The 188,449-nt window shown below is 69.1% G+C and carries 183 protein-coding genes, 1 tRNA gene and 2 pseudogenes; 114 read left to right on the top strand and 72 right to left on the bottom strand.

Annotation, left to right across the window (positions count from 1 at the left end; translation table 11 throughout):
- On the top strand, positions 1 to 663 hold a 663-nt coding region (locus AB0J64_RS11590; protein ID WP_364024324.1), incomplete at its 5' end, for a sensor histidine kinase.
- The gene (locus AB0J64_RS11585) at positions 660 to 1,274 is read left to right on the top strand and encodes a response regulator transcription factor (protein WP_344998735.1); all 615 of its coding nucleotides are present in this window, start codon (positions 660 to 662) and stop codon (positions 1,272 to 1,274) included. The genes AB0J64_RS11590 and AB0J64_RS11585, both read left to right, overlap by 4 nt.
- 18 nt (positions 1,275 to 1,292) lie before the next feature.
- Here the strand turns inward: AB0J64_RS11585 and AB0J64_RS11580 are convergent, their stop codons facing one another.
- The gene (locus tag AB0J64_RS11580; protein WP_364024320.1) at positions 1,293 to 2,009 is read right to left on the bottom strand and encodes a hypothetical protein; all 717 of its coding nucleotides are present in this window, start codon (positions 2,007 to 2,009) and stop codon (positions 1,293 to 1,295) included.
- Positions 2,010 to 2,077: 68 nt separating this feature from the next.
- Between AB0J64_RS11580 and AB0J64_RS11575 the strand changes: the two genes are divergently transcribed.
- The 4 genes from AB0J64_RS11575 to AB0J64_RS11560 all read left to right on the top strand — a co-directional run bounded on the left by AB0J64_RS11575 (position 2,078) and on the right by AB0J64_RS11560 (position 4,890).
- A complete protein-coding gene (locus AB0J64_RS11575; protein ID WP_364024317.1) occupies positions 2,078 to 2,866 on the top strand; it encodes an ABC transporter ATP-binding protein in 789 nt (262 codons plus the stop codon).
- An 86-nt stretch (positions 2,867 to 2,952) separates the two neighbouring features.
- Positions 2,953 to 3,873 (top strand): SPFH domain-containing protein, encoded by a 921-nt coding sequence (locus AB0J64_RS11570; protein ID WP_364024314.1) that lies wholly within the window; start codon positions 2,953 to 2,955, stop codon positions 3,871 to 3,873.
- A 9-nt stretch (positions 3,874 to 3,882) separates the two neighbouring features.
- Positions 3,883 to 4,638, top strand: a complete 756-nt coding sequence (locus AB0J64_RS11565) for a sulfite exporter TauE/SafE family protein (RefSeq protein WP_364024311.1) — start codon at positions 3,883 to 3,885, stop codon at positions 4,636 to 4,638.
- 30 nt (positions 4,639 to 4,668) lie between these two features.
- A complete protein-coding gene (locus AB0J64_RS11560; RefSeq protein WP_344998721.1) occupies positions 4,669 to 4,890 on the top strand; it encodes a hypothetical protein in 222 nt (73 codons plus the stop codon).
- Here the strand turns inward: AB0J64_RS11560 and AB0J64_RS11555 are convergent.
- From AB0J64_RS11555 to AB0J64_RS11535, 5 genes are all read right to left on the bottom strand, one after another.
- Complete coding sequence (locus tag AB0J64_RS11555; RefSeq protein WP_364024308.1) at positions 4,883 to 5,707, bottom strand: NAD(P)H-binding protein; 825 nt, start codon at positions 5,705 to 5,707, stop codon at positions 4,883 to 4,885. The genes AB0J64_RS11560 and AB0J64_RS11555 overlap by 8 nt on opposite strands.
- 28 nt (positions 5,708 to 5,735) lie before the next feature.
- A complete protein-coding gene (locus AB0J64_RS11550) occupies positions 5,736 to 6,635 on the bottom strand; it encodes a Rieske 2Fe-2S domain-containing protein (protein ID WP_364024305.1) in 900 nt (299 codons plus the stop codon).
- A gap of 42 nt (positions 6,636 to 6,677) precedes the next feature.
- On the bottom strand, positions 6,678 to 7,289 hold the full coding sequence (locus tag AB0J64_RS11545; RefSeq protein ID WP_344998715.1) for an HD domain-containing protein: 612 nt from the start codon (positions 7,287 to 7,289) through the stop codon (positions 6,678 to 6,680).
- A gap of 1 nt (position 7,290) precedes the next feature.
- Positions 7,291 to 9,471, bottom strand: coding sequence for a molybdopterin-dependent oxidoreductase (locus AB0J64_RS11540; RefSeq protein ID WP_364024302.1), 2,181 nt, complete (start codon positions 9,469 to 9,471; stop codon positions 7,291 to 7,293).
- Positions 9,472 to 9,595: 124 nt separating this feature from the next.
- Positions 9,596 to 10,243 carry a hypothetical protein gene (locus tag AB0J64_RS11535; protein WP_364024300.1) on the bottom strand — a complete coding sequence of 216 codons (648 nt, stop codon included), beginning with the start codon at positions 10,241 to 10,243 and terminating at the stop codon, positions 9,596 to 9,598.
- A gap of 868 nt (positions 10,244 to 11,111) precedes the next feature.
- Here AB0J64_RS11535 and AB0J64_RS11530 point away from each other — a divergent pair.
- A complete protein-coding gene (locus AB0J64_RS11530; protein ID WP_364024297.1) occupies positions 11,112 to 11,975 on the top strand; it encodes a helix-turn-helix transcriptional regulator in 864 nt (287 codons plus the stop codon).
- Positions 11,976 to 12,026: 51 nt separating this feature from the next.
- On the top strand, positions 12,027 to 12,251 hold the full coding sequence (locus tag AB0J64_RS11525; protein ID WP_364024294.1) for a DUF397 domain-containing protein: 225 nt from the start codon (positions 12,027 to 12,029) through the stop codon (positions 12,249 to 12,251).
- 458 nt (positions 12,252 to 12,709) lie between these two features.
- Here AB0J64_RS11525 and AB0J64_RS11520 read toward each other — a convergent pair whose 3' ends face one another.
- A complete protein-coding gene (locus AB0J64_RS11520) occupies positions 12,710 to 14,125 on the bottom strand; it encodes an MFS transporter (RefSeq protein ID WP_364024291.1) in 1,416 nt (471 codons plus the stop codon).
- A 103-nt stretch (positions 14,126 to 14,228) separates the two neighbouring features.
- On the opposite strand from AB0J64_RS11520, the gene AB0J64_RS11515 reads away from it, so the two are divergent.
- The 4 genes from AB0J64_RS11515 (at position 14,229) to AB0J64_RS11500 (ending at position 17,811) form a co-directional block, all read left to right on the top strand.
- Positions 14,229 to 15,056 carry a helix-turn-helix transcriptional regulator gene (locus AB0J64_RS11515; protein WP_364024288.1) on the top strand — a complete coding sequence of 276 codons (828 nt, stop codon included), beginning with the start codon at positions 14,229 to 14,231 and terminating at the stop codon, positions 15,054 to 15,056.
- 68 nt (positions 15,057 to 15,124) lie between these two features.
- On the top strand, positions 15,125 to 16,210 hold the full coding sequence (locus AB0J64_RS11510) for a CapA family protein (RefSeq protein ID WP_364024285.1): 1,086 nt from the start codon (positions 15,125 to 15,127) through the stop codon (positions 16,208 to 16,210).
- A 42-nt stretch (positions 16,211 to 16,252) separates the two neighbouring features.
- A complete protein-coding gene (locus tag AB0J64_RS11505) occupies positions 16,253 to 17,098 on the top strand; it encodes an SDR family NAD(P)-dependent oxidoreductase (RefSeq protein ID WP_364024282.1) in 846 nt (281 codons plus the stop codon).
- A 44-nt stretch (positions 17,099 to 17,142) separates the two neighbouring features.
- Positions 17,143 to 17,811, top strand: a complete 669-nt coding sequence (locus AB0J64_RS11500) for a TetR family transcriptional regulator (protein WP_364024280.1) — start codon at positions 17,143 to 17,145, stop codon at positions 17,809 to 17,811.
- Here the strand turns inward: AB0J64_RS11500 and AB0J64_RS11495 are convergent.
- On the bottom strand, positions 17,780 to 18,100 hold the full coding sequence (locus AB0J64_RS11495) for a hypothetical protein (RefSeq protein ID WP_364024277.1): 321 nt from the start codon (positions 18,098 to 18,100) through the stop codon (positions 17,780 to 17,782). The two genes, AB0J64_RS11500 and AB0J64_RS11495, sit on opposite strands and share 32 nt — an antisense overlap.
- A 172-nt stretch (positions 18,101 to 18,272) precedes the next feature.
- Between AB0J64_RS11495 and AB0J64_RS11490 the strand changes: the two genes are divergently transcribed.
- Positions 18,273 to 18,803: a hypothetical protein gene (locus tag AB0J64_RS11490; protein ID WP_364024274.1), complete on the top strand. Its 531-nt coding sequence runs from the start codon at positions 18,273 to 18,275 to the stop codon at positions 18,801 to 18,803.
- Between the two features lie 306 nt (positions 18,804 to 19,109).
- Here AB0J64_RS11490 and AB0J64_RS11485 read toward each other — a convergent pair whose 3' ends face one another.
- The 8 genes and pseudogenes from AB0J64_RS11485 to AB0J64_RS11450 form a co-directional block, all read right to left on the bottom strand.
- Positions 19,110 to 19,778 (bottom strand): hypothetical protein, encoded by a 669-nt coding sequence (locus AB0J64_RS11485; RefSeq protein ID WP_364024271.1) that lies wholly within the window; start codon positions 19,776 to 19,778, stop codon positions 19,110 to 19,112.
- Positions 19,779 to 19,959: 181 nt separating this feature from the next.
- On the bottom strand, positions 19,960 to 22,530 hold the full coding sequence (gene clpB, locus AB0J64_RS11480) for an ATP-dependent chaperone ClpB (protein ID WP_364024268.1): 2,571 nt from the start codon (positions 22,528 to 22,530) through the stop codon (positions 19,960 to 19,962).
- Positions 22,531 to 22,604: 74 nt separating this feature from the next.
- Positions 22,605 to 22,886: pseudogene (locus AB0J64_RS11475) on the bottom strand (helix-turn-helix transcriptional regulator); the annotation flags it as partial.
- A gap of 3 nt (positions 22,887 to 22,889) precedes the next feature.
- Positions 22,890 to 24,065 carry a molecular chaperone DnaJ gene (dnaJ, locus tag AB0J64_RS11470; RefSeq protein ID WP_364024265.1) on the bottom strand — a complete coding sequence of 392 codons (1,176 nt, stop codon included), beginning with the start codon at positions 24,063 to 24,065 and terminating at the stop codon, positions 22,890 to 22,892.
- 21 nt (positions 24,066 to 24,086) lie between these two features.
- Positions 24,087 to 24,683 carry a nucleotide exchange factor GrpE gene (gene grpE / locus AB0J64_RS11465; protein ID WP_364024262.1) on the bottom strand — a complete coding sequence of 199 codons (597 nt, stop codon included), beginning with the start codon at positions 24,681 to 24,683 and terminating at the stop codon, positions 24,087 to 24,089.
- Positions 24,683 to 26,554, bottom strand: a complete 1,872-nt coding sequence (gene dnaK / locus AB0J64_RS11460; protein ID WP_344998678.1) for a molecular chaperone DnaK — start codon at positions 26,552 to 26,554, stop codon at positions 24,683 to 24,685. The genes grpE and dnaK overlap by 1 nt, the downstream gene beginning before the upstream one ends.
- A gap of 210 nt (positions 26,555 to 26,764) precedes the next feature.
- Positions 26,765 to 30,574 carry a LamG-like jellyroll fold domain-containing protein gene (locus tag AB0J64_RS11455; protein ID WP_364024259.1) on the bottom strand — a complete coding sequence of 1,270 codons (3,810 nt, stop codon included), beginning with the start codon at positions 30,572 to 30,574 and terminating at the stop codon, positions 26,765 to 26,767.
- A gap of 115 nt (positions 30,575 to 30,689) precedes the next feature.
- Positions 30,690 to 31,133, bottom strand: a complete 444-nt coding sequence (locus tag AB0J64_RS11450) for a hypothetical protein (RefSeq protein WP_364024256.1) — start codon at positions 31,131 to 31,133, stop codon at positions 30,690 to 30,692.
- Between the two features lie 68 nt (positions 31,134 to 31,201).
- Between AB0J64_RS11450 and AB0J64_RS11445 the strand changes: the two genes are divergently transcribed.
- Genes AB0J64_RS11445 through AB0J64_RS11425 form a run of 5 tightly spaced genes read left to right on the top strand, consistent with a single transcriptional unit; the run spans position 31,202 to position 36,135 of the window.
- Positions 31,202 to 32,083: a proline dehydrogenase family protein gene (locus AB0J64_RS11445; RefSeq protein WP_364024254.1), complete on the top strand. Its 882-nt coding sequence runs from the start codon at positions 31,202 to 31,204 to the stop codon at positions 32,081 to 32,083.
- Between the two features lie 9 nt (positions 32,084 to 32,092).
- Positions 32,093 to 32,887, top strand: a complete 795-nt coding sequence (proC, locus tag AB0J64_RS11440) for a pyrroline-5-carboxylate reductase (protein ID WP_364024251.1) — start codon at positions 32,093 to 32,095, stop codon at positions 32,885 to 32,887.
- 34 nt (positions 32,888 to 32,921) lie between these two features.
- Positions 32,922 to 34,274, top strand: a complete 1,353-nt coding sequence (locus AB0J64_RS11435; protein WP_364024248.1) for an HlyD family efflux transporter periplasmic adaptor subunit — start codon at positions 32,922 to 32,924, stop codon at positions 34,272 to 34,274.
- Entirely contained in the window at positions 34,271 to 34,954 is a 684-nt protein-coding gene (locus AB0J64_RS11430) for an ABC transporter ATP-binding protein (protein WP_364024245.1), read from the top strand. Before AB0J64_RS11435 ends, AB0J64_RS11430 begins: the two co-directional genes overlap by 4 nt.
- Positions 34,951 to 36,135 (top strand): ABC transporter permease, encoded by a 1,185-nt coding sequence (locus tag AB0J64_RS11425; protein ID WP_364024242.1) that lies wholly within the window; start codon positions 34,951 to 34,953, stop codon positions 36,133 to 36,135. Before AB0J64_RS11430 ends, AB0J64_RS11425 begins: the two co-directional genes overlap by 4 nt.
- A gap of 2 nt (positions 36,136 to 36,137) precedes the next feature.
- On the opposite strand, the gene AB0J64_RS11420 is transcribed toward AB0J64_RS11425, so the two are convergent.
- The 4 genes from AB0J64_RS11420 to AB0J64_RS11405 all read right to left on the bottom strand — a co-directional run bounded on the left by AB0J64_RS11420 (position 36,138) and on the right by AB0J64_RS11405 (position 39,617).
- Positions 36,138 to 36,878: an ABC transporter permease subunit gene (locus AB0J64_RS11420; protein WP_364024239.1), complete on the bottom strand. Its 741-nt coding sequence runs from the start codon at positions 36,876 to 36,878 to the stop codon at positions 36,138 to 36,140.
- Positions 36,875 to 37,765 (bottom strand): ABC transporter ATP-binding protein, encoded by an 891-nt coding sequence (locus AB0J64_RS11415; RefSeq protein WP_364024236.1) that lies wholly within the window; start codon positions 37,763 to 37,765, stop codon positions 36,875 to 36,877. The genes AB0J64_RS11420 and AB0J64_RS11415 overlap by 4 nt, the downstream gene beginning before the upstream one ends.
- 80 nt (positions 37,766 to 37,845) lie before the next feature.
- Positions 37,846 to 38,499, bottom strand: coding sequence for a response regulator transcription factor (locus tag AB0J64_RS11410; RefSeq protein ID WP_364024233.1), 654 nt, complete (start codon positions 38,497 to 38,499; stop codon positions 37,846 to 37,848).
- Positions 38,496 to 39,617, bottom strand: coding sequence for a histidine kinase (locus AB0J64_RS11405; RefSeq protein ID WP_364024230.1), 1,122 nt, complete (start codon positions 39,615 to 39,617; stop codon positions 38,496 to 38,498). The genes AB0J64_RS11410 and AB0J64_RS11405 overlap by 4 nt, the downstream gene beginning before the upstream one ends.
- A 103-nt stretch (positions 39,618 to 39,720) precedes the next feature.
- Between AB0J64_RS11405 and AB0J64_RS11400 the strand changes: the two genes are divergently transcribed.
- The 9 genes from AB0J64_RS11400 (at position 39,721) to AB0J64_RS11360 (ending at position 46,919) form a co-directional block, all read left to right on the top strand.
- Positions 39,721 to 40,884 (top strand): acetoin utilization protein AcuC, encoded by a 1,164-nt coding sequence (locus AB0J64_RS11400; RefSeq protein ID WP_364024227.1) that lies wholly within the window; start codon positions 39,721 to 39,723, stop codon positions 40,882 to 40,884.
- A 13-nt stretch (positions 40,885 to 40,897) separates the two neighbouring features.
- Complete coding sequence (locus AB0J64_RS11395) at positions 40,898 to 41,680, top strand: phosphatase (RefSeq protein WP_364024224.1); 783 nt, start codon at positions 40,898 to 40,900, stop codon at positions 41,678 to 41,680.
- 313 nt (positions 41,681 to 41,993) lie between these two features.
- On the top strand, positions 41,994 to 42,197 hold the full coding sequence (locus tag AB0J64_RS11390) for a helix-turn-helix domain-containing protein (protein ID WP_026214222.1): 204 nt from the start codon (positions 41,994 to 41,996) through the stop codon (positions 42,195 to 42,197).
- 175 nt (positions 42,198 to 42,372) lie between these two features.
- Positions 42,373 to 42,471, top strand: a complete 99-nt coding sequence (locus tag AB0J64_RS11385; protein ID WP_018654693.1) for an AURKAIP1/COX24 domain-containing protein — start codon at positions 42,373 to 42,375, stop codon at positions 42,469 to 42,471.
- Positions 42,472 to 42,493: 22 nt separating this feature from the next.
- Positions 42,494 to 43,489: an NAD-dependent epimerase/dehydratase family protein gene (locus AB0J64_RS11380; RefSeq protein ID WP_364024221.1), complete on the top strand. Its 996-nt coding sequence runs from the start codon at positions 42,494 to 42,496 to the stop codon at positions 43,487 to 43,489.
- Between the two features lie 23 nt (positions 43,490 to 43,512).
- Positions 43,513 to 44,382, top strand: a complete 870-nt coding sequence (locus AB0J64_RS11375) for a lysophospholipid acyltransferase family protein (RefSeq protein WP_364024218.1) — start codon at positions 43,513 to 43,515, stop codon at positions 44,380 to 44,382.
- Between the two features lie 66 nt (positions 44,383 to 44,448).
- Positions 44,449 to 45,243, top strand: coding sequence for an oxidoreductase (locus AB0J64_RS11370; RefSeq protein ID WP_364024216.1), 795 nt, complete (start codon positions 44,449 to 44,451; stop codon positions 45,241 to 45,243).
- A 72-nt stretch (positions 45,244 to 45,315) separates the two neighbouring features.
- Entirely contained in the window at positions 45,316 to 45,897 is a 582-nt protein-coding gene (locus tag AB0J64_RS11365) for a sigma-70 family RNA polymerase sigma factor (RefSeq protein WP_364024213.1), read from the top strand.
- A gap of 2 nt (positions 45,898 to 45,899) precedes the next feature.
- The gene (locus tag AB0J64_RS11360) at positions 45,900 to 46,919 is read left to right on the top strand and encodes an LCP family protein (protein ID WP_364024210.1); all 1,020 of its coding nucleotides are present in this window, start codon (positions 45,900 to 45,902) and stop codon (positions 46,917 to 46,919) included.
- Positions 46,920 to 46,923: 4 nt separating this feature from the next.
- On the opposite strand, the gene AB0J64_RS11355 is transcribed toward AB0J64_RS11360, so the two are convergent.
- Genes AB0J64_RS11355 through AB0J64_RS11345 form a run of 3 tightly spaced genes read right to left on the bottom strand, consistent with a single transcriptional unit; the run spans position 46,924 to position 49,190 of the window.
- Positions 46,924 to 47,796: an HAD-IB family hydrolase gene (locus tag AB0J64_RS11355; protein ID WP_364024207.1), complete on the bottom strand. Its 873-nt coding sequence runs from the start codon at positions 47,794 to 47,796 to the stop codon at positions 46,924 to 46,926.
- Positions 47,797 to 47,856: 60 nt separating this feature from the next.
- A complete protein-coding gene (locus tag AB0J64_RS11350; RefSeq protein ID WP_364024204.1) occupies positions 47,857 to 48,492 on the bottom strand; it encodes a DUF5667 domain-containing protein in 636 nt (211 codons plus the stop codon).
- Between the two features lie 59 nt (positions 48,493 to 48,551).
- A complete protein-coding gene (locus AB0J64_RS11345) occupies positions 48,552 to 49,190 on the bottom strand; it encodes a sigma-70 family RNA polymerase sigma factor (RefSeq protein ID WP_364024201.1) in 639 nt (212 codons plus the stop codon).
- Between the two features lie 178 nt (positions 49,191 to 49,368).
- Between AB0J64_RS11345 and AB0J64_RS11340 the strand changes: the two genes are divergently transcribed.
- Positions 49,369 to 50,853: an antibiotic biosynthesis monooxygenase gene (locus tag AB0J64_RS11340; protein WP_364024198.1), complete on the top strand. Its 1,485-nt coding sequence runs from the start codon at positions 49,369 to 49,371 to the stop codon at positions 50,851 to 50,853.
- Here AB0J64_RS11340 and AB0J64_RS11335 read toward each other — a convergent pair.
- Entirely contained in the window at positions 50,843 to 51,079 is a 237-nt protein-coding gene (locus AB0J64_RS11335) for a glutaredoxin family protein (protein WP_364024195.1), read from the bottom strand. The genes AB0J64_RS11340 and AB0J64_RS11335 overlap by 11 nt on opposite strands.
- 137 nt (positions 51,080 to 51,216) lie before the next feature.
- Between AB0J64_RS11335 and AB0J64_RS11330 the strand changes: the two genes are divergently transcribed.
- The 13 genes from AB0J64_RS11330 to ccsB all read left to right on the top strand — a co-directional run bounded on the left by AB0J64_RS11330 (position 51,217) and on the right by ccsB (position 64,605).
- A complete protein-coding gene (locus AB0J64_RS11330) occupies positions 51,217 to 51,894 on the top strand; it encodes a redox-sensing transcriptional repressor Rex (RefSeq protein ID WP_357597216.1) in 678 nt (225 codons plus the stop codon).
- On the top strand, positions 51,891 to 53,147 hold the full coding sequence (locus tag AB0J64_RS11325; protein WP_364024192.1) for a glutamyl-tRNA reductase: 1,257 nt from the start codon (positions 51,891 to 51,893) through the stop codon (positions 53,145 to 53,147). The genes AB0J64_RS11330 and AB0J64_RS11325 overlap by 4 nt, the downstream gene beginning before the upstream one ends.
- Positions 53,144 to 54,058, top strand: a complete 915-nt coding sequence (gene hemC, locus AB0J64_RS11320; RefSeq protein WP_364024189.1) for a hydroxymethylbilane synthase — start codon at positions 53,144 to 53,146, stop codon at positions 54,056 to 54,058. Before AB0J64_RS11325 ends, hemC begins: the two co-directional genes overlap by 4 nt.
- Complete coding sequence (locus AB0J64_RS11315; RefSeq protein ID WP_364024186.1) at positions 54,055 to 55,599, top strand: bifunctional uroporphyrinogen-III C-methyltransferase/uroporphyrinogen-III synthase; 1,545 nt, start codon at positions 54,055 to 54,057, stop codon at positions 55,597 to 55,599. Before hemC ends, AB0J64_RS11315 begins: the two co-directional genes overlap by 4 nt.
- Positions 55,596 to 56,579: a porphobilinogen synthase gene (gene hemB / locus AB0J64_RS11310; RefSeq protein WP_364024183.1), complete on the top strand. Its 984-nt coding sequence runs from the start codon at positions 55,596 to 55,598 to the stop codon at positions 56,577 to 56,579. Before AB0J64_RS11315 ends, hemB begins: the two co-directional genes overlap by 4 nt.
- A gap of 133 nt (positions 56,580 to 56,712) precedes the next feature.
- Complete coding sequence (locus AB0J64_RS11305) at positions 56,713 to 57,342, top strand: bifunctional DNA primase/polymerase (RefSeq protein ID WP_364024180.1); 630 nt, start codon at positions 56,713 to 56,715, stop codon at positions 57,340 to 57,342.
- Positions 57,343 to 57,496: 154 nt separating this feature from the next.
- Positions 57,497 to 58,786 carry a glutamate-1-semialdehyde 2,1-aminomutase gene (hemL, locus tag AB0J64_RS11300; RefSeq protein WP_364024178.1) on the top strand — a complete coding sequence of 430 codons (1,290 nt, stop codon included), beginning with the start codon at positions 57,497 to 57,499 and terminating at the stop codon, positions 58,784 to 58,786.
- A gap of 390 nt (positions 58,787 to 59,176) precedes the next feature.
- A complete protein-coding gene (locus AB0J64_RS11295) occupies positions 59,177 to 60,097 on the top strand; it encodes a LysR family transcriptional regulator (protein ID WP_364024175.1) in 921 nt (306 codons plus the stop codon).
- A gap of 56 nt (positions 60,098 to 60,153) precedes the next feature.
- Positions 60,154 to 60,792 carry a histidine phosphatase family protein gene (locus AB0J64_RS11290; RefSeq protein ID WP_364024172.1) on the top strand — a complete coding sequence of 213 codons (639 nt, stop codon included), beginning with the start codon at positions 60,154 to 60,156 and terminating at the stop codon, positions 60,790 to 60,792.
- Positions 60,793 to 60,863: 71 nt separating this feature from the next.
- A complete protein-coding gene (locus AB0J64_RS11285; protein ID WP_364024169.1) occupies positions 60,864 to 61,430 on the top strand; it encodes a TlpA disulfide reductase family protein in 567 nt (188 codons plus the stop codon).
- Entirely contained in the window at positions 61,423 to 62,145 is a 723-nt protein-coding gene (locus AB0J64_RS11280) for a cytochrome c biogenesis protein CcdA (protein WP_364024166.1), read from the top strand. The genes AB0J64_RS11285 and AB0J64_RS11280 overlap by 8 nt, the downstream gene beginning before the upstream one ends.
- A complete protein-coding gene (locus tag AB0J64_RS11275; protein WP_364024163.1) occupies positions 62,145 to 63,704 on the top strand; it encodes a cytochrome c biogenesis protein ResB in 1,560 nt (519 codons plus the stop codon). Before AB0J64_RS11280 ends, AB0J64_RS11275 begins: the two co-directional genes overlap by 1 nt.
- Positions 63,694 to 64,605 (top strand): c-type cytochrome biogenesis protein CcsB, encoded by a 912-nt coding sequence (gene ccsB, locus AB0J64_RS11270; RefSeq protein WP_364024160.1) that lies wholly within the window; start codon positions 63,694 to 63,696, stop codon positions 64,603 to 64,605. The genes AB0J64_RS11275 and ccsB overlap by 11 nt, the downstream gene beginning before the upstream one ends.
- Positions 64,606 to 64,610: 5 nt before the next feature.
- Here ccsB and AB0J64_RS11265 read toward each other — a convergent pair whose 3' ends face one another.
- Entirely contained in the window at positions 64,611 to 64,901 is a 291-nt protein-coding gene (locus AB0J64_RS11265) for a PLD nuclease N-terminal domain-containing protein (RefSeq protein WP_344998598.1), read from the bottom strand.
- Between the two features lie 135 nt (positions 64,902 to 65,036).
- Here AB0J64_RS11265 and AB0J64_RS11260 point away from each other — a divergent pair, with 135 nt between their 5' ends.
- Both AB0J64_RS11260 and AB0J64_RS11255 read left to right on the top strand, forming a co-directional pair.
- Positions 65,037 to 66,032, top strand: a complete 996-nt coding sequence (locus AB0J64_RS11260) for a hypothetical protein (RefSeq protein ID WP_364024156.1) — start codon at positions 65,037 to 65,039, stop codon at positions 66,030 to 66,032.
- Positions 66,033 to 66,042: 10 nt separating this feature from the next.
- The gene (locus AB0J64_RS11255; RefSeq protein ID WP_364024153.1) at positions 66,043 to 66,285 is read left to right on the top strand and encodes a hypothetical protein; all 243 of its coding nucleotides are present in this window, start codon (positions 66,043 to 66,045) and stop codon (positions 66,283 to 66,285) included.
- Positions 66,286 to 66,426: 141 nt separating this feature from the next.
- Here AB0J64_RS11255 and AB0J64_RS11250 read toward each other — a convergent pair whose 3' ends face one another.
- Positions 66,427 to 66,648: a BldC family transcriptional regulator gene (locus AB0J64_RS11250; RefSeq protein WP_026214226.1), complete on the bottom strand. Its 222-nt coding sequence runs from the start codon at positions 66,646 to 66,648 to the stop codon at positions 66,427 to 66,429.
- A gap of 257 nt (positions 66,649 to 66,905) precedes the next feature.
- Between AB0J64_RS11250 and AB0J64_RS11245 the strand changes: the two genes are divergently transcribed.
- Positions 66,906 to 67,124, top strand: a complete 219-nt coding sequence (locus AB0J64_RS11245; RefSeq protein ID WP_364024151.1) for a DUF4229 domain-containing protein — start codon at positions 66,906 to 66,908, stop codon at positions 67,122 to 67,124.
- On the opposite strand, the gene AB0J64_RS11240 is transcribed toward AB0J64_RS11245, so the two are convergent.
- Positions 67,121 to 68,326 carry a hypothetical protein gene (locus AB0J64_RS11240; protein ID WP_364024149.1) on the bottom strand — a complete coding sequence of 402 codons (1,206 nt, stop codon included), beginning with the start codon at positions 68,324 to 68,326 and terminating at the stop codon, positions 67,121 to 67,123. The two genes, AB0J64_RS11245 and AB0J64_RS11240, sit on opposite strands and share 4 nt — an antisense overlap.
- A 98-nt stretch (positions 68,327 to 68,424) precedes the next feature.
- Here AB0J64_RS11240 and AB0J64_RS11235 point away from each other — a divergent pair, with 98 nt between their 5' ends.
- The 17 genes from AB0J64_RS11235 (at position 68,425) to AB0J64_RS11155 (ending at position 86,874) form a co-directional block, all read left to right on the top strand.
- Entirely contained in the window at positions 68,425 to 69,141 is a 717-nt protein-coding gene (locus AB0J64_RS11235) for a demethylmenaquinone methyltransferase (RefSeq protein WP_364024146.1), read from the top strand.
- Positions 69,142 to 69,303: 162 nt separating this feature from the next.
- A complete protein-coding gene (locus AB0J64_RS11230; RefSeq protein ID WP_364024143.1) occupies positions 69,304 to 70,557 on the top strand; it encodes a geranylgeranyl reductase family protein in 1,254 nt (417 codons plus the stop codon).
- A 64-nt stretch (positions 70,558 to 70,621) separates the two neighbouring features.
- A complete protein-coding gene (locus AB0J64_RS11225; protein ID WP_344998584.1) occupies positions 70,622 to 71,017 on the top strand; it encodes an NADH-quinone oxidoreductase subunit A in 396 nt (131 codons plus the stop codon).
- Positions 71,018 to 71,019: 2 nt separating this feature from the next.
- Entirely contained in the window at positions 71,020 to 71,571 is a 552-nt protein-coding gene (locus AB0J64_RS11220) for an NADH-quinone oxidoreductase subunit B family protein (RefSeq protein ID WP_344998582.1), read from the top strand.
- Positions 71,572 to 71,666: 95 nt separating this feature from the next.
- On the top strand, positions 71,667 to 72,272 hold the full coding sequence (locus AB0J64_RS11215) for an NADH-quinone oxidoreductase subunit C (RefSeq protein WP_364024345.1): 606 nt from the start codon (positions 71,667 to 71,669) through the stop codon (positions 72,270 to 72,272).
- Positions 72,269 to 73,594, top strand: coding sequence for an NADH-quinone oxidoreductase subunit D (locus AB0J64_RS11210; protein WP_364024139.1), 1,326 nt, complete (start codon positions 72,269 to 72,271; stop codon positions 73,592 to 73,594). Before AB0J64_RS11215 ends, AB0J64_RS11210 begins: the two co-directional genes overlap by 4 nt.
- Positions 73,591 to 74,247 (top strand): NADH-quinone oxidoreductase subunit NuoE, encoded by a 657-nt coding sequence (gene nuoE / locus AB0J64_RS11205; RefSeq protein WP_344998577.1) that lies wholly within the window; start codon positions 73,591 to 73,593, stop codon positions 74,245 to 74,247. The genes AB0J64_RS11210 and nuoE overlap by 4 nt, the downstream gene beginning before the upstream one ends.
- The gene (nuoF, locus tag AB0J64_RS11200; RefSeq protein ID WP_344998575.1) at positions 74,244 to 75,533 is read left to right on the top strand and encodes an NADH-quinone oxidoreductase subunit NuoF; all 1,290 of its coding nucleotides are present in this window, start codon (positions 74,244 to 74,246) and stop codon (positions 75,531 to 75,533) included. Before nuoE ends, nuoF begins: the two co-directional genes overlap by 4 nt.
- Complete coding sequence (locus AB0J64_RS11195) at positions 75,530 to 77,917, top strand: NADH-quinone oxidoreductase subunit G (RefSeq protein WP_364024135.1); 2,388 nt, start codon at positions 75,530 to 75,532, stop codon at positions 77,915 to 77,917. The genes nuoF and AB0J64_RS11195 overlap by 4 nt, the downstream gene beginning before the upstream one ends.
- Positions 77,914 to 79,215 carry an NADH-quinone oxidoreductase subunit NuoH gene (nuoH, locus tag AB0J64_RS11190; protein ID WP_364024132.1) on the top strand — a complete coding sequence of 434 codons (1,302 nt, stop codon included), beginning with the start codon at positions 77,914 to 77,916 and terminating at the stop codon, positions 79,213 to 79,215. The genes AB0J64_RS11195 and nuoH (AB0J64_RS11190) overlap by 4 nt, the downstream gene beginning before the upstream one ends.
- On the top strand, positions 79,202 to 79,717 hold the full coding sequence (nuoI, locus tag AB0J64_RS11185; protein ID WP_344998569.1) for an NADH-quinone oxidoreductase subunit NuoI: 516 nt from the start codon (positions 79,202 to 79,204) through the stop codon (positions 79,715 to 79,717). The genes nuoH (AB0J64_RS11190) and nuoI overlap by 14 nt, the downstream gene beginning before the upstream one ends.
- Positions 79,710 to 80,522 carry an NADH-quinone oxidoreductase subunit J gene (locus AB0J64_RS11180; protein WP_364024129.1) on the top strand — a complete coding sequence of 271 codons (813 nt, stop codon included), beginning with the start codon at positions 79,710 to 79,712 and terminating at the stop codon, positions 80,520 to 80,522. Before nuoI ends, AB0J64_RS11180 begins: the two co-directional genes overlap by 8 nt.
- Positions 80,519 to 80,815 (top strand): NADH-quinone oxidoreductase subunit NuoK, encoded by a 297-nt coding sequence (gene nuoK, locus AB0J64_RS11175; protein ID WP_344998565.1) that lies wholly within the window; start codon positions 80,519 to 80,521, stop codon positions 80,813 to 80,815. Before AB0J64_RS11180 ends, nuoK (AB0J64_RS11175) begins: the two co-directional genes overlap by 4 nt.
- Before the next feature lie 73 nt (positions 80,816 to 80,888).
- A complete protein-coding gene (gene nuoL, locus AB0J64_RS11170) occupies positions 80,889 to 82,733 on the top strand; it encodes an NADH-quinone oxidoreductase subunit L (protein WP_364024342.1) in 1,845 nt (614 codons plus the stop codon).
- Complete coding sequence (locus AB0J64_RS11165; RefSeq protein ID WP_364024126.1) at positions 82,733 to 84,292, top strand: NADH-quinone oxidoreductase subunit M; 1,560 nt, start codon at positions 82,733 to 82,735, stop codon at positions 84,290 to 84,292. Before nuoL ends, AB0J64_RS11165 begins: the two co-directional genes overlap by 1 nt.
- The gene (gene nuoN, locus AB0J64_RS11160) at positions 84,289 to 85,872 is read left to right on the top strand and encodes an NADH-quinone oxidoreductase subunit NuoN (RefSeq protein WP_364024123.1); all 1,584 of its coding nucleotides are present in this window, start codon (positions 84,289 to 84,291) and stop codon (positions 85,870 to 85,872) included. Before AB0J64_RS11165 ends, nuoN begins: the two co-directional genes overlap by 4 nt.
- Before the next feature lie 12 nt (positions 85,873 to 85,884).
- Positions 85,885 to 86,874, top strand: a complete 990-nt coding sequence (locus AB0J64_RS11155) for a polyprenyl synthetase family protein (protein ID WP_364024120.1) — start codon at positions 85,885 to 85,887, stop codon at positions 86,872 to 86,874.
- Here the strand turns inward: AB0J64_RS11155 and rarD are convergent.
- Complete coding sequence (rarD, locus tag AB0J64_RS11150; RefSeq protein WP_364024117.1) at positions 86,842 to 87,765, bottom strand: EamA family transporter RarD; 924 nt, start codon at positions 87,763 to 87,765, stop codon at positions 86,842 to 86,844. The two genes, AB0J64_RS11155 and rarD, sit on opposite strands and share 33 nt — an antisense overlap.
- Positions 87,766 to 87,888: 123 nt before the next feature.
- On the opposite strand from rarD, the gene msrA reads away from it, so the two are divergent.
- Positions 87,889 to 88,545: a peptide-methionine (S)-S-oxide reductase MsrA gene (gene msrA / locus AB0J64_RS11145; protein WP_364024114.1), complete on the top strand. Its 657-nt coding sequence runs from the start codon at positions 87,889 to 87,891 to the stop codon at positions 88,543 to 88,545.
- Between the two features lie 212 nt (positions 88,546 to 88,757).
- Here the strand turns inward: msrA and AB0J64_RS11140 are convergent, their stop codons facing one another.
- Positions 88,758 to 89,270 (bottom strand): hypothetical protein, encoded by a 513-nt coding sequence (locus tag AB0J64_RS11140; protein WP_364024111.1) that lies wholly within the window; start codon positions 89,268 to 89,270, stop codon positions 88,758 to 88,760.
- Between the two features lie 35 nt (positions 89,271 to 89,305).
- The gene (locus AB0J64_RS11135; protein WP_364024108.1) at positions 89,306 to 90,400 is read right to left on the bottom strand and encodes an ImmA/IrrE family metallo-endopeptidase; all 1,095 of its coding nucleotides are present in this window, start codon (positions 90,398 to 90,400) and stop codon (positions 89,306 to 89,308) included.
- Positions 90,401 to 90,735: 335 nt separating this feature from the next.
- Here AB0J64_RS11135 and AB0J64_RS11130 point away from each other — a divergent pair, with 335 nt between their 5' ends.
- The 4 genes from AB0J64_RS11130 to AB0J64_RS11115 all read left to right on the top strand — a co-directional run bounded on the left by AB0J64_RS11130 (position 90,736) and on the right by AB0J64_RS11115 (position 98,007).
- A complete protein-coding gene (locus tag AB0J64_RS11130) occupies positions 90,736 to 91,428 on the top strand; it encodes a DUF2306 domain-containing protein (RefSeq protein WP_364024105.1) in 693 nt (230 codons plus the stop codon).
- A gap of 46 nt (positions 91,429 to 91,474) precedes the next feature.
- Positions 91,475 to 91,786: a hypothetical protein gene (locus tag AB0J64_RS11125; protein WP_364024102.1), complete on the top strand. Its 312-nt coding sequence runs from the start codon at positions 91,475 to 91,477 to the stop codon at positions 91,784 to 91,786.
- Complete coding sequence (locus tag AB0J64_RS11120; RefSeq protein WP_364024099.1) at positions 91,762 to 92,178, top strand: PIN domain-containing protein; 417 nt, start codon at positions 91,762 to 91,764, stop codon at positions 92,176 to 92,178. Before AB0J64_RS11125 ends, AB0J64_RS11120 begins: the two co-directional genes overlap by 25 nt.
- Before the next feature lie 366 nt (positions 92,179 to 92,544).
- Positions 92,545 to 98,007 carry a carboxyl transferase domain-containing protein gene (locus AB0J64_RS11115; protein WP_364024096.1) on the top strand — a complete coding sequence of 1,821 codons (5,463 nt, stop codon included), beginning with the start codon at positions 92,545 to 92,547 and terminating at the stop codon, positions 98,005 to 98,007.
- A 142-nt stretch (positions 98,008 to 98,149) separates the two neighbouring features.
- Here the strand turns inward: AB0J64_RS11115 and AB0J64_RS11110 are convergent, their stop codons facing one another.
- The 5 genes from AB0J64_RS11110 to AB0J64_RS11090 all read right to left on the bottom strand — a co-directional run bounded on the left by AB0J64_RS11110 (position 98,150) and on the right by AB0J64_RS11090 (position 103,757).
- Positions 98,150 to 98,803 (bottom strand): 4a-hydroxytetrahydrobiopterin dehydratase, encoded by a 654-nt coding sequence (locus AB0J64_RS11110; protein ID WP_364024093.1) that lies wholly within the window; start codon positions 98,801 to 98,803, stop codon positions 98,150 to 98,152.
- Between the two features lie 76 nt (positions 98,804 to 98,879).
- Positions 98,880 to 100,295 (bottom strand): EF-hand domain-containing protein, encoded by a 1,416-nt coding sequence (locus AB0J64_RS11105; RefSeq protein ID WP_364024090.1) that lies wholly within the window; start codon positions 100,293 to 100,295, stop codon positions 98,880 to 98,882.
- Entirely contained in the window at positions 100,292 to 101,029 is a 738-nt protein-coding gene (gene uppS / locus AB0J64_RS11100) for a polyprenyl diphosphate synthase (protein WP_364024087.1), read from the bottom strand. The genes AB0J64_RS11105 and uppS overlap by 4 nt, the downstream gene beginning before the upstream one ends.
- A 42-nt stretch (positions 101,030 to 101,071) precedes the next feature.
- Positions 101,072 to 102,463, bottom strand: coding sequence for a cytochrome b N-terminal domain-containing protein (locus tag AB0J64_RS11095; protein ID WP_364024084.1), 1,392 nt, complete (start codon positions 102,461 to 102,463; stop codon positions 101,072 to 101,074).
- A 139-nt stretch (positions 102,464 to 102,602) separates the two neighbouring features.
- Positions 102,603 to 103,757 carry a methyltransferase gene (locus AB0J64_RS11090; protein WP_364024081.1) on the bottom strand — a complete coding sequence of 385 codons (1,155 nt, stop codon included), beginning with the start codon at positions 103,755 to 103,757 and terminating at the stop codon, positions 102,603 to 102,605.
- 206 nt (positions 103,758 to 103,963) lie between these two features.
- Between AB0J64_RS11090 and AB0J64_RS11085 the strand changes: the two genes are divergently transcribed.
- The 5 genes from AB0J64_RS11085 to AB0J64_RS11065 all read left to right on the top strand — a co-directional run bounded on the left by AB0J64_RS11085 (position 103,964) and on the right by AB0J64_RS11065 (position 112,302).
- Entirely contained in the window at positions 103,964 to 104,896 is a 933-nt protein-coding gene (locus tag AB0J64_RS11085) for an ABC transporter ATP-binding protein (protein ID WP_364024078.1), read from the top strand.
- On the top strand, positions 104,893 to 105,585 hold the full coding sequence (locus AB0J64_RS11080; RefSeq protein ID WP_364024075.1) for an ABC transporter ATP-binding protein: 693 nt from the start codon (positions 104,893 to 104,895) through the stop codon (positions 105,583 to 105,585). The genes AB0J64_RS11085 and AB0J64_RS11080 overlap by 4 nt, the downstream gene beginning before the upstream one ends.
- A 52-nt stretch (positions 105,586 to 105,637) precedes the next feature.
- Positions 105,638 to 108,949, top strand: a complete 3,312-nt coding sequence (locus AB0J64_RS11075; protein WP_364024071.1) for an FtsX-like permease family protein — start codon at positions 105,638 to 105,640, stop codon at positions 108,947 to 108,949.
- A complete protein-coding gene (locus AB0J64_RS11070) occupies positions 108,946 to 111,744 on the top strand; it encodes an ABC transporter permease (RefSeq protein WP_364024068.1) in 2,799 nt (932 codons plus the stop codon). The genes AB0J64_RS11075 and AB0J64_RS11070 overlap by 4 nt, the downstream gene beginning before the upstream one ends.
- Positions 111,745 to 111,882: 138 nt before the next feature.
- Complete coding sequence (locus AB0J64_RS11065) at positions 111,883 to 112,302, top strand: VOC family protein (RefSeq protein WP_364024065.1); 420 nt, start codon at positions 111,883 to 111,885, stop codon at positions 112,300 to 112,302.
- Here the strand turns inward: AB0J64_RS11065 and AB0J64_RS11060 are convergent.
- Genes AB0J64_RS11060 through AB0J64_RS11050 form a run of 3 tightly spaced genes read right to left on the bottom strand, consistent with a single transcriptional unit; the run spans position 112,293 to position 114,236 of the window.
- Positions 112,293 to 112,916 carry a TetR family transcriptional regulator gene (locus AB0J64_RS11060; RefSeq protein ID WP_364024063.1) on the bottom strand — a complete coding sequence of 208 codons (624 nt, stop codon included), beginning with the start codon at positions 112,914 to 112,916 and terminating at the stop codon, positions 112,293 to 112,295. The two genes, AB0J64_RS11065 and AB0J64_RS11060, sit on opposite strands and share 10 nt — an antisense overlap.
- Positions 112,917 to 112,932: 16 nt before the next feature.
- The gene (locus tag AB0J64_RS11055; protein ID WP_364024060.1) at positions 112,933 to 113,601 is read right to left on the bottom strand and encodes a DUF4166 domain-containing protein; all 669 of its coding nucleotides are present in this window, start codon (positions 113,599 to 113,601) and stop codon (positions 112,933 to 112,935) included.
- Entirely contained in the window at positions 113,496 to 114,236 is a 741-nt protein-coding gene (locus AB0J64_RS11050) for an SRPBCC family protein (RefSeq protein ID WP_364024339.1), read from the bottom strand. Before AB0J64_RS11050 ends, AB0J64_RS11055 begins: the two co-directional genes overlap by 106 nt.
- A 108-nt stretch (positions 114,237 to 114,344) precedes the next feature.
- On the opposite strand from AB0J64_RS11050, the gene AB0J64_RS11045 reads away from it, so the two are divergent.
- The 10 genes from AB0J64_RS11045 to rfbD all read left to right on the top strand — a co-directional run bounded on the left by AB0J64_RS11045 (position 114,345) and on the right by rfbD (position 122,257).
- On the top strand, positions 114,345 to 114,710 hold the full coding sequence (locus tag AB0J64_RS11045; protein WP_364024057.1) for an MmcQ/YjbR family DNA-binding protein: 366 nt from the start codon (positions 114,345 to 114,347) through the stop codon (positions 114,708 to 114,710).
- Between the two features lie 27 nt (positions 114,711 to 114,737).
- A complete protein-coding gene (locus AB0J64_RS11040; protein ID WP_364024054.1) occupies positions 114,738 to 115,235 on the top strand; it encodes a GNAT family protein in 498 nt (165 codons plus the stop codon).
- A gap of 53 nt (positions 115,236 to 115,288) precedes the next feature.
- Positions 115,289 to 115,666: a hypothetical protein gene (locus AB0J64_RS11035; protein ID WP_364024051.1), complete on the top strand. Its 378-nt coding sequence runs from the start codon at positions 115,289 to 115,291 to the stop codon at positions 115,664 to 115,666.
- A 19-nt stretch (positions 115,667 to 115,685) separates the two neighbouring features.
- On the top strand, positions 115,686 to 116,573 hold the full coding sequence (locus AB0J64_RS11030) for an EamA family transporter (RefSeq protein ID WP_364024048.1): 888 nt from the start codon (positions 115,686 to 115,688) through the stop codon (positions 116,571 to 116,573).
- Positions 116,570 to 117,193 carry a GntR family transcriptional regulator gene (locus tag AB0J64_RS11025; RefSeq protein WP_364024046.1) on the top strand — a complete coding sequence of 208 codons (624 nt, stop codon included), beginning with the start codon at positions 116,570 to 116,572 and terminating at the stop codon, positions 117,191 to 117,193. The genes AB0J64_RS11030 and AB0J64_RS11025 overlap by 4 nt, the downstream gene beginning before the upstream one ends.
- Positions 117,194 to 117,272: 79 nt before the next feature.
- On the top strand, positions 117,273 to 117,623 hold the full coding sequence (locus tag AB0J64_RS11020) for a hypothetical protein (protein WP_364024043.1): 351 nt from the start codon (positions 117,273 to 117,275) through the stop codon (positions 117,621 to 117,623).
- 267 nt (positions 117,624 to 117,890) lie between these two features.
- Positions 117,891 to 119,345 carry a sugar transferase gene (locus AB0J64_RS11015; RefSeq protein WP_364024041.1) on the top strand — a complete coding sequence of 485 codons (1,455 nt, stop codon included), beginning with the start codon at positions 117,891 to 117,893 and terminating at the stop codon, positions 119,343 to 119,345.
- Positions 119,346 to 119,347: 2 nt separating this feature from the next.
- Positions 119,348 to 120,415: a glucose-1-phosphate thymidylyltransferase gene (locus AB0J64_RS11010; protein WP_364024038.1), complete on the top strand. Its 1,068-nt coding sequence runs from the start codon at positions 119,348 to 119,350 to the stop codon at positions 120,413 to 120,415.
- Positions 120,412 to 121,365, top strand: coding sequence for a dTDP-glucose 4,6-dehydratase (rfbB, locus tag AB0J64_RS11005; RefSeq protein WP_364024035.1), 954 nt, complete (start codon positions 120,412 to 120,414; stop codon positions 121,363 to 121,365). The genes AB0J64_RS11010 and rfbB overlap by 4 nt, the downstream gene beginning before the upstream one ends.
- A 25-nt stretch (positions 121,366 to 121,390) precedes the next feature.
- Entirely contained in the window at positions 121,391 to 122,257 is an 867-nt protein-coding gene (gene rfbD, locus AB0J64_RS11000; protein WP_364024032.1) for a dTDP-4-dehydrorhamnose reductase, read from the top strand.
- Here the strand turns inward: rfbD and rfbC are convergent.
- Positions 122,239 to 122,817, bottom strand: coding sequence for a dTDP-4-dehydrorhamnose 3,5-epimerase (gene rfbC / locus AB0J64_RS10995; protein ID WP_364024030.1), 579 nt, complete (start codon positions 122,815 to 122,817; stop codon positions 122,239 to 122,241). The two genes, rfbD and rfbC, sit on opposite strands and share 19 nt — an antisense overlap.
- 56 nt (positions 122,818 to 122,873) lie before the next feature.
- Between rfbC and AB0J64_RS10990 the strand changes: the two genes are divergently transcribed.
- From AB0J64_RS10990 to AB0J64_RS10950, 9 genes are read left to right on the top strand one after another with little or no spacing between them, the layout of a single operon-like run.
- Entirely contained in the window at positions 122,874 to 123,773 is a 900-nt protein-coding gene (locus AB0J64_RS10990) for a hypothetical protein (RefSeq protein WP_364024027.1), read from the top strand.
- On the top strand, positions 123,774 to 124,982 hold the full coding sequence (locus tag AB0J64_RS10985) for a class I SAM-dependent methyltransferase (protein WP_364024024.1): 1,209 nt from the start codon (positions 123,774 to 123,776) through the stop codon (positions 124,980 to 124,982). It begins immediately after the preceding gene.
- Positions 124,979 to 125,755, top strand: a complete 777-nt coding sequence (locus AB0J64_RS10980) for a glucose-1-phosphate cytidylyltransferase (protein ID WP_344998450.1) — start codon at positions 124,979 to 124,981, stop codon at positions 125,753 to 125,755. The genes AB0J64_RS10985 and AB0J64_RS10980 overlap by 4 nt, the downstream gene beginning before the upstream one ends.
- Positions 125,752 to 126,402, top strand: coding sequence for a PIG-L family deacetylase (locus AB0J64_RS10975; protein ID WP_364024336.1), 651 nt, complete (start codon positions 125,752 to 125,754; stop codon positions 126,400 to 126,402). Before AB0J64_RS10980 ends, AB0J64_RS10975 begins: the two co-directional genes overlap by 4 nt.
- Positions 126,403 to 126,404: 2 nt before the next feature.
- The gene (locus AB0J64_RS10970; protein ID WP_364024020.1) at positions 126,405 to 127,424 is read left to right on the top strand and encodes an SDR family oxidoreductase; all 1,020 of its coding nucleotides are present in this window, start codon (positions 126,405 to 126,407) and stop codon (positions 127,422 to 127,424) included.
- Positions 127,421 to 128,683: a DUF4910 domain-containing protein gene (locus AB0J64_RS10965; RefSeq protein ID WP_364024017.1), complete on the top strand. Its 1,263-nt coding sequence runs from the start codon at positions 127,421 to 127,423 to the stop codon at positions 128,681 to 128,683. Before AB0J64_RS10970 ends, AB0J64_RS10965 begins: the two co-directional genes overlap by 4 nt.
- Entirely contained in the window at positions 128,683 to 129,651 is a 969-nt protein-coding gene (locus AB0J64_RS10960) for a hypothetical protein (RefSeq protein WP_364024333.1), read from the top strand. The genes AB0J64_RS10965 and AB0J64_RS10960 overlap by 1 nt, the downstream gene beginning before the upstream one ends.
- Positions 129,652 to 129,663: 12 nt before the next feature.
- Complete coding sequence (locus AB0J64_RS10955; RefSeq protein ID WP_364024014.1) at positions 129,664 to 131,112, top strand: oligosaccharide flippase family protein; 1,449 nt, start codon at positions 129,664 to 129,666, stop codon at positions 131,110 to 131,112.
- Entirely contained in the window at positions 131,109 to 131,984 is an 876-nt protein-coding gene (locus tag AB0J64_RS10950) for a glycosyltransferase family A protein (protein ID WP_364024011.1), read from the top strand. The genes AB0J64_RS10955 and AB0J64_RS10950 overlap by 4 nt, the downstream gene beginning before the upstream one ends.
- A gap of 33 nt (positions 131,985 to 132,017) precedes the next feature.
- Here AB0J64_RS10950 and AB0J64_RS10945 read toward each other — a convergent pair whose 3' ends face one another.
- Positions 132,018 to 132,830, bottom strand: coding sequence for a 2OG-Fe(II) oxygenase (locus AB0J64_RS10945; RefSeq protein ID WP_364024008.1), 813 nt, complete (start codon positions 132,828 to 132,830; stop codon positions 132,018 to 132,020).
- Positions 132,831 to 132,970: 140 nt separating this feature from the next.
- On the opposite strand from AB0J64_RS10945, the gene AB0J64_RS10940 reads away from it, so the two are divergent.
- Complete coding sequence (locus AB0J64_RS10940; RefSeq protein ID WP_364024005.1) at positions 132,971 to 133,867, top strand: hypothetical protein; 897 nt, start codon at positions 132,971 to 132,973, stop codon at positions 133,865 to 133,867.
- On the opposite strand, the gene AB0J64_RS10935 is transcribed toward AB0J64_RS10940, so the two are convergent.
- A complete protein-coding gene (locus AB0J64_RS10935) occupies positions 133,868 to 135,010 on the bottom strand; it encodes an acyltransferase (RefSeq protein WP_364024002.1) in 1,143 nt (380 codons plus the stop codon).
- 162 nt (positions 135,011 to 135,172) lie between these two features.
- On the opposite strand from AB0J64_RS10935, the gene AB0J64_RS10930 reads away from it, so the two are divergent.
- Positions 135,173 to 136,015, top strand: coding sequence for a hypothetical protein (locus tag AB0J64_RS10930; RefSeq protein WP_364024000.1), 843 nt, complete (start codon positions 135,173 to 135,175; stop codon positions 136,013 to 136,015).
- Positions 136,016 to 136,017: 2 nt separating this feature from the next.
- Here AB0J64_RS10930 and AB0J64_RS10925 read toward each other — a convergent pair whose 3' ends face one another.
- On the bottom strand, positions 136,018 to 136,905 hold the full coding sequence (locus AB0J64_RS10925; protein WP_364023997.1) for a DUF6492 family protein: 888 nt from the start codon (positions 136,903 to 136,905) through the stop codon (positions 136,018 to 136,020).
- Positions 136,906 to 137,009: 104 nt separating this feature from the next.
- Between AB0J64_RS10925 and AB0J64_RS10920 the strand changes: the two genes are divergently transcribed.
- Positions 137,010 to 137,753, top strand: coding sequence for a hypothetical protein (locus AB0J64_RS10920; protein WP_364023994.1), 744 nt, complete (start codon positions 137,010 to 137,012; stop codon positions 137,751 to 137,753).
- A complete protein-coding gene (locus tag AB0J64_RS10915; RefSeq protein ID WP_364023991.1) occupies positions 137,750 to 139,108 on the top strand; it encodes an O-antigen ligase family protein in 1,359 nt (452 codons plus the stop codon). The genes AB0J64_RS10920 and AB0J64_RS10915 overlap by 4 nt, the downstream gene beginning before the upstream one ends.
- Here the strand turns inward: AB0J64_RS10915 and AB0J64_RS10910 are convergent.
- Together AB0J64_RS10910 and AB0J64_RS10905 are read right to left on the bottom strand one after the other, a co-directional pair.
- Positions 139,060 to 140,022 (bottom strand): hypothetical protein, encoded by a 963-nt coding sequence (locus tag AB0J64_RS10910; RefSeq protein WP_364023988.1) that lies wholly within the window; start codon positions 140,020 to 140,022, stop codon positions 139,060 to 139,062. The genes AB0J64_RS10915 and AB0J64_RS10910 overlap by 49 nt on opposite strands.
- 13 nt (positions 140,023 to 140,035) lie before the next feature.
- On the bottom strand, positions 140,036 to 140,581 hold the full coding sequence (locus AB0J64_RS10905) for a dTDP-4-dehydrorhamnose 3,5-epimerase family protein (RefSeq protein WP_364023985.1): 546 nt from the start codon (positions 140,579 to 140,581) through the stop codon (positions 140,036 to 140,038).
- Between the two features lie 29 nt (positions 140,582 to 140,610).
- Between AB0J64_RS10905 and AB0J64_RS10900 the strand changes: the two genes are divergently transcribed.
- On the top strand, positions 140,611 to 141,438 hold the full coding sequence (locus AB0J64_RS10900; protein WP_364023982.1) for a glycosyltransferase: 828 nt from the start codon (positions 140,611 to 140,613) through the stop codon (positions 141,436 to 141,438).
- Here AB0J64_RS10900 and AB0J64_RS10895 read toward each other — a convergent pair whose 3' ends face one another.
- From AB0J64_RS10895 to AB0J64_RS10840, 12 genes are all read right to left on the bottom strand, one after another.
- Complete coding sequence (locus AB0J64_RS10895) at positions 141,439 to 142,077, bottom strand: methyltransferase domain-containing protein (RefSeq protein WP_364023980.1); 639 nt, start codon at positions 142,075 to 142,077, stop codon at positions 141,439 to 141,441.
- On the bottom strand, positions 142,074 to 143,243 hold the full coding sequence (locus AB0J64_RS10890) for a glycosyltransferase family 4 protein (RefSeq protein WP_364023977.1): 1,170 nt from the start codon (positions 143,241 to 143,243) through the stop codon (positions 142,074 to 142,076). Before AB0J64_RS10890 ends, AB0J64_RS10895 begins: the two co-directional genes overlap by 4 nt.
- Positions 143,233 to 144,540 (bottom strand): nucleotide sugar dehydrogenase, encoded by a 1,308-nt coding sequence (locus tag AB0J64_RS10885; RefSeq protein WP_364023973.1) that lies wholly within the window; start codon positions 144,538 to 144,540, stop codon positions 143,233 to 143,235. Before AB0J64_RS10885 ends, AB0J64_RS10890 begins: the two co-directional genes overlap by 11 nt.
- 100 nt (positions 144,541 to 144,640) lie before the next feature.
- Positions 144,641 to 145,651 carry a GNAT family N-acetyltransferase gene (locus AB0J64_RS10880; RefSeq protein WP_364023970.1) on the bottom strand — a complete coding sequence of 337 codons (1,011 nt, stop codon included), beginning with the start codon at positions 145,649 to 145,651 and terminating at the stop codon, positions 144,641 to 144,643.
- Positions 145,648 to 146,550, bottom strand: a complete 903-nt coding sequence (locus AB0J64_RS10875; RefSeq protein ID WP_364023967.1) for a glycosyltransferase family 2 protein — start codon at positions 146,548 to 146,550, stop codon at positions 145,648 to 145,650. Before AB0J64_RS10875 ends, AB0J64_RS10880 begins: the two co-directional genes overlap by 4 nt.
- A 5-nt stretch (positions 146,551 to 146,555) precedes the next feature.
- Complete coding sequence (locus AB0J64_RS10870; protein ID WP_364023964.1) at positions 146,556 to 147,230, bottom strand: polysaccharide deacetylase family protein; 675 nt, start codon at positions 147,228 to 147,230, stop codon at positions 146,556 to 146,558.
- A gap of 55 nt (positions 147,231 to 147,285) precedes the next feature.
- Positions 147,286 to 148,158, bottom strand: coding sequence for a Gfo/Idh/MocA family oxidoreductase (locus AB0J64_RS10865; protein WP_364023962.1), 873 nt, complete (start codon positions 148,156 to 148,158; stop codon positions 147,286 to 147,288).
- A complete protein-coding gene (locus tag AB0J64_RS10860) occupies positions 148,155 to 149,021 on the bottom strand; it encodes an NAD-dependent epimerase/dehydratase family protein (RefSeq protein ID WP_364023959.1) in 867 nt (288 codons plus the stop codon). The genes AB0J64_RS10865 and AB0J64_RS10860 overlap by 4 nt, the downstream gene beginning before the upstream one ends.
- Positions 149,022 to 149,092: 71 nt before the next feature.
- Positions 149,093 to 150,139, bottom strand: coding sequence for a 2-oxoacid:ferredoxin oxidoreductase subunit beta (locus tag AB0J64_RS10855; RefSeq protein ID WP_364023957.1), 1,047 nt, complete (start codon positions 150,137 to 150,139; stop codon positions 149,093 to 149,095).
- Complete coding sequence (locus tag AB0J64_RS10850; protein WP_364023955.1) at positions 150,132 to 151,976, bottom strand: 2-oxoacid:acceptor oxidoreductase subunit alpha; 1,845 nt, start codon at positions 151,974 to 151,976, stop codon at positions 150,132 to 150,134. Before AB0J64_RS10850 ends, AB0J64_RS10855 begins: the two co-directional genes overlap by 8 nt.
- 133 nt (positions 151,977 to 152,109) lie before the next feature.
- Entirely contained in the window at positions 152,110 to 152,199 is a 90-nt protein-coding gene (locus tag AB0J64_RS10845) for a putative leader peptide (RefSeq protein WP_357596931.1), read from the bottom strand.
- Positions 152,200 to 152,232: 33 nt separating this feature from the next.
- Positions 152,233 to 153,729, bottom strand: coding sequence for a polysaccharide deacetylase family protein (locus AB0J64_RS10840; protein WP_364023952.1), 1,497 nt, complete (start codon positions 153,727 to 153,729; stop codon positions 152,233 to 152,235).
- A gap of 217 nt (positions 153,730 to 153,946) precedes the next feature.
- On the opposite strand from AB0J64_RS10840, the gene ndhC reads away from it, so the two are divergent.
- The 5 genes from ndhC to AB0J64_RS10815 all read left to right on the top strand — a co-directional run bounded on the left by ndhC (position 153,947) and on the right by AB0J64_RS10815 (position 157,428).
- Complete coding sequence (gene ndhC, locus AB0J64_RS10835; RefSeq protein ID WP_344998413.1) at positions 153,947 to 154,318, top strand: NADH-quinone oxidoreductase subunit A; 372 nt, start codon at positions 153,947 to 153,949, stop codon at positions 154,316 to 154,318.
- A gap of 109 nt (positions 154,319 to 154,427) precedes the next feature.
- Positions 154,428 to 154,895: an NADH-quinone oxidoreductase subunit B family protein gene (locus tag AB0J64_RS10830; RefSeq protein WP_364024330.1), complete on the top strand. Its 468-nt coding sequence runs from the start codon at positions 154,428 to 154,430 to the stop codon at positions 154,893 to 154,895.
- On the top strand, positions 154,892 to 155,446 hold the full coding sequence (locus tag AB0J64_RS10825) for an NADH-quinone oxidoreductase subunit C (RefSeq protein ID WP_364023949.1): 555 nt from the start codon (positions 154,892 to 154,894) through the stop codon (positions 155,444 to 155,446). The genes AB0J64_RS10830 and AB0J64_RS10825 overlap by 4 nt, the downstream gene beginning before the upstream one ends.
- The gene (nuoH, locus tag AB0J64_RS10820; RefSeq protein ID WP_364023947.1) at positions 155,439 to 156,380 is read left to right on the top strand and encodes an NADH-quinone oxidoreductase subunit NuoH; all 942 of its coding nucleotides are present in this window, start codon (positions 155,439 to 155,441) and stop codon (positions 156,378 to 156,380) included. The genes AB0J64_RS10825 and nuoH (AB0J64_RS10820) overlap by 8 nt, the downstream gene beginning before the upstream one ends.
- 109 nt (positions 156,381 to 156,489) lie before the next feature.
- Positions 156,490 to 157,428, top strand: a complete 939-nt coding sequence (locus tag AB0J64_RS10815) for a hypothetical protein (protein WP_364023944.1) — start codon at positions 156,490 to 156,492, stop codon at positions 157,426 to 157,428.
- A gap of 112 nt (positions 157,429 to 157,540) precedes the next feature.
- Here the strand turns inward: AB0J64_RS10815 and AB0J64_RS10810 are convergent, their stop codons facing one another.
- Complete coding sequence (locus AB0J64_RS10810) at positions 157,541 to 158,878, bottom strand: serine/threonine-protein kinase (protein WP_364023941.1); 1,338 nt, start codon at positions 158,876 to 158,878, stop codon at positions 157,541 to 157,543.
- Here AB0J64_RS10810 and AB0J64_RS10805 point away from each other — a divergent pair.
- The 8 genes and pseudogenes from AB0J64_RS10805 to AB0J64_RS10770 all read left to right on the top strand — a co-directional run bounded on the left by AB0J64_RS10805 (position 158,877) and on the right by AB0J64_RS10770 (position 169,419).
- The gene (locus AB0J64_RS10805; RefSeq protein WP_364023938.1) at positions 158,877 to 160,301 is read left to right on the top strand and encodes a 4Fe-4S binding protein; all 1,425 of its coding nucleotides are present in this window, start codon (positions 158,877 to 158,879) and stop codon (positions 160,299 to 160,301) included. The genes AB0J64_RS10810 and AB0J64_RS10805 overlap by 2 nt on opposite strands.
- Positions 160,298 to 160,996, top strand: coding sequence for an NADH-quinone oxidoreductase subunit J (locus AB0J64_RS10800; protein WP_364023935.1), 699 nt, complete (start codon positions 160,298 to 160,300; stop codon positions 160,994 to 160,996). The genes AB0J64_RS10805 and AB0J64_RS10800 overlap by 4 nt, the downstream gene beginning before the upstream one ends.
- Positions 160,996 to 161,295 (top strand): annotated as a pseudogene (gene nuoK / locus AB0J64_RS10795) (NADH-quinone oxidoreductase subunit NuoK); the annotation flags it as partial. The gene AB0J64_RS10800 and the pseudogene nuoK (AB0J64_RS10795), both read left to right, overlap by 1 nt.
- Positions 161,296 to 161,621: 326 nt before the next feature.
- Positions 161,622 to 163,559 carry an NADH-quinone oxidoreductase subunit L gene (locus AB0J64_RS10790; RefSeq protein ID WP_364023932.1) on the top strand — a complete coding sequence of 646 codons (1,938 nt, stop codon included), beginning with the start codon at positions 161,622 to 161,624 and terminating at the stop codon, positions 163,557 to 163,559.
- Positions 163,559 to 165,274 carry an NADH-quinone oxidoreductase subunit M gene (locus tag AB0J64_RS10785; RefSeq protein ID WP_364024327.1) on the top strand — a complete coding sequence of 572 codons (1,716 nt, stop codon included), beginning with the start codon at positions 163,559 to 163,561 and terminating at the stop codon, positions 165,272 to 165,274. The genes AB0J64_RS10790 and AB0J64_RS10785 overlap by 1 nt, the downstream gene beginning before the upstream one ends.
- A complete protein-coding gene (locus tag AB0J64_RS10780; RefSeq protein ID WP_364023929.1) occupies positions 165,271 to 166,899 on the top strand; it encodes an NADH-quinone oxidoreductase subunit N in 1,629 nt (542 codons plus the stop codon). Before AB0J64_RS10785 ends, AB0J64_RS10780 begins: the two co-directional genes overlap by 4 nt.
- A gap of 179 nt (positions 166,900 to 167,078) precedes the next feature.
- Complete coding sequence (gene htpX, locus AB0J64_RS10775) at positions 167,079 to 167,930, top strand: zinc metalloprotease HtpX (RefSeq protein ID WP_344998395.1); 852 nt, start codon at positions 167,079 to 167,081, stop codon at positions 167,928 to 167,930.
- 4 nt (positions 167,931 to 167,934) lie between these two features.
- Positions 167,935 to 169,419, top strand: a complete 1,485-nt coding sequence (locus AB0J64_RS10770) for a hypothetical protein (protein WP_364023926.1) — start codon at positions 167,935 to 167,937, stop codon at positions 169,417 to 169,419.
- Here AB0J64_RS10770 and AB0J64_RS10765 read toward each other — a convergent pair.
- Together AB0J64_RS10765 and AB0J64_RS10760 are read right to left on the bottom strand one after the other, a co-directional pair.
- Positions 169,394 to 169,885: an NUDIX domain-containing protein gene (locus tag AB0J64_RS10765; protein WP_364023922.1), complete on the bottom strand. Its 492-nt coding sequence runs from the start codon at positions 169,883 to 169,885 to the stop codon at positions 169,394 to 169,396. The genes AB0J64_RS10770 and AB0J64_RS10765 overlap by 26 nt on opposite strands.
- 235 nt (positions 169,886 to 170,120) lie before the next feature.
- Positions 170,121 to 170,621 (bottom strand): YajQ family cyclic di-GMP-binding protein, encoded by a 501-nt coding sequence (locus AB0J64_RS10760; RefSeq protein ID WP_364023919.1) that lies wholly within the window; start codon positions 170,619 to 170,621, stop codon positions 170,121 to 170,123.
- A 264-nt stretch (positions 170,622 to 170,885) separates the two neighbouring features.
- On the opposite strand from AB0J64_RS10760, the gene AB0J64_RS10755 reads away from it, so the two are divergent.
- Positions 170,886 to 170,970 (top strand) — tRNA-Tyr (locus AB0J64_RS10755).
- Between the two features lie 236 nt (positions 170,971 to 171,206).
- On the opposite strand, the gene AB0J64_RS10750 is transcribed toward AB0J64_RS10755, so the two are convergent.
- The 10 genes from AB0J64_RS10750 to AB0J64_RS10705 form a co-directional block, all read right to left on the bottom strand.
- Positions 171,207 to 172,586 carry a site-specific integrase gene (locus tag AB0J64_RS10750; RefSeq protein ID WP_364023916.1) on the bottom strand — a complete coding sequence of 460 codons (1,380 nt, stop codon included), beginning with the start codon at positions 172,584 to 172,586 and terminating at the stop codon, positions 171,207 to 171,209.
- Positions 172,583 to 172,771 (bottom strand): helix-turn-helix domain-containing protein, encoded by a 189-nt coding sequence (locus AB0J64_RS10745; protein ID WP_364023913.1) that lies wholly within the window; start codon positions 172,769 to 172,771, stop codon positions 172,583 to 172,585. The genes AB0J64_RS10750 and AB0J64_RS10745 overlap by 4 nt, the downstream gene beginning before the upstream one ends.
- Positions 172,768 to 174,381 carry a replication initiator gene (locus AB0J64_RS10740; RefSeq protein ID WP_364023911.1) on the bottom strand — a complete coding sequence of 538 codons (1,614 nt, stop codon included), beginning with the start codon at positions 174,379 to 174,381 and terminating at the stop codon, positions 172,768 to 172,770. The genes AB0J64_RS10745 and AB0J64_RS10740 overlap by 4 nt, the downstream gene beginning before the upstream one ends.
- Complete coding sequence (locus AB0J64_RS10735) at positions 174,378 to 174,581, bottom strand: hypothetical protein (protein WP_364023908.1); 204 nt, start codon at positions 174,579 to 174,581, stop codon at positions 174,378 to 174,380. Before AB0J64_RS10735 ends, AB0J64_RS10740 begins: the two co-directional genes overlap by 4 nt.
- Complete coding sequence (locus AB0J64_RS10730) at positions 174,578 to 176,005, bottom strand: FtsK/SpoIIIE domain-containing protein (RefSeq protein WP_364023905.1); 1,428 nt, start codon at positions 176,003 to 176,005, stop codon at positions 174,578 to 174,580. Before AB0J64_RS10730 ends, AB0J64_RS10735 begins: the two co-directional genes overlap by 4 nt.
- A gap of 84 nt (positions 176,006 to 176,089) precedes the next feature.
- Complete coding sequence (locus AB0J64_RS10725) at positions 176,090 to 176,407, bottom strand: hypothetical protein (RefSeq protein ID WP_364023903.1); 318 nt, start codon at positions 176,405 to 176,407, stop codon at positions 176,090 to 176,092.
- 262 nt (positions 176,408 to 176,669) lie between these two features.
- Positions 176,670 to 177,095, bottom strand: coding sequence for a plasmid replication, integration and excision activator (locus AB0J64_RS10720; protein ID WP_364023900.1), 426 nt, complete (start codon positions 177,093 to 177,095; stop codon positions 176,670 to 176,672).
- A 122-nt stretch (positions 177,096 to 177,217) separates the two neighbouring features.
- A complete protein-coding gene (locus AB0J64_RS10715) occupies positions 177,218 to 177,934 on the bottom strand; it encodes a GntR family transcriptional regulator (protein WP_364023897.1) in 717 nt (238 codons plus the stop codon).
- A 74-nt stretch (positions 177,935 to 178,008) separates the two neighbouring features.
- Positions 178,009 to 178,443: a hypothetical protein gene (locus AB0J64_RS10710; protein ID WP_364023894.1), complete on the bottom strand. Its 435-nt coding sequence runs from the start codon at positions 178,441 to 178,443 to the stop codon at positions 178,009 to 178,011.
- A gap of 376 nt (positions 178,444 to 178,819) precedes the next feature.
- On the bottom strand, positions 178,820 to 179,245 hold the full coding sequence (locus tag AB0J64_RS10705) for a hypothetical protein (protein WP_364023891.1): 426 nt from the start codon (positions 179,243 to 179,245) through the stop codon (positions 178,820 to 178,822).
- Between the two features lie 120 nt (positions 179,246 to 179,365).
- Between AB0J64_RS10705 and AB0J64_RS10700 the strand changes: the two genes are divergently transcribed.
- The gene (locus AB0J64_RS10700) at positions 179,366 to 180,571 is read left to right on the top strand and encodes an XRE family transcriptional regulator (protein ID WP_364023888.1); all 1,206 of its coding nucleotides are present in this window, start codon (positions 179,366 to 179,368) and stop codon (positions 180,569 to 180,571) included.
- Here the strand turns inward: AB0J64_RS10700 and AB0J64_RS10695 are convergent.
- On the bottom strand, positions 180,549 to 181,112 hold the full coding sequence (locus AB0J64_RS10695) for an NUDIX hydrolase (RefSeq protein WP_364023885.1): 564 nt from the start codon (positions 181,110 to 181,112) through the stop codon (positions 180,549 to 180,551). The two genes, AB0J64_RS10700 and AB0J64_RS10695, sit on opposite strands and share 23 nt — an antisense overlap.
- Positions 181,113 to 181,405: 293 nt before the next feature.
- On the opposite strand from AB0J64_RS10695, the gene AB0J64_RS10690 reads away from it, so the two are divergent.
- Positions 181,406 to 184,213, top strand: coding sequence for an NACHT domain-containing protein (locus AB0J64_RS10690; RefSeq protein ID WP_364023882.1), 2,808 nt, complete (start codon positions 181,406 to 181,408; stop codon positions 184,211 to 184,213).
- A gap of 200 nt (positions 184,214 to 184,413) precedes the next feature.
- On the top strand, positions 184,414 to 184,548 hold the full coding sequence (locus tag AB0J64_RS10685) for a hypothetical protein (protein WP_364023880.1): 135 nt from the start codon (positions 184,414 to 184,416) through the stop codon (positions 184,546 to 184,548).
- A 106-nt stretch (positions 184,549 to 184,654) separates the two neighbouring features.
- Here AB0J64_RS10685 and AB0J64_RS10680 read toward each other — a convergent pair whose 3' ends face one another.
- Positions 184,655 to 185,179: a GNAT family N-acetyltransferase gene (locus tag AB0J64_RS10680; RefSeq protein ID WP_364023877.1), complete on the bottom strand. Its 525-nt coding sequence runs from the start codon at positions 185,177 to 185,179 to the stop codon at positions 184,655 to 184,657.
- A gap of 76 nt (positions 185,180 to 185,255) precedes the next feature.
- On the opposite strand from AB0J64_RS10680, the gene AB0J64_RS10675 reads away from it, so the two are divergent.
- Positions 185,256 to 185,402 (top strand): hypothetical protein, encoded by a 147-nt coding sequence (locus tag AB0J64_RS10675; protein ID WP_364023874.1) that lies wholly within the window; start codon positions 185,256 to 185,258, stop codon positions 185,400 to 185,402.
- Positions 185,403 to 186,269: 867 nt separating this feature from the next.
- Positions 186,270 to 186,578, top strand: a complete 309-nt coding sequence (locus AB0J64_RS10670) for a CPCC family cysteine-rich protein (RefSeq protein ID WP_364023871.1) — start codon at positions 186,270 to 186,272, stop codon at positions 186,576 to 186,578.
- A gap of 313 nt (positions 186,579 to 186,891) precedes the next feature.
- Here AB0J64_RS10670 and AB0J64_RS10665 read toward each other — a convergent pair whose 3' ends face one another.
- A complete protein-coding gene (locus tag AB0J64_RS10665) occupies positions 186,892 to 187,365 on the bottom strand; it encodes a DUF4279 domain-containing protein (protein WP_364023868.1) in 474 nt (157 codons plus the stop codon).
- Between the last annotated feature and the right edge of the window lie 1,084 nt (positions 187,366 to 188,449).

Raw genomic sequence — 188,449 nt, 5'->3', positions numbered from 1 at the left:
AAGACCGACGCGGGCGGCGTGCTGGTCGGCCTCAAGATCGCGGTGTACGAGCGCGGTCGCGAGCTGGCCATGCTGGAGGAGCGCAACCGGATGGCCCGCGAGCTGCACGACGCGGTGACGCAGAAGCTGTTCTCGCTCAGGCTCACCGCGCAGGCCGCCTCCGCGATGCTCGACCGGGCCCCCGAGAGGGCGGCTCAGGAGCTCGAACGCGTCCAGCGCCTGGCCGGCGAGGCCCTGTCCGAGCTGCGAGCCGTGATCGTCGAGCTGCGGCCGGCCGAGCTCGACCGGCACGGCCTGGCGGAGACGCTCCGCAAGCACGTGCGCATGCTCGATCGGCTCCATCCGTCTCTGGTCACGTTCGAGTGCGAGGAGCTGCCGGAGGTCGCCTCCGCGGTCGAGGTGGCGGTGCTGAGGGTGGCCCAGGAGGCGCTGCACAACGCGCTGAGGCACTCCGAGGCCGCGAGCGTGTCCGTGCGCCTGGCGTACGAGGACGGCAAGCTGGCGTTGACCGTACGCGACAACGGCACGGGCTTCGAACAGGTGGAGTCGCGCGGCCTGGGCCTGGTGTCGATGCGTGACAGGGCGGAGTCCGTGGGCGGGGTCATGACCGTCGAGTCGGCCCGCGGCAGTGGGACCACGGTACGCATGGAGGTGGGCGTTTGATCCGGGTGCTGATCGCCGATGATCATCCGGTGGTGCGGCAGGGGCTGCGTACGTTCCTCGACCTCCAGGACGACCTCACGGTCGTCGGGGAGGCGGGCGACGGGGCGCAGGCCGTCGAACTGGTCGCGGAGCTGGCGCCCGACGTGCTGCTGCTGGATCTGAAGATGCCGGTGCTCGACGGGCTCGGCGCGCTCGAGCGGCTGGCCGGGTCGGCGACCAGGGTGATCGTGCTGACGTCGGTGAGCGACCGGTCCGACGTGGGGCCGGCGATGCGGGCGGGGGCGTCGGGGTTCCTCTACAAGGACGTCGATCCGCCCGCGCTGGTCCAGGCCGTGCGCGCCGTACATGGGGGGCAGGTGCTGCTGGCCCCCGAGGCGGCCGAGGCGATGCTGTCGCCGCAGAACGACCCGCCGGGGCCCGTGCCGCTGACCGAGCGCGAGCGTGAGGTGCTCGCGCTCATCGCGGCCGGCCGGTCCAACAGGGAGATCGCCAGGAGCCTCGCGGTCGCCGAGAAGACGGTCAAGACCCACGTCTCCAACGTGCTGATGAAGCTGGGCGTACAGGACCGCACCCAGGCCGCGCTCTATGCGGTACGGCACGGCCTGGGGTAGTGGGGACGCTGTGGAAGCTCAGTTCCTGAGCGGTTCGAAGATCGCGTGATGGGCGGCCACGAGCGCACGGCGTACCGCACGGTCGAGCTCGCGCAGGGCCACGGTGCGGGCGGCGATCTGCCCCGACGTGAGACCGCGTTCGTCCGCGAGCCGCAGCGCCGTGGTCAGCCGGGCGGCGAGGGTGGCGACGCGGTGCGCCCGCGCGGGATAGCCGGGCGCCAGCTCCCCGCCCTGGCGCTCCACAGTCGAGGGCCGGGCCTGCATGGGGCCTTCGACGGAGGACAGCGCGTCGGTGGCCGAGCGCATGGCCTCCGACAGCTCCCGCTCCGCCTCCGAGAGCGTCGGCAGATCATGGCGTACGGGCCCGGAGTCATACACCTCCAGGCGTACCCCGACATAGGAGGACCCGCGAAGATCGGGCGTGGGCACGAGGCCGAGGTTGCGGTCGTCGAGCACCACGATGGCGGCCTGGCCGGCGTCCACCGCGGCCGCGTTGAGCGGCGCCGGCCCCGACAGCCCCAGCGGATCGCCGGGCGCGGGCAGGGCGAGCCGGAGCTCCCGGAGGCCGTCGGCCCGCAGGTTTGCGAGGTATTTACGCAGCGGGACGTCACCCGCGACGGCGGGACCGCCGGCGGCTTCCACGTGGTCAGCCGCCTCGTCGAGGCCGACGTGACCGGCGAGCCACGCGTTGCCCCAGGCGACCAGGGAGGGACAGACAGTCGATTCAGGGCGCACCGATCCACGATAAGCGCTCGCCCTGCAATAGGTTTGTCCCGAGCGTGACTCCTAAGGAGGTATCGGGGATGGGTGGTCAGGTGCTGCGGCTACAGGACGTCGCCGTCAGGCGCGACGGAGCCGCCCTGCTGCGCGGCATCGACTGGACGGTCAACGCGGACGAACGATGGGTCGTCGTCGGGCCCAACGGCGCGGGTAAGACCACGTTGCTGCAGGTCGCGAGCACGTTGCTCTATCCGAGCGAGGGCGTGGTCGAGGTTCTCGGGGAGCGGCTGGGGCAGGCGGACGTGTTCGACCTGCGGCCGCGCATCGGGCTGGCGAGCGCCGCGCTGGCCGAGCGCATCCCGCCCGAGGAGAAGGTCATCGACCTGGTGCTGACGGCCTCGTACGGCATCATGGGCCGCTGGACGGAGGAGTACGACTCCAACGACGTGACCAGGGCCGTCGAGCTGATCGACATGATGGGCGCGGCCCACCTGATCAGGCGGCGGTTCGGGACGCTGTCGGAGGGGGAGCGCAAGCGGGTGCAGATCGCCCGCGCCCTCATGCCGGACCCCGAGATGCTCCTGCTCGACGAGCCCGCGGCCGGGCTCGACCTGGGCGGCCGCGAAGACCTGGTGCGCCGGCTGTCGGTGCTGGCGGGCGACTTCCGCTCGCCGACGCTCGTACTGGTGACGCACCACGTCGAGGAGGTGCCGAGCGGGTTCACGCACGGGCTGCTGCTGCGGCACGGCTCGGTGGTGGCCCAGGGGCCGCTCGAGCACGTGATGACGCCCGAGAACCTGTCGCAGACGTTCGGGGTGCCACTCTCGCTGGAGCGCAGCGCCGAGGGGCGTTGGTACGCCCGCGCCTACTAGATCACCATTTATGCATATAAAAGCCGCCCCGGGCTGAAAGGAAATAGGATCCACGGAGTCGGTCCCCTCGGCTTCGGAGCGTCGCCATGTCCGTCGAGCAGCTCATCGTCGCCCTGGTCGTGGTCGCGGCGGTGGGCTTCGGAGTGGCCCGCACGGTCCGCATCATCCCGCAGGCCACGGCCGCCATCATCGAGCGCCTAGGCCGCTATCACAGGACGCTGACCCCGGGGCTCAACCTCGTGGTGCCGTTCATCGACCGCATCAAGGACATGATCGACCTGCGGGAGCAGGTGGTGTCCTTCCCGCCGCAGCCGGTCATCACCTCCGACAACCTCGTCGTGTCCATCGACACCGTCATCTACTTCCAGGTGACCAATCCGAAGGCGGCCACGTACGAGATCGCGAACTTCCTGACCGGCGTCGAGCAGCTCACGGTCACGACGCTGCGCAACGTGGTCGGCGGCATGGACCTGGAACGCACGCTGACCTCGCGCGAGGACATCAACACCGCGCTGCGCGGCGTGCTCGACGAGGCGACCGGCAAGTGGGGCATCCGCGTCAACCGGGTCGAGCTCAAGGCCATCGACCCGCCCGCCTCCATTCAGGACTCGATGGAGAAGCAGATGCGCGCCGACCGCGACAAGCGCGCCGCCGTGCTGACCGCCGAGGGGCAGCGCCAGGCGGCGATCCTTCAGGCGGAGGGCGAGAAGCAGGCGTCGGTGCTGCGGGCCCGCGGCGAGGCGGAGGCGGCCGTGCTCCGTGCGCAGGCGGAGGCCGAGGCCCAGGCCATGCGCGCCAAGGGGCAGGCGGACGCGATCGGCATGGTGTTCAGGGCCATCCACGAGGGCAAGCCGGACCAGCACCTCCTCGCCTACCAGTACCTGCAGACCCTGCCCGAGATCGCCAAGGGCGACGCCAATAAGATCTGGATCGTCCCCTCGGAGATGGGCAAGGTTCTGGAGAACCTCGGCGGCCTCTTCACACCCCCCAAGAGCCCGGACGTGTAAGGAGGGTTCGTGACGGGGTGGGAGCTGGTCGCGGTCTGCGCGGCCGGTGCGCTGGCGGGTGCGATCAACGCCGTCGTGGGGTCCGGCTCGCTGATCACGTTCCCCACGCTGATCGCCGTGGGCGTCGATCCCGTCACCGCCAACGTCTCCAACACCATCGGCCTCGTGCCCGGCTCGTTCACGGCCGCGCACGGCTACCGTCCCGAGCTCCAGGGGCAGCGCGAGCGCCTGCTGCGGCTGGGCCTGGCCTCGGCTCTGGGGGCGCTGATCGGCGGGATCCTGCTGCTGTTCCTGGACCCCGGCGTGTTCCATGTGGTCGTCGTCGCGCTGATCGCGCTGGCCTGCATGCTGGTACTGGTGCAGCCCACGCTCAACCGGTGGCTGGCCGAGCGGCGCGGGCACGCGCACCCGTACGGGGGCGCGGCGCTGTGGCTCTGGGTGCTGGCCGCGGGCGTCTACGGCGGGTACTTCGGCGCGGCCCAGGGCGTGCTGCTGATCGGGCTGCTCGGCAGCTTCCTCGACGAGGACCTGCAGCGGGTGAACGCCGCCAAGAACGTGCTCGCGCTCATCGTGAACGCCGTGGCCGCGGTGCTGTTCGTGGCGGTCGCGCACGTGGACTGGCCGGCCGTGGCCGGGGTCGCGCTGGGGGCGGTGGCGGGCGGGTTCCTGGGCGCCAGGCTGGGCCGGCGCATCCCGGCGCCCGTCCTGCGAGGGGTCATCGTGTGTGTGGGGATCGCGGCCATTATCGTACTGGTGTACGGATAATTCTCAACTCATATGGGTATGAATACGTACATGAAGGGTGATCGGGTGGAGATCGTCATCGATGCCGGTGGAACGCCGCGTACTTACGAGATCAGGGCCACCCGCGCCGGCCGGAGGGTCGAGGTGACCACCCGGCGGGGGCTCGTCGAGGTGAGCGAGGTCACCCGCGGCGGCACGGCGGTGCGCACGGCCCGGTTCATGTCCAACCGCATCCTCGCCCTCGTGGAGCACCCGGCCGGCGAGGTCAACTGAAGTCCGAGGCGTGGTCGCGGGCCCACTCGCCGAGCGTCAGCGCCGGCCTGCCGAGCAGCCGCTCCACGGTGTCGGTGACCGGCTCCGGGGCCGTCACGAAGCTCGCCCACGCCTTCAGCGCGCGGTCGACGAAGCCCGCGTCGCCCCAGGCCGCCACGAGCTGCTCGCGGGCCACGTCCGCCGGCAGCTCCTCCCAGCGCACCTCGCGTCCGACCGCCGCGCCGATCACGCGTACCTGCTCGGCCTGGGTCAGCTGCTCCGGGCCGGTGAGCACGTACGTGGCGCCGTTGTGGCCCGCCGAGGTGAGCACGTGCACGGCCACCGCCGCGATGTCCCTCTCGTGGATCAAGGACCTCGCGGCCTGCCCGTACGGCCAGCGCACCACGCCCTGCCGGATCTGGTCCGCCCAGCCCAACGTGTTGGCCGCGAAGCCGCCGGGCCGCAGGAACGTCCAGCCCAGCCCCGAGTGCCGGATCAGCCGCTCGATCTCGTGGTAGTGCGCCGGCGGCTCGTCCGGCACGTTCGCCGACAGGTACACCACGCGCCGCGCGTGCTCCGCGACGGCCGTGACCACCTCCGCCACATGGTCGGCCGTGAACGCGGGCCAGAGCAGGAACACGCTCTCCACGTCTTTCAGCGCGGGCTCAAGCGTCGCGGGCTCGGTCAGGTCGCCGCGTACCACCTCGACCCGTCCCGGCAACCGCGCGCGCTCAGGGTCCCTGACGAGCGCCCGCACCTCCAGTCCGGCCTCCGCGAGCTGGGACGTCACATGCCTGCCGACATTGCCGGTCGCGCCGGTCACAAGAATCGTGCTCATGGGCCGACGGTAAGACCTCAAGCGGACTTCAGGTCAAGCCCGGCCGTACCTGGATCGTGCCGTCACGCCGGATCCGCGTCTCGAACATGGGCGCGGGCGCGGTCGCGGGCCCGTGCCGCACAGAGCCGTCGTCCAGCCTGAACGTGCTGCCGTGCCACGGGCAGACCACGCAGGCCTCGCCGTTCTCGATGACCAGCCTGCCCTGGTGCAGCGGGCCGGCCAGGTGCGGGCACCGGTCGGCGAGCACGGTCACGGCCTCGCCCTGGCGCAGCACGAAGAGCTGGATGTAGCCGAGGCGCCGCGCCACGGGGCGCCCGTCCGGCAGGTCCCTGAGCAGGCACAGGTCGTGCCAGCCCAGCGGCACGAGGTGGGCGATCTGCGGGGCGTGGTTGGCCCCGGCCGCCTGCCGGTAGGCCATGTGGCCGCCGAGATAGCCGCCGAGCGTGGCCATCCCGAGCCCGGCCATCGTCAGAGCGCGGCCCGCCTGCTCACGACCGCGCACCCGGGCCAGCAGGGAGGCGGAGAACAGGCCGAGCGCGGCCATGTTGGACATCATGTGGACGAAGCCCACCCGCTGCTGCTCACGGTGGAGAGAGGACCAGTCGGTCAGCCCGGCCGCGGCCGTCGGCAGCGCGTTGGCGATGCCGGTGGCCAGCAGCACGCGGGTGGCCTTCGGCTCGCCCCCGGCCAGGTCGAGCACGGCCGCGGAGAGCCAGCAGCCCAGGCTGACCGTGGCCAGCGGCGGGTGCAGCGGCTTGCCCGTGGGGACGCCGTGCAGCACGTCGCGTAGCAGGCCCGGGCGGATGCGCTGGCGTACCGCCTTGGCCAGCACCCTGACCGGCGTGTCGAAGACCTTGGATTTCTCGAGCCGATCGGCGAGAGCGACCGGCCCGGCGAGAGCCCGCAACTGCCGACGTTTAGCTCGCACTTCCTCTTTCACGACAAGTCCCCTACCCCACCCATGTGGGGATCACTCGGACAGGTGGCCCCTGGCCACGGAGAGTTCGACCAGCTCCAGAGCATACGCGCCGAGCGACGGTGAGCCCTCCTCGATGATCCGCACCTTCTCCCTGACCTGGGCGGCCTTGACCTTGAACAGCGGCCACGTGCCGCCCTCGGTGTGGTGGTTGGCCAGGATCGGGGCGAAACGGTCGAGCGCCTTGGCGAATCTGGCCTCCGGCGTCTTCCTGGCCTCGAACTCGTCCCAGAGCTCACGCATCCAGCTGCCCTGGTCGGGAGGGAGCAGGCCGAAGATGCGGTCGGCGGCGACGCGCTCGGCGTCCGGCTGCGCGGCCACCTCCACCGGGTCATAGATGAACGTGTCACCGGCGTCGATCTCGACCAGGTCGTGCACCAGCAGCATGGCGACAACCCGCTGGAGGTCGGTCCCCGGCGGGGCATGCTCGCCGAGGACCATCGCCAGCGTGCCCACGTACCAGGAGTGCTCTGCGGTGTTCTCCCGCCGCGAGCCGTCTATCAGGTGGTTGCGGCGGATGATCCGCTTCAGCTTGTCGATCTCGATGGCGAAGGCGATCTGGGTGTTCAGGCGGTCCTCTTCTGGCGCGATAGTCACGCGCGACACCTTAATGTGCGATGATCACCCCAGTTGGTGAAATCGTGACCGGAACTCCGTTGAACACCGCGTTACCACTCAGAACGTCGATGGCGGATTCGTCCGTGAGCGTGTTGACGCTGACCCCGGCGTGCTCGGCGGCCACGCTCTGTGCACTGCCCTGATGCCCCCATCCGTGCGGCAGGCTGACCACGCCCGGCATGATCGTGTCGGTGGGTTCGAGCGGCACCGTGACCTCTCCGGTCGCGGAGCGGACCACCGCCTCGCCGTCCAGCCCGAGCCTGGCCACGTCGGCCGGGTTGATCTGCAGCGTGCAGGTGTTGCTGCCGCCGACCAGCGGGCCGACGTTGTGCAGCCAGCTGTTGTTGGAGCGCAGGTGGCGCCGCCCGATCAGGACGATCTCCGGCGGCTCCTCGTCCAGCCGGCCGCGCAGCCGCTCGACGTCCTCGACGATCTGCGGCGGCGCCAGCTCGACCAGCCCCGAGTGGGTCTTCAGCACCTCGTCCAGCCTCGGCTCCAGCGGACCCAGGTCCAGGCCGTGCGGGTTGTCGAGCAGCTTGCGCAGCGACAGGTCGCCCTTGCCGGCCCACTCGCCGTAAGGGCCGAGCCTGAGCATCAGGTCGAGCCGGCGCTCGCTGCCCGTCTCGCCGTCCAGCTCGGCGCGCAGCTCCGCCACGTCCCGCCCCTCGACGCCCGAACCGGGCGTCTCGGTGGCCTTGCGCAGCGTCTCGCCGATGACGAACTCGTCCAGGTCCCCTTCCAGCCCAGAAGCGATCATGGCCAGCCTGGCCAGGATCTCGGCCTCCGACGGCTGCCCGTCCAGCGGCAGCAGGGGCGGCGAGTACCGCGCGTAGTTCCGTACCGCGAACCCGAGCAGCGCGAAGTCGTAGTGGCCCGACTGCAGCATGCGCGGGGGCGGCAGGATGACGTTCGCGTGCCTGGTGGTCTCGTTGAGGTACGGGTCCACGCTCACCATGAAGTCGAGCCTGGCGAAGGCCGCGTCCAGCCTGTCCCCGTGTGGCGCCGACAGCACGGGGTTGCCCGCCACCGTGACCAGGAACGTGACCTGGCCCTCGCCGGGGGTCTCGATCTCGTCGGCCAGCGTGGCCACGGGCAGCTCGCCGTTGGTCTCGGGCAGCCCTCTGACGCGGCTCTTCCACCTTCCGACCGTGTACGGCCTGCGCCGGCCCCCGAACTCCGTGGCGGGCTTGGGGAACATGGCGCCGCCCGGCCGGTCGAGGTTGCCGGTGAGCACGTTCAGCACGTCCACGAGCCACTGGGCCAGCGTGCCGAACTCGGCCGTGCAGGTGCCGATCCTGGCGTAGACGGCGGCCGTACGCGCTCCCGCAAGCTCCCTGGCCAGCCGCACGATCACTTCGGCGGGAACCCCGGTGCGCCGGGAGACTGTCTCGGGCGGGAAGTGCTTGGCCGCCTCGCGGACCTCGTCCAGCCCGTTAGTTGGGTGGGAGGGCGTGCCGAGATCTTCGGCGAACAGCACGTGGACGATGCCGAACAGCAGGTATGCGTCCGTACCCGGGCGCACGAAGACATGCTCGTCGGCCAGCGCGGCCGTCCGGGTGCGGCGCGGGTCCACCACCACGAGCCGCCCGCCGCGCCGGCGCAGGGCCTTCAGCCGTCCGGGGAAGTCGGGCGCGGTGCACACCGAACCGTTGGACTCCACCGGGTTGGCCCCCAGCATCAGCAGGTAGTCGGTCCTGTCCAGGTCGGGGACCGCGATGGCCAGCGGATGCCCGAACATGAGCCCGCTCGCCACATGCTTGGGCATCTGGTCGGCGGTGCTGGCGGTGTAGACGTTGCGGGTGCCGAGCGACTTGATCAGCGGCGCGCTGTAGAGGGCCCCCGCCATGGTGTGCGCGTTCGGGTTGCCGAGGTAGACCGCGACCGAACGGCGGTCGGAGACCCGGTCGAGGCCCGCTTTCACAGCGGCGAACGCCTCCTCCCAGCCGACCTCGCGCCAGAGGTCGCCCTCCCTGATCAGCGGCCTGCGCAGCCGGTCGGGGTCCTCGTCGAGCCGGCCGAGGCTGGCACCCTTCGGGCAGATGAACCCCTTGCTGAACGGATCGTCCTTGTCACCGCGGACACCGGTCACGTGCCCGCCCTCGTCGAGAGTGAGCGTCAGGCCGCAGACGGCCTCGCAGAGGGGACAGGTCCGGTGGACGGTCGACGTCATCACGACTCCTGAGTTCGCCCGATGAACTCATCTTGGCCCGTCCCCGGCGCATGGGGAAGCCCCGGAGCCCCCGCGGTCTCCGGGGCTTCCCGCCCAGGGGAATGTCCCGGATTCCCCTAGCTCTCTAGCCCGCCTGCGCCAGCGCCACCTGTCTCCGCAGATCAGGCGGCTCCTCGAGATCGGGTCTGACCGAGACCCAGGCTCGTCTGCCGTACAGCCGGTCCAGGCCGGGAGAGGCCGCTCCGGGGACCTCGTCGCGCCTGACGATCTCCACGATCACGAACTGGGCCCGCCGGCGGTGCCGGTAGACGTTCGCGCTCCTGGCCCAGCAGGCCGCCGCGATCTCCTCGCTGTACGCCTCGAACTCCTCGGCGCAGATGCCGGCCCTGGTCATGATCAGCGCCTTCTCGCCCGTGGTCGTCGGCGTGATCCAGAGCACCAGCGGGATCCGCCCCGCCCTGGTGTGCATCGTCGTCTCCAGGCACACCCGCTGCAGGCGATGCCTGGAGACCACGCACCAGAAGTGGGCCACCACCCAGTTGCGCCCCGTCCTGGTGGCGACCGGCACGGAGACGGCACTGGTCAGCAGGACGAACGGCCACCACCTGCCCTCCTGTGTGGTGCCGTGCAGGGTCAGCGTGAGCAGCGCCAGCGCGGAGAGCAGCATCAGCTCGGTACGGATGCGCCAGAGCCTGGCCGCCGGCCCGCCGCGCCCGGGGGCGGGAAGGTCCTCGTTGGCCGGGTAGATCTGGTTACGCGGGTTCCTCGGCACGTCAGGACACCTCCTCGGTCACGCGGTGTGGCACGCTGAGCTGATCGAAACGTGGGTCGCGGTAGCGACGCGAACCGAACCCCGTCCTGCTCACGGTCCAGCCGACGTGGTACGCGAATTCATCCGGCTCCATGCAGATTTCGCGATCGGCCCATGCCATGAGTTCTTGGATCCGGGACTTGATTCGAGCGAGTCCCTTGGTACCTTGTGAGTACATGAGAAGACCCCTTTCGCGGCATTTTCAGAGGTGGCTTCTTTGCCGGGCCGACGGCTGACGACCGGTCTCGCCGCAGGGTGGCAGCCCAAATGCGGCGCGCTGGTGATCAGTCGCGGTCCGGCTTTTTTCATGCTCGAATGAGCGGAGTGTCGCTGAGTTCTTCAGGCGATTCCGAGATCCTTCCGGCAAGTGGCCTCCCTGGCACAGAGTTTCGTTTCCGGGACGGCGACGTTGCCGGAGAGGCGGCCCGCACGGGGCCGCGCGATCATCGACGGAAGGCCCGACGCGTACGGCCGTGTCGTCATGCGCGGCCTCCTCACATCCGAGAGCCTTCCTGTAACCGATCGTCCCCCCGAGTGAGCAATGCTGCAATACGTGGAGCAAGGGAAGATTTAAGTTTCTTCACACTTGCCGTGCAACTTGCACGACAAGTGTCGTCTCGAGGCTCCGGCGGGAGAAGTTCCGCCCTTACCCCACCCCTACGTGGAGTTTGTCTTGCCCGTAGGCTCCCCTCGTGAAAGCCTTCTAGCAAGGCTGTGCGACACGCCACGTGCAACTTGCAGTGTAAGATTGAGCGCGAACGGCCCAGAAAGCCGGGCCCTAAACGACCCCTTCCCGCCACACCTTCATTCCCGACAAGGAGAGTGGACGGTGCCATCGCAGCAGGGCAGTCCGACAGTGCGCAGGCTCCGGCTGGGTCAGGAGCTGCGCCTTCTCCGGGAGCGGAGAGCGCTCACCGGTGCCAGAGCGGCCAGGGAGCTCGGTTGGTCGGCGAGCAAGGTCAGCCGCATCGAGGCCGCCAAGACGATGCCGAGCGCCGACGACATCAAGGCCATGGCGGAGCTCTATCACCTCGACGGGCGGAAACTTGACGAACTCTTCGGCCTGTTGCGAGATGCGGAGCAGCGGGGGTGGTGGGAAGATTACGAAGACACTCTGCCCGGGGAGTACACAAGATTCCTGGGGCTGGAGGCAGAGGCCACCCATCAGCGCAACTGGGAACCCCAGGTGGTGCCCGGCCTGCTGCAGACCGAGGACTATGCCAGAGAAGTGATTCTGGCGACTCGCGGCATCGCGCGTATCACGCACAGCGGTGTCAGAAGCCGGGTCGAAGCCCGGCTCGACAGACAGCAGCGCGTGCTCCACAGAGCCGACGCGTGCGTTCTCAACGTGGTGCTCGACGAGTCGGCGCTCACGCGCAGGTTCGGCGAACCTGCGGTGATGCGTGAGCAGATGGAGCATCTCCTGGAGATCTCACTTCTGCCGCACGTCAGCGTCCAAGTCCTCACCCTCGACGCACTTCATCCGGTAAACACCGGTGCGTTTATCCACCTGAAGTTTGCCGCATTTGATGATGTTGTGTACCTGGAACAACTGTACACTGCTAGCTTCGTCGAAGATCTCGAACGAGTGGCTGGGTACGAAATAGCCTTCGACCACATCCGGTCCGAAGCCTTGGATGAGGACGAATCACGAGTTCTTATACAGCGTAAAGCCATGTTGTGGCGACGCTAAGATGAAAGCCCGAAAAGAGGCAATGGGGCCTCTTTGTGTATTGGGGAGAAAATGTACATCCACACTACGACGGCAGCCTGGCGGAAAAGCACCTTCTGCAACGGCGCAGCGACATGCGTTGAGGTTGCCCCCCTGGCCGACGGCAACGTCGCGCTGAGGGACAGCAAGGAGCAGGACGGACCCGTCCTGGTCTTCACCCAGGCCGAGTGGGCCGCCTTCACGGCCGGGGTGCGCGAGGGCGAGTTCGACCTCGCCGCTCTGGTGGCCGGCGCGTGACGAACGGCCCTGTGGGTTGATGGCAGCAACGCTCAGGGCCGTTCGAGTGGAGGCGCGACCTCCGGGACGTTCCAGCTCTCCCCGCAGGATCGAGCACGGAAGACTCGCACATCATGGCACACTCCCCGCCATGTTGATCAAGCGGTGTCGCGCCTCTTTCTCCCCAAGGTGAGCCAGGCGATCGCGGCCTCGCCACAAGGCGTCGGTACTCGCGAATGCCCGTCCAAAAACGGATCCCGGCTTCTGTGCCGAAGAAGTCTTTGCGCGCGTAATCCACCAGGAGCGGCTCCGTCATCTCGCCCACGACGAAAAGCATCTCCCAGTAGGACGGCAGCAAATGATGAGTGCGCTGCGCCTCTTCGCGTGAAATTCGCATCTCTCCGGCCTGCAGGAAAAGGCGCCGATGTCGGGCATCAGGTCCGACGACCCGAAGCCCGACTGCTCCACCTCGGGGAAGCTCAGCTACGTGCCGGTACGCGGCGCCGTACGAGGAAGATGGAGCTCAGCCCCGCCACCACGGCCAGGCCGGCCATGGCGATGGCGGACATCAGGGCGGCGGAGACGGTCCCGTGGCCCTGGCTCAGCGTGATGAACAGCGTTCCCACCGTGGAGACGCCGATGACCTGCCCGAGCTGCATCACGGTGAGGAGCGCGCCGCTCGCGTCCGCCGCGTACTGGCCGTCCACCTGCTCGGTCGCCATGTTGGTCACCGCGACCTGCACGCCGAGGCCGGCGCCGACGAGGGCGCTCATGATGGCGTACGGGACACCGCCGCCGGCGGCGAGCCCGAGGCCCAGGTAGGCGGGGGCGGCCACCACGTAGCCGAAGGGCACCAGCGGGCGCTGCAGGCGTACGGGCAGCTTCGGCCAGCCCAGACCGACGAGGCCGAAGGCCAGCGCGCACGGCACCAGCATCATGCCCGAGGCCAGCGGCGTCAGGTGCAGCTCTCCCTGCAGGTGCAGGGCCGAGGTGAACAGGAACGCGCCCCAGGTCGCCGGGCCGAACAGCAGGACCGCCAGCCCCGGCCGCATGCCGGGCGCGCGCAGCACCTGGGCGTTCACCAGCGGACGGCCGCCGCTCGCGGTCACCCACCGTTCGATGCGGACGAACGCCGCGAACGTCACCACGCTCAGCCCCATCGAGATCCAGCCCCACAGCGGCCACCCGAGTTCGCGGCCCAGCACCATCGGCACCACGAGCAGGAGCACGGCGGCCGACAGGGACACCAGACCCCACGGGTCGAGGCCGGTCTTGCCGCCGCCGCGGTCGGCCGGCAGCACCTTCAGGCCGGCCGCGAGCAGCAGCGCGCCGATCGGTACCAGCACCAGGAACACGATGCGCCAGCCCGCGCCCATGCCCAGCAGGATCCCGCCGAGCGCCTGGCCGATCACGATGCCGCCGCTGACCGTCAAGGACCACAGGCCGATCGCCCGGCCCCTGGCCGCGCCCTGGTAGTTACGCTGGATCAAGGTCAGGACCTGCGGCATCATCAACGCCGCCCCGGAGCCCTGGAGCAGGCGGAAGGCGACCAGCCAGCCGGTGGAGGGCGCCAGGCCCGCCCCCAGCGTGGTGAGGGTGAACAGCGTGAGCCCGCCCAGGAACGCGTTGCGGTAGCCGAACAGGTCGCCGACCCTGGCTCCGGTGATCAGTAAGACGGCATAGACGATGGTGTATCCGGCGACGATCATCTGCAGCCCGGCGCCTGAGGAGTGCAGGTCGGCCTCGATGGTCGGGGTGGCCACGTTGACGATGTTGACGTTCAGGATGGCCAGGAACTGCCCCACGAGGATGATCGCAAGAAGCAGGCCGCTGGCTCGGGTCTCTCCCTGCGGCTTGGTCTCCACGGGAGGGGTGATAGCGGCAGTTTGGGTCATGTCGATCAGTTTGCCGGGTAGCCAGTACCAGTAACGAGAGCCCCTTTATACTGGTATTGGCGGTAACTGGTTAAGCTCTGCCGCTTCGCTCCATAGTGGAGGTATGAGCGTGACAGAAGCAAGGCGTACCGATCTGTCGGCTTTCCTGCGGACCCGTCGCGAGCGGATCACGCCGGAGATGGTCGACTTCGCCCCGGGCCCGCGCAGGCGGACTCCCGGCCTGCGGCGCGAGGAGGTCGCCCAGCTCGCCGGCGTGGGCGTGACCTGGTACACCTGGCTGGAGCAGGGCCGCCCGATCAACGCCAGCACCCAGGTGCTCGACGCCATCTCCCGCACGCTCCGGCTCGACAGCGCCGAGCGCCTGCACCTCTACCGGCTGGCCGGGCACGCGGAGCCGGTCGGCCAGGCCCCGGGCCACGTGACGCCCGAGATGCAGGAAATCCTCGACCGGCTCGGCGACATGCCCGCCTGCGTGGCCAACAGCCGGTGCGACGCCCTGGCCTGGAACGCCGCGTACGCCACGCTCTGGCCCGAGCTGGTCAACGCGCCCGAGGGCGAACGGAACTCGCTCTGGCACACCTGCCTGAACCCGGATCCCACGACCCGGCTGCTCAACCGCGACCAGGAGCTCGCGCGGGCCGTCGCGGTCTTCAGGGGCGCCTACAGCCGTCACGCGGACGACCCGTGCTGGCAGGACTTCGTCCGCCGGCTCGCCTCCGAGAGCCCCGACTTCGCGCGGATGTGGGCCAGGCAGGACGTGGCCGAGCCGGGGCCGAGGGAGAAGGCGTTCAAGCACGTGGAGATGGGGGAGCTGCGCTTCAGGACGACCAGTCTCACGGCCGTACTCGAGATCCGGCTCATCGTCTACACGCCGATGGACGACCACACTCGGGATGCAATGCGTAGATTGATGGAGAATGTAACCGCCTGAGCGGTAATACGCCCCTTCATGGGATGCTCGATCCCTGAATGACAGGATTCGAGCGGAAGTGGCGGCAGATGAGATTCCCCCGTGCCCTCCCGTTGTTCGCTGTCGCCGTGTCTCTGGTGGCCTGCTCCTCGGCCCCCGAGAAGGAGCCGCAGAGCAAGCAGGTGGACGAGCAGGCGGCCGTGTCCCCGACGGCGAAGCAGAAGCCGAAGCAGAAGCCGAAGCGGCGGCCGTACACGATCTCCTTCGGTGGGGACGTGCACTTCGAGGGAGGGCTGCGGGCGCGCCTCGCCAGCCCGGCCACGGCGCTCGGGCCGATCGCGAGCGTGCTGCGCAGGGCCGACTTAGCGATGGTGAACCTCGAGACGGCGATCACCACAGGGGGGACGCCCGCGCCGGGGAAGCAGTTCACGTTCAGGGCGCCGCCGGCCGCGTTCGCCGCGCTGAAGGCGGCCGGGGTCGACGTCGCGTCCATGGCGAACAACCACGGCATGGACTACATGGAGACCGGGCTGGCGGACTCGCTGGCGGCCATCAAGGCCGGCAAGTTCCCCGTGGTGGGGATCGGGAAGGACGCGGCGCAGGCGTACAAGCCGTTCCGCAAGGTCGTGAACGGGAACAGGGTGGCGATCATCGGGGCCACCCAGGTGCTCGACGCGGAGTTCATCCAGGCGTGGACGGCCACCCCGGACAAGGGCGGGCTCGCCTCGGCCAAGGACGAGGTCAGCCTGCTGCGGGCGGTACGGCAGGCGCGCAAGAACTCCGACACCGTGATCGTCCACCTGCACTGGGGCACCGAGATGCAGAAGTGCCCGAACCAGGCACAGCTCTCGCTGGCTCCCAAGCTGGTCCAGGCGGGCGCCGACGTGGTGGTCGGCGGACACGCGCACATCCTGCTCGGGTCCGGATATCTCGACCAGGCGTACGTCAACTACGGCATGGGCAACTTCGTCTTCTACAACTCCACCCCCGGCACCACCGGCAGGACCGGCGTGCTGACGCTGACCATCAACGGGCGGAAGGTGCTGAAGGACAGCTGGACCCCGGCCACCATCCAGGGGGGTATCCCCATTCCGATGACGGGGCCCGCACGCACCCAGGCCATCACGGACTGGAAGGCGCTGCGTACCTGCGCCGGGCTGGCCGCACGGCCCTGATCGATCTATGCTCCTGGACGAGGCGTCCAATAGGAGGTCGCGATGCGGCGCGTGGAATCAGGTGCGGTCTTCGACGGGCGGCGGGTGGTCGTCACGGGGGCGGGGTCCGGGATAGGGCTGGCGACCGCGCGGGCGTTCGCGGCCCATGGGGCCGAGGTGGTGTGCGCGGACATTGACGCCGCCGCCGCGTCGCGGGCCGCCGACGCCATTGCCAAGGACCTCGGGGGTACGGGGCACGCGGCGCAGGTCGACGTCTCCGACGCCGCTGAAATGGAAGATTTTTCGCGAAATATCATCTCCCAATATGGCGTGCCGGACATTGTGGTGAACAATGCGGGGATCGCCGTCGCTGGGCCATTTCTGGATCATGCGGTGGACGACTGGCGCAGGACCCTGGACGTCAATCTGTGGGGGGTCATCCACGGGTGCCGGCTGTTCGGCGCCGCCATGGTCGAGCGCGGCGAGGGCGGTCACATCGTCAACATCGCCTCCCTGGCGGCGTTCGCGCCGTCGTGGCTGCTGCCCGCGTACTCGACCTCCAAGGCGGCCGTGAAGATGCTCAGCGACTGCCTCAGGGCCGAGCTGGCCGGGCACGGGATCGGGGTCAGCGCCGTCTGCCCGGGGTTCGTCTCCACGCCGATCGCGCGCAACGCCACGTACGTGGGGCCTGACGTGCGCGAACAGGCCGTGCGGGACCTGGCGCGGCGCGGGTACCCGGCCGAGCGGGTGGCCGCCCACATTCTGCGGGCCGTACACAGAAATCAGGCCGTGGTGCCGGTCAACTTGGAAGGGCAAATCGGATATGCCCTGTCCAGGGTTTCGCCGGCCGCGATGCGTGCACTCGCGCGATGGAGCGGGGTCATGAGAAATCGAGGAAACCGGCGGTAAGGATCGTTCCCAAGGGAGAAGATGAATCCGTGTCCTCGCCGCAAATGGATGATGATTGCGCCCAGCCCAAGGCACTCAGGCGGCAGCCGGCGCAGCGCCGCAGCGCCCGGCGCGTGGAGCGGATGCTCGACGCGTGCGCGCAGCTGCTCGACGAGACCGGATACGACGCGCTGTCCACCACCCGCATAGCCGAGCGGGCCGGCGTGGCGATCGGGTCGATCTACCAGTTCTTCCCCGACAAGCGGGCCGTCACCCAGGAGCTCACCCGGCGCAACGTCGAGGAGTTCGTCCGCAGGGTGGACCGCAGGTTCCTGGCGGAGGAATATCGCGGCTGGTGGGAGGCCATCGACGCGATCATCGACGAGTACGTCGACATGCACAGGACCGTTCCAGGCTTCAAGAGCCTCCACTTCGGCGACGTCGTTGACCTCAATCTGCTCGACTCCGACTCCGACAACAACACGGTGATCGCGGGGCGGCTGCGCGGGCTGCTGCTCAAGGAGTTCGGGCTGGCCGACAGTCCCGAGCTCGACCTGGCCGTGCTGGTGGCGGTCGAGGCGGGCGACGCCGTACTGAAGCTGGCCTTCCGGCGCGACCCCGACGGCTCGCCGGAGATCATCGAGGCGGCCAAGCAGCTGATCTGCGGCTTCCTGGCCCGGCAGCTGAAGTCCTGGTCCGCCGCTAGTCCCGCGCGGAGCGCCCGACTTCCCTGAGCAGGCCGGCCAGCCAGTCCGGCAGGCGCTTGCCGTACCCGCCGAGGGCGATCGCGGGCACCTGCTGGAAGCGCGGGGTGGCCGGCGTACGCAGGCATGGACCGCCGGGGAACGAGACCGGGCGCGTGTCTCTCGCCTCGCGCACATGGAGTCTGGCCTCCAGAGCCTGGAGGTTCTGCTCGGCTGCTTCGAGGGCCTCGAGGCGGGCCGACAGATAGCCCGCCACGCCGGGAAGAAGGGCCGACAACACCACGACACAGGCCAGGGTGAAGGTCGTCTGCTTGGACATGCCCATCACAGCCCCCTTGCTCGCGTAGCAGCAAAGCAACTCGTATATGCCCTGCCACCTGCATAGACACGCTCAATGTGAGCACTGATGGACGGGGGGTTACCGAATTTGTGTCTGACCGGCGATGCGCATTGACCGGGCAAAGGGCCGAGCGGCTCGGTAGTCTCGCGGTGTGGCGCATGTGACCCGTGAGCACCTTGATCGTCTGCTTGAGCAGGCCCTACTGGCCGACGACCACAGTTCCCTGGCCAGTCGGCTATACGACGTCGCGCTGGGCTATTCGTCCGGCGACGTCTCCCGGGCGTCCATCCTGGTCCTCGCCGCCGAGGAATGGCGAGCGGCCGGCCAGCCGGCGCGGGCTATGGAGTGTTTCCAGCTCGCGGTCGAGGACGGCGGCGAGGCGGGCTTCGACCCGCGTGCCGGCATCGCAGACACGCTCTTCGAGCTCGACAAGCCCGACGAGGCCAGGGAGGTCATCGAGACGATACGCGCGGAGGGCGGCGTCTCCACGGCGACCGCTCACACGATCGCCGAGACGCTGGTCGCCTACGGGGACCTCCAGGGAGGGCTCGAATGGGCCACCCAGGCGGCCCTGGGATGCGACGAGAACGACCCTGAGCAGGTGGCGGTCCTCCGTACCCGCTACCGCATCCGGGTCGATCTGGGGCTGCCTGAGGACGAGCTGGACGAGCTCGTCCACTGAGCCGGCCGACGCCGGGACGCGGCGCCGTCGCGGACGACACCGCCTTCTGACCTGAGGGCTACGTCGCACGGCGGGGCCGGGCCCCGGGACGGGCCTGTCTTTGGGCCGCACGGCCTCGGGGCGGCTCGACCGCTGAGGCGGTGCTGTCCCATGTGCGGTGACCCCTGCGTCGGTGTGCCGGTGAGTACCGGTGGCCCGCCACGCGAGGCGTCAGGGGCGAAGAGGCCGCGGCCGCGGGTGGCCGCGGCCTCTTCGGTTAGGGGATGCCGGGCGCGGCAGGCACGGTCCGCGCCCGGACAGGGTGGCTCAGCGCAGCCCCAGCTGCGGCGCCAGCCCGGAGAAGCCCGCCACCGCGGTCTGGCCGCCCGCCAGCACCGAGGCTTCCTGGAGGTTCTCCACCGTCTCGGGCAGCAGGACGTCGACCACCTCGGCCCTGACCTCCTGCACCGGCCTGTCCAGGTTCGCCGGCGACTTGGTGCCGGAGCCCGCGTAGCGGTTGTGGGAGAGGCCCTTGCCGAGCGAGAGCTCGGGCAGCTTGACCTCCAGCGGCTTCGACGGCACCTCGGGGAGTGCGGGCAGCGCGGGGACCCGCGCCATGGTGGCCAGATCCCGCATCTCCAGCGACTCGGGCACCTTGGGGAGCAGCGCGGGGGAGGGCATGCCCCAGGTCGCCGCAAGCCCGCCCATGTCGGCCGCGCCCAGCGCCTCGCGCGCGGTCGCCAGCCCGGTCAGGCCGAGCTGCGCGGCCATCGCCCCGGCCGCCATGGCCAGCTTCTCGCTCTCGTCGGCGGCCGTGCTGCCGCCGCCGAGGGTGTCGTCGGTCGCGATGTGCGTGCCGCAGTACGAGGCGGTCGTCCGGGCCGTCACCCGGGTGCCCTTGCAGGTGTCCGCCGTCGAGGGGGCCGCAGCCAGCCAGGTGACGCCCGCGGTCAGCGTGGCCACCGCGATGATGCTCCGGATCTTCTGAGATGACACTTCAGGCCCCCTGATCGAGTTCGGTGATCTGACGAACGCTGAACGTAGTCACACATCCGGCCGCGGGAGTGCGGCTTGTCCGAAGAGTGGGCCGGACCTTACTGAAGACCAGCGGGGATGACCGAGCCATGACACGCGAAAAGCCCGGAGACCGCGTGGGTCCCGGGCTCCCGCAAGGTGGTCAGGCGCGCTGGATGAGGAGCTCGTCGTCCCCCAGTTCGACCTTGACCTTGTCGCCGTCCATGACCTCTCCCGACAGCACCGCCTTGGCCAGCTTGTCGCCGATGGCCGACTGGACCAGGCGGCGCAGCGGGCGGGCGCCGTACAGCGGGTCGTAGCCCGTCAGCGCCAGCCACTCGCGGGCCGCGGGCGTGACCTCCAGCGTGAGCCGGCGCTCGGCCAGGCGTCGCGCCAGCCGCTCGACCTGCAGGTCGACGATCTGAGCCAGCTCCTCCGTGCCCAGCGCGTCGAAGAGGATCACGTCGTCGAGCCGGTTGAGGAACTCCGGCTTGAACGAGCTCCGCACCGCCGCCATGACGGCATCCCGCTTGGCGCCGTTCTCCAGCTTGGGGTCGATGAGGAACTGCGACCCGATGTTGGAGGTGAGGATCAGGATCGTGTTGCGGAAGTCGACCGTGCGCCCCTGCCCGTCGGTCAGCCGCCCGTCGTCGAGCACCTGGAGGAGGATGTCGAAGACCTCGGGGTGGGCCTTCTCCACCTCGTCCAGCAGCACAACGGTGTACGGGCGCCGCCTGACGGCCTCGGTGAGCTGGCCGCCCTCCTCGTAGCCGACGTAGCCGGGAGGCGCGCCGACGAGCCTGGCCACGCTGTGCTTCTCGGAGTATTCGCTCATGTCGATCCGGGTCATCGCCCGCTCGTCGTCGAACAGGAACTCCGCCAGCGCCTTGGCCAGCTCGGTCTTGCCCACGCCGGTGGGCCCGAGGAAGAGGAACGAGCCCGTCGGCCGGTCGATGTCGGCGATGCCGGCCCGGCTCCGGCGTACGGCGTCGGAAACGGCCTGTACGGCCTCCTGCTGCCCGATCAGCCGCTTGCCCAGCTCATCCTCCATGCGCAGCAGCTTGGCCGTCTCAGCCTCCAGGAGGCGCCCGGCGGGGATGCCGGTCCACGACGAGATCACCTCGGCGATGTCGTCGGCGCCGACCTCCTCCTTGACCATGGCGTTGTCCGGCGGCGCGGCGTCGGAGGCGGCCTTCAGCGCCTGCTCCAGCCGCGGCACCTCGGCGTACATGAGCCTGGACGCGGTCTCGAAGTCGCCGTCGCGCTGCGCCCGCTCGGCGGCGCCGCGCGCCTCGTCGAGCTGCTTCTTCAGCTCGCCGACCTTGTTGAGCCCGGACTTCTCGTGCTCCCAGCGGCCGACGAGGGCGTTGAGCTCCTCCTGGCGGTCGGCCAGCTCCTGGCGGAGGCGCTCGAGTCGCTGCACGGAGGCGTCGTCGGTCTCCTTGGACAGGGCCAGCTCCTCCATCTTCAGCCGGTCGACGCCGCGCTGGAGCTGGTCGATCTCCACGGGACGGGAGTCGATCTCCATGCGCAGCCGCGAGGCGGCCTCGTCGACCAGGTCGATGGCCTTGTCAGGGAGGAAGCGGCTGGTGATGTAGCGGTCGGACAGCGCGGCGGCGGCCACCAGCGCGCTGTCGGCGATCTGCACCTGGTGGTGGGCCTCGTAGCGGCCCTTCAGCCCGCGCAGGATCGCGATGGTGTCCTCGACCGTGGGCTCGCCCACGTAGACCTGCTGGAAGCGCCGCTCGAGCGCCGGGTCCTTCTCGATGCGCTCGCGGTACTCGTCGAGCGTGGTCGCGCCGATCATGCGCAGCTCGCCGCGGGCCAGCATCGGCTTGAGCATGTTGCCCGCGTCCATCGCGCCCTCGGCGGCGCCCGCGCCGACCACGGTGTGCAGCTCGTCGATGAACGTCACGATCTGCCCGTCGCTCTCCTTGATCTCGGAGAGCACGGCCTTGAGCCGCTCCTCGAACTCGCCGCGGTATTTCGCGCCGGCCACCATCGCGCCCAGGTCGAGCGAGATCAGCCGCTTGTTGCGCAGCGACTCGGGCACGTCGCCGGCCACGATGCGCTGGGCCAGGCCCTCGACCACCGCGGTCTTGCCGACGCCGGGCTCGCCGATGAGCACGGGGTTGTTCTTGGTGCGCCGGCTGAGAACCTGGACGACGCGGCGGATCTCGGAGTCGCGGCCGATGACCGGGTCGAGCCTGCCGGAGCGGGCCTGCTCGGTCAGGTCGACGCCGTACTTCTCCAGCGCCTGGTAGGTGTCCTCGGGGGTCTCGCTGGTGACGCGCGCGTGCCCGCGTACCTTCTCGAACGCGTCGAGCAGTGCCTGCGGCGTCGCGCCCTGCGACTTGAGCAGCTCGGCTGCCTGGCCGCCGTCGGCGGCCAGACCGACCAGCAGGTGCTCGGTCGAGACGTAGAGGTCCTCGAGCCGGTTGGCGTGCTGGGCGGCGGTGTTCAGCACCGTGAGCAGCTGGCGCGAGCTCGACGGCGCCCCCACCGTCGCGCCCTGCGCCTTGGGCAGCGCCGTGAGGAGCTCCTCCGTACGTGCCCGCAGCGTGCGCCAGTCGGCGCCGACGGCCTCGAGCAGAGGGACGGCGGTGCCGCCCGTCTGGGAGAGCAGGGTGGTCAGCAGGTGAACCGGGGCGATCTCGGGGTTGCCCTCCGCGGCGGCACGCCGCATGGCACCCGAGAGCGCTTCCTGGCTCTTCTGGGTGAGCTTGTAGTCCATTCTTTCTAGGCCCCCGGTGGCAGCTCGTAGCGGATCAGCGCTCTGACCATGCGCATCTCGGCGCGCAGGCGGTGAACCTCCTCACGCAGCCGCAGAGCTTCGTTCTCGAGCTCGAGGATCCGCTTGATGCCCGCGAGGTTGATGCCCTCCTCCTGGGAGAGGCGCTGCACCTCGCGGAGCTGGATGATGTCTCTTGTGGAGTAGAGGCGGCCGCGCCCCGCCGTGCGGCCTGGGCTGACCAGGCCGAGCCGGTCGTACTGGCGCAGGGTCTGCGGGTGCAGCCCCGAGAGCTGCGCGGCCACCGAGATCACATAGACGGGTGTGTCGTCTGACAGGTCGAAGTAGTTGGCGTCCATCGGCTACTCGCTTCTGGCTCGCTGAATCAGCTCAGCGCGCGGGTCCTCACCCGCGGTCGCGGTGTTGAACTCGCTGAGGAGCTCGCGTGACTTGTCGTCGAGCGTCTTCGGTACCACGACCTCGACGGTGGCGAGCAGGTCGCCCTTGGTGCCGTCTTTACGGGTGACGCCCCTGCCGCGCACGCGGAACGTGCGCCCGTTGGGTGTGCCCGCGGGGATGCGCAGCGTGACCGGCATGCCCTTGAGGGTCGGCACCTTGATCTCCGCGCCGAGCGCGGCCTCGGTGAACGTCACCGGCACGGTGATCGTCAGGTTCTCGCCCGACCTGCCGAAGACGGCGTGCGGCTTGACGTGCGTCAGGATGTAGAGGTCGCCCGCGGGGCCGCCGTTCTCGCCCGGCGCCCCCTTGGCCTTGAGCTTGACCCGCTGACCGTCGGCGACACCGGCGGGGATGCGGGCCTGGATGGTGCGGGTGCTCTTGGCCCGGCCGCTGCCCTCGCACACAGGGCAGGGGTCGTCCACGATCAGCCCGCGGCCCTTGCAGTCGCGGCAGGGCTCGGAGAAGGCGAAGTTGCCCAGGTTGCGGCTGGCCGCGCCGGTGCCGTCACAGGTGGGGCAGACCCTGGGGGTCGTGCCCGCCCTGGCGCCGGTGCCGGTGCACGCGGCGCAGGCGGCCGAGCTGGTCAGCCTGAGCGACACCGTGCTGCCCTCGGCCGCTTCGGTGAACGTCAGCGTGACCTCGGACTCGACGTCCTGGCCGCGCCTCGGCCTGGTCGTGGTGGTGGTGCGGCCGGCGCCGCCGCCCCGGTTGAACAGCCCGCCGAACAGGTCGCCGAGCCGCTCGCCCGCACCACCGCCGGTGCCCTGCCCGGTGCCGCCGAACAGGTCGCCGAAGTCGAACGAGAAACCGCCGGCACCGGGACGCTGGCCGCCCACCCCGGACCCGAACAACGTCCGCGCCTCGTCGTACTCCTTGCGGCGCTTGGTGTCGGACAGGACGTCGTACGCCTCGGAGACCTCCTTGAACTTGGCCTCTTTGGTCGGGTCGCCCTGGTTGCTGTCGGGGTGGTACTGCCTGGCCAGCTTCCGATAAGCCTTCTTGATCTCATCGGCGGTGGCGGTCTTGGGCACACCAAGGACGGCGTAGTAGTCCTTCTCCAGGTAGTCCTTGGTGCTCATCTACGGCCCTTCGTCCTCGTGTCAGTTTTCGTCGTCGTCATTGGACGCGGGAGTGGCGTCCCCGGGCTCCGCGACGGCCACCCGCGCCGGACGCAGCACCCTGTCACCCAATCGGTATCCGGGCTGCAGCACCTCGATCGCGGTCGGCTCCGTCACCTCCGACGAGTAGCTGTGCATCAGCGCCTCGTGGACGGTCGGGTCGAACGGCTCGCCCTTCTGCCCGAAGGAGCTGAGGCCCAGCTTGGTGAGCGCCGACTCCAGCGACTCCGCCACCTTCGCGAAGCCACCGGTCAGCTCGCCGTGGTCGCGGGCCCTGCCGATGTCGTCGAGTACGGGCAGCAGATCCGCCAGCGCGCCCGCGACCGCCTGCTCCCTGACCGCGGCGCGGTCGCGCTCGACCCGCCTGCGGTAGTTCACATATTCGGCCTGGAGTCGCTGCAGGTCAGCGGTCCGCTCGGCGAGCTGGGCCTCCAGCTCGCCGTTGGCGGCGGCCGCCGCGGGCGGCTGCTCTGCCGCCTGCTCGGCGGCGGAGGCGTCCCTGACCTGCCCCGTCTCCGGGTCGATCTTGCGGTTGTCGCGGATCACCGGCTGCTCTTGCCCGTTTTCACGAGGCGGCATCACTGGTCCTTCTTCGGCTGGTCTTCGTCGACGATCTCGGCCTCGACCACGTCGTCATCGGCCTTCTGGCCCTGACCGGCCGCGGCGTCCTGCGGGGCGCCCTCGCCACCGGCCTGCTGGCCCTGGCTCGCGGCGTAGATCGCCGAACCCATCTTCTGGCTGACGGTGGCGAGCTTCTCCGCCGAGGTGCGGATGACGTCGGTGTCGGTGCCCTCCAGAGCCTTCTTCAGCTCGGACAGGGCGTCGTTGACCTCGGTCTTGATGTCGCCGGGGACCTTGTCGTCGTTCTCGCGGAGGAACTTCTCCGTCTGGTAGGCGAGCCCGTCCGCGTTGTTGCGGACCTCGGCCTCCTCGCGGCGCTTCTTGTCCTCCTCGGCGTACGACTCGGCCTCGCGCATCATGCGCTCGATGTCGTCCTTCGGCAGCGCGGAGCCGCCGGTGATCGTCATCGACTGCTCCTTGCCCGTGCCCAGGTCCTTGGCGGAGACGTTGACGATGCCGTTGGCGTCGATGTCGAAGGTGACCTCGATCTGAGGGATGCCGCGCGGGGCCGGCGCGATGCCGGTCAGCTCGAAGGTCGCCAGCTTCTTGTTGTACGAGGCGATCTCGCGCTCACCCTGGAAGACCTGGATCTGCACCGACGGCTGGTTGTCCTCGGCCGTGGTGAAGACCTCGGAGCGCTTGGTCGGGATCGTCGTGTTGCGCTCGATGATCTTGGTGAAGATGCCGCCCTTGGTCTCGATGCCCAGCGACAGCGGGGTCACGTCGAGCAGCAGGACGTCCTTGACCTCACCCTTGAGCACACCGGCCTGCAGAGCGGCGCCGATGGCGACGACCTCGTCCGGGTTGACGCCCTTGTTGGGCTCCTTGCCGCCGGTCAGCTCCCTGACCAGCTCGGTCACGGCGGGCATACGGGTCGAGCCGCCGACGAGCACCACGTGGGCGATGTCGGAGACCTTGATGCCGGCGTCCTTGATGACCTGGTGGAACGGGCCCTTGGTCCGCTCGAGCAGGTCGGCCGTCAGCCGCTGGAACTCGGAGCGGGTCAGCTTCTCGTCGAGGTGCAGCGGGCCCTCGGACGAGGCCGTGATGTAGGGCAGGTTGATGTTGGTCTCGGACTGGCTGGACAGCTCGATCTTGGCCTTCTCGGCCGCCTCGCGCAGACGCTGGAGCGCCATCTTGTCCTTGGACAGGTCGACGCCGTGCGCGTTCTGGAAGCGCTTGACGAGCTCGTCGACGATGCGCTGGTCCCAGTCGTCACCACCGAGGTGGTTGTCGCCGGAGGTCGCCTTGACCTCGACGAAGCCGTGGCCGTCCTCCTGGCCGACGTCGAGCAGCGACACGTCGAAGGTGCCGCCACCGAGGTCGAAGACCAGGATGGTCTGGTCCTGCTCCTTGTCGAGCCCGTAGGCGAGGGCCGCCGCGGTCGGCTCGTTGATGATGCGGAGCACGTTGAGGCCCGCCACCGTGCCGGCCTCCTTGGTGGCCTGCCGCTGGGCGTCGTTGAAGTAGGCGGGAACGGTGACCACCGCGTCGGTGATCTTCTCGCCGAGGTAGGCCTCCGCGTCCTGCTTGAGCTTCTGCAGGACGAAGGCGCTGATCTGCTGGGGCGAGAACTTCTTCCCGTCGATCTCCTGGGACCAGTTGGTGCCCATCTCCCGCTTGACCGATCGGATCGTCCGGTCCACATTGGTGACGGCCTGCCGCTTGGCGACCTCACCGACGAGGACCTCGCCGTTCTTCGCGAAGGCGACCACGGACGGCGTGGTCCGCGAGCCCTGCGCGTTGGCGATGACAGTGGGCTCACCGCCCTCGAGGATCGAGACGACGGAGTTGGTCGTCCCCAGGTCGATACCTACCGCACGTGCCATGAGTACGTCCTTGTAGTCAAAGTTGAGTCTGTTGGACTCAAGCTACGAATCCCGGTCGGCTTTGTCAAACGACTTGAGCCTACTCGACTCAACCCTCGTGAGCGCGCCGGCATTCCCTCCAACGTCGGCGGCTTCCGGGAAGGTTCCTGGCACAGGAGCGGACCCCGGCGCGGTGGGCGCGCGCCGGGGTCCACGTGGGTGGGCGGTCTCTCAGCTGACGGGCGCGTTCATGTCGTTCTGGATCTCGGCGGGGGTGAGCGCGCGGTTGTAGACGCGGACGTCGTCGATGAGGCCGTTGAAGTATTCGCCCCACAGGCTGCTGCCGCCGATGCGCAGGGGTTGGGTGTCGCTGCGGATGGTGCCGGTGACGGCCTTCTGCGCGATTTGGGTGCCGTTGGTGTAGAGGCGCAGGGTGGCGCCGTCGTAGGTGGCCGTCAGGTGGGTCCAGGTGTTGAGCGGCAGGCTCGCGGTGCCGAGGAGGCCCTGGTCGGTGCCGGTGACGATCTCGGTGTAGGGGTGGTTGTCGTCGGCGTTGGCCCACAGGGCGTAGGCGTTGCCGCTGGCGTGCTGTTTGATCAGCGCGGTGCGGTAGCCGGTGCCGGTCGCCGGGTTGAGCCAGGCTTCCAACGTCATGCCGGTGGTCAGGTGGAGGGTGGTGGAGTCGGGGATGTTGACGTAGGCGCTGGTGCCGTTGAAGGAGAGAGCCTTGCCGTACTTGCCGGAGTTGCTCCAGGTGGCGTTGGTCAGGGTGCCGGTGTTCGACTTGCCGGAGGAGTCGGCGACGGTGGTGCCGGTGCCCTCGTTCATCCCGTACGCCGCCACGAGCCCCGTGTTCGGCGGCGGCGCGGTGACGGTGGCCGTGGCCTCGTTCGAGGCGGGGCTCGGGAGGTTGGCCGCGTCGAAGGCGATCACCTTGTAGTAGTACGTGCCCGCGGGCACGCCCGAGTCCGTGAACGAGGTTCCGGTCGTCGAGCCGACCTGGTTGGCGCCAGACGGGGTGAAGCCCGCCGCCGTGGAGCGGTGGACGTTGTAGCCGACGACGCCCACGTTGTCCGTCGAGGCGGTCCAGGAGAGCTGGACGCTGCCCTGGCCGCCGGTCGCGGCGAGCGAGCCCGGCGCCGTCGGCGGCTGCGTGTCGGGCGGGCCGGCCTGGCCGATCGGGGTGTTCATGTCGTTCTGGATCTCGGTGGGGGTGAGCGCGCGGTTGTAGACGCGGACGTCGTCGATGAGGCCGTTGAAGTATTCGCCCCACAGGCTGCTGCCGCCGATGCGCAGGGATTGGGCGTCGCCGCGGATGGCGCCGGTGACGGCCTTCTGTGCGACCTGGGTGCCGTTGGTGTAGAGGCGCAGGGTGGTGCCGTCGTACGTGGCCGTCAGATGGGTCCAGGTGTTGAGCGGCAGGCTGGCAGTTCCGAGGAGGCCCTGGTCAGTGCCGGTGACTATTTCGGTATATGGCCGGTTGTTGTCCGCGTTGGCCCACAACGCGTATGCGACGCCGCTGGCGTGCTGTTTGATCAGCGCGGTGCGGTAGCCGGTGCCGGTCGCCGGGTTCAGCCAGGCTTCCAACGTCATGCCGGTGGTCAGGCGCAGGCTGGTCGAGTCGGGGATGTTGACGTAGGCGCTGGTGCCGTTGAACGAGAGCGCCTTGCCGTACTTGCCGGAGTTGCTCCAGGTGGCATTGGTCAGGGTGCCGGTGTTCGACTTGCCGGAAGCGTCGCCGACCGTGCTGCCCGTGCCCTCGTTCATGCCGTACGCGGCCACCAGGCCCGTGTCGGCCGGTGTCTGCGTGAAGGTCGCCGCGTACGTGGTCGCCGTCGCGGGCGCCACGACGTTGTGACCGGCCGCGCCCCCGTCCGACCAGGAGCCGAACGAGTAGCTCTGGCCCGACAGCGTCTGCGGCGACGGAGCCGAGATCGAGTTCCCCGACCCGACGATGACCGTACGCGTGAACGGCGTGGTCGTCTGCTCGCTGTTGAACCCCACCTGCAGACCCGGCGGCGAGGACTGGAACGTCAGGTTCATCGTGCGCGGCTGCAGCAGCACGCTCTTGGTGTCCGTCAGCCCCTGGGCGTCGGTCACCGTCAGGCGGAGCTCCAGATGCGACGGGTAGTCGTGGTCAGGCGCCTGGAAGGAGCCGCTCGCGCCCGTGAACGTGGTGATCTCGTGCTCGTGGCACGTGCTCGGGCAGTGGTCCAGGATGAGGGTCCACTTCATGCGCGTGCCCGGGATCGTCCCGTCCTGGGCGTCCGTGCCCGTGCCGGAGAAGTTGATCGTCTGACCCACGGCCCAGGTCGTGGCGGCGGTGGGGGCGTCGATCGTGGCCGTGGGCGGGGTGTTGTTCACGTTGACCGTGACCGAGGCGTCGCCCTGGCCGCCCCGGCCGTCGCCGACCCGCAGCCGCACGACGTAGGAGCCCGGCTGCGCGTAGGTGAACGACGGGGTGGCCGAGGTGGAGTCGTCCAGCTCGCCGTCCCCGTCGAGGTCCCAGGCGTACGTGAGGGGGTCGCCGTCGGCGTCCGTGGACGAGGCGCCCGAGAACGTCACGGCCAGCGGCGCGGTGCCGGACGTGCTGCTCGCGTTGATCACGGCCGTCGGCGGGGTGTTGGCGTAGATGTAGCGGACGATCGTGCCGTGGTCGTAGTCCACCGCGAACAGGTCGCCGCCCGGGCCGATCTCCAGCTCCACCGCGGGCATGCCCGAGTCGAAGTTCTGGACGGTCGCGGGGTCGGGCAGGCCGTTCGCGCCCTTGGTCATCACCCACACGCACTGGCGGCTGTAGTCGGAGAAGAACAGCGCGCCGTCGTACGCGCCCGGGTACGCGCCGCCGCCGTAGAACGCCACGCCGCTGGACGACGAGCCGCCCGACGGGCACGGGTCGTTCGGGGCCGGGCGGGAGTTGTGGTTCCAGGAGAAGTACGGCTGGGTGTGCGCCGAGGCGCCCTCCGCGTAGAAGTTCTCGCACAGGGTCAGGTTGAGGTTGTCGTAGCCGCCCTGCCTGCCGGGACCCTCGTAGCAGGGCCAGCCGAAGTTCGAGACGCCCGAGGTCGGGGCGGTGACCCTGTTGATCTCCTCGTACGTGTTCCAGCCGACCTCGCCGAGCCAGATCTCCTGCGTGCCGGGCCTGTTGGTGATGCGGAACGGGTTACGCAGGCCGTTCGCGACGATCCTGGCGGCGTTGGGGTCGGAGCTGCCGGCGTTCGGGTTGCCGGCGGCGGCCGCCCCCGTGTCCGGATTTATCCGGATCAATGTGCCGTCGAGCCCGGCCGGGTCGCCGCTGGTGCGCACGTCCTGCGCGCGCAGCGCGCCGCCCTCCGCTGCGGGCGGCGCCAGCGCGGTGCCGACCGGCGACGGCGGGTCGCCGCACGGGTTGTCCGGGGTCACGTCGGAGCTGGTCAGGTTGTCCTGGCCGTAGTCGGCGAAGTTGAAGCTGGCGCCGTCGCCGGCGGTGGCGTACAGCATGCCGTCGGGGCCGAACTGGAGGTCGCCCAAGGAGTGGCTGGGGTGCTGCTGGCACCAGTCGGTGATCAGCGGGGTCTCGGCGCCGGTCGGGGAGATCACCGACAGGCGTCCCGTGATGAGGCAGCCGTCGCCGGTCGCGCCGGGCGGCGTGGGACAGGGATCGTCGGTCGCTCCCGCCGTGCCCCAGCGGGGCGCCGTACCGCCGGGCACGGCGTCGTACGCGTACAGGACGTAGACGCGCGGGTCGGCGGGGAAGTTCGGGTGCAGTGCCATCCCGAGCAGGCCGCGGTCCCAGAAGTTGTGCACCTGCGTCCGTAGGTCCGCGTACGTGGCCGGCGTCGTGTCCGTGAGGGAGTCGAAGACCTTGATCAGCCCGCTCTTCTCCGCCACGAACACGCGCCCGTCCGAGGCGAACTCGATGTTCGTCGGATGGTTCAGCCCGCTGAACACGGTCTGCCGCTGGAAAGCCGCCGGCAGCGCCTGGGCGCTCGGGCCGGCCAGGGCCACCAGGCCGGCGCAGATGAGCAGGATCGAGGACAGGGCACGGCTCAGCCGTCTCAACGGACCCCCCAGTGATGCGCAGCGTCACCCTCGACGCCCCCGCGCCTCTGGTGCTTGATCGATGTATCGCTCCAAATCGATCATTTGTCACCAGGGATGTCCGGTTTTGGACACGCTATTTTGCGCCGTCCACAATCTTGCGTTTGCCGATCGACTTCTTGAGCTTGACCGTCGTGGTCTTCTCGATCGCGATCATGATGCACGACACGTTCCTGGCCTTGGGCGAGGTGCCCTCGTAGAGGGTGATCGTGACGCGCTTGGCCGTCTCCTTCACCTTGACCCGGTCGAGCACCGTGCACGGGGCGACGCCGGACCACCAGGTGAGCTGGATCTGCCTGCCCTTGGCCACCGGCTTGGCCTTGGTCCATCGGACCTTGTGGACGTTGATCGCGTTGCCGGTCGGTTTGGTGACCTCCGGTCCCTTCGTGGGAGTGGTGGTGACCGGGTTCGTCACGACGGGTGGCTGCTGCGGGACGGTGGAGGCGCCTTGCCGGGCGGGCGGGGCCGCGCCGCAGCCCGCCGCGAGCACGAGACATCCGGCCAGTGCAGTCGCTGTCATTGCACGCATACCTCTTCGACGGATAGGGCGGGTCCCCGGTTCATCCGGCGGCGATTAGTGTGGTTCGCGTGCTCCGTCAGGCTCTCCTCGCAGTCTCCAAGAGCGAACGCGCCGAGCGCGTCATCTCCACCTCCCGGCTGACCGCCGACGTGGTCAGGCGCTATGTCGCGGACGACGTAGGCGCCGTGATCGGTGAGCTGGCCTGCAAGGGGCTGCTCGTCAGCGTGGACCATCTCGGCGAGGAGGTGACGGAACAGGCGCAGGCCGAGGCGGCGGTCGCCGAATACCTGCGGCTGCTCGGCCTGCTGCCCGCGGGCGCCGACGTTTCGGTCAAGCTCACCGCGCTCGGCCTGCGGCTGTCGGAGGGGCTCGCGCTCGACCACGCCGCCGCGATCTGCCGGGCGGCCGCGGCCAGGGGGGTCACGGTGACGCTCGACGCCGAGGAGCACGACACGATCCCCGGCCTCCACTCCGTGCACACCGCCCTGCGCGGGGACCATCCCGACGTGGGCGTGGTGGTGCAGGCGTACCTGCCGGAGGCGCTGGAGCGCTGCGAGAGCCTCGCCGGGGCCCGCGTGCGCCTGTGCAAGGGCGCGTACACCGCTCCGGGGGCCTACAGCAGGCCCGCCGACATCGACCGCTCGTTCGTACGGTGCCTGAGGATCCTGATGGCGGGCACCGCCTACCCCATGGTCGCCACCCACGACCCGAGAATGGTCCGCATCGCCTCCACGCTGGCCGTGCTCGAGGGCCGCGACGTGACCGGCTACGAGCACCAGATGCTGTACGGCGTGCGCCCCGACGAGCAGCTCCGCCTCGCGGGCCAGGGCGCGAGGATGCGCGTCTACGTCCCCTACGGCTCCGACTGGTACGCCTACCTCATGCGCCGCCTGGCCGAGCGCCCCCGCAACCTGGCCTTCTTCCTCAGGTCACTGCTGTCGCGACGGTAGGCTGCCAGCGTGATTGCGATTCTGGGCACGGGAAAGATGGGCGAGGCCCTGCTGTCCGGGCTGCTGCGCGCCGGGTTCAAGCCCGACGACATCATGGCGACCACCCGCAGGGCCGAGCGGGCGCAGGCGCTGCGCGAGACGTACGGCGTGCGCACCGTCTCCAACTCCGAGGCCGCCAAGGTCGCGGACACGCTCATCCTGGCCGTCAAGCCGCAGGACATGGCCACACTGCTGGCCGAGATCGCCCCCTACGTGCCCGACGACCGCCTGGTGATCACGGCCGCGGCCGGCATCACGACGTCGTTCGTGGAGCAGCGGCTCGGCGTGGACGTGCCCGTGGTGCGGGTGATGTCCAACACGCCGATCAGGTTCGACGAGGCGATGAGCGTGATCTCGGCGGGCGCCCACGCGGGCGAGGAGCACCTCGAGCTCACCGAGGGCCTGCTCAGCCCGGTCGGCAAGGTGCTGCGCATCCCCGAGTCCCAGCAGGACGCCGCCACCGCGCTCTCCGGCAGCGGCCCCGCCTACTTCTTCTACCTGGTCGAGGCCATGGTCGACGCGGGCATCCTGCTCGGCATGCCGCGGGCCGCCGCGCTCGACATGGTCATCCAGTCCATCGTCGGGGCCGCCGTGATGCTGCGCGACTCGGGCGAGCACCCGGTGATCCTGCGCGAGGCCGTCACCTCGCCGGGCGGCACGACGATCGCCGCCATCGCCGAGCTCGAACGGCACAGCGTGCGGGCCGCGTTCCTGGCCGCCATCGAGGCCGCCCGCGACCGGGGGCGCCAGCTCGCCTCCGGCTGAGAGGCCGGACGGCCCCGCTCCTACGATGGGTCGGGTGACGTTACGTCGCGGCATCGCGCCGCTGCTCGTCCTTTTCGCACTGACCGGCTGCACCTCGGAGGAACCGCCGAACGTCCAGGTCGGCGAGGTCAGGCGGGGCCCGGTCACCGAGGTCGTCGAGGCCCCCGCCACGATCGGCGCGCGTGCCTCCGCGACCCTGCGCTCGCCCGCCCAGGGCACGATCGCCAAGCTGTACGTCCGCGAGGGCGACCACGTGCGCAAGGGCGAGATCCTGGCGAAGATCAGTTCGCCCGAGGCCCGGAGCCGGCTCAAGCAGGCCCGCCAGGCCTCCAAGGCGGCCACGCCCGTGGGCTTCGCCACCCCCGCCGTGCGGCTGCCGTCGTTCGACACCAGGTCGTTCGACCGCAAGGTGGCCGCCCACTTCGCCAGGGCCCGCAAGGAGGCCAGGAAGGTCGCGGACGCCGGGGTGCGCAGGCAGCTCCTGAACGCCATCGACCTGGCGCAGGCCCAGCACAAGGCACAGACCAGGGCACTGGCCTCGATCACCGCGCAGCTCAACCGCTCGATCAGCGGGATGCTGTCCGGCGTGACCAGCGGCCTGGCCGGCTCGATGGCCTCGCTGCAGGCCGCGTCGAAGTCACAGGCCAAGGCCGCGCTCAAGGCGGCGGAGAGCGCGGTCAAGTCGCTCACGATCAAGGCGCCGTTCGCCGGCGTCGTCACGCTCGGCCGCGCCTCGGGCGGGGGCGGTATGCCGAGCGGCGTGGAAGGGCTGCTCAGCCAGCTCCCCGGCGGCGGTCAGCAGCTGCCGTCCGTGCCCTCGACGGGCTCGGCGTCCGGCAGCCCGGTCGCGACGGGCGTCCCCGTCTCGGCGGGCGACTCGATCGTCACCGTCACCGACGTCTCCAGGCTCACCCTGGACGCCGACGTGGACGAGACGGACGTCCTGCTGGTGAACAAGGGGGTGCGGGCCGCCGTGGAGCTGGACGCGGTGCCCGGCGCCACGTACACGGCCGTGGTGACCGGCATCGGCGTCACCCCCATGGAGGGCACCACGGGCGGGGTCAGCTACCCGGTGCGGCTCACGCTCGGCCCCGGCGCCTTCGACGACGGCTCCGAGGCGCCCACGCCCAAGCCGGGCATGAGCGCCGTCACGCGGCTGACCGTGCGCGAGTCGCCGTCCGCCGTCTCGGCGCCTGCTTCGGCCATCGTCTCCAGCGGGCGCGAGAGCGTCGTCTGGGCGATCAGGAACGGCGTGGCCGAGCGGCGCGTGGTCAAGCTCGGGGCCCAGGGCGACGCCGTGGTGGAGGTGCTGAGCGGGCTGTCCGTAGGTGACCGGATCGTGGTCAAGGGGGCGGACTCCGTACGGCAAGGGCAGCGGCTGCCATGACGCCCGCGATCGAGGCAGTGGACCTCACCCGGCGCTACCAGCTCGACGGCGTCGCCGTGGAGGCGCTGCGTGGCGTGACGCTCCGGATCGACCAGGGCGAGTTCGCCGCCATCGTCGGCCCGTCGGGCTCCGGCAAGTCGACGCTCATGCACCTGCTCGGCTGCCTCGACCGGCCCAGTTCGGGCGTGCTCAGGGTCAACGGCGTGGAGATATCCGGATTGTCCGACACCGAGCTGGCCGAGCTGCGTAACAAGACGATCGGCTTCGTCTTCCAGTCGTTCCACCTGCTGGCCAGGACCTCGGCGCTGGACAACGTGGCGCTGCCGCTGGTCTACCGGGGTGTCGGCCGGGCCGAGCGGCGCTCCAGGGCCCGCGCGGCGCTGGAGGCGGTCGGGCTGGGCCACCGCCTGGAGCACCGGCCGTCCCAGATGTCCGGCGGGGAGCAGCAGCGCGTGGCCATCGCCAGGGCCCTGGTCGGCGAGCCCAAGGTGCTGCTGGCCGACGAGCCCACGGGCAACCTCGACACCGCCAACGGGACCGAGGTCATGGCCATACTCGACCGGCTCAACGGCGAGGGCGGGGTGGCCGTGGTGCTCGTGACGCACGAGCCCGAGATCGCCGCCCATGCCCGTCGCCAGATCCACGTACGGGACGGGCTGATCGAGAAGGACACCGTGTGAAGTCCAGCGAGTCGTTCGTGATGGCGCTGGAAGCGCTGCGCGTCAACCGGCTGCGGAGCGCGTTGACCATGCTCGGCGTGATCATCGGCGTGCTCGCCGTGGTGATCCTGGTGGCCATCGGCACGGGCGCGAAGGACGAGATCGAGAAGCAGATCTCGGGCCTCGGCACCAACATCATCCTCGTCGTACCCGGCCGCATCAGCCTGGGCGCGGCCCCCACGCAGAGCAAGCTCGGCCTGGCCGACGTCGCCTACGTCCGGCGGGTGGTGGGCGACCCGTCGAAGGTGACGGTCTCGCTGCAGTCGGGCGAGACCGTACGCGTCGGCAGGGTCGAGGCGTTCGTCACGGTGATCGGCACCGACCAGAACCTCGTCAACATCTTCGACCGTCCCCTGGACAAGGGGCGCCCGCTGAGCGAGACCGACGTGGACACCCGGCGCAGGGTGGCGGTGCTGGGATCACAGGTGGCGGACCGGCTGTTCGGCGACCTGGACCCGATCGGGCGGCAGGTGACGGTGGCCGGGGCCAGGTTCCGGGTGGTGGGCGTGTACGCCGAGGTCGGGCAGACGTTCGGGCTCTCGCGCGACCAGGAGATCCACATCCCGGTGACGACGGCACAGCGGCTGCTCGGGATCGAGCGGATCAACGGGCTCGCGGTCGGCGCGTCCGGGCCCGACGAGATCGACCCGCTCTCGGACAAGGTGACGGCGGCGCTGCGGGCGCGGTACCCGGGCGAGCAGTTCTCGGCGGTCACGCAGACCGCGCTGCTCGGCACGATCGGCAGCGTGCTCGGCATGCTCACCGGCGTGCTGGCCGCCATCGCGGGCATCTCGCTGCTGGTGGGCGGCGTCGGGGTGTCGAACATCATGCTGGTCAGCGTGCGCGAGCGCACCCGCGAGATCGGGCTGCGCAAGGCTCTGGGAGCCAGGCAGCGCGACATCCTCGCCCAGTTCCTCATCGAGGCGGTGCTGCTGACCACGATCGGCGGGTTCATCGGGATCGCGCTCGGGGTGGGCGGGTCGGTGGCCATCGCGGCGTTCACGGAGGTGCCCGCGTCGATCACGTGGTGGTCGATCGCGCTGGCGTTCGGGGTGTCGGCGGCCGTCGGGGTGTTCTTCGGCGTGGCCCCGGCGCGGAGGGCGGGCAGACTGGACCCCGTCATCGCCCTCCGCGCCGAGTGACCTCAGGCGTCCCGCTTCTGCATCAGTACGGCCCCCGCGATCACGGCGACAGCGATCCAGGCGAGGTAGACGCCGAATCCGGTCCACGGCCCGAGAGAGTTGTCCCCTCGGCCCATCACGATCTGCGAGCCCGCGTTGGTGGTGAAGTAGTCGGACACGGTCTTGCCCCACCGCCCGGGCAACGCGCTGGTCAGCTGGGGCAGCACCAGCATCAGCGCGATGGCCGAGACGATCGCGCCCGGGGTGTGCCGGACGAGCGTGCCGAGCCCCAGCCCGAACAGGCCGCAGGCGGTCAGGTAGAGGCCGCCTCCCACCACCGCCTGCACCACCGCGCCCGTCTCGAGCGACGGCGGCTGCGTGATCGTCAGGCTGACGAGGAGAGAGACGCCGGACGCGACCGTGCAGACCACCAGCGACACCGCCGTGAACACCACGATCTTGCCGGCCAGCAGGCTCATGCGCCTGGGCACGGCCATCAGCGACGTGCGGATGCCGCCCGTGCGGTACTCGCTGGAGATCACCAGGACGCCCAGCGTGGCCATGGACAGCGAGGCGAACATGCTGCCGATCAGACCCATCGCGATCGCGGAGTCGGCGGGGATGGGCCCGTCGCCCGAGCCCTTGGCGGAGCCGCTGATGAGTGTGGCGATGCCCACCATCAGAAGCGCGGTGACACCCAGCGTCCACACCGTGGAGCGGACTGAGCGGATCTTGGTCCATTCGGACCTGAGGATGTCGATCATGACGAGAACTCCAGGCTGTCCTTGGTCAGCTCCATGTAGGCCGCTTCGAGCGACGGCTGCACGAACGTCAGCTCCTCCAGCGGGATCCCGGCGCGAGCGGTGAGCGTGCCGATCTCGAGCGTGCTCATCGCGGTCACGCGCAGGTGGTCGGGGTGGAGCTCGCCCACCTTGACCAGCTCCGCCACCTCGGCCAGCCGGGGCGAGCGGACCCGTACGTACCCCTGGGAGCTGCGCCCGATGAACTCCCGCACGCTCGTGTCGGCGATGAGCCGCCCCTTGCCGATCACGATCAGGTGGTCGGCGGTCTGCGCCATCTCGCTCATCAGGTGGCTGGAGACGAACACCGTGCGGCCCTCGGCCGCCAGCTTGCGCATGAACGTGCGGATCCACAGGATGCCGTCGGGGTCGAGCCCGTTGACGGGCTCGTCGAAGATCAGGATCTCGGGGTCACCCAGCAGCGCGGCGGCGATGCCCAGCCGCTGCGACATGCCCAGCGAGAAGCCGCCGACCCGCCGCTTGCGCACCTCGCGCAGCCCCACGGTGTCCAGCACCTCGTCCACGCGGCTCGCGGGGATGCCGTTGCTCTGCGCGATGGCCAGCAGGTGGTTGTACGCGCTGCGTCCGCCGTGCACGGCCTTGGCGTCCAGCAGCGCGCCGACCTTGCGCAGGGGATGCGGCAACTCCGCGTACGGCCGCCCGTCCACGAGCACGGAGCCGCCGGACGGCCGGTCGAGGCCGAGGATCATGCGCATGGTCGTGGATTTGCCGGCTCCGTTCGGGCCCAGGAAGCCGGTCACCTGACCGGGCTTGACGTCGAACGACAGGTCCGACACTGCGGCGGTGGCGCCGTAGCGTTTGCTCAGGTTCGTTGCGCGGATCGCGGTCATGATCTGAGCGTGCCGTCGGCCGCGCCCGGTTTCTTCCTGCGCGGGGACCGTTTCCCGCGAGGCGATCTAGGAGCCTGGTCCTACTCTCCTGGGCGGATCAGCCCGGCCTCGTAGGCCGCGATCACCGCCTGCGCCCGGTCCCTGGCGTCGATCTTGGCGAACAGGCTGGTCACGTGGTTCTTGACGGTGGAGGGGGAGACGGACAGCTCCGCGGCGATCTCGGTGTTCGAGCGGCCGCGGGCGATGAGCACGAGGATCTCCCGCTCGCGCTCGGTCAGCCCGGCCAGCTCGGCGGGCACGGGTCTCCTGCTGGAAGCCCGTACGAACGTGCCGATCAGCCGGCTCAGCAGGCGCGGCGCGACGGCCGACTCGCCCCGGTGGACCACGCGCACGCCCTCGATCAGCTCCTCGGGGGAGACGTCCTTGGGCAGGAACCCGCCGGCGCCCGCCCTGAGCGCCGCCACCACGTTCTCGTCCAGGTCGAACGTGCTCAGCGCCAGCACCCGCACCTCCGGCAGCTCCGCGGTGATCAGCTCGGTCGCCCGCACCCCGTCGAGGCCCGGCATGTGCAGGTCCATCAGCACCACGTCCGGCCGCAACCGCCTGCTCAGCTCGACTGCCTCCGCGCCGTCCCCGGCCTCGCCGACCACTCCGAGGTCGGGCTGCGCGTCGAGCATCAGCTTGAACCCCTTGCGGACCAGTCCATGGTCGTCCACCAGCAGAACCCTGATCATGTCGTCTCCAAGGGAATGCGGGCGTGCACGCGGAAACCGCCTTCTGGGCGCGGCCCGGTCGAGAGTCGGCCGCCGCATAATGCCACCCGTTCGGCCATGCCGCCCAGCCCGAACCCCGGCGCGCCGCCCCCCGCCGCCAGCCCGTCGTCCACCACCTCGACCTCCACGGCCGAGGGCCCGTACGTCAGCCGCACGCTCGCCCTGGCGCTGGCCGCGTGCTTGCGGGTGTTCGTGAGCGCCTCCTGCACGATCCGGTAGACGGCATGGTCCACGGCCGCGGGGAGCTCTACGGGCTCTCCCGTCACGGTCAGGCTGGCCGGCAGCCCCGCCGTCTTCGCCTCCTTGATCAGCGAGGGCAGCCGGTCGGCGCCCACCCCGGTCGCGGCATCGGGTCCCTCGCTGCCGTCGGCCCTGAGCACGTCGAGCAGGCGGCGCATCTCGGACATGGCCTGGCGGGCGGTCTGCTCGGCGCTCTCCAGCGCGTCCCTGGTGACCTCCTGCCCGGGCGGCAGCGTGGCGCGCGCGCCGCCGACCAGGGCGTTGATGACGGTGATGTGGTGGGCGACCACGTCGTGCAGCTCCCTGGCGATGCGCCGCCGCTCGGCACGCACGGCGGCGTCGGCGATCTCGCGCCTGCCCCGCTCGGCGAGCTCGGCCTTCAGCCGGACGATCAGCCCGATGCCCACGGGCACGCAGATGGCGAACAGCGCGGCCAGCCAGCCGCCCTTCGCGCGCCAGAACAGCTCCATGGTCGTCGCGTAGACGGCGTAGGCCCCCGCCGAGGTGATCAGGGTCGCCCGGCCGGCGGTGTATCGGCCCAAGCTGTAGCACGCGATGGCGGAGGACGGGGGGACGAATGTCACGAGCTGCGTCGCGATGCTCACGGCGTCCACCGCCGCCACCAGCGCAACAGTCACAATGGGCCGTCGGCGCCGCATCAGCAGGAGCGCCATGCCCGCCAGGTAGCTCACCATGATCAGCACGCCCCTCACCTCGCCGCCGGCGATCATGAAGGGCAGCGCGGGCACGGCTGGGAGGGTGAACACGATCACCAACGTCGTGTCGAAGACCCGAGGGCGACTGAAGAAGCGCACGATCTTGAGGAAGGTTCGCCGCACGCCCAAGACACTAAGTCACGAAATTTGCGGATCACCGCCTACAGCGAGGCGTCTGCGCTGCGGTAACGTCGGCCCCAAGGCGAGGGCACACAGAGGAGACGGGATGAGCAGGTCGGCACGGGTGATCTGGGACGACGCTCTCACCTCCTACAACTTCGGCCCGAGCCATCCGCTCGCCCCCGTGCGGGTGGAGCTGACCATGGCGCTCGCCCGCGCGCTCGGCGTCCTCGACAAGGTCGAGGTGACCGGCTGCGCGCCCGCGACCGACGCCGAGCTGTCCATGGTCCACCGGCCCGCCTACATCGAGGCCGTCAAACGCGTGTCCGCCTCCGGGCAGCCCGACCTCGGTGCCGGGCTCGGCACCGAGGACAACCCCGCGTTCAAGGGCGTGCACGAGGCCTCCGCGCTGATCGCCGGCGCGTCGCTGGCCGCCGCCCGCTCCGTCTGGGAGGGGACGGCCGAGCACGCGGTCAACGTGGCGGGCGGGCTGCACCACGCGATGGCCGCCACGGCCAGCGGCTTCTGCGTCTACAACGATCCCGCACTGGCCATCGCGTGGCTGCTGAGGCAGGGGGCGGGCCGCATCGCGTACGTGGACGTGGACGTCCACCACGGCGACGGCGTGCAGGCGGCCTTCTTCGACGACCCGAGGGTCCTGACGATCAGCCTGCACGAGAGCCCGCGCACGCTGTTCCCCGGCACCGGCTTCCCCGAGGAGACCGGCGCGGACGGGACGGCCGTCAACGTCGCGCTCCCGGCGGGGACCGGCGACGCGGGGTGGCTGCGGGCCTTCCACGCGGTCGTGCCGCCGCTGCTGCACGAGTTCAGGCCGGAGATCCTGGTCACCCAGCACGGCTGTGACAGCCACGCGCTCGACCCCCTGGCCAACCTGATGCTCAGCGTCGACGGCCAGCGGGCCGCGTACGCCGCCCTGCACCGCCTGGCCCACGAGACGGCCGGCGGCCGGTGGATCGCCACCGGCGGTGGCGGTTACGAGCTGGTGCAGGTGGTGCCGCGGGCGTGGACCCATCTCATCGCCGAGCTGGCGGGCCACCCGATCGACCCGGACACCCCCACGAGCCAGAGCTGGCGCCAGTTCGTCAGGGAACGTACGGGCGAGACACCGCCGCTGACGATGACGGACGGTCGCAATCCGGAATTTCGCGACCTGTCCGGTGGTTATGACCCAGCGGACCCCATTGACCGTGCGATCATGGCGACCCGACATGCGGTCTTCCCCCTGCACGGCCTCGATCCAATGCCCTGACGAGGAAGAAGCTGTGCTGAGCCGCGACCAACTTAGAGAGCATCTTGTCCACACGCGGATAGCCGGCGACGTCGCGACTCCCCGCGAGAACAACCTCGACCACTACAGCTCGCTCGCCAACGGCGACCCGTACTACAAGCTGGGCCTGACCTTCGACCAGCCGTGGTCGTACCGCGACGTCCTGGCGCTCATGGCCAAGTCCGCGGGTGTGGTGTCCGATCCCGACCACCGCTGGGGCCAGGACACCATCGACCCCGACCTGACGATCGACGCGCTCGACGACATGGCCGAGGCCATCGCCGCCGTGCTGTCGCGGGAGCGCCCGCGCGTCCTGTTCGCCACCGGCCACCCGACCGGGCTGCTCGCCGTGCACCTGCCGCTGGCGCGCCTGTGCGCCGAGCGCGGGGCCGAGCTGCTCACTCCTGCCGAGGGATGGGCCTACTCCGGATCCAATTTCGGACGCCGGCGCAAGATTCGTTATCTGCAGGACATCGCCATGCTCGACGACAGGGGCGCGTTCGTGCACACCCACGACGCCGCCCCCATGCGCCGCATGATCGAGGAGCTCGGCGGGGAGCTCCCCGACCTCGTGATCGGCGACCACGGCTGGGCGGGAGCGGCGGGAGAGGCGGGTGCGCACACGGTGGCGTTCGCCGACTGCAACGACCCGGGTCTGTTCCTCGGCGAGGCCGAGGGCAAGATCGACGTGGTCGTGCCACTTGATGACAACGTGCTACCACGTTTTTACGCTCCGCTGACAGAGCGGCTCGTCACTCAGGTCTCACGAGCCCTTTGAGTCGAAATCGGTCCTACCGATACGGTCTTTTCGCGCCCGCATTCCAAGAGGCTCGCTGTCCCTTTGCCAACTTTTGATGGCGCTCCGGCGACTCTTATGTGTGGCAACTTGGACAGTTCCAACGTCCAAGTGAGGTGCTCGGCCCGGCTGCTGGCCAGCGATTTCGCTGGTTCCGCTGACAGGTGGCTCCGGCGACTGAGAAACTAGGGGGTTTGCGCACCCGGAGTCCCGACTTACGCTGACGGCAGTACACGTGCGTGAGCAATGGCACCAGTGGGGATAACCCGGAAACCACGTGCGGAAGAGGCGTCCGATGGGTGCAGGCGAAAGACCTCTCAGTGAGGTGAAGTTCCTGACTGTGGCGGAAGTCGCGACGGTCATGAGGGTGTCCAAGATGACGGTGTACCGGCTCGTCCACTCTGGCGAGTTGCCGGCCATCCGTGTCGGCCGGTCGTTCAGAGTGCCTGAGCAGGCGGTACACGACTATCTGCGGGAGGCCTACATCGAGGCAGGTTGAAGTAGCGACGTGACCCGTCACGTCGTGAATGCTGTCGCGGGCGAGGCCCGGCCGTCGTAAGACGCGACCGGGCTCTCACCCCCCGGTGGGGCGATCTACCGCCCATCGCCGGTAGTCTGTGAGCCGGTGTGCGCTCGCACTCCGTTAAGACTTGCTACCAGCACCTGGGGGTCCCGTGGGCTCTGTGATCAAGAAGCGCCGCAAGCGGATGGCTAAGAAGAAGCACCGCAAGCTGTTGAAGAAGACGCGCATCCAGCGGCGTAACAAGAAGTAACTTACGCAACTGCGAGGCGCTGATGACCCACACCGTGCTTGTCACCGGGGTCTCGCGCCACATCGGCGCCCGGGTGGCGAGCGTTCTGGCTTCCGACCCGGACATCAGCCGCGTCATAGGAGTTGACACCGTGCCGCCCCCCTCGCTGACGCGGGACGGCGGCATCTCTCTCGGCCGGACTGAGTTCGTCCGGGTGGATCTGCGCAGCCCTGACATCGCTCAGGTGATCGCGGCTGCGGACATCGACACCGTTGTGCACATGAGCCTGGTCAGTGCTCCGTCGAGGAGCAGTGGCAGGGCCGCGATGAAGGAGCACAACGTCATCGGCACCATGCAGTTGCTCGGTGCCTGCCAGCGGTCGGCGACCGTGCGGCGCGTGGTGGTGCGCTCCACCACCGCCGTCTACGGCTCGTCGCCCCGCGACCCCGCGGTGTTCACCGAGGACCTGGAGCCGCCGGACGGCCCCACCCACGGCTACGCCAAGGACGCGGCCGAGGTGGAGGGCTACGTACGCGGCTTCGCGCGGCGTCGGCCCGACGTGACGGTGTCGATGCTGCGCTTCGCCAACTTCATGGGACCCGGCGTCGACTCGCCGTTGACGCGTTACTTCACCCAGCCGGTGCTGCCGACCGTGTTCGGCTTCGACCCGCGGCTGCAGTTCGTCCACGAGGACGACGCGGTCGAGGTGCTGCGCCGGATGGCGACCGAAGACCACCCCGGCACGTTCAACGTGGCCGGGGCAGGCGTGTTGCTGCTGTCGCAGTGCGCCAGGCGGGCGGGGCGGTTCTCCATGCCGCTGCCCTCGCCCGCTTTCAAGGCGCTGGGCGACACCGCACGCAGGATCGGGCTGGTCGAATACTCGCCCGAGCAGGTCAGGCTGCTGTGCCATGGCCGCGCGGTCGACACCTCCGCGCTGGAGGCGGAGCTCGGCTGGAAGCCCAAGTTCACGACCGGGGCGGCGTTCGACGACTTCCTGCGCTCGCGCGGCCTCCATCCGTTCGGAGGTGTGCGCAGTTGAGTGTTGCGCATGAGGGTGCCCGCGTGATCCCGATCAGCGCGGCGCCGTCGTTCGAGAAGCCCGACCGCGTGGCCAGGATGCTCGCCTTCCTGCGCCGTCGGGTCGAAGGCGACTACGAGGTCGACGAGTTCGGCTACGACGCCGAGCTGACCGACAAGGTGATCCTCGAGCTGATCAGGCCGCTCTACACCGAATGGTTCAGGGTGGAGACGGTCGGGCTGAAGAACCTGCCCGACGAGAGCGGGGCGCTGGTCGTCGCCAACCACTCGGGCACGCTGCCGCTCGACGCGCTGATGCTGCAGGTGGCCATGCACGACGAGGCCGGCAGGCCGCTGCGGCTGCTCGGCGCGGACCTGGTCTACCAGCTTCCGGTCCTCAGCCACCTGGCCCGCAAGACCGGCCACACCCTGGCCTGCCCCGAGGACGCCGACCGGCTGATGCGCAAGGGCGAGCTGGTCGGGGTGTTCCCCGAGGGGTTCAAGGGCGTGGGCAAGCCGTTCACCGAGCGCTACAAGCTGCAGCGGTTCGGCCGCGGCGGTTTCGTGGCCTCGGCCATCCGCGCCGGGGTGCCGATCGTGCCCACCGCGATCGTGGGGGCCGAGGAGATCTATCCCAAGATCGGCGATCTGAAGTCCCTGGCCAGGCTGCTCGGGCTGCCCTACCTGCCGATCACGCCGTTCTTCCCGCTGCTGGGGCCGCTCGGGCTGGTGCCGCTGCCGTCCAAGTGGATGATCGAGTTCGGTGAGCCGATCCGCACCGACGAGTACGAGCCGTCGGCGGCCGACGATCCCATGCTGGTGTTCAACCTCACCGACCACGTACGCGAGGTCATCCAGCAGATGCTGAACGAGCTGCGGCTGCGAAGAGGGCACGCTTTTCCGCCGCTGCTGTGAAACCGGCGGGGGCCTTTCGGTGTTCAAAGGAGGATTCGCTCTGCTGACCACCGAAAGGACATCCCCATGGATCTTCAACTTTCCGGCCGCGTCGCCGTCGTGACCGGCGCGTCCAAGGGCATCGGCCTGGCTGTCGCGCGCACCCTGGCCGAGGAGGGCGCGCACGTCGTGGCCGTCTCGCGGACCCGTTCGGACGAATGGCCCGACAAGGTCGTGCACGTGGCCGCCGACCTGATGGACCCCGAGGCGCCCGCGCGGGTCGTGGCGCGGGCCGTGGAGGAGTTCGGCGGGGTCGACATCCTGGTCAACAACGCCGGCGGCCCGCCGCCCGGCGTGACGCTGCCGCGGATGGGCTTCATGACCCCCGGCGACGACGACTGGCGCGCGATGTTCGAGTTCAACCTGTTCGCGGCCGTACGCATGATCCGCGCCGCCGTGCCCCTCATGGTCGAGCGGGGCGGCGGCTCGATCGTCAACGTCTCCTCCACCTTGAGCAAGCAGCCCGGGCCCACGAACGTCGACTACGGGGCCGCGAAGGCGGCACTGACCCACGTCGGCAAGGCCGTCTCCGAGGAGTACGGCCCCCAGGGCGTCAGGGTCAACACGGTCACGCCCGGCGCGGTGCTCACCGACTGGTGGACCAAGGAGGGCGGCGCGGCCGAGGTCTTCGCGGGCCTGGCGGGCTCCGACAAGGAGAGCGTGATCTCCGAGGTCGCCCCTGCCATGATGAAGCTCGCCACCGGGCGGCTCATCTACCCGCAGGAGATCGCCGACGCGGTCGCGCTGCTCGTGTCGCCCCGCTCGGGCAGCACGACCGGCGCCGAGTTCGTGATCGACGGAGGGCAGCTCAAGGAGCTCTGATCTCTCCCGCGTGAACCCCGGTGGCGGGTTGCGGCAAGACATCCGTGACCGATCCCCCACAGAAGGGCGGAGATGATCACGCAACCCGCCACCACCAGGGGTGCGGACTCCGAGCTCGTGAGCGCCTCGTGGACAGAACCCGAGGCGTTCGCCGAGCTCTTCGACCGCTACTCCGCCATGCTCTACAGGTACGTCTCCAAACGCCTCGGCCCTGAGCCCGCCGAGGACCTCGTCGGAGAGACGTTCCTGATCGCCTTCTCGCGCAGGAAGAGCTACGACCTGGCCTATCCGGACGCCCGGCCGTGGCTCTTCGGCATTCTCACCAAGCTCATCTCCCGGCACCACCGCAAGGAGGCCGCGCGCTACCGCGCCTTCTTGCGCGCCCCTGTGGACTCCGACGTCGAGTCGCCCGCCGACCGGGTGGCGGCCGGGGTCACCGCACAGGCCGTCCGCGCGGAGCTGGCCGGGGCGCTCGCGGCGCTGCCCGCCAAGGACCGCGACGTGCTGCTGCTGATCGCCTGGGGCGATCTCACGTACGAGGAGGTCGGGCGGGCGCTCGGCATCCCCGTCGGTACCGTGCGCTCCCGCCTCAACAGGGGCAGGCGGAAGGTGCGGGCCGCGCTCGGCGACACCAATCCCATGGAGGAGGAGTGACGATGGACGACCTGAAGCTGCTCCGGGACCTCGGAGGGGAGTTGGGGCACGAGCCGCCCGCGACGCTCGTCCGCCAGCGCGAGCGCCTGCTGCACGCCCGTCCACGGCGCCGCTGGACGGGCCGCTGGACGGCCTGGTGGACGGCCGGGCTCGTGGCCGCCGCCACGGCCACCGCCGTCGCCGTGCCCACCGTCCTGATCGCCGACCGCCACACGGCCGCGCCGCCCGCCGGGTCGCAGGCCGTGGACATGAGCGGCACGCGGAACATCCTGGTGATCGGCTCCGACACCAGGCAGGGGGAGGGGAACGCCAAATACGGCCCCATGCTGGCCAGGCAGGGTGGGGGAAAGCGCTCCGACACCATCATGATCGTCCACGTTCCCGCCGACCGCGGGCAGGCCACGGCGGTCAGCGTCCCACGCGACTCCATGGTCGCGATCCCACGCTGCGGCTCGTCGCCCGCCAGGACCGACATGATCAACTCGGCGTACGACACCGGCGGGGCCGACTGCCTCAAGCGGACCTTGGAGTCCCTGACCGGGCTGCGGATCAATCACTCGGTGGAGGTGGACTTCGCCGGCTTCAAGGGCATGGTCGACGCGCTCGGGGGCGTGCAGGTCACGCTGCCCGAGGCCGTGAACGACAAGGCGTCCAAGCTCCACCTGCCCGCGGGAAAGAGCCTGCTGAACGGGGAGGCCGCGCTCGGGTACGTGCGGCTGCGGCAGTACGGCGACGGATCCGACGTTCAGCGGATCAAGCGGCAGCAGGGGCTCGTGATGGCGATGTTCAAGAAGGCCCGATCGGGGTTCTCCTCACCCGACCGGCTCAAGTCCTTCCTGGGGATGGTGCGCAAGTCGGTCAAGACCGACTTGAGTGTGGAGTCCATGTACGAACTGGCCACCGAGCTGTCCCGGACCAAGCTGTCCCTGGTGACGGTGCCGTGGGCGCCGCACCCGGAGGACAAGAACCGGGTGGCGTGGAAGCAGCCGGAGGCCGAGCAGCTGTTCAAGCAACTTCGCTGATGGGTCACGACTGGCCGCGATAGTGGCGGCGCAGGGCGATGCCGGCCGCGACGCCCCCCGCGACCGCGCCCACGCCGGCGGCGATGGGCAGGGCCGTGAGGGTGGCCTTGCGGCCGGTGCGGAAGTCCTTGATCGGCCAGTCGTGCTTCCTGGCGTGCTCCCGCAACTCGCTGTCGGGATTGATGGCCACGGCCTGCCCCACCAGCGAGAGCATGGGCAGGTCGTTGGCCGAGTCGCTGTAGGCCGTGCAGCGGGTCAGGTCGAGGCCCTCGCGGCGGGCCAGCGCGCGCACCGCCTCGGCCTTGGCCGGCCCGTGCAGCAGGTCGCCCACCAGATGCCCCGTGTAGACCCCGTCGCTGGTCTCCGCGACAGTCCCGAGCGCGCCCGTCAGGCCGAGCCGTTGCGCGATGACCCGGGCCAGCTCCACGGGCGTGGCGGTGACGAGCCAGACGCGCTGGCCGGTGTCCAGGTGGCTCTGGGCGAGCGCCCTGGTGCCGCCCCAGATGCGGTCGGCCATGACCTCGTCGTAGATCTCCTCGCCGAGGCGTACGACGTCGTCGACCTTGGCCCCCGCGACGAACGCCAGCGCCGTCTCCCTGGCCACCGCGATGTGCTCGGGGTTCTCGTTGCCGCGCAGCCGGAACACGGCCTGCCCGACGGCGAACTTCAGCAGGTCGGACGTCGTGAACATGCCACGGGTGGCCAGCCCGCGGGCGAAGTGGTAGATCGAGGCCCCGCGCATCATCGTGTTGTCGACGTCGAAGAAGGCCGCCGCCTGGAGGTCCGGCTCGACAGGGGCGACCGTGACCGCCGCCCGAGCCGCGGCCTCGCCGGCGGCCTCTGGCTCCACCTGGTGTCGTCGAAATAGCCGCCACATGGGCCTCAGCTTACAGAGCGGCCGCCGAAGGCCCTGTCTTTCCTGCGAAGCAGGACGGGGCTAGTGAGGCGCGGCCAGACCGTCGATGTAGTCGAGGTATCCCTCTGCTTGGGCCAGCTGAGAGTCGTCGAGCTGCGTGAGCATGGGCCCGACCACCTTCTTCTGGTCCCGCGCGAACTTCTTGATCTTGCCCGAGCGCGGCTCCGCCCGCTCCAGGCGGCTGATGCCCGAGCGCGTGGACTCCTCCATGTCCTTCAGCGTCTTGCTGACCAGCGGGCCGTCCTCGGACGAGCCGAGCAGGGTGGCGACCTCTCTGGCCCGGGTCTTGGCAGAGTCGAGCTCGCGCTCGCCGCGTTCGGCGTCGTCGCTGCTGAGGCGTACGAGCGTGGTCTCCGCGGCGCGCTTGAGCGGGTAGAGGGTGTCTCCCGGCACCGACTGGTACGTGGCGAACGAGGAGACCATCATGGCCGCCGCCAGCCCCACCGTGGCCAGCTGTGACAGCAGCGGCCGGCGGTGGGCCGCGCGGCGGCGCGGGTGCTCGGCCGCCTCCGGCTCCTCCGACGGGAGCTCGCCGGAGAGGAGCTGAGTCCGCAGGCGCTCGCGGAAGGCGGGCTCGGGGGCGCCGCCGAGAGGCAGGCCGCGCAGCTCCGTGAGGTGCTCGAGCAGGCGCTCCCGCCGAATGCGCGCCCTACCCATGACAGCTCCCTGACGGATCCGGTAGTGACATCTGACTAACGAGGTGCGAATGGAGGAGGTTACGCCAGGTCGTGCTTGAGCGCCCTGGCCAGTGCCCGAATGGCGCGGAACTGCAGCGCTTTGATCGCTCCACTCTTCTTCCCCATGATCAGCGCGGTTTCCGCGAGCGAGAGGCCGTGCAGGAAGCGCAGGACCACGCATTCCTGCTGTTCGGGATTGAGATCTCGGACGGCACGCAGCACTCGGTCGTTGATGATGGCGTTGACCACGGCGTTCTCCGGAATGTGCGAGCCGTCGAGCGGGACGTCGATGATCTCGCCTGTCGGGATCTCCAGCCGGTAGCGCCCCGACTTGAAGTGGTCGGTGACCAGATTTCTCGCGATGGTCACGAGCCAGGCGCCGAAATCACGCCCCTGCCACGTGAAGTCGCTGATCCTGCGCAGCGCGCGCAGAAAGGTCTCGCTGGTGAGGTCCTCGGCTAATTGGTGCGACCCCACCCGGAAGTAGATGTAGCGATAGACGAGGTCCACGTACCGGTCGTAGAGCGTGCCAAAGGAATCCGTGCATCCGCTCTTGGCATCCAGCACCAGCGTACGGATGTCGTCGGGCACTTCTTCGCGCACGGCGGGCTCGCCCGTCCGGGCAGGCGCAGCGACCGCTGGCGCAAGCAGCCCGGCGAACGGTGACGAGTCAGGCATCCGGTATCCCTACGGGTAAGGGGTGCGGCGTGCTCGAACACTCTAGAAATCAACCGGAAATTCCACAATCCACAGCTTGCTGGCATGACTAGGCGTAATCGCCGGATACGGTGTCATCCGGCCCCTTCCCTCTTCGGCTACCGGCTTGGAGGCATAGTCCGGCAGCATTGGAGTCACCATGGAGATCCTCGTTGCTGTCATAGCTTTCGCCGGTGCGCTCATGGCCGCGGTGGCCGCCGGCGCCCTGATCCAACGGCTTCGCGACGAGTCGGAGGGGTGGTTGATCGCCTGGACCGTTGCAGTCGCGTCGTTGTGCGTTTCACTGGGCGTGATCGGCGTCGGCTACATCTTCGGGTTCGGCGAGGTGACGTTCCGCCTCTACCAGGTGACCGGGTCGATGCTGGTGCCGCTCTGGCTGGCGGTCGGGCTGATCCAGCTGCTGGTGGAGCAGGTGCCGCCGAGGTTCCTGGCGTGGCTGTTCGGCATCGCGCTGACCGTCGTCTCCGGCACGATCATGATCTTCGACCCGCTCAAGGCCGAGGTGGCGGGCAAGGTGCTGCCCGCGGGCTCGAACTTCTGGGGGATCTTCCCTGGCTACCTGCTGATCGGCGTGCACGCCGTCGCCGGGCTGATCATGCTGGCGATGCTCGTGATGGCCGGGCTCAAGTGGCGCCAGGGCGACGAGTACGACACCGACAACATGCACGCGGTCGCGGTCATCGTCCCCTCGGGGCTGGCGCTCGTGGGCGCGATGAGGTTCACGGTGGCCCCGCTGTTCACCACTGTGCTGCTCGTCGTCGCCGGGGCGGCCGTCTGGTACACCGTGCTGCGGCCCCTGGCGCCGTACGAGGACGACGACGAGGACGACTTCGACTCCGACCGCGACCCGAGGCCCTCGCGCCGGGACGATCGCTCTCAGCGCCGCGAGGAGCGTGCGCAGCACCGCGAGGAGCGGCCCGCGCAGCCCCAGGCAAGCCACATGGGCATGTCCGAGCCCGGGCCAGGCGGCCCCGGTGGCCCTGGCGGTCCCGGTGGCCCTGGTGGTCCCGGTGGTCCTGGGCTGCCTCCCTCGCCGCCGCGCAGGGCGACGGGGCTGGGCGACCTGGTGGCCGAATATCGCGCGGGCGACAAGGAGGTCGACTACGCCGCGCGCATGACGCCGCCGCCCGACGCGGGACCCGCGACCGGCTACATCATGAACGGCGGCACGCCCGCCGGACAGGCGCCGGCCCCCCAGCGCCCCGACTACGCCATGCCGGCGACGGGGGCGGTCTATCCGGGCGCCGAGATGTTCTCGCCCGCTCAGCAGCAGCAGCCGGGCTCCGGCAAGCCCTCGCCGAACATCTACGGCCTGCTCACCGTCTTCACGATCATGGACGGCGCCGGGGAGGCGTTCGACCGGCTGGCCGAGGCGACCGTCGAGGCCGTGCGCCGCGGCGAGCCCGACACCCTCGTGTACGCCTGCCACTCCGTCAAGTCGGCCCCCCTGCAGCGCATCGTCTACGAGCTCTACCGCGACGAGGTCGCCTACCGCGACCACCAGCGCCAGCCGCACGTCGAGAGGTTCGTCAACGAGCGGCAGTCGATGGTGCTGGCCACCAACGTCATCGAGCTGAACGTCAACGCCGCCAAGGTGGTGCCGCTGCCGACGGCTATGTACTGAGGGCCTGCCTCAGCCGGGCCTCGTCCACCCGCCAGAAGTCGTGCTGCACGCCGTCGATCAGCGTGACCGGGATCATCTCCCAGTACTTCTCCTGGAGCTCCTCGGAGGACTCGATGCTGATCTCCTCCCAGGGCACGCCGAGCTCGCCCGCCACCCTGGCGATGACCTCACGCGCGTCCTCACACAGGTGACAGCCGGGCTTGCCGAGCAAGGTGATGCGATGCATACCGCACAAGCTACCCCTGCGTGGGCACACGGGACCCCTGCGACTTTGTGCATCGGTTCACAAAGGGATTAACCTGAAAGACGGTTCGATTCCGTTCCCGCGGCCCCCACGCCGCCCGTCCCCTGGAGCTCCGGCCCGTGAAGAGCCCGTCCCAATCCCGTGACCGCGGTATCCCCGAGGCGACGGTCGCCAGGCTTCCGTTGTACCTCCGGGCGCTGCACGGGATGGCCGAGCGGGGCATCGCGACCGTCAGCTCCGAGGACCTCGCCGTGGCGGCGGGGGTCAATTCCGCCAAATTGCGCAAAGACCTCTCACACCTGGGCTCATACGGCACCCGGGGCGTAGGCTATGACGTCGAGTACCTCGTGTACCAGATCTCCCGTGAGCTGGGCCTGACGCAAGACTGGGCGGTGGCGATCGTCGGAGTCGGTAACCTCGGCCGCGCGCTGGCCAACTACGGCGGTTTCGTCTCCCGAGGCTTCCGGGTGGCAGCGCTTGTGGACGCCGACCCCGAAGTCGTGGGCGACACCATCGCGGGGTTGAATGTTGAACACATCGACGAACTTGAAGCCGTCATCAAGCGGCGCGGAGTCTCGATCGTGGTTCTGGCGACACCGGCGGCAGCGGCGCAGGAAGTATGCGATCGCGTGATCTCCGTGGGCGTGACCAGCATCCTGAACTTCGCCCCGGTTGTGCTTTCTGTGCCGGAAAGCGTCGATGTCCGTAAAGTCGACCTATCTATAGAACTGCAGATTCTCGCGTTCCACGAGCAACGCAAGGCTGGGGGGCCACTCATGGCGATGGACAGTCAATGAGTGTTCTGGCTGTCGGACTCAGCCACCGGACCGCTCCGGTGGCCCTGCTGGAGCGCGTCTCGGTGTCGGGCGACGCGCTCGTCAAGCTCCTGCACGACGTGCAGCAGGATCCCTGCGTCGCGGAGGCCATGGTGGTCTCGACCTGCAACAGGGTCGAGGTCTACGTCACGGTCGACCGCTTCCACGCCGCGGTCACCGCCGTCAGCGGCCTGCTGGGCGTCCACTCGGGCGTCCCGGTCGAGGAGCTGACGCCGCACCTCTACGTGCACTACGAGGAGCGGGCCGTCGAGCACCTGTTCTCCATGGTGTGCGGGCTCGACGCCATGGTCGTGGGCGAGGGCCAGATCCTCGGCCAGGTCCGCCAGGCGCTCAAGCTGGCGCAGCGCCACGGCACCGTCGGCACCACCCTCAACGAGCTGGTCCAGCAGGCGCTGCGGATCGGCAAGCGGGCGCACCACGAGACCGGCATCGACAAGGCCGGCCCCTCCCTCGTCTCGGCCGGCCTGGCCCTGGCGGGCGACCTGCCCGGTCGGCGGGCGCTGGTGGTGGGGGCGGGCTCCATGAGCTCGCTGGCCGCCGTCACGCTGGCGCGCGCCGGGATCACCGACATCGTGGTGGCCAACCGTACGTTCGAGCGCGGCGCCCGGCTCGCCGAGTCGGTCGGCGGCAGGGCCGTGCCGTTCTCCGCGATGGCCGAGGAGCTCCCCGGCGCCGACATCGTCATCACCTGCACCGGCGCGGGCCGCCACATCGTCACCCCTGACATGCTGAACGGGCCCACGTTCCTCCTGGACCTGGCGCTGCCCCACGACATCGACCCGGCGGTGCGCGCCGTGCCGGGCGTCACGCTGGTGGACCTGGAGACGATCAAGGAGTCCGGCATCGGCTCCCGCGAGGGCGACTCGGTGGCCTCCGTACGCGGGCTCGTCGCCGAGGAGCTGCGCGCGTACCTCAACGCCGAGCGGGCCGCCAAGGTCACCCCGACCGTGGTGGCGCTGCGCAGCAAGGCGGCGAGCGTCGTCGAGTCCGAGCTCGGGCGCCTCCTCATGCGCGTGCCGAGCCTCGACGAGCGGGCCAGGGACGAGGTCGCCATGACCGTGCAGCGGATCGTCGACAAACTGCTCCACGAGCCCACTGTGCGTGTCAAGCAGTTGGCCGCCTCCCCAGGAGGCGATCATTATGCGGAAGCGCTGCGTGAGCTGTTCGATCTCGATCCCAAGATGCCCGAGGCCGTGAGGGAGGTGGAGCTGTGACGTCGGGAGCTCTGCGGCTGGGGACCCGTCGCAGTCTGATGGCGACCACGCAGTCGCAGATGGTGGCCGACGCCTACACCCGGCTCACCGGACGCGCGGTCGAGCTGGTCGGGGTCACGACGTTCGGCGACGTCACCAAGACCCACCTCGCGCAGCTCGGCGGCACGGGCGTGTTCGTCACCGCGCTGCGCGACAAGCTCGCCGAGGGCGAGGTCGACTTCGCCGTCCACTCGCTGAAGGACCTGCCGACCACGCAGGACCCGCGGTTCACGCTGGCCGCCATCCCCGCCCGCCACGACCACCGCGATGCGCTGGTCGGCCCGCACAAGTTCGCCGACCTGGCGCCGGGCGCCAGGGTCGGCACCGGCTCGCCGCGCAGGGTCGCCATGCTCAGCGCGCTCCGCCCTGACCTGGAGTACGTCCCGATCCGCGGCAACGCCGACACCCGTATCGGCAAGGTAACCTCAGGTGAGCTCGACGCGGTCGTGCTGGCCTCGGCCGGCCTGACCAGGATCGGCCGCGAGGCCGACATCGCACAGATCTTCGAGGTAGAAGAGCTGCTGCCTGCTCCCGGTCAGGGGGCGCTGGCCGTGGAGTGCAGGTCCGACCGGACCGACCTCATCGAGCTCCTGAGTGTGCTCGACGACCCGCGCACGCGCTCCGCGGTGACCGCCGAGCGAGCCGTGCTGTCGGCTCTCGAGGCCGGTTGCTCCGCTCCGGTGGGTGCTTTCGCGGTCGATGACGGGCACACTCTGAACCTGACCGCCGTGGTCGTCTCCATCGACGGCCGCGAGGCGGTCCGCAAGTCCGCCGCCGGCTCTCCTTCGGAGGCTGTGAACCTGGGCCGCCGCCTCGCGGCCGAGATGATCGCCGAAGGGGCCGACAGATTGATGGGGGAGCAATCCCATTGAGCTCCGATAGTCCAACCTCCGGTTTCGTCGCGTTCGTGGGCGCGGGACCCGGCGATCCCAACCTGCTCACCCTTCGTGCCGCCGAGCTGCTCTCCAAGGCCGACGCCGTGGTGCTCGGCGACGAAACGCACCGCCCGCTGCTGCGCCACTGCCGTGAAGGCGTCGAGGTCATCGAGGACGACCTGGTGAAACGCGCCAAGCGGGGGCAACTCGTGGTGCGCCTGTGCGAGGGCGACCCCATGCTGTTCTCCTCGATCACCGAGGAGGTCGCGGCCTGCGCCGCGGCGGAGGTGGACTTCGAGATCGTGCCCGGCGTGCCGCCCGCGACCGCCGTGCTCACGTACGCGGGCATCCCTCCGGCGACCTCCGTGCCCGAGTTCCGTGTCGTGGACGCCGCGCAGGAGCAGGACTGGTCCGTCCACGCCGCCTGCCGCGGCACGCTGGTGATCTACAACGGTCTGTCCGACGCGGTGGCCATCGGCAAGGCCCTCGTCGCGGGCGGCAAGCCCGACACCACGCCCGTCGCGGTCAGCAGCGGCGGCACCACCACCGAGCAGTACACCGTGGTGTCCTCGCTCGGCCGGCTGCAGGCCGACCTCAAGCACGCCGGGTTCACCGAGCCGGCGCTCATCGTCGTCGGCGAGGCCGTGGGCCTGCGTGACAAGCTGTCGTGGTTCGAGACCAAGCCGCTGTTCGGGTGGCGGGTGCTGGTGCCCCGTACCAAGGAGCAGTCGCGCAGCCTGTCCGAGCAGCTCGTCGCGTACGGCGCCGTGCCGGAGGAGGTGCCGACCATCTCGGTCGAGCCGCCCCGCACGCCGCAGCAGATGGACCGCGCCATCAAGGGGCTCGTCACCGGCCGCTACGAGTGGGTGGCCTTCACCAGCGCCAACGCGGTCAAGGCCGTGCGCGAGAAGTTCGAGGAGTACGGGCTCGACGCGCGGGCCTTCGCCGGGCTGAAGGTGGCGGCCGTGGGCGACGCGACCGCGCAGGCCCTGGTCGAGTTCGGGGTCAAGCCCGATCTGCTGCCGTCGGGGGAGCAGTCCTCCGAGGGGCTGGTGGCCGAGTGGCCGCCGTACGACTCGATGCTCGACCCGATCAACCGCGTGCTGCTGCCGCGGGCCGACATCTCCACGGACACGCTGGTGGCCGGGCTCACCGAGCTGGGCTGGGAGTGCGACGACGTCACCGCGTACCGCACCGTGCGGGCCGCGCCGCCGCCCGCGCCCATCCGCGAGGCGATCAAGGGCGGCGGCTTCGACGCCGTGCTCTTCACGTCCTCGTCCACCGTGCGCAACCTGGTGGGCATCGCGGGCAAGCCGCACAACGTCACGGTGATCGCGGTCATCGGGCCGCAGACGGCCAAGACGGCCGAGGAGTTCGGGCTCCGCGTGGACGTGATGGCCGACAAGCCGTCGGCGTCCGCGCTGGCGGCCGCGGTGGCCGAGTACGGAGCCAAGCAGCGGCAGGCGGCCCTGGCCGCGGGCGACACCCCGCGCAAGCCCTCGCAGAACCGCAGAGGCGCCAGAAGGAGAGGCAAATGAGCGCCGAATACCCCATCGCGCGACCCCGGCGGCTGCGGCGCAGCCCCGCCCTGCGGCGGATGGTGGCGGGCACCAGGCTGCACGCCGCCGACCTGATCCTGCCCATGTTCGTCAAGGAAGGCCTCACCGAGCCGCAGCCCGTGGCCTCGATGCCGGGCGTGGTCCAGCACACCCGCGACTCGCTGCGCAAGGCCGCCCGCGAGGCGGCGGAGGCGGGCGTGGGCGGTCTCATCCTGTTCGGCATCCCCGCGGTGAAGGACGCCAGGGGCTCGGCCGCCGACGATCCCGACGGGATCCTGCAGGTGGCGCTCCGTGACGTGACCGCCGAGGTCGGCGACGCGACCGTGGTCATGGCCGACACGTGCCTCGACGAGTTCACCGACCACGGGCACTGCGGGATCCTCACCCCGTCCGGCGATGTGGACAACGACGCCACGCTGGAGCGGTACGCCTCGATCGCGGTGGCCCAGGCGGCCGCCGGGTCGCAGATGGTGGCGCCGAGCGGGATGATGGACGGCCAGGTCGGGGCGATCAGGGCGGCTCTGGACGGGGCCGGCTATGGAAATATCCCGATTTTGTCCTATTCGGTGAAGTACGCGTCCGCCTTCTTCGGGCCCTTCCGCGAGGCCGCCGAGTGCGCACCGCAGTTCGGCGACCGCAGCACCCACCAGCAGGACCCGGCGGGGCCGCTGAACGAGGCGCTGCGCGAGGTCCGGCTCGACCTCGCCGAGGGCGCCGACGCCGTCATGGTCAAGCCCGCGCTGGCCTACCTCGACGTCATCACCCGTGTCCGTGACGAGGTGGACGTGCCGGTGGCGGCGTACCAGGTGAGCGGCGAGTACGCCATGATCGAGGCGGCCGCGGCCAACGGCTGGGTCGACCGTGATCGGATGATCATGGAATCGCTGGTCGCGATCAAGCGCGCCGGTGCCGATCTGATCCTCACGTACTGGGCAACGGAAGTGGCACGACGTCTCTAACCTTGGGGTTTCCCGTCAACTCCTGAGGCCTGTGCGTTAGAGTGCGATAACAAGTGCTGGTGTGTCCCGCGTGGTGCGTACTGCTGCCCTGGAGCCGGGATCTCCTCAGGCGCTGGACTCGACGGGAGACACCATGGTGGGGGTACCACTGGCTCGGCGTACCAGAAAACGGGCGCGGCCGACACGCATCGGCGCCGTGCTCGAATACGCCGCCATGGGCTGGCCCGTCGTGCCGGGCGCCTACCCGCTGCGGCACGGGCCGCGCGCCTGCTCCTGTGACCGCCTCGGCTGTCCCGACCCTGGCGCCCATCCGCTCTCGCCCGCCTGGCACATGCAGGCCACGACGGACACCGCCCAGCTGACGCGCTGGTGGCGGGCCGAGCCCGAAGCCAACGTGATCCTGCCCACCGGACGTGTGTTCGACGTCTTCGACGTACCGCTCGCCCTCGGCCTGTCGGCCCTCACCCGGATCGACAACGCCGGAGCGGACCCCGGCCCGGTCGCCGCCAACGGCGACCGGGTCTTGTTTTACGTGGCCACGCGCGGAAATCCCGAGGACGAGGACGAGTGGTGGTCGTGCCACCTCGACTGCGACCCGGGAACGATCGAGGACACGCCCGGGTTGCGGTGGCACTGCCGCGACAGCTACGTCCTGGCGCCGCCCTCGACCCTGCCCACCGGGCAGCCCGTCTCCTGGCTCCGGCCCCCGAACGGCCGGCCCCTGCCCGATCCGCTGCGCATCCTGGAGTGGCTGGCCGACTGACGCACCCGTCTTTCGTCGGGCCGCCTTGTGGATGCGCCTCCTGCCCTGGTGGGTCGTGTCGCGCTTGGCGCCGTTGACGAGCGCGCCTGCCATAACGGGCGGGCGGGATGCCCGTGTGGTGGGGGCGGGTGGGGGCGAGGCTAACCTGGGTCGGGTGAGCCGTACACAGAACTCCGAGGACCTGTTCGCCCGCGCCCGCCAGATCGTGCCCGGAGGCGTCAACTCTCCGGTGCGCGCGTTCGGCGCGGTCGGTGGGACGCCGCGCTTCATGGTCTCCGGCCAGGGCCCCTACATCACCGACGCGGACGGCAACCGGTACGTCGACCTGGTGTGCTCCTGGGGGCCCATGATCCTCGGGCACCGTCACCCCGCGGTCGTCGAGGCCGTGTCGGGGGCGCTCGCCGACGGGTTCTCCTACGGCACCGCCACGCCGGGCGAGGTGGAGCTGGCCGAGGAGATCGTCGCCAGGGTGGCGCCGGTCGAGAAGGTGCGGCTGGTCAGCTCGGGCACCGAGGCGACGATGAGCGCCGTGCGCCTGGCCAGGGGGTTCACCGGGCGGTCCAAGGTGATCAAGTTCGCGGGGTGCTACCACGGGCACGTGGACGCGCTGCTGGCCTCGGCCGGGTCCGGGGTGGCGACGTTCGGGCTGCCCGACACGCCGGGGGTGACGGGGGCGTCGGCGGCGGACACGATCGTGCTGCCGTACAACTCCATCGAGGCCGTCGAGGCGGCCTTCGCGGAGGCCGAGGTCGCGTGCGTGATCACCGAGGCCTGCCCCGCGAACATGGGGATCGTCCCGCCGCGTGACGGGTTCAACGCGCGGCTGCGCGAGCTCTGCACGGCCAACGGCGCGCTGCTCATCCTCGACGAGGTGCTGACGGGCTTCCGCGTCTCGTCCGCCGGCTGGTACGGCCTGGACCCGGTGGAGGCCGACCTGATGACGTTCGGGAAGGTCATGGGCGGCGGCCTGCCCGCCGCGGCCTTCGGCGGACGGGCCGACGTCATGGCGCAGCTCGCGCCCGAAGGGCCGGTCTACCAGGCGGGGACGCTCTCCGGTAACCCGCTGGCCTGCGCCGCCGGGCTGGCCACGCTGCGTGCGCTTGACGCGGAGGCCTATGAGCGCGTGGACTCCGCCGCGCTCGCGGTCGGCGACGCCGCCTCCGAGGCGCTCTCGGCGGCGGGGGTGCCGCACCGGCTGCAGCGGGCGGGCAGCCTGTTCTCGATCTTCTTCACGGACGCGGAGGTGACGAACTTCGCCGAGGCCAAGACGCAGAACACGGCCGCGTTCACCGCCTTCTTCCACGCCATGCTGGACCAGGGCGTCTACCTGCCGCCTTCGGCGTACGAGGCCTGGTTCCTGTCGTCCGCCCACGACGACGAGGCGCTCAGCCGTGTGGCCGACGCGCTTCCTGCTGCGGCGAAGGCGGCCGCCGCCGTTCTCTGACGCGCTTCGCGTCAGTTCCGGCAAGCACGCTCTCCAGTCAGAGTGACAGGAGCGGGGGCGGGGCGCGGAGGCGACCAGGGCCAGTCCGCCGAAGGCGACGGCCGGCCCGAGCACGCGGCGGGCGGTGAGCCGCTCCTTGAGGAACGTCACCGCGAACAACACGGTGGCCGCCACCCCAGCTGCGAGGGCGAGGTGGCGGGGGCGTACTAGCGAGCGGGCTTCTGGTAGCGGATGCGCTGCTCGCGGGCCTGCTCGGCCAGCACCTTGAGGTACGACACGGAGCCGGACTGCTGCTTCTTCGTCTTAATGATTCGCATGCATCTATTTTCAGACGCTACAGATTGGAGCACAAGCGAGACTTTCTACGCTAAACCATTTAGGCTGGCTTACATGTTGGACTTGAACCGGCTCAAGGCCCTTCACGCAGTGCACGTCTACGGGTCGGTCGGAGCGGCGGCCGACGCCCTCATGGTCACCCCCTCGGCGGTGTCCCAGCAGATCGCCAAGCTGGAGCGCGAGACCGGCGCCAGGCTCATGGAGCGCAACGGCCGCGGCGTGCGTCTGACCGATGCGGCCGGGCTGCTCGCCGAGCACGCCGAGCGCATCCTCGCCCTGGTCGAGACCGCCGAGGCGGACTTCGAGGCGCTGCGCGGCGAGGTCGTCGGCCGCCTGAACATCGGCGCGTTCCCCACCGCCGTGCGCGGCCTCATGCCCACCGCTCTCACCTCGCTCAGGGAGCGCCATCCCGACCTGTGGATCCAGCTCAACGAGCGCGAGCCCGAGCGGGTGGTACGCGAGGTGGCCAGGGGCGAGCTGGACCTCGGCGTGATCCAGGACTGGCTCAACCGGCCCATGGCCCTGCCGGACGGCCTGTCCAGGGCCACGCTGCTCGACGACGTGGCGGACATCGCGCTGCCCGCCGACCACCCGCTGGCGGACAGCAAGGAGCTGGAGCTGGCCCAGTTGCGCGGCGAGCGGTGGATCAGCGGGACCCCCGGCACCGTCTGCTACGACTGGCTGGTCTTCACGCTGCGCAACGCCTCGGTGGAGCCCGTGATCGCGTGCATGGCCGACGAGTACCCGACCCAGCTCGCGCTGGTGGCGGGCGGGCTGGGCTGCGCGATCGTGCCGCGACTCGGCCGGGACTGCGTGCCGGACGGCGTGCGGCTCGTGCCGACCAGGCCACGCCAGACACGGCGCATCTACGCGGTGTGGCGTACGGACGCGGCCCGCCGCCCCGCGATCAGGGCCATGGTGGAGGCGCTGGCCGAGTCGAGCAGGACTCAGGAGAACTCCTGGGCCGTCAACTGAGGGGCTCGTGGGGTCCCAGCCGGATGGTGAAACGGAGCGGATAGGCTGTGCCCACCATGGCTGAAACCACCGTCGTCCACCTGCTGCGCCACGGAGAGGTGCACAACCCCGCCGGCGTCCTGTACGGCCGGCTGCCCGGCTACCACCTGTCCGAGACTGGGCAGCTCATGGCCGAGACGGTCGCCAAGGCCGTGGGTGGCCGTGACATCGTCGCCCTCTACAGCTCGCCGCTGGAGCGCGCCCTTGAGACCGCGGCCCCCCTCGCCGACAAGCTCGGCCTCGGCATCGTCCAGGACGAGCGCCTGATCGAGGCGGGCAACATGCTTCAGGGCCGGCCTGTGGGCCAGGGCCTGGCGATCCTGCGAAACCCGCGCAACTACCGCTATTTCTGGAATCCGCTGCGCCCGTCCTGGGGCGAGCCGTACCCGTCCATCGTCCGGCGCATGAAGTCGATGATCGACGACGCCAGGGCCGAGGCACGCGGGCACGAGGCGGTGCTCGTCAGCCACCAGCTCCCGATCTGGACGATCAGGTCGGCCGCCGAGGGGCGCAGGCTCTGGCACGACCCGCGGCGCAGGCAGTGCGCGCTGGCCAGCATCACCACGTTCACCTTCGACGGCGACCGTCTGGTCAGCGTCGGCTACAGCGAGCCCGCGGGATCGCTCGAGACGGGTCCGTCCGTCCCAGGGGCCTGATGTCGGGAGCGCGTGGCCTCACCGGTAGAGTTGCAAGCTCTACCGGTTGTAGTACAAGGAGATCTTCCTCCGTGCGCGCCAAGTCCATCTTCCTCGTTCTCCTGGGCCTGCTGGTCGCGGGCTGCGCCGGCAACCAGAGCGGTCAGCCGCAGGCGGGTGACACCCGGTTCGTCGCGGGCGACGGGAAGATGCAGGTGTTCGGCGCGAGCGAGCGCAAGCCGGCCCCGGCCGTCCAGGGGCCGACCCTCGACGGGGCCACCGCCTCGCTCGCCGCGCACAAGGGCAAGGTCGTGGTGCTCAACTTCTGGGCGTCGTGGTGCGGCCCGTGCCGCGCGGAGGCGCCGGTGCTCAAGGAGGTCGCGGCCCAGACCAAGAGCAGCGGCGTGGAGTTCATCGGCGTCGACTTCAAGGACCGCCAGGCCGACGCGCTGGCGTTCGAGCGCACCGAGAAGACCGGCTACCCGCACATCTTCGACCAGCCGGGCAAGGTGGCGCTGGCCTTCCAGGGCACGGTGCCGCCCGCGGCCATCCCGTCCACGCTGATCATCGACAAGCAGGGCAGGGTCGCCGCCAGGGCTCTCGGCGCGGTCAAATACACCGACCTGCTCAACACCGTGACCAAGGTGCGCGATGAGTGACGTCATCGCCTCGGGCTCGCTGCTGCTCGCCGTGCCGATCGCGGTGCTGGCCGGGGTGGTGTCGTTCCTGTCGCCGTGCGTGCTTCCGCTGGTGCCCGGCTACCTGTCCTACGTGACCGGCATGAGCACCGACGCCGGGCGGGGGCGGCTGGTGCTGGGCACGGTGCTGTTCGTCAGCGGGTTCGGGCTGGTGTTCGTGCTCAGCGGGGCGCTGTTCGGCGGGCTCGGCTCGGTCATGCTCGGCCACGCCGAGCTCATCACGCGGGTGCTCGGCGTGCTGACCATCCTGCTGGGGCTGGCGTTCCTGGGCGTCATCCCGGGGCTGATGCGTGACGTGCGCATCCACCGGGTGCCGTCCGCGGGCCTGGCGGGCGCGCCGCTGCTCGGGGTGGTGTTCGGGCTGGGGTGGACGCCGTGCATCGGGCCCACGCTCGCCGTCGTGCTGGCGCTCGGCCTCAACGAGGGCAGCGCCGCGCGGGGCGCCCTCCTGGCCGTCGCGTACGCCCTGGGCCTCGGGCTGCCGTTCGTGGGCGCGGCGCTCGCGTACAGCAAGGCCCTGCGCACCTTCCGGGCCATCCGCAAGCACTCGCGCCTGATCACCAGGATCGGCGGCGGCATGATGGTGGCCGTCGGAGTGCTCCTCGTGACGGGGCTGTGGGGACAGATGATCGCTGCCATGCAGGGTCTGATCGGCGCCTTCGAGCCGGTGATCTGATGAGCGTTCAGGAGCTGCAGAAGGAGCAGGCGCCCAAGCAGGCCGGGTTCGGGCCGGTCGCCTGGCTGAGGTGGGGCTGGCGCACGCTCACCTCGATGAAGACGGCGCTGATCCTGCTGTTCCTGCTCGCGCTCGCCGCGGTGCCCGGCTCGCTCGTCCCGCAGCGCGGTGTCGACCCCGACAAGGTGGCACGGCTCTACGACCAGAGCCCCACGCTGGCCGAGTGGTACGACCGCTTCCAGCTCTTCGAGGTGTTCACCTCGGTCTGGTTCGCGGCGATCTACCTGCTGCTGTTCACCTCGCTGATCGGCTGCGTCGTCCCGCGCGCCGCGACGTACGCCCGCGAGCTGCGCCGCAGGCCGCCGGACGCGCCCAGGCGCCTGTCACGCCTGCCCCACTCCACCTCCTTCGAGGCCGACCTGGACGTCGAGGAGGCCGCGCGGCGGCTGCGCAAGCTGCGCTTCCGCGTGGTGACCGGCGACGGCTGGGTCTCCGCCGAGAAGGGCTACCTGCGCGAGACCGGCAACCTGCTCTTCCACGTCGCCCTGCTGGGCATCCTGCTCGCGGTCGGCTTCGGCTCCCTGTTCGGCTACCGCGGCAACGTCCTGGTCGTGGAGGGTGACGGGTTCGCCAACACGGTGGCCGCCTACGACCGGTTCATCCCCGGCAGCCAGGTCTCGGCCGAGTCGCTGGAGCCGTTCTCCTTCCAGCTCACCGACTTCAAGGTCGCCTACCAGGTCACGGGTGACAAGAAGGGCCAGGCGCTCGACTACACCGCCCGCCTGAAGGTCAACGACTCGCCCGTCTCGCCCACCCGCGACTACGACCTCAAGGTCAACGACCCGCTGGAGATCGACGGCACGCAGACGTACCTGATCGGCAACGGCTACGCGCCCGTCTTCAAGGTCACCGACGGCAAGGGCCAGGTGGCCTTCGAGGGGCCCGTGCCGTGCCTGATCGAGTCCAAGGCCACGATGATCTCGGGGTGCGTGGTCAAGGTGCCCGACGCGCAGCCGTCGCAGCTCGGGTTCCTGCTGCAGTTCCTGCCCACGAGCGTGCCACTGACGGACGGCACGTACGCCTCCGCCTTCCCCGGCGAGCTCAACCCCGAGGTGCAGCTCATCGGGGCCTTCACCGGCGACCTCGGCCTGCGCTCCGGCCGGCCGCAGTCGGTCTACGAGCTGGCCCCGCCCGAGGTCCTGAAGAAGCTCACCCCGCTGATCATGGGCAAGAGCGTGCCCAAGCCGCTGGCGGTCGGGCAGTCGATCGACCTGCCGAAGGGCGCGGGCAAGCTGCAGTTCACCGGGGTCAAGCAGTGGATCACGCTCCAGACCGCCTACGACCCAGGCCGCGTGCCCGCGCTGATCGCCGCAGGCGCGGCGATCCTCGGCATCGCGCTGTCGTTGCAGATCCGCCGGCGCCGGGTGTTCGTACGGACCGGCAAGGGCGTGGTCGAGGTGGGCGGCCTGACCCGCACAGAGGGCTCCGCGGCGGGCTTCGCCGAGGAGTTCGCCGACATCGTCAAGGTTCTATCAGCAGGAGACAAGGATGTCCGCTGAGCAACTCGCCGGGCTGAGCGACCTTTTCGTCGTCGCCGCGGTCCTCCTCTATGTCTTCGCCATGGTCGCCTTCGCGATCGAGCTCGCCTTCGGCAAGGGCATCGCCGACAAGGCGGCCGTGGTCGAGAAGGAGCCGGTCGCGGTGGGAGCGGGTGCCGGCGGCGGCGCCGACAAGGGCCTAGGGGCCGTCAGGGCCGGGAAGCTGGCTCTGGTGCTCGCCTGGGTGGGCTGGGCGGCCCACCTCACCGCCATCGCCACCCGCGGCCTGGCCGTGGACCGGTGGCCGTGGGGCAACATGTACGAGTTCGTGGTGGCGATCTGCTTCGCCGCCGTGACGGCGTTCCTCGGCAGCCAGCTCCGCTACAACGTGCGCTTCCTCGGCGCCTTCGTGATGGTCGCGGCCGCCCTCGGCCTCGGCCTGGCGGTCAAGTTCTTCTACACGGCCGCGGGGCCCGTGGTGCCCGCGCTGAACTCGTACTGGATCGCCATCCACGTCACCGCCGCGATCGTCGCGAGCGGTCTGTTCACGATGGCCGGGGTGTCCGGCATCCTCTACCTGGTGCGCGGCGACGGGGTGTCCCGTCTGCCGTCACGCGCCGACCTGGAGCGGGTGGCGCACCGGGCGATCGTGCTCGCGTTCCCGGTGTGGACGTTCGCGGTGATCGCGGGCGCGCTCTGGGCGGACCGGGCGTGGGGCCGCTACTGGGGCTGGGACCCCAAGGAGGTCTGGTCGTTCATCACCTGGGTGGCCTACGCCGCCTACCTGCACGCGAAGGTGACGGCCGGATGGCGGGGCAGGGCCGCGACGATCGTGCAGCTCGTGGCGTTCGCCTGCCTGCTGTTCAACCTGGTCGGCGTCAACATCTTCATCAGCGGGCTGCACAGCTACGCGGACGTCTGATCGGCTCAGGAGTCGTCGCCGCGCATGCGGCGGTCGAGGTCGCGCAGGAAGTCGGGGTCGTCGTCCGGGCCCTTCGGCACGCCCGGACCCGGGGGCACGGGCCAGGCGGCGCGCGGGGTGCGCGGGCGGCCGCGGGCCATCCAGACCAGGCCGCCGAGGAGCGGGATCAGGACCACGATCAGGATCCAGAGTGCTTTTGGTACGTTCCGGACCTCATCCTCCGGTGTGGTGACCACGTCGAACAGCGAGAAGAGCCAGAAGGCCAGCAGCGCCAGGCCGATCAGTACACCTGCCATGCCCGAACTGTAAGCCATCCGCCACGTGATCGTGCTTCCCGTTGTCCCATTTCGGGTGACTAGGGGAAGATCGGCGTCGTACCGTGGAAGCCGATGCGGCGGTCTCGCCGGACTCCACGGGCGTTGAGAGGTGCGATGGCCTTCATTAACGACAAGGGCCGGCACCGGCGCGGTCGTTGGTGGCGACGCGGGTCATACCTCTTCTCGCGCCGGGGAGAGGCGCCCCCCGAGGCCGAGCGCTCCTTCTGGTCCAACGCCCGTGAGAAGCCCCAGGAGGCCCGCGCAGGCGCCAAGCCCCGCAAGGGCCGCGAGACGGGCTCCGACGCGCCCAGCAGGCAGTCTGAGCGGATGGCGTGGCCTGGAGGTCCGGAGCGCCGCACGCCGGAGTCGATCTGGGACGGGTTCGCGTTACGCGAACGCCGCGAGCGGCTGCCCGCCGCCGTGGTCGAGCGCCCCCGCTACACCTGGTACGACTTCGAGCTCGACGACCAGCCCAGAGCCCAGCCCAACCGGCCCGGCACGCCGTCCATGGGCGACGGCCTGCGCCACTGCGGCAAGCTGGAGAGCATCCTGCACCGCCAGTGGGACGCCAGGCTGGGGCCGCCCTCCGCCGACGTCGTACGCGCCGTGGAGAGCCTCGCCAGGCTCCCCGACCGCCTCAAGGAGAAGCTCGCGGCCGGTCTGGAGGGCATCTACGTCGGGCGCGGCGGCGTCCCCGACCTCGACGACATGGGCTACTTACGCGGCGCCCCGCTCCCGTCGGGCCGCGCCACGTGGGACATCTGCGCCGGCGCGTACGGCGACCGCAAGATCGTCGTGGGCGACCGCCCCTCGCCCACCCCCGACGTGATGATGCACGAGGTCGGCCACGCCATCGACGACGTCGACTCGCCCTACGGGGACTGGGTCTCCGACTCTCCGGAGTTCGTCCGCCTCTACGACACGGCCCTGCCGCTGCTGGCCTCCACCTTCCACCGCCAGGGAGGCGGGCTGGGCCGCAAGGAGTTCTTCGCCGACGCCTTCGCCGCCATCGCCTCCCGTCAGCGTCCGGCCCTCGTGGACATGCTCGGGGGAGACACGCGGATGGCGCTCGACATCATGCTCTTCTTCAACCGGCGCTACGGAATCTAGGTGATCGGACATGTACGTCATCCGGCTCGCGGACGGGACCCTGCGCGTGCCGCAGAGCCTGACCAGCGAAGACGGGCGTCTGATCGGCAACGCGTACGTGGAGGTGCAGCCTGGTGACCCGGACTACGAGCTGTGGCTGCCCGAGGCGCTGACGGAGGAGGAAGCGGCCGAGCGCCGCAAGCGCTGGGAGGCGGAGAACGACGACCTCGAGCGGGAGTTCCTGGCGTTCAAGGCGGCGCAGGAAGAGACCTGATCGGGCAAGCGGACAGGCGCCATCCACGATCGGCGGTTGGCGCCGCCCCATGCTTGCCGTACGGAAGTGCGGCCGGGAAGCACTTGAACAGTGGGTTGCGCCGGCGGTGATCCTGCCATCGCAGGACCACCGTCTGCACGGTCAGACGCGCGGGGACTCACCTGCCGGCCTGTCGGCCGTCAGAACGTCCTCGCCTCGAAGAAGGGCGTGGACTTCCGATTCGCGGAAGCGCCGGTGCCCTCCGGGGGTGCGGATACTGCTGATGCGGCCTGCCGCAGCCCAGCGCGTAACCGTCTTTGGGTCTACCCGGAAGAGGGCGGCAACCTCTCCTGGGGTCAGCAGACGCTCGCTGCTACTCTCCACCAATCTCTCCCCCTCGCATCCCGCTTCCTGCCAGCGGGCGGACAGGTAACCAGTGTGTCGAGCGAAGCCTGATTTATCCGTGGTTTTCTACAAAGATCACGGGTTGTTATCAGCTGACTGCCCGATTGTTATATGATAGAGCCTCTTTGGGGCTCTCGTGGGTGTTTCTTTACGAAACTCCCTGACTGGGAACAGTAGCAGCGCTCGCGTCCGATGCGAAGAGCGACCGGTCCACGGGTCCGAGTAACCTCGAACCTGTGCGTCCCGTTCTCGTTTACACCTTGTCGCGGATCGGCCTGTTTCTGGTGGCCCTCGGCGTGCTCTGGCTGCTCGGCCTGCAAAACCCGCTGGTGCTGATCGTCGCGTCTTTCTTGATCAGCGGCATAGCCAGCTACGTCCTGCTCAACAAGCAGCGCGACGCCATGAGCGAACGTATCAGCAACAAGATCGACCGGCCGAAGCCAGAGGACGACTAGGGCTGAGGGAACATGCCAATCCGGGCATGGTACTCCCGTCCGAGTCGAGTTGTGTCACTACCGACAAGTAGTCCGCTGGGATGCGCGTAAAACGCCTTCACGCCGATGCCGCGCTCCCGCGTCGGATTCCAACTCAGGGCCTTACCCGTAGTCGGATGAATGGCTCCGATCCCGGGGCGTGACACCGCCCCGGGGCCGGCCGAGTCGCGGCCCTGCGGATTGTCCAGCCAGCGCTGATGCCCGCCGACGTAGACCGCCGCGCCCGTCACGCAAACCGCGTAGAGCGAGTCGCCTCCCGTGGCGTTGACCCAGGTGGGCTTGACGCGGGTGCCCGTGGCGTACGTCTCGAATCTGGCGGTCGTGTCGCACATGCCGCCCTTGGGGCCTCCCGTGGTGACGACCGCGAAATAGTGTCCGTCGGGCGAGAAATCCAGGCCGCGGACGTATGAGGGGAACGCCGCCATGCACCGGGCCGCGTACGCGTCGGTCCGCCAAGGGGCGACCTTGGCCGTGGGGCCGCTGATGTCGATCAGCCCGAGCTGCGGCCTGGAGTGGCCGTCGAGCGTGGTGAACGAGCCGTCCACGGCGAGCCGGTAGCGGGTGGCGGCGATCGCGTAGACCTTGACGCTGTCGGCCAGCGGGCCGCCGGGCGTGATGCCGAACGCCGGGTCGGCCGCGCCCGTGGTCGCGTCGAGCCTGGCCAGCGCGGTGCGCGGGCTGATGAAGTCGCCGCCGACGTAGAGCTTCGAGCCCTGCCTGACCACGGTGTTCACCATGCCCCCGGCGATGCGGGGCGCGAAGCCGGTCACAAGTGCGCCGTCGGAGAGCCTGAGCCTGGCCAGCGACGTGGAGCGCGTGTCGTTGACGCCGGTGAACTCGCCGCCGACGTACACGGTGCCGCCGTCGCCGGCGGCCAGGCCGTACACCGCGCCGGGGACGATCGGCGCGAAGTCCTGCAGGACGCGGCCTGTGGTCAGGTCGTAGGCGAAGAGGTTGGCGCGTGGGTAGGTGGTGGTGCGGGCGGCGTCGCTCACTTCGCTGAACGAGCCGCCGACCACGACGGTCCGGCCGACGACGGTGATGGCGTTGACGATGCCGTCGAGTACGTGCGGCGTGCTGTCGACCGGGTCGGCGGAGACCACGCGGGCGTGCGGCGTGGGGGCCGAGGCGAGAATCGCCGCAAGGGCGACACGGGCAAGCATTCGCCAATTGTTAGCAGACGTTGGGTAGTTACGTGGCTACTTTCCGTTGCGCCAGTGCTCCCTCCCTGCTAAGTGAGACGCCCCAATAGGCTTGGCGTATGACGCGCGCTCAATTGGACAAACAGCCGGGCGAGGTCGCCGCGATGTTCGATCGCACCGCCCGGCGCTACGACCTGGTCAACGACGTGATCTCCCTCGGGCAGGTCAGGCTCTGGCGCAAGGCGGTGGCCGCGGCCGTCGACGCCGGGCCGGGCGAACTCGTGCTCGACCTGGGGGCCGGCACCGGCACGTCCACCGACGCGTTCACCACGCTGGGCGCGCGGGCCATCGCGTCCGACTTCTCGCTAGGCATGCTCCGCACTGGCGTGCGCCGCCACGGCGGCAACGCACTGTCGGGTGACGGGGTGCCGTTCATCGCGGGCGACGCGCTGCGGCTGCCGTTCGCCGACGACTCCTTCGACGCCGTGACGATCTCGGTGGCGCTGCGCAACGTGCACGACACCTCGCAGGCGCTGCGGGAGATGCTGCGCGTGACCAGGCCCGGCGGCCGCCTGGCGGTGCTGGAGTTCTCGCATGTCACCTTCGGGCCGTTCGATCTCGTCTATCGCGAATATCTGATGAGGCTGCTGCCAAAAGTGGCCAAGGTGTTCGGGTCCAATGACGATTCCTACGAATATCTGGCTGAGTCCATCAGGGATTGGCCCGATCAGCGCACTCTGGCCCGCACCATTCAGCAGGCCGGCTGGGAGCGGGTGGCGTGGCGCAATCTCACGATGGGGATCGTGGCACTGCACAGAGGGTTCAAGCCGGCGTGAGACCACACGCGACACGCCGTTCCACTTGGATCACGGAACGGCACCCCGACTGCCACTATGTACTGGAAAAGCAGTAGACTGCAGGCCGACAAGTTTGTGAAGGGGTTCACAAAGGAACGAAGGCAGCACACCCCCGAGGCCTTCGAAGGACAGGACAGTCCAGTGACGGTGCCAACAGCCAAGCAGGTCGACGCCGACGTCATCGTCGTCGGCGCCGGACCCGCAGGTTCCGCGACCGCCTTTTACCTCGCTCGATCCGGGCTCGACGTGCTGCTCCTGGAGAAGACCAGGTTCCCCCGCGAGAAGGTCTGCGGCGACGGCCTCACGCCGCGCGCGGTCAAGCAGCTGCTCAACATGGGCGTCGACATCGACGCACCCGGCTGGATCAGGAACAAGGGCCTGCGCGTCGTCGGCGGCGGCCACCGCTTCGATCTCGACTGGCCCCAGCTCGAGCGCTTCCCCGACTTCGGCCTCGTACGCACCCGCCAGGACTTCGACCAGATCCTCGCCGCCAACGCGGTCAAGAACGGCGTGCGGATGATGGAGGGCGTCACCGTCACGGGGCCCGTCCTCGACGACCGCAGCGGCCACATCGTCGGCGTGACGACCAAGGACGGGCGCGAATACCGCAGCCGCCTGGTGGTGGCCGCCGACGGCAACAGCACCCGGCTGGCCGTGGGCATGGGGCTGCACAAGCGCGAAGACCGCCCGATGGGCGTGGCCGTGCGGACGTACTTCGAGAGCCCGCGTCACGACGACGACTACCTCGAGATCTGGCTGGAGCTGTGGGCCCAGGACAGGCTGCTGCCCGGATACGGCTGGATCTTCGGCGTCGGCGACGGCACCGCCAACGTGGGGCTCGGGCTGCTCAACACGAGCGCGCAGTTCAAGAACATCGACTACCGCGACCTGCTGCGGACCTGGTGCAAGGCCATGCCCCCCGAGTGGGAGTTCACCGAGGAGAACATGACGGCCCCCGTCCGCGGCGCCGCGCTCCCGATGGCCTTCAACCGGCAGCCGCACTACACGCGCGGCCTGGTGCTCGTGGGTGACTCCGGTGGGTCGATCAACCCCTTCAACGGTGAGGGCATCGCGTACGCGATGGAGACCGGCGAGATCGCCGCCGAGGTCATCGTGAAGGCGCTCAAGGCCGGCACCCCCGCGGAGCGCGAACGCACTCTGCGCACCTATCCTCAGGTGTTGAAGGACGCCTACGGCGGATATTTCACGCTCGGCAGGTTGTTCGTCGAGGCAATCGGGAAGCCGGGTGTGATGAGCTTCGGCACCAGGCATGGGCTCCCTCACCCGAGGCTGATGCGCTTCGCCATCAAGCTCCTTGGTAATCTCACCGACCGGCGAGGCGATGCGTCCGACATGATCATTAACGCACTCTCAAAGGTCGCCCCACCAGCATGAACCTCAGAACTAACAGATCCGGCTGCGCGCCCGCGCGCGCGGCGACTCCAGAGGAGGCGTAGCGATGGACCTTTACGTGCCCATCCTGGTGCTCGCCGTTCTCGCGGGGGGCTTCGCGATCTTCTCGGTCGCCATCGCTCCCTTCACCGGTCCCAAGCGCTGGAACCGCGCCAAGCTCGACGCCTATGAATGCGGCATCGAGCCGACGCCCCAGCCTGTCGGTGGTGGACGGTTCCCGCTCAAATACATGATCACCGCGATGCTCTTCATCGTGTTCGACATCGAGATCATCTTCCTTTACCCGTGGGCGGTCTCGTTCGCGCCGCAGACGAACGACGCGGGCCAGACGCTCTCCCCGGGGCTCGGGCTGTTCGCGCTCGTGGAGATGCTCCTGTTCATCGTCACCGTGCTCGTGGCCTATGCGTACGTGTGGCGCCGCAAGGGTCTGGACTGGGACTGAAAATGGGACTTGAAGAGAAACTCCCCAGCGGGTTCATCCTCAGCACGGTCGAGGCGGCCGCCGGATGGGCGCGTAAGAACTCCGTGTGGCCGGCCACGTTCGGTCTCGCCTGTTGCGCCATCGAGCTGATGGCCACCGGTGGCCCCCACTACGACCTCGCGCGCTTCGGCATGGAGCGCGCTTCGGCGTCTCCCCGGCAGGCCGACCTGATGATCGTCGCCGGGCGCGTCTCGCAGAAGATGGCCCCCGTGCTGCGGCAGATCTACGACCAGATGGCCGAGCCCAAGTGGGTCATCTCCATGGGCGTGTGCGCCTCCAGCGGCGGCATGTTCAACAACTACGCGATCGTGCAGGGCGTGGACCACGTCGTGCCCGTCGACATCTACCTGCCGGGCTGCCCGCCGCGGCCCGAGATGCTGATCGACGCGATCGTGAAGCTGCACGACAAGATCCAGAACATGAAGTTCGGCGCGCACCGGGCCAAGCAGATCGAGGAGCTCGAGCTCCAGGCGCTGCGCCCGCTGCCGCTGATCGACCAGGGGGCAGTGAAGTGACCTCGCCCGACAACCTCCCCGGCAGCCCGGACAGCGGGGAAACCCCCGAAGTCCCGGTTCCCGCGGTGCCTGAGTCGCCGATCGCCCGGCGCGGCATGTTCGGCGCCCAGGACACCGGCGACACCTCCGGCTACGGCGGTCTCGTCGTACGCCGGGCGCCGCAGCTGTCCACGCCCCGCCCGTACGGCGGCTACTTCGACGAGCTCGTCGACGCCCTCGGGCTCGACGACGCCATCGAGCGCGTGGTGGTCGACCGCGGCGAGCTGACCCTGCACGTCAAGCGCGAGCGGCTGGTCGAGGTCTGCCAGAAGCTGCGCGACGACCCCGCGCTCCGTTTCGAGCTCTCGCTCGGCGTGTCCGGGGTGCACTACCCGCACCTGGCGGGCGAGGAGCTGCACTCGGTCATCCACCTGTGCTCGATCACCTACAACCGGCGCGTGCGCGTCGAGGCGAGCGCACCCGACTCCGACCCGCACATTCCATCGACTGTCAGCGTTTACCCTGGTCACGACTGGCATGAGCGCGAGACGTACGACTTCTTCGGGATCGTCTACGACGGTCACCCCGCGCTCACGCGGATCATGATGCCGGACGACTGGGAGGGACACCCCCAGCGGAAGGACTACCCGCTCGGCGGCATCCCGGTCGAGTACCGGGGCGCCACCATCCCCTCGCCGGACCAGAGGAGGTCTTACTCGTGAGCACGGCTTACGACGAGGCGACCGAGGGCAAGGTCTACTCGGTCAACGGCGGCGACTGGGATCAGGTCGTCACCGGGGCGCGCGACACCGAAGAGGAGCGCCTGGTCGTCAACATGGGCCCGCAGCACCCGTCCACGCACGGCGTGCTCCGCCTGGTCCTGACGCTCGACGGTGAGACGGTGACCGAGGCGCGCGGCGTCATCGGCTACCTCCACACCGGCATCGAGAAGAACATGGAGTACCGGACGTGGACCCAGGGGACCACGTTCGTGACGCGCATGGACTACCTCTCGCCGATCTTCAACGAGACGGCGTACTGCCTGGGTGTGGAGAAGCTGCTCGGCATCGAGGACCGCATCCCGGACCGGGCGCAGGCCATCCGCGTGATGATGATGGAGCTCAACCGCATCTCCTCGCACCTGGTCGCGATGGGCACGTTCGGCATGGAGCTGGGCGCGACCACGCCGTTCCTGTTCGGCTACCGCGACCGCGAAATGATCATGGACCTGTTCGAGTACATCACAGGTCTGCGCATGAACCACGCCTACATCCGGCCGGGCGGCGTGAGCGTCGACCTGCCCGCGGGCGCGGTCGACAAGGTCGGTGAGTTCCTCAAGGAGATGCCCAAGCGGATCAAGGACATCCGGAAGCTTCTCGACGAGAACCCGGTCTACGTGCGCCGCACCAAGGACGTGGCCTACCTCGACCTGACCGGCTGCATGGCCCTGGGCATCACCGGGCCGATCCTGCGCGCCGCCGGTCTGCCGTGGGACCTGCGCAAGTCGCAGCCGTACTGCGGCTACGAGACGTACGAGTTCGACGTCGCCACCGAGCGCGGCTGTGACGTCTACTCGCGCTACCTCGTGCGCATGAAGGAGATGGAAGAGTCTCTCAAGATCGTCGAGCAGGCCCTTGACCGCATCGCCGGTCCGCTCAAGGGTGACCCGGTGATGATCGAGGACAAGAAGATCGGCTGGCCCGCGCAGCTCGCGCTCGGCCCCGACGGGTTCGGCAACTCGCCCGACCACATCGCCCACATCATGGGCACCTCGATGGAGGCGCTCATCCACCACTTCAAGCTGGTGACCGAGGGCTTCCGGGTCCCGGCCGGGCAGGCGTACGCCAGCATCGAGTCGCCCAAGGGCGAGCTCGGCGCCCACGTGGTCAGCGACGGCGGCACCCGCCCCTACCGCGTGCACTTCCGCGAGCCGTCCTTCTGCAACCTGCAGGGCTTCCCTGCGATGGCGGAGGGCGGCCAGGTCGCCGACGTGATCGCCGCGGTGGCTTCTATCGACCCCGTCATGGGAGGTGTGGACCGGTGACCTACTCACCGGAGATCCGTGAGCGTCTTGAGAGGGACGCCAAGGAGATCATCGGGCGTTACCCGAAGACGCGCTCCGCCCTGCTGCCGCTGCTCCACCTCGTGCAGTCGGAGGACGGCTACGTCTCCGACGACGGGCAGGAGTTCTGCGCGGAGATGCTCGGCATCAGCAAGGCCGAGGTCACGGGCGTCGCGACCTTCTACACCATGTACAAGCGCAAGCCCGCCGGCGACTATCACGTCGGCGTGTGCATCAACGCGCTGTGCGCGGTCATGGGCGGCGACCAGATCTGGGAGGAGCTGTCGGAGCACGTCGGCGTCGGCCACGACGAGGCGACCTCGGACGGCAAGATCTCGCTGGAGCGCCTCGAGTGCAACGCGGCCTGCGACTTCGCCCCGGTCATGATGGTCAACTGGGAGTTCTTCGACAACCAGACCCCCGAGTCGGCCAAGCAGCTCGTCGACGACCTGCGTGACGGCAAGGAGGTGCGGCCGACCCGCGGGCCGAAGAGGCTGTGCACCTTCAAGGAGGCCTCGCGCGTGCTCTCCGGCCTGCCCGACGACCTGGCGGGCGACGGCCCGTCGGCCGCCGGCGCCTCACTCGAGGGCCTGAAGGTCGCCAAGGCCAATGGATGGAAGGCCCCCGAGGCATGAGCACGACTTTGACTCCGGTCCTGACAGCGAACTGGGACCAGCCCAACTCCTTCACCCTCGACGTCTACGGCGAGTACGAGGCGGCGAAGAAGGCGCTGGGCATGGACCCCGACGCCGTCATCCAGGCCGTCAAGGACTCCGGCCTGCGCGGCCGCGGCGGTGCGGGCTTCCCGACCGGCATGAAGTGGGGCTTCATCCCGCAGGGTGACGGCAAGCCGCACTATCTCGTCGTCAACGCCGACGAGTCGGAGCCGGGCACCTGCAAGGACATCCCGCTGATGATGGCCAACCCGCACGCGCTGGTCGAGGGCATCATCATCACGTCCTACGCGATCCGGGCCAACCACGCCTTCATCTACGTGCGCGGCGAGGTGCTCCACGTCATCCGGCGGCTGCACGCGGCCGTGCGGGAGGCGTACGAGAAGGGCTACCTGGGCACCGACATCTTCGGCTCTGGCTTCGACCTCGAGCTGGTCGTGCACAGCGGCGCGGGCGCTTACATCTGCGGCGAGGAGACGGCGCTGCTCGACTCGCTGGAAGGCTTCAGAGGTCAACCGCGACTCAAGCCCCCGTTCCCCGCCGTGGCGGGCCTGTACGCCTCGCCTACTGTGGTGAACAACGTCGAGTCGATCGCCAGTGTTCCCTCCATCATCGACAACGGCGCCGACTGGTTCGCCGGGATGGGCACGGAGAAGTCCAAGGGCTTCGGCATCTTCTCGCTGAGCGGCCACGTCACGAGGCCCGGCCAGTACGAGGCGCCGCTCGGCATCACGCTGCGCGAGCTCCTCGACATGGCGGGCGGCATCAGGGCCGGCCACCAGATCAAGTTCTGGACGCCGGGCGGATCGTCCACGCCGATCTTCACCGACGAGCACCTCGATGTGCCGCTCGACTTCGAGGCGGTCGGCGCCAAGGGCTCCATGCTCGGCACCCGCGCCCTGCAGATCTTCGACGAGACCACCTGTGTGGTCCGCACGGTGCTGCGCTGGACCGAGTTCTACGCCCACGAGTCCTGCGGCAAGTGCACGCCCTGCCGCGAGGGCACGTACTGGCTCAAGCAGGTGCTCAAGCGCCTGGAGAAGGGCCAGGGCAGCGAGGACGACCTGGCCACGATCACCGACATCGCGGACAACATCCTGGGCCGCTCGTTCTGCGCCCTGGGCGACGGTGCGACCAGCCCGATCCACTCCTCCGTGAAGTACTTCCGCGACGAGTACCTCAAGCACTTCGAGATCGGCGGCTGTCCGTTCGACCCGAAGAAGTCCACTCTCTGGGGTGAGCAGTGACAGTCGTAGAGACCGAGACGAACCTGGTGACCCTGACCATCGACGGGTTCCAGGTCAGTGTCCCCAAGGGCACGTTGATCATCAGGGCAGCCGAGCTGCTGGGCATCCAGATCCCCAGGTTCTGCGACCACCCGCTGCTCGACCCGGCGGCCAACTGCCGTCAGTGCCTCGTCGACATCCCCGACGCGGGCAACGGCCGCGGCTTCCCCAAGCCGCAGCCGTCGTGCGCGATCGAGGTGGCCGAGGGCATGGTCGTGCAGACGCAGCTCACCTCGCCGGTCGCCGAGAAGGCGCAGCGGGCGGCGATGGAGTTCCTGCTGCTGAACCACCCGCTCGACTGCCCGGTCTGCGACAAGGGCGGCGAGTGCCCCCTGCAGAACCAGGCCATGTCCAACGGCCGCGGCGAGTCCAGGTTCCAGGAGCAGAAGCGGACCTTCCCCAAGCCGCTGCCGCTGTCCACGCAGGTGCTGCTCGACCGCGAGCGCTGCGTCCAGTGCGCCCGGTGCATCCGCTTCTCCGACCAGATCGCCGGTGACCCGCTCATCGAGTTCTTCGAGCGCGGGGCCAAGGAGCAGGTGCGGACCGCCGACGGCAAGCCGTTCAACTCCTACTTCTCCGGCAACACGGTGCAGATCTGCCCGGTCGGCGCGCTGACCGGCGCCGCCTACCGGTTCCGGGCCCGCCCGTTCGACCTGGTCTCCACGCCGAGCGCGTGCGAGCACTGCGCCTCCGGCTGCGCCCAGCGCACCGACCACCGGCGCGGCCGCGTCACCCGCCGTCTGGCGGGCAACGACCCGCAGGTCAACGAGGAGTGGAACTGCGACAAGGGCCGCTGGGCCTTCACCTACGCCCAGCAGCCCGACCGGCTCAAGACACCGCTGATCCGCAACGAGGAGGGCGTGCTGGTGCCGGCCTCGTGGCCGGAGGCGCTCGCGGTGGCCGCCGAGGGGCTGGCCAAGGCGCGCGGCAAGGCCGGCGTGCTGGTCGGCGGCCGGGTCACGGTCGAGGACGCGTACGCGTACGCCAAGTTCGCCCGGATCGCCCTGCACAGCAACGACGTCGACTTCCGCGCCAGGCCGCACTCCGTCGAGGAGACGCAGTTCCTGGCCCATGCGGTGGCCGGCAAGGGCATCGAGATCAGCTACACCGAGCTCGAGAACGCGCCCCACGTGCTGCTCGTCGGGTTCGAGCCCGAGGACGAGTCGCCGATCGTCTTCCTGCGCCTGCGCAAGGCGTGGATGAAGAAGGGGCTCAAGGTCACCTCGATCGCCCCGTTCGCCTCGCTCGGGCTGGAGAAGATGGGCGGCACGCTCATCCGCACCGCGCCGGGCGGCGAGGCCGACGCCATCGGTGAGCTGGTCGGCAAGCTGGCCGAGGGCACGATCGTGCTCGCGGGCGAGCGCCTCGCCACCGTGCCTGGCGCCCTGTCCGCCCTCGTACGGCTCGCCAACGCCTCCGACGCCCGGATCGCCTGGATCCCGCGCCGGGCCGGCGAGCGCGGCGCCATCGAGGCCGGCGCGCTGCCCAACCTGCTGCCGATCGGCCGCCCGGTCGACGACGAGACCGCCAGGGCCGAGGTCGCCAGGGCGTGGGACGTGACCTCGCTGCCCGCCACGCCGGGCCGCGACACCTCCGCCATCCTGGCGGCCGCCCGCGCCGGCGAGCTGGACGCCCTGGTCGTGGGCGGCGTCGACCCCTACGACCTGGCCGACCCGGCCGCGGCGCTCGACGCGCTCGAGCACACGCCGTTCATCGTCAGCCTGGAGATCCGCGCCAGCGCCGTCACCGACCGCGCCGACGTGGTGCTGCCCGTCGCCGCCGTCCAGGAGAAGAGCGGCACGTTCGTCAACTGGGAGGGCCGGGGCCGCTCGTTCGAGGCGCCGCTCAAGGTGCCGGGGTTGCTCTCCGACCTTGCCGTGATCGGCAACCTGGCCGACCGGATGGACGTCCACCTGGGCCTGCCGGACGCCAAGGCCGCCCGGCGCGAGCTGTCCAGCCTGGGGGCGTGGCGCGGCACCCGCGTCGCCGCGCCGTACACCGCCACCCGCGCCCAGGCCGCCCCGGCGGCCGGTCAGGCGCTGCTGGCGACCTGGCACCTGCTGCTCGACGAGGGCAGGCTGCAGGACGGCGAGCCGTACCTCGCGGGCACCGCCCGCGCCGCCGAAGCACTGGTCTCCGAGAGCACGGCAGCCGAGCTCGGCGTCGCCGACGGCGACAAGCTCGTCGTCGGCGGCTCAGGAGCTGACACCGTGACGCTGCCCGTGCGCGTCGCGGACCTGCCGGACCGCGTGGTCTGGGTGCCGACGAACTCCGGCGGCTGCTCGGTCACGCGCGACCTGCGCGCGGTGGCCGGCGACATCGTCACCATCGGGAGCGCCTCATGACCCACGTTCTCGCGGCCGATCCCACCCTTGCCGACTTCGGCAAGGACCCGCTGTGGATCACGATCATCAAGGCCGTGATGATCTTCGCCTTCCTGATGCTGGGCATTCTGTTCGGCGTCTGGTTCGAGCGCAAGCTCATCTCCAGGATGCAGAACCGCTACGGCCCCAACCGGGCCGGCAAGTTCGGTCTGCTGCAGTCGGTCGCCGACGGCCTGAAGATGGGCCTGAAGGAGGACCTCTTCCCGCGGACCGTGGACAAGGTCCTCTACCTGCTGGCTCCGGTCATCATGGTGGTGCCGGCGTTCCTGGCCTTCTCGATCGTGCCGTTCGCGCCGATGGTCAACCTGTTCGGCGTGCGCACGCCGCTGCAGCTGGTGGACCTGCCGGTGGCGGTGCTGTTCATGCTGGCCATGGGTGCCGTGTCGGTCTACGGCGTGGTGCTGGCCGGATGGTCGTCGCGCTCGCCGTACGCGCTGCTGGGCGGTCTGCGGTCGGCGGCGCAGGTGGTCTCGTACGAGATCGCCATGGGCCTGTCCTTCGTGGCCATCTTCCTGTTCGCCGGGACGCTGTCCACCTCGGAGATCGTCAAGGCGCAGGAGCAGACCTGGTTCGTGGTGCTGCTCATCCCGTCCTTCCTGATCTACGTGATCTGCATGTTCGGTGAGGCCGCGCGTATCCCGTTCGACCTGCCGGAGGGCGAGGGCGAGCTGGTCGGTGGTTTCCAGACCGAGTACTCCTCGTCGCTGAAGTTCGCTCTGATCATGATGGGCGAGTACCTGCACACCTTCACCGCCTCCGGCATCGCCGTGACGCTGTTCCTGGGCGGCTGGCGGGCGCCGTTCCCGATCTCGCTGTGGGACGGGGCCAACCAGGGCTACTGGCCGGTGCTGTGGTTCCTGATCAAGTTCGTGCTGACCTTCAGCTTCATCATCTGGGTGCGCGCCTCGCTGCCGCGTGTGCGTTACGACCAGCTCATGTCGCTGGGCTGGAAGGTGCTGATCCCGGTCAACCTGGCGTGGATCATGCTGGTGGCCGCCGTGCGCAACGTGGTGGTCAACGACGGCAACAAGACGCTCGGCATCGGGCTCGGCGCGGTCGTGGTGATCGGGGCGCTGGCCATCTGGATGCGGTTCGACACCGTCAACCAGCGGCGCAAGGAAGCCAGAAAGGCCCAGGTCGAGGCCGAGTTCCAGGAACTGTCCGAAGAGCCTACGGCCGGCGGCTTCCCGGTGCCGCCGCTCGATCTGCCGCACTACCACGGGGTGCAGCACAAGGAGATTCCCAGTGGGACTAACTGATTGGCTGAACCCCGTCAAAGGCTTCGGGGTCACCTTCCACACCATGTTCAAGAAGCCCGTCACGGTGAACTACCCGGAGGTGAAGAGGCCGACGGCCCCTCGCTTCCACGGTCGTCACCAGCTCAACCGCTGGCCTGACGGGCTGGAGAAGTGCGTCGGGTGCGAGCTGTGCGCCTGGGCGTGTCCGGCCGACGCGATCTACGTCGAGGGCGCGGACAACACCGAGGAGGAGCGCTTCTCGCCGGGCGAGCGTTACGGGCGCACGTACCAGATCAACTATCTGCGGTGCATCCTGTGCGGCCTGTGCATCGAGGCCTGCCCGACCCGCGCGCTCACCATGACGAACGAGTACGAGCTCGCCGACACCACGCGTGAGAGCCTCATCTACACCAAGGAGATGCTCCTCGCGCCCCTGACCCCGGGCATGGAGCAGCCGCCGCACCCCATGCGGCTCGGTGAGACCGAAGAGGACTACTACCGGCTGGGGCGGACCAATGGGTGAGACCGTCACGTTCTGGGTCCTCGCCGTCGTCTCCGTCGGTGCGGCACTCGGCATGGTCTTCAACAGGAAGGCCGTGTACTCCGCGCTGATGCTCGGCACGGTGATGCTCTGCCTCGCGGTCCTGTACGCCGTGCAGGACGCGCCCTTCCTGGCCGCGGTGCAGATCATCGTCTACACCGGCGCGATCATGATGCTGTTCCTGTTCGTGCTCATGCTGGTGGGCGTCGACTCCTCCGACTCCCTCGTCGAGACACTGAAGGGCCAGCGCTTCTGGGCGGCCATCGCGTCCCTCGGCTTCGTGGTCCTGATCGTCCTGGCCATCGGCAACGCGGTGTTCGCCGACCAGGCCGGGCTGGCGCAGGCCACGGCGCAGGGCGGCTACATCCGCTCGATCGCGCTGCTGCTGTTCACCAAGTACGTGTTCGCGTTCGAGATCACCTCGGCGCTGCTGATCACGGCGGCGCTGGGCGCGATGGTGCTGGCGCACCGCGAGAAGCTCACCGACAAGCCCACGCAGAAGGACCTGGCCCGCGCCCGGTTCCTCGGCGACCGCCCGTCGCCGCTGCCGGGCCCCGGCACCTACGCCAGGAGCAACGCCATCGACATGCCGGCGCTGCTGCCCGACGGGACGGCCGCCGAGTCCTCGGTCAACCGCTACATCGCGCGCTACGACGTCGAGCACGGCCACCTGCCCGAGGACCCGAGGCTCGCCGAGGCCATCCAGCACACGGCCGAGGAGGACGCCGAGGAGCGCGGAAGCATCGAGCCGCACGGCGTCGAGCAGAACAATGAGGTGACCAAGTGACGACGCACTACCTCGTACTGTCCGGCCTGCTCTTCGGCATCGGCGCCCTGGGCGTGCTGATCAGGCGTAACGCGATCGTGGTGTTCATGTGCGTGGAGCTCATGCTCAACGCCTGCAACCTCGCGTTCGTCACCTTCTCCAGGCAGGTCGGCAACCTGGAAGGCCAGATCATCGCGTTCTTCGTGATGGTGGTGGCCGCGGCCGAGGTCGTGGTCGGCCTGGCCATCATCGTGACGATCTTCCGAACCCGCAGGTCCGCGTCGGTCGACGACGCCAACCTGCTGAAGTACTAAGAGGTGACTGGTGGAATCTCATGTTGCTGAGATCGTCCAGCACACCGGCGGGGTGATCGGCAACGCCTGGCTGATGATCGCTTTCCCCTTGGTGGGAGCGTTCATCCTGCTGGTGTTCGGCCGGTTCACGAACCGCTGGGGCCATCTGCTGGGCGTGGCCATGTCCCTCGCCTCGTTCGTCGTGGCGGTGCTGGCGTTCTTCCAACTCATCGGGTTCGGGGAAGAGGAGCGCCGGCGGGCCGTCGAGCTTTATGACTTCATCCCCGGTCTGGTGAAGATGGGGCTGCTGATCGACCCGCTGTCGATCAGCTTCGCGCTGTTGATCACAGGTGTGGGCTCGCTGATCCACATCTACTCGATCGGCTACATGGCCCATGACGAGCACCGGCGCAGGTTCTTCTCCTACCTGAACCTGTTCGTGGCCGCGATGCTCCTGCTGGTGCTGGCCGACAACTACGTCGGCCTGTTCATCGGCTGGGAGGGCGTCGGTCTGGCCTCGTACCTGCTGATCGGGTTCTGGCAGTTCAAGCCGTCGGCGGCGGTCGCGGCGAAGAAGGCGTTCATCGTCAACCGCGTCGGCGACTTCGGCCTGCTGGTCGGCATGTTCGTCATCTGGACGACGTTCGGCACGCTCGCCTTCAAGGACCTCGCGGCCAAGACGACCGGCGTCGAGAACGGCACCACGCTGGCCGTCGGCCTGCTGCTGCTCCTCGGCGCGTGCGGCAAGTCCGCGCAGCTCCCGCTGCAGTCCTGGCTCCTCGACGCCATGGAGGGCCCGACCCCCGTGTCGGCCCTGATCCACGCCGCGACCATGGTGACCGCCGGCGTCTACCTGGTGGTCCGCTCCGGGGCGTTCTTCTTCCACCCCGGCTCGGGCGCCGCGCTCGCGGTCTCCATCGTCGGCGCGGCCACGCTGCTCGCCGGTGCGATCATCGGTTGCGCGAAGGACGACATCAAGAAGGGCCTGGCCGGTTCGACGATGTCGCAGATCGGCTACATGATGCTCGGCGCCGGCCTCGGCCCCGCCGGGTACGCGTTCGCGATCGGCCACCTGATCACGCACGGCTTCTTCAAGGCCGACATGTTCCTCGGCGCCGGCTCGGTCATGCACGGCATGAACGATGAAGTGAACATGCGGAAGTACGGCGGGCTGCGCAAGGTCATGCCGGTCACCTTCGTCACGTTCTTCATCGGCTACCTGGCGATCATCGGCTTCCCGCTGCTGTCCGGTTACTTCACCAAGGACGGCATCATCGAGACCGCCGTCGAGCACAACCAGGTCCTGGGCTGGCTGGCCGTGCTGGGCGCGGGCATCACCGGCTTCTACATGTCGCGGATGGTCTTCATGACCTTCTTCGGCGAGAAGCGCTGGGCCGAGGACGCCCACCCGCACGAGTCTCCGGCCGTCATGACCTGGCCGCTGATCATCCTGTCGATCGGCTCGATCTTCCTGGGTGGCTACCTCATCCTGAGCAACCGGCTCATGGACTTCCTCGCCCCGGCCGTCGGGGCGCCGGAGGAGAAGCCGGTGTTCCACTTCGCCAGCACGCCGGGCCTGGCCACGCTGGCGCTCGTCGCGGTCGGCGCGGCCTTCGCCTGGATGAAGTACGGCCGGGCCGAGGTGCCGGTCCTGCAGCCGCGCGGCTCGTTCCTCACCACGTTCGCCCGGCGCGACCTGTACGGTGACGCGCTCAACGAGTCGCTCTTCATGCGTCCCGGCCAGTGGCTGACCCGGATCGCGGTGTTCTTCGACAACCGCGGCATCGACGGTCTCGTCAACGGCCTGGCCGCGGGCATCGGCGGCAGCTCCGGGCGCCTGCGGAGACTCCAGACGGGCTTCGCCAGAACGTACGCGCTGTCCATCTTCATCGGTGCCGCCCTGCTAACCGGCGCCCTGCTCCTCGTTGGGAACATCTGATGTCACCCTGGCTTCCGATACTCATGGCGGTGCCCGTGGTGGGCGCCATCGTGGTGGCCCTGCTTCCCAAGGGCAGTGACAAGCTGGCCAAGCAGGTAACGCTGCTGGTCTCGCTGCTGACGCTGGTCCTCACGGGCGTCATGGCCGCCGGGTACAAGCCGTCGGGCCCTCGGTTCCAGTTCGCGGCCGAGTACAACTGGATCCCGAGCTTCGGTGTGAAGTTCGGGGTCGGCGTCGACGGCGTAGCGCTCGTGCTGATCGCCCTGTCGGTGGTGCTGGTGCCGCTCGTGGTGCTGGCCTCCTGGCACGACGCCGACGGCGTCAAGACCGCCGACGGCACGCTCATCACGCCCAAGCGGTCGGTGAAGACGTACTTCTCGCTGCTGCTCGTGCTCGAGACGATGATGATCGGCGTCTTCGCGGCGACCGACATCTTCCTCTTCTACGTCTTCTTCGAAGCCATGCTGATCCCGATGTACTTCATGATCGGGTCGTACGGCGGCGCCCAGCGGTCCTACGCGGCCGTCAAGTTCCTGCTGTACTCGCTCTTCGGCGGCCTGCTCATGCTGGTCGCGGTCATCGGTCTGTACTTCGTGGCCGGCAAGTCCACGTTCATGTTCCCCGAGCTGATCGGGGCCATCAAGGACCCGGGCATGCAGAAGTGGCTGTTCGGCGGCTTCTTCATCGCCTTCGCGATCAAGGCCCCGCTCTGGCCGGTGCACACCTGGCTGCCCGACGCGGCCGCGCAGGCTCCCGCCGGTGCCGCCGTGCTGCTGGTGGGCGTGCTGGACAAGGTCGGCACGTTCGGGATGCTCCGCTTCTGCCTGGAGCTGTTCCCCGACGCGTCCAAGGCGTTCACGATGCCGATCGTCGTGCTGGCGGTCATCAGCATCATCTACGGCGCCATCGTGGCCATCGGGCAGACCGACATGAAGCGGCTTATCGCGTACACGTCGATCTCGCACTTCGGCTTCATCGTGCTCGGCGTGTTCGCCATGTCGTCCGTGGCCCAGTCCGGCGCCGCCCTCTACATGGTCAACCACGGCTTCGCCACCGGCGCGCTGTTCCTGGCCGCGGGCTTCCTGATCGCCAGGCGCGGTTCGCCGTTCATCGGCGACTACGGAGGCGTCCAGAAGGTCGCGCCGCTGCTCGCCGGCTTCTTCCTGGTCGCCGGTCTGGCCGGTCTCTCGCTGCCCGGACTCTCGTCGTTCGTCAGCGAGTTCATGGTCATGATCGGCACGTACTCCAGCCAGGCCCACGGCTCGGGTGCTCTGACGGTGGCCGCGGTGGTCTCCGCGGTGGCCGTGATCCTCGCCGCCGTCTACATCCTGTGGATGGTCCAGCGCACCTTGAACGGGCCCACGGCCGAGCCGGTCAAGGCGTTCAAGGACCTGAACGCCCGCGAGGTCTGGGTCCTGGCTCCGCTGGTCGCACTGATCATCGGGTTCGGCTTCTTCCCCAAGCCGCTGCTCGACGTGATCAACCCGTCGGTGCAGCAGACGCTGACCAACGTGCACGTGCCGACCTCCACCATCGCTGAGAAGGGGACAGGTCAGTGAACTCCATCCCAGCGCCGACGATCGAGTACGGCACGCTGGCGCCGCTGCTGGTGGTCTTCGGCGCGGCCATCATCGGCGTGCTGGTCGAGGCGTTCGCGCCGCGATACCTGCGTAAGTCGATCCACGTCCCGCTCACCCTGCTGAGCCTGTTCGGCGCGTTCGCGCTGGTGCTCGTGCAGGTCCTGCGCGGCAACGTGCCGACCGCGCCGGTCGCCATGGGCGCGGTCGCGGTGGACGGGCCCGCGCTGTTCATCTGGGGCGTCATCCTCGTCCTGTCGTTCGTGTGCGTGCTGCTGATCAACGACGAGGGCCACTTCGTCGCCTCGGCCGCGGCCGTGCCCGGCAGCGCCGACGAGGAGGAGGCCGAGGCCGAGGGCGGCGGGCACACCGAGGTGTACCCGCTGGTGCTGTTCGCCGTGGGCGGCATGCTGCTCTTCCCGGCCTCCCATGACCTGCTGACGATGTTCGTCGGCCTCGAGGTCATGTCGCTGCCGCTCTACCTGCTGTGCGGCCTGGCCCGCCGGCGCCGCCTGCTGTCGCAGGAGGCGTCCATGAAGTACTTCCTGCTGGGCGCGTTCTCCTCGGCCTTCTTCCTGTACGGCACCGCGATGGTGTACGGCTTCGCGGGCACCGTCTCGCTGCCGGGCATCAACGCGGCCATGGCCAAGAACGCCTCGCTCGACCCGATCCTGATGCTCGGGCTGGCGCTGCTCGGCGTGGGCCTGCTGTTCAAGATCGGTGCAGCGCCGTTCCAGGCGTGGAAGCCGGACGTCTACCAGGGCGCTCCCACCCCGATCACCGCTCTGATGGCCTCCGGCACGCTGGTCGCGGCCGTGGGCGCCGTGCTGCGGGTGTTCTGGGTGGGTCTGGGCAACCTCGACTGGAACTGGCGGCCGATCATCTGGGGCGTCGCCGCGCTCACCATGATCGTCGGCTCGATCCTGGCGATCACGCAGACCGAGATCAAGCGGATGCTGGCGTACTCGTCCATCGCGCACGCGGGCTTCCTGCTCGTCGGCGTGATGGCCACGTACGGCTCCGCGGACCAGAACGTCGTGTCCCTGAAGGCGATCCTGTTCTACCTCGCCGTCTACGGCGTCACCACGGTGGGCGCGTTCGCGGTGGTCACGCTCGTACGCGACCCGGGCGGTGAGGCCGGGCACCTGTCACGCTGGGCCGGGCTCGGCAAGCGCGCGCCGTTGCTGGCCGGGGTGTTCGCCTTCTTCCTGCTGGCCTTCGCGGGCATCCCGATGACGAGCGGCTTCTTCGGCAAGTACGCCGTCTTCGCGGCCGCCCTGAACAGCGGGACGCAGCCCGGCGACTCGATGGGCGGCTGGATGGCCGGCCTGGTCGTGGTGGGCGTGGTGGCCTCGGCCATCGCCGCGTTCTTCTACGTCCGCGTCATCGTGTTGATGTTCTTCAGCGAGCCCGCGGCCGATGGACCGGCGATCGCGGTGCCCAGTATGGGGACCGTGGCCGTCATCGCCGTCTCCCTGCTGGTTACCGTAGGGGTGGGGCTCTACCCGGAGTCCGTGCTCGGTGTTGCCAACGACGCTGCTCGCAGCCTGTTCATCAGATAAGGGGTTTTGTGTATGTCTGCGCCTCCCGTGGTTGACCTTCCCATCGAGGACGAGCGGTTGGCGCAGGACCTGGCCACCGGAATGGCCGCGGTCGAGAAACTCCTGCGCTCGTCGGTGGAGAGCGAGGACGCCTTCGTCACGGAGGCGTCCAAGCACCTCATCGAGGCCGGCGGCAAGCGGTTCCGCACGCTGATGCTGCTGCTCGCCGCACAGTTCGGCGACCCGTCCGCGCCGGGTGTCGTGCCCGGCGCGGTGGTGATCGAGCTGACCCATCTGGGCTCGCTCTACCACGACGACGTCATGGACGAGGCCCCGGTACGCCGGGGCTCTCCGTCCGCCAACGCCCGGTGGGACAACACCGTGGCGATCCTCACCGGCGACTTCCTGTTCGCCCAGGCGTCCGACCTCCTCGCGGACCTCGGCCCCGAGTTGATCCGCATTCAGGCGCAGACGTTCTCCCGCCTCGTACAGGGACAGATCCGCGAGACCGTGGGCCCGCGTGACGGCGAAGACCCGATCGCCCACCACCTGGGCGTGCTGACCGACAAGACCGGCTCCCTGATCGCCGCCTCCGGCCGCTTCGGCGCGCTGCTGTCCGGCGCCCCCGCCGACGTCGAGGAGCGGCTCAGCCGGGCATGTGAGGCCATCGGTGTGGCCTGGCAGCTCGGCGACGACCTGCTGGACGTGGCGTCCACCGGCGCGCAGTCGGGCAAGACGCCGGGGACGGACCTGCGGGAGGGCGTCAAGACCCTGCCGGTCCTGTACGCGCTGGCGTCGGACGAGTCTTCCCGGCTGGGCGAGCTGCTGTCGGGGCCGGTGGCGGAAGAGGATGTGGACGAGGCGTTGACCTTGCTCCGCGCCCACCCCGCGATGGGGCAGGCGCGGGCGGAGCTGGAATCGTGGGTGGACCGGGCTCGTACCGACATCTCCGGCCTCCCGGACATCCCCGCCAGGTCCGCATTTTTGGCGCTATGTGACTACGTGGTCGAGCGTTCTGGCTGACAGCCGGACGCGCCGGGCGGCCCGGGCCGTCCTGATGCTGTCGTACGTGAAGATCGCCAAGGCCAGCCAGACGATCGAGAACCCGATCCACCGGCTGGACGGCATCGTCTCCTTGGCGATCAGCACGCCGCAGGCGAACTGCAGGACCGGTGCGATGTACTGCAGGAGCCCCATGGTGCTGAGCGGCACCCGGATGGCCGCCGCCCCGAACCAGATCAGCGGCACGGCGGTGGCCACCCCACCTCCGATCAGCAGCAGAGCGTGCCCGAGCCCCTGCCCGGCGAACGTTCCCTGCCCGCCCGTCTGCAGGAAGAGGATGTAGCCGAGCGCGGGAAGGAACAGAACCAGGGTCTCGATGGCGAGGCCCTCGGTGGCCGCCACGTTGGCCCGCTTCTTGACCAGCCCGTACACGCCGAAGCTCACGGCCAGCGTGAGCGCGATCCACGGCAGCCGCCCGTAGTCGACCGTCAGCACCACCACCGCGAGCGCCCCGAACCCGACGGCCGCCCACTGCAGCGGCCGCAGCCGCTCCCGCAGCAGCACCACGCCGAAAAGCACGTTGACGAGCGGGTTGATGAAGTAGCCAAGAGCACTCTCGACGACGTGCCCGCTGTTGACCGCGTAGATGTAGACGCCCCAGTTCACGGTGACGAGCGCGGCGGCCAGCACGAGGAGTCCCAGCTTCGCGGGCTGTCTGACGAGAGAGCGGAACCAGGACCAGTGCCGGCGGACGGCCAGCACGGCGGCGACCACGACGAGCGACCACACCATGCGGTGGGCCAGGATCTCGACGGCGCCGGAGGGCTTGAGGAGCGGCCAGTAGAGGGGGAACAGGCCCCACAAGGTGTAGGCGGCGATCCCGAACAAGACACCGCGCCGAAGGTCAGGCATGAAGCCCATCTTCGGCCATTACCACCTTTAAACACAAATTTCGTCCGCTATACGGAATTGTGTAGCCACACTAAAGCGTTGAGGGCTATGTACTCTGGGACGAGACCTAGTGGAGGTAGTGCCATGGGCTGGCTTTTCGGCGGAAACAAGACATCGATGGTCCGACCCGAGGACGCCCTCCCGGGCCGCCAGGACCCGATGCCGATCCCCTCCCGCCACGCGGTCCTCGACGCCCCGCTCACCCCGCCCCCGGGCCTGGAGGTCGCGGACTTCGGCCTCGGCTGCTTCTGGGGCGCCGAGCGCAAGTTCTGGCAGACGCCCGGGGTCGTCACGACGGCGGTGGGCTACCAGGGCGGATACACGCCCAACCCGACGTACGAGGAGGTCTGCAGCGGCCTCACGGGCCACGCCGAGGTCGTCCGGGTGGCGTTCGACCCCGCTCAGGTGTCGTACGAGGAGCTCCTGAAGGTCTTCTGGGAGGCCCACGACCCGACGCAGGGCATGCGCCAGGGCAACGACGTGGGGACGCAGTACCGTTCGGCCATCTACTACCACTCGCCGGAGCAGCAGAAGGCGGCGGAGGCGTCTCGGGAGGCGTACCAGGGGGTGCTGAAGGCGGCCGGCTACGGCGAGATCACCACGGAGGTCGCCGCGGCGGGCCCGTTCTACTACGCCGAGGACTATCACCAGCAGTATTTGTTTAAAGTCCCGAACGGGTACTGCGGAATCGGCGGCACCGGGGTGGCCTGTCCGGTCGGGTTGACGTCCGGCGAGGCCTGAGCTTGGCGGGACGCCCTTCCGGCTGCGACAAGGGCGCCCGGGCTTGGGACGCGTATCTCTTGTGAACTTGGTGGCATGAGCGTGATGCGCGAGCAACTTCGTCACTTGGTGGACTGACTGCCCCTCCACGGTGGTCACTGCAGTGTGGCCCGGCGTGGTCTGAGAGGTCTGCCTGACATCCGGCCAGGCACGAACGGTCGTCGCAGGGAGACCTAGAGAAGCCCGCGGTCTCTGGCCCAGCCCGGAAGCTCAGGTCCTGTGCAGGGAAGACGCATCCCGGAGGCTCGTAGAGCGTCCACGTGGTTGCAAATCTCGACCAGAGTCATCTTGCCGAGCCCCTGCAGCCGGGTCAGCAGCCATATGGTGCCGTGGATCTCGGGTCCGTTCGCCCGGCCGACCTTCGTCGCGTCTCGGTCATCCGTGAGCGCGACCAAGCCATGTACCTGAGCCGCGGCGAAGATACTGGCTTCTCCCTTGTCGTAATCGTCGCTGGTGCCGAGTAGCTGGCTCCATGTGTCGAAGGCGATGAGCTCTTCGACCGAATCCTGAGGTTGGATTTGCAACCACTCAAGTTCCGTGAGGCGCTGCAGCAAGGGACACTCATCGGAGTATTTGCCTAGCTCGTCGACAACGACAAGAGTCGTGGACATCTCCGTGACACTTGCTCCTAGAACATCGAGCCGGTCGGCCTTGGCGAAGTGAAGGAGCACCATGGTGTCGGTCACGAGCGGAGGCAAAGGGCCAAGAGGCTTCGATTCGGTCACGGGCGCTCATCCGTCTCAGCTATCGGAGGCAGATCCGTCTCGCTCTTGAGCTGTCCGTGCATGAGCTCCAGAGCTCGGTGACTGGTGATCCGACCGTTCTTGTACGCCGTCATCACCGCGTGAGCGAAGATTGGAGATACGCGGATCTCGTCCAAATCCGGCTGAGGTGTCCAGCCCAGGGAATCCCTGAACTCCGCGAAGGTCGGTGGACAGGTCCGCAGGTCCTTCTCTTCGTTCTGGCTGATTGCATTGGCGACTCTTGCCTGCCGCAGCGCGAGACTCCAGGAAGTCCGGTACTCCGCCGCGAGACGAACCAACTCCGCTCTGGTGAGGGCAGTCGATGTCGCAGCACGCCGGATCGCCTCAACCGGCAAGAGAAGCTCAGCGGCGAAGGTGTCTATCACGGCTTCACGAGCTTCGCGGGAGGTGCCTACTCCCAGGTCGGTGGAGTATTCATCGCCCAGAATCAGGTGCCCGAGTTCATGGGCGGCAGTGGTTCGCCGCCGTCCGGGATCGCCGCTGATGGAGACGACGGCGGCAGCCACGTCACCGTCTATCGCCGAAGCACCTTCTCCAGAAAGATCGGTCACCAGGACGAACTGGCCACACCGTTCACACAGGCCGGCGAGCGATTCGATGGGGGCCAGCCCCAAATCCAGTTCAGCTCTCAGCCACCGGGCCGCATCTGCAGCCGCCGCTGGCCGATCGACCTTGCCGTTATATCGCTTGATGGGGATGAGTTTTAGCGCCCCGAGAGAAACCAGGAGTCGGATCTCCCGAATCCAGGCCGCGAGAGCCACATCCATGCGATAGGAAGCCTGTGCGGCAGGCGACGCCGTGTCCTCGGCCAGAGGCGGGCGGTGGGACATAACGGCTGGAGGCGCGTTGAGGAAATGACCCATCGGAAGATCGAGCGCTCGGGCCAGTCGTACGAGTTCCAGAGCGTCGAGACGCCTTGTGCCCGCCTCGATCTTACTGACCATGGTTCTGTCGAGACCGGTCAGCTCGGCCAACTGCTCCTGAGAGAGCCGCATGGCCAGCCGGGATTCGCGGACTCGCGCGCCGATGTCGGTCCAATCGAGCGTGCTCATGGTGCGATAATCGCACACTCGTCGGTGAGGTGGCCACTGGCACGCAGCTTGAGTGCGACGTCTTTACCCAAGGCTGCCGCCAAGTTGGGCCATAGTCACTCATGTCACGTCTTGCCTATTGGTGCGCGAGGTGAACTGCTACGGCGTCCTGTGTTCTGGGCGGCCACCGGACGTGGAAAACGCCGTGCGGGAGGACTGTGAGGGTGGTCGGGGTCTGAGACCGCCGAGCGGAGCGATCTCAGCCGAAAGTACGACTGATCGGTGGTCGATCGGACGACTCGCGTCGGGCTCTTCGGCTGAAGAATTACCAGGGCGCCGGCCATCACCATCAGGACATGACCAACGAGAGCATGGCGGTACGATCCGCGCGTTCGCCGCGCGGCCGCGCGCGAGGTGGATGGCCGGTTCCTGCCGGGTTGATCACCCTCAGTCTCATTCCCGTGATCTCCGGTGCCCTGCGCATGACCGAACTGGCCGGCGGTCCCGTGACCATGCCGGCGACCCCGGCCCTCGCGGCGCCTCTGCCCCTGGTGTTGCACATTCTCTGTGTCAGTGCGTACAGCATCCTGGGGGCCTTTCAGTTCGTTCCTCGACTGCGACGCCGCACGAACGGCTGGCATCGGAGGGCTGGGCGGCTGCTCGCCGGCTGCGGGGTTATCGCGGGGCTCACAGGTATGTGGATGGCGCTTTTCCAAGGCCGTCCCGAGGACGGCGGTCTCCTTCTCGGCTTCCGGCTCGTGTTCGGTACGGCGATGGTCGTTTCGATCGTGCTCGGCTTCGCCGCGATCCGGCGGCGGGACGTCGCCCGGCACCGGGCCTGGATGATCCGTGGTTACGCCATTGGCATGGGGGCCGGCACGCAGGCGTTGACCCAGCTGCCCTGGATTCTGATCGTCGGGGTTCCGGGTGATCTGCCCAGGGCGTTGCTCAACGGTGCCGCGTGGGTGATCAATCTGCTGGTGGCCGAATGGGTCATCCGGCGGGTGGCGCGTCCAGGCGACGCTCCTAGAGCAGCTTCTCTTGCATAGAGTAAGGATCGGCCCTTTTAGCTACCTCGAGTAGTAAACTGGTTTCATGAGCATGCCGGAACGGGAGTTCGGCCCAGGAGACGGGCCGGCCGCCAAGGTGAGCGTGTCGCTGAGAGCGGGCAACATCCGCGCCATCCGAGAGCGGGTTGGAGCCCGCGGGTTCTCCGCCTATGTTGATGCCGCTGTGGAGCGCCAGATCGAGCGGGACCTCTTGGAGGAGGCCCTTCAGGCTAACGAGGCCGCCTCTGGGCCGATCCCACAGTCTTTGCGTGACGAGGCGGCGGAACTCTTTCGCCACGTCAAGTCCGCGCCTGAACTCCAGGAGAAGGATGGATGGCGCGCTCACGAAGCAGGCTGAGCGCGGGCACTGTGGTTCTCGACTGCGAGGGGCTCGTGAAGTGGTGCGAGGCCGACCGGCGGGTGACCGCGTTCGTACGGGAGGCGCAAGACAACGACTTTCGGGTTGTGGTCAGCGCAATGACACCGATCGAGGCGCAAGACGTTCGCGTCAAAAGCGATCGTCTCAGGTGGTACCTGTCCCGGCTGAAGATCGAGCCTGTGAGTGAGGACATCTCGTCACGGGCGATCGAGCTTCTTCGAGATACACGTCTGCACGGTCACAAGTACGCCATTGACGCTGTGGTCGCGGCTACCGCACTGCGCTCGGTGCGCCCGGTCATCGTTGTGACATCTGATGAGGACGACATGGGGAAACTGTGCGGGAAAACCGTACAGGTGGTTCCTGTTTGAGAATGCTCACGGGGTGACGGGCGCGAGTGTCCGGAACTGTTGCGTGAGGCGAAGCGCTACCACCAGCAATATCTGTGGAAGAACCCGAACGGCTACTGCGGCTTCGGTGGCACCGATGTCGTCTGCCAGCCGAGGCTGACGTCCGGGGAGGCGTGATCGGCCCCCGAAGTGCACCGCTGCTCTGTTCGGACACGCCCGGTCACGTGCCGACGGCCGACGGCTTTTGATCGGTTACTACAACTGGAGCCGCAGAGCATGCGATGTCTCCTACATGGCGCTTCCGGCCGGTAGACGGAAAGGTGGACAGTGCCGGGAGTCTCTGTGGCCCGGCGTGCGCATCGTTCGTCTGCAGGAAGGCTTGGTCGAGTGTTCCGTCGTGTCGCCATCGTCAACCGTGGTGAGGCTGCTATGCGGCTCATCCACGCCGTACGGGATATCGCCGCGGAGATCGGGACACGGATCGAGACCGTCGCCCTGTACACCGACGTCGACCGCACGGCCACCTTCGTCCGTGAAGCCGACCTGTCCTACGATCTCGGCCCCGCATCCGCGCGCCCGTACCTCGACCTGAAGGTGCTGGAGCGCGCGCTGGTGGAAACCGGGGCCGACGCGGCGTGGGTCGGCTGGGGCTTCGTCGCAGAGGACCCGGCCTTCGCGGAGTTGTGCGAGAAGGTTGGAGTCACCTTCGTCGGACCGAGTGCGGATGCCATGCGCAAGCTCGGCGACAAGATCGGCGCGAAGCTGATCGCCGAGGAGGTCGGCGTGCCGGTCGCGCCGTGGAGCCGTGGTGCGGTGGAGACCCTGGACGCAGCCCTGGCGGCGGCGGCCGAGATCGGCTACCCGCTGATGCTGAAGGCGACCGCGGGCGGCGGCGGGCGCGGCATCCGGGTGATCACGAACGAGGTCGAGCTCGCCGACGCCTACGAGCGCACCAGCCAGGAGGCCGCGCGGGCGTTCGGTAGCGGCATCGTGTTCCTGGAGCGGCTGGTCACCGGTGCCCGGCACGTCGAGGTCCAGGTGATCGCCGATGGCGAGGGCACCGCGTGGGCCCTCGGCGTCCGCGACTGCTCGGTGCAGCGGCGCAACCAGAAGGTCATCGAGGAGTCGGCGTCGCCGGTGCTCAGCCCCGTACAGGCAGCCGAGCTCAAGGCGTCGGCCGAACGGCTGGCCGTCGCGGTCGGTTACCGCGGCGCGGCGACCGTCGAGTTCCTCTACCACCCCGGCGACAAGATGTTCGCGTTCCTCGAGGTCAACACTCGCTTGCAGGTCGAGCACCCGATCACTGAGATCACCACCGGGTTCGACTTGGTCAAGGCTCAGCTGCGGGTGGCGTCCGGGGGCAGGCTCGAGGGCGAGCCGCCGGTGGAGCGCGGCCACGCCATCGAGGCCCGGCTGAACGCCGAGGACCCCGACCGCGACTTCGCGCCCTCCCCGGGTCGCATCGCGCGGCTGGACCTGCCCGCCGGGCCGGGCATCCGCGTCGACACCGGCGTCAGCGAAGGCGACACCATCCCCGCCGACTTCGATTCGATGATCGCGAAGATCATCGCCTACGGCCGCAACCGCGATGAGGCGCTCGGCAGGCTGCGCCGGGCGATGGCGCAGACCAAGGTGATCATCGAGGGCGGCGCGACGAACAAGAGCTTCGTGCTCGACCTGCTCGACCAGCCCGAGGTGATCGACGCCACTGCGGACACCGGCTGGATAGACCGCGTGCGCGGCGAGGGCAGGCTCGTCTCGCACCGGCACTCCGCCGTCGCGCTGGCGGTCGCCGCCATCGAGGCGTACGAGGAGGAGGAACGCGTCGAGCGGCAGCGACTGCTGTCGACGGCGTTCGGCGGACGCCCGCAGGTGCAGCACGAGAGCGGCCGACCGCTGGACCTCAAGCTGCGTGGCGTCGCCTACCGGGTGCGCGTCGCGCGGGTCGGCGCGCATCGGTTCCGCGTCGGCGTCGAAGCAGGTGACGCCGTCCGCACCGCCGACGTCGAGCTCGACCGCTTCGACCGGCACACCGGGCAGATCGTGGTCAACGGCGCCCCGTACCGGATCCTCACCGGCACGCACGGGCCGATCCACCTGGTCGAGGTGGACGGCGTGACGCACCGGGTCAGCCGCGACGAGGGCGGCGTCGTCCGCTCGCCCGCGCCCGCGCTGGTCGTCGCCACGCCGCTGGAGATCGGCGCCGAGGTCGAGGCGGGCGCGCCGGTGCTGGTGCTGGAGAGCATGAAGATGGAGACGGTGCTGCGGGCGCCGTTCAAGGCGCGGCTGAAGGAATGCGCCGTGTCCGTGGGCAGCCAGGTGGAGACGGGTGCACCGCTGCTGCGGCTCGAGCCGCTCGCCGACGGCGGCGCCGAAGCGGAGGGCGCCTCGGCCGCCGGCTCCGTCAAGCTGGACCTGCCCGCCGCACCCGGGAAGATTCCGGCGCGGGAGCGCGCCACGCGCGGCCAGGAGGACCTGCGCAGCCTGCTGCTGGGCTTCGACGTCGACCCGCACGACGAACGCCGGGTGCTCGACGAATACCTCGCCGCACGCCGGACGGCCACCGAGGACGGCCACCGGCCGCTGGCCGAGGAGCTCGAGCTCGTTGACGTGTTCGCCGACCTCGCCGAGCTGAGCCGCAACCGGCCGGCAGGCGAGGACGGCGGCGGCGGCCACGTGCACAGCGCCCGCGAATACTTCCACACCTACCTGCAGAGCCTCGACGTGGAGCGGGCCGGCCTGCCGGAGGCGTTCCAGGGCAAGCTCGCCAAGGCGCTTGGGCACTACGGCGTCACCGAACTGGAGCGCTCTCCCGAGCTCGAAGCCGGCGTGTTCCGGATCTTCCTTGCCCAGCAACGCGCGTCCGCCAACGCCACGGTCGTCGCGACGTTGCTGCGCGCGTGGCTGCGGGAGCCGCCGCCGGACGAGGCGCTGCGTGAGCCCGCCGGTCTCGCGCTGGAGCGGCTGCTGGCGGCCACCCAGGTCCGCTTCCCCGTGGTCTCCGACCTGGCACGCGGCGTGGTGTTCGCGTGGTTCGGCCAGCCGCTGCTGCGCCGCAACCGCGCCCGCGTCTATGCCGACGTCCGCAAGAACCTGCGCCATCTGGACGCGCACCCGGACGCGCCGGACCGCGCCGAACGCATCGCCGAGATGGTACGCACCACCGAGCCGCTGGTGCGGCTGCTCGGCCAGCGGCTGGTCCGCGACGACCTGGACAACGCGGTCATGCTGGAGGTGCTGACCCGGCGGTACTACGGCAACAAGGGTCTCACCGGCGTCCGCACCAGCGAGGTCGCGGGCTGCACGTTCGTGGTCGCCGAGCGCGCGGGCTCGTGCGTGGTCTCCTCCGCGGTGAGCTTCGAAGCGCTGGGTGGCGCGCTGCGCGGGCTCGCGGAGCTGGCGAGCGGCGAGGAGGCCATCGACGCCGACATCTATCTCGGTTGGGAGAACCAGCCGGAGGACTCCGACGCGATGGCGGCCGCGCTGCACGAGGTCGTCAGCGCGCACCCGCTGCCGGACCAGGTCCGCAGGCTCACCGCCACCGTCGCGGGCAGGGGCGGTGCGGTGATGCACCACCACTTCACGTTCCGCCCGTCGGCCGACGGGATGGCCGAGGAGCGGCTGATCCGCGGCCTGCACCCGTACATCGCGCAGCGGATGCAGCTGGAGCGGCTGGGCAAGTTCGACCTCACCCGGCTGCCGTCGTCGGACGAGGAGGTGTATCTCTTCCAGTGCGTGGCGCGGGAGAACCCGTCGGACGACCGCCTCGTCGCGTTCGCGCAGGTACGCGACCTGACCGAGCTGCGCGAGCACGACGGCAGGCTGGTCGCGCTGCCGACGGTCGAGGACACCATCGCCGCCTGCCTCGACTCGATCCGCCGCGCACAGTCGCTGCGGCCGTCGAAGAAACGCTTCAACACCAACCGGATCGTGGTCTACGTCTGGCCGCCGAGCGACCTCACCCGCGCGGAGATGGAGATGATCGCCGGGCGCGTGCGGCCGACGACCGCGGGCGCCGGGCTTGAGGAGATCCTGTTCATCGCGCGGCAGCGCGACCGGAAGACCGGCGAGTTGACCAAGATCGCCGTACGCATCTCCTTCGACGCCACCGGCGGAGCCGAGCTGACCGTCGGCGAGCCGTCGGACGAGCCGGTGGAGCCGGTCGACGACTATCGGCTGAAGGTGCTGCGGGCGAGCAGCCGCAACACCGTGTACCCGTACGAGCTGACCGGCCTGCTGGGCGACTTCGTCGAGCACGACCTCGACGACGACCACGCGTTGGTGCCGGTCGATCGGCCGAAGGGGCGCAACACCGCGGCGATCGTCGCGGGCGTGGTCACCACGCCGACCCGGCGGCACCCGGAGGGCGTCACCAGGGTCGTGCTGCTCGGCGACCCGACGAAGGCCCTCGGCGCGCTGTCCGAGCCGGAGTGCCGCCGCGTGATCGCCGCGCTGGACCTGGCGGAGCGGATGAAGGTGCCGCTGGAGTGGTACGCGCTGTCCGCCGGCGCCCGGATCTCCATGGAGTCGGGCACGGAGAACATGGACTGGGTGGCCGCGGCCCTCAAGCGGATCGTCGAGTTCACGCAGGACGGCGGCGAGATCAACATCGTGGTCGCGGGCATCAACGTCGGCGCGCAGCCGTACTGGAACGCCGAAGCGACGATGCTCATGCACACCAAGGGCATCCTCGTGATGACGCCGGACTCGGCGATGGTGCTCACCGGCAAGCAATCGCTCGACTTCTCCGGTGGCGTCTCGGCCGAGGACAACTTCGGCATCGGCGGCTACGACCGGGTGATGGGCCCGAACGGGCAGGCGCAGTACTGGGCGCCGAACCTGTCCGCCGCCCGGGACGTGCTGATGTCGTACTACGACCACACGTACGTCGCACCCGGCGAGAAGGCGCCGCGGCGGGCGAAGACGATCGACCCTGTCGACCGTGACATCTCCGACTTCCCGCACGCGGTGGCGGACAGCGACTTCGCCACCGTCGGCGAGATCTTCTCCGCCGAGGCCAACCCGGACCGCAAGAAGCCGTTCGACATCCGGACCGTGATGCGGGCGCTCTCCGACCAGGACCATCCGGTGCTGGAACGCTGGGCGGGCATGGCCGACGCGGAGACCACGGTGGTGCAGGACGTGCATCTCGGCGGCATGCCGGTGTGCCTGCTCGGCATCGAGTCACGGTCGGTGCCGCGCCGCGGCTTCCCGCCCACCGACGGCCCGGATGCCTACACTGCGGGCACGCTGTTCCCACGGTCGTCGAAGAAGGCCGCGCGGGCGATCAACGCGGCCAGCGGCAACCGGCCGCTGGTGGTGCTCGCGAACCTGTCGGGCTTCGACGGCTCCCCGGAGTCGATGCGGAAGCTGCAACTGGAGTACGGCGCCGAGATCGGCCGCGCGATCGTGAACTTCCGCGGGCCCATCGTGTTCTGCGTGATCTCGCGGTACCACGGCGGAGCGTTTGTGGTGTTCTCGAAGGCGCTGAACCCGAACATGACCGTGCTCGCGTTGGAAGGGTCGTTCGCCTCGGTGCTCGGCGGCGCCCCCGCCGCCGCGGTGGTGTTCTCCGGCGACGTCGACGCTCGCACCGCGGCCGACCCGCGCGTGCGGGACCTGGAGGCCCGCATCGCGGCCGCCTCCGGCACCGACCGCGCCGCGTTGACGGCGGAGCTGGACGAGCTCCGCTCGTCGGTCCGTGTGGAGAAGCTCGGCGAGGTGGCCACGAAGTTCGACCGCGTGCACAACATCCAGCGCGCGGTCGAGGTCGGATCCGTCGACGCCGTCATCCGCGCCGCGGAACTGCGCCCGCGGATCATCGAGGCCATCGAGTCCCGCCTGCGCTGACCCCCACTTCAGCGCCGTGCTGAGGGCCGTGTGCGAACCATGCGGGAAGACCGTGAAGGTGATGATGCCGGCCCGAGGCTGCCGGCGGTTACGTCAGCCATCGGGCCTTTCACGTGGACAGGCAGGCCCGGTGGCGGTTATGTCAGCCACGGGCCTGCCAGGTGCACAGGCAGGCCCGGTTGCCTTCGGGGTCGGCGAGCACCCAGAAGCTCGGCGCCTCCGCGTCGCTGAGCAGCGTGCCGCCGGCGGCGAGCGCCGCGTCCATGCGCGGCTGGACCTGCGCAGGATCCACCCATATGTCGAGATGCCAGCGCTGGCGGGGCTCCTCGCTGCCGGACGCCTGGAACCACACGGTCGGCAGAACGTCGGCCGGGTCGCGGACTTCGTCGCCGAAGTCGGGGCCGGACAGATGCTCCGTCGCCAGCACCGCGGCCCAGAACGGCGGAATCGACTCTCCGGCCGGGGTGTCAAGGGCGAGTTCGAGCCGGGAGAGGCTCGAGGACTCCAGCTGCGCGCCGGCCTCGGCGGTGATGGAGGAGATGACGCGGGCCAGCCGGATGTCGCGGTCTGTGACCGCGCGCTCGTCGTGGCTGGTCAATCGGACGTCTACGTGGGTGTAGCGCAGGTCGAGGTCGGGATGATGGTTCATCTCCTCGGCCGCCGCGCCGATGGCGTTGACGACTGAGAGCCCGGTCGCGAAGTCCTTGGTGAGGATGCGGGTCTGCAGGCCGCCGAGCAGGTATGCCCACCCGTCCAGGCCTTCGTCGCCGATCTGCTGTCCGGTCAGCTTGCTCATACGGCATCCTTGCATGCCAGGGCCCGACGGCGAACCGGTCATGGATCTCCACGTTCGCCCCCGACTGCGCCTCTGACTAGGACAGGAGAGAGTCGTAGGCGGTCGAGTGCTGTTGCCCGGACATGAAGGACAGGAACTGTCTGACGAAAGCGCTGCGCGAGTAGCTGTCGGCGCTGCCGGTCAGGTCGCGGTGGAACGCCGTGCGGAACAACCTCTGGTATTCCTGTGCGTCGATCGCCTGGTCGTCGTCGGTGTCGGTGACGTCGAACAGTACGTCGGCGATCTTGACCAGCCCGGAGCTGGGCAGGGAAGCGGCTGAGGCGGCGTATTCCTGTCGTGTGACGCGTCCGTCGCCATCGGTGTCGAGGTTGGTCTGCAGATCCCGCCACCAGGCGGCGTAGGCGTGGTAGAGCCGCTCCTCGTCCTTCTCGTCCAGGTCGAGGCGAGTGGCGATCTCTCGTGCCATGGCCGCCAGGTCAGGCCAGGCGAGGTGGCCGTCGCCGGTCTGGTCCAGGACCTCGGCGAAGAACCGGTCGGCTGAGCGGGTGGCCTGGTTGACCTGGTCGGGAGCCGGGGTGACGAGTCTGAGCAGGGCCGCGGCCTGGCCCGCCTTGCGGCGTACGGTCCCCCATGGTCCAGAACCGCTGGAGTGGTCGGGGTCCAGCAGGCTCATGATCGAGCCGACGTGCACCCAGCTGTCCGGAAGGAGGCGGGTGGCGAGTCCGGCGGTCAGGTAGGCCCCGTGCATGAGCGCCCGCGCCCCTGGGACGTCAGGCAGGGCGACGCGCCGGCAGAAGGATTCGGGCAGCGACGCGATGGTGATCGCGGCGGCCACCGGGCCTGCCACGGCTCGGCCCGCGGCCCACACTGCGGGATGGTTGCGCAGCAAGGGCGGTGCGGGCACGTTGGCGAAGAGCCGGTAGAGGATGACCCGCACCGCCTCGGTGCTCTCCAGGTGCTGGTCGATCATGTCGTCGTAGTAGGGCCAGAACCCCTGCAACGTCGCGGGGAGCTGGTCGCTGTCACCCTCGATCAGGGTCAGGAAGGCACGGAACTCGGCGTAGAGCTGTTCCAGTGCGGGCCTGTCGAGCGACTCGCCGCTCAGCCGATACATCGTCACCGTCGATTCGAACAGGGTCGCCACCACCCAGGCGCGTGCCTCGGAGTCCATCGCGTCGTAGCGGCGGCCTTGCGGGTCGGTGCCCGAGATGCGGGCGTGCAGGCGGTTGAGGCGGGCAGCCTCCCGGTCGCGAACGTGATGGTCCGGGTCGAGGATCCGCTGCGTGCTCGCCAGCGTGTTGCGCAGACGCCGCCACGGATGGGTCACGAACGTCGAGTTCTCGATCAACGCCGTGCCGATCTGTGGGTGTGCGGCTTCCAGCACCGTGGCGCGGGTCACCGCGAGGCCCCACCGCGGGTCGTTGACGAGGCGGCGCAGCATCGAGTCCGGCCCGAAGATGTCTACGGTCTGCTCTGCGGTAGTCCGGGTCATCGAGGTTCCTCTCCCGTAGTGGCGATCGACCGGCGGACATCGCCGAACCGGCGCTGGCGCGATCGGTAGACCTCAAGGCACTCCCAGAGGTGGGTCGCGCGGAAGTCGGGCCATAGCACCTGTGGGAAGACCCATTCGGCGTAGGCCACCTGCCAGAGCATGAAGTTGGAGATGCGTTGCTCGCCGGAAGTACGGATGACCAGGTCCACATCCGGCGTGTCGGAGTAGGGGAGATGCCGGGCGAAGGTGGCCTCGGTGACCTGCTCGGCCGGCACGGCGGCGTGGATGAGCGAACGGGCGGCTTCCACGATGTCGCGGCGTCCCCCGTGATCGAAGGCGACCGTCAGCGTCATCTGCCTGTTGTCGCTGGTGAGCGTCATCAGATCGGTGATGTCCTGGACCAGGGGCGTGGGGATCCGTGGATCGGACATGCCGAGGAACCTGCACCGGACGCCCCGCGCGTGCAACGCCGGTGCGTGCTTGCGGATGGCGCGCCGTACGAGCCGCATCAGGATGTCGACCTCGCCCGTCGGCCTCCGCCAGTTTTCGGTGGAGAAGGCGTACAGGCTCAACCACTTGATGCCGGCCGAGCGGGCCGCCTCGATGATGTCGATCACGGCGGCCTCTGCCGCCTCGTGGCCTGCGGTGCGCGGCAGCGATCGCTGCGCGGCCCACCGCCCGTTTCCATCCATCACGCAAGCCACGTGTCTCGGCAACCCGCTGATGATTTCCATAGCTGAGCGTGACTGTATCATTACTCAAAGTGCTGAGGAAATCTATCGCCCTGAGGTGATCGCCGGCTCCCTGCTCTCCTGCTGTGCCGGCGCCGGCCGTTCGTGGAACCCGCCGTCCGGGGAGCGCATGATGATCCCGGTCTCCACTCCGTGCTCGGCCACGTGGCGATCCGTCTGCTGAAGTGCGAGGCAGATCCACCGGGTGATGACGAAGGCGATGGCGGGGCCGATGACCACGGCGAACCTGAAGAAGATCGTCACAGCATTGACGTTCATGTGGAACTGGTGGGCGATCTGGTCGTTGGCCGCGGCTGCCCACAGCAGGCCGTAGAACGTGACGCCGGCGACGGCGATGGCCGTCTTCACCGGCCTCTCATGCGGCCGATCGAGCAGGTCATGTGCGGGCGTCTCCCGTGCCATGCGTCTCGTGGTCTTGGGGCGGCCCAGCGCGTCGCGGCGGTTGCGTCGCGAGGCGAGGAAGCGCTCGGCCATCGGGTAGGCGGCCAGGGCGGTGAAGAAGACCCCGGGTACCACCAGTGTGGGGACGAGGGCCGCGAGGTTGAGCGTGTGGTCCCCGATGGTGAGTTCCCACCCGGGCATGATCCGCAGGGCGCCGTCGAGGAAGCCCATGTACCAGTCGGGGACGGAGCCCGCCGAGATCTGCGTCGGCTTGGCAGGGCCGTACAGCCATATAGGGGCAATCTGGAAACCGAACCCGAGAATGATCAGCATGCCGATCGTTGCGAGCGCCATCGTCGGGCGCGCGTTCTGCCGTGCCGGGATGGAGGCGATGAACCGGGAGTGGCCGTGCCGCCGCACCAGTAGTTCGCGGGCGATCAGCATCGCGACCATGACGACCGGGATCAGCAGGTGCGCCCCGTACATGACCGGAATGACCCTGTCGCCGGGGAAGTCCGGGCCGAACAGCAGCGACATCACCCAGGTTCCCACCACGGGGATGGACTGCACGACCGACATGATCAGCCACAGGCTCCCACCCGACAGCATGTCGTCAGGCAGGGCGTTGCCGGTCTCGCCCGCGGCCATGCCCAGCGCCAGCAGCGTCACCCAGATCAGCCACTGTCCGGTGCGCGGGCGGCGGAACGCGCCGGTGAGGAACATGCGCAGCAACTGCAGGACGACGGCCGCCACGAAGACGAGCGCCGCCCAGTGGTGGACCTGGCGGATGAGCAGGCCGCCGCGCACCTCCAGGCTCAGGTGCATGGTCGAGTCGAAGGCTCTGCTGACGAAGAGTCCGCGCAGAGGGCCGTACGAGCCGTCATAGGTCACCTGGGACATGCTGGGGTCGTAGAACACCATCAGCACCGCCCCGGTCGCCGCCAGGACCACGAACGACCAGACGGCGATTTCCGCGAACATGAACGACCAGTGGGAGAACTGAAACGAGCGGCGCCTGGCCGACAACGAACGCATTTGGGCCCCCTAACCTTGCCTACTCCTATGACGGAATGGGGCTGGGGACTGTGACAGCGATGAGGCGTCGGTGACGGTGATTCGCGTCACCACCACGCCTGCCCGCGTGAGCGTTCCGGAGAAACCCTGTGGAGCGCGGTCAGCGCTTGACGGCTCGTAGGACGACGAACTTGGGGTTGCTTGCGGCGATCTCGCAATTGCCGAAGAGCCGACGCAGCTTCACGTGGTAGCCGAGGTGGCGATTGGCGACCACCCAGAGTTCGCCGCCGCGGCGTAGCGCCGCGCGCGAACCGTTGAACATGCGCCAGGCCGTCGCGTCAGTCCTCGCGCGGTGCGTGTGGAACGGCGGGTTGGTCAGGATCAGATCCACCGTCCCTGCCGGTACGCCGGACATGCCGTCGGCCGCCACGAACGTCGCTGTGCCGCCCATGTCCGTGTTCGCTCGGACCGTGGCCTCCGCCGAGGCCAGCGCCTGGTAGGACTCGTCGATGAACGACACCTTGGCCTGGCCGTCGGTCAGTGACGCGGCGAGACCGATCACCCCATTGCCGCAGCCCAGATCCACGACATGTTCACGACCCCGCAGCGGCGGCAGGTTCTCCAGGAAGAACCGGGTGCCGATGTCGAGGCGGTCGGCGCAGAAGGTGCCGGCGTGGTTGATGACGGTGAGTCCTGAGACCGCTCCGATCCCGGTGGGGAGGGTGTACTTTCGCGGCCACGGGCTGGCGTGACGGGGCATCCGGGAGTCGGGTGAGCAGAAGATGAGCCGTGCCTTCTTCACCGCCAGTGACGTCTTGGTCGGTCCGAGAATGCGTTCGAACAGCTGCAGCGTCGACGTGTGTATCTCGGTGACCATTCCCGCGCCGACGATCACGGTGCCCGCGTGCACGTGCGGTGCGAGACAGTGCAACTGGTCCTCAAGGAGCGAGAGCGCCTTGGGCACCCGGATCAGCAGCACATCGATCCGGGGTGGTGGCGGATCCATGGTCGTACAGAGCCGCACCGCGTCCTGGTCGATCTCGTTGCGACTCAGGTTCGCGCGGGTCGCCTGCTGGGTGAGGTAGGAGTCGGTGATCTGCACGGGTCGATGATCGGAGAGCGCGGTGACCAGGGCGCCCCAGCGGTCGCCCAGCACGACCACGGTGCCCGTCAGGCCGATCGGTTCGCCGTCGATTCCCTCGAGATGCCGCAGCAGGTACTCATCGGCGGCGTCCCAGGCGCGCAGCTGGTCACGGGGGTCCTCGGGGAAGCGGGTGAGCCCGAACTCACCTCTCGACGTCGTCAAACGGTTCATCGTGACTCAGGCTAGCGAGTCGCCGCGATGCGTCGGCACATGCCTGCCCTGCCTCGGCTGACCGTAGAAGATGGGCGGGCGCCTCCGGCAGCATCCAGCGCGGCCGGACCGTCGTGGGAGCGTGATCACCCGAGGCCGTTGGCCCTGGCGCATGGGGACTATAGAGTCTGGCCAGAGATCAGCGCGACGCCGCACCGAGGAGGGGGATGTCCAGAACGCCGCTGCCCCTGCCGCAGCCGCCTCCGAAGGCGCCGGAGTTCGGGCGGGACACGCTGATCGCCTGCGAGAGCCTGGTACGGATCTACCAGACCGGATCGGTCGAGGTGCAGGCACTGCAAGGGCTGGACCTGGCCGTGGAGAGCGGCGAGATGGTCGCCGTCGTCGGGGCGTCCGGGTCGGGCAAGTCGACGTTGCTGTCCATCCTCGCCGGCGTCGACGCCCCCACCGCCGGGCGGGCACGCGTCGACCGGTGGAACCTGCTGGCGATGTCCCGCGCCGACCGCGTGCACTACCGGCGGCACACCGTCGGATTCGTACGGCAGCAGACGGCCAGCAACCTCGTGCCGTACCTGACCGCACGGCAGATGATCGACCTGCCGATGACGGCGGCCCGTACGCCGGCCCGCACCCGCCGCGCCCGCGCCGCCGAGCTGCTGGAGACCTTGGGCATCGCCGACTGCGCCGACCGGCGTCCCGCGCAGTTGTCCGGCGGGCAGCAGATGCGGGTCGCCATCGCGGTGGCCCTCGCCAACCAGCCCCGCGTCCTGCTGGCCGACGAGCCGACCGGCGAACTGGACACTGCCACCTCCGCCGAGGTCTTCACGACGCTGCGGGAGGTCAACCGGCAGCTCGGTGTCACCGTCGTCATCGTGACCCACGACCCTGCGGTCAGCGGCCAGGTCGAGCGGACCGTGGCGATCCGCGACGGGCGTACCAGCAGCGAGGTGCTGCGCCGCACCGCCACCGGTGTCGACGGCGACACCGAGGTGATCGCCGAGGAGTACGCCGTGATGGATCGCGCCGGGCGGGTCCAGATCCCGCGCGACTACCGGGAGGCGCTGGCGCTGACCAGGCGGGTCCGGCTGGCGCTGGAGGCGGACCACGTCACGATCCGCCCCGACCTCGGTGAACACTCATGAGCGCCGCTCCGCTGCTCACCGTACGCGGCGTCCACCGGCGCTTCGGCGCCGGATCTGCCGCCGTCCACGCTCTGCGGGACGTGTCGTTCGACCTCCCCGCCGGCACCATGACCGCTCTCATCGGCCGGTCCGGCTCCGGCAAGACCACTCTGCTCAACGTCATCGGTGGACTGGACCGCCCGGACTCCGGGACCGTCCTCGTCGACGGTACGGACGTCACGGCCCTCGACGAGGACGGCCTGTCGCGATTACGGCGTGAGAAGGTCTCCTACGTTTTCCAGACGTTCGGCCTGATCCCGGTGCTGTCGGCCGCGGAGAACGTCGGCGCCCCGTTGCGGCTGGCCCGCGTACCGTCGGGGGAGCGTGAGCGCCGCGTCGAGCTGCTGCTGGAGCTGGTGGGCCTGGCCGAGCACGCCGAGCAGCGTCCGGGCGAGCTGTCCGGCGGCCAGCAGCAGCGGGTGGCGATCGCCCGGGCCCTGGCCGCCTCGCCCCGGCTGCTGATCGCCGACGAGCCGACCGGGCAGCTGGACGCCGAGACGGGCCTGTCGGTGATGGGGCTGCTGCGCGGCGTGGTGGAGTCCGAGGGCGTGACGGCGCTGGTGTCCACGCACGACCCGACGATGGTCGCGCTGGCGGACCGGGTGATCCGGATCAACGACGGGCGGCTCGACGGGCAGGACGTCTCGTGATCGGCGGGAGTCGTTTACGGGCAGGACGTCTCGTGATCGGCCGGAGTCGCTTGTGCTGAGGCTGCTCGGCCGCCGAGCCCGCGCGCAGTGGCCCCTGCTGACAGCCCTCCTGGCGGTCGCCATGGTCGGTCTCACCCTGTTGGGCACGTGCGCCCTGCTCATCACCCGCACCGCCGAGCAGGCGCTGGAGACCGCCGCGTCCCGCGCCACCCCCGACCGGGTCGACGTCACCGCCTACGCCGTCACCGTCCGCGCCCAGGACGCGCGATCCGTCGCCGACGACACCCGCCGCGTGCTGACCTCGGCGCTCGATCCGTTCGCCACGACGACGACCGCGCGCGCGTCGTCCGTGCTGCGATCGCTGCCGGCGACGCCCGGCGGTGGACGTGACGGCGCGCAGGGCAGCGGGCCGCGCCCGGGTACCCAGTCCGGTGTCCCCGCTGAGACGTACCTGTCGGGCGTGGAGGACCTGCCGGCCCGAGCCCAGCTGACCACCGGGCGCTGGCCGCGGGCCGCCGCCGACGCCGGGCACCCCGCCGGGCCGCGGGCCGCGCAGCCCGCCGGGCCGCTGGAGGCCGTCGTGCTCGAGCCCACCGCGCGGCAGCTCGGCCTCGCCCCTGGCGCCCGCGTCCGTCTCGGCGCGGAGCTGTTCGGCGACCCCGGCCCGGCGGTGGACGTGACCGTGGTCGGCGTCGTACGCCCCCTGCCGGGCACCGGCTGGGATCGCGACCTTCTTGCCGGCGCCGGCTACGACCTCGCCTACCACGACGGCCGCTCCGTGCAGTCGGTCCACGCCTACGGGCCGTTCATCGTCGACCTCGGCGACCTGCTCGCCGGCGCCTTCACCGTCGACCGGCTGGAGATCACCGCCCATCCCGACCTGTCCGCTCCCGACCGCCGCGACCTCGACACCGTCGCCGAGGCCGTGCTGGGCGCCGACCGCCGGCTGGCGCGTACCCTCGGCAACCGGGTACGGATCGAACGCGTCGCCACCCTGCTGCCCTCGACGCTGCTGGCCGCCCACGACGAGCAGCAGGTCACCGCGGCGGCCGTGCTCGCCGTCGCCGTCCTCGGCATCGTCCTGACCGCGACCGCCCTCGCCCTCGCCGGCCGGCTGACCGCCGGCGTCCGAGCCGACGAGACCGCCCTGCTGTCCGCGCTGGGCGTCAGCCGCGGCCAGCTCGCCGCCGCCGCCACCGTCGAGGCCGGCGCACTCGCGCTCCTCGCCGCCGCGCTCGCGGTACCCGCCTCGTCCGCCCTGCATGCCGGACTGACCCACCTGCCGCCGATGGCAGGGGCCGGGCTCGCCGTCCAGCCGGGGGTGACCGGCGTCCAGGTGCTCGCCGTCGCCGGCACCGCGCTGGTGCTCGCGGCGGTGCTGGTCGCCCTCTCGGTGCGGTCCGCCCCCGCCGTCAGCGACCGTCGCCACCGGCGCGAACTGCTGGCCCGCTCCGGTGCCGACCTGCTGCTCGTGGTGTTCGCCGCCGTCGGCTGGTGGCAGCTGCGCGACCAGCCCACCGGCTCCGGCTCCCCAGCCGACGCCGTACGGGTGCTCGCTCCCGCGCTGCTGCTCACCGCCGGTTCCGCGCTGGCGCTGCGCCCGGTGTGGCCCGCGCTGCGCGGCGCCGACCGGCTGGCGCGCCGCGCCCGCGGGCTGCTGCTCCCCCTGGCCGCGTTCGAGGCCGCCCGCAGGCCGCAGGCGGTCGCCGCGGGGCTGCTGATCGGCCTGGCCTGCGCGGCCGCCACGTTCGGGACCGGCTTCGACGCCACGTGGCAGCGCTCCCAGCACGACCAGGCCGATCTGTCCGTCGGCACCGATCTGGCCCTCACCCTCACGACTCCGCCGGACGCCGGGCAGGGCGTGGCCGTCGGCGCGGCCACCGGAGGAGCGGTGAGCCCGGCCACCGACCGGGGCATCGCGGTCGGGCAGTGGCTCGGCCGCGCCGGCGACGCACCGCGGCTGGTCGCCGTCGACACCGCCCGCGCCGAGGCCCTGCTGCGCGGCCGGCTGGACGACGGCCGCAGCTGGAAGGACGTGGGCGCCGCCCTCGCGCCGCCGGCCCGCGCCACCGGCGTCCCCGTCCCGGCCGGCGCCGCGCTCACCCTGACCGGGACGGCGAGCGGTGCGACCCCGCTCACCGTGACACCCCGGCTGTTGTTGCAGGACGCCACGGGCCTGCGTACGCCCTGCACCGGTGCGCCCGTCCCGCTCGACGGCAAGGCGCACCCGCTGCCGGCCTGCGCGACGGCCGAAGGGCTGCGGCTTGTCGCGGTGTCCCTGCCGTTCGCGGTCGACGTGACCGCACCGGGGAACGTCGGCATCGGCTACTCCGATGCCTCGGCGGAACTCCCGGCCGGCGCCGACCGCGTCGCCGTCACGCTCACGGTGCCCGGGGCTCCCGGCCCCGGCGGCGCGGCGCCCGGGTCGCCCTGGACCGCCACCTCCGCGGGGCCCGCTCCCGGGCAGCTCGGCGCTCCGGCGGTCGCCCTCGCCGGCACCGCTGCGGGCACCCAGGTGAAGATGACGACGACCGTCGAGTTCAAGGGCCCACCGGACGCCGCCAGAACCCTGGTAGCCACCGCCTTCCCGGCTCCAGGACCGGTTCCCGTCGCCGTCTCCACCCGCTTCGCCGCCGAGGCCGGTGCCCGTCTCGGCGCCCGGCTCGACCTCACCGTCGGCCTCACCGCCGTCCCGGTCAGAGTGACCGAGGTGCTGCCCACCGTCCCGTCCGCCCCTGGCGCGGCGGCCATCCTGGCCGACCTGGACGCCCTCTCCCGCGCCCTCGTCGTCAGCGGCAACCTCGACTTCCCCGTGGACGCCTGGTGGGTCGGTCACCCCACCCGGGCGGACGCCGCCGTACGAGCCACCGAGCTCCACCTCGGCACCGTCACCACCCGCGCGTCCGAGGCGGCCCGTCTCACCGGCGGACCCCTGCGTGCCGGACTGCCGGCCGCGCTCCGGCTGCTCGTCCCGGCCGCGGCTCTGCTGCTGTTCGCCGGCGTCGTGCTGCACGTGACCTTCGACCTCCGGAGCCGCGCGCTCGAGGTGGCGCGGCTGCGGGGTCTGGGGATGACCCGGCGCGAGGTCCGTGCCGTACTGCTCGGCCAGCACGTCGGCATCCTGCTGCCCCTGATCGCGGCGGGCGCGGCCGTCGGCGCGCTCGCCACCCGCCTCGTCGCGCCCCTGCTCGTACGCTCCGACACCGGCGCCGCGCCCGTACCGGCCGCCCTGCCCGTCTGGCCGTGGGCCGCCGAGGCCGCCCTGCTCGCCGTGCTGCTGGCAGGGTGCACGCTCGCGGTGACCGCCGTCGTCATCGTGCAGGCCCGCCGCGTCGACGCCACGCAACTGCGGGTGGCGTCGTGAGGTGGCTGCGGGCGCTCGGTCGCTGGTGGCCGCCCGCCCTGCACTGGCCCAGTGTCCGCGGTCGCGCCGTCGCCGACGCCGGACCCCTGCTCCTGGCCGCCGCCGTCGTGGCGGTCGTCACCCTGCTCGCCGGCGCCGTGCCGCCGCTGCTGCGCGCGACCGCCGACGATTCCGTCCGAGAGGCGGTACGCCACGCGGGCGGCGACGGCGACGTCCTGGTCCACGCCCGCATAGAGCTCGACGACGGGCCCAACGGCGGACGCGTACGCGCTCCCCGCCTCGCCGAGGACGTCGACGACCTGCGCGACAGAGCCACGGACGAGCTGGGCCCCGGCCTGCGCGCCGCGCTCCGTCCACCCGTCGCCGCCGTCACCAGCCCCGTACTCAAGATCACTGACGGCAGCGTGCTGCGCACCTTCCAGCTCGCCTATCTGGCGAAGGGCGCCGGAGGTGGGCCGCACGTGACCTGGACCGAGGGCGGACCGCCCCGGCCCACCGTTTCCGCGGCGGACAGCCACGTCGAGGTCCCCTACGGCGGGTCGCCCTGGCTGGTGCAGGTCGGTCTGTCGGAGGCGGCCGCCGCCGCTCTCGACGTGCGCCCCGGCGCCCGCCTCCCGCTGGCGGACGACCAGGGTCACATCAGAAAGGTCCAGGTCAGCGGGATCTTCCGGGCGACGGACAGCGCCGATCCCGCCTGGCGGCTCGCCCCCTCGCTGCTGCGTCCCGTCTCAGGAGCGGACGGCGTGGGCACGACCCGATTCGGTGGCCTGCTGTCACCCGACTCCCTGCCCGACGCCCGCCTCGCCTTCGAGCGCGACGAACTGCAGCGCACCGTCTGGTTCACCCCCGACCCGGGCGTGCTCACCTGGGACTCCGCCGAGGCGATCTCCCGCAAGGTGGTCGCGCTCAAGGCGGCCTCCGGCTCCTCCGGCGCCCGCGACGGCTCACTGAAGTGGGAGACGCAGCTCGACGGCGTACTGCGGAACGTGCGCGGCCAGGTCGGCGCCGCGTCCGCGCAGGCGTCGGTCCTGCTCGCCGGGGTGCTGGCCGCCGCGGTCCTGGTCCTGCTCCTCGCCGCCGACCTGCTGGTACGCCGCCGCGCCCCGGCACTGGCCGCCGCCAGGCAACGGGGCGCGTCCCTGCCCGACCTCGGTGCCGAGCTGCTGCTCGAGTCCGCCGTGGTCGCGCTGACGGCCGCCGCGGCCGGGCTCGCGCTCGCCCGTACGGTGGCCCCGGGCGCCTCCTGGGGGTGGGCGGTCCCCGTGGTCCTCGCCGCTGCCGCCGCAGGCCCGGCGTTCGGTACGCTCGCCGCCGCCCGTGCCACCCGTGACCGGCGTGTCCCGGCCAACCGGAGCGCCCGCCGCTGGGTCAGGCACACCGTTCAGCTGCGCCGCGCCGCCCTTGAGGCCGCCGTCGTCATCGCCGCGGCCGCCGCCTTCGTCGCGCTGCACCAGCGCGGGATACTCCCGGCCGCCTCCTCCGGTGCTGCGGCAGGGCCGGGACCAGGGCTGGACGGTGGCGGGGCGCTGCCCGCGAGCGCGCCCGCCCTCTGCGTTCTCGCCGGCACGCTCGTCCTGCTGCGGCTGCTGCCCGCCGGCACGGGCCTCGTACTCAAGCAGGCCTTGCGCTCGCGCCGCCCGCTGGCGGTCTTCGGCGCCGCCAGGGCGGCCGCGACGTCCGCGCGCGTGCTGCCGCTGCTGGTCATGGTGACCGCCGCCGCTCTGGCGTCGTTCGCGTTCACCCTCGACGCCACCGCCGGTCAGGGCCTGGCGGACGGCGCGTGGCGTACCGTCGGCGCCGATGCCCGCCTCGACGTCGTCCCCGCCGCCACGGCCTCCACCCCCGAGCTAGCCCGGCGCATCGCCGCCGCGCCGGGAGTCCGGCAGGCCGTCGCCGCGCAGGTGACCGACAGCGCACGCGTCGTCGCCGACTCCCTGATCGTCGCCCCACGCCTGGTGATCGTGGACGCCTCCGCGTTCCGGCGGCTGCTGGGCTCCACTCCGCTGCCGGACGCGCCGGACCTCGCCCGGCTCGGGGCGACCGGTCACGGCGACGTCCCTGCGCTGGTGCGCTCGAGCGACGGCGGCCTGCGGCCGGGCATGCGGCTGCAACTGCTCCGGGACGGTGGCGCTCCGTCCATCCGGCTCACCGCCGTCGGTACGGCACCCGCCGTCGGCGACGCCGACGGCGTCGTCCTCGTGGACGCCGCGGCCCTCGCCGCCGCGGGCATGCCCTCCGCCCCGAACACGGTGTGGGCGACAGGACCCGGAGCGGCGCGGGCGGTCACCGCGAGTGGCGCGAGCTCCGACGCGGCGCACGCCGTGCTGCGCGAGGACGTCCTGCGCGCCCGCCGCGCGGCGCCGCTGACCTCAGGGCTGCTCTGGCTGGCGTGGGCCTCGGCCGCGACCCTGCTGGCCCTGGGACTGCTGGGGCTCGCTCTCGGCTCGGCGGCGAGCGCGCCGGAACGGTGGCAGACCCTGACCCGGCTGCGCACCCTCGGCCTGCGGCCCCGGGACACCCGTTGGGTCGCCGCGGGGGAGTTGCTGCCGCCGGTGATGGTCGCCGCCGTGGCCGGCCCGCTGCTCGGGGTGGCGCTCGCCCGCCTGATGCTCGACTCGCTCGCGCTGCGGCTGCTCACCGGGCAGGCCGGCGACCCGGCCCTGGTGCTGCCGTGGTGGCGGCTCGGCCTGGTGACCGTCGCCTTGCTGGTGGCGGTCGCCGTCGTGGTGCCCATCGAGTCGGCGCTGCGGCGCCGCCGGCGGCTGAGCGAGGTGCTCCGCGTGGGCGGCGGATAAAATCCGTGACACTCCCGGCAACGCTGATCGATTTTTCGTGTTTACTTCGCTGTCATCCGCATCTTTCATTATGAGAGTCGCGTCCAACCAGCCCGCATCGGCAGGTGGACAGCGAGCGGCAGAGCAGCGGAGGTATGCATGGACGTACGCCTGGACCATCTCGTCTGCTGGGTCTCGGACCAGCTCGGCTCTTTGCGCTTCTACGAGCAGGTGATCGGTCTGCCCGGGGTGCGGGCCGAGGAGTTTCGCGAAGGTGAGGCGGCCTTTCCGAGCGTGCGGGTCTCGCGCGAGACCATCCTCGACCTGATGTCGTACGACGCCTCCAGGGGCGTGGAAGAGGGCACCGGGATCAAGGGGAGTGCCGGGCATCCGGTCAACCATCTCTGCCTGGCCGTCGGCAAGGAGGACTTCGACGCGCTCAAGGTCAGGCTGAAGCAGCACGGGGTCGAGATCTCCGGCTACGGGACCAACTCGTTCGGCGCGCAGGGCATCGCGCCGGAGACGATCTACTTCCCCGATCCCGACGGCAACGTCCTGGAGGTCCGCTACTACGAGTGACGGCGAAGGCGGGCCCGCGCGGCGCGGCGCACCAGCGGGCCCATGTCGTCCAGGGCCGTCGCCAGCGTGGCCAGGCCCTCGAGGGCGTCGAACGCCTGGTTCGCACCCTCCGGGTCCACGCCCTCGTAGAGCTCCAGGCCGACGAAGGCGGCGGCCGTGGCCTTGGCCAGCCCGGACACGTCCACGAACTCGGCCAGCGGCGACTTCGCCAGCACCCTCGCCAGCGCCTGCTCGACCTCCTGGATCCACAGGTTGAGGCCGGTGGCGGTGGCCGGGGCGAGCTTCGGGTCGGTCTGGCTGCCCGCGAGGAGCTGGGCGAGTGCCGCCACGCTCCCTTCAGCCCGTTCCTCGGCGTGCAGGGAGCGGCCGAGGCCGAGGAGCTCGCGGACGGTGGCCACGGCGGCGAAGCGGGCGCGGTAGAGAGCGATGCGCTGGTGCGCGGCGTGCTCGCAGGCGGCGGCCAGGAGCTGGTCGACGCTGCCGAAGTGGTAGAAGACCAGGGCCTGGTTCACCCCCGCCTCGGCCGCGATCGTACGGGCGGAGACGCCCGCTATGCCGTTCTTGCGCAGCGTCGCGAGCGCGGCTTCGAGCAGCTTGGTACGTGTGTCGGCCACCGGGTTTCCTTACGCGTCAACAGCGGGCGTCCTCTCGCCTCGGCCTCACGCTAGCGGGAACGCCGTGCTCCGCGACGTCCACGTACTCGACGGTAAAGCTGCCCCAGTAACCGAAGATCCGGCCCAGCCACGGGTTGGACACGGTCACCGCGATCCTGAACCGCTCCGTCTCCTCGTCGAAGTGCTCGCTGACCACCGCCGTGCCCGTGGCGGCGGGCGGGATGGTGACGGCGAGCGGGCCTTCGAGGAAACGCTGGCGGCCCGAGCGGATGACCAGCCCGCCCCGATCGTCGACGGAGAGGCCGAGCGGGGTGGCGAGGTGCTGGTGGGTGCCTAAATAGTCGACGATCCGGGCGCGGGCGTCGTCGTAGATCATGGTGGCGTCGAAGCGGCCGCGGGGGAACGTGCGGACGAACGTGACGGTCTCACGCCCGTACGAGTCCAGATACGGATAATTCTCGATCCGGAAGGGGATCTCCGTTCCGGCATCCCGGACGAGGACGTTCCTGCGGCTGCCGAGGGCCAGGAACGGACGGATGTGGAGGCCGGCGTTCCACACGCGGGTCATGACGCCCCTGCCTACGCAGGCTTCGCCGCTGTCGAGCCCGACGCTGAACCGCCGCTGGAGCTGGGGGTGGAGGAGGGCGAACTCGCGGCCGAGCGCGCGCTGGAAGATCGAGGACATGGTGCTCCCATCGGTCGTCTGTCTCGTTCGGGTGGGCGGTGCAGGCAGCGGCGGGCCGCCGGGGTGCCCGGCAGCGGAGGCAGCGCCAGGGCGGCGGCGAGCACGGCGAGCGCCGGCAGAGGCGGCAGCAGAGCGGCCGCGAGCAGCGCCGAGGCCGCTCTCGCGCCGGCCTCGGTCAGGGCCTGGCGCAGCGTACGCTCCGGCGTCCTGCCGGTCTCCAGCCACAGGCGCAGCCGGTCGAACGACCACGCGGTGGCCCACCACATCACCCAGCCGGGCAGGACGCGGGGGCGGTAGTCGTACGAGGTGAGGAACCTGACCCCGTCCGCCACCGGGAGGTAGCGCCAGTAGCCGGACCCCGCGCGGATGGGCGAGAGCGGGTGGCGCGAGCCGAACCGCAGCGCGGACGTCCGGCCTCCGCCGGGCCCGTGCCGGTTGCCCGTGCTGACCCCCACGCCGCTGACGCCCAGCGTGGCGTAGCGGAACGCCTGCCTGCCGTCACGTGGGGCGAGGTACTCGATGCGGCCGAACCGCAGGTCCCAGCGCTGGTGCCGGGACGGGTCCTGGGTGGCCTGCCATAGATCCTCCAGGTCCGCCTTGATCCGGATTTCGATGTAGAGCCGCCGTCGGCGCATCCGCCTCACGTCCCTCAGTCTTAAGCGACTGCTCAAATATAAGCGGATTTGAGCGACTGCTCAACTGCCTGTCGGGAAGTGTCGGTCGGCTCTGGTACACAGGCGGGCATGGGTGTGAGCGTGGATGAGTTCCTCGAGATGCTGGACCGGCTGCCCGAGGTCAAGGTGGGCCATGGCGGCGAGTGGGTCGGCCTCAAGGTGCGTGGCAAAGGCTTCGGCTACCTGTGGGAGGCCACCGAGACCGTCGGGCTCAAGGCCACGCTCGAGGAGCAGATCGCACTGGTGGCCGAGCGGCCAGAGGTGTTCGAGGTGCAGTTCACGGCCGGGCGGTTCGGCTGGGTGGTGGTCCATCTCGACAGGATCGACCCCGAGGAGCTGTTCGAGCTGGTGGCCGAGGCGTGGTGCCTGACCGCGCCCAAGCGGCTGGTGGCCGAGTTCGAGGCGGCCCATCAGATAGGCCCGCAGGCCTTATAGCCGCATGTCAGGGTAATCTCCGACAATGTGGACGTTCGGTTGCGGGAGTGGCGCGAGGACGATGCGCCGGTAGTGCTGCGGGCCTTTCGGGCGCCGGATCTCCGCGCGGAGGCGCCCTTCCCCGTGATCACGCTCCAGGACGCCATGGGGTGGATCGCCGGATGGGCCGGTGTCGGACACGCGTTCGCCGTCACGGTCGAGGGGTCGGTCGCCGGAAACGTCGCGGTGTCCCGGATCGACGATCACGACAACGGCTGGGTGTCCTACTGGGTCGTGCCCGAGGCCAGGGGGCGGGGCATCGCCGTGGCGGCCACCGAGGAGCTGGCGCGGTGGGCGTTCGGCGAGCGCGGGCTCTACCGGCTGGAGCTGGGGCACCGTACGAACAATCCGGCATCGTGCCGGGTGGCCACGAAGGCGGGGTTCCGGCCGGAGGGCATCGAGCGCGGGAAGCTCCGTCACGAGGGCCTCCGTTACGACGTCGAACGGCACGCCCGCCTGGCCACGGACCCCGTCACGCACAGCTGACCCGGATATGCGGTAGGTGGCCACCTGCCCATCCGGTGATCTACCCTTTTTCGGTGGACAGCGAGAGCCTGGCCGCGGCCGGCCTCCTCGAGACCCTGGGCAGGGCGTCGGAGATGCTCGCCGGGTTACATCATCCCTTCGTCAGAGCCGAGACCTTCTCCTATTTCCTCCCGCCAGCAGGCGCCCGCGTCGGCGCCGACCTCACGCTGCCCGACGGCCGCGTCGTCCGCTTCGAGGTCTCCATCAGCGCCTCCGGCGGCGCCTTCCACGTCGAGGGAGCGATCACCGCGGAGGCCGAGCAGCTGCTCGAGCTGCCGCGCAAGAGCGTCCCCGGCATCCATGACGGCCTGGCCGTGCTCGACGACTACGCGGCGGAGGTGACCGCCCCGGCCGGCCGGCTGATCGACCAGCTGCTGGACGAAATTGTCTAATTGTCAGACAATGAGGGCCATGAGAAATGGACCCCTCGCAGTCGTCGCTGCCTCCGTGCTCTGGGGCACGGCCGGGACGGCGGGGCTGCTCGTCTCCGCCGACTCCGTCGCCCTGGCCGCCGCGCGGCTGGTCATCGGGGGTGCGGCGCTCGCTCTGCTGGCCGGCAAGGGCGTCACGAAGGCGATCAGGCCGGGCGTCCTGCTGGCCGCCGTCGCGGTGGCCGCCTACCAGCTCTGCTTCTTCGCGGCCGTCAGCCGCACGGGGGTCGCCATCGGGACCGTCGTGGCGATCGGCAGCGGTCCCGTCTTCACGGGGCTGCTCTCCTGGGTGCTCCACGGCCGCCGGCCGAGCGGGCGCTGGAGCGCGGCGACCGCGGCGGCGATCTGCGGATGCGCGGCGCTGATCGTCGGAGGCGGCGCGGAGGCGGGTGGGCAGGTGGTCTCCGGTCTCCTGTTCGCGCTGCTCGGCGGCGTGCTCTACGCCTTCTACGCGGTGATGGCGGCGCACGCGATCGGCCAGGGCGCCGGGTCCGGCGCGGTGATGGGGGTGATGTTCGGCGGGGCTGCCCTGATCATGCTGCCCGTGCTGCTGGTGAGCGGGGTCGCCTGGCTGGGGGAGCCGCGCGGGCTGCTCGCCGTGCTCTACCTGGGCCTCGGCACGACGGCCCTGTCCTACTTCCTGTACGGGCGGGGCCTGCGGACCACTCCGGTCGCCACGGCCGCCACGCTGGCGCTCGCCGAGCCGGCCGTCGCGGCGCTGCTCGGCCTGGTGGTGCTCGGAGAGCGGCTGGCCCCGATCTCGATCGCTGGACTGGTCATGCTGGCGCTCAGCCTCGTGGCGGTCGCCGTACCCGAGAAGGCGGACGGGCAGACCGTACCGGAAAGGGAGCTAGAGTCGCTGCCGTGACGTTGCCGCTCAGACCCGTCTCCACCGTCGGCGCGCTCGCCGAGGCGCTGCGCAGCAGGGTGCTCTCCGGCGAGATCCCGCCCGGCACCCCGCTGCCCGAGCAGGAGATCGCCGCGTCGTACGGCGTCGCCAGGCCGACCGTGCGGGAGGCGCTGGCGAGCCTCGTCCACGAAGGACTGCTCAGGCGCGAGCGCAACCGCAGCGCCTATGTCCCCGAGGTGACGCTTTCGGACCTCGACGATCTCATGTACGTACGCCGCCCGCTCGAGGACCTGATGGCGCGGGCCGTGGCCGGGCGGCGGGTGCCGGAGGCCGAATCGGCCCTGCACCGGATGGCCGCGCTGCCCGCCGACGCGCCGTGGTCGGAAAGTGTGGCCGAGCACATGGCGCTGCACCAGGCGCTGATCGAGGCCGTGGGGAGCCCGCGGCTGGAGCGCCTCTACGGCGTCCTGGCGGCCGAGACGCGGCTCGGGCTGGTGCGGTTGCGTGAGGTCTACACCGACAGAGACGTGCTGGTACACGAGCACCGCGAGCTGCTCGACGCGATCGCCGGCGGGCCGGAGGAAGCGGCCAGAGCGGCGGTGGCGGCGCACCTCAGCCACTCCTGGGGCGGCGACTGAAGGGCGGGTGGGCGGTCCAATCGCACCATTGCGCGCGAACTCTTGCGGGACGGCCCCGGAACTCGCAAGAATCGCGCCCATGCACGGCAATCCGATGCCGGACTCCTACGTGTATGTCACGGAAGAGGGCGTCACTCGTCACTACGCGGACGGTAGCGTCGAGGCTCTCGCCTGGGAGGACGTGGTGGAGGTCCGTGTCGTCACCGAATCCGGGGAAGACGTTCTCTATATCCTGCTCGACCGCGACGGCGAGGGCTGCGTCGTCCCGCGCTCGGCCACGGACGCCACATTCCTGGCACGCCTGCGCTACCTGCCGGATTTCGACCTCGAACGACTGACCCTGGCCGCCGACTCCACGCAGGACGGGGTTGTGGTCGTCTGGCGCAGTCCGGAGCCGCCGTCCGCATTGCCGGATCTGGAGTACGACTAGCGGGTTCATAGGGCAGCAACCTGGCGAAATGAAGCCGTAAACCGCACATTTTCCCAGCCAGGCCGCTGCACTTATGGATCGTTCCGTCAAGCCCAAAGACCACCCTACATTCGTCCGGTTGTGGACATTTGACGTTATTCCCCCTGATGGACTCGATCTTTACTCTTTAGTGGGGGCCGCCGCCCTTGATTGTGCGTGGGACCTGTCAACCCATGTGGTTCAAGGAACGTCAAGTTATCGCGGTGCACAAGTTGTCAGGGTGGTGCTATGAGGGTGGGGACTGAGGAGTCCGCTGTCGTGCTCCTCGGGGCCGTGCCGCGCCGCGCGTCCAGCATCTGGACGCGCGCGTACTTACGGCTCCTGTTATGCGGGGACACGGTGTGCGCTCTGCTGGCATGCGTCTGCGTGCTCGGCCTCCGGCTGACGGCCGGCGTGTTCATCCCGCTGGTCGAGTTCATGCTCGGATTCGGGCTGGTCGTCGCGTGGCCTGTCGCGCTCATGATGGGCGGGGCGTATCGCCAGCGCGCCAACGGCGAGGGAACGGAGGAGTTCAAGGCCGTCTTCAACGGCGGCGTCGGCCTGATGGCCACGGTCGCCATCATGGCCTATGCCACGCAGACCGCCATCGCGCGTAGCTTCGTGATGGCGATGCTGCCGCTGGCGCTGCTTGCCACGATCTACTACCGCTACAAGATGCGTAAACGTCTCCACCGGAAGAGAGCGGTGGGCGACTACATGCGCCAGGTGATCGCGGTGGGGCATCGGGAGTCGATTCTCGATCTGGTGATGCAGTTCAGGCGCCAGCCGTACCACGGGATGCGGGTGGTGGGAGCCTGCCTTCCCGAGAGCGCGATGGACGTCGATCTGGACGGCATTCCCGTGCTCGGCTCCTTCGGCGACGTGGCCGAGGTGGTCGAGCGCGAACAGGCCGACGCCGTGGCCGTGCTGGCCTGTCCGGAGCTCGACGGGGCCGCGCTGCGGCGCCTGGCCTGGAGCCTGGAGACCGCGCGTACCGATCTCTTCGTCGCCCCGGCGCTCATGGACGTGGCCGGGCCGCGCATCAGCATCAGGCCGGTCGCGGGGATGCCGCTCCTGCACGTGGAGCACCCCGAGTTCGACGGCACGAAGCAGGTCGTGAAGACCGTGTTCGACCGCCTGGTCGCGATGGTGGCGCTGCTGGTCCTGGCGCTGCCGCTGCTGGCCATCGCCCTGGTGATCCGCCTCACCAGCCACGGGCCCGCGCTGTTCCACCAGACCAGGGTCGGCAAAGGCGGCAAAGATTTCCGTGTCGTGAAATTTCGTACGATGGTGGCTGACGCGGAGCAGCTCAAGGACGCACTCCTCGACGCGAACGAGTTCGACGGGGTGCTCTTCAAGATTAGGAACGATCCAAGGATCACTCGGGTAGGCGCTTTCCTGCGGAAATACTCGCTCGACGAGCTCCCCCAGCTGCTGAATGTCCTACGCGGCGAGATGTCCCTCGTCGGCCCGCGCCCACCGCTGCCGGAGGAGGTGGGCAAGTACGGCGCCGACGTCCGCCGCCGCCTGGTGGTCAAGCCGGGCATGACCGGGCTCTGGCAGGTCAGCGGCCGCTCCAACCTGACGTGGGAGGAGTCCGTACGCCTCGACCTGCGGTACGTGGAGAACTGGTCGCTCATCCTCGACCTGCAGATCCTCTGGAAGACCTGGTCCGTCGTCACCCGTGGAGAAGGGGCTTACTAGCGGTGAAAGCACTCGTGCTCGCCGGGGGGTCGGGCACACGGCTCCGACCCATCACGCACACCTCGGCCAAGCAACTGGTGCCGGTCGCGAACAAACCGGTCCTGTTCTACGGGCTGGAGGCGATCGCGGCGGCGGGGATCAGGGAGCTCGGCCTGGTGGTCGGGGACACCCAGCCGGAGATCGAGGCGGCCGTGGGCGACGGCTCCGCGTTCGGGCTGCAGGTCACGTACCTGCGGCAGGAGGCGCCGCTCGGGCTCGCGCACGGCGTGCTGATCGCCCGGGAGTTCCTCGGCGACGAGGACTTCGTCATGTACCTGGGCGACAACTTCATCGTGGGCGGCATCAACGGCCTGGTGGACAGGTTCCACAGGGAGCGCCCCGCCGCGCAGATCATGCTCACCAAGGTCGGCGACCCGCGCCAGTTCGGGGTGGCCGAGCTCGACGCCCAGGGCCGCGTGGTCGGGCTGGAGGAGAAGCCCGCGCGGCCCAAGAGCGACCTGGCACTGGTCGGCGTCTACCTGTTCGGCCCGGCCATCCACGCCGCCGTGGCGGAGCTCAAGCCGTCCTGGCGGGGCGAGCTGGAGATCACCGACGCCATCCAGTGGCTGATCGAGGAGGGCCTGCGTGTCGAGTCCTCGGTCATCTCCGGCTACTGGAAGGACACCGGGAACGTCACCGACATGCTGGAGGTCAACCGGCTGGTCCTGGAGTCGGTCGAGCCCCGGGTGGACGGACAGGTGGACGCGGCCAGCGAGCTGGTGGGCCGCGTCGTCGTCGAGCGGGGCGCGGTGGTCGAGCGCTCCAGGATCGTCGGACCGGCCATCATCGGCGCGGACGCGCGGATCCGCGACAGCTACGTCGGCCCCTTCACCTCCATCGGAGCCCGCTGCGCGGTCGCCGACAGCGAGATCGAGTACTCGATCGTGCTGCCCAGGGCCTCGATCAGCGGCGTCGGCCGCATCGAGTCATCGCTGATCGGCCACGACGTCGAGGTCACCCCGGCGCCCAACACCCCCAGAGCCCACCGCCTCGTGCTGGGCGATCACAGCAAGGTGCAGATCTCTTCATGACCCGAATATTGGTGACCGGCGGCGCCGGCTTCATCGGCTCGCACTTCGTCCGGAGCCTCCAAGACGCGTCGTCCAACGCGCCCGAGTCCGGCGCAGATGTGACCGTGCTGGACAAGCTCACGTACGCCGGCAACCGCGCCAACCTCGACGGCGTGCGGCACGAGTTCGTGCACGGTGACATCTGCGACGCCGACCTGCTCAAGAGCGTCGTCCCCGGCCACGACCTCGTGGTCAACTTCGCGGCCGAGTCGCACGTGGACCGGTCGATCGAGGGCGCGGCCGAGTTCATGCACACGAACGTGCTGGGCGTCCAGACCCTGCTCCAGGCGTGCCTGGAGGCGGGGGTGCCGAAGGTGGTCCAGGTGTCGACCGACGAGGTGTACGGGTCGATCGACATCGGCTCTTGGGACGAGGCCGCGCCGCTGCAACCGCGCTCGCCGTACGCGGCGTCGAAAGCGGGCGGCGACCTGATCGCCCGCGCGTACGCGATCACGCACGGGTTGGACGTCTCGATCACCAGATGCGGCAACAACTACGGCCCGCGGCAGTACCCCGAGAAGGTCATCCCGCTCTTCGTCACGAACCTGCTGCGCGGCAGGAAGGTCCCGCTGTACGGCGACGGCGGCAACATCCGGGACTGGATCCACGTGGAGGACCACTGCGCGGGCATCCGCCTGGTCGCGGAGAAGGGCGAGCCGGGCGAGGTCTACCACATCGCGGGCACGGCCGAGCTGACCAACAAGGAGCTCACCGCGCGCCTGCTGGAAGCCTGCGGCCGGGACTGGGACATGGTCGAGCAGGTCGAGGACCGCAAGGGCCACGACCGCAGGTACTCGCTGGACGACTCCAAGCTGAGGGCGCTCGGCTACCGGCCGGAGATCGCGTTCGAGCAGGGACTGAAGGACACCGTCCGCTGGTACGCCGAGCACCGCGACTGGTGGACCTCGTGATCGGATGGTTACGCCAGGAGGCGGCATGAGATGGCTCATCACGGGGGCCGGCGGCATGCTCGCCGCCGACGTCCTCCACAGGACGGCGCTGACCGGCGAGCCGGTGCTCGCGTTCGGCCGCAGCGAGCTGGACCTGCGCGACAGGCGCGCGGTACGCGACTTCGTGTCCGCGTACCGGCCCAGAGTCGTGATCAACTGCGCCGCCTGGACCGCGGTGGACGACGCCGAGATCCACGAGGCCGAGGCGCTGGCCGTCAACGGGCACGCCGTGCGCTGGCTGGCCGAGGCCTGCGACGTGGCCGGAGCGCGGCTGCTGCACGTCTCCACCGACTACGTCTTCGACGGGGCCGCCCGGGTGCCGTACCGGGAGGACGCGCCGCCCGGGCCGGTCAACGCGTACGGGCGGACCAAGCTCGCGGGGGAGCGCGCGGCGCTGGAGCACGGGCACTACGTGGTACGCACCGCCTGGATGTACGGGGCGAGCGGGACGAACTTCGTGCGGACCATGATCCGGCTGGCCGGGGAGCGTCCCGCGATCGACGTGGTGGACGACCAGCGCGGCCAGCCCACGTGGACCGTCGACCTGGCCGACTACCTCGTCCGGCTGGCGCAGTCGGACCTGCCGCCGGGCGTCTACCACGGCACCAGCGCGGGCGAGACCACGTGGTGCGGGTTCGCCAAAGAGATCTTCACGCTGCTCGGCGACGACCCTGAACGCGTGCGCCCCGTGCCCACCACCGCCTACCCCCGCCCGGCCCGGCGGCCGGCCAACAGCGTGCTCGCCCACACCCGCTGGGAGCCGATCCGGCACTGGAGAACGGCGCTGCACGCGGCGTGGCCGGTGATGAAGGGGGAAAGGGTGGGGGCGGATCCTCAATGCAGCGTGGCGTAGAACTCCATGCACGTCCCATAGTCCGGCAGCAGCCCGGCCGCCCGAGCCTCCTCGAGCGACGGGGATTTGGCGTCCTTCTCCGACAGGACGGGCTCCAGGCCGGACGGCCAGTCGATGCCGATGGCCGGGTCGAGCGGGTGAACCCCGTGCTCACGACCCGGGCTGTACGGCTGCGAGCACAGGTACACGACCGTGGCCTCCTCGCTCAGCGCCATGAACGCGTGACCGAGACCTTCGGCGATCAGCACGGCGCCTCTGGTCTCGTCGTCCAGCGTCACCGCCTCCCACTGGCCGAACGTGGGCGAGCCCACCCGGACGTCCACGATCACATCCATGATCCTCCCGGACAGACACATCACATATTTCGCCTGGCTGGGCGGGACCTCCGCGAAATGTACGCCCCGGAGCACCCCCGCCCTGGAAACGGAGCAGTTGACCTGGGCCACATCCAGCCGGTGCGGCAGATCCGCCGCCCTGAAGGCCTCGAGGAAACTGCCACGAGGGTCGGCATGAACGCGTGGCGTGAAAAGCCACGCGCCGTCGATCGAGAGGCGATCCATGATCGCAGCATGCCAGACCTTGTCCGCGATTCAAGCCGACCGAGAGGGAAAGCTTCATGATGACCGCCGTCTTCTTCAACAGCGGCGTGGACGACGAAACGCGCCGCGAAATGCTGTTCAAGGGCGAGGTCTTCGTCTATTCGGCCGCACCGGCCACGACCGAGCTGGTCGGCTTCGCGAGGGAGCTGGTCCACGACGCGTTCGGCGGCCTGGACCCGGAGACCGCGCAGCATGAGATGCCGGTCGAGGAGTTCGCGAAATTACTCGCCGAGCTCAAACCGCGGTTCATCCACCATCCCCGGTGCAAGGAACTCCTGCCGGCGGTCATCGAGGAGCGCGGCTGCGACCTCGGGCAGACCTATTTCGACGTGCCCAGGCTGCGTACGTCGACCTCGGACGACTATTTGGTCTCCGGCATCTCCTACGCCTTCCACCCGCATCGCGACTGCTGGTATTCGGCGCCGTTCAGCCAGGTCAACTGGTGGATCCCGGTATTCGGGGTGACCCCCGAGAACGTCATGGCCTTCCACCCGCGCTATTTCGACCGGCCGGTGCGCAACGGCAGCGCGGGCTACGACTACGCCGAATGGAACAGGACCAGCCGGCACAGCGCCGCGGCCCACCTACGCACCGACACCCGCGTCCAGCCGCGCCCCGAGGAGCCGATCGAGCTGGAGCCGCAGGTCAGGGTGGTGCCGGAGGCCGGTGGGACGCTGATGTTCTCCGGCGCGCAGCTCCACTCCACCGTGCCGAACACCTCGGGCAGGACCAGGTTCAGCATCGACTTCAGGACCGTCCACCTCGCCGACGTGCGCGCGCACCGCGGGGCCCCGAACGTGGACGCCGAATGCACCGGCACCACGCTGCGGGACTTCGTGCGCTGTAACGATCTCGCCCCGATGCCCGAAGATCTCGCGCTGGAGTACGAGGCCAAGGCCCTGGCTGGAGTGAGCTGAATGACCATCTGCCGACTGTGCGGCGCCGAGGGGCTCGCCGGGGTCGTGGACCTCGGGGCGACCCCGCCCTGCGAGCTGTTCCTGACCGCGGAGCAGCTCGACGCGCCGGAGCCCACCTACCCGCTGCATCTGCGGGTCTGCACGAGCTGCTGGCTGGCCCAGCTGCCGCCGCTGATCACGCCGGAGGAGACGTTCACCGAGTACGCCTACTTCTCCTCCTACTCGACCTCCTGGGTGGAGCACGCGCGGAGGTTCGTGGACGGCGCGGGGTTGCGCCCCGACTCGTTCGTGGTCGAGGTGGCCAGCAACGACGGCTACCTGCTCCAGCATGTCGTGGAGCGGGGTGTGCGCTGCCTGGGCATCGAGCCGTCCGCCAACGTCGGCAGGGCCGCCGTCGACAAGGGAGTGCCGACGCTCACGGAGTTCCTGTCGCCGGAGGTCGGCCGGCGGGTACGGGCCGAGCACGGGCCCGCGGACCTGGTCGTGGCGAACAACGTGTACGCGCACATCCCGGACGTCGTCGGCTTCACGAAGGGCCTGCGGGCGCTGGTGGCCGACGACGGCCGGGTCTCCATCGAGGTGCAGCACCTGCTGACGCTGATGGAGCTGAACCAGTTCGACACCATCTACCACGAGCACTTCCAGTACTACACGGTGGCCTCGGCGCAGCGGGCGCTCGCGAGCGGCGGGCTGCACCTGGTGGACGTCGAGCTGCTGCCGACGCACGGCGGGTCGATCAGGCTGTGGGCGCAGCCCGCCGAGGCGCCCGTCTCGCCCCGGGTCGTCGAGGTGCTGGCCCGTGAGAAGGCGGCCGGGCTGCACGAGCTCGCGGGCTACGAGGACTTCGCGAAGCGGGTGGCCAAGGTGCGGCGGGACCTGCTCAGGTTCCTCATCGACGCCGCCGACGCCGGCAAGACCGTGGTCGGGTACGGCGCCCCGGGCAAGGGGAACACGCTGCTCAACCACTGCGGGATCCGGCCCGACCTGCTGGCGTACACGGTGGACCGCAATCCGTACAAGCACGGCAGGTTCACGCCGGGGTCGCGGATCCCGATCCACGCGCCGGAGCGGATCGCGGAGGACCGGCCCGACTACGTGCTGGTGCTGCCGTGGAACCTGCGTGACGAGCTGGTCGAGCAGCTCTCGTACGTACGGGAGTGGGGCGGGCGGCTGGTCTTCCCGATACCGGGTCTGGAGGTCGTCGGATGAAGGTCGTCCTCTTCTGCGGCGGGCGCGGCACCAGGATGCGCAGCGACCTGGCCGGCGGTGACATGCCCAAGCCGATGCAGATGGTCGGCCCGCGCCCGCTGGTCTGGCACGTCATGCGGTACTACGCGCACTTCGGGCACAAGGAGTTCATCCTGTGCCTCGGCTACGGCGCGCAGCACATCAAAGACTTCTTCCTGAAATATCAGGAGACGGGGTCGAACGACTTCATCCTGCGGAACGGGCAGATCGAGCTGTTATCCACGGACATTTCTGACTGGTCGGTGTCGTTGATCGACACCGGGCTCGACTCCCCGATCGGCGAGCGGCTACGCCGGGTCAGGCCGTACCTGGACGGCGACGAGATGTTCCTGGCCAACTACGCGGACGTGCTGACCGACGCGCCGCTGCCCGAGATCATCGGCCGCTTCGCCGCCTCCGACGCGGGCGCCTCGATGATGGTGGTCCCGCCGACCAACACCTTCCACGTCATCGACGTCAGCGAGGGCGGGCTGGTCGGCGGCATCACCCCCGTCAGCGAGATGCCGCTCTGGGTCAACGGCGGCTTCTTCGTGCTGCGCCAGGACGTCTTCGACCACATCCCGGAGAACGGCGACCTGGTCGCGGACGGCTGCGCGGAGCTGGCCAAGCGGGGACGGCTCCTGGCGTACCCGCACCGCGGCTACTGGCGGCCGAGCGACACCGTCAACCAGCGCCTCGAGCTGGATCGTTCCTGGGCGCGGGGCGAGCGGCCCTGGGCGCTGTGGGAAGCATGATCGGCCTGCGGCCCGCGCGGCGGGACGAGGTCGTCGCGCTCGGCGCCCACTGCGACGACATCGCGATCGGCGCCGGCGCGAGCCTCCACACGATCTGCCGGTCCCGTCCGGGGGTACGCGTGCACGCGCTCGTGCTGTCCGGGGGCGGGACCGCGCGCGAGGAGGAGGAGCAGTCGGCGCTCGCGGCCTTCTGCCCCGGCGCGGACCTGCGCCTCACCGTGCTCAAGCTGCCCGACGGGCGGCTGCCCGCGCACTGGGACGAGGCCAAGAACGCCCTGGAGGACCTGAGGGCGCAGACCGACCCCGACCTGATCCTCGCCCCGTGGACGGGCGACGCGCACCAGGACCACCGGGGCCTGGCACAGCTCGTGCCGACGGTCTGGCGCGACCATCTGACGCTCGGCTACGAGATCGTCAAGTGGGACGGCGATCTCGGCCGCCCCTCGGTCTACCAGCCGCTGGACGACGGGGTGGCCGAGACGAAGGTCCGGCTGCTGCAGGAGCACTACCCGTCGCAGCGACACCGCCCCTGGTACGACAGGGAGGCCTTCCTCGGGCTCGCCCGCATCCGCGGCATCGAGTGCGGCGCCAGGTACGCCGAGGCCTTCCATGTGAACAAGCTGACCATCGATCTGGCTGGAGGCTGATCTTGCGGATTCTTCTGACCGGGCACCAGGGGTACCTGGGGAGCGTGATGGCCCCCGTGCTGTCCGCCGCGGGGCACGAGGTGCTCGGCCTCGACTCCGGCCTGTTCGCCGACTGCGTGCTCGGCCCCAGGGTCGACGACCCGCCCGGCTACGCGGTCGATCTGCGGGACGTCTCCGCCGAGATGCTCGAAGGCGTCGACGCCGTGGCGCACCTGGCCGCGCTGTCGAACGACCCGCTCGGCTCGCTGGCGCCCGAGCTGACCTACGACATCAACCACCACGCGTCGGTACGGCTGGCGCGGCTGGCCAAGGACGCCGGGGTGCGCAGGTTCGTCTACGCCTCCACCTGCTCGGTCTACGGCGCGTCCGGGGGCGACGAGCTGGTGAACGAGGACGCGCCGCTGCGGCCCGTGACGCCGTACGCGGAGTCGAAGGTCAGGGTGGAGGACGACCTCGTCAAGCTGGCCGACGCGGACTTCTCGCCGGTGTTCATGCGCAACGCGACGGCGTTCGGGTTCTCCCCGCGCCTGCGGGCCGACATCGTGCTGAACAACCTGGTGGGCCACGCCGTGCTCTCCGGCGAGGTGCTCGTCCTGTCCGACGGCACCCCGTGGCGGCCCCTGGTGCACGCCGAGGACATCGCCGAGGCGTTCCTGCGCGCGATCGAGGCGCCGCGCGACGCCGTGCACGCCAGGGCGTTCAACGTGGGCTCGGAGGCCAACAACGTGACGGTGGCGGAGATCGCCGGCGAGGTGGTCGAGGCCGTGCCCGGGGCCGTGCTGAAGATCACCGGAGAGGCCGGCAACGATCCGCGCTCCTACCGGGTGGACTTCGCCCGGATCCGGGCGGCGCTGCCCGGCTACAGCGCCAGGTGGACGGTCAGGGCGGGAGCGGAGGAGCTGGTGGCGGCGTACCGGACCTACGGGCTGACCAGGCACGACTTCGACCGGCTCTTCACCCGGCTGACGCGGCTGGCCGACCGGCAGGCGGCCAGGAGCATCGATGCGGAGCTCCGCCCGTGAACGGTGACCAGATGCACGCGCTCGTCGAGCGGCTGTACCCGATCTGCCGGAGCATCACCGGCGACGGAGTGCGGCGCACGCTGGAGATCGTCGGCGAGCACCTGCCGCTGACGGTCACCGAGGTGCCGACAGGGACGGAGGTGCTCGACTGGAACGTGCCGAAGGAGTGGAACATCCGCGACGCCTACGTCAAGGACGCCTCCGGGCGGCGGGTGATCGACTTCCGGGAGTCGAACCTGCACGTCGTGGGCTACAGCGTGCCGGTGTCGGGGACGTACACGCTGGAGGAGCTGCGGCCGCGCCTGCACACGCTGCCCGACCAGCCCGACCTGATCCCCTACCGGACCAGCTACTACGCCGAGACCTGGGGGTTCTGCCTCAGCCAGAACGCGCTCGACGCGCTCGGCGAGGGGCCGTACGAGGTGCTGATCGACTCGACGCTCGAGGACGGCTCGCTGACCATCGCCGAGCACGTCGTGCCCGGACGGCTCCCCGACGAAGTGGTGATCTCCTGCCACGTGTGCCACCCGTCCCTGGCCAACGACAACCTCGCGGGCATCGCGGTGGCCGTGGCGCTGGCGCTCCAGCTGAAGGAGCCGCGGTACACGTACCGGTTCCTGTTCATGCCGGGGACGATCGGGGCGATCACCTGGCTGGCGCGCAACCGCGAGCGCGTCCACCTGGTCGCGGCCGGGCTCACGCTGGCGTGCGCGGGCGATCCGGGGTCGCTGACGTACAAGCGGAGCAGGCGCGGCGACGCCGAGATCGACCGGGCCGTCGAGCAGGTCCTCGAAGACCGGCCGCACCGGGTGCTGGACTTCTCCCCGTACGGGTACGACGAGCGGCAGTTCTGCTCGCCCGGGTTCAACCTGCCGTTCGGCGGCCTGACCAGGACGCCGTACGCCGGATACCCGGAATATCACACCTCGGGGGACAACCCGGGGTTCGTCACGCCGGAGGCCATGGAAGACACCCTCGACGCGCTCACGCAGGTGGTCGGGGTGCTGGAGGGCAATCGCACCTACGTCAACCTCAGCCCGTACGGCGAGCCGCAACTGGGCAGGCGCGGGCTCTACGGATCTCTTGGCGGAAGGAGTGACACGAAACAGGCGCAGATGGCGATGTTATGGGTGTTGAACCTGTCCGACGGGGAGCACAGCCTGCTCGACATCGCCCGACGATCCGAGTTGCCGTTCGCCGCCGTGGAGAGGGCGGCCCACGCTCTGCTGGATGCCGGACTGGTGAGGGAGAAGGCGTGATGGATCTCAGGGTCGGAGACGTCGTCGAGGTACGCGGGGAGGCCGAGATCCTGGCCACGCTGGACGATCGGGGCGAGCTCGACGGGTTACCGTTCATGCCGGAGATGCTCCGCTTCTGCGGGCAGCGGATGACGGTGCACAAGGTCGCGCACAAGGCGTGCGACACGATCAGTCACGGCCGCATGCGACGCATGGAACGTGCCGTCCACCTGGCCGGGGCCCGCTGCGACGGCTCGGCGCACGGCGGCTGCCAGACGGCCTGCTCGCTCTACTGGAAGGACGCCTGGCTCAAGAAGGTGTCCGACGGGCCGGTGGCCCCGGACAAGGACCGCAGGCTGCTGCCGCTGCTGGAGATCAACGCGCACAAGCCGCCGGGGCCGGAGGGCGAGGAGCGCTTCGCCTGCCAGGCCACCGAGCTGCATCGCGCGGCGCCGACGTGCGTGCCGCTGAAGGACGTCCGGCAGTACGCCATCGACGTGAAGAGCGGCAACGCGGGCGTGCTGAAGACGCTGCGCGGCCTGTTCTTCGCCGTCTTCAACCGCTACCAGTCGATCAGCCGCAGGGTGCTGCCCGGGTGGCTGCGGATCAGGGGCGGGCTGGCCTGGGGCTGGGTGCCCAAGGGAAAGCCAGGCCCCACCCCGACCGGCACGCTCGCCCTGCAGCCGGGCGAGCTGGTGCGCATCAAGTCGCGGCAGGAGATCGTCGCCACGCTCAACCACGAACGCCTCAACAGGGGCCTCGGCTTCGAGGAGGAGATGGCCAGGCACTGCGGCAGGACCGCCAGGGTCGTCGCACGCGTCGAACGCTGCCTGGACGAGCGCACCGGCGAGCTGCTGCAGATGAAGAACCCCTGCATCGCCCTCGAATCCGTCTACTGCGAAGGGGTCTACAGCGTCAACTGCCCGCGAGAGTTTCTCCCGTTCTGGCGGGAGATCTGGCTGGAGCGCGTCGACGAGACGGCCTCCTAGGGAGAGTTTCACATGGAAGTCAAGGACGCCGAGCAGCAGATCGGCTCCCTCGGCAAGTTAGCCGGGCGTGGGCTGCGCTGGGGTCTGCTGGGCAACCTCGCCACGAAGGCAGGCTCCTTCGTGATGGGGCTGATCCTCGCCCGGTTGCTCGCGCCGGGCGACTTCGGCGTCTACGCGGTCGCGCTGGCCGCGACGGCGTTCGTCATGTCGGTCAAGGACCTCGGCATCATGGTCGCCACCATCCAGTGGCGGGGCAAGCTCGAGGAGATGGCGCCGACCGCCACGGTGCTGTCGTTCCTGTCGGCCATGGCGCTGTACGCGGTGTTCTGGGTGGGCGCGCCGGCCTTCGCGGAGCTGGCCGGCACCGCCCAGGCCGCGCCCGTGGTCAGGCTGCTCACTTCGGTGATCATCGTCGAGGGCTTCACCGCGGTGCGCGCGGCGACGCTGATCCGCCGGTTCGAGCAGAACAAGCTGACGCTCGCCATCGGCATCGGGTTCGCGGTCAACGCGGTGGTGGCCATCGCGCTGGCCGTGGAGGGCGCGGGCGCGTTCAGCTTCGCCTTCGGCCAGGTCGCGCAGTCGGTGGTGACCGGCGTGATCGTCTTCTTCGCGGCCCGGCTGCCGGTGAAGCTCGGGGTGGACCGCGCCATCGCGGTCAAGCTGCTGAAGTTCGGGCTGCCGTCGGCCGCCGGGATCGGGCTGGAGAGCGTGCTGCTCAACGCCGGCTACATCGTGGTGGGCGACATACTCGGGCACGTCTGGCTGGGTTACTACCTGCTGGCCTTCAACGTGTCGAGCTGGGTGCCGGGGTTGATCGGCCAGGCCGTGCGCAACGTCTCCATCCCCGGCTTCTCGCGGCTGGCCGAGCACACCTCCGAGGCGCTGTCGGAGGGCGTGCGGAGGTCGGCGCCGCTGCTGCTGACGGCCATCCTCCCGTTCGCGGTGGTGATGTCCGTGCTCGCGCACCCGCTGGTGTCGTTCCTCTACGGCGGCAAGTGGGACGAGGCGGCGGGCGTGCTGCGCTGGCTGGCGCTGGTGATGGTGGTCAGGATGCTGCTCTCGCTCGCGCTCGACATCCTGTCCGCCCAGGGTGACACCAGGGCCACGGTCTGGATGAACCTCGCCTACGGGGCCGCGCTCATCCCCGCGCTGATCGCCGGCACGCACCTGGAGGGCATCCGCGGGGCCGCGGTCGGCCAGGTGGCGGCCAGCCTGCTCGTGGCGCTGCCGGTGGCGGCGTACTTCCTGCACCGGGCAGGGGTGCGGCTGGCCCCGGTGCTGCCCACCCTCGTGCGGCCCCTGCTGGCCGGGCTCGCCGCGGCGGGGGTGACGGCGGTGGTCAGCCGGGTGGTGGAGGGCAACGCGCTGGTCCAGCTCGTGCTCGCCGGTGGCGCCGGCCTCATCGTGTACGTCCTGCTGGCCGTGCCACTCAGGCAGCTGCTGAGAAAGGAAGCCCGTTGAATCCCGATGTCCTGGTCTCGATCGGCCTGCCCACCTTCAACGGCGGGAGAAACCTGGAGAAGGCCGTCCTGTCGGTGCTGGCCCAGGACCACCAGAACCTGGAGCTGATCATCTGCGACAACGCCTCCACGGACGACACCGAGGAGATCTGTCGCGACCTCGCGGCCGGCGACAGCCGGATCCGCTATCACCGGCAGCCGGAGAACATCGGCCCCGTCGGCAACTTCGCCACGGCGCTCCGCCTGGCCGAGGGGGAGTTCTTCCGCTGGGTCGGCGACGACGACACGCTCGCGGAGTACTGCGTGTCGCGCTCGCTGGAGGAGTTCGCCAAGGACGACAGGATCGTCCTGGTCACCGCGCAGACCGCGTACACGGCCGACGGCGTCACGCGGACCGGCCACTACGAGGGCACCGCGCTGAACTCCGACGACCCCGCCGAGCGCTTCGCCGAGATGCTGCGCCTGCTCACCGAGGACTACGTGCTCATGGACCCGCTGTACGGCGTGCACCGTACCGCGGTCGCCAGGACCGTTCCGCGCCGGGTGCTGGTGCGCGAGGACGAGATCGCCGCCGCCCAGCACGCCCTGTCCGGCCCCTGGGCACACGTGCCCGAGGTGCTCTCGCACCGCAACTGGGCCAACGCCAACCCGGTGAAGATGAGCGGCCGGCTGGCCCTGCCCGCCTGGCGCGGCTACTTCGCCACGCTCATCCAGGTCCGCGTGCTGCTCGGCGTCATCGACCAGACGGAGCTCACGCCGGACCAGCGCCGCCGGGCGCGGCGGGCGGTCTTCAAGCTGTACGTCTCACGTCAGCGGCGGCTCGCGGCACGAGGCGGGAGAAAGCTCGCCCGCCTCGCCCACCTGACCCGCTGACCCCCGCGCCCCCGAAGAGGGCCGGGGGTCGGTTCACTTGGAGCGGTCCCGGCGCCCGGCCAGATCGACGAGCGCCGGGGGCGCCCAGCGCTTGAGCACCTGGCGCAGGTTGTTCTTGTACTTCTCGCCGGGACGCTGCTTGAACAGCGTCGTGTGATCGGCGTTGATCTCCTCGTCAGGGCGGCCGTTGGAGTAGTAGTAGAGCGCCATCGACCGCCGGGCCCGCTCAGGAGGGCAGGTCAGCGGATCGGGGTGGCCGTGGTTGGCGTCGTCGGTGGTGGCGAACAGCACGAACCGGTTGAACACCGGCAGCACCGCCTGCTCGCACGTGCTCATGTCCTTGTTCCAGAGCTGCAGGTGCCCGCCGTAGCTCTCCTCCCAGTCCCTGTTGAGGTAGAGCAGCCCGTTGAGCCTGCGGTCGAGGTCGAGCCGGCGGTGCCGGTTGAAGTCGGCGTGCACCTTGAGGAAGCCGCCCGACCTGATCTGGTGCAGCCCGCCGCCCTCCAGATGCGGGTCGGGCACGAGCCGCTCGATGCCGGTCAAACGTTCCAGGAACTCGATGAAGACCTGCCCGTTGAACTCGGCCAGCAGGTGCCGCGTCGCCGGCCCCATCTGCTCGGTGTCCTGCAAAGCCAGCTTCACTTCCTTGGAACTGTCGAACCGCTGCCAGTCGGCGTCCTTCGGCTCGGGAAACTCCGCGAGCACCGGATCGAGCACGCCTTCCGGCAGGAAGTCGTCGATCACCACGTGCCGGAACGGCGACGCGGTCAGAAAGCTCGGACGCAGGCTGTCGGCGAGCGGGAACAGTTCGTCACGCCGGAACGTGAACTGCTGGACTTCCTGCATTTTCGACTCCATCTGTCGGCGAAAGGCCCATATTGGTAATCGGAAATGAGGGGCTGATTTGTTACACGAAATAACGCTGTAACGAAGTGCGCAGAACCGCCGAGACACCGAGTAGAAAGCGCAAGACAGGTGAGGTGCACATGACCACCATTTTCTCCGACAGCGGGATGGACGACGAAACCCGGCGCGGCCTGATCTATCGGGGGGACGTGTTCGTCTACTCCCCGACCGCGGCGTCACTCGAGCTCGTCGCGTTCGCGAAAGAGCTGATCACCGACGCGTTCGGGAAGCGTAATCCGGAAACCGCGCAGTTCGACATGGCAGTGGAGGACTTCGCCGCCCTCCTGGCCGAGCTCAAGCCCCGATTCATCCACCATCCGCGCAGCAAGAACCTGCTCGTCCAGGTCATGGAGGAGCTCGGATTCCCGCTGGAACAGACGTACTTCGACGTGCCGCGGCTGCGCACCTCGACCTCGAACCACTATCTCGACTCGGGGATCTCCTACGCCTACCACGCGCACCGCGACTGCTGGTACGCCGCCCCGTTCAACCAGATCAACTGGTGGCTGCCGATTTTCGACGTGGTCCCGGAAAATGTCTTCGCCCTGCACCCTCGCTATTTCGACCGGCCGCTCCGCAACGGCAGCGGCACGTACGAGTACGGCGAATGGCAGCGCGTTTCCCGCCCCACCGCCGCGCAGCACATCCACTCCGACACAAGAGAGCAGCCCAAAGCGCAGGAGGACTTCGACCCCGAGCCCGAGTTACGGATCGTGACCGAGCCCGGCGGGATGCTGCTCTTCTCCGGCGCCCATCTGCATTCCACGGTCAACAACACCTCGGGAAGGACCCGCTTCAGCATCGACTTCCGCTGCGTCAACATCGACGACGTGCGTGCCAGGAGGGCCGCGCCCAACGTCGACGCCACCTGCCTCGGCACCACGCTGCGCGACTTCATGCGCTGCACGGACCTGGAGCCGATGCCGGAGGAGCTGGCCAGGGAGTACGAGGAGGAGGCGCTCGTCAAGGCCGGTTGATCACTGCGTGCGGGCCCGCGCGAGCCGGGCCCGCACCGCGGCGCGCAGCGCGGCCGGCGTCCTGTTCCTGGTGAACGGGAGCTCGAAAACCCCCGCGAACAGCCGCGCCGCCACCACCGTCACCGGCACGGCCAGCACCAGAGAGACCAGGAACGCCGGGACGCCCTGCTCCATGCGCGGGGCGACCACGAGCGCGTGGATGTTCACCACGATCGGCGCGTGGATCAGGTAGAGGCTGTACGAGAAGGAACCCAGGCTCTTCACGGGCCCGGTGTCCAGCAGCCACACGACCGGCGCCGGCTTCCCGGTCGCCACCGCCGCCAGCAGCAGCACGATCGCGGGCCCGATCGCCAGGTCGATCCAGTAGAGGTTGCCGATCGTCCACACCGAGCCCTTGATCACGATGAGCGCCAGCACCGGCAGCAGCGCGGCCGCCGCCAGCCACTGGAACGGGACCCGCCGCTGGAGCCGTACGACGCCCGCGCCCGCCATGCCCAGCGCGAACAGCGCGGCGAACTGCGGTGTCAGCCGCATCAGCTCGCCCACCACGGGCACCACCTGCGCGAGCAGCCCGACGGCCGCCACGACCGCGGTCACCGCGCCCACCATGACGATCGCGCCCATCCTGCGCAGGATCAGCAGCAGGAGCGGGAAGACGAAATAGAGCTGGGCCTCCACGGCGATCGACCACAGGGCGCCGTTGGGGCTCGGGCTGCCGAACACGTCCTGCAGCAGCAGCCCGTAGATCAGCACCGACTTCCCGGTGGGCACGCCCTGCTCGGGCTGCGGCACCAAAGTCCAGGCGATCACCAGGCTGAGCGCCACCGCGGCCCAGTACGGCGGCAGGATCCGCCAGGCGCGGCGGTAGGCGAACGTGCCGAGCGAGTCCAGCCGCCACCCGTTGCGGGCCGGCGAGAGGGCGAGGGAGAAGCCGGACAGCACGATGAACACCACGACCGCGAAGTGCCCGTAGACCATCCAGCTCGCCCAGCCGGGCCCGGTGTCCCGGGGAAAGCCGGGGAACGACAGTAGCCAGACGTGGTGGAAGACGACGAAAAGCGCAGCTAGACCGCGTATTCCGTCGAGGCCGGCCAGCCTGCGGCGTTCGACGGTGGCCGTCTGCAGCATTTCAGCGGACTTCACGACGGTCTATCGGTCGCGTCGGTTCGGACGTAACAGGTAAGTCCGTTTTTCGGATGAACAGTTGTGGCATAGCCGACAGGAACCCTGTACGCCATGCCGGGGGAATGTTAATTTCCGCACATTCGAACAGCTCGAAAATTTTGCGCAGGGGGCGGGGCAGTCTTGGAGTTCTGGAAAACCGTCTTCGACCTGGCGCGACGTAAGCTCGTCGGCCCCCCGATCCTCGCGCTCGCCGTGGTGGCCGGGGTCGTGGGGTTCCTCATCGTGCCTGCTCACTACACCGCCAACGTGGTGCTGCTGCTGACCGGTCCAGGCAACACGCAGCCGGCGCCGGGCGAGCCCCTGTCGAAGGCAGGGCGGACGAACCCGCTGCTGGTGGACAGCACGGGGCTGCGTACGACGGCGGCGACGCTGATCCTGTCGATCGGCACTCCCGAAGTGCTGGCTCAGCTCGGCGCGCCCAAGGACGGGCCGAACAAGCTCGTGATCGACGACGGAGGCAGCAACCAGGCGCTGTTCGGCAGCGGTGGACCGTTCCTATCCATCACCGCGGACAGCCCGAGCGAGCGGACCGCCAAGGAGCTCGTGGTGCGGGCGCAGAAGCGGGTCGAGGACGAGCTGGCCGCCAAGCAGAAGGAGCTTGGGGCGCCGGCGATCCTGTACATCTCGCTGGTCAACGTCACACCGCCGTCCACGCCCGAGGCGCAGCTCGGGGGGAAGGTGCAGACGGCGGGGATCGCGGCCGTGCTCACGCTCTTCGCGGGGTTCGCGGCGGCGTACGCGTGGACGCTCAGGCAGGCCAGGCGGCGCGTCGCGGCCGGACCCTCGACGGAGGCCTGGACCGAGGCCGTGGACACCGTCGAGCCGCGGCCCGTCCTGGAGCTCGCCCCGAAGACGGACGAAGCGCCCGCGCCCGAGCCCAAGGAGGAGGACGCCCAGCCCGGCAAGCCTCAAGCCGTGGACGAGGACTCGGCGGACACTCAGACGTTCCCTATCGTCAAATAAGGTCAGCGCCCCGAGACCACCTCGGCGCACCGGCGCACCGCTGCCTGCCTGACGGGCAGCGGCGTGCCGGACTTGGCGGAGATCATCATGCCGATGGCCTCCGGGTTGAGCCGGTCGGCGAAGGCCAGGGCGCCGTCGTGGTCGAGCGGCGTCCTGTCCCAGTAGTTGTGGCAGATCGCGGTGTTGGCCGGGGGCGGGTCGGCGAGGGAGTGCACCTCGTCGACGTACACGCCGTACAGGATGAACTCGGAGACGTGCAGCCGCGAGGTGAACGCGTCGAGCCAGTGGCGGCCGGTGGTCTGCTGGATCCTGGTCCGCATGTCCCGCACCACCCGCGGGTCCCAGAACGTCAGCGAGCTGACGTAGTCGTGCAGCGGCGGCGGTGGCGCGTCGGGCAGGCCGAGCAGGTCGCGGGCCACCTGGTGCCAGCGGACGTGCCTGGTCATGCCCGCGTGCACGGCGTACTCGGCCCGGTGCAGGCTGAGCCGCCCGTCCGTACGGAACGCGGCCACGTCCACCGGCCTGACCAGCACGATGTCGGAGTCGGCGATCAGCACCGCGTCGGCCTCGATCCTGGCCGTGGCGGAGAGCTTTAGCGCCTGCTGGATCACCCAGCCGCGGATGGGCGGCCACGGGCGCATGGTGTTGACCCACAGGCCCGACCGGGGCACGCGGGCGTACCGGCGGGGCAGCAGCTCTGGCTCGGTCCATATCCGGCAGCGGGCGCCCGCGTAGCGCGCGAACAGCCCCTTGTCGCGCGGCGGCACGATCACGTGGTGCACGGTGTCGTCCGTGGTGTGCTCGAGCACGGACGCGTGCAGGTCGGCGAAGAGCTCGGCGTCGGGGCCGAAGCTCGGTGTCACCACTGCCAACTGGGTCACGGAAGTCATATCGCCATAGGACAGGCGAGTCGTTACGTAACACATGTGCGCCATTGGAACGATACTTGTGTGTCACGCCGGGGCCCGTGTTCGCGGCCTGAGGGGGAGGGCGCATGGACTTCTGGCTCACGGTCCTGGTTCTGTTCCGTCGTTGGTACGTCTCCGTGCCGGCGTTCCTGCTGGCCGTGGGGGTGGCCGTGGGCGTCTACTCGACGGTGCCGACCCTGTGGACCTCCAACGCGGCCATGGTGCTCACCACCCCCCGTACGGGCGCGAGCCTGCCGGTGCATCCGGGCACCACGAACGCGCCCGTGAACCCGCTGCTCAACTTCGACCGCGGGCTCACGATGACGGCCTCGATACTGACGGCCCGGCTCACGACCGCCGACACGGCCGCCGAGCTCGGCATCGTGCCGAACGGGCCGGTCACGTACAAGGTGCACAACGGCAGCACGAACGCCGAGGCGCTGGCCTCCGGGCCGTTCGTGTTCATCGAGAGCGAGGCGAGCTCGCCCGATGCGGCGCGGGACATCGTCCGCAAGGTGGCGGCCCGGGCCAAGGTCGAGCTGCTCAAGGGCCAGCAGGCGGTGAACGCGCCGCCGGCCACGTTCATGACGCTGACCCAGGTGGTCGCGCCGGCCCCGCCGGAGCCCGAGCCGGGGCGGAAGCTGCGGGCCGCCGTGGTGGCGCTCGCGCTGGGTCTCATGACGAGCCTGTTCGCCACGTACGCGTTCGACAGCTTCGCCGACGCGCGCAGGCGCCGCAGACAGACGGCCACGGCGTTCCGCCCGTCCGTCCAGGTGGACCAGCGGGTCCTCGTCGCCGCCGACGCCCACGTGAACGGCAAGCACACGTGACCACCGGACTGGACCCCCGGCCGCTGCCGGGGATGCCGCGCCCGGCGGACGCGGCCACGCTGGTCTGCCTGTTCGTGGTGACGCTCATGCTCATCCCGGCCCGCATGATCATCCGCGGGCTCCCGCTGGCGCTGTCCGTCGCCAACGTGCTCGCGCTCGTCGCCGCCCTCCTGTGGCTCTGCTCGCAGCTCACCAGGACGCTGGGCGCCGCCAAGGGCCGCAACCCCGTCAGGTACGCGCTCTTCCTGTACGTGGCCTCGGCCGCCGCCTCGTACGGCTACGGCACCTACGGCTACCTGCCGACCGACGAGCTCAACCTGGCCGACCACGCGATCGTGCTGGTGCTGGCCAACGCCGGACTCGCGCTGGCGGTGTGCGACGGCATCCGGCTGCGCGAGCGGCTGGACTTCGCGCTCAAGGCCATCGTGGTGGCCGGCGCGCTCATGTCGCTGGTGGGCGCGTTCCAGTTCCTGCTCAACCTCGACCTGACGCAGTACATGCAGATCCCCGGGCTGCGGTTCGTGATCGAGGACAAGTTCGTCTTCGACAGGAACGCGATGCGCAGGGTGGCGGCGACGGCGGCGCACCCGATCGAGTTCGGCGTGGTCTGCGCCATGATCCTGCCGCTCGCCGTCCACTACAGCTTCCGCGCGCGCGAGCTGGGCAGGCCCGCGCTGCGCTGGTGGCTGTGCACGGCCGCGATCGGCATGGGGCTGATGTTCTCGGTGTCGAGGTCGGCCATCCTGGGCCTGGTCGGGGTCGGGATCGTGCTGATGCTCGGCTGGCCGGCGCGGCGGCGGATCCAGGCCCTCGTGGTCCTGGCCGGTTTCCTCGTCGTGATGAAGGTGATCTCCCCGGGGCTGCTCGGCACGATCTTCGGCCTGTTCGACAACTTCTTCAACGACAGCAGCATCGGCTACCGCACCCACGACTACGCCTTCGCGGGGCAGGAGATCTCCAAGCACCTGTGGCTGGGGCGCGGCATGGGCACCTGGTACTACCCCAAGTACCAGGTCTTCGACAACCAGTACATCCAGGGCGCGATCGACACGGGGATCATCGGCGTGGCGATCTTCCTCGGCATGTTCGTCTGCGCGTTCGTCTGCGCGCTACGGGCCCGCTACCTCAGCGCGGACCCGGGCGTCAGGGAGCTGGGGCTCACGCTGGCGGCCTGCCTGGTGGCCCCGGTGCTCGGCGCGGCCACGTTCGACCTGCTGTCGTTCGCGATCGTCACCGGCCTGGCGTTCCTGCTGATCGGGGCCACCGGGGCGCTGCTCCGGATGGCGGAGGCCGAGCGGCGCCCCGATCACTTGCCGTTGCAGGTGAGCGGCCGGACGATGGAGGTGACCCGGTAATCCTGGTCGATGGTGACGATGTGGTTGTCCTCGAACTGGATGGTGTCCAGGCAGTCGCCCGACATGGGAGCGAACTCCCACGTCTTGTCCACCACCAGGTTGTTCTTGACGACCAGGCTGCCGTGGATGTTGTGCAGCTGGACCGTGTAGTTGCCGCCCATCACCAGGTTGTTGGTCACCGTGACGTCCCGCGTGCCGTCCGGCCGGTCGTTGAAGAAGATCGGCGAGTTGTAGTTGGCGACGCCGCGCATGTCGAGCGTGGTGTGGTCGAGCGTGAAGCTCTTGCCCGCGTTGAAGGTCTGGACGCCGTCGGAGTAGTTCTTGGTGCCGTCGGAGCAGAGCTTGGCGTACGAGTCCTTGATCGAGATGTTGTCCCCCGAGTCGCGGAACCCGTCGGCGTGCCCGCGGATCAGCACCCGCTCGACCGTGTAGTTGGCGACGCCGATGGCGGGCGCGGTCAGGCACTGGCCGGTCGGCCCCACCGTGCTGTCGGCGATGCTGTAGGTGTAGTCGCGGCCGTCGAACTCGGCCTGGATGCCGCCGTCGATCTGGCTGTTGACGATCTTGACGTTGTCGGCGGCGATGAGCAGGTCGCCGGTGACGTGCACGCCGTCGAGCACGGTGTTCGCCTTGGTCACCCGGTGCGCCGGGCCGTCGTTGGCCTCCAGCGTGCGTAGCGTGGTGCCGGGCGGGAGGCCCGTGCAGGCAGGTGTGGGGTGGTCAGGGCAGCGCCGGCCGTCAGGGGCCACGACCGGGCGTGACGGGAGCTGGGGCGGCGGCGGGGCCGTCGTCGCACTGGCCGACGGAGCGCCCGAGGCGGTCACCGTGACCGTCACGGTGGGCCTGGGCGCCGTGCCGCTCGCGCCGCACGCCGCCGTGAGCAGCACCACCCCGGCCATGAGGAGCCTTCGCATGGACCGACCTCCCCTAGGCCAGACGCTCGAGCAGCCGCGCCCACGAGCCCGCGTCGAGATCGCGCGGGCTGATCGCCGTGACGGGCAGCGGCCAGTCGATCTTGAGGTCGGGGTCGTCGTAGCGCACTGCCAGATCTTCCGACGGATCGTGCTCCCTGTCGATCCGGTAGCAGGTGTCGGCCTCGTCGGTCAGCGCCTGGAAGCCGTGCAGGAATCCGGCCGGCACGTACAGGGTGAGGAAGTCCCGGTCGTCCAGCCGTACCGAGAACTGCTCGCCGAACGTGGGGGAGCCGGGACGGATGTCCACCAGCACGTCGTGCACGGCGCCGCGGGCGCAGCGCACCAGCTTGGCCTCGCCCCGCCCGGACCTGCCGTGCATGCCGCGCACGGTGCCCTGACGCGAGCGCGACTGGCTGTCCTGGACGAACGCGGCCGGGTCGATGCCGTGCTCGGCCGCCACGCGGGTGTCGAACGTCCTGGTGAACAGGCCGCGGTCGTCGCGGTGGGGCGACGGTCTGAACAGCAGCACCCCGTCGAGCGGGGTCCGCTCTACTTGCATGGAAGCATCCTTTCGAAAGGGGCCGGCCGATGGAGCCCGTCGCGAGCGTCGTCATCCCCGCGCACAACGAGGAAGCGGTCATCGGGGCGGGACTGGCGGCCCTGCTGGGGGATTCGCGGCCGGATGAGTTCGACGTCGTCGTGGTGGCCAACGCCTGCGCCGACGCGACCGCCGCGGTGGCCCGCGCGGCGGGCGTGCGGGTGATCGAGACGCCGGTCGGGGGCAAGGCGCACGCGCTCAGGCTGGGCGACGCGGCCTGCCGTACGTTCCCCCGCCTCTACCTCGACGCGGACGTCGAGCTCAGCACGGCGTCCGCGCGGGCGCTGGTGGCCGCCTGCGGGCGTCCGGGGGTGTTGGGCTGCGCGCCGGTGCCCGTGCTGGACCTGGCGGGCGCCGGGTGGGCCGCCAGGCGCGTGCACAAGGTGCACGACCGCATGGTCGGGCCCAGCCGCGTGCTGGCGGGGGCGGGCGTCTACGTGCTCGGCGAGGAGGGGCATGCCAGGGCCTTCCCGGTGCCCGACGACGTGCTGTCCGACGACGGCTGGGTGCACGCGAGCTTCGCGGACGGCGAGCGGGTCGCGGTGCCGGAGGCCACGTCGATCGTGCGCCCGGCCAGGACCGTCCGCGCCTACCTGCGCCGCCGGGTCCGCGTACGGCTGGGCAACAGGCAGTTGGCCGCGCTCGGCCGCCCGGTGACCCTGACCGGCCTCCGGCTGTCCTCCGTGGGCACGCTCGTACGCGGCCGCGAGGTGAGCCCGCTGGACGCGCTCTGCTACCTGGCCGTGCTGGTGCTCGACCGGGCGCTGACCACGCTCCGGCGCCCCGGCCGGGTCCGGTGGGGGACCACCCGTGATTGATCACCTCGGCAGCAGGTCGTAGGTCCTGATCGTCCCGAACGGCGGGCCGAGCGGATCCGGCTTGAGGTTGATCGTCCGCAGGTGGCGGAAGCGTCCCGTGCTCATCAGGTACGGCTCCTCCAGCGGGTTCCCGTAGATCATCCGCACCGGTCGCGGAGCCCGGTCCACCGAGGCGACCAGCCGGTCGATGACCTCGCTGAAGATCTTGCCGCGGAACGGGTTGTTGAAGAACGCCACGGTCACGTCGTCGGGGATGGCGTAGTCGAGCACGTCCGAGGCGATCAGCTCGATCTCGCCGCACTTCCGGCGCACCCGCATGTTCCTGACGTTCTCCTTGGCGATGCCGGTGAGCTCCTCGGACAGCTCGACCCCGATCACCCGCTTGAAGGGGTACTGGGACGCCTGCACGATCACCCGGCCCATGCCCGAGCCGAAGTCCACGAACACGTCCCGCTCGCCCACCTCGCTCTTGGGCAGCGCCTTGCGCAGCGCCCGCCAGTTGAGCGCGGCGTAGTAGACGCGATCCTCGCCTTCGAGCCCCATGTCGGCCAGGTCGACGCGCTCGGCCGTGCGCACGCCGTATCTGCGCTCGTACAGGAGCTGGCCGACGTTGCGCCGCAGCCACTTGTATGCACTCATGCGATCACTTTCGAGTAGGCGGCTATGAGGGCTTTGCGGGATTCGTTCCAGGACAGAGGACCCTGGACGCGCGCCTGGCCGATCTCGCCCATCCTGCGCCGTTCCTCCGGATGGTCCAGCAGGTACGAGATCAGCTTCGCGAACTCGGCCTCGTCGTTGGCCGGCGCGTACACGGCCGCCTCGCCCGCCGACACCCGCGCCTCGCGCAGCTCGAAGGAGACGATCGGCTTGGCCATGGCCATGTACTCCATGACCTTGTTCATGGTGGAGACGTCGTTCAGCGGGTTGAGGGGGTCGGGCGACAGGCACACGTCGGCCGTGGACAGATAACGCATCAGGTCCTCGTCGGGGATCCGCCCGGTGAACTCCACCCGGTCACCCAGCCCGAGCTCCTTCGACAGCGCCACCATCGCGTCGAACGTGTCGCCGCCCCCGACGAACACCGCGTGCCAGTCCTGCCGCTCCAGCTTGGCCAGCGCCCGCAGCGCGTAGTCCACGCCGTCCTGCGGCCCCATGACGCCCAGGTAGCACAGCAGGTACGGCTTGCCGCGCTTGGCCGACCCGTCCGGCGGCACCTGGTGGAACCGCTCGACGGCGGGTGCGCTGCGCACCACGAAGACGTCTTCGGGCCGCTTGCCGCCCCTGGTCAGCGCGGTCTGCCGGTAGCTCTCGTTGGTCGCGATCACCACGTGTGCCGCCTGGTACGTGAGCCGCTCCAGCCGGCACACCGCGCGGTAGAGCAGGTCCTTGCCCCGCCCGAACCGCGACAGGTACAGCTCGGGCACCAGGTCGTGCTGGTCGAACACGAACCGCGTGCCGCGCCTGGCCAGCCGCCGCGCCACCAGGAAGAACAGGTCCGGCGGGTTGCACCCGTGCACCACGTGGACCGGTCCCACCTTCCTGGCCAGCCGGAACGTGTGCCAGAGCGCCGAGCCGTACTCCTTGAGATAGCCCAGCGGCCCGCCGGTCGCCGCCTTGAGCGGGTAGCGGTGGATCGCGATGCCGTCGATCAGCGCGTACGGCTCCGTGTCCTGCTTGGCCCCCTGCGGGCAGATGACGTGCACCTCCCAGCCCGCGTCCCGCAGCGTGACGCTCTCCTGCCACACCCGGCGGTCCATGGGCACGGAGAGGTTCTCGACGAGGATGAGTGCTCGTTTACCAGGCAAGGCCCACGTATCCAGGGGTCGTCCGGCGCTCGGCGGCGTCGGGGAGGCGGACGAGGTCGATGATCGTACGGGTGCCCGCGCGGGCGACGGCGTCCAGCACCGCCGGCTCCCGAGAGCCGATCACGCACACGTCGGCGTGCTCGAGCACGTCGTCGATCGAGGTGGTCAGCAGGTCGCCCAGGTGGGGGAGGCGCTGCTCGATGTAGTCCCGGTTGGCGCCCATCAGGCGCGACAGGGTCACGTTCTCGTCGTAGATGCGCAGGTCGTACCCCTTGCCGAGGAGCCGTTCCGCCAGCTCGACCAGGGGGCTCTCGCGCAGGTCGTCGGTGCCTGGCTTGAACGACAGGCCGAACAGCCCGACCTTGCGGCTGTCGGCGGCCACGACCAGCTCGAACGCGCGCTGCAGATGCGCCTCGTTGGCGGGCAGGACGTGGGAGAGCAGCGGCACGGAGACGTCGGCCCTGCGCGCGGCGTAGACCAGGCCGCGCAGGTCCTTGGGCAGGCACGAGCCGCCGAACGCGAACCCCGGGCGCAGATAGGCCGGGCTGACGTTGAGCTTGCGGTCGGCCAGGAACACGTCCATGACCTCGTGCGAGTCGATCCCCAGCGCCTGGCAGACCGCGCCCAGCTCGTTCGCGAAGCTGATCTTCAGCCCATGGAACGCGTTGTCCGCATATTTCGTCATCTCGGCCACCGCGATCGGCACGTGGAACACCTCGCCGGGCAGGCCCTCGTAGAGGGCTGCCACCAGCTCGCCGGCGGCCGGGTCGCTCTCGCCGATCACGGTCTTGGGCGGCTCGAAGAAGTCCCTGACGCTGGTGCCCTCGCGCAGGAACTCCGGGTTCACCGCCACCCCGAAGTCCCGGCCCGCCCGCATCCCCGACGCGGCCTCCAGGATCGGGATCAGCAGCCCCTCGCAGGTGCCCGGCAGCATCGTGCTCCGGAACACCACGATCTGCCCCTCGCTGAGCGCGCCGCCTATCTCCTCGGCCACCCGCTCTAAATAGCGGGTGGATAAGCTGCCGTTCCCGGCCGACGGCGTGCCCACGCAGACCAGCGACACGTCCGTCGCCCGCACCGCCTCGGCGGCGTCCGTGGTCGCCCGCAGCGCGCCCTTGCGGACCATCTCGGCGGTCAGCTCGCCGATGCGCTCCTCGACCACCGGCGCGCGGCCGGAGGCGACGAGGTCCACCTTGGTCTGGTTGACGTCCACGCCCACGACCTCGTGCCCCATCGAGGCCAGGCAGGCGGCCGACACGCAACCGACGTAACCGAGTCCGAAGACACTGATTCTCACGGTCCGGGCCCTCCCCCGTCGCGTCAGGAGCAGGGCCTCGGGGCATATGTCGTGCCCCACCCGGCTCACCCTAGTTTGTTCGCCACAGCTTGTTGGAGCGTTACAGGTTCCTGATCTTGCGTGCGAGTGCTCTGAGGCGCTCCGACCGCCTGGCCCGGGCGGCGAGCGAGTCGCGCGCCCTGCGTGCGGCCAGCCGCATCCGGCTGCGCGTGACCATCCCCTGGCAGACGACGCTCTCGCCGGTCTTGGCCCGGCGCTTGTACTCGTCGTCGCCCCGGCCCAGGTCGATGCGGGTGAGGCCGAGCCCGGGGGCGGCCCGTACGAGCTCGCGCAGCAGGATCCAGCCGGGGGCCAGCCCGGAGTGGGCGGGGTCGTAGACCGGGAACCACCAGTGCAGCACGCCGCCGGAGCGCATGCCGAAGTGGGCGGCCAGCAGGTGCGGGCCCGCGTGCACGGTGGACAGCACGCCGCCGAAGTCGGGGTCGCGGGTGTGCAGAAGCTTGGTGAGCAGCTCGATCCTGCCGGGCTCGGCGAAGTAGTCCCTGGCGCCGGTGGCGGCGTACTGGGCGCGTTTGAGTCGTACGACCTGCTCCAGGGCCTCGGGATCGACCGTGTCCGCCTCGAAGCGGACAGGGCCCAGCGTGCGCTCGGCCTTGGCGGCGCGCCGCCTGGCCTGCCCCATGTTCTCCTTGCCCGTCCGCGACGCGCGGCCCAGATAGCCGTCCAGCCCGCCGGTCACGTCCACGTACGGCGAGGCCCGGCGCGTGACCACCCACGGCTCGAACTCCTCCTGCTCCAGCAGGTGGTCGAACTCCAGGCCGTCCAGCAGCTCCGCCGGGCGGAACGGCGTGCCCGGCGCGCGGATCGGCCCCTGGAAGTCGGCTCCCGGCCAGCCCACGGGCCGCAGCCGGGCGCCGTCGCGGTGGCAGGCCATGAGCGCGGTGATCTCCCCGCGCCCGTCCCTGGAGACGGCCACGTGCACCTTCGCGAACTCGTGGACGGCCGCCGCGAAACCCGGGTGGAAGTACGGGCTGTCCAGCGCCGGGTTCATCGCCCGCAGCCGGTGCCAGGCGTCCAGCTCCTCGGTGGTGAGCTCGTCGAACGCCTTCACGGGGCCGTCATCACGGTCGAGGGCCGCAGCAGCGCGGCGACCGACGCCTTGGAGATCTTCCTGCCCGCCAGCGCCCGCGCGCCCTCGCCGAGCAGCACGGCCAGGTAGTACGCGGCCCCCGCCAGCCGCCCCCTCCGCCTGCGGAACAGCGTCACCTTGTTGACGATCAGCAGCGCGGCCAGCGCCGGGTTCGTGCCCGAGTCGCCGCCGATGTGCTCGATGACCGACGCGGGCTCGTACCAGGTGAGCCAGCCCTTGTCGGCGGCCCGCAGGCAGTACTCGGTCTCCTCGCTGTAGAGGAAGAACGACTCGTCCCACGGCCCGATCTCCCGCATGGCGGGCACGGACATCAGCATCGCCGCCCCGGTGGCCCACGCGAACGCGCCGGGGCGCTCGTACTCGCGGGGGTTGGTGACCAGCTCGCCGAGCCGCCCCATCCGCCCGGCCAGGTCCCCGCCGATGATCGCCTCCACCACAGCCCTGCCGACCGTGGGCATCCGGCGCAGCGACGGCTGCAGCGACCCGTCCGGATTGACCATGTACGGCACCGCGATGCCTCTGTGCGGCTCCCGCAGGGCCCTGGCCAGCGGTTCGATCGACCCGGGGAGCAGGCGGCAGTCCGGGTTGATGACGTACACGGCGTCCAGCTCGTCGAGGTCCAGCGTGTCCACGGCGGCGTTGATCGCGGCCGCGTACCCGGCGTTCCTGCCGAGCTGGACCGTGCTCACCGGCAGGTCCTCGACCCGTTTGGCGACGACCTCGCAGTCGTCGGCCGAGGCGTTGTCGGCCACGACGACGGCGGCCAGCTCCACGCCGCGCGCGCCCTCCGCGAGGCTGCGCAGGCAGCCCTCCAGCACGTCGGCGCTGTTGTAGGTGACGATCACCACCGCGACACGCATCCGGGTCAGCCTCGCGTCCGCTTGTAGAGTCGGGCCGCGGCCTTCCTGGCCCGCTGGGCCAGCGGGGGCCGGCCGTCGAGCACCCGGCGGATCCATCCCTCGTCCAGGTCGTGGCGCAGGCTGTTGCGGGCCTGGAGCCACTGACCCGGGGCGGCCCGTCCGCCGTCGCTGGTGTACGCGCAGGTCACGCCCGCTCTGCGGAGCCTGCCGAGCACGTGCCGGTCATAGGAGCCGAACGGGATCGCCACTCGCGTCACCGGATGGCCGCATAACTCCCCGATCAACCGGTGCGCGGCCGACAGCTCCTGATCGCCCTGTTCCGGGGAGAGCCGCCGCCAGTCGCGGTGCCCCCAGCCGTGCGAGCCGATCCGCATGCCCGATCCGGCCAGCTCCTTGACCCCGTCGGCGGCCAGCCGGCCCGGCTCGCCGATCAGCCCGGCCAGCACGAAGAACTCGCCCCGCAGCCCGCGCTCCAGCAGCCGGGGGAGGGCGATCTCCACGTCGGAGGCGTTGCCGTCGTCGAACGTGATGCGCACGTCATGGCGGTCCACGACCGCGTCCAGCACCTGCTCGAACTGCTTCACGCTGACCCAGGTCGTGTCCTCGCCCGGATCGAGGGGCCGATCGGTGTCACCGATGCCGTGAACGGTGAGGTTGATGATCGACCCCGTCAGCGTCATTACCGATTCCCCCATCCGGCTCAGCTCTTGTGTATCCGGCCTTTCCCTTAGACCGTTACAAGTCCCGCCAGACCTGGTCCAACAACCGCTGAAGGTGCATCCCTCTGCGCACGTCGATCGCGTGCGACCGGCCCGTCCTGACCGCCGCCGCGAACTCCGCCCGCAGCGCCGCCCGGGTCGGCTCGTGGTCGGCCGGGATCCGGGCGAAGTCGAGCACCAGCTCGCCCTGCGGGCCGTACAGCTCGTAGACCGTGCGCTTGCCCACGCCCGGCACCTTGCCGCACAGCGAGAGCTGGCTGACCGCGCCGCTCTCGTGCAGGCACGTGAGCGCGAGGAAGCCGTGCGGGTCGCCCGCCGCCCGGATCTCCTTGATCGGGCCGACGGCCGCGTCGAGCAGGTCGAGCCCGTGCGGCCCGGTGTTGAACAGCACGCCGTGCTTCATGCGCCACGGGTGATCGAGAAAGGGGCCTTCGAGGAACTCGCCGGTGAGCTGGCTCGCCCGCGCCCCCAGCACGGGGAAGTCGCGGGCCTGCCGCAGGAACTCGCGCACGGCGGGCCGATAGCGGTTGGTCATGACCAGCTGGGTCGGCACGTCACTCGCGATCCTGGCCAGCTCCTCGGCGGCGGCCAGGTCGAGGGCGAGCGGCTTGTCGAGCAGCAGCGCCCGTCCGGCCCGCGCGGCCTCGGCCGCCAGCTCGGCCTGCGCGTCCGGCGGCACCGCGAACGCCACCGCCTCGCACCTGTCGAGCAGGTCGCGGTAGTCCTCGTAATACGGCGCCCCGAACCGGCTCGCCAGTGCCCGGCCCGCCTCGGGCCGCCTGGCCCACACTCCGGCCAGCCGGGTCTCCGGACCTTGGGCCAGCATGGGCGCGTGGAAGGTCCCCGCCCACAGCCCGGCGCCGGCCAGCCCCACCTCCACCGGTCTCATCGCCGGTACCACTCCACGGTGCGGCGCAGCCCCTCCTCCAGGGTCGTATGCGGCTGCCAGCCGATCAGCTCACGGGCAGGCCCCAGGTCGGCCGTCTGCGGCACGTCGAGCGGCCGGTCGGGAACGGTCCCGAACGGCGGCGCCGACTTCTCCCCGGCGATCCGGTAGAGCAGCTCGACCGCCTCCCGGACGGACACCTTCGTGCCCGTGCCCACGTCGAACGCCTGCCCGACCGCCCGCTCGTCCAGCCCGGCCAGCGCGAACGCCTCGACCACGTCATCGACATAGACCCAGTCCACGAGCTTGGAACCGCTGGTCAGCCGCGGCCGCTCGCCCTTGATCAGGGCCAGCGTCACGTACGGCACCAGCTTGCCGGTATCGCGCTGGCCCGGCCCGTACACCATGGTCGGGCGCACGATCGTGTAAGGCACGTTCCAGAGCCGGTGGTACAGCTCGGCGTACCCGGTCGCCGCCGCCTTGGCCATCGCGTACGGCGACGGCGGCGGCGAATGCCCGTTGCCCGGCCGCGGCTCCTCGCTCGACCCCGCCAGGACCACCCGGCACCCCGACCCCGCCGCGGTCGTCAGCACGTTGACCGCGGTCTTGAGGTTGCCCTCCAGCGTCGGCCCCACGACCGACACGTCCCTGGCCCCGTTCACCTCACTGGCCAGGTGGAAGACCACCTCAGGGCGGACGGCGGCGAACAGCCCGTCCACGGCCCGCGGATCGCGCAGGTCGTGGCCGCTCCCTGTGCGGCTCACCCCGTGCACGTCGGCGCCCAGCTCGGCCAGGCGCCTGACCAGGTGCGCGCCGATGAACCCCGAGGCCCCCGTCACCAGGGCCCGCCTGCCATGCCACTCCACGCATGCCCCCCTTTGCTCGGCGGGCATGCGAAATGGGGCCCGCACGGACGGGCCCCATCAAATCGCGAATATCAGGCTATGCGCCAGGTGTCGCCACCCATCAGCAGGTCGCTCAGGTCGCCGGGCCCCTTCTGGGCGACGGCCTCCTCGAGCTGCTCGGCCATCAGCACGTCGTACGCCGGCCGGTCCACCTGACGGAAGATCCCGATCGGCACGTGCTCGAACGCCGGCTCGTCCAGCCTGCTGAGCGCGAAGGCCACCGACGGGTCGGGGTTGTGCGCGTCGTGCACGAGGATCTGGTCCTCGCTCACGCCGTCGCGCGCCACGACCTCGATGCCGCCGTTCGCCGCGCGGACCACGGCCTTGGAGGAGCTCACGATCGGCTGACCGTGCTCCAGGCGCAGCGTGATGTCGTCGCGGACGTCGGGGTCCTTGAGCTGCTCGAACGCGTTGTCGTTGAAGATGTTGCAGTTCTGGTAGATCTCCACCAGCGACGTGCCGCGGTGCGCGGTGGCCTCGCGCAGCACCGACTGCAGGTGCTTGCGGTCGGAGTCGATGGTGCGGGCCACGAACGACGCCTCGGCGCCGATGGCCAGCGAGATCGGGTTGAACGGCTTGTCCAGCGACCCCATCGGCGTCGACTTGGTGATCTTGCCAACCTCGGAGGTGGGCGAGTACTGGCCCTTGGTCAGACCGTAGATCCTGTTGTTGAACAGCAGGATGTTCAGGTTGACGTTGCGGCGCAGCGCGTGGATCAGGTGGTTGCCGCCGATCGACAGCGCGTCGCCGTCACCGGTGATCACCCACACGCTCAGGTCGGGCCGGGAGGCGGCCAGCCCCGTCGCGATCGCGGGCGCGCGGCCGTGGATCGAGTGGAACCCGTACGTGTTGAGGTAGTACGGGAACCGCGACGAGCAGCCGATGCCCGAGACGAACACGATGTTCTCGCGCTTGAGCCCGAGCTCCGGCAGGAAGCTCTGCACCGCGGCCAGGATCGCGTAGTCACCGCAACCCGGGCACCAGCGGACCTCCTGGTCGGACTTGAAGTCCTTGAGGCTCTGCTTCGCGTCGGTCTTGGGGATGAGCGACAGGCCCTTCCCGTTGATGAGCTCAGTCACTCTCGATCACGTCCTGGATGACTCCGGCCAGCTCCTCGGCCTTGAACGGGAGCCCGCGCACACGGTTGTAGCTGATCACGTCGACGAGGTAGCGGGCCCGCAGCAGCAGGGCCAGCTGACCGAGGTTGATCTCGGGCAGCAGCACCTTGTCGTAGCGCTTGAGCACCTCGCCGGTGTTGGCGGGCAGCGGGTTGAGGTGGCGCAGGTGGGCCTGCGCGACCTTGCCGCCGCTCTTCCTGATCCGCCGCACGGCCGCGGCGATCGGCCCGTACGTCGAGCCCCACCCGATGACCAGCACCTTCGCGTCGCCGTCCGGGTCGTCGACCTCCAGCGGAGGAACGTCGATGCCGGCGATCTTGGCGGCTCGCGTGCGGACCATCAGGTCGTGGTTGTCCGGGTCGTAGGAGATGTTGCCCGTGCCGTCGGCCTTCTCGATGCCGCCGATGCGGTGCTCGAGACCGGCCGTGCCCGGGATGGCCCAGGGGCGGGCCAGCGTCTCGGTGTCGCGCTTGTACGGCAGGAACTCGCCGTCGGCGCCGTTCGGCTCCTTCGTGAATTCCTGCGAGATGTCCGGCAGCTCGGAAATTTCGGGCAGACGCCAGGGCTCCGAGCCGTTGGCCAGGTAGCCGTCCGAGAGCAGCATGACCGGAGTGCGGTACTTGACCGCGATCCTGGCCGCCTCGATGGCCGCGTCGAAGCAGTCGCTCGGCGACATCGGCGCCACGATCGGCACCGGCGACTCGCCGTTGCGCCCGAACATGGCCATCAGCAGGTCGGTCTGCTCGGTCTTGGTCGGCATGCCGGTGCTCGGCCCCGCGCGCTGCACGTCCACGATGATCAGCGGCAGCTCGGTGGTGACCGCCAGGCCGACGGTCTCGGCCTTCAGCGCCACGCCGGGGCCCGAGGTGGTGGTCACGCCGAGCGCTCCGCCGAACGCGGCCCCGAGCGCCGCGCCGACGCCGGCGATCTCGTCCTCCGCCTGGAAGGTGCGGATGCCGAACCGCTTGTGCTTGCTGAGCTCGTGCAGGATGTCGCTGGCCGGGGTGATCGGGTAGGAGCCCAGGAACAGCGGCAGCTTGGACTGCACGCTGGCGGCGATCAGGCCGTACGCCAGGGCCTGGTTGCCGGAGATGTTGCGATAGACGCCAGGGGAGAGCTTGGCGGGCTTGACCTCGTACGAGACGGAGAAGGACTCGGTGGTCTCGCCGTAGTTCCAGCCCGCCTGGAAGGCCGCGATGTTGGCCTTGGCGATGTCGGGCTTCTTCGCGAACTTCTGCTGAAGGAACGTGATGGTGTGCTCGGTCGGCCGGTGGTAGAGCCAGCTGAGCAGGCCGAGGGCGAACATGTTCTTCGAGCGCTCGGCGTCCTTCTTGGACAGCTCGAAGCCCTCGAGAGCCTTGACGGTGAGAGAGGTCAGCGGCACCGCGTGCACGTGCCACTCGCTGAGCGACTCGTCCTCCAGCGGGTTGGCGTCGTAGCCGACCTTCTGCAGGTTGCGCTTGGTGAACTCATCGGTGTTCGCGATGATGTCCGCGCCCCTGGGCAGGTCGCCCAGGTTGGCCTTGAGCGCGGCCGGGTTCATGGCCACGAGCACGTTCGGCGCGTCGCCGGGCGTGAGGATGTCGTGGTCGGCGAAGTGCAGCTGGAAGCTCGACACGCCGGGCAGAGTGCCTGCGGGCGCGCGGATCTCAGCGGGGAAGTTGGGGAGCGTCGACAGGTCGTTGCCGAACTCCGCCGTGCCTGCCGTGAAGCGGTCGCCGGTGAGCTGCATACCGTCGCCGGAGTCTCCGGCGAATCTGATGATCACACGGTCGAGCTGCTGCACCTGCTTAGTCACAGCTCAGTCCTCCTCGACGCGCCGAAGCGCGGTTGCCTTGGGCGCGGCGTTCTCTGTTTCCATGCTAAATCCTCGGAAGGTCACGCGTTTGTGTCCCGCAAAGAGCGGGTAAACGCGGTAGACGCGGTCTGAGTCAGGGTGAGGCGGGAGAACGACGACACAGCCCGGACGCGAGCCTGCAGAGGTCGACATGCAGGCGGGCGTAGAGGGCGGTTCGGGTCACGAACGCCAACTATACGTCCCCCCAAAGCGTGTCTTACGTCAGGGGCTGCTTACCCGGCAGCTCGTTTCCCGACCCGTACAAGCGTCCGGCCTGCATCCCCGCAGGGCCGTACAGCTCAGGAACGGTGACGAAGCTGTAACCCTTCCCGCGCAGCCTTTCGATGATGTCCGGAACCGCGTCAACCGATTCCCGATGGATGTCGTGCATGAGAATGATCGCACCTGGATGCGCCTGACGCACGGCAAGGTCGACGATGTCGCGGGCTTTCTCTTCGAGCTGATCCTGGGTGTCGACATCCCAGGTGACCAGCGCGATCCCCTCCTGGGCTGCGACGTCGCGCAGCTCCTGGCTCACGGCCCCGTACGGCGGCCGCAGGAGCGTCGGCTTCTGCCCGATGGCGGCCTCGATCGCGGCCTCGGTACGCCCGACAGAGTCGGCGATCTTGATGACCGGCTGCTTCGACAGGTCCCTGTGCGCCCAGCTGTGGTTGCCGATCAGGTGTCCTTCCGCGCTCATCCTTCTGAGCAGCTCGGGCTGGGCGGCGGCGTTGATGCCGACCGTGAAGAACGTGGCCCTCGCCTGGCCTTTCCGCAGCAGGTCGAGCAGCCTGGCGGTCTGAGGTCCCGGCCCGTCGTCGAACGTCAGCGCCACGCACTTGGCCTTGGCGCAGTCCACGGTCCCCGCCTGGTTGCTGACGGCCCGCGGGAGGCCCGTGGGCGTCGGCGTGACCTCATGCGTGGTGTCGAGCGGCGCCGGCCCTTTCACGATGTCCTGGGCCCGATCTTTCACACTGTCCTGGGCCTGTCGCCCGAACGCGGACAGCAGTGGCCGTACCTGCTGCCCGGGGACCGCCACGGCGAGCCGCCCCAGCGAGCACGGCCCGATCTGGCAGTCGTCGAACTCGACCACCAGGTCACCGCCCCGGTTGAACGCCAGCGAGTCGAACTGGTCGCCGCTCGCCGTCACCCCGTCCCGCTCGACCTGGGACCCGCGGTTCCTGAGCTGCTGCCGCACCAGCTCCGTGAGGCGGTTCAGGGCGTCCTTGCCGTCGAGCAGCCCGGTGGACTCGACGGCCTTGCCCGCACCCGGGTCGAACCAGTACGTACGGGTGGAGTTGCCCCAGCTCGCGCCCAGGAACACGCTGGTACGCAGCCGTACCGCGATGGCCTGGGAGGACTCGGCGGCCAGCTGCCACTCCACGTTCAGTTCGGGCCGTGGGTAGGCGTGGGGGTCCTTGGTGCGCCCGCGGAACTCGCGCCACTGCCGCTCTACCTGGGCGCGCAGGGCTTCGTTGAGCGCGGGGGCGTTGCGGAGCTCGGGGTAGCTGATGTGCACATATCGGCCCTCGGCGGAGTGGCCTTCGGTCAGCGTCCTGGTGGACAGGCCGGGGATCGACGTGGGGTCGACAAAGTCGATCATCGTCGGCTCTGCCGGGACCATGACGCTGCTCTCGGGGGAGGCGGCCAGCCCGCAGCCGGTGGCCGAGAGGGCCAGCAGAGCGATTCCGGAGGAGAATCGCTTCTTGCGCATGTTTGTCAGGTTATGTGGTTGATCTTCCGTTTTACCCCGTCTTGGCATGATCGCTCCCGAGGCTTTGGCTGCGCTGGGTAACGAGGTCGAGACGGCTTCCAGTGCATTGACCGCTTACGGCCCCATCTTCTGGCTCAGGCCTGCCTTGGGAACCTTGGCCCCGCGCTCTCATATCGGGTAGGGGTTTGCGGATGGGGTGTCGGGTTACCATCTCGGCATGGACGGCTATTTCGGGTCATACGTGCTCGTTGCCGCACTGCTCGCCATCGGCGTCGCCATCGTGGCCGGAGCCCTGATGGCCAACCGCCTCCTGCGCCCGACCCGTCCCACCCCGGAGAAGCTGACCACGTACGAGTGCGGGGTCGACCCGGTCGGCGAGGGCTGGGCGCAGTCGCAGGTCCGCTACTACGTTTTCACGTACCTTTACGTGGTGTTCGCGGTGGACGCCGTCTTCCTGTTCCCCTGGGCCACGGTCTTCGACGCGCCCGGCTACGGGCTGACGACGCTCGTGGAGATGTTCGTCTTCCTGGGCTTCATCGCCCTCGGCATCCTGTACGCCTGGCGCAAGCGCGTGCTCACCTGGACCTAGCGCGCTTTTCTTTGCTTGACCTGCGATTCGCGCAAGAATGGACAGTATGGCAGCGACGGATCTCCCGATGCCCACGGTGGGCCCAGTCTCCAGGTTGGCGCCCAAGCCGATGCGCTTCGTGCTCAACTGGGGCAGGCGCTATTCCCTGTGGGTGTTCAACTTCGGGCTGGCCTGCTGCGCCATCGAGTTCATCGCGACCTCGACGAGCAGGCACGACTTCATCCGGTTCGGCGTGATCCCGTTCGCGAACGGCCCGCGCCAGGCCGACCTGATGATCGTCTCGGGCACGGTCACCGACAAGATGGCCCCGGCCGTGAAGCGGCTCTACGAGCAGATGCCCGACCCGAAGTACGTCATCTCGTTCGGCGCCTGCTCCAACACCGGCGGCCCGTACTGGGACTCCTACTGTGTGACCAACGGCGTTGACCAGATCATCCCGGTCGACGTCTATGTGCCGGGCTGCCCGCCCCGTCCCGAGGCTCTCCTCTACGGCATCATGAAGCTCCAGGAGAAGATCGCCGGAGAGAAGCTCAGCGACCGCTACCTGTGGTCCCGCTCCCACGCGGAGGACGCGTGACCATTCACGGCGGGCTTTCGGAGCGGTTCGGGGGTTCCGGTGGCGTCGAGATCTCGGAGTCGTACGGCGACACCACGGTCGACGTGGCCCCCGCCGACTGGATCGAGCTGCTGACCTACGTCCGCGACGACCTCGGCTACGCCTTCTTCGACTGGCTGACCGGCGTCGACGACCCTCCGGACGCCTTCGTCGTCGTGGCCCACGTCTACAACCCGGCCGCCGGCGAACGCCTGCTGCTCCGCACGCGCGTCCCTCGCGAGAACCCCCACCTCCCCAGCGCGGTGGGCGTCTACCGGGGCGCGAACTGGCACGAGCGCGAGACGTACGAGATGTTCGGCGTGATCTTCGACGGCCATCCCAACCTCGTGCCGCTCCTCCTGCCCGACGGCTTCGAGGGCCACCCGCTCCGCAAGGACTTCATCCTGGCCGCCCGCGTGGCCAAGCCGTGGCCCGGCGCCAAGGAGCCCGGCGAATCAGGACATGGCGCCCCGAGCCGCCGCAAGACGCTTCCGCCAGGAGTCCCACCCGACTGGGGGCCGCCCGATGCTTGACGTGGTGCTGAGCTTCGCCGTCATCTTGATCGTGTTTCTGGTGCTGCCGCTGATCGTCGGGCAGACCGAGCACAAGGTCATGGCGCACATGCAGTCGCGGCTGGGTCCCATGTACGCGGGGCGCTTCCACGGATGGGCACAGCTCATCGCCGACGGGGTCAAGTTCGCCCAGAAGGAGGACGTCATCCCGGCCGCGGCCGACCGCCGCATCTTCATGATCGCACCCGGCGTGGCCCTCGTCCCGTACCTGGTCGTGCTGATCGCCATCCCCATCGACCGCGGCCGCGTCGCCGTCGACCTCGACCTCGGCCTCTTCTTCGTCCTCGCCGTCATGGGCGTCGGCGTCCTCGGCTCGATCATGGCCGGCTGGGCTTCGGCCAACAAGTATTCGGTGCTCGGCGGCATGCGTGCGGCCGCCCAGCTCATGTCGTACGAACTGCCGCTTGTGCTGGCCGCCTCCTCCGTCGCGATGGCGGCGGGCACGCTGTCGATCCCGGCCATCGTCGAGGCGTGGCAGTGGTGGTGGCTGCCGTGGCAGGCCGTCGGCGGCGTCGTGTTCTTCCTGGCCGGGCTGGCTGAGCTGCGCCGTCCTCCGTTCGACATGCCGATCGCCGAGTCCGAGATCATCATGGGCCCGATGACCGAGTACACGGGCATGCGCTTCGCGCTGTTCATGCTCGCCGAGTACGTCGGGATCGTGGTCCTGTCGTTCCTGACCACCGTCCTGTTCCTGGGCGGCTGGCACGGCCCGTTCCTCCCGGGCTGGCTGTGGACCCTGGTCAAGGTCTTCCTGCTGTCGTTCGTCGTGATCTGGCTGCGCGTCACTTACCCCCGGCTCCGCGAGGATCAGCTCCAGAAACTCGCCTGGGCTGTCCTGGTGCCCCTTGCCCTGGCGCAATTGGCGCTGACGGGCGTCATCAAAGTCCTCATCTAGCACCGTTCTTCGCGCGCCTTCCGCGTGTCTTCGCGCGCCTTCGCGGGCGGAAACTTTGCTTTTTCCTTATTCGTCGTACCTGGGCAGGGGGCCTCTAGGGGGATGATCAGTGAACCAACTCGTTCCGTTAGCCGGCGCGACAAAAGACAGCCGCTGCCCGCAAACTGTTCTGACGTCGGACGGCCGCACTTTGACCGTCATCGACAGCGCCTTGGACATATCCGTACGCGTGACGCCTGCCAGCCTCTACCGCTACGACCGCCTGGACGGAGCCGAGATGGTCCAAGGTGTGGCGGCCCTGGACGCCGACGGCCTCGTCCTGCTCGACCTCCCAGCTCAATGGTATGAACCCGACCTGGCGGACTTCGCCCGCAAGGCCGGCATCCCGCTGATGGACGCCCGTTCCCACTCCTCGGCTCGCGTACGCGCTGTCCTGGCGGGTCGCGCTCCCGGCTGGAAACGCCTCCGCGGCCTTCCGCCCCCCTCGCCGGCCAAATGGCGAAAGCCGGTGGCCATTTGCGGGGGAGTCGTCGGCCTCGGGCTGATGGTTTATCTGGCGTCCCTGGGGATGTGGAGTGCCTGGCGCGCCATCTCCTCAATGGGCCGGTTTCTGCTGGACGTTCTCGAAGTCAAATGGTTGATGGTCGTCTTCAGCCCCGCGCTGCTGGTGCTGCGCCCTGTCTTCGCCAAGGTCCGCCGTTGGCAGGTGCGAAGGGGCGCGATCCTGCTATCGGCAGACGGCTCGGCCGTCAAAGGCGACTTCTCCGAAACGCTCGAGATATTCCGCGGCCTTGAACTCGTCACCACCTTGCGCATCGGCGTGTCCCCGGGCGCAGCCTTCGGTCTGCTCCTCTACAGGTACGAGGACCTGACCGGCCTGTTCATCCTCGACCGCCACTCCCGTCCCGTGTACCACCTGCCGGGACGCTGGTCCCCGGAACATGTGCACCTTTTCGCGGAGCGTCACCATCTCTTTCTGGCTGTGCATGGTGTGTCACGCGAGGAGTACCTCAACCTCACCAAGATCGCCAGCGACGCCATGCCCTGACGTATCCGGAGGCAGCGGCAACAACACCCTTCGGCCACACAGGCCACCCAGGGCACTATGCCCCTCGCGTCGGCCACCACCCGGCCATTCGGTCACGCCATCTCGGGGCCGCTCAATGCACGATGGCCAGCATCACATCAGAAGCCGAAGGCCGATCGTCGGGGCGCTTGTTCAGGCATGTCCCCACAATCCCCCGCAGCGCAGGCGGCAACGGCGACAAGTCCGGATGGAAGGTGAGCACCCGGTTGAACACGGCAGGCACGGTGTCCTCCCCGAACGCCGGCCGCCCCGTGGCCGCGAACATGATCGTCACGGCCCAGCTGAACACGTCGGAAGCCGGGCCCACGGCCTCCCCGGTCAGCTGCTCGGGCGACATGTACGGCGGCGTCCCGACCATCTTCCCCGACGTCATCATCGTCACCTGATCGAGCGCCCTGGCGATCCCGAAGTCGATCACCCGCGGCCCGTCGTTCCCGATCAGCACATTGCTCGGCTTGAAATCGCGATGCACGATCCCCGCCTTGTGGATGGCCGCCAGCGCCCCGGCTGTGGATAACGCCAGCCGGGTCAGACTGTCCTCGTCGCGCGGCCCGTGCTTCTTGACGAGCTGCTCCAGCGAGGGGCCCTCCACGTATTCGCTGACGATGTAGGCATGCTGCCCGGAGATGTTCACGTCGAGCACGCGGGCTGTGGAGAACGTGGCCACCCGCCGGGCCACGTCCACTTCTCTCGCGAACCTGGCCCGCGCCGTCTCGTCGACGAGATCGTGCAGCACCTTCACCGCCACCCGCGCCCCATTGGGGGCCGAAGCAAGGTAGACCGCCCCCTGCCCACCGCGCCCGAGCGACCGGAGCACCCGATAGTGCCCTATCCACTCAGGCTCCCCGGGCCGCCGCTGCTGGGAGCCCTGCTCCCCGGAATGCCGCCGGTAGGGGTCAGGCCGCCCAGGGTGCCGCGAATGGGACGGCGGCTCCGCTGGATGCCGCTGGTAGGACTCGAACTCCCGATGACGCTGCTGGTAGCTGGGCGATGTGGTCCGCTGGTGCAGATCCATGTGCGGCTGATGCGTCGGCCCCTGAAGAGCCGGCCCCTGAGGAGCCGGCCTCTGAAGAGGGGCCCAACGCCGTGCCTTCACCATGGCGGGCACCAGGACCCCCGAGTGAACCACCCCGCCGATCCAGCTGAACAGCAGCCCGAGCGAGACCAGCAGGGACAGCGGCTGAGGGATGTCCTCGTAGGTGTCGTACGCCAGCGCCGCGATCACGAACGATCCGATGCCGACCAGATAAGCGGAGGCCGCGAAGACCTGCCAGATGCTCCGCAGCCAGAACGCGGCGAACCCGATGGTGAACGGGGTCGCCAGCCCGCACGTGAACAGGGGTAGGCAGGCCCACACGACGGCGGCCGCCCACGCCCCGCCCCCGGGACGGACCTGATGGCTCTGCTGCATGGCCGAGAGACTATCGCCCCGCAGCGGTTCATACCGGGCATGCATACAGCTTGTGGATAACCTCCGGCTAACCTGTGGATGGCTGTGGAAAAACTGGGGACAACACCCCCACTCGTTCACCTGCGAGGCGAGTTGGGTCATGATGTTGAACATGGCGCGGATACCGGGAGTCGGACTGGCAAAGGGACTGTCCATCACCCTTCGCCACATGCTGCGCAAATCGGTGACCCAGCAGTACCCCGAGGTGAAACCCGCCCTCCCGCCCCGCAGTCGCGGCGTCATCGCCCTGGTCGAGGAGAATTGCACCTCTTGCATGCTCTGTGCACGAGAGTGCCCCGACTGGTGCATTTACATCGATTCCCACAAGGAGACGATCCCGGCGCCCGAAGGCGGCCGTCCCCGCCAGCGCAACGTCCTCGACCGCTTCGCCATCGACTTCTCGCTGTGCATGTACTGCGGCATCTGCATCGAGGTGTGCCCCTTCGACGCCCTCTTCTGGTCTCCGGAGTTCGAGTACGCGGAAGGCGACATCCGCAACCTCATCCACGAAAAGGACACGCTGGCCGCCTGGACCCAGACGGTCCCTCCACCTCCGGCCCACGACCCAGGCGCCGAACCCCCGAAGGAACTCACCGCCGCCCCTCGCCGCCCCGCGACTGCCCGCACACCAGGAGCGGCCTCGGGTACGGCAGACCGCCCTGCTGCAAAGCCCACGCAGGGGCCGAGGACGCCGCGGCCCGCAAGCACGACTGAAGAGCCCACGACAGGATCCCCGGACACGCATCCCCGGGAAAGCGCCCAGCCCAGGACCTCGGACACGGGACCCACAGCAGCCGCTGAAGGCACGCCTTCCACAGCGGGCACCGAAGGTCCGCAGCCCCTGGCGGGCACCGAAGGTCCCCCTGAATCAGGTCCCGCCACTCCTTCACGCCCTGAGGGCGGCCACGGGCGCCCACGCCGACCCATCCAGAACGTACGAGGCATCCGCCCTCCGGGCGCCCTCCCGTCCCGCCCTCAGGACGAGACCGCCACCTCCGCCGCCGAGGACCGACCGCTCGGCCGCCCCGACACGCCAGGCGAGCCGCCCGCCGACGCCCCCGCAGAGGCTGAGCGGAACGCCGACGACCTTACGGACACGGGGCGGACCGCCGACGTTCCTGCAGAGTCCGGCCCTTCCGCCGACGTTCCTGCAGAGTCCGGCCCTTCCGCCGAGCGGTCGCCCCAGGACCCGGATTCATCCACAGGCCAGCCGTCCCCAGAAAAGTTGTCCACAGCCTCGGGCGTACCGCAACCGAAGCCCGAGCCGGAGCAGCAAACTTCTGCCGCGAGCCCCCGCCGACGCAGGATGGCCGATCCACGGTCCATCCGGCCACCCGGGCGGCTCGGTCCTGACGAGACAAGGGAGTCCGAGGAGGATTCGTGATCGAAGCGGCGCCCTCCTACCTGTCACCCACCGGGCAAGAGATCGTCTTCTTGCTGCTGGGCGCGGTAGCGGTTGGATCGGCGCTGCTTGTCGTCACGACCAAACAACTCGTCCACGCCGCCCTCTGGCTCGTGGTCTGCTTCGGCGCCCTGGCAGGCGGCTATCTCGTTCTGACCGCCGAGTTCGTGGCCTGGGTCCAGGTGCTGATCTACGTAGGCGCGGTGGTCGTGCTGCTGCTGTTCGGCATCATGCTCACCCGGGCCCCCATAGGCCGGTCCCCAGACCTCGACAGCGGCAACCGCCTCGTCGCAGCCCTGGTGGCGGTGGCCACGGCAGCCATCCTCGTCGCAGTGGTGATCGACGGTTTCCGCACGGCGTACACACCGCTACGCCCCGGCTCAGGAGCCGCGAAAGAACTGGGCGCCAGCGTGTTCGCGACCTGGGTCCTGCCGTTCGAGGCCCTGTCGGTGCTCCTGCTCGCGGCCCTGATCGGCGCCATCGTCCTGTCCCGCACCGACATCCCCGGAGCCCCACCACCTGACCGGTCCGGCGGCGACTCCCCAAACGCCCACACGGGCGCGAGCCCACCGCCCCCCGACACAAGGCAAGGTTCGCCGGCTCCCCGCACCCGTGACAACGCGGTGTCCGACCCGGCCGGGGGTAATCCGCCGCCCGATCAGACCGGGGGTCTTTAGTGCATATCGTCTACCCGGCGGTCGTCTCCGCGCTCCTCTTCTCTGTCGGCGTCTACGGCGTGCTCGCACGGCGTAACACGATCCTCGTGCTGATGTCGGTCGAGCTGATGCTCAACGCCGTCAACCTCAACCTGGTCACGTTCGACGTGTGGCTGGGCGACCGCCTGCACAGCGGCCAGGTCCTCACCCTCTTCGTCATCGTCATAGCGGCCGCCGAAGTGGGGCTGGGCCTTGCGATCGTGCTGGCGCTCTACCGCAACCGCCGCACCGTCGACATCGACCACCTCCGCGACCTGTCCGAGCCCCCCGACGAACCATCGAGCACGCCGACACCCCTGAACACGTCCGCCGACCACCCCGCGTCATCCCTGAACACGTCCGCCGACCGCCCCACGTCATCCCCCGACGCACCCGCCGAGGCCCCCTCGTCCTCTCCGGCGGCACCGCTACGCAGCCACGCCGCCGCCCCAGACCGTACGTCGGAGCAAGCCGGAGCGCTCACCGACGCGGACGAACCGGTGGAGCGCCGTCCGCGCACCACCGACGAGGACGGCAACGCATCAGAGCGGGCGGAGAGCGAGGGCAGCCGCGGCAGCGAGCACCCCATCAAACGAGGTGGCAGGCCATGACGACGTTCCCGCTCATCGCCGTGCTCCTGCCGTTCCTGGCCGCAGCCGCGGGCCTGCTGCTCTCCCGCTGGCCCCACCGGCGCCCCGCCGGCCCCACCCGTGAAGTCGAGGCAGCCAGGGCGGCCGAGGCGGCGGTCGGTGAGCGGGCCAACACCAGGGCGGCCTGGATCGCCGTCCTCCCGACGGCCGTCTCGGCGGTCCTGGCCGCCTGGCTCGCCTGGGGCCCCGGCTTCGCCTTCCTCCACGGCGTCACCACGTCCCCACCCACAGGCCGGACGTACGGCACGATCGTCACCGGCGGCATCCCGATCACGCTCACCATCCAGGCCGACAACCTGTCGAGCATCCTCGGCGTCCTGGTGACCGTCGTCGCCCTGGCCGTACAGGTCTACTCGGTCGGCTACCTCAAGGACGATCCGCGCTACCCCTCTTACAGCGCGTTCATCAGCCTGTTCACCAGCGCCATGCTCCTGGTCGTCTACGCCGGGGACCTGCTGGTCCTCTACGTGGGCTGGGAGATCATGGGCCTCTGCTCCTACCTCCTCATCGGCCACTGGTGGGAAGACCGGAGCAATTCGCGGGCAGCGGTCAAGGCGTTCCTCGTCACCCGCCTGGGCGACGTCGGCTTCCTCTTCGGCATCTTCGTGCTCGGCCTGGCAGCGGGCAGCTTCCGCATCAGCGACGTGCTGGCGAAGGTGCCGGAGATGTCCACGGCCACGCTGGTGACCGCCACGATGCTCCTCCTGGCCGGGGTGGCGGGCAAGAGCGCGCAGGTCCCGCTGCACACCTGGCTCCCCGACGCGATGGCGGGCCCGACCCCGATCAGCGCCTTGATCCATGCCGCCACCATGGTCGCCGCCGGGATCTTCATCGTGGCCAGGCTGTTCCCGGCGTTCCTCGCCGCCCGGCCCACGCTCGACGTGCTGGCCGTCGTCGCGGCACTCGGCATGCTGGGCGCCGCCCTTGCCGCGCTGGCCCAGGACGACCTGAAACGCGTGCTCGCCTACTCCACGATCAGCCAGCTCGCGTACATGGCAGGCGGGCTGGCCGCGGGGTCCGACAGGGCGGCCATCTTCCACCTGCTGACTCACGGGGCGTTCAAGGCCCTGCTGTTCCTCTGCGCGGGCGCGGTGATCCACCACGTCGGCTCCAACCTGATGACCCAGATGGGCGGCCTGCGCCGCGAACTTCCGGTGACGTTCGTGACGATGACGATCGGTTTCGCCGCGTTGATGGGCATTCCTCCGGCCAGCGGCTTCTTCAGCAAGGACGGCATCCTGCTGGCCATGGACGGCGCCCTGTCCAAGGGGAGCCTGACGGACGCGGCCGCCCTTCTCCTCTACGGGTGCGCGCTCGCGACCGTGGCCGTCACCGGCGCGTACGCCGCCAGAGCCTGGCTGCGCACGTTCTTCGGCGAGGCTCGGGTCGTGGCGCTCCCGGAGCCGGAGCCCGGCACGGCCCACGTCGTGGACGTCACCGAGGCCCCCCGCACGATGCTCGTGCCCGTCATCGTCCTCGCCGTCCCGGCCCTGTTGCTGGGCTTCGCCGGCGAGTTGCACCTGGACCTCGGCGTGGCGGCCATCAGCGTCGTGCTGGCCGTGCTCGGCGCCGGGATCGTGTACGCGTTCTGGCGCGTCGACCCCATCGCCGACCCTGCCCGCCTGCTGGGGCCGCTGCGGGTGCCGTGCGAGCGGGCGTTCTACGTGGACGGCCTCTACGCCACGCTGTTCGTACGCCCGATCCTGGCGCTGTCCAGGCTCGTGGTCAGAACGGACGACGTGGTCGTGGACGGGGCGGTGCGCGGGTCCGGCAAGTCGGCGCGCGGACTGTCCGGCGTGCTGCGACTTGCCCAGAACGGCAACGTCCAGCTCTACGTGAGCGGCGTGCTGGCCGGTGTCCTGCTGATCGCGGTAGGGGCGGTGGTGTTCACATGATGGGCTGGCTTCCCGTCGCGCTGCTGGCCGTGCCGCTGCTCGGCGCGCTCGTGCTTCTCCTCGTGCCGCACACGCTCCGCCCGCTGCTGCACACGTACGGGCTGGCCCTGTCGAGCGTCACCCTGGCGCTCGCGGTCCTGCTGGCGGCGACGTTCGACCACGGCCAGGGCGCGCGGATCCAGTCCGAGGTGGACCTGCCGTGGATCCCAGGTCTGGACCTGCGCTTCCACCTCGGCGTCGACGGGATCTCGCTGCCGCTGATCGTGCTGACCGCCCTGCTGACGTTCCTGTGCTTCGTCTACTTGTGCTGGGGCGGCGCGCGGAAGGCGTTCGTGGGGGCGAGGCCGAGGGCGCTGGTGTTCACGCTGCTCGTGCTCGAAGTAGGCATGATCGGTACGTTCCTCGCCCTCGACCTGCTGCTCTTCTTCGTGTTCTTCGAGATCGTCCTTGTCCCGATGTACTTCCTGATCGGCATCTGGGGCGGCGAGGGGCGCAGGGCAGCGTCGATCAAGTTCATCCTGTACACGCTGCTCGGCTCGGTCGTGATGCTCCTCGGCCTGCTGCTCGTATGGACCCGGACCGGCACACTCGACATCGAGGCGCTGAGCGCGGCCCACGGCGCAGGCATGCCCAGATCCGTGCAGGTCCTGGCGTTCGTGGCGATCGGCATCGGCCTGGCGGTGAAAACGCCCATGTGGCCGCTGCACACGTGGCTGCCCGACGCCCACACGGAGGCTCCCACCACGGGCTCGGTGCTGCTCGCCGGCGTGCTGCTGAAGATGGGCACGTACGGTTTCGCCAGGATCGCCATCCCCATCCTCCCCGAGGGGGCGATGGTGGTGGCGCCGTGGCTCGGTGCGTTCGCCGTGGTCGGCATCGTGTACGGCGCCCTCGCCTGCCTCGCGCAGCGCGACCTCAAACGCATGATCGCCTACTCGTCGGTCGGTCACATGGGCTTCGTCCTGCTCGGGTTCGCCACGCTGACCCCGGTGGGCATCAACGGCGCCCTCTTCGCCAACGTCGCCCACGGCCTGATCACCGGTCTGCTCTTCTTCCTGGCCGGGGCGATCAAGGACCGGTACCACACCGCCGACATGCCCTCGCTGGGCGGCGGCATGCTGGCGACGCTGCCGCGGCTCGGGTCGGTGCTCACGTTCGCGGCGATCGCCTCGCTGGGGCTGCCGGGGCTGGCCGGGTTCTGGGGCGAGATGCTGGCCCTGTTCGGGGCGTTCCAGCCGGCGAACGGGCTGCCGCGCGCGCTGTTCCTGACGTACATGGTGATCGGGGGCCTCGGCGCGGTCCTGACGGCCGCGTACTTCGTCGTCATGCTGTCCCGCGTCACCCACGGCCGCCCCCACGCGGACGCCCTACCGGAAGAGGGGCCGGAGGAGGAGCCGGAAGAGGGGCTGTGGGAGGAGCCGTGGGAGGGCGTCACTCCCGACGAACGCCCCGTCGTACCGCTCGGCGCGCCGGAGAAACGCTCAGCGACGGCCACCTTGGAATCAAGCCCGGCACCGCTTCCCTCCGGCGGCCGGCCACCGACCGATGCTGAGTCTCTGGCCGGCGCGCGGCGGGTGGTGGATGACATCAGAAGCTACGAGCTGCTGGCATGGACGCCGCTCGTGGTCCTGATCCTGCTCTTCGGGCTCTGGCCCGGGCTGCTCCTGTCGCTCACCACGCCGGCCGTCCAGGCCCTGCTGGGAGCCGCCTCATGATCCAGCAGATCGACTATTTCGTGATCGCGCCCCCGTTGGCGCTCGCCCTGGTGGCCGGGCTGGTGCTGTTGCTGGACGCGTTCCTCCCGGCTCGCCCCCGCACGAAGACCGTGCTGGGGCTGGTCACGCTGGCAGGCGTGCTGGTCGCTTTGGGCCTCGTCGTCGCCCAGGCGGTCAGGGGCGGCCCGCCGCAGTCGACCTTCTGTGTCCCGCCCGACCTTGCCGCGGACGCCGGACTGTGCTCCTTCGTGGCGGACCGGTTCACGCTGGTGTTCGCGGGCATGGTGCTGGTCGCGGCCGTGGTGATCGTACTGATGTCGATGACCGAGCTGGCGGCCGGCGGCATTCCGGTCGGGGAGTGGTACTTCCTTCTCCTCTGCACCCTCGTAGGCGCGGTGACGCTGCCCGCGTCCCGTGACCTGATCATGCTCGTGGTGGCGCTCGAGCTCGTCTCACTGCCGGTCTTCGCCCTCACCGCGATGAAACGGTACGACGGCCGCTCCTCCGAGGCCGCCGTGAAGCTCTTCGTCGTGTCGGTCGTGTCGACGGCCGTCATGCTGTTCGGCGTGTCGCTCCTGTACGGCATCGCGGGCACGGTCTACCTGTCCCGCCTGGCGGCCGTGTTCAGCGGCCAGGCCCCGGCGCCCGGCGTCGCAGCGGGTACGGCGCTGGCGGCCGGCCAGGACCTGCCTGCCGTCGGCACGGTCGGCGTCGTTCTCGTGGTGGCGGGGTTCGCTTTCAAGATCGCCGCGGTGCCGTTCCACTCCTGGGCGGCCGACGTCTACCAGGGCGCTCCCGTCCCCGTGGCCGCGCTGCTCTCGGTGATCTCCAAGGCGGCCGGATTCGCCGGGCTGATCCTCGTACTGGTCGCCGGACTGTCCGGGCAGGCCGCCACCTGGGCGCCCATCGTGGGGATCATCGCCGCGCTGACCATGACCGCGGGCAACCTGCTCGCCATGCGACAACGCTCCGCCGTACGCCTGCTGGCCTGGTCCTCCGTCGCGCAGTCCGGCTACATCCTGGCGCCCCTCGCAACGGCGGCAGCGGCCACGGCACAAGGCACCCCGGCAACCGCCGCACTCCACGCCCCGGCTCTCACCGCCGCGATGGATTCGGCCGTACCCCCGGACAACACCGTGGCAATAGGGGCGATCAGCGCCTCCATGGCATACCTGGTCATCTACGCCGCCATGAACCTCGGCGCGTTCGCGGTGGTCATGCTCGTCTCCAGGACCGCCACCCGCAACGAGCTCGACGACTACCGCGGCCTGGCCTTCCAGCGTCCGGCCGCAGGGCTGGCGCTGGCGTTCTGCCTGGTCTGCCTCGCAGGCCTCCCGCCGGGCCTGGCCGGGCTCTTCGCGAAGGTGTTCGTCTTCCGCGAGATCGTCGAAGGCGGCTCTGGCTGGCTGGCACTGATCATGGCCGTCAACACCGTGATCGGCCTGTACTACTACGCCGTCTGGGTGGCCCGGCTCGTCACCCCTGCAGGAGGGACGGCACCCACCCGGCACCGCCCGCCTCCGGCGACTTGGCTGGCCATCGGCCTCGCCCTGGTGGCGGCCGTCCTGTTCTCGATCGCCCCGCAGCTGGTCCTGAACATGACCTCCTTCTCAGCCTTCGGTTGAGGCCGCCGGGCCACGCGCGGAGAAGCCGCACCCGTACGAGATCCCCGATCATGAAGAGAAACGGGTCGCGCTGTGCCCTCAGTCGAGCACAGCGCGACACGAACGAGGCACGGTTGGGGAACGATGGACCGGGTCATCGTCGTTGGACCAGGTGAACCCAGACCACGAAAGGGGGAGTCTTGCACCACAACGGTCTGCGCACCGCCGTTCTGCTCGGCGGCCTGTCGGCGCTGATTGTCGCGGCGGGCGCGTGGTTGGGCGGCGGCACCGGTGTGCGGATCGCGTTCGTGCTCGCGTTGGTGGGCAACGGCTTCGCCTACTTCTTCTCCGACCGCATCGCCCTGTCGGCCATGCGTGCCAGACCGGTCAGCGAGGTCGAGCAGCCCACGCTCTACCGGATCGTCCGAGAGCTCTCCACCCAGGCGCGCCAGCCGATGCCGCGCCTGTACATCTCCCCGACGGTGCAGCCGAACGCCTTCGCGACAGGCAGAAGCCCTCGCCAGGCCGCGGTGTGCGTGACGTACGGTCTGACTCGGCTGCTCGACGAGGCGGAGCTGCGTGGCGTGATCGGGCACGAGCTGTCGCACGTGTACAACCGGGACATCCTCGTCTCCTCCGTGGCCGGAGCCCTGGCCACGATGATCACCTGGCTCAGCTATGTGGCCGTGTTCTTCGGCGGCTCGGACGACGATGAGGGGCCGGGCTTCCTAGGCGCGCTGCTGATGATGGTGCTCGGGCCGGTGGCGGCCGGGATGGTGCAGATGGCGATCTCCCGTACGAGGGAGTTCCAGGCCGACGAATCGGGCGCCAGGCTCACAGGCGACCCCCTCGCCCTGGCCTCGGCGCTCCGCAAGATCGAGATGGGCGCACGCAGGCTTCCGCTCCCCGAGAACAGCCGCCTGACCTCGGCCTCCCACATGATGATCGCGAACCCGTTCAGCGGCTCCGGGTTCGGCCGCCTGTTCTCCACGCACCCGCCCACGTCCGAGCGGGTCGCCCGCCTCGAGCGCATGGCCGGCTACCGCCGCTGACCACATGCGCCGACTGACCAAGGCGGAGCGGAGGCTCTGGAACGCGTTCCCCACCGGCGAAACCGTCGATCTGGGCCCATTCGCGATCGGAACCAGCCGCGCGGCCGGAGCGAACGCGCCCACGGACGGTCACACCTGGGGCCGCGAACGTTCGATCAGGGCCGAGGTGATCGCCCAGCTGCTGCTCGGCGCCCACGACGCGGGCGCCGGCTCCGTCCCGGCGGTTCGCTTACGCGGCGCCAGGATCACCGGCCAGCTCGCGATCGTCGGCGGCACGATCCCGCACCAACTCAACCTGAGCGGCTGCCATCTGGACGAACCCATCCATTTCACCGACTCCACCACCCGCACCATACGGCTGACCGACTGCCACCTCCCGGGACTCAGCGGCGGCGGCATGCGGGTGGCCGGGCACCTCAGCCTGTCCGGCTCGAACATCACCGGCACCGTCCGCCTGGCCCGGGCCCAGTTCGAGAGCGGCCTCTGGCTCGGTGGCACCAAAGTGGTGGCCGACGATGACGAAGACTGGGCACTCTACGCGAACGCCGCCGTCGTGGACTCCGGCACCTACCTCCGCAACGCCGACTTCACCGGAGGAATCGGCCTGGTCGGCTCCCGCCTCAACGGCGGACTCTTCCTGCAAGGCGCGACTCTCCGCAATCCCGGCAAGGACGCACTCGCCGCCGACAACATGGTCGTCCAAGACGTCATGCGCTGCACCGACGGATTCGAGGCATCGGGCTGCATACGGTTACGCGGCGCCCGAATCAACGGCACGCTCTCGCTCAGCGGAACCATACGAAGTCCGGACACCCGCTACGCCCTCCACGCGAGTCACATGGAAGTTCGCGAGCTCTACCTCAAGCCCGCAGAGCCCATCGAAGGCGTGGTTACCCTCGCACACACCACGCTCGGCACGCTGCACGACGATCCAGCCACCTGGCCCGAGAAGTTACGCCTCAACGGCCTGACCTATCAGCGTCTGCGCGGTTCGGGCGTGACCCGACGAATCGACTGGGTAAGGCGCGATCCGGAGGGGTTCAGACCGCAGCCGTACGAGCAACTGGCCTCCTGGTACCTCAGCGACGGCAACGACGCGCTCGCCCGCCGGGCCCAACTCGCCAAGCTCCGCGCCAGGCGGCAGACGCAGGGCCTCAGGAGCCGGACATGGGGCCGGCTGCTCGACGTCGCGGTGGGGTACGGCTACCGTCCCTGGCTCGCGGGCATGTGGTTCACGCTGCTGCTGACACTGGGAACCATCGTCTTCGGCCTCAACCCTCCCAGGGCCCTCAAACCCTCCGAGAGCCCCGATTTCAACGCCTTCGCCTACACCTTTGACCTTCTGCTCCCGATCCCGGCATTCGGCCAACGAGAGCTCTTCGACCCGGGTGGGTGGACGCAGTGGCTCGCGTACGGACTGGTCGTTTCAGGATGGATCCTGGCAACGGCCCTCATAGCAGGCGCTACACGGATCCTCCGCCCTCAGTGACGGGAGAGCCGACGGTGATCTTACGCATGATGGACACAAGGTCTTCGGGAAAGAAGACCTCGCCGGTGCTCTCGAGCTCCTCCGCACTCCACCACCGGTAGGCCGTCGTCGTGTCCTTCTCGATCTGCTCCATGTGGTCGAACGACACGACCGCGTCGTCACCCACCCGGATCGCGAAGAACGTCTGATCCTGCGTGATGGCGTACTGGGCCCAGCAGAACTCGATCACGCTGCTGCCGTACGGACCGCTGAACTCGTCCGCATTCGCCCGGAACCCGACCTCCTCGAACAGCTCACGCGCCGCCGCCTCCTGCAGCGTCTCGCCGTCCTCCGCGGCCCCGCCGATCGTGAACCAGAACGGCTCATCCGGCCTCTCCGGATCAAAGCCATGAAGCAGGAGAACTCGATCTTGGCCGTCAATGGGCAGGGCGCGCGCCGTAAAGCGACGCAGGGGGATCTTCGTCACGATGGCCGAGCTTACGGTCGAGACGGGCGCGAGCCTGCGGCCGGGACCCGGCACGACTTACAGCATTACAGCGGCAAGGCGGGACGGCCTACGGCCGAGACTCGGGACGGGCCTGCGGTCGAGAGGCGGCACGCCGAGGCACCGGAGAACAACGTCGCCCACGTAAAAACCGTGGACAACGCACCCAACCATGCACCCCGGACGTGCCCCGCGCCCGACTCCGGCTCCATGCCGATCAGCGGTAGTTCACAAACTGGAGGGCGATGTCCAGATCCTTGCCCTTCAGCAGCGAAATGACCTCTTGGAGATCGTCCTTCTTCTTCGAGCTGACCCGAAGCTCCTCGCCCTGAATCTGCGCCTTGATCCCCTTCGGCCCTTCGTCGCGGATCAGCTTGGAGATCTTCTTGGCGTTCTCCTGGTCGATGCCCTCCTTCAGGCTGACCATCATGCGGTATTCCTTGCCCGACAGCTTGGGCTCGCCCGCGTCCAGGATCTTCAGCGACAGACCCCTCTTGATCACCTTCTCCTTGAACACGTCGAGCACGGCACTCGCCCGCTCCTCACTGTTCGCCTTGACCTCGATGTTGTCCTGCCCAGACCAACTGATCGCGGCCCCGGTCCCCTTGAAGTCGAAGCGGTGCCCGATCTCCTTCACCGTCTGGTTCAGGGCGTTGTCGACCTCTTGGCGGTCGATCTTGCTGACGATGTCGAAAGATGAATCGGCCAAAACACCCATCCTCTCAGCTGCGAAAGCACTACCCGGATCCTGCTTCGCCGCCGTACGCGAAACGCGAGGGACCCAGCGCACGAGCCTAGCCAGCATCGGCCGGGCGCGCAGGACGCCGCCCCCTTGTGCGACGGACCATCCACCTTCGCCCCTCCCGCACCCCCACCGTTTCGGCACAACACGTACCGGGCATCCGGCTGGGGACAAACTGGTGTCACGTGCACCTCTGAAGTCCGCTATTCTTCTGTGTGTCGCCGCGAGAGCGGATGACAAGGCAGGTTGCCCGAGTGGCCAAAGGGAGCGGTCTGTAAAACCGTCGGCTCAGCCTACGCAAGTTCGAACCTTGCACCTGCCACCAGCAGTAAGTGCAGCTCAGAGGCCCTTCGGGGCCTCTTCTGCGTTTCAGGGGTATGCAGCCAGATGCAGCCCTGAGCGGCCGTTTGTCGGTGGTCGCGGGATATACGCGGGATGGATCCGGGGGCGTTTCCCCAGGTCGAGACCCATGATCCAGAGTATGCGCGGGATGACGCGGCCCTGCAACGCCGAAAGGCCCCGGGGGAAGCCGGAGCCTTTCGAGTGATGCCGTTCGTGATCTCATGCGGTGAGTACGTCCGCTATCCGCTGATTGACGATCTCCTCCTGGCCGTCGATGCACTTGGCATAGACCCTGAGCAGGACATCCACCCCGTGGCCGGCACGGACGGCCACTTCTGGTGCCGGTACTCCGCCGTTGAGCCAGAGCGAGACGGCCGCATGCCGGAGGTCGTACGGCCGCCGGGCGAGTGGTGAGGCGACCTGGGCGGGTGTGAGAGCGAGGGTGCGCGCTTCCTGCCAGACCTCGGTGTAGGCCGTCGAGGCGACCACGCCGCCGCGCTCACTGCTGAACAGCCGCCCGTCAGGGGCGACGCCGAACTCTTCGATGTGTTGCCGAAGGATCTTGATCAGCTCTGGAGGGATCGGGATCCGGCGGACGTCATCCTCGCCCCGATGCTTCAGGCCGCGCAGCTCGTGAGCGTCCCCGGTGTCGGTCCAGCGGCGGTTCACCTCAGGGCGCGAGCCGTCGAGGGTGATCCGTCCCCAGCCTTGCAGCGGGAGGTAGCAGTCCTGCTCGCGGAGGCTGACCGCCTCGCCCGGCCGGAGCGCGGCGAAGTACATGCAGGCGAACATGGCCATCAACCGCCGGCCCCGCCCTTTCCCGTCACGCTGGCGCTTGCCCACATAGGTGAGCGCCACGAGCAGTTCCCTGGCCTGACGAGGGTTGACCACAACCCGCGGATCCACGGTCTCGGTCGTCTTCGGAAGCTTCCACTTGATCCGGTGCAGCGGGTTGGACGGCAGTTCTTCCAGCTCCACCGCGTACTCGAAGACGTGGTGAAGGACAGCGCGCTTCCGCCTGATCGTGTTGGCACCGGCCTGCTTGCCGTCGAGGCGGAGTGCGAGGGCGTCGAGGGCCGGGCGGACAGCCTTGGTTTCGTTGAGGTCTTCCATGTTGAGCGACGCCGCTTCCAGCCAGCGGACGGCCCGCGCGATGTCGGCGGGCATGGCGGGCCGCTTCCCCTCAGGCAGCAGCACGTATTGGCACAGGGCCTTACGGAGGAGGGCGGCATCCGGGCGCCCGGCCTTCTCCGTCGTCAACGCCGGAAGAGCCGTCGCAAGGGCGTCCGACATGCTGTCACGGCTCTTGGCCGCCGCGTACGGCCAGCGCGCCTCAACGTACGCCTTCACGAAGTCGATGACTGTCCGTGCATCTTTGGCCTTGGTCATCGACTCGGGGAGACCTGTCTCCAGGTCGAACGCTTCTCCCCGTCTCGCGGCCTGCCGCAGGTCGGTAAGGAAGCTCTCGCCGAGGGCCTTGGTCTTGTAGGTCTTGGACTTCTCTCGGCCGCCGACCTTCCAGCGCACCTCATAGGAGGGTGACTTGCTCGACTTGTTCCGCCGGATCTCCCAGAACTTCACGTCGTACGAGGTCGTCATGCTGCACTCCGGAGGGATTCGAGCCAGGCGTCAAGGTCGCTGCGGTAGATGCGGAGTTCGCCGTTGGGCAGGCGGATGCCCTTCGGTGCCTTGCCGATCTCGCGCCAGCGGTAGAAGGTGCGGCGGGAGACTCCGAGTTCGTCGAGGACCTGGGCCACGGTCAGTAGCTCGTCTCGCTTGGTCATGCAGCCCTCCCCAGGTCCTCGGTTGCCGAAAGATCTTGTCCGGCTGCTCTGGCTTCCAGCTCGCTGAGGTGGACTCGCCAGCGTTGGCGTTCGGCCACGGTGCGCAGGAGGCGTACGGCGAGTGGCGGCACGTTGGCGTCTCCGGCGGGGACGGGTCGCCAGATGTAGCGGTGTGGGTCTGTCGGTTCGTCGGCCTGGCCGAGGGCTTCCAGGACCCAGGTACGGCGGTCCTGCCGGTGCTCAGCCAGGGTCTTGTTGGACCACTTGCGGGAGACCAGGACCCGGCGCCCGGCGTAGCCGAGGTGGTCGGGCTTGTGCGCCTTGGAGCGGCACCGGCCAGGCTGCATGCCGGGCTTGGCGTTCTTCGGCTGGACGCCATAGCGGAGCCAGTTCGGGCAGGTGGGCGAGCAGGGCTCGTAGCGCAAGGCGTCGACCATGCGGGCGGCGTGCTCACGATGGGCCTGGCCGCCGTCGAGGGCCTCGCCGATGGACTTGGTCAGGTACTTGGACAGATACCGGATGCACTGATCGGCGTCCGGCGTACCGGCGAGAAGACCTTGCACGTCCACCTGATCGCCGAAGCGCAGAACATGGAGGGGTTCGGCGTCCTCGTCCAGGGCGTCGAGGGCTTCGTCCCAGGTGAGCAGGACCTCGCCGGTTGCCGGGTCAAGGTAGCCGGCCTGCTCGTCCCAGGCGGGGAGGTGGTCACCGTCGAAGCGCACTTCGTCGGTGGAAGGCCACCACACCTGGTGATAGGTGGCCGCCGCGATCTGCTTGATTTCCGCACGCGGCAGGGTGCCCCGGCTGGCCATGTGCAGGTGCGGAGCCAACCTCTTCTGAGGCTCTACGGCGGCGAAGTACTGCACGTCATAGCCCGCCACCCGGCGCAGGTTCTGCACGAATCGGTCCACGAGCTTGGAGAAGTGCAGCGCATCCCGAGCCGCGGCCCGGTAGTTGTAGGTGTCCGGATCGATCGGAACGCCGTCACGGACCTTGCCGTAGCTGGGCAGGGTAAGCGTTACGAACAGCGACGGCCGGTAGACCTTGCCGTTCGGGCTGGTGAAGGTCCGGCCGAGCGTCGTGTTGACCATTTTCCGCTTGGGCAGGTCCGGGGCGTCCTGGCGCCGCCTGGTCGATCGGGTGCGCTTGGGCATCGCGGATCCGGCGACGCTGCCCCGCATACCAGCGGCGTTGATCTCGTTATCGAGACCGGACAGGACGGCGTCCAGGTCGGTGGTGTCGTCGCCGGCCTGCTCGGCGGCGTCACGCTTGGCCTGCATGTCGGCGCGGAACTCGACCAGCCAGCGCTGTTCCTCGTTCGGTTCGTCCGGTGTGATGGTCGGTTCGGTGTCGAGGTGCCAGCCTTCGCGGCATTGGGCCATGCGGAGCTGTCTGTTGCGCTTGGCGCAGGGTGGGCACTTGCTGTCGAGGGTGGAGCCGCATGGAACGTCGATGATCTCGGACTTGCCGGTGACGATGTCGAGCCGCCGCAGCGCGATGGGCCTGATGCAGACGCCGTGCTGCTTGGCGACCTCTATGAGCACGTCGCGGGCCATCGGCATGGCCAGGCGGACAGCCCGGGGGAGAGCTCTGTCGTGCGGATGAGTCATGCGGTCCTCCCTTCGTCGGTCGTCTCGGTCATGAGGGCACAGAGCCGGTAGTGCTCCAGATGCGGGTGGGCGTGGATGCGGGAGTGGTAGAGCTCGAAGACCCGCATGCGGGGCAGGTCGCGGGCGGTCAGCAGGACCAGCAGTGGGCGGGCTGCGACCAGGCTGATTTCGTCGGCGGTGCCGTGGAAGCAGATCCTCATGCCGCACCGCCGTGCGGCGCGTAGGCATCGACCATGGCGCGGATGTCGTGGTCGGAGACGTAGGTGGCGCGGACCCGGAGGGGTTCGGGGCTGGCTTCCAGCCGGACGTAGCCGACGCCCGCGCCCAGCTCCGGAACCGGCGAGATGTGGTCGGCGAGCGCGCCGCGATCACGTGCGCCGTCCCCGAGGACCATGTCCACCTGCTCCGACTCATCCAGCCGCAGGGCGATCTTGTCGGGGAACAGGTTGCGGATGTTCATGACCTCTTTGCGCGGGTCCTGCAACGCGGCCAGGACGCCGACGCCGACCGCGCGGCCCTGGGTAGTCAGGGTGGCCAGCGCTGCGGAGATGCGTTGCCTGAGTTGCCGGTCGGACTGGTAGGCGGTCAGGAACGCCACCTCGTCCACCACGACCAGGACGAACGGATCATCGACGGTGGGCGTGTGGTAGCGATGGAGTCCGGCGAAGCGAGCCGCCCGCTTCTGCATGACGCAGACGGCCTCGTCCAGCAGGTCGGCGCACTCTTCCGGAGTGGCCGCGTACCGGGCGCCGAACAGGTCGCGCCCGTAGGACAGCTCCATCAGTTTGGGATCCAGAGCCCACAGCTCGACCAGACCGGCGCGGACGGCGGGTAGGAGCGAGCGGATGACGGACCAGATGATCGACCCCTTGCCAGCCCCGGTCGCACCTGCGACGAGGACATGCGTGCCGTGCACCTTGAGCCGCCACGGCCGCCCGTCCTCACCCCGGCCGATCTCAACCGGCCCCACGGTCGGCTCCTGCGGTATGGCGAGCGCTGGCAGGGGTGAGGCGAGTGGATCGCTCCGCGGAAAGGTCAACATCAACCGACCAGCCCGGGATAGGGCCACGCGGCACGACTTCGCGCCGAAGCCTTGGGCCAGGTGGTCGGTGCGATCGGACCAGTCCTTAACTGCTTGTCCCTTGAGCATGCGTACAGTGACCAGGTCGGCCCATGAGGTGCAGGTGACCTTGCCGAGCCGGGGCAGGTAGTCGCGGCCCCGGAGGTGACGGCCGAGACCGGAGACGACCATGACGGGTTGCCAGTGCCGCCGGTAGATCCAGAAGAGTCGCCACCAGGCCAGCAACCGGTAGCCGACCAGGCGGGCGAAGGATGGCCGGTCGACGAACGCCCATGAGGTCAGGGCCAGGACGGCCGTGCCGAGCAGGGACGCCGCCATGGGCCAGCCGTAGAAGTACCAGGCAGCGCCCAGGGCTACCGGGACGGCGGTGGCGATGGGGCGGCGCCAGATCGTACGGACGAGCCCGGCGAGCATCCGACAGACCAGGATGACGATGGTGATGATGGCGGGTGTCTTGAGTACGGCCGGTCGGAAGACGACGGCCGTGTCGGGCGTGGTGGAGACGAGGTTGCGTGCCTCGTTGCCAGGCAGCCGCTTGAACATAAGCTGGGAGCTTCTCGTGATGTGGAGTCAGGGGAGAACCGAGGGGCCGCCGGAAGTTGCCGCTTCCAGCGGCCCCGCCTCATGTCAGGCCGCCGGGTCGGTGGCGTCCTTGGTGGTGGCCGACTGTTCGGCGTGCAGGCACTCGCAGTCGGCCAGATAGCGAGCGGCGGCGTTGAAAATCTCGCGGGCGATGGCCAAGTCAGCGTCGGTGACCGGTCCGGCTCCGGTGGTGGAGATGTGCACGTTCGCCTCGTGGGAACTGAACTCCAGGTACGGGCGCGGGTTGCTGAGCAGCAGTCCGGCGCGAACCTTGAGGTTCGGCGTGTAGAAGGAGACGCCGACGTGCGGCGTGGACTCCGGGCGCAGGGACAGCGTGACGTAGGTATACGGGCCGAGACTCATGCCGCGACCCCCTTGCCGTCGGGCAGCCCGTAAAGCTGCGCTCCAGTGAGTGGGCGAAGCGGTGGGCCTCGCGGGCGAGCTGGCGCGCGAACTCCAGGTCTTCCACCGTCACGGGTCCGCTGGTGGTGACCAGGACGGAGGTGGCGCCGAAGTCGAGCGCCAGGACGGGCTCACGGCGGGCGAACGGGTGGTTGAGGGTGCGGGCGGCGTGCCCGGTGGTCAGCCGGATCACGCTGTTGCGCGGGGTACGGCGTCGGGTCATTTAGGCGGCGTCCTTTCCGGCGGAGGCCTTGCTCTGCGCGGGCTGGGTGGTCTGGCGGGGTGCGTGCATCTCGCGGACCTTGATCGAGTACGCGAGGCGACCGGCGGCGTTGACGTACGGCGTGATCGTGATGCCGTCGAACTCGACCGGCGTGAACGGAAACCCGGGCATCGGCTGCGGTGGCACCGGCTGGACCGGAGCAAGGATCTTGACCGCGACCGTTTTCTGGGCGGGTTTGAGGGTCGGGTCACCATCCATGACCGCGACCTGCCAGACCAGCTCAGCGGTCTGCTTGTCGCGTGCCTGCACGAACCGGCCGTTGGACGAGGCGTCGAAGTCCTTGACGGGCTCGACCTCGCCGACGATGTAGCAGCCGTGCGGGAAGACCATGTTGTAGGTGACGGGGATGGGCCCCTGGATTGCCATGTTGTTCCTCTCAATAGCGGCGGAGAGCTCTTCGATCGCTCGTCCACTTGTCCGCATGAGTTGAGGGTAAGTCATCGCAACTCGTCCGCACAAGTGGATGACCGGTAAGTGGCAGGTAAGAGTTAGCTCACCTTGAAGACATCTTCGAGCTCATGCAGGCTCCCTGGCAGAGCCAGGCTCAACACCATCAGCACGTTGCCGGCCGGATCATGCACGGTGGCCAGCACGCCAAGGACCGGGTTGGATGACCCAAGAAGCTCGGCTTCCTCCTTGGTAGGCGTGCGCGCGCTGACTCGCTCGGTGATGTGGTCGAAGCGCAGGTGCTTGACGGCCTGGAGGTGCTGGCGGATGCCGCGCCGCAGGGGTTCGGGCTTGTCCAGATCGGTGCCGATGGCATGCTCCAGTGGCACCCAGAACGTCTCTACGGCGGAGATCACGTCCGCCTGTCGAGCCACCCGCTTACGCATGATCACTGGGGTTTGCTCAGCGACACCCAGCAGCCGCGCTACATGCCGGGGGGCTGGTACGCGCCCGGATTCCACCACCGCATCGGCGCTCTCGCCCTGCTCGGTAGTCATCTGGCTGGGTCGTACGATCTCGGCCGCGCTCTCCGGGCGACCCTTCACAAAGGACCCGCGCCCGTGCTCGCGCTCGATCCAACCTTGCATGGCCAACGTCTGAAGGGCGCGCACTACTGTGGTGCGGCCGACGCCCAATTCGCGCACGAGCTGTGTTTCGGACGGCAGCATGTCGCCCGGGGCGTACTCGCCTGACTCGATACGCTCTTGAATGGCCCGCATCACCTGGGCGTATTTCGGTGGGGCGAAGTCCATGCTCATCTCAACCGCCCGTTCGCTCTTGCACTTATGCGCACAAGCACAGTACCGGCTAAGGATGTGCTTGTCAGGCCCCATCAGGGTGCGGGCATAGTGACCTTACTGCCGTCCCGATCAAGGGCGTTGAGGAGCATGAGGCACGTCGCGCACGCCTGCGGGGCATTGGGGGAGAAGGTCAGCGACCAACCGCAGAAGGGCAGCGGCTTGACCGGCGAAGAACAAATGGCGACCTTCGTTCCAGGCGCGACGGCGTGCTGTGTGAGGATGCGGCCCTCTTTCGAGAAGCCGGCCGCGTACGTCTGGACACTGACCTCAGACTCGCCCGCCGGCTCATGAATCGCGAGGTCATCCCACGCGACAGCCCAACGCTGGACACCGTCCGGAAGGTCGTACCACTCGCCGTCGAGCTTCAGGAGAGCGACGCTGCCATTGCGCAGTACCGCCACCACGACCCCTTCGCGCCCGATCAACATAGTTCGGTAGGCCCGCGTGGAGCCCGGGCTGTGCTCCATGGTCACGATCGTTGCGCGGTTTCCGACGCGCTCCCACGCCCCGCTCACTGAGGCTCCGCCGAGGGCGCCTCATGTTGGCCCACCTCAGCGCATTGCTGGGTGCGCAATTCCTCGTACCGCATGGCGATACGGCGAGCCGCCCGAAATGGATCAGTCGCCGGATGCCACGCATATATGACCCGCCGACGACCGGCATTCCATCCGGTACGCCACCAAAAGCGCCCACCGTCGCACCATACGACCAGGCCCACCCAGACCGAAACCAACGCCAGCCCGTAACCGTCATGGACATCGGCCTTGATTCCGTCGTGCCGCAAAGCCTCTTGAAGGAGCTCTGCCGACCGGCAGGGATCCGTACGGATCACCATGGGGACGATCATTTGGCGACCCGCTCAAATAGCACGGACCCCGCCGGATCGAGATATGCCCGGAAGATATGACGGCTTGACCAGCCGTCCGCACCCGCACCGAAGTCGAAGACCTTGTGCACGATGCTGCCTCGAATAGAGGCGTCACCCGGCATGCCTCGCATCGCCTTGCGCAGCTCGTCCATCGCGGTGGCCTGGAAGGCAGAGGACCCGCACGGTCCCAAGGCGTCGCCCTGCTCCGAGGTGATGCGGACTTCCCACTCGAACCGCTCCTGCGGCGTCTCGGCCGACCCTGGGCAGTGCAGGCAGTCCTCTTGAGCGGATGCCGCCAGACCCAGCCCCGAAGCCGCCACGTGGCCGCGCCGGGTGACGATCTTCCAGCCCCGTCCCTCGCACTCTGTGCATCTGACTGGCGTTGTCATGCCGGACAGCATGGTTGCCGATACTTTTCTTACCTATCCCACGCTGATATACGACGATCGGATATAGGCTCCGCCACACGGCAATGCATCATCCGGGCATGACAAAGCCGGAGGTCAGCAATGCAGAATGGCGTGTTCGACCCAATTGAGCTACCCGCTGTTGTCTGGGAACAGGAACAAACCCGGGAAATTCTCAGAGAGCGCAACATTGCCGGACTTTTCGGTCTTGCGGTCAAATACGGCGCCAGTCAGGTCCGCATCGGCACCGCCACCGGCCTCGGGCAACCTCGTGTCAACGCCATCCTGCGGGGCAACGGAACGATCAAAGAACTCGCCGTCATCGAGCGCATCGCCTCCGGCCTACGCCTGCCCGACCACGCCCGCATGCTCCTCGGCCTGGCCCCACTCGACATCGCCTCACCCACCGGCGACCACGACGACGAACACGAAGAACAAACCACCGAACTCATCAGCCGCCTGGACGCCGCCGCAGCCGTCGACCCCACCACGGTCATGATCCTGCGCACCGACACCAACAACCTGCGCCTGCTGGACCGCCGCCTCGGAGGCCTCGCCATCGCCGACAAGATGCACGCCCAGATGGCCCAGATCCAGCGCGCCCACCGCCACGCCATCCGCCCCGGCCTCCGCGCCCAACTGGCCCACCTACTCGCCGAAACCGCCTCACTCGCGGGATGGCAGGCCATCAACACCCTGGCACTCAACGACGCCTGGACCCACTACGAGCGCGCCAAGGCCGCCGCCTACGAGGCCGACGACGCGGCCCTACTGGCCTACGTCTCTGGCGAACAGGCGTACGTCCTCATGGAACTCGGCCGCCCCGCCGAAGCCACCGAACTCCTCCAGCATGTTCACCAGCAGCACCGCGCCCACGTACCGGCTCGCCTCCGCACCTGGCTCTCAGCAGCCGAAGCAGAAGCCGCCGCCATCCTCGGCGACGAGACCACCTGCCGCGCGGCTCTCGACCAGGCCACCGCCCTTCTCCCCGAAGGGGACGGCGACCCGGACATGCCCTACCTGTCCATCAACGCCCACCACATCGCCCGCTGGCGCGGCAACTGCCTCGTACGCTTCGGCGACCCCGACACCGCCGAAGACCTCCGCTCGGCCCTCGCCGGCATGGACGGCACCTACAACAGAGCCGAATCCGGCGTCCGCTGCGACCTCGGCCACGCCCTCCTGGCCGTCGGCGACCCCGAAGCCGCCCAACCCCACATCCAGCGCGCTCAGCAACTGGCCACCATGACCGGCAGCCGCAGACAGCGCCGCCGTATCGACGAACTGTCGAAAGCCGTCAACCGCGCCCTCGGCCGTTGAGCCACACCTGAGCCTGAAGCAACCCGATCAACGTCCCAGACGTCCAGATGTCCCCGCGCGCAATCATGCCGGGAACCTCCGCCATTGGAACCCACTCGATCCGGTCGGCCTCCACCTCCCCTTCAGGCGTGCCCACCAGCTCGGCCCCGCGTGCCACGAACAGTAGGTGCTCCGCATCCACCATGCCAGCCATCGGCTGATAGCTCACCAGGCGCTCAACGTTCTTCGGCCGATACCCAGTCTCCTCCTCAACCTCCCGGACAGCGGTCGCCATCGGATCCTCACCAGCCTCGACCAGACCGCCGGGAAGCTCCCACCCCCACCGATCGAACACGAACCGATGCCGCCACATCAGCAAGACCCGATCCTGCTCATCCAGCACAACCGCGATCGCCGCTCGATCCAGATGCACCACGTGATGCTCGAACCGCTCCCCACCGGGGATCTCCACATCGGCCAACCCCAGCCGAATCCACCGGTCGTCGTAGATCAGGCGCTCGCCACGGACGATCCAGCGCGTCAGCTCAGCGTCATCAGCCACACCGCGACGCTATCGTCTCATGCATCTCCAGGTACATAACTCCCGGGTGAGCACCGTTGCAGGTCTCAACGTCTTCCCAAGTAACTGGTATGGACGTTGACTTCATCGTCGGGTGGCTTGGCTCTCGATCCATGAACCGATGGATCAAGAGCCGGCGTACAGGTGCTCATAGACGAGCCATGCTATAGAACCCGTTGCAGAGATCGGCAGCGTTCGCTATGGGCCTACCGATGACCGCCGAAGTCCGCTAAAATAGACGATCTCCTGCAGCAATCGCACGTGAGGAGCCGTGCATGGATCCGGTTCATGCATCGATTATTCAGACGGCAGCCCGTGCGGTGCCTTTCTTCGGCAAGAAGATATATACAGCTGCTCAAATTCGGGCCATGATAAGCGCGGCCGAAGACGTCGTTGTGGGAGAAAATCAAGACCTCCTATTGCGGCACCTTACCGATCGCCAGGTTGAGCGTTTAAAGCAGTTTATCGAGTCTCCGCAGTTCAGCCATCTGACGCTCCAGGCGACATTTTGGAGTATAAGCGGCAACGACGCTAGCGATATTCCCGACCTACGCACTCAGCTCACGCAGAGCTTGAGGTACGAGAAGATATTCGGAGAGGAGTCGTTGACGCATACCGTCGACATCCTTCTCTCTTTGATGCATAGTTCTATTTTCACTGTTCTCGGCTCTATGCGGACCAGTCCTAAAAACGAACATGAGCTCGCGGTGGCGGCGCAAATAGCTACTGCTGCAAGCAGGAACAGTGAGCTGCTGTCTCAGATTACTACAATAAATTCTTTTAATAGGTACGCCCAGAAATTTCGGAGCCAGGTCGCAGCACTGCATGAGAAGCTACGTCTGCCGAACGTGGTGGAGTCCCGCTCGATCACGCGCGACAAGTTGTATGTAGCCCCCTCCTTCCGTCGCAATGCTCAGAAGAAGCAGAGCCGCCTCAATTTCCTATTGCAGCAAACCCTGCGGTTTGTAGTCTTGGGAGATCCTGGCGCCGGCAAGTCAACTCTTGCTGCTAAGTTGGCATACGATATTGCTACGGATAAGCTCGTGGGACTTGAGGGATTGGTGCCTATTCTCCTGGTTGTTCGAGATCACACTCAGGGGCTACGAAGTGGACATGACACGTTACTCCACTATCTGGAGGCTGCAAGCAGACGGCCATATAACGTAAATCCTCCTGAAGGCGCCCTGGAGTATCTGCTGCTAAATGGGCGCGCCATTGTTATCATCGATGGAGTTGATGAACTGGGCGCGAGCAGTTTCAGAGCAGGATTTGCCGATCTGGTCAACTCCTTTTCTCAATTCTACCCCTTAACGCGGATTGTCGTCACATCTCGTGTAATAGGCTATCGGGAAGCACCCCTGGATGAAGAAAAGTTCCCACTCGTCCATATTGCTCCCTTTACGGAGTCTCAGATTTCTGCCTATGTGCGTCGTTGGTTCCGCCTAGACAAAGCGAGAAGCGCAGATGAGAGAAAGCACGTGGTGCAATCCTTTTTGCGAGAAAGCGCTCAAGCGCATGACTTGCGCAAAAATCCACTAATCTTGTCATTGCTATGCTCTCTGTACTCCTCCGAAGGCTATATTCCCACAAATAAGCCGCAGATTTACGAACGATGCGCCGAGGTCCTCTTTGAGACCTGGGACCGCTCACGCGGCATCGAAGTGCCAATACTTTTTAGGTCACATCTAAGGCCAGCGATTCAACACTTAGCGCTGAAGCTACTCACGGATGTGAAGGGGCGACAAGCACTTCCGCGTTCAGAGCTGCTCGACTATCTTGCCAGCGAGGTTCTCGGTGACCGATACGACCATGAAGCAGAAGCCGCTCAAGCCGCTCAAGAGTTCCTCAGCTTCTGTTCGGGGAGGGCCTGGGTACTACTCGATGTCGGCTCAGATCAACTAGAGCCGCATTATGGATTTGCGCATCGCACTTTTCTGGAGTTCTTTGCCGCCGATCACCTGGTTAGGCTCAAGCCGGACCCACAGGTAGTCTGGCAGAAGATCGAAGGCAAGATTGGAGATGGAAGTTGGGATATCGTTTGCCAACTTAGCGTACAAATACTTGATAAGAACTACTGGGGGGGTGCTGATGAAATTTTCGAACTCCTGTTGAATGCCGCCCTAGAAGCGACTCCTGAGCGAAGAGTGACTTTGCTCGAATTCGCGGTCCGCTGCCTTGAATCTGTGGCTCCATCCACACCTATCTTGAGAAAGCTCATATATCAAATTGTTGAGCGGTCATGTCGGATCGCATGGAGAGATCGCCAAAACATCCCAGCGGGCGCAGCAACAACTGGGCACCCTCGCGCTGATTCGCATGCACTTCTGATCGAGGACGCGCCACTGGTTGCACTCCTAAACGTTCACTCCGGTGATAACAATAAGCGGATAATCAATGCAATTGCCGACTCGATCTTCTCCTTCGCAGATCAGTTGCCATCAGAGAGTTCTGTTGGAATGATTTACCATTTCCTTAGCGCGGTGACATTCCATTGGGGAAGTATTTCAAGAGAGCTTTCTAGTGAGTTGAAAGGTCGGCCGGCAAACAGCAGGCTCGAAGCTTGGTCGCAGATTCTGGATGCCCCCACGCCTGAGATTCTGCAAAGAGAGGGTCTATCCCTAACTTTCATCTATGAGACCACATCTGTCCATAGATGGAGGCTGTATCCGGCCGTATTCTCCTTAATTGAATCGGCCTTTTCTGGCACCAGTCGTGCAAGCGACCAGACTATCGCTGAGCTTGGTGCTTGGCTGCCGTATCTGCTTGATAACTCTGAATTGGAGAACGTGCGAGTCGAAACCATGGCTATCTATCCTGTTTGGCGGGAGATAACACTAGCGAAGCTTAAGAGTCTTCCGAGAGATGCCAGGGGATCGTGTATGCTACTGATCCTTCCTTTCCTCTCTAGAATGCGACCCTCCGCAACCGCTGGTGTGCCCGAAAGTGATATGCGTCAGCTCGTCGTCGGCCGTCATGACGAGTCCTTGCGAGAAAGGTCGGGGAAAATCGTGGACGGCCTCGATCTGCCATCTGCAGTGGCAGACCGTGTGCGGAAATGGCTATCAAGCGTTTCCAGACGTTGAGTAGTGGACCGCTTGTTTATCGTACATTGCCGAGTTGCTCATATAGGGATCAAGCGGCGGCGCTCCGCGCCGCCGATGCGGCCCTGCGCTCGGCCGCACGCTGCGCGTGCGGCCTGGGGGCCGTTCTCGCGCGCGGCCGTGCTCGGGCCGCGCTGGGCACGGATGTTCCGGCCGACGCTCGTAGTCGATAGCGTCACGGGGTGGACAACGATGATTCCGCAATCCGGCTATGGAGCGATGCCGAGCTCGCCGTCGCGACTGGCCTCGTGGTGCTGCTACTCCTCCTGCCCGCGGTCATCTGGCTTGCCATGACGATGCTGCGCCGGCGCAGGTAACCCTTTGTGGACGGTCAGGACCTTCTTCCGGTAGACGGCCAACCTGCTCGAGGCTGGCGGCCGTGAAAACTCCAGGTCTATGGCCAACTGCGGTCCGGGTGTCCGGTCACCGTAGCTCGCCCTCCAGAAGGCCCATCAGGACCATGTCATGCCACGCGCCGTTCCGGCGAAAGGCTTCTCTTTCACGGCCCTCCACGACGAAGCCGGCCTTTTCGTAGACGCGATGGGCGGCGACGTTCTCCGCGGCTACAGAAAGGCGGATTCGGTGGAGTCGCATCTCGGCGAAGCCGTACCGGCAGATCACTCTCACGGTGTCAGTGGCATAGCCGCGACCCCAGTACTCCTTGTCGCCGATCCGCAGGTCGAGCTCGGCGGCGCCGGTCTCTGGTTCGGCGTCGCGGAGCCGTACTGAGCCAATCAGCCGCTGTTCATGAAGCGGCTCGATGCCGAAGAAGGCGCTGGCGTAGGAGTTGCGGGGCAGTTCTTCGAAGCGTCTGGTGATCTGCGCGAGCGACTCAGGGTAGCTGCCGAACATCCAGCGTCCGACCTCGGGGTCATTGTTCCAACGCCACATCAGCTCGGCGTCCGAGGGTTCAAGGGGCCGTAGCCGTACAAGATTGCCGGTCAGCAAGAGGCGCTCCATTCGCAACTGATCACCTGGTCGAACGTCATCACAGGGTGTGGATCTTGAGCAACCCCCTAGACGCGTGAGCTTCGCTTTGGTCGACGGGGGATCGGAGAAGCAGAACAACGCCGCAACCGGCGAGGGCTTTGGTCAGATGGTGGGATGCACCGCTGGTTTCGACCATGTGCGCGCAGTTCAGTGCATGGCCATCGACCTGGATTTCGAATGACCGCCCACCTGGACCCCTATGTCCGCCTACCAGGAGATCCTGTTGACCGCTTACACCCTTCCGGCGGGGGTACCCGGCTCCTCAGACGAACGCCCTTGGTCAGTCGGCCTTCTCCCAGAAGTTCGGGCGTCGCCGCTGTCGCCACCATGGCCAATCAGGTGATGCGAGCGGATCCGGCGATGTTCGGGCGAGAAAGCTTCTGTCGATGGGAAGCACCAGGTTGTAGAGATACGGTCGCGCCCAGCGAGGCAATGCGATGAGCGCCTGTTCCAATTCCCCGCGCGGATCGTCTTCCCAACAGCCAGGGCATGTGCAGGTGGGTAGAAGCCGGGTGGAGGTGCCTGGAATCACTTCCCGCGTCCACGCCAGCAGCACCGCAGCCACATAACATGGCCCCAGCCGAGTGTGCTCCAGCGCGATCACCGCGGCCATGGGGCGCGGCCCGAGGCCGGGAACCTGATGAATCGAAGCTCTGTGGGTTACGCACATGAATCGTCGCGTGCGAACCGCAGAAGGGCGCCTACGAGGCATGGCCCTTTCTGATCGACGTCATGGGGTGAATGATCGCACGCCGGAAGGTCGATCGCTAGGTGGATACGTTGGCCTACCGCCCTCACGATCGCCAGGTTGTGGCTGACCGCCATACGGGGTTGGGGGCGATCGACGGTCCAGGGCTTCGTTCCTCAGCCCCGGCCCACCGTGTGCCGGTGTGCGGGTGATGATCATCAGGCGGTAGGAGGCAACCCCGGACGGAACCGCGGGCGCGAGTCGCGGATCTCTGACAGCTATCCAGTCGCGAGGCAGGAGTAGATACAGTGGTGCCGGTCGAGATGCGGATGTTCGGAGCTGTACGTCATCATGACGAATATGGCCCACCCCAGTATCGAGGAGATCCGCGAGCGCAAGCGATGGGTCTTGTCCGTGATGGCGAAGCAGGGCGGAGACCGCCTGAATCTACCGCCAGGCGATCAGCCGTACACGTGCCCATGCTGCTTTCACCCCACACTGCAATACCGCGGCGGCCTCGGGTATTGCGAAGAATGCGATTGGGAGGACGACGGCCAGGATGATCACAACGCCGACGTCGTCGTGGGCGGCCCCAACGGGTCGGATAGCTTGACCACAGCGCGACAGCGCTACCGCGATATGTGGGGACTGCCATCGCTGGACCTGTGACAGAAACGGTCACGAACGACGGCAGATCAACTCAGACGTCGCGGCCCGTGTGGCCGCCTAACTGTCGCAGCGGTAGTCGTGCAATATGCGTGCAATGATCATGGGCTGGGTGGCGGCCAGGCACACTTATGACGCAGGTGGAAGGCCGTATGTCAGCCGCAATGGTCACGAGCTGTAAAGCTGTCGATAGTTGGTACTGCACTTACGATCGTCCGCCTGCTGCTGGTGACTGTAAGCGGCTGGGGGCAATCGGTGGGTCGCGACTTCTTGCAGTTCCCATGCCGACACCACGGGCTCGATTCCCAACGCTCTGCTACAGATTGTCTCCGTACTCATCGACGTCGAGTTCGGCACGTGTGATCTGTAAGAAGTCCAGGACACGCCGATCCAGATGCCATCCCAGTGGCCGATGTCGAGCCGGGATGCTTGGAAGCGCCGGCACCACCGGAGCCGCGACCCCGTCCTCTTCATCACCAAAGAATCGAACCACTTGTAGGGTCGCCGTGTGTCCAGGTTCATGGCGATCCAGTTCTTCGGCCACCGCGCCGATCATCTTGGCGTAGGGCTCCAGCCGGTCGACCAGGGTCAAGATCATGTCATCCACCGGACGCTCTGAGGATCGTGGGCCGTTGACCTGCCAGATATGAACGGCCGGGTGCGGCGGTTCCAGCCTTCTATTGCCTCGGATTGTGACTACGTCAGGCTCAAGGCCGAGCCGTGCCGCCATCTCCGCAGCGGACATGTGCTCACTCTTGAGCGCGAAATAGACATACTGATCGACATGCATGCGGTGACTCTAAACAATCCCTGATGGTAGGCAGGGTGGGATGCGCAAGCCCCGCCAGAAGTAGTCTGCTAGACCGATGGGTCGAGCTCCAGTCAAGGCTCCTCACGGTGGCTCAGGAGGTAGGTGCAGGGCTCAAGTTCCCCTAGGACACTTGAACAAGGCCGAGATTCAAGATCCGGGATATGTGCGGGATGAAGTTCGGGACTGTCGGTGCCGCGGTCGGCAGAAGCGCAGGTCGTAGAGCGCTCGGCCTCTGAATCGTCGGTCCGCTGTAAAACCGTCGGCTCAGCCTACGCAAGTTCGAACCTTGCACCTGCCACACCAGCAGAAAGAGGCCCTTCACCCGCGGGAACGCGGTGAGGGGCCTCTCTCGTTGTGTCCGGCTGACCATGGTCATCGACGGCGGGCTACGGCCATCCGCGGCTAATACGCGGCTAAGTTTGAGGGTGCTGTAGCTCCCAGATCTTGGGATGTGTCACAGCACGAAACCATCCCCGCGTGGGCGGGGAGCGCGCCGGCACTCGCGTCCTTGAGCGCCGCTTCGTGGGACCATTCCCGCGTGCGCGGGGAGCACGCTTGGCCCAGGGTCTCCGCCATCCCGGCAACGGGAGCATCCCCGCGTGCGCGGGGAGCATTCTCCTCGCCTGCGGTGATGTACGCGGCGGAGGTCACTTTAGTGGCGGTTTGTTGTAGATCAGGCCGATAGAAGACCGCCTAAATCGTCATGATCTGACTGATGCCGAGTCGGGATGGCTAGCGCCCCTGCTGCCGGCCCGTTTCGCTTAGCGGGCGTTACGCTACTCGAGCCTCGAGCGCCTTTGGGCGTCGCAGGGGTTCCTGGGACCAACCTCGATTCATCGGGTCCGCGGTCTTGCCCGTAATGTCCTTTGCGCGGTTGGGGTGGGCCGTCGCATATCGCTGTGGGGGCGCCGGGTTCCACGGGCCCGGTGCTGGGTTCCTTCCTGGTCGTTGAGGTGAGGGTCCGGCACTAGGAGTGTCCTGAAGATCTTGGTGGGTGGGTCAACATGAGCTGACTCACCCTCTTGTTATGGAGTGGTAGTGGCGAGGGCCCAGGTGTTGTTGA

The sequence above is a fragment of the Nonomuraea sp. NPDC049695 genome (assembly GCF_040674955.1).
GTDB lineage: Bacteria > Actinomycetota > Actinomycetes > Streptosporangiales > Streptosporangiaceae > Nonomuraea > Nonomuraea helvata.
The sequence above is the reverse complement of the archived record's forward strand: the minus strand, read 5'-3'. Positions and strand labels throughout refer to the sequence as shown.

Coding starts and splice junctions, on each gene's coding strand:
- AB0J64_RS11575 (WP_364024317.1), top strand. CDS start 2,078: ATGGGTGGTCAGGTGCTGCGGCTACAGGACGTCGCCGTCAGGCGCGAC.
- AB0J64_RS11570 (WP_364024314.1), top strand. CDS start 2,953: ATGTCCGTCGAGCAGCTCATCGTCGCCCTGGTCGTGGTCGCGGCGGTG.
- AB0J64_RS11560 (WP_344998721.1), top strand. CDS start 4,669: ATGAAGGGTGATCGGGTGGAGATCGTCATCGATGCCGGTGGAACGCCG.
- AB0J64_RS11555 (WP_364024308.1), bottom strand. CDS start 5,707: ATGAGCACGATTCTTGTGACCGGCGCGACCGGCAATGTCGGCAGGCAT.
- AB0J64_RS11540 (WP_364024302.1), bottom strand. CDS start 9,471: ATGACGTCGACCGTCCACCGGACCTGTCCCCTCTGCGAGGCCGTCTGC.
- AB0J64_RS11525 (WP_364024294.1), top strand. CDS start 12,027: ATGTACATCCACACTACGACGGCAGCCTGGCGGAAAAGCACCTTCTGC.
- AB0J64_RS11520 (WP_364024291.1), bottom strand. CDS start 14,125: ATGACCCAAACTGCCGCTATCACCCCTCCCGTGGAGACCAAGCCGCAG.
- AB0J64_RS11515 (WP_364024288.1), top strand. CDS start 14,229: ATGAGCGTGACAGAAGCAAGGCGTACCGATCTGTCGGCTTTCCTGCGG.
- AB0J64_RS11510 (WP_364024285.1), top strand. CDS start 15,125: ATGAGATTCCCCCGTGCCCTCCCGTTGTTCGCTGTCGCCGTGTCTCTG.
- AB0J64_RS11505 (WP_364024282.1), top strand. CDS start 16,253: ATGCGGCGCGTGGAATCAGGTGCGGTCTTCGACGGGCGGCGGGTGGTC.
- AB0J64_RS11500 (WP_364024280.1), top strand. CDS start 17,143: ATGGATGATGATTGCGCCCAGCCCAAGGCACTCAGGCGGCAGCCGGCG.
- AB0J64_RS11495 (WP_364024277.1), bottom strand. CDS start 18,100: ATGTCCAAGCAGACGACCTTCACCCTGGCCTGTGTCGTGGTGTTGTCG.
- clpB (WP_364024268.1), bottom strand. CDS start 22,530: ATGGACTACAAGCTCACCCAGAAGAGCCAGGAAGCGCTCTCGGGTGCC.
- dnaJ (WP_364024265.1), bottom strand. CDS start 24,065: ATGAGCACCAAGGACTACCTGGAGAAGGACTACTACGCCGTCCTTGGT.
- grpE (WP_364024262.1), bottom strand. CDS start 24,683: ATGCCGCCTCGTGAAAACGGGCAAGAGCAGCCGGTGATCCGCGACAAC.
- dnaK (WP_344998678.1), bottom strand. CDS start 26,554: ATGGCACGTGCGGTAGGTATCGACCTGGGGACGACCAACTCCGTCGTC.
- AB0J64_RS11450 (WP_364024256.1), bottom strand. CDS start 31,133: ATGACAGCGACTGCACTGGCCGGATGTCTCGTGCTCGCGGCGGGCTGC.
- AB0J64_RS11430 (WP_364024245.1), top strand. CDS start 34,271: ATGACGCCCGCGATCGAGGCAGTGGACCTCACCCGGCGCTACCAGCTC.
- AB0J64_RS11420 (WP_364024239.1), bottom strand. CDS start 36,878: ATGATCGACATCCTCAGGTCCGAATGGACCAAGATCCGCTCAGTCCGC.
- AB0J64_RS11415 (WP_364024236.1), bottom strand. CDS start 37,765: ATGACCGCGATCCGCGCAACGAACCTGAGCAAACGCTACGGCGCCACC.
- AB0J64_RS11410 (WP_364024233.1), bottom strand. CDS start 38,499: ATGATCAGGGTTCTGCTGGTGGACGACCATGGACTGGTCCGCAAGGGG.
- AB0J64_RS11400 (WP_364024227.1), top strand. CDS start 39,721: ATGAGCAGGTCGGCACGGGTGATCTGGGACGACGCTCTCACCTCCTAC.
- AB0J64_RS11390 (WP_026214222.1), top strand. CDS start 41,994: ATGGGTGCAGGCGAAAGACCTCTCAGTGAGGTGAAGTTCCTGACTGTG.
- AB0J64_RS11380 (WP_364024221.1), top strand. CDS start 42,494: ATGACCCACACCGTGCTTGTCACCGGGGTCTCGCGCCACATCGGCGCC.
- AB0J64_RS11370 (WP_364024216.1), top strand. CDS start 44,449: ATGGATCTTCAACTTTCCGGCCGCGTCGCCGTCGTGACCGGCGCGTCC.
- AB0J64_RS11365 (WP_364024213.1), top strand. CDS start 45,316: ATGATCACGCAACCCGCCACCACCAGGGGTGCGGACTCCGAGCTCGTG.
- AB0J64_RS11360 (WP_364024210.1), top strand. CDS start 45,900: ATGGACGACCTGAAGCTGCTCCGGGACCTCGGAGGGGAGTTGGGGCAC.
- AB0J64_RS11355 (WP_364024207.1), bottom strand. CDS start 47,796: ATGTGGCGGCTATTTCGACGACACCAGGTGGAGCCAGAGGCCGCCGGC.
- AB0J64_RS11350 (WP_364024204.1), bottom strand. CDS start 48,492: ATGGGTAGGGCGCGCATTCGGCGGGAGCGCCTGCTCGAGCACCTCACG.
- AB0J64_RS11345 (WP_364024201.1), bottom strand. CDS start 49,190: ATGCCTGACTCGTCACCGTTCGCCGGGCTGCTTGCGCCAGCGGTCGCT.
- AB0J64_RS11340 (WP_364024198.1), top strand. CDS start 49,369: ATGGAGATCCTCGTTGCTGTCATAGCTTTCGCCGGTGCGCTCATGGCC.
- AB0J64_RS11335 (WP_364024195.1), bottom strand. CDS start 51,079: ATGCATCGCATCACCTTGCTCGGCAAGCCCGGCTGTCACCTGTGTGAG.
- AB0J64_RS11325 (WP_364024192.1), top strand. CDS start 51,891: ATGAGTGTTCTGGCTGTCGGACTCAGCCACCGGACCGCTCCGGTGGCC.
- hemB (WP_364024183.1), top strand. CDS start 55,596: ATGAGCGCCGAATACCCCATCGCGCGACCCCGGCGGCTGCGGCGCAGC.
- AB0J64_RS11305 (WP_364024180.1), top strand. CDS start 56,713: ATGGTGGGGGTACCACTGGCTCGGCGTACCAGAAAACGGGCGCGGCCG.
- AB0J64_RS11295 (WP_364024175.1), top strand. CDS start 59,177: ATGTTGGACTTGAACCGGCTCAAGGCCCTTCACGCAGTGCACGTCTAC.
- AB0J64_RS11290 (WP_364024172.1), top strand. CDS start 60,154: ATGGCTGAAACCACCGTCGTCCACCTGCTGCGCCACGGAGAGGTGCAC.
- AB0J64_RS11280 (WP_364024166.1), top strand. CDS start 61,423: ATGAGTGACGTCATCGCCTCGGGCTCGCTGCTGCTCGCCGTGCCGATC.
- AB0J64_RS11275 (WP_364024163.1), top strand. CDS start 62,145: ATGAGCGTTCAGGAGCTGCAGAAGGAGCAGGCGCCCAAGCAGGCCGGG.
- ccsB (WP_364024160.1), top strand. CDS start 63,694: ATGTCCGCTGAGCAACTCGCCGGGCTGAGCGACCTTTTCGTCGTCGCC.
- AB0J64_RS11265 (WP_344998598.1), bottom strand. CDS start 64,901: ATGGCAGGTGTACTGATCGGCCTGGCGCTGCTGGCCTTCTGGCTCTTC.
- AB0J64_RS11260 (WP_364024156.1), top strand. CDS start 65,037: ATGGCCTTCATTAACGACAAGGGCCGGCACCGGCGCGGTCGTTGGTGG.
- AB0J64_RS11255 (WP_364024153.1), top strand. CDS start 66,043: ATGTACGTCATCCGGCTCGCGGACGGGACCCTGCGCGTGCCGCAGAGC.
- AB0J64_RS11240 (WP_364024149.1), bottom strand. CDS start 68,326: ATGCTTGCCCGTGTCGCCCTTGCGGCGATTCTCGCCTCGGCCCCCACG.
- AB0J64_RS11235 (WP_364024146.1), top strand. CDS start 68,425: ATGACGCGCGCTCAATTGGACAAACAGCCGGGCGAGGTCGCCGCGATG.
- AB0J64_RS11225 (WP_344998584.1), top strand. CDS start 70,622: ATGGACCTTTACGTGCCCATCCTGGTGCTCGCCGTTCTCGCGGGGGGC.
- AB0J64_RS11220 (WP_344998582.1), top strand. CDS start 71,020: ATGGGACTTGAAGAGAAACTCCCCAGCGGGTTCATCCTCAGCACGGTC.
- AB0J64_RS11215 (WP_364024345.1), top strand. CDS start 71,667: ATGTTCGGCGCCCAGGACACCGGCGACACCTCCGGCTACGGCGGTCTC.
- nuoF (WP_344998575.1), top strand. CDS start 74,244: ATGAGCACGACTTTGACTCCGGTCCTGACAGCGAACTGGGACCAGCCC.
- nuoH (WP_364024132.1), top strand. CDS start 77,914: ATGACCCACGTTCTCGCGGCCGATCCCACCCTTGCCGACTTCGGCAAG.
- AB0J64_RS11180 (WP_364024129.1), top strand. CDS start 79,710: ATGGGTGAGACCGTCACGTTCTGGGTCCTCGCCGTCGTCTCCGTCGGT.
- nuoL (WP_364024342.1), top strand. CDS start 80,889: ATGATCGCTTTCCCCTTGGTGGGAGCGTTCATCCTGCTGGTGTTCGGC.
- AB0J64_RS11165 (WP_364024126.1), top strand. CDS start 82,733: ATGTCACCCTGGCTTCCGATACTCATGGCGGTGCCCGTGGTGGGCGCC.
- AB0J64_RS11155 (WP_364024120.1), top strand. CDS start 85,885: ATGTCTGCGCCTCCCGTGGTTGACCTTCCCATCGAGGACGAGCGGTTG.
- rarD (WP_364024117.1), bottom strand. CDS start 87,765: ATGCCTGACCTTCGGCGCGGTGTCTTGTTCGGGATCGCCGCCTACACC.
- msrA (WP_364024114.1), top strand. CDS start 87,889: ATGGGCTGGCTTTTCGGCGGAAACAAGACATCGATGGTCCGACCCGAG.
- AB0J64_RS11135 (WP_364024108.1), bottom strand. CDS start 90,400: ATGAGCACGCTCGATTGGACCGACATCGGCGCGCGAGTCCGCGAATCC.
- AB0J64_RS11130 (WP_364024105.1), top strand. CDS start 90,736: ATGACCAACGAGAGCATGGCGGTACGATCCGCGCGTTCGCCGCGCGGC.
- AB0J64_RS11125 (WP_364024102.1), top strand. CDS start 91,475: ATGAGCATGCCGGAACGGGAGTTCGGCCCAGGAGACGGGCCGGCCGCC.
- AB0J64_RS11120 (WP_364024099.1), top strand. CDS start 91,762: ATGGCGCGCTCACGAAGCAGGCTGAGCGCGGGCACTGTGGTTCTCGAC.
- AB0J64_RS11110 (WP_364024093.1), bottom strand. CDS start 98,803: ATGAGCAAGCTGACCGGACAGCAGATCGGCGACGAAGGCCTGGACGGG.
- AB0J64_RS11105 (WP_364024090.1), bottom strand. CDS start 100,295: ATGACCCGGACTACCGCAGAGCAGACCGTAGACATCTTCGGGCCGGAC.
- uppS (WP_364024087.1), bottom strand. CDS start 101,029: ATGGAAATCATCAGCGGGTTGCCGAGACACGTGGCTTGCGTGATGGAT.
- AB0J64_RS11095 (WP_364024084.1), bottom strand. CDS start 102,463: ATGCGTTCGTTGTCGGCCAGGCGCCGCTCGTTTCAGTTCTCCCACTGG.
- AB0J64_RS11090 (WP_364024081.1), bottom strand. CDS start 103,757: ATGAACCGTTTGACGACGTCGAGAGGTGAGTTCGGGCTCACCCGCTTC.
- AB0J64_RS11085 (WP_364024078.1), top strand. CDS start 103,964: ATGTCCAGAACGCCGCTGCCCCTGCCGCAGCCGCCTCCGAAGGCGCCG.
- AB0J64_RS11080 (WP_364024075.1), top strand. CDS start 104,893: ATGAGCGCCGCTCCGCTGCTCACCGTACGCGGCGTCCACCGGCGCTTC.
- AB0J64_RS11065 (WP_364024065.1), top strand. CDS start 111,883: ATGGACGTACGCCTGGACCATCTCGTCTGCTGGGTCTCGGACCAGCTC.
- AB0J64_RS11055 (WP_364024060.1), bottom strand. CDS start 113,601: ATGTCCTCGATCTTCCAGCGCGCGCTCGGCCGCGAGTTCGCCCTCCTC.
- AB0J64_RS11050 (WP_364024339.1), bottom strand. CDS start 114,236: ATGCGCCGACGGCGGCTCTACATCGAAATCCGGATCAAGGCGGACCTG.
- AB0J64_RS11045 (WP_364024057.1), top strand. CDS start 114,345: ATGGGTGTGAGCGTGGATGAGTTCCTCGAGATGCTGGACCGGCTGCCC.
- AB0J64_RS11030 (WP_364024048.1), top strand. CDS start 115,686: ATGAGAAATGGACCCCTCGCAGTCGTCGCTGCCTCCGTGCTCTGGGGC.
- AB0J64_RS11020 (WP_364024043.1), top strand. CDS start 117,273: ATGCACGGCAATCCGATGCCGGACTCCTACGTGTATGTCACGGAAGAG.
- AB0J64_RS11015 (WP_364024041.1), top strand. CDS start 117,891: ATGAGGGTGGGGACTGAGGAGTCCGCTGTCGTGCTCCTCGGGGCCGTG.
- rfbB (WP_364024035.1), top strand. CDS start 120,412: ATGACCCGAATATTGGTGACCGGCGGCGCCGGCTTCATCGGCTCGCAC.
- rfbD (WP_364024032.1), top strand. CDS start 121,391: ATGAGATGGCTCATCACGGGGGCCGGCGGCATGCTCGCCGCCGACGTC.
- rfbC (WP_364024030.1), bottom strand. CDS start 122,817: ATGGATCGCCTCTCGATCGACGGCGCGTGGCTTTTCACGCCACGCGTT.
- AB0J64_RS10990 (WP_364024027.1), top strand. CDS start 122,874: ATGATGACCGCCGTCTTCTTCAACAGCGGCGTGGACGACGAAACGCGC.
- AB0J64_RS10985 (WP_364024024.1), top strand. CDS start 123,774: ATGACCATCTGCCGACTGTGCGGCGCCGAGGGGCTCGCCGGGGTCGTG.
- AB0J64_RS10980 (WP_344998450.1), top strand. CDS start 124,979: ATGAAGGTCGTCCTCTTCTGCGGCGGGCGCGGCACCAGGATGCGCAGC.
- AB0J64_RS10975 (WP_364024336.1), top strand. CDS start 125,752: ATGATCGGCCTGCGGCCCGCGCGGCGGGACGAGGTCGTCGCGCTCGGC.
- AB0J64_RS10960 (WP_364024333.1), top strand. CDS start 128,683: ATGGATCTCAGGGTCGGAGACGTCGTCGAGGTACGCGGGGAGGCCGAG.
- AB0J64_RS10955 (WP_364024014.1), top strand. CDS start 129,664: ATGGAAGTCAAGGACGCCGAGCAGCAGATCGGCTCCCTCGGCAAGTTA.
- AB0J64_RS10945 (WP_364024008.1), bottom strand. CDS start 132,830: ATGCAGGAAGTCCAGCAGTTCACGTTCCGGCGTGACGAACTGTTCCCG.
- AB0J64_RS10940 (WP_364024005.1), top strand. CDS start 132,971: ATGACCACCATTTTCTCCGACAGCGGGATGGACGACGAAACCCGGCGC.
- AB0J64_RS10925 (WP_364023997.1), bottom strand. CDS start 136,905: ATGACTTCCGTGACCCAGTTGGCAGTGGTGACACCGAGCTTCGGCCCC.
- AB0J64_RS10920 (WP_364023994.1), top strand. CDS start 137,010: ATGGACTTCTGGCTCACGGTCCTGGTTCTGTTCCGTCGTTGGTACGTC.
- AB0J64_RS10910 (WP_364023988.1), bottom strand. CDS start 140,022: ATGCGAAGGCTCCTCATGGCCGGGGTGGTGCTGCTCACGGCGGCGTGC.
- AB0J64_RS10905 (WP_364023985.1), bottom strand. CDS start 140,581: ATGCAAGTAGAGCGGACCCCGCTCGACGGGGTGCTGCTGTTCAGACCG.
- AB0J64_RS10900 (WP_364023982.1), top strand. CDS start 140,611: ATGGAGCCCGTCGCGAGCGTCGTCATCCCCGCGCACAACGAGGAAGCG.
- AB0J64_RS10895 (WP_364023980.1), bottom strand. CDS start 142,077: ATGAGTGCATACAAGTGGCTGCGGCGCAACGTCGGCCAGCTCCTGTAC.
- AB0J64_RS10875 (WP_364023967.1), bottom strand. CDS start 146,550: ATGCGTGTCGCGGTGGTGATCGTCACCTACAACAGCGCCGACGTGCTG.
- AB0J64_RS10870 (WP_364023964.1), bottom strand. CDS start 147,230: ATGACGCTGACGGGGTCGATCATCAACCTCACCGTTCACGGCATCGGT.
- AB0J64_RS10865 (WP_364023962.1), bottom strand. CDS start 148,158: ATGAGACCGGTGGAGGTGGGGCTGGCCGGCGCCGGGCTGTGGGCGGGG.
- AB0J64_RS10840 (WP_364023952.1), bottom strand. CDS start 153,729: ATGCGCAAGAAGCGATTCTCCTCCGGAATCGCTCTGCTGGCCCTCTCG.
- ndhC (WP_344998413.1), top strand. CDS start 153,947: ATGGACGGCTATTTCGGGTCATACGTGCTCGTTGCCGCACTGCTCGCC.
- AB0J64_RS10830 (WP_364024330.1), top strand. CDS start 154,428: ATGCGCTTCGTGCTCAACTGGGGCAGGCGCTATTCCCTGTGGGTGTTC.
- nuoH (WP_364023947.1), top strand. CDS start 155,439: ATGCTTGACGTGGTGCTGAGCTTCGCCGTCATCTTGATCGTGTTTCTG.
- AB0J64_RS10805 (WP_364023938.1), top strand. CDS start 158,877: ATGGCCGAGAGACTATCGCCCCGCAGCGGTTCATACCGGGCATGCATA.
- AB0J64_RS10810 (WP_364023941.1), bottom strand. CDS start 158,878: ATGCAGCAGAGCCATCAGGTCCGTCCCGGGGGCGGGGCGTGGGCGGCC.
- AB0J64_RS10790 (WP_364023932.1), top strand. CDS start 161,622: ATGACGACGTTCCCGCTCATCGCCGTGCTCCTGCCGTTCCTGGCCGCA.
- AB0J64_RS10785 (WP_364024327.1), top strand. CDS start 163,559: ATGGGCTGGCTTCCCGTCGCGCTGCTGGCCGTGCCGCTGCTCGGCGCG.
- AB0J64_RS10780 (WP_364023929.1), top strand. CDS start 165,271: ATGATCCAGCAGATCGACTATTTCGTGATCGCGCCCCCGTTGGCGCTC.
- AB0J64_RS10770 (WP_364023926.1), top strand. CDS start 167,935: ATGCGCCGACTGACCAAGGCGGAGCGGAGGCTCTGGAACGCGTTCCCC.
- AB0J64_RS10760 (WP_364023919.1), bottom strand. CDS start 170,621: ATGGGTGTTTTGGCCGATTCATCTTTCGACATCGTCAGCAAGATCGAC.
- AB0J64_RS10750 (WP_364023916.1), bottom strand. CDS start 172,586: ATGACGACCTCGTACGACGTGAAGTTCTGGGAGATCCGGCGGAACAAG.
- AB0J64_RS10745 (WP_364023913.1), bottom strand. CDS start 172,771: ATGACCAAGCGAGACGAGCTACTGACCGTGGCCCAGGTCCTCGACGAA.
- AB0J64_RS10740 (WP_364023911.1), bottom strand. CDS start 174,381: ATGACTCATCCGCACGACAGAGCTCTCCCCCGGGCTGTCCGCCTGGCC.
- AB0J64_RS10735 (WP_364023908.1), bottom strand. CDS start 174,581: ATGAGGATCTGCTTCCACGGCACCGCCGACGAAATCAGCCTGGTCGCA.
- AB0J64_RS10730 (WP_364023905.1), bottom strand. CDS start 176,005: ATGTTCAAGCGGCTGCCTGGCAACGAGGCACGCAACCTCGTCTCCACC.
- AB0J64_RS10725 (WP_364023903.1), bottom strand. CDS start 176,407: ATGAGTCTCGGCCCGTATACCTACGTCACGCTGTCCCTGCGCCCGGAG.
- AB0J64_RS10720 (WP_364023900.1), bottom strand. CDS start 177,095: ATGGCAATCCAGGGGCCCATCCCCGTCACCTACAACATGGTCTTCCCG.
- AB0J64_RS10715 (WP_364023897.1), bottom strand. CDS start 177,934: ATGAGCATGGACTTCGCCCCACCGAAATACGCCCAGGTGATGCGGGCC.
- AB0J64_RS10710 (WP_364023894.1), bottom strand. CDS start 178,443: ATGGAGCACAGCCCGGGCTCCACGCGGGCCTACCGAACTATGTTGATC.
- AB0J64_RS10705 (WP_364023891.1), bottom strand. CDS start 179,245: ATGCTGTCCGGCATGACAACGCCAGTCAGATGCACAGAGTGCGAGGGA.
- AB0J64_RS10690 (WP_364023882.1), top strand. CDS start 181,406: ATGGATCCGGTTCATGCATCGATTATTCAGACGGCAGCCCGTGCGGTG.
- AB0J64_RS10670 (WP_364023871.1), top strand. CDS start 186,270: ATGGCCCACCCCAGTATCGAGGAGATCCGCGAGCGCAAGCGATGGGTC.
- AB0J64_RS10665 (WP_364023868.1), bottom strand. CDS start 187,365: ATGCATGTCGATCAGTATGTCTATTTCGCGCTCAAGAGTGAGCACATG.